The following is a 230,686-nucleotide window of genomic DNA, read 5'->3' on the forward strand; positions in this document are numbered from 1 at the left end:
CGTGGACTTCTGGCCCGGCGTCACGCCTCAGCGCTGCGGATAGCCCTTTCAGCAGCAGAGGCGCTCAGGCCTCCACTCTCGTGCCCTTTTTAACAATACACACTGAAGTTTCAGAGCAGGCCCGGCACCAGACTGCGTTATCACCTGTCGCTTAACTGACTGGCATTACACCCTCAGGTGCCGTTTTTGTTATTGCAGTGCAAGCCTAGCGGAACATCACTTCCGCCCAGCGGGCCAGCCCTGCGGTGACGGAGGCGAAATCATCGCCGCCCGCAATCGGTGTATCCGGCAGTGTCTGCTGCAGCGCCGCGCGCAGCAACGGCGAACGCGCACTGCCGCCGGTCAGGTAAATCACATCAGGCTTAATCTGGCTGGTGGCCAATGCCAGCTGCACCTGTTCCAGAATTTTCTCCAGCGGCTGACTGATGGCGTCCTGCAGCTGATCCACGCCAATCTCTGTCTCTAATGCGGCGGCAATAAAGTCCAGGGAAGCGGTATGCGCCGGGCTGGCTGACAGCGCAATCTTGCTCTCTTCCGCTGCGCGTACCAGGCGATAACTGAGCTTCTGCTGCCACACTTTCAGCAGGCGAGCCACTACGTCACCCTGTTCCGCATCACGCACTAAATCCCGCAGCCACTTTCCGCAGGCGGGACTGTAAAAGTCACTTTGTGCCGGCACATCATTGATGGCGATCGCATTCCACCACGGCAGGGCAGGCAGGGCGGTGCCTTTCTGGGTGTTACCGCCCAGACCGAGTAGCGGCATCAGGGTCTTAAACGTCAGCATGATGTCCAGGTCGTTACCGCCGACACGGCAACCGCTGTGGCCCAGCAGGCTTTCACGGCGGTCAGCTTTATCACGCCACTTCGGCCCCATCAGCAACATTGAGCAGTCGGTAGTACCACCGCCAATATCCACCACCAGTACCCGCGTCTCCTGCTGCAGCGTGGCTTCGAAATCGAGTCCGGCCGCCACCGGTTCGAACTGAAACTCTACGTCGCGGAAACCGGCGCGGTGAGCGGCGCGCAGCAGAATACCTTCAGCCTGCTGGTTAGACTCTTCACTGCCTAAACCCTGGAAGTTGACCGGGCGTCCGATCACCGCCTGATCGATAACCTGATCAAGCTGGCTTTCACCCTGCTTGCGGATGTGCAGCATCATGGCGCAGACCAGATCTTCAAACAGGGCAATCTGCTGTGGCTTCAGGCCAGTAGCACCGAGGAACGATTTGGGGGATTTAACGAACCAGACATCTTCGGGATCGACCATATAATGCTGCAGCGCGGTGAGGCCAAACTGCACGCTATTGGGCTGGACATCGATATCTTCTTCGCGGTTATATCGCAGCGCGCGCTGCAGCAGCGCCGTGGTTTCGCTGTCAGGTGTCGCGACCTGATGATGACGATAGAGCCATTCGCTGATCGACTCGCGGGTGGGCGCACAGATCATCGACGGCAGCAGGCGCTGATCATTTTCCAGCGTTAACAGACGTGGCGTGCCATTTTCGCTGACTGCAATAGAGCAGTTAGCCGTGCCGTAATCAAATCCTATGAACATTTTCGCCCCCATGCCGGAAAAAAGGGGGCGACTTTAGCGCAGCTTCAGCAGGGTGGCAAGCGGGCAGCGCCGGAATTAACGAATAGCGAAGATGTGATCTTCAGCCAGTGAACGCAACGGCTGGCGCTCCGCCACGGCACTGCCCCAGACGCCATTAACATCAAGGTTAGCCAGGGTGCTGAGCAGGGCCGGTACCGAAACCGGACCGGCCAGCACCGAGATATTGCGTTGTGTTGCCTGGCCCTGAATGATGGTCAGCAGCATCTCATCCATCAGATTATTGTGAACGTTGGCAACCAGTTCAGGCGCCAGCACCAGATAATCGACCACCTCGTCACTCAGCAGATTGAAGGCATCCAGATTACGGCCAAAATGCTGCAATACGATGCGGCAGCCGCACTGCCGCAGTTGCAGCAGCGCGGCATAGAGCTGATCGCCCTGGCTCAGCACGCTGGCGGCAGGGAAAGCAAAACCACAGCCGCTGCTGGAGAGACCGGCGGCGACAAAGCGCTGACAGAGTTGCTGCACAAAGGCGGCATCACTCAGCACCTGGGCATTAAGCGGCAGAATCACCGGAATGCCTTTGTTATTGAGCCGCTGCACGTCGTGGCGAAAAAAAGCCTCAAGAATATTATTATCCAGCCGGCGACGCAGCGTTTCATCAGGCAGGTTATTGCGCAGCAGTGTCTCATCCAGCAGCAATCCGTCAGCGGTTAACAGCTGCACCTCAAGCAGCCAGATAAAGGCGGCCTGCGGCGTTTTTGGCGGCGCAACGGCCCAGGCGGGCAGTTCGATCTGCAGCGCATCAATCATCGCCGCATCCATGCCCTGATGGTTGCCCGACAGCGGTAAGCTATGCTGTTCGTAGACCACCAGCCGTCCGCGCCCGCTGCGTTTGGCGTTGTAACAGGCGATGTCCGCCTGCGAAAGCACGTCGCTGCTCTGACAGTTTTCTGCTGAAATCTGCGTCACGCCCGCGCTGGCGCCGACCTGATAGAGTCGTCCCAGCCACTGGAACCGGTAATCATTTACCGCGGCGACAATGCGCTGCACCACATCATGAGCCTGTCCGATATCGCAATCGGGCATCAGTAGTGCAAACTCATCACCGCCCAGTCGCGCAAGGAAATCGCTGCTGCGCAGAGGGTGCTGCATCAGATCGGAGAGTTCGCGCAGTAACGCATCGCCTGCAGCATGCCCGGCGCTGTCATTGACCGCTTTAAACTTATCAAGGTCGATAAACACCAGCACATGCTGATGCTGATGTTCAGCGGCATCAAACAGCAGACGCTTAAGCTGAAGTTCGAAGCTGGCGCGGTTAGGCAGACGGGTCAGGGTGTCATGCAGCGCGCTGTAGCTCAGGCGCTTCATCAGTTTGCGTGACTCACTCACATCCTGAATGACCATCACCGCCCCCTGTTCCAGACCCGCTTCCGAACGCAGCGGCGTGATGCTGTAGTGAATATCGATATGACCGCCGTCCGGGGTATGCAGCACCAGATCTTCAGCGAGACCGGGGGTGACTTTTTCCGGCGGCAGCTGGCATAACAGCAAACTCTCTACCTCAGGGCCGTTACGTCCCTGCGTGATATGCAGCAGCTCACTCAGCGGCTGACCGGCGGCCTGCTCCTGCGACCAGCCACTCATTTTCTCCGCCACCGGATTCATAAAGGCAACGCGCATCTCTTTATCGGTGCTGATGACCGCTTCGCCGATGGAATCCAGGGTGATCGCCATGCGCTCTTTCTCCTGAAACAGCGCCTCATTAAGATTGCGTAGCGGCGTGATGTCCTGACAGATGCCCAGCATGCGCTCAATGCGCCCCTCTTTGCTTAGCAGCCGGTTGGCCTGAGTGCGCACCCAGCGATGTCCCTGGTCATCGACCACGCGGTACTCCATGTGAAACGCGCTGCGAAGCTCAATCGCCTGTTGCACCGTCAGTGCGGCATACTCGCGATCGGCGGGATGCAGCAGATGGATCCAGAGGTCATAGCTGGGTGACTCATGCGGGGCAAGACCAAACAGCGCGTACATGCGCTTGTCCCATAACATCTCGCCGGTCAGCAGGTTCCACTCCCATACGCCAATGCCACCCGCTTCGTTGGCCAGCGTAATACGCTCCATCAGCCGGCGATTCACCTGCTCGCTCTGCTTCAGCTCAGAGATATCGATAATCTGCGCAATAAAGTAGAGCGGTTCCTGGTTACCATCGCGCACCAGCGATACCGTCAGCCGCGCCCAGACAATCTCGCCATCTTTGCGGAAATAGCGCTTCTCAAAGGTGTAGGTATCAATCTCACCCGCCAGCAGTCGGTTCGCATGTTGCAAATCGAGGCTGAGATCGTCGGGATGGGTGATCTGCTGAAAAGTCAGCCGCTTCAGCTCCTCAGCCGGGTAGCCCAGGATCTGGCACAGCGAGCGGTTGACCTGCAACCAGATGCCGTGGGGCGCCACCAGCGCCATCCCAATGGCGGAGTACTCCATTGCGTGACGGAAGCGGGTTTCACTGTCAGTGATATGGAGCTTTTCGCGCCGGAACGCATCCATCACCAGCGACATAATGTGACTGGGGATTAGCACCAGCAGGAACGGCAGCCAGCTGGAGACCGGGCCCAGCGCGCTGTTGTTGTTCACCACGCTGACCAGATCAAAGGCGAGTAGTATCGAGATAAAACTGGCGTTCAGGAAGAACAGCACGAACGCCTGCAGCTTGGGCAGGCGGACCGCGCACCAGAAGAGGATCACCACGATAAAGGTAAAGGGCCACGGCAAAAAGCGCAGCGCCAGATAACTGGCCCCGAGGGTGAGAAGAAGCGTCAGCAGAGCTTCGGCCAGGCGCAGATTGCTGAACCCCGTGCGACGCAGCGGCCACGGCAGAAGTAACAGCATCGGGCCTAACACCAGCATGCCGATGATTTCGGAGATCACCCAGGTATAAAAGAAGGGAAACGAGGCGTGGCCGCTGACCTGTAGCGTCCAGAGTGCCAGCAGGCCGCCGAGCACCGGCGTCACGATGCCCACCGACAGTACCATCCGTGCCCAGTCATGCAGTGAATCCAGCGGCGCGCGCCGATCCAGCAGGGCGCGCAGCAGCATGCCACCCACACCGGCCTGGATAAGATTGAGCAGGGCGAATTTAATGTTCGAGAGGGCAGGCCCGATGATGATGGCGTTAGCCCCGGCGGTGCCAAGCACGCAGGCTGTCAGCAGCAGCGGGAGCTGGCGTGACGGGCAGCGGAAAACCACGACGGTCATTAACGTAGTCGGAAACCAGAGCGGGGAGATTTTGCCGCTGACGACGATCAGTTCCAGACAGAAGAGTGTCAGGACAAACACCACGCAGCCAAGGAGCAGCGCCGAGAGCCAGCGGTTTGGCGTGCTATTTTGCGGGGACAGGATCTCTATCGTCATGCGGACTTCCGGCAGGGTGCAGCGCTCCACAATGGCGTATCAGGCACCAGTCATTCTCTCACTGCATGCTAGCACATCCGGCAAAGAAAAAAGGGGTGAAATCAATATTGCCCGTTATTCGGCGAATTGACGGGCACGCTAAGATTGATTGCCAGCACGTTGATTACTGGCGGAAAAGATCGGCGCGGGTATAGGGTTTCTCCATGCCCGCAAGGCTGGCGGCGAAACGCTCCAGGAACTGCTGCGTGGTGGCGACACGACCGTGACTCATCAATACAAACGGCACTAACAGCGCAGCACCGACCTGCGGCCAGCTGAAGCCTTTGAGCGAGGTGCGACGCTGGGAGATCAGAAACGCCGTGCTCAGCGTGAAGCCCAGCAGCAGCCCGGTGACCACCTCACTTTTTGAGTGTGCGTGGATGACCAGGCGGGAGAAACCGACCATCAGGGGAATCAGATAGCCAACCCCAATCGCCGCAATGCGCCACATCGCGGACCAGCGCCCGGAAATCAGCCACAGCATGACCGGCCACAGCGTGGCGGACATGGCACTATGACCGCTGAAACCGGTAAAATTAAAGCGGGCGCTGCCGATGCCAAACCCCAGAAACAGAATTTTAGAGATGCTGACGGTCAGGCCAGCCAGGCCAAATGCCACAATCCAGTAAAAGACCGTATGACGATTATCACTCTTCCACGGCAAAATCAGCGCAATAATCACCGCTGTTGGAATCAACAGCATGCTGTCGCCAAAATAGGTCAAAGTCTTCCAGTGCATACCACTCCTGATGCATCTTCGGTCGTCACGTTAGCGACACGCGTTGTCTGAACAGCGCGCCGCGCAGGCCATTTTTTTTATAGTATGGTGTGCCGCTAGTTTATCGGTGAAATGAGTGGCGTCCAAAGGAGAAAGTCTGAAAAGTCGCCGACGCCATTTCTCTGGCATCAAAAGGCCGAAATCCCTATACTTAGCGCGAACACACCCTCTCCATTTCGGCCCGTCCGCTGCCCGCGTAATGTGTGACCAGTGGCAGGCTCCAGTTATCAGGTCTTAAAAAAGTATGACTGACAAGTCTCATCAGTGCGTGATTGTAGGCATTGCCGGCGCTTCCGCATCCGGTAAAAGTTTAATTGCCAGCACGCTCTATCGTGAAATCCGTGATCAGGTAGGTGGCGAGCACATCGGGGTCATCCCGGAAGATGCTTATTACAAAGATCAAAGTCACCTCACCATGGAAGAGAGGGTTAAAACCAATTATGACCATCCGAGTGCGATGGATCATGATTTGCTGTTGCAGCATCTGCAGGCGGTCAAAGCCGGTCAGGATATTGAGCTGCCGGTCTACAGCTACGTTGAGCACACCCGCACCCAGCAAACGCATCATCTGAGCGCAAAAAAGGTCATCATCCTTGAAGGCATTCTGCTGTTAACCGATGCCCGTCTGCGCCAGGAACTCAACTTCTCTATCTTCGTGGACACGCCGCTCGACATCTGTCTGATGCGTCGTATGAAACGTGACGTCAATGAGCGTGGCCGCTCAATGGATTCGGTAATGAGTCAGTATCAGAAGACCGTGCGTCCGATGTTCCTGCAGTTTATCGAGCCATCAAAACAGTACGCCGATATCATTGTGCCGCGCGGCGGAAAAAACCGTATCGCCATCGATATCCTCAAGGCGAAAATCAACCAGTTTTTTGAATAACGCACGTCCGTCCGGACGTGATGCAGACCGGCGGCAGGCACGCATGCCGGTTTGCTACACTAATGCCATGGAGTTACCGCAATGAGATTATGCGATCGCGATATTGAAGCCTGGCTGGACAATGGCAAACTGGCCATTGAGCCACGGCCGCCGGTCGAGCGCATTAACGGGGCCACCGTCGATGTGCGTCTGGGTAATCAGTTCCGCACCTTCAGCGGTCATACCGCGGCCTTTATCGATCTGAGCGGCCCGAAACAGGAAGTGAGCGCGGCACTGGATCGGGTCATGAGCGATGAGATCGTGTTGCCTGATGGCGAAGCCTTTTTCCTCCATCCGGGAGAGCTGGCGCTGGCGGTGACGCTGGAGTCCGTGACGCTGCCTGACGATCTGGTCGGCTGGCTGGATGGCCGTTCATCGCTGGCGCGACTTGGGTTAATGGTACACGTTACGGCTCACCGCATCGATCCTGGCTGGCAGGGCCGTATCGTGCTGGAGTTCTACAATTCAGGTAAACTGCCGCTGGCTCTGCGTCCCGGCATGTTGATCGGCGCGCTGAGTTTTGAACCGCTTTCAGGCCCGGCTGCGCGTCCCTACAACCGGCGTGAAGATGCGAAATATCGCGGTCAGCAGGGCGCTGATGCCAGCCGTATCGACAAAGACTGATCTGAGGATGTAATGAAAAGAGTGATAACCACGCTGGCCATCCTATTAGTGGTGGTCGTAACGGGAATGAGCGCGCTGGTGCTGCTGGTCAATCCCAACGACTTTCGTGCCTATATGGTGCAGCAGGTCGAACAACGCAGTGGTTATCGCCTTGAGGTCAGCAGCGATCTGCGCTGGCACGTCTGGCCTCAGCTCAGCATTCTGGCCGGCCGGATGAGCCTGACCGCGCCGGGTGCCAGCCAGCCGATGGTCTCGGCGGAAAACATGCGGCTGGATGTAGATCTCTGGCCACTGTTATCCCATCAGCTCAGCGTCAGCCAGGTGATGCTGAAAAATGCGATAGTGCGGGTGACGCCAGATAGCCGCGCGCAGCGTGCCAGAAATGCGCCCCAGGGTCCGCGTGATGCGGAGCCGGCTTCGCCTTCCAGCGGCTGGTCATTCGATATCGCTAAACTGCAGGTAGCAGACAGTCTGTTGATCTGGCAGCAGCCAGGCGGCGACGAGTATAATTTCCGCGACCTCAACATTAATATGGAACAGGACGCGAACAAGCTGGCGACCCTGTCGCTGAGCACCACGCTGATGCGCAACCAGCGCAACGCCACACTGAATCTCAAAGGCCAGCTGGATGCCGCGCAATATCCCCATCGCCTCAGCGGCCAGTTGCAGCAGCTTGATTACACCTTGTCCGGCGCCGATATTCCGGCACAGGGGATCAAAGGCTCGCTGAGCCTGCAGGGCGAGTGGGATGGCGACAGCCAGCAGCTCTCCTTCAGTAATCTGCAGCTCACCGCCAATGACAGCACCCTGACCGGGCAGGGCAGTGGCCATATTGCGCCACCGCAGCAGCTGGCGCTGGATCTGAAAGCCAGCAACCTTAACGTAGATAATTTACTCACCAGTGCGCCCGTCTCTGACGCACCTGGCGTGCAGCACGCCACCGTAGCCCGTTCGCCGGTGATTGCTGCGCCGCGGGAACGCAGCAACGCCGACTCTCCTCTGAATGACCTGGATCTGGCGCTGAAGTTACAGGCTGACAATGCGGTATGGCGCGGACTCTCTCTGACCAGTCTTTCGGTGAACGCCAGCAATCAGCAGGGAGTGATGACGCTGAAGACGCTCAGCGGCAAGCTGGGCAATGGCAGCTTCTCAATTCCCGGCAGTATCGATATCCGCCAGCCAGAGACGCGGGTCAGCCTTAAACCCCAACTCCGGTTAATTGCGATTCAGCCGCTGCTTAAAGCGTTTGAACTGCCGGAAAGTGTGCAGGGGAACCTGAGTCTGGATGGCGAGCTGTCGGGCGATACGCTGACGGTCGAAGCAGCCAAACGTCGCTGGCAGGGCAGGGCGACCATCAGCGCCAGCAACCTGAAGCTGGCAGAGCTGAATCTGCAGCAGATGGTGCAGCGTGCCGTGGCGCGGGTCAGCGATAAGGTCAGCAGCGATCAGGCGGTGGATGAGGGGATTGAGTCGATTAGCGCACAGGCGGCGCTGAATAAGGGCGTACTCAGCTTCAGCGATATCAATGGCAACGGCCAGAATCTGGGCCTGCAGGGTGCGGGCAAAGTTGACATGGTGCAGCAACAGCTGGATATGACCCTGGGGCTGAAAATCAGCGGCTGGCGTGGCGATGATGCGCTGGTGAAGGCGCTCTCCAGTCAGTCGGTTCCGCTGCGCATGTATGGTCGCTGGGACAGCCTGCAATACTCTCTGCCGGTGGATGACGTTCTGCGTAACCGGCTGCAGAGTGAGGCGAAATCACGGCTGAATCAGTGGATCGATCGCCAGAAAGAGGGCGAGAACAAAGAGAACCTGAAGAAAATCATGCGCCCGTAGCGGGCGCATTCCATTCTGCCAGCTAACCACTCAGACCTCGTAACTGATATCGGGCTGCAGCAGGATCTCGACTTTCTGCACCCGATGATTTTCGACCTGCAGCGTTCGCAGCAGATAGTCACCCAGTTGCAACACTTCGCCTTCCTGAGGGATGTGTTGCAGCTTATCCATCAGTAATCCCGCCAGCGTATGATAGTCACCCTGCTCATCGAGCGGCAATTTCACATAGAGCGCCAGATCTTCCAGCGGCATATGACCGTTAGCAATCCAGTGACCTTCATCCTGAATCTGAATATCGTAGCGAGCATCGATTTCACCCGCCTCATTCGGCAGATTGCCGGCGATGGTCTCCATTACATCGCTCAGCGTCACCACGCCTTCAACCGAACCAAACTCATCAACCACAAAGGCAAAGTGAGTATGGGCCTGACGAAACTGTTCCAGCGCCTGCAGCACCGTCAGCCGCTCAGGAAAGACCAGCGGCTGTCGAATCAGGGCGCGTAAATCGAGGGAATTGTGGTGCAGTGACTGGTGCAGCAGATCGATAACGTGAACCACGCCCAGCGGTTCGCTGGAGTGATCTGTGATCAGTATTCGCGTGTGCTGATTGCGGTCGAGGCGCGACATAATCTCTGCCGGATCATCACTGAGATCGATATGTTCGACGTCGTGGCGCGAGGTCATGATGCTGTTAATGTGGCGCTGACCCATGCCCAGTACGCGGGCAATCATCACCCGTTCCTGCCGGTTAAACAGCATGCTGTCATCGCTGTCAGCAATCAGTGACGAAGTTTTCGCATCCAGCTCCGCCGGTTCTGCCGCGCCGCGCAGCAGCCGTAACACCGCTTCCGCCGTGCGCTGGCGTAGCGGACGACCGGCCGACAGCACCCGACGACGATTAAAGTGCGCCAGCTGGTTCAGTGCCTCAATGACCACCGAGAAGCCGATTGCCGCATAGAGGTAGCCTTTGGGAATCACAAAGCCAAAGCCTTCCGCCACCAGGCTGAAGCCGATCATCAGCAGAAAGCTTAAGCAGAGGATCACAATCGTCGGATGGTTGTTCACGAAGCGGGTTAACGGCTTGCTGGCGAGCAGCATCAGCAGAATGGCGATGGTGACCGCAATCATCATGACCGGTAAGTCATTAACCATGCCGACGGCAGTAATCACCGCATCCAGCGAGAAGATGGCATCCAGCACCACGATTTGCGCCACCACCGGCCAGAATTTAGCGCCGCCTTTTTGTTGACCGGACGCCTCATCATCCCCTTCAAGACGCTCATTCAACTCTGTGGTGGCTTTAAATAGCAGGAAAATCCCGCCTGTCAGCAACAGTAAATCGCGCGCACTGAAGGGGTGGCCCATAAGCGTAATCCAGGGTTCTTTCAGCGTAACAAGCCACGAAAGCGATGCCAGCAGCAATAATCGGCACAATAACGCCAGCAGCAGTCCAATCACGCGCGCGCGGTCGCGAAGCGGCCCTGGAAGCTTCTCCACCAGGATGGCGATGAAGATCAGATTGTCGATGCCTAAAACCAGTTCCAGAACGATTAGCGTTACTAATCCCGCCCATAGCGAGGGATCTGCAATTACCTCCAGCATGCGTTGTTCACCTGAATGTCTTAAATTGAGTTTTCTCTGATGATAGTGGAGTGCGAAGCCACGTACAAATGGCAGGGCAGGGGGCATGTTCTGAGATAACCGCGCTATATCGTGCAAAATATGAACATAATAGTGTGACGCTTTGATTAACTTCACAGGGCGCAGTAGAGATAATTCTTAGTCATTGGCTGACAGGAAAGAGATATTCACCTGCCGGGCTTATGCGATTTATCTCATCGGGAGTATGGCATTAATCCGAATTGTGAAGAAAGGATTGCACTGCCCGTCAGGCCTCAATACTAATTGCTGGTAGTCTTTTTCCTAAAATAGTCCAGGGATGGCGGGACCTGCTTGTAAACAAGCCAGTAATAACTAGTATAGCAACAAGTTAGCAAACTCTGCCCCAGAGTCGTAATCTGCGTACCTATTCGACATTAATCGCAATGTTACGAATGAGTAATTCGCCTGTGAACGTCTGTATGATGCGTTGCGGTAACGCTAACACATTACGGGGAGCATTATGAATGATGACAGCGATATTGGCAGCGACAGCCAAGGGCGGTAGCGTGCCCGAATCGCGTTTTTGTTGATAAAGTGAGCAGCGCTGGCGGTGGTTAAGTCAGAGTAATCTGTTGGTATTCATCACGATATTATTGGTTTCATGGTTAAGATCATTGGCGTAAACGCCGCAGGAGCTCCCCTTAGAAACGGCTCACTCTGGAGAGGTTTCGTCGCTTAATGATTAAACAGGCGATAGCCGTTGCGGGTTTAAGGAAATAAAATAAAGAGTTAAATATGCGCGATACAGAATTTACGTTTAAAAGTCTTATTACCAAATTAATGCTGGCATGTTCAGACTTAATTTGTTTCAACGCAGCGTTATTTTTGGCGATGATGCTAATTAATTTGCAGTCAGATTCGCCGCTGGCAGATATTTCTGAAAAAGAAATGAATTTAAAAATTGCCACACACATTTGTCTGTCGGTAATTTGTATTGGCTGGTTCTGGGTAAGGCTGCGTCACTACACTTACCGCAAACCTTTCTGGTTCGAATTAAAAGAAGTTTTTCGTACCATTCTTATATTTTCTGTTATCGACCTGTCGATTACCGCCCTGTCGCAGTGGCAGATGTCGCGTTTCGTCTGGTTACTGACCTGGATCCTGGCGCTGATTTTAATTCCGACCTGCCGCGCGCTTTCTAAACGTCTGCTGAATAAAAATGGCTTGTGGAAAAAACAGACCATTATTATCGGCAGCAGCAAAAATGCGCACGAAGCCTGGCAGGCGCTGCAAAGCGAAGAGGTCATGGGTTTTGACGTTATCGCCTTCTATGACGTTGATGGAACCTGTCCGCAGGAGATCATGAACGGCGTGCCGGTGCTGCGCGACGAGCAGGAGCTCTGGAGCCTCACCAACAGCGAAACGCAGTTTATCGTTGCGGTTGAGTATGAGCAGAGTCAGTACCGTGATGTCTGGCTTAAATCGCTGGCGATGCACAACTGCCGTTCAGTGTCAGTGATCCCAACCCTGCGTGGTGTACCGCTCTACGGTACCGACATGGCCTATATCTTCAGCCATGAAGTGATGATCCTGCGGGTTCAGAACAACCTGGCTAAACGCACGTCGCGCTTCCTGAAGCGGGCATTCGATATCGTGGGTGCGCTCTCGATTATCCTGATGCTGATGCCAGCGCTGCTGGTACTGGGCTTCCTGGTGGGTCGTGACGGTGGACCACCGATTTATGGTCACGAGCGTGTGGGAATGAATGGCCGTAAATTCAAATGCCTGAAATTCCGCTCGATGGTCATTAATTCAAAAGAAGTGCTGGAAGAGGTGCTGCGCACTGATCCGATTGCCCGTGCGGAATGGGATAAAGATTTTAAACTCAAAAATGATCCACGTATTACTAAAGTGGGCCACTTCATCCGTAAAACAAGCCTCGATGAGCTCCCTCAGCTCTGGAACGTGGTGCGCGGTGATATGAGTCTGGTCGGACCGCGTCCGGTCATTGAAGATGAACTCTGTCGTTATGCCGGCGATGTTGATTATTACCTGATGGCAAAGCCAGGCATGACGGGATTGTGGCAGGTCAGCGGTCGTAATGATGTTGACTATGAAACCCGCGTCTATTTCGACTCGTGGTACGTGAAAAACTGGTCACTGTGGAACGACATCGCGATTCTGTTTAAGACAGTGGGCGTGGTGTTGAAACGCGATGGTGCCTATTAATCGTGAGTCGGAATGAGCGCGTTAATGCGCGCTCAGAGGTGTTTTGCCGTTGTCAGGCGTGTCGTTGATAGTGGCCATCATCAGGGATATCGCTGTGCATCCATAGTCCGCTATGATGCGTGGCGTTCAGGGTACACCCTGGTAGATGGCCGCTACTTATAACAAGTGGAGCAAGGATAATGAACGACAGGTTCAGTGCTTAAGTCAGGTAGGATTTACTTTTTGTTGGACGCTTACACAGCGGCGGTTTCGCCTCTATCAATAAATAACTGATAGCGAAGATCTAAATGATTACAATCAAAATGAAATTGATACCCTTGCTGGTATCCGCCACATTCCTTAGCGGGTGTACGATCGAACCAGGTTCTCACCTTTCTACATCAGGAAAAGATGTTGTTGAACAGCAGGATAGCAACTTTGACATCGATAAATATGTCAACGTCTTCCCGTTAACGCCTTCACTGGTTGAAAGGATGCGTCCGAAGCCACTGGTGGCTCAGACGAATCCTGCCCTGCAGAACGAAATTCAGAACTACGAATACCGTATCGGTGTGGGCGATGTCCTGACCGTAACGGTCTGGGACCACCCGGAACTGACCACCCCAGCGGGTCAGTACCGTAGCGCCAGCGATACCGGTAACTGGGTGCATTCTGACGGCACCATTTTCTATCCCTACATCGGTCGTGTGCGTGTAGCGGGCCGTACCGTCGGCGAAGTGCGTGACGAAGTGTCACGTCGTCTGGCTCAGTACATTGAAAGCCCACAGGTTGATGTCAGCATCGCCTCGTTCAAATCACAGAAAACCTATGTGACGGGTTCAGTGACCACTTCTGGTCAGCAGCCCATCACCAACGTTCCGTTGACGGTGCTGGATGCGATCAACGCCGCTGGCGGCCTGGCCGCTGATGCTGACTGGCGCAACGTGGTGCTGACGCACAACGGTCGTGAACAGCGCATCTCTCTGCAGGCACTGATGCAGAATGGTGACCTGAGCCAGAACCACCTCCTCTATCCAGGCGATATTCTTTACGTTCCGCGTAACGATGATCTGAAAATCTTCGTGATGGGTGAAGTGAAGCAGCAGACTACCCTGAAAATGGACCGTAGCGGCATGACGCTGGCGGAAGCACTGGGCAATGCGGCCGGGATGGATCAAACCACCTCTGACGCCACCGGTGTATTCGTTATCCGTCCACTGCACGGCACCGATCGCAACAAGATTGCCAACATCTATCAGTTGAACACCAAAGATGCGGCATCCATGGTGATGGGAACCGATTTCCAGCTCCAGCCTTACGACATCGTTTATGTCACCTCTACGCCGCTGACGCGCTGGAACCGTGTGATTGGGCAGTTGATACCGACCATCGCAGGTATCAACGATGCAACACAGGCCGCATCGCGTATCCGTACCTGGGGTAATTAAGGTCCCATCATGATTAAGTCCGTGTTAGTCGTTTGCGTTGGCAACATCTGCCGCTCTCCTACCGGAGAGCGCCTGTTTAAACGTGCGCTGCCTGATTTAGACGTTCGCTCTGCCGGCCTGGGGGCGCTGGTCGGCCACCCGGCCGACAAGACGGCGTCTGAAGTCGCTGCTGCGCAGGGTCTGTCGCTGGAAGGACATGAGGCGCAACAGTTGACGGCAGAGATGTGCCGCAACGTTGACCTGATTCTGGTGATGGAAAAGCGACATATTGAACAGGTGAATCGCATCGACCCGGCCGCGCGTGGCAAAACCATGCTGCTTGGTCACTGGCTCAATCAGAAAGAAATTGCGGATCCGTACAGAAAAAGCCGTGAGGCCTTTGAAGAGATTTACGGATTACTGGAAAACGCTACCCAGAAGTGGGTGAACGTATTAAGCCGATAGTTGGGATTATCCATGAATATAAAAAATAAGGTCAGAACCGCGCCGGGAGAGGATTCGAATGGATGGGATCTGGCGCATCTTGTGGGACAGCTAATTGATCATCGCTGGATCATTGTTGCCGTTACCGCTTTTTTCATGCTGGCGGGAACACTCTACACACTGTTTGCAACACCCATTTATAGCGCAGATGCGTTAGTTCAGGTTGAGCAGAAGAATGCCAGCACCGTTCTGAACGAAATTGACAGCATTCTGCCACCGACACCAGCCTCTGATACGGAAATCGAGATTCTGGAATCCCGTATGGTCATCGGCAAAACCGTTGACGATCTGGGTCTGGATACCGTCGTTGAGCAGAACTATTTCCCGGTTATCGGTAAAGGTCTGTCGCGCCTGATGGGCAACAAACCCGCCAGTATCGCGATTTCGCGCCTGGAAATCCCACGCACTATCGACAAACGTAACGTTGAACTGGAAGTGACCGGTCCGGATAGCTACACCGTCTCAAAAGATGGCGATGAGCTGTTCAAAGGTAAAGTCGGCCAGCTGGAGTCGCACGGCGACATCAGCATGCTGGTCAGCGAGATTCACGCTGATGAAGGCACCAGCTTCACCGTGACCAAGCTGAATAACCTGCAGGCGATCCGTTCAGTGCTCTCTAACCTGACCGTGGCAGACAAAGGTAAAGATACCGGCGTGCTGGGTCTGGAGTATCTGGGTGAAGATCCAGAGCAGATCAGTAAAGTGCTGAACCAGATTGTGAATAACTATCTGTTACAGAACGTTGAACGCAAGTCAGCGCAGGCAGAGAAAAGCCTGGAGTTCTTACGCACTCAGCTGCCTGCCGTGCGCAGCAAGCTGGATGAAGCGGAAGACAAGCTGAACACCTTCCGTCGTCAGAACGAATCTGTTGACCTGTCACTGGAAGCGAAATCCGCTCTGGACTCCTCTGTCAGCGTGCAGAGTCAGCTGAACGAACTGACCTTCCGTGAAGCTGAAGTCTCTCAGCTGTTTACCAAAGATCACCCGACGTATCGCGCGCTGCTTGAAAAACGCAAAACGCTGGAAGGTGAGCAGGCTCAGCTGAACAAGAAAATTGCTGGCATGCCACAGACTCAGCAGGAAATCCTGCGTCTGACCCGTGACGTTCAGTCTGGTCAGGAGATCTACATGCAGCTGCTGAACCGTCAGCAGGAGCTGGGTATCAGTAAAGCGAGCACCGTAGGTGATGTCCGCATCATCGATGGCGCGCAGACCGCTAACTCGCCTGTTGCACCGAAGAAGCTGCTGATCATCGCCGCGAGCCTGATTTTCGGTCTGTTCGTGTCAGTGGGTCTGGTTCTGCTGAAAGCGCTGTTGCATCACGGCATCGAGAACCCGGATCAGCTGGAAGAGCTGGGCATGAATGTCTATGCCAGCGTTCCACTGTCAGACTGGCAGCGTAAGAAGGATACCGAAGCCCTGGCGCGTCGTGGCAGCAAGGTGAAAACCGATCCGCACGAAACGCTGCTGGCGCTGGGTAATCCGACTGACCTCTCCATCGAAGCGATTCGTAGCCTGCGTACCAGCCTGCACTTCGCGATGATGGAAGCGAAAAACAACATCCTGATGATCACCGGTGCCAGCCCGGGTATTGGTAAAACCTTTATCTGTGCCAACCTGGCGACCCTGGTCGCGAAAGCGGGTCAGCGTGTTCTGTTTATCGATGGCGACATGCGTCGTGGTTATACCCACGAACTGCTGGGCGCAGATAACAAATCAGGTCTGTCCAACGTCTTGTCCGGTAAAACTGAGTTCAGCCCGGCGCTGATTCAGCAGGGCGTGTACGGTTTCGACTTCCTGCCACGTGGTCAGGTTCCGCCGAACCCGTCTGAGCTGCTGATGCATCGTCGCATGGGTGAGCTGCTGGAGTGGGCGAGCAAGAACTACGACCTGGTGTTAATCGATACGCCGCCAATCCTGGCCGTCACCGATGCCTCCATCATCGGTAAGCTGGCCGGCACCTCACTGATGGTGGCGCGTTTCGAAGCCAACACCACCAAAGAAGTGGACGTCAGCTTCAAACGCTTTGCCCAGAACGGTATTGAGATTAAAGGTGTGATCCTCAACGCCGTGGTGCGTAAAGCCGCTAATGCGTATGGCTATGGGTATGACTACTACGCCTATGACTACGGCAAGACGAACAAAAGCTGATCATTGAGCAATAAAACAGGGGGCGGTCTGACCGCCCCTTTTTATCGTCCCTTTGAATGACGACACGCATCAATTTACACAGGTTATTCTGTCCAAACCCACAAAAGCGATACATCTATAAATCGCATGGCGAGCGTCACTCAACAGAATTCATCACCAGCAGGCATCGCCCGCACGCAATTTGTGACCGTGCAATCAGACTCGCTGTAAAGCCAGTCGGTAAGGCGAAGCGTGATTATTGCTGGCATGAGAACTTGTGGAATTAAGGAATCACACCATGGCTCCATATTGGTATGTATCAGGCTTTTTACTGCTGCTTTCGCTGTTTGAAATAGCGCTAAAAAAAGACGAACGCACAAATTATATTCTGACCTGGCTACTCTGTTTTGCCGCCGTGACTTTGATTATTTTCGGGGGAATACGCGGTCTTGGTACCGGCATGGATGACTTTCAGTACCGGAGCTTCTTCGAAGACTTTGTAAGACGTATTGAGATTAATGGCTTCTTTAATACCGTTGCGTTTTTCCGTTACGAACCGCTGATTTTTGCGATGGCCTGGCTCACCAGCCTGTTTTCGCACAATGCCAGCATCTTCCTGTTTGTCTTCTGCGCCATTGCCGTTTCCATCAATACCTGGTTTTTCAGGAAGATGTCTCCGTATCCGGTGCTGGCGCTGGTGCTCTATTCGGCGCACATCTTTATCAACAAAGACATTAACCAGATTCGCTTTGGCCTGAGTTCTGCGCTGTTCCTTGGCGTTCTCTGGTCGATCTATCTCAAGCGCTACTGGTGGGCATTTGCCTTCTTTATTCTGTCGTTCACGAGCCATAACACCGGCGTCATGGTGGTGACGCTTGTGCCGTTCCTGTTTATCCGGGACTGGCGCTGGTGGCCGGTCATTATCATCGTTGCCAGTCTGCCGCTATCGGTTGTGGGCGGCTCGGGCTTTATTGCCCTGATTGCCGGTCATCTGGGATCGCTGGGAGAGAGGGCATCGGGCTATAACAATGACCCCTCCTATGCAATGGGTGGCAGCATCCTGGCCGTATCGAACCTGAAAAACATCATGCTGGTGTTTGTCTTCTTCTATTTCATGCTGACCGATAAGCTGAAGCGCGAGAATTACGCCCAGTATCGCCTTAACTATCTGCTGATTTTAAGTTTTGCCATCGGCGGAGCGATCAGGATCTTCCTGTATAACTTCCCGTCAGGTTCGCGCCTGTCCAACTATCTGCAGCAGGTTGAGCCGATCATCCTGACCTCGCTGATTTATCAGGCAAGGCGATCCTGGAAGCCAGCGCTGTATGCCATGCTGGTGTTCTTCCTGCTCTATTACCTCTACTACAACACCATTTCAACCAAACAGGCCGTTACCGGTTATGAAGTGGCGCGGGAGTTTTGGCTGATCCACTAATCAATCTGACGACCGCCTCTGGATGACGAGTTTCACCCAGGGGCGGTCGTCGGTCAGAACACAGGTTTTTCATCGACCGTTGTCGAATGAACTGTTTATTTTTGAACTACTTTAATGAGGTGCTGGCAATGAAGGACATTCGTTTCTCCATCGTAATTCCGGCTTATAACGCGTCAGAATCGATTGTCACGACGCTGGATTGCGTTAAAGCACAAACGTATCGCAATTTCGAAGTCATCATCGTTGATGATAAATCTGCGGATGCCGCCGCGCTGGCGGATGTGGTGCGCAGCGAACGCTACCGGGATCTCGATATCAATCTGGTGCTCTCCGAGGTCAAACTCAACGGAGCCGGTGCACGTAACAAAGGCATTGAGCTGGCGACCGGTGACTACGTCAGCTTCCTTGACGCCGATGATGAGTGGGCGGCGGACAAACTGCAGCAGGTGAGCGAAAAAATTGCTCAGCTGGACGCGCAGGGCAAAAAGAATTTCGTCATTTTCAGCCAGGTGAATATCTATCAGGATGGCACGTTCCTGAAAGTGATGCCGATGCAGCCGCCAGGCAAAAATGAAACGGTCGCGGAGTATCTGTTCGGCTGCTACGGCTTTATCCAGACCAGCACCATTGTGCTGAAGCGGGAAGACGCGGCGAAAATTCAGTTCGATACCCGCTACATCCGTCATCAGGACTATGATTTCTGCATACGTGCCGACCGCATGGGCTATGACTTTGTGATGATCGCTGCACCGCTGGCGAACTACCACCTGGTCACTAAGTTTGGCTCGAAACACAAAGGCGAATCGGTGAACTACTCGATGTTCTGGCTCGATAGCATGAAGCCGCATCTGACCCCGCGTGACATCCACACCTACAAAGCTTTTAAGCTGCCGCTGCGCTACAAGATGGATGGTAAGTCGCTGATGGCGAGCCTGAGCTTTGCGCGCTACTTCTTCCTCACCAACAAAGACAACCGTGCTTATTTTATGAACCGGGTAAAAGACAAGGTCAAAGCACGTTTCGGCGGTGAGAAAGCGATCTCCTGACGCGCGCCGCGCCTCGCTCTGCTCCTGATGCCAGGAGCGACTCTTTTTACGATTAATTCAGGGTTGAAGATGAATACTTCTGTTGGAACCGTTGGCATCGTCATGCCTATGTATAATGCACGTCAGACGGTGTTACGCGCGGTACAATCGGTTATCAATCAGCACTATACCGACTGGCATCTCTATCTGGTCAACGATAAATCGACCGATGACTCGCTGGAATTTGTGCGTGAGCATTGTCAGGATCCGCGCATTACCATTCTGGATAACGCGGTCAACATGGGCGCAGCAGAGACCCGAAACGTCGGGCTGCGCGCGGCCACTGAAGAGATTATCGCCTTTCTCGACAGCGACGATGAGTGGCATGCGGATAAACTGACCCAGCAGGTCGCTGCCATCGCTGCCGGCGATGATTTTGTGATTACCGAATATCACTATAAAACCCGCAAGGCTGAGCACGACATTACCTACGGCAAACCTTACCTGCAGCAGGAAAACTTTGTGAAGAAGCAGTATCGCGTCTGCTTCTCCTCCGTCTGTTTCCGCCGTCCGCCGCAGGGGCTTTTCTTCCAGCGCAAAGGCCACGAAGATTTCCTGTTTTTGTATGAATTATTCACCCGCTATAAGCAGGCGCGCGTAATTCAGACGATTCTGGTCAACTATTACGAATTAGGTGATTCCCTTTCCCGTAATAAGAACAAAGCGGCCCAGTGGCACCTTGAATTATTAAGAATTATCTATAAAAACAATCCTTTAAAAATCTATTACTATTACGCCTGGTATATGGTGAATGGTGTGCTGTTTACCCTTAAGCATCGTTAAGCCTGTCGGCAGGATTGTCTTTAAAATTTGAGGTGGATAGCGTTTCATGAAAAAAATTGTCCTGGTGATCAAAGATGCTTATTCGTATGCGGGCACCGAGAACATCTGTAACTTCATGTCAGAGTGTCTTGGCGAGACCCATGAAGTCACCATCTACTCGCTGGAAGGCAGTGGAAAAACCTTTTACCCGTTTGAGCACGTCAAACAGATCGTCAGCTTTGAAGGGCAGAGCAATCCGATCAAAAGCGCGGTTGCCCGGATTCACGAAGAGGGTTTCGATACCGTCTTCCTGATCAGCATGGGCCGCCTGAGCGTGATGTTCGCTTTCTGGAATCTGCTGGCGATGAAGAAGAAGCGGGGCAAAGCCTACGCCTGCGAACACATCGCCATTAACTCCTTCAGCAAACCGATTAAGTTCCTCAAGTTTCTGCTGCTGCGCTACTACGACCGCGTGATTGTTCTGACCGACAAAGATCATCAGGTGTTCAGCCGCTGGCGCATTCCCAGCAAGCAAATCCCCAACCCGGTGGTTTACAAAGACTATCAGCGCCAGACCCGTCATCGCCAGGCGCTGGCCGTAGGCCGTCTGGATAACCAGAAGGGCTTTGACCTGATGCTGGATATCTGGCGCGACTTCGCCCGCAGCCATCCTGACTGGACGCTGGTGATTGCCGGTGACGGTGAACTGCGTCAGCAACTGCATGACCAGGCGGCGGTGCTGGGCATCACCGACAGCGTGAAGTTTGTCGGTAAGGTCAGCAATATCAACGACTACTATCGCGACAGCGATATGGCGCTGATGACCTCGCGCTATGAAGGATTGCCACTGGTGCTGCTGGAAGCAAAATCCTGGTCACTGCCGGTAGTGGCATATGACTGCCCGACCGGTCCACAGGAGATCATCAATCACGGTGAAGATGGTTTCCTGGTTCCGATGAACGACAAAGCCACGTTTCTGGCCCGAATGGAGCAGCTCGCCAGCGATGACGCGCTGTTCTATGCCATGAGCGAAAAAACGAAACAGACCGCGCTGAAATTCGACGGTAATCAGATTAAGCAAAGCTGGCTGTCACTGGTTTAACCGGAGCTGGAAAAGCTCACTTGCGACGTGCCTCAGGGACACCGCCATGGCCAATGGCCTTATTGACTACGGGAATTGATGCATGAAAAGAAGAGAAGTTTTACAGACCGCCGCCTCCGCTCTGGTGGGGGCTCTCTCCGTGAGCACCTTTTCCAGCTACGCTGCAAAAAGTAACGGTATCGCCCTGAAGCCGGTTGATGCCACTGACGTGCCTAAAGGCGACGTGCCAATTCTGACCCCGGAAAATGTCTACGCCATGCCACCGCAGTTCTGGCAGGGTTTTGAAGGCAAACTCTGGATTGGTAAAGCAGGTGCAGATGCCAGCAAACCGGGCAACCAGATCCCGGTCTTCCTGCGTGATGCCAGCGGCAAAGTGTCGGAGATTGCTCAGCCTATCGCGCTGAACAAAGGTAACTTTGCCCAGTTTATTCAGGACAATGCTGCGCTGATTGCCAATCCGTCGCATTCGATGGCAGTCGAGGACAGTAGCGGTCAGACGCTGTTCAACATCGCAGATGTCAGCCGTCCGGGCGCTGCAGATTTCAGCCAGCGTCTGGCGCAGCCAGCAGGTTATCAGCTGATTGGTGAGATCCCGTCCGTAGCGGAGTTACGCAAAACCCGTCCGCTGTTTGAAGGGGCCAAGGTTAAGCTGAAAAGCTGGCATGAAGGACGGGAAGTCGGCGGCGGCGAGTTTGTCGGCAGCTTCCAGCCCGCTCAGAATGATGGCGGCGTAAACTTTGCCGGTGAGGGCTTTTCCTGGCGTCGCGTGGTAGACGATTTTAACCGCCTGACCCTGTTTGATTTCGGTGCGATTGCCGATGGCAAAACCGATACGGCACCCGCCATTATGGCGATGTTCCAGTGGTCACAGCAGGCAAACCAGCAGATCTGTGTCCAGTTCCCGGCCGGTACCTTCATGGTCTCAGCCTGTAACCTTGGCGATAAGTATCTCAACTTCTTCCGCATGTCCGGTGCGATGGTAAACTTCGGCTACTTCCCGGCGACCACGATTGTCTCGGATGGTAAGTCAGAGTTCGTCTTTGAGATGAATGCCCGTCGGGTTGAGCTTTCCAACCTGAACTTTAACGGCAACAGCGATAAAAGCCCCAACAAGCAGGGCTTTTTCCATAACAACTGCCCTGGCGGACAATATTTCCGTGGTGCCTGCCTGCGCTTTAACGCAGTTGGCGGCACCGCCATCAGCCTGCAGGATACCCTCGATTGTAAAATCGACCAGTGGTACGCCTCACGCTGCAGCGGCGATGTGATCAAATCGGGCTGGTCAGGTCAGAAGCAGGGCAAATGGGACCACAGCACCGCGATTGAGCTGTCGAACTTCAATGCGCAGTACTGTCGTGGTGGCAAAGTCCTCAACCTGCCGCGCTGCGGCCAGTCGATTATCCATAATGGCTGGATTGAGCACTGTGATAACCCGGGCGATCTCTCCAACGGTCAGTGGATTGTCGATGCGCTGAGCCTGGAGGATTGTAAGAATCCGCTGATCGCGCATAACACGCGCCTGAATATGCGCCAGACCAGCCTGCAGTCGGGCAGCTGGATCGACAACTCCATGCAGGGCGACCGTCTGCTCAGCATCTGGGAGATGGGATCGACCCGCGTGGAGTCCTATGGCGTCGCGCTCGATGGCAGTCTGAAGTACAACTACATCACCTCGCGCTGGCGTTTAGAGAACAACACGAATCAGGAAACCTGGTTTGATCTCGGCAGTCTCTACTCCCCGACCGTGGGTGATTCGTGGGAGATCGAAATTTTTGGTCAGTCGCAGTTCAGCAACGGCAGTGGCGATAAGCCGCTGATGGACCTGATCGGTGACAAGACCACCGGTGGCCGCGCGATGATCCATGTACAGCGCAAAAAAGATCGCTCTGAAGCGAGCTGGTCGGCCGAAGGCAGCAGCCCGATTGTCGATGTGCGCTATGTGGCTGAGCATGACACCGATGTCCGCATCTTCGTCAAACTGGCGGGCTGGACGCCGTCGGTGGCCGTGCTGGTGAAAACCACCGGTAAAGATCGCTTTGTCACCGGTCGCTGTGCGCGCGTTAACGCGAAGATGGAGAAGGGCAATCCTCCGGCGGGCGACGCGACTAAACGCGCGCCGCAGCGCTTCAGCCTGCACAACGGCAAAGCGGGCGTGGGTGCCAACGAGCAGGGCGATCTGCTGATGGCTTCGCGTCCGCTCTCCGCCGATCAGGTCGATACCAGCAAGCCGGAAGGCTTTGTTTCCGTCGTAATCAACGGCAAACAGGTCGCACTGCCTTACTTCGCCATTAAGTCGTAACACCTTGCATCACGGCCGCCACAACGGAGGCGGCCGGTTTTAACAGGAGCACTACCTTTGGGTGCGTTATCCCGTAAAGCATTACTTTAAACAGAGTTCATTTTGCCCATTGCGGATCTGGGCGGCTTACAGAATTAAAAAAATTCATTCGGAGTTGTTATGAAAATTTTATTGGTGGGTAACCATACGTGTGGAAATCGCGGGGATGGCGCGATTCTTCGTGGACTGATTGATTCAATGAAGTCTGCACGCAGTGATTTAGAAATTGATGTTATAAGCCGTTATCCAACCAGCTCCGGTTATCTGCTTCAGCAGGATATTAAGCAGGATGCGCTGTATCTGCACAACAGCAAATCAGGCAAAGGTCTGGTCGGTTCGTTCAAGCGTAAAGTCGCGAACCGCCTGATGCCTGATATCATGATGGCGCATCTGGGCAAGGGCGGGATCTTTAAGTCGTTCGCTGTACCCCCGCACCTGAAGGCGTTTACTGACAGCCTGGCAAAATATGATGCGATTATTCAGGTTGGCGGATCGTTCTTCGTTGACCTCTATGGTGTGACCCAGTTTGACCATGCCCTCTGTGCGCTGATGGCGAAAAAGCCGATCTACCTGATCGGTCACTCGGTGGGGCCGTTCCAGAACCCGCGCGTCAATGCGCTGGCAAACTTTGTCTTTGATCGGGTCGACAGCCTGGTGCTGCGTGAATCGGTCAGTCTTGACCTGATGAAGCGCGATGGCGTGACCAGTTCTAAAGTCGCGTCTGGCGTTGATACCGCTTTCCTGGTGCGCGCACGCGAAGTCGAAAATCCGAGCCATAACCTGCTCTACTGGCAGGGCATTATCGATGGCCGTAAAACCATCGCGATCACCGTGCGTGAACTGGCACCGTTTGATAAACGTCTGGGTGTGACGCAGAAAGAGTATGAAGCGGCATTTGGCCGGGTGATCAATGCCATGATTGCTGAAGGCTATCAGGTTGTGGCGTTCTCAACCTGTACCGGCATCGACAGCTATGCCAAAGATGACCGCATGGTTGCACTGACCCTGCGTGACCACGTGACGCAGCCTGAACATTACCATGTCATTATGGATGAGTTTAATGACCTGGAACTGGGCATCCTGCTGAATCATTGTCATCTGACCATTGGTACCCGCCTGCACTCGGCGATTATCTCCATGAACTTTGGCACCCCGGCTGTGGCGATCAACTACGAGCACAAGTCGATGGGTGTGATGAACCAGCTTGGTCTGCCGCAGATGGCAACCGATGTGAAAAGCCTGATGGATGGCTCGCTAATCGACAAGGTGAAAACTGTGCTTGCCGATTACGATAACATCAAGCTTAAGGTCGACACGGCCGTTGCGAATGAAAGGGAAATTGGCAACCGGATCACTGAAGAGATTCTCAAAGTATTAGGGTAATGTGATGAAACTGACTTTTTTCACCATGCGTTTCCCGGTTGCCTCTGAGACATTCGTATTAAATCAGGTAACCCACTTTATTGATGCCGGTTACGAGGTGGAGATTATTTCAGTCTTTCCCGGCGATTTAGTGAACCGGCATGCCGCTTTTGATGAGTATGGTCTGGCGGCGAAGACGCATTATCTGCTGCCGGAAGAGAAGATCTCGATTGTCGATAAGCTGAACCAGCGCATCAAGCTGGTGCTGCCAAAAGTGACGAAGCCGTCGCTGCTGCGTTCGCTGAATGTGCGCCGGTATGGCGCGCAGTCCAGCAAACTGCTGCTGCCGTCGATTGTGGCGAATGCAAAGCAGACCTTCACCGCAGATGTGTTCCTGGTGCATTTCGGCTATGCCGGTGCCCTGGCGAACAAGCTGCGTGAGCTGGGCGTGCTCAAGGGTAAACAGGCGACCGTGTTTCACGGCGCCGATATTTCCCGTCGTCACATTCTGGAAGAGCACAAACTCGACTATGTGAATCTGTTCCGCCAGAGTGAGCTGATGCTGCCTATCAGCAATCTGTGGAAGAACAAGCTGATTGAGATGGGCTGCCCGCCGGAAAAAATTCACGTTACGCGTATGGGCATTGAGCCGGAGAAGTTTAACTTCCAGCCGCGCCAGGCGTTTCAGACGCCGCTGCGTATCGTTTCGGTGGCACGTCTGACCGAGAAGAAAGGGCTGGATGTGGCGGTCAAAGCCAGCGCCATCCTGAAGCAGCGTGGCGGTCAGTTTCAGTACACCATTATCGGTAACGGCGATCAGGATGAGATGATGCGTGATTTCATCGCCCGCGAGGGGATGGAAGATTGCGTCAGCATGCCGGGCTTTAAACCGCAGGAGGAGATCCGTCGCGCGCTGAGTGAGGCTGACATCTTCCTGCTGCCCTCCAAAACCGCCGCAGATGGCGATATGGAAGGTATTCCGGTTGCACTGATGGAGGCGATGGCGGTCGGCCTGCCGGTGGTCTCAACCTTCCACAGCGGCATTCCGGAGCTGATCGAAAACAACGTATCTGGCTGGCTGGTGGAAGAGGACGATCCTGAGGCGCTGGCGGAGACGCTGCTGAAGCTCTCTCAGGGTGAAGTGGATGTGGCGCCCGTGGTCGCGGCCGCCCGTCACAAAGTTGAGACTGAATTTAATCAGCATATCGCCTACGGCGAACTGGCACAGATTCTGGAGCGACTGGTGTGAGTGGATTTAAGTCACAGGCGATTTGGCTGTTCGGTAGCACCTGCTTTTCTGCGGTGCTGCAGGTTGCACAGCTAAGCTTTCTCGCCCGCAAACTGGAAACCCACGAGCTGGGTCTGTTAGCCATCATCAACGCCATCCTGGCGGTGGCGGGTGTGCTGCAGGATATGGGGATGAGCAGTTATCTGGTGCATCGCCAGAACATTACCCGTCGTGAGCAGAGCACTATCTACTGGGTGAACGTCTCACTCAGCTTGTGTACTGGCCTGATCATGCTGCTGATCGCCTTCCCGGTCTCCTGGTTCTATCATCTGCCGGAGCTGGTGGGTCTGATCATGCTGACCAGCCTCAACTTCCTGGTGCTGGGGCATCTGTCGCAGTATCAGGCGCACTACATCAAAACCAAGCGGATGGTTTCGCTGGCGAAGATTGAGATGGGCACCAAGCTGTTTGCCTTCCTCTGTGTGGTGGCGATGCTGGAGTTCACCTCGCTCACCGTAGCGGCGGCGATTCTTGGTCTGTTTATCAACGCCTTTACCCGCATCCTCTGCATGATTGCGCTGGGTGAGAAGTCGTGGCGTCCGACCTGGGAGTTCGATAAAGCGACTTTTATTGGCGCGATTCGCTACGGCAGTTATCAGCTCGGCTCGCAGACCATTAACCAGCTGCGAACCCAGGCCGATGCGCTGGTGGTCGGTAAAGTGATGGGCGCCGAGATGCTGGGTGTCTACTCGCTGGCGAAAGAGCTGGTGCTGCAACCGCTGAAGCTGGTGACGCCGGTGATTAACCGTCTGGCACTGCCGCGCTTTGCAGAGAAGCAGCACGATGCCGAGCAGTTGAAGAAGCTGTTCCTCAAAGGCACGCTGGGGATCATGCTGTTCAGCAGCGCGATGTACCTGGTGATTGGCATCTTCTCGCCGGTTATCGTTCGTGTGCTCTACGGCGCATCCCACGAGCAGGTCTATCACCTGATTCCGCTGATGCTGCTGTTTGGTATGCTGCGGCCGATGGGCGGACTGACCGGAGCGATTTCCCAGGCCAACGGACGCACCAACGTTGAGTTCTACTGGAACATCGTGGCGAGTATTGTGGTTCTGGCGGTGCTGGCAACCACCTTTATCTGGCCGAACGTGCTCTATGTGGCGCTGACGCTTTCCATCTCGCAGATTCTGATCTCGGCACTGGCTCATCCGTTCTTTATCAAGCCGGTGATTGGCATTCGGTTTATCCCTTATGCCCGACAGTGGGTGGCGGTGTCGGTGGTATTTGTCGGCATAATGCTGCTGGTCAATCACTTTAATCTGTTTGTGATGCCGGAGTGGTTTGAAGGCTGGTTGTAATCACAATTGCGTTATATCAACGGGCGGCCTCAGGGTCGCCCGTTTTCATTTATGGCTGGTCTCAGCCGCGCGGCGACCAGGGGTGGAAATAACAGAGGCGATATTCGATTACTGATTGTCTTTATTCAGTTTATGCCGTTGCTGGCAATGGGCAAAATGCCGAATTTCCAAGTTATGACAGAGAGTTACTGTCCGATTTTCAGATAAAGATTATACTTGCTCTTCCGGCCGATCCTGCATAATCGACCCACATCTTCATTTTATTAAACGGAATAAATATGACCAAGCTTAAAGCAGTAATCCCGGTTGCGGGCCTCGGTATGCATATGCTCCCTGCGACTAAAGCCATTCCGAAAGAGATGCTGCCTGTCGTCGACAAACCGATGATCCAGTACATCATTGACGAGTGTGTTGCCGCGGGTATTAAAGAGATTGTGCTGGTCACGCATGCATCGAAAAATGCCGTAGAAAACCATTTCGACACCACCTATGAGCTCGAAGCGCTGCTTGAAGCGCGCGTGAAGCGTCAGCTGCTGAGCGAAGTGCAGTCTATCTGCCCGCCAGGCGTGACTATCATGAACGTGCGCCAGGCGCAGCCGCTGGGTCTGGGCCACTCGATTCTCTGTGCCCGTCCGATGATCGGTGATAATCCGTTTGTGGTCGTGCTGCCAGACGTCCTGCTGGATGACTCCACCGCTGACCATATGCGTTACAATCTCGCAGCAATGGTTGCCCGTTTTGAAGAGACCGGCCACAGCCAGGTCCTGGCGCAGCATATGCCCGCGTCCAATCTCACTGAGTACTCGGTAATCACCACTGCAGAGCCGATTGATCACCCTGGCGACATCAGCACCATTACCGATTTCGTTGAGAAGCCTGAAGATACCGCCGGACTGAACTCTGACCTGGCTGCGGTAGGCCGCTATGTCCTTTCTGCTGATATCTGGGCGGAACTGGAGCGCACTGAGCCAGGCGCGTGGGGCCGTATCCAGCTGACCGATGCCATCGCCAGCCTGAGCAAACATAAAACCGTTGATGTTTCGCTGCTGACCGGTCACAGTTTTGACTGCGGTCGTAAGCTCGGTTACATGCAGGCGTTTGTCTCTTACGGCCTGCGCAGCAACGCGCAGGGTCGCGATTTCCGCGAAGCTATCCAGACCATCCTCGCAAAACAACAGTAATTTATTTGCCGCGTCCTGCGCGGCAGATTGAAAGGAGCTCAAATGGCAATTTTAGTCACGGGCGGAGCAGGATATATCGGCTCCCATACGGTACTGGCGCTGTTGCAGCGCGGTGATGATGTTGTGGTTCTGGATAACCTCTGCAATGCCTCACGCGAAGCGATTAACCGCGTTGAGAAACTGGCAGGCAAAAAAGCGACCTTCGTTGAAGGCGATATCCGTGATCGCGCCTGTCTGGGTGACCTGTTTGCATCCAACAGCATTTCAGCCGTGATCCACTTTGCTGCGCTTAAAGCCGTCGGTGAATCTACGCGTATGCCGCTGGAGTACTACGAGAACAACGTCGCGGGCACCGTGGTGCTGCTGGAAGAGATGCGTGATGCCGGCGTCTGGAACTTTATCTTCAGCTCATCAGCAACCGTTTATGGCGCAGATGCCCCGGTTCCTTACGTTGAGACTACCCCGATTGGCGGCACCACCAGTCCATACGGCACCTCTAAGCTGATGACCGAATTCGTGATGCGCGACTTCGCCAAAGCGGAGCCAAAATTCAAGGCGATTGCGCTGCGTTACTTCAATCCGGTTGGCGCGCATGAGTCAGGCGAAATCGGTGAAGATCCGGCGGGCATCCCAAACAACCTGCTGCCGTACATTGCACAGGTCGCAATTGGCCGTCTGGAGAAGCTGGGCGTGTTTGGCGGTGATTACGATACGCCAGACGGCACCTGTCTGCGTGACTACATCCATGTCGTTGACCTGGCGGAAGGGCATCTGAAAGCACTGGATTATCTGAGCAAAGTTGAGGGCTACACCGCCTTTAACCTGGGCGGCGGCAAAGGCTTCTCGGTGCTGGAGATGATCAAAGCGTTTGAGAAGGCGTCCGGCAAGGCGATCCCGTTTGAGATCAAGCCACGTCGCGATGGCGACCTGCCTGCGTTCTGGGCCGATGCGTCACTGGCAAACACCACGCTCGACTGGCGCGTGACGCGCGGCATCGATGAGATGATGCGCGATACGTGGAACTGGCAGAGCAAGAACCCGGATGGGTTCAGGTAGTCTGCGATGAAATACAAAAAACCCGGCTCAGGCCGGGTTTTTTTGTGCCTGCGTTAAGAGAAATTGCATATTTCTGCTCACTCTCCTCACCTTAATGCCAGATTGTGACTGACTGATGACTTAATACGGAATTATCCTGGTCTGGCTTCTGTAGCGTTTAATCACAATAGCGGCTAATCCGACTCTGTGAAGAGGCGCAAAGCGTGATTCCTCATACGCTACTATGCTGTTTTGCCAGTGATTACATTTACTCATGCAGGATGAGATCAATGTTTAGTCACTCTTAAGTTTTGTCAGTGGCAATGAAAGATTAGGCATATTATTTTTGCCGCACAAAATGTACTATTTGGAGTTATCCCGGAACCCGTATGCGATTGATTGAAATATAATCAGCGCATCGACAGGCTAACCTGTGAAGGCAAGATTCCTATCACACAGCGCATTGGTTGCTGCAAGCCAGGGGCGGTAGCGTGGCTGTTTATTCATAATGAGTAAAAATTGACCCGCTTATATGCATAGCATGTTTAAATTTGTTAGAGGATGTGGAATGTTACTTCCCGTAATCATGGCCGGAGGAACCGGCAGCCGCTTATGGCCCCTTTCCCGCGAACTTTATCCTAAACAGTTCATCTGTCTGCACGGTGAGCACTCCATGCTGCAGGAGACGGTTAATCGTCTGAGCGGCGTCGAAGCGCGTGCACCGATGGTCATCTGTAACGAGGAGCATCGTTTCCTGGTTGCTGAGCAGTTGCGACAAATTAACAAGCTATCCCATAACATCATTCTCGAACCGGTAGGGCGTAACACTGCTCCGGCCATCGCGCTGGCTGCGCTGAACGCCGTAGAGCAGGGTGATGATCCGGTTCTGCTGGTGCTGGCTGCCGATCACGTGATTGAAGACCGTGCTGCGTTTCATCAGGCTATCCAGGTCGCTACCGCTTATGCCAAGCAGGGCAAGCTGGTGACTTTTGGTATCGTGCCAACCGGTCCGGAAACCGGCTATGGCTACATTCAGCGTGGCGAAGCACTGCCAGGCGCAGAAAGCGGCCCTTATCAGGTTCAGCGCTTTGTTGAAAAACCGAATCAGAGCACCGCTGAGCAGTATCTTGAGTCCGGTGAATACTACTGGAACAGTGGCATGTTCATGTTCCGGGCTAAACGCTATCTGCAGGAACTGGAGAAATTCCGTCCGGATATTCTGGAAGCCTGCCGTCGCGCCATGGCTAACGTGAAAGAAGGGAATGATTTCATCAGTATTGATAAAGATGATTTTATCGCCTGTCCTGACGAGTCAGTGGATTACGCTGTAATGGAACAGACCGATGCCGCTGTGGTCGTCCCGCTGGCAGCCGGATGGAGTGATGTCGGTTCATGGTCTGCACTGTGGGAAGTAAACGACAAAGACGCTCACGGTAATTCCCTGAAGGGCGATACCTTCCTGCACAACACCAAAAACTGCTATATCAACAGTGAAGATCAGCTGGTTGCCGCCATTGGCGTTGAAAACCTGGTCATTGTTAACACCAAAGATGCTGTGCTGGTTGCACGTAAAGACCAGGTACAGGACGTTAAGCGAGTGGTTGAGTTCCTGAAAAGCGAGTGCCGCAGCGAATATCGCCGCCATCGTGAAACTTACTGGCCATGGGGACGTTGCGATCTGGTGGTCAACACTGGCCGCTTCAACGTTAACCGCATTACGGTTAAGCCGGGTGAAGCCTTTGAACTGCAGATGCACTATCACCGCACCGAACACTGGGTGATTCTTTCAGGCACAGCGAAAGTCACTATTCAGGATAAAACCCTGCTGCTGACAGAGAACCAGTCAACCTTTATTCCAATCGGTCACCCGCATACGTTAGAAAATCCAGGCAAAATCCCTCTGGAACTTCTGGAAATCCAGTCGGGTTCTTACCTTGGTGATGACGACCTCATTTTGATTAAACAACAGTTTGCAAGTAAGTAAGGACAGACACGATCATGGCAGCACTGACCTGTTTTAAAGCTTATGACATCCGCGGCGAGTTAGGCACTGAACTGAATGAAGACATCGCTTACCGCATTGGCCGCGCCTATGGTGAATTTATCCGGCCAAAAACGATCGTGGTGGGCGGCGATGTCCGCCTGACCAGCGAGTCGTTAAAGCTGGCACTGGCAAATGGACTGCGGGATGCGGGCACCGATGTGCTCGACATTGGTATGAGCGGAACAGAAGAGATCTATTTCGCCACGTTTCATTTAGGCATTGATGGCGGCATTGAAGTGACTGCCAGCCACAATCCCATGAACTACAACGGGATGAAACTGGTACGGGAAGGTGCTCGCCCGGTCAGTGGTGATACCGGTCTGCGTGACGTGCAGCGCCTGGCTGAAGCGAATGACTTTGCTCCGGTAGAAGAGAGTAAGCGCGGCAGCTATAAACAGATTTCTGTGCTGGATGCCTATGTCGATCACCTGATGGGTTACATCGACCTGAGCAACTTCACTAAACCAATGAAGCTGGTGATCAACTCCGGTAACGGAGCCGCAGGTCATATCATTGATGAAATTGAAAAACGCTTTAAGCAGGCGAATGCGCCAGTAACGTTCATCAAAGTACATCATGAAGCAGACGGTAACTTCCCGAACGGTATCCCAAATCCGCTGCTGCCGGAGTGTCGCAAAGACACTTCTGATGCGGTGCGTGAGCATCAGGCCGATATGGGTATCGCCTTCGACGGTGACTTTGATCGCTGCTTCCTGTTTGATGAGAATGCAGAGTTCATTGAAGGTTACTACATCGTTGGGCTGTTAGCCGAAGCGTTCCTCAAGAAAGAGCCAGGAGCGAAAATTATTCACGATCCGCGTCTGACCTGGAACACCATTGATGTGGTGACCAAAGCGGGTGGTATTCCGGTGATGTCTAAAACCGGTCATGCGTTTATCAAAGAGCGCATGCGTGAAGAAGACGCGGTTTACGGTGGTGAGATGAGTGCGCACCACTATTTCCGTGACTTCGCTTACTGCGACAGCGGTATGATTCCATGGCTGCTGGTGGCAGAACTGCTGGCGGTTAAAGGGGAGACACTTTCCGGACTGGTTTCGGAAAGAATGAAGGCGTTTCCATGCAGCGGTGAGATTAATTTCAAAGTTTCAGATTCGAAAGCTGTTATCGCTGCGCTCAACGACAGATATTCATCTTCTTCAGTTGCTAAGGATAATACCGATGGTGTGAGTCTCGATTGTCAGAGCTGGAGATTCAACGTCAGAACCTCAAATACTGAACCTTTGCTAAGGCTTAACGTCGAAACCAGAGGTGATACAGAGGCTCTGAGCAAATTACTGAAGGAAATTGATTCGCTTATTAAAGCATCATCGATTTAGTTCAACACCTAGATACTAATTTTAATTTTCTTAATCATGGGTTTACGAATGACGAATAAAACTGCAGTAATTACCGGCATCACAGGTCAGGATGGTGCTTATCTTGCTGAACTACTCCTGAACAAAGGTTATACCGTTTATGGTACTTATCGTCGTACCAGCTCAGTGAATTTCTGGCGTATTGATGAGCTTGGCATCCGGGCTAATCCTGCTTTGCATCTGGTTGAATATGACCTGACTGACCTGTCATCAAGCATTCGTTTACTTCAGGAAAGCAAAGCGACAGAAGTCTACAACCTTGCGGCTCAGAGCTTTGTAGGTGTTTCTTTTGACCAGCCGCTGACCACAGCTGAAATTACAGGTATTGGTCCGGTAAACCTGTTAGAAGCTATTCGTATCGTTAACCCAAAAATCCGATTCTATCAGGCGTCTACTTCAGAGATGTTTGGTAAAGTGCAGGCTATTCCGCAGAAAGAGGATACACCTTTCTATCCGCGTAGCCCGTATGGTGTTGCTAAGTTGTATGCCCACTGGATGACAATTAACTACCGTGAGAGCTACAACATCTTCGCATCAAGCGGAATTCTGTTTAACCATGAATCCCCACTGCGTGGACAGGAGTTTGTGACCCGTAAGATCACTGATTCGGTAGCAAAAATTAAGCTCGGTAAGCTGGATGTGCTTGAGTTAGGTAACATGGACGCCAAACGTGACTGGGGCTTTGCTAAGGAATATGTTGAAGGCATGTGGCGTATGCTGCAGGCTGATGAGCCAGATACATTTGTCCTGGCAACCAACCGCACTGAAACAGTCCGTGACTTCGTTTCAATGGCGTTCAAAGCGGCTGGCATTGAATTGCGCTTTGAAGGCAAAGATGATCAGGAAGTTGCAATCGATGTAGCTACTAACAAAGTGGTGGTTAAGGTCAATCCTAAGTTCTACCGTCCTGCTGAAGTAGAATTACTGATTGGCAATCCACAGCGCGCGAAAGACATTCTGGGCTGGGAACCTAAAACCACGCTCGAAGAGTTGTGTGCGATGATGGTAGAAGAAGATCTGCGCCGCAATAAACAAGGATTCTCCTTCTGATATGACTAATGGCAAAAAAGCACTGATCACTGGGATCAAGGGCTTTACCGGCCAATATATGGCAGCGGATTTATCCGCTGCCGGATATGAAGTTTATGGTTTCGGTTCAACTCCTGCCCTGAATGCCTCACGCTATTTTCAGGTTGATCTTACCAATGCAGCAGACGTAAAGAACGCTGTAGACAGTATTCAGCCAGATGTCGTTGTTCATCTTGCAGCAATAGCTTTTGTTGGGCATGCTGACGCGAACGCATTCTATAGTGTAAACCTTTGCGGTACGCGTAATCTGTTACAGGCTCTTAGCGAATCAGCAAAAATGCCGGATGCAGTTTTGATCGCCAGTAGCGCTAATGTTTACGGTAATAACACGCCGGGGAAATTAGCAGAGTCGGTTCCTGCCAGACCCGCGAATGACTATGCAGTAAGCAAGCTGGCCATGGAGTACATGACTAGTCTGTTTTATGAAAAATTGCCGATTATTATTACCCGGCCATTTAATTACACAGGCGCCGGTCAGGCAGAAAATTTCCTGATCCCGAAAATCGTCAAACATTTTCGTGAGAGGAAAGAAGTCATTGAGCTGGGCAACATAGATGTATGGCGTGATTTTTCCGATGTGCGCGACGTCGTTAAAAGTTATTCTGCGTTACTACATTCACGCTCTTTTGGTCAGACAGTCAATGTCGCTTCAGGCAAAATGCACTCATTAAGGGAAGTCGTTGATCTCTGCAAATCCCTGACAGGCCATGAAATTAAGATTAAAGTTAATCCCGATTTTGTCCGGCCTAATGAAATTAAAGAACTTTGTGGCGATATTACTTTGCTAAGTTGCTTAGTCGGTGAGACTTCGTCTAAAATTCCTCTTAGAGATACACTGAAATGGATGCTGGAAGCAAAGCAATAAACGTCGTTTACTCTACGGACTGTATTAAATATCCTTTAACCGGTATTGGCCGTTATGCGTTTGAGCTTGCTAAACAACTTCAGGAAAGAGAAAACATCGCGCTGACGTTTCTTCATGGTACTAAAATTCGCGACTCACTGGCAGTTGCCAGTGAGTCAGCTCAATCGGTTCAATCGTTTAAACGCAAGTTACAAAAAAGTAAGACTGTAAGTGAAATTTATCGCCTGTCTTTCCCTGTGATGAAAATGATGGCGTTGAGGAATTTTAAGAAACATATATATCATAGCCCGAACTATTACTTACCTCCTCGAGTGAACCACTGTGTTGCAACATTTCATGACCTGTCGGTATTCCACTGGCCGCAGTTTCATCCGGCTGGCCGTGTTCACCTGATGCAAAAAGAGTTAAGGAATACAATTTCGCGAGCATCAATGCTGATCACTGATTCTTATTACACGAAGAATGAGTTAATTGATTTTTTTGGTATTGAAGATAATAAAATTGCCGTAGCCCCTCTGGCCTGCAATGAACAGTTTCATCCTCGTGACGAAGCAGAGACACACCACGTTCTTAAGAAGTATAATCTGAAGTGGCGACGATTTTTTCTTTATACCGGCACGATTGAACCTAGAAAAAATATATTGACGCTGTTGCAGGCCTATGACCGGCTTCCAGCTAATGAAAAATCTTCCTTCCCGTTAGTCATTAGTGGTTACAAGGGTTGGGAAAATGAACAACTCTTCAAGCTTTTTGATAAGGGTGAGAGAGAAGGGTGGCTAAAGTATTTGGGTTTTGTACCGGGTAACGATCTGCCGCATTTATTCAGTGCTGCGACGAGTTTTGTATTCCCTTCAATCTATGAAGGTTTTGGCTTGCCGGTGCTTGAAGCAATGGCTTCAGGAACGCCTGTGATTTGCTCAAATGCAACATCACTTCCGGAAGTCGCCGGAGATGCAGCATTAATGCATCAGCCTGACGATGTCCATGCTTTAACAACTTATATCCAGATGATGATAGAAAACGCTGACGAAAAGCGCCGGATGATTGATGCTGGATTAGTGCGCGCCCGCGAATTTTCATGGTCACTGTGTGCGGATAAAACCATTGAAGCTTATGAGCAGGTCGCAAGATATATATGATTAAAGTTCTACACTGTTATAAAACCTACTACCCTGATACTTTTGGCGGCATCGAACAGGTTATTTATCAGCTCGCAGAAGGTGGTTTTAAATCAAGTATCGAATCTGTTGTTTTTACTCATAGTCCCCAATTTGAAAACAAAAAAAACAGACTGGATAACCATCAAATTCATCGGGTAAAAACGCAGTGTGAGTTTGCTTCCACGCCATTCTCCTATTCAGCAATAAAAGAGTTCAGAGAACTGGCTCAGGATGCGGATATCATCCATTATCACTTCCCGTATCCCTTTATGGACTTTATGCATTTTGCCGCTGGCATCAAAAAGCCATCAGTAGTGAGTTATCATTCTGATATTGTTAAGCAGAAGGTTCTGTTAAGGCTCTATACGCCGTTGATGAACCGCTTTCTCTCCAGTGTAGACCGCATCGTTGCCGCGTCGCCAAACTATGTTGAAAGTAGCCCAGTCCTGCAGCAGTTCAAAGATAAAGTTGAAGTTATTCCTTACGGTCTTGATAAACAGTTTTATCAAAATAACGATCCTGCCGTTCTGCAAAAATGGCAGGCAAGATTTCCGGATGGCTTCTTTCTCTTTATTGGAACGTTTCGCTATTACAAAGGCCTGCATATCTTAATCGAGGCGGCAAAGAACAGCCGCTATCCAATCGTTGTGGTTGGTGCAGGACCTATTGAGGCTGAGCTGAAATCGCAGGCGCAGCAGTTAGGCGTGAACAATATTCATTTCCTGGGTGCGCTTGAAGACAGCGAAAAATCTGCCTTGCTACAGTTATGTACCTGTCTGGTTTTCCCGTCTCATTTACGTTCAGAAGCTTTTGGTATCTCTTTGCTGGAAGGAGCTCTCTATTCAAAACCACTGATATCCAGTGAGATCGGAACGGGAACAACCTTTATCAATATTGATCGGGTCACAGGATTAGTCGTCCCTCCATCCGATCCCGCAGCATTACGATGGGCGATGGATGAAATCTGGCAGAACCCCGAGCAGGCAATGACCTATGGTGCGGCTGCGCTGACACGCTTTGAATCCCTTTTCACAGCAGATAGAATGATTCAAAGCTATACAAAGCTTTATAAATCCTTGTTAAGTGTGTGATTTATTTTCAGATAATTTCATCCGCGCGACCGCACCATTCATTACCTTTAATCCGCTATCCTGAGTTAACATACTGATCACTTACAAAGTGGTGTTACGGGTAACACCATGCGAGACCACAGACAGGAGTATGTAATGTCCAAGCAACAGATCGGCGTTGTAGGTATGGCAGTGATGGGCCGCAATTTGGCTCTTAACATTGAGAGCCGCGGTTACACTGTTTCTATCTTTAACCGTTCACGCGAAAAGACTGATGAAGTCATCGCCGAGAACCAGGGCAAGAAACTTGCTCCTTTTTACACCGTTGAAGAGTTTGTCGAATCGCTGGAAAAACCTCGTCGTATCCTGCTGATGGTTCAGGCGGGTGAAGCGACCGATAAGACAATCGCCTCCCTGACTCCACACCTGGATAAAGGCGACATCCTGATCGATGGCGGTAACACCTTCTATAAAGACACCATCCGTCGTAACAAAGAGCTTTCTGACCAGGGCTTCAACTTCATCGGTACCGGTGTTTCCGGTGGTGAAGAGGGCGCACTGAAAGGCCCATCTATCATGCCTGGCGGTCAGAAAGAAGCCTACGAGCTGGTTGCACCGATTCTGGATAAAATTGCTGCACGTGCAGAAGATGGCGAAGCCTGTGTGGCTTACATCGGTCCGGACGGCGCGGGCCACTATGTGAAGATGGTTCACAACGGCATCGAGTATGGCGACATGCAGCTGATTGCAGAAGCCTATGCTCTGCTGAAAGGCGCGCTGGGTCTGAACAACGAAGAGCTGGCTGAGACCTTCACTGAGTGGAACAACGGCGAACTGAGCAGCTACCTGATCGACATCACCAAAGATATCTTCACCAAGAAAGACGAAGAAGGTAAATACCTGGTTGATGTGATTCTGGATGAAGCAGCGAACAAAGGCACCGGTAAATGGACCAGCCAGAGCTCACTGGATCTCGGCGAACCTCTGTCACTGATCACTGAATCTGTATTCGCTCGTTACCTCTCCTCGCTGAAAACCCAGCGTGTGGCAGCCTCTAAAGTACTTAGCGGTCCACAGGCGAAGGCCTTCACCGGTGACAAAGCGGAGTTCATCGAGAAAGTTCGTCGCGCTCTGTATCTGGGTAAAATCGTTTCTTATGCTCAGGGCTTCTCACAGTTGCGTGCCGCGTCAGAAGAGAACAACTGGGATCTGCATTACGGTGAAATCGCGAAGATCTTCCGCGCTGGCTGCATTATCCGTGCCCAGTTCCTGCAGAAGATTACTGATGCATACGCAGAAGATGCAGGCATCGCTAACCTGCTGCTGGCTCCGTACTTCAAAGATATTGCCGATCAGTATCAGCAGGCATTGCGTGATGTGGTTTCCTACGCGATTCAGAACGGTATCCCGACGCCAACCTTCTCTGCGGCGATCGCTTACTACGATAGCTACCGTTCAGAAGTGCTCCCTGCTAACCTGATTCAGGCACAGCGCGACTACTTTGGTGCGCATACCTACAAGCGCATTGATAAAGACGGTGTGTTCCACACCGAGTGGTTAGATTAAACATTAATAGTTAGAGGCTTCTTATGAAGCCTCTTCAATTTAAATTTGAACTGTACTTTTGTAATAGATATGTTTTTTATTGTATTTGCATAGGTAATTTACGAATTTTACTAAGAAATCGGAAGTTATAATTTTTTGAATCGAAAGGCAGAATATAAATTCTTTAAGAATGGCCTTGCTTAACCAGGTTTAACTATTTATCTAAGAAATATCACAGTATAAAGTCAAAGGGCAATGTTACTGTAATATACTAGTTAAGTCTTTGCTTTCTTCTTTAGTTAATCAAAGCCAAGATTTTCCGCTATGCTTTAATTCTTCATATATATTTATGTATTGAATGATGCTCAATCAGGATATTTTATATTTATTAGTTCTTAAATTGCATTAATTATAGTTTTTGATTACAAGACGTTATTCGATAAGATCCGGGATATGGTTTTTTACAAAGCCTAATTCATAGGGGAATTGTCAATTAAAGTTTTTTTAATAAAGGTGTGACAGTGAACTTTATAAAGCTAATTTGGGAATATCGCGGGTTTATTCTTGGTAATGTAAAAAGGGAGTTCCAATCGAAGTATCGCAACTCGTTACTGGGCGTTACATGGAGCGTACTAAACCCTCTTTCAATGATTATAGTTTATACAGTTATTTTCTCTCAGGTTATGCGAGCAAAACTACCTGGGGTTGATTCGCAGTACGCTTACAGTATATATATTTGCTCAGGTATACTTACATGGGGTCTGTATGCAGATATCATACTGCGCTCACAAAATATGTTCCTTGATAACGCAAATCTCATAAAAAAAATAAATTTCCCTAAAATTTGCTTGCCTGTTACCGTTATCGGTGGCGCCTTAGTTAACTTTTCAATCATTTTTTCTATTTTTACACTGTTTTTAATTGTAAGTGGTGATTTTCCCGGTTTAGCTTATTTCTCGCTAATTCCAGTGATAATAATTATGATGATTCTGGCTATAGGCTTAGGAATTATCGTTGGTGTGATGAATGTTTTTTTTAGAGATGTTGGACAGTTTTTTGGAATTGTACTTCAGTTTTGGTTCTGGTTAACGCCAATTATATACCCTTCCTCTATTCTCCCAGAAAGCTTACGACCTATGATTAATTATAATCCGATGGCAAGTATAGTTGATGCCTGTCAAAAAGTTCTTGTAAATGGAATTTACCCCGATTGGATGGCATTGCTATATCCAGCTTGCCTTGGTCTTATTTTATGTGTGATCGGTTTGAATCTGTTCAGAAAACACATTGGCGAAATGGTGGATGAATTATAATGGGAAGTATAATTGTTAATGATTTAAAAAAAGAATATAAAAGCTATACAAGTAAATGGGGCAGGTTAAGAGATTGGTGGGGAATAAGTAAAGACAAAAATTATAAAGTTAAATCTATTTTACAGGACATAAATTTCACTATCTTAGCAGGTGAGTCAGTTGGAATTATTGGCGTAAATGGAGCTGGTAAAAGTACATTACTTAAATTAATTACAGGTACCACTCAGCCGACGAGTGGTGAAATAAAAGTAGATGGCCGTGTCGCCGCATTATTGGAACTCGGTATTGGTTTCCATCCTGATTTTACTGGCCGACAGAATGTTTATATGGCAGGTCAATTGTTAGGTTACTCGTCCACAGAGATAGATAGCTTACTTCCGGGTATTGAAGCATTTGCAGAAATTGGAGAGTACATAGAACAGCCATTGAGAATGTACTCCTCCGGCATGCAAGCTCGCCTGGCATTTGCAGTGGCAACGGCAACAAGACCAGACATTTTAATTGTTGACGAAGCTCTTTCGGTTGGTGATGTATATTTCCAGGCAAAATGTTATTCGCGTATAGCTGAATATAAAAAACAAGGTATGACATTGCTATTAGTTTCACATGCAGTGATGGATATATCTAAACAATGTGATAGAGCCATTTTCCTGAAGTCTGGTCGCATATATTCTGATGGTCCTTCAAGAGAAGTAGTCAATATGTATATGGACGATCTTTTCGGTAAAAAGAAAGTTCAAAACAAAAATGGAAAAGTGCAGCAGCTTAATCTGAATGCTGAAAATCTTTATCATACAAGGCCAGGATACCTGAAAGAGGAACATCGTTGGGGACAGGGTGGTGCAAAGATTATAGATTTCCTGACTGTCTCTAACGGTATTGAATACCCAACTGTTATTAATACAAATGATAAACTAGATGTATATGTCAAAATTTTATTTGAAAAGGATTTTGAACACATTTCACCAGGAATATTAATTAAGAGTCTTGAAGGTGTATTTATTTACGGGAGTAATTCTTATCTTTCTACAAAGGGAAAAGTTTTACCTAGTGCTCAGGCCGGTCAGGTAGCGGTATACAAATTCAGTTTTAATCTTTCTTTAAATGAAGGAAGTTACCTTTTATCACTAGGTTTATCTGCTGGAGACCCTACACAAACAACAGATCCTATTGATAGACGATATGATTCAGTACTATTAAAAGTCACGAACCATTCCCATATGTGGGGATTGGTAGATATGCAGGCAGAATTCATGCAGGTTGAGGAGTTTTTCGGATGATTAAACAAGAGCAGTCAATTACGGCCCTGGTTGAAAAATTACCAGAAGTTTACCAACCTATTTTTAAGCATCCGGAATTTACAGCTCAGGCATCACGAAGCTGTCTTGACAGGTTAGAAAGAATTTCGTCCGTTTATAATTATATTTCTGAAGAAAAAGGACGCCCCTTAAAGGTTCTGGATCTGGGTTGCGCTCAGGGGTTTTTCAGTTTAAATCTTGCCGAACTCGGTGCCATTGTTACTGCAATAGATTACAGTCAGCCTAATATTGACGTTTGTAATAAACTTGCAAGCGAAAATAATAACCTCAAAGTAGAGTTCTTTCTTGGCAGTATTGAAACTGTAATTAACGAAAGAGTAATGGAAGGGGAATTCGACCTTGTTCTAGGCCTAAGTGTCTTCCATCATTTGGTGTATGAACATGGTGCTGATTTCGTTTTCGATCTGTTTCAACAGCTATCATCAAAAGTGGAAACTGGCATTTTTGAATTTGCTCTCAACACAGAACCACTATATTGGGCTGAATCACAACCAAAAGATCCGCGAGAATTAATTGAGTGCTACTCTTTTAGTCATTACCTTTCAATGTATGGAACACATCTTTCCTCAGTTGAGCGACCACTCTTTTTTGCGAGTAATAAATATTGGCATATTGAGGACATGTATGGTGTCATTGAAGCATACATGCAACGTTCACACCAGTTAGATAATTTTTATCATGGAAACAACAGGCGCTATTTCTTCTCAGAAAACAAAACTATAAAAATATTTCTAGATAATGAATCTGGTACAAATCATAAAGAAATTTTGAATGAATCTCTTTTCCTGCAAAAAGAAATTAAGGGTTTTAGAACAGCCAAATTAATTTCATATGGTAATTTTGAACACGAATCATGGATGGTAAGAACGACAATTCCTGGCAAACTTTTACTAGATGTCATCATTAATAATGAAAATTATGATGATGAGAAAATAATTTCTGATTTACTTGAACAAGTCACTATTCTGGAAAAGAATGGTTTATACCATAACGACCTCAGACCATGGAATATTCTTATAGGTGACGATGGGTTGGTTTATATTATAGATTACGGATCTATAAGTTCTCAGGTACTTGATGGTGATGATTTATATGGGCAATTACTTTCATTTTTCGTTTTGATTAAGGAGATCGCACAGCATCGCATCAGAGAACAAGGTAGCCAAAGACCACCATTCATCTCTCCTTACGACTTCCCTGAAAAATATCAAAAGTGTTTGTCGCTGATTTGGGCAATGCCTAGTCAGAAATGGAGTTTTCAGAGTGTTGAAGAAGCATTTAACAATTCATCTGACATGCAAGTCGATGTTCCGGTTTCAGCTATGCTGGAAAGTCATCTTTCAACAACTGTAAACTTCTTGAGCTGGCAGTTTACCCAATTACAAAGCGATTTTTCTGCGAAATTCGAGCAGTTGAATCAGAAGATCGAGGAAAACAATCGATTATTGATTGAGAACTTTAGTGGCATTTCAGATGTTAAATCAGATAAGATGGAAAAATGCTATCAGGAACATTTTCTTGAAGTTAAAGAAAAAGTAGAAAATCTTTCTTCTAAAATTCACGGCCTCAATGAAGAGAATAAAGCACAGTTTTTAACTATGCATAATGCCAGAGTAAATGATGCTGGACATAATGGAGTAAGCCAGGATTTTTCTTCCCATTCGTCCGATAGTGATAAAGAAATATTGAGCAACGAAGTCAATGAGCTACGACAGGCAGCTCTACATCTTCGTAAGGAGCTTGACGCCGTCTATGACTGCAACTCATGGAAAATAACATACCCTCTGAGAATTGTGTCTAAATCGGCAAAATCATTGTTTAAACCTCGTACGTTAGCTTCCAGAATCAAAGCAGCGCTTAAAAAAAAAAGTAGTCAGTTAGTACCTATAGTAAAGAGATTTGTAGAAAATCGTCCGCTTTTAAAACAGCGGGCGATGCGGTTTCTTAACAGACATCCGGGGTTAAAATACAAACTCAAAAAACGTATAAGTGTCGTCAATATAAACATGGATTCAGTCTCTACATTCAACAAAGTAAATGAGCCTGAAATCCACATCGAGCATATGGAACACAATCAATCATACTCAATCAAAAATCCTGGTGTGAATGAGAAACAAAAATCAGTGCTTGAGTCATGGCTCAATTAATGGATGGTTGTATAAATAATGAAGAAAATACTTGCTCTTAATTTTTTCCCCGCGTTCGTTCCTGTATCTAATGGCGGAGAATCAAAACTTTATAATTTTTATAAAGCTTTAAGCAAATATCATCATGTAACCTTGCTAACATCTACACATCCTGATGTTAGTGAAGAGGTTTTTTATCACACGGCTACTTTTGTTGAGCGTCGTATTCCCAAAGACCACTATTTCATGAATTGCTGGTCAGAATTGTCAGAATATTTAACCGAAGGCCATGGTGATCTGTCCGCACCAACTATTGCGGCAAGCGCTCATTATCCAACATTAATGCATGCCGCTTATCTTCAGGAATATCAATCTGCGGATATTATTGTCCATGACTTCCCATTTACTGTGGATTTTGATATTTTTCTTGGTGCTGATAATAAACCTAGAATATATAATTCTCATAACTGTGAAACAACGCTTTACAGCACACTCCATGCATCAGAAAAATCTAAGCCTATCGTTGATATAGTCGCCAGGGCTGAAAAAAAGTTATTGGAGCATGCAGATCTCATTTTATATTGTGGCGAGGGTGACTATGACTCTTTCAAAAAATTGGCACCACATAAAGAGTCTGTTATGTTCTATTCTCCTAACGGAATGATAGAGCAGGCTAAAGTAGGTTCTCCGCGCGCTTCTAAAGACAAACCCTCCGCCGTCTTCATAGGTAGTGCCCATTTACCGAATGTTTCTGCTGCACGATACATAGCAGAAAATATTGCTCCTAAATGCCCGGACATCACTTTTGATATTATTGGTGGCTGCTTGCCAGAAGGTAAATATACCAACAATGTAATACGGCATGGTCGCGTCTCCGATGCTGATAAAGTAAGTATATTTAGCAATGCAAGTATCGCACTAAACCCAATGTTATCGGGTAGCGGATCCAACATTAAGGCACTAGACTATTTCTCATATGGCTTACCTATTTTGTCCACACCTTTTGGTATGAGAGGTTTTAATATAGAGTCGGGTAAGCACTATATTGAATGTGAGTTAAAGAATTTTCCTGATTTACTAAATAAATCTCTTTCGAATGAATCCTATAATAACACTTTGAATATTGGTGTTGAAGGTAAGTCATTTGCCTCCGCTCATTATACATGGGAGGCAATAATAAAAAAATTATTACCACAAATCGAAAAGTTGCCTATCAAAAAGCCAAATTTCGCTTTAGTGCTTAATGACTATAATTCTTATTCAGGTGTGGGAGGGGGGGCAACACGTACAAGAGGTTTATATGAAGCCGTAAGCGAAATATCAGATGTGGTTTTTTTATGTTTTTCAGATGATGGTAAAATTCATTCTGATACATATGATATAAATACACATGTCATTAGCTTACCTAAATCGACTGCACATGTGCAGGAAGTTAATGATATAAATTCTCAATTCCATATATCTTGTGACGACATAGTTGCAAGTAATCATTGCGTCAATAACAGTCTACTTTTGTCTGTCTATGATATAATTAAAAAAACGGCAAGGTTCATTATTGTAGAACATCCATACATGACGCCGCTCCCAATTAAGTTTCACGATCGATTCATTTATTCATCGCAAAATGATGAAACAAAATTGAAGTCCGACTTACATAAGTGGCATCCGCAAAAAAATTATTTGATTGACATGGTTACAGCTGTCGAAAAAAATGCCGTTGAAAAAGCCGCTTTAACTATTGCTGTGTCTGAAGATGACGCTTATAGCTTGTTGGTCGGAAAGCGCTCCGCTGGTCCAGTGATTGTTGTTCGTAATGGGTCTCAAGCGCCTGTAGAAATCAGTGAAGTTGTTGCTAACAAAATCAAAGCTAAGTTGCATTCAAAATCAGCCGTTTTCCTCGGCTCTGCACATATGCCAAATGTGGATGCAGTCAATTACTTGTTGCAAAATGTCGTTCCACAATGTCCTGATGTTCAATTTAATATTGTTGGTTCAGTTTGTAACTCAATCAGTGTAGAACCAGCAAAAAATGTTGTGCTTTGGGGTATGGTCGATGAAGAAACTAAGTGTGCTATCCTCAATAACTCCCTTTTCGCAATAAACCCAGTTATTTCTGGTAGCGGTTCAAATATAAAGCTAGCAGATTTTTTTGCTAATGGATTATTTGTAGTAAGTACTGTTTTTGGGCTTCGTGGTTATCCAGAAAATATTAATAAACATATTTCACTGGCAGAGCCTGACAATTTCGCACAAGTAATAAACAGCCTTTCTGTTTCTGACGCTACTTTTTCAGAAGAAATGCGTCAGGAGAGAAAAGATATTTTTATTTCTGATCTCTCAATGGTAGGAATAGCTCGGAAATTTGTATCTGCTTTAGAAAACATTGAAAGACCGAAACATAAAGTTCTCTTCGTTACATATCGTTACACTCACCCTGAATTAGGTGGAGCTGAATCAAATTTAAAACGTTTTTTGAAAGCATTAGGAGATACTAATGAGTTCGAAATCGATGTCGTTGCAACAGAAGTTAGTAAAATAAATAATCATGCGCGATTTACGGAACATTACGAATTTGATCATAGCGTTGGCGCTCCCATTGAGATGACTAATCTTAGATTTGCCAGATTTCCGATAGATAGTTATATCGATGAACAGCGAAACAACTCTTTAAAAAGAGCATGGCGTGTGCAACCTGCTTTTGAAAAAGCGATTTTCAAAAAATCTAATGCTGCCTTAATTGATGGACTAGCCTGGGGATGGTCCGATCCTGAAGGTATTGCTACTGAAGCTTATCGCTGGGGCTACTCATCCTGCTCAATTTATGTTTCACATGCTGGTGAAGTTTCGCTTAAAGGATATGTGCCTGAGAAAGCAATGTTGACGCTGCAATCAGAATCAGGAGCAGTATATTCGCATAATGAGGTTGAAGGGAATTTCTCAATCAACGTTACAGCTCAAAGCGGTGTTCTCGAGATATACACCTCTTCTGCCTTCAGTAATGGCAATGATCCACGACCTTTAGGCTTTATTCTTCAGGATTTGAATATTAATGGACGAGTGATCGATATAAATCAGACCGCACTTGCAGACAAAAACCGCATTCCTGCAAGCAAGGTTTTCGACACTTTATCCGAAGCTGCTGAAGAAACCCGATTCCCGTTGAATATTAATTTGACAGAATTGAGAGGTCCTCACTCACAGACAATGGAAGGCTTTATATCCTCCAATATCAGTAAGTATGACCTGGTTATCACCCACAATATCGTTTTCAAACCGGCAGTGTTTGCATTAGAGCTGGCTAAAGAAAATAACGTTCCTTCACTTCTTATTCCACATGCTCATCTTGACGATGATTATTATCATTTTCCGGACTTGCTCAGTGCGGCCCGAAATGCAACAGAGGTGTTAGCTGTTCCTAAGGCTGCGAGTGATTTTTATGCTGCTAAAGGATGCTGCTCATCTTATCTGCCGGGCGGAGCTGATACGCATGAAAAGTTTGTCGCAGATGATCTTGATGCTTTCACAAACATCTATCAAAACGAGGGCCCTTATCTCCTGATTCTTGGACGTAAATCTGGCGCTAAAGGTTATCGTTCAGTGATTGAAGCAACAGAGAAATTAAATCAGGACGGCGTAGCGATTAATGTAGTAATGATAGGTCCGGATGATGATGGAATGGTGATTAATTCGCCATATGTCACTTATCTGGGGCGTCAGCCTCGTGAAGTAGTCAGAGGCGCACTTATGGGCTGCCTTGCGCTGGTTAATATGAGTTCCAGTGAAAGTTTCGGTATAGTTTTGCTCGAAGCCTGGTTAGCTAATAAACCCGTTGTCGCCAACAAGTCGTGCGTTGCTTTTCATGACATGGCTGTCGATAACGAGAATTCCCTGTTAGTCACACCTGATGGTCTGCAAGAAGCTTTAACACGTATTATTAATGATCCAGCTTTATGTCAAAGGCTAGCCGAAAACGGTTATATGACAGCACAAAATTTCAGCTGGGAAGCTGTAGAAAACAAATTTGTCGAAATTTGTCGGAAAAAAATCAGGGCTTAAAGAACGTATCCGAGACTCGTGGGGAAGACAGGGGCGTGATCTATCTGATTATGGCATATGGCCTCATGCCATGGACTCTTCTTGTTCTTTCCGAGTTAACCTGATTTTGGGCAATCATTACTCGTCTTTTAATAACCATTAATGGAAATAAACCCTTTATACCCTGCTATAAGTCATTGCAGGACGTTAACGGTTTTATATTCGAGCTTCTGCTTCGGCAACTAATCACTAAAAAGGGCTTCCCTCGGGAAGCCCTTTTTTTATCCTACCAGCAAATCCCCGCTCCGAATCTCTCGCTCACCTGCCAGCCTCACCACCAGCATGCCTGCCGTCGCAAACTTAGCCCAGTGTCTCGCATAGAGAATACCGCCATGTTCCGTCACCAGCGGCGTAATCTGGTCAGTTATCGGGTCAACAATCTCCGCCACCACTTCTCCCGGCCGAATCTTTGCGCCCAGCGGTTTACGATGCAGGATCAGTCCGGATACCGGCGAATGAATATATTCACAGCCCGCTAACGGCGTAGGTGGATTTTTCAGGGCAGGGGAGGCCGCCGCCGATCCTTCGCTGTGACGCTCTTTGATGACGCCAGCTTCTCCAGGTGCTTCAGCGATATCTGGCACGTTTAAACCAATCGGGCCGTCATTGATAGCCACGATATCGTCTCCGCTCGCGCTCGCCGGGACAAGTTCGTCGCCACCGATCACGGGTGCCGCCACTTCCACGGAAATCGCAGGCTCGCTGTAGCCGATATAACCACCTTCCTGTAGCGCTGAAATAATCGCCTCCGCGTCTTTCTCCGCCTGTTCAGGCGACACATCACGCACGCCACGCAACTCCAGCGTCACCGGTAGCAATCCGCGTGGCATCGGATAATCTTTGCCAAACCGTTCCGCCAGCGTCAGCCAGGGTTCACAACAGGCTTCATCAAACGGTTCACCGCCAGAGATCTGCGCCAGCAGCTGCACCTCGCTGCCTAACCAGCGCGCCAGCGGTTCAATGTCCGGCCAGGCGTGCGGCGTGGTGTAGAGATGTGGCACGGCTTCCCAGTCACAGTGCAGGTCAATCATCAGATCGGCCTGACTGGCCATCCGCATCAGCGTGTGGCGTTGCGCATCCAGCTCGGTTTTTGGCACGGTATCGCGATAGTGGCGATCAATCGCCTCGCGGATCAGGCTTTTATTCTGCGTTTCACTCTGGGTCAGACTCTCAGCCAGCCCGGCCGCCAGGGTTGCGCCCAGTGACGGGAAACGGCGGTTGAAGTCCTGGCCAGAGAGCGTATGGAATCGGCCCAGATGGGTGCCATGCCAGTGCTGTCCCAGCGCCAGGGGATTGGCAACCGGCACAAGAGTAAAGGCGGCTTTAAGTTGACCGGCGGATTCCAGCGCCTGTAGTCGCTGCTTTAAAAACCACGCCACCGCCATACCGGGCAGTTCGTCGCCATGCAGCGCAGCCTGGATATAGACCTGACGCTTGTTGTCTTCCGCGAAATGGAAACTGATGATTTCACGCTGGGTGCCTAAAGAGGCGCTTAACAGTGGATGATGTTGTTGATGCATACCGTGTTAATGTCCTTTAATCGGCAAAGGACGACAGCGCGCCGTCCCGAAATAGTTAGAGTATAGTGCCGGATCGCGGTGAGGATGAAAAAGGGCGACCGCGAGGTTAAGGCTGGATAGAGATATCCGTGGCGAAGTAGCGCTTCTGAATCTGGTCAAAGGTGCCATTCTTTTTGATTTCCACGAAGGCGTTATCCAGTGCGGTTTTCAGCTCGGTATCGCCTTTACGCAGGCCAATCGCCGTGCCGGGGCCGATGATCGGATCCTGTATAATCGGGCCAGCCAGTTCAAAATCTTTGCCCTGCGGATGCTTCAGGAAGCCGATGGCAGCCTGTGCCGCATCAGTGAATACCGCATCCAGTCGGCCTGAAACCAGATCGCTTTCAACCTGTGCCTGATCGCCATAAGGCACCACGGTCACACCGTGAGGCTGCCATTTCGCCAGCGCATAGCGCTCCTGAACCGTTCCCTGTTCTACGCCGACCGTTTTTCCTTTCAGGGATTCAACGGTGGGCAGTATGCCAGCACCTTTACGGGCAATCAGCTGGGTGTGGGTGTCATAGAGCGGCGCGGTGAAATCAATCTGCTTCAGGCGCTCTTCGGTAATGCCCATGTCGGAGAGAATGGCATCAAATTTACGCGCTTTAAGGGCCGGGATCATGCCGTCAAACTGGCTTTCAACCCAGACACATTTTGCCTGCATCTGAGTACAAAGCGCATTGCCCAGATCAATATCAAAGCCGACCAGCTTGCCCTGTGGCGTTTTCGATTCGAATGGCGGATAGGTCGGATCGACCGCGAAACGCACCTGTTCGATTTTTGCCTGCGCGCCAAAAGCGCAGCCTGCCATAACGGCCACAGCCAGCGTCTGACGCAGGCGTTGAGTGAAAATGTTCATGATTTTGCTCTTATTCTGTCGTGATGAGTGATTATGCAGAGTATCGCCGGGCTGCCGGGATGGCAATTACTGCGTAATCTTCACCACGTCAGCCGCGCATAACGCGCGATAATCTTCGGTATTCAGGATCACTGAGCGTTCCAGCAGACCGGCGTTAAACGCGATCTCCGGATAACGTTCAAACAACGCGGGGTCAACAATCAGTCTGAGGTCGGGATGAAAGCTGAACGGTGGTATCGCCCCGAATACGCAGCCGGTCAGCAGATCGGTTTCCGCCGGACTGGCGAGTGAGGCGCGTCTTCCCCCGACTGCTACCGCGACTTTGCCCAGATCGGCCTGATGATCGGCAGGTAAAACCGCCAGTACATGCTGTTTAACGCCGTTGCCTTTCACATGACAGACCAGCGCTTTAGCACCCTGGCCGATTTCGGTGCCGCGTATCGCCGCGACCGCTTCACATTTACCGGTCGCCTCATGCTCCATCAGGCGATAGCGTGCCTGGTGCTGGTCGAGCAGGGCGATTAATTTCTCATGGGTGGTCACGGTTCTCTCCCTGAGGTTTGAGTTGCCGTCTTTGTGCCGGATGGACGTGAGGAATGAGCAGAAGACTGCTCAGAATCCGCATAAAAAACGAAATTCTGAGCAGCATATTGCACAGTTACTTATGGCGGTCGCGCAGGTTGTTGATCACGGCGCGGAAGTCGAGATCCTGATCCTGCAACAGCACCATCAGGTGATAGACCAGGTCAGAAGCTTCGTTGGTGAGTTCATCCCGATCATTGACCGTGGCGGCCAGTGCGGTTTCAACGCCTTCTTCACCCACTTTCTGCGCGATGCGTTTGGTGCCGCTGGCGTAGAGTCGTGCGGTGTAGGAGCTTTCAGGATCGGCGGTTTTACGCGAGGCCAGCAACTGCTCAAGCTGATAGAGGAACGTCCACTCAGGGACCGCCGGTGAGAAGCAGCTGGTGGTGCCCAGATGGCAGGTCGGGCCAATAGGATCCGCCAGCACTAACAGGGTGTCATTGTCGCAGTCAGGCGTGATGCTCACTACCTGCAAAAAGTTGCCGGAGGTTTCGCCTTTGGTCCACAAGCGATTTTTGGTGCGGGAGAAAAAGGTGACCTTGTTTTCTGCCAGCGTTTTTTCCAGCGCGGCCGGGTTCATGTAGCCATGCATCAGTACTTCGCCTGAGACGAAGTGCTGGACAATGACCGGCATCATGCCCTGTGTTTTATCCCAGTCGAGAAGAGCCTGTTGTTGTTCAGTTAGCACGCGCGAATCTCCACTCCGTTGTCGATCAGAAAGCTCTTCAGCTCACCAATATTAATAATCTGCTTATGGAATACCGAGGCGGCTAAAGCACCATCCACGTTAGCTTCGGTAAACGCATCCAGGAAGTGCTGCATGGTGCCTGCGCCGCCAGAGGCGATCAGGGGGACCTTGCAGACTTCACGCATTTTCTTCAGCTGCACCAGGTCATAGCCGTTACGCACGCCATCCTGATTCATCATGTTCAGCACGATCTCGCCTGCGCCCAGCTTCTGCACTTCCTGCACCCACTCCAGCGTTTCCCACTGCGTCACGCGGGTGCGCGCTTCGTCGCCGGTATACTGATTCACCTGATATTTACCGCTGGCTTCATCAAACCAGGTATCGATCCCGACCACAATACACTGCACGCCAAAACGGTCCGCGAGGCGGGTGATCAGCGTGGGGTCGGCCAGCGCCGGCGAGTTAATCGAAATTTTATCTGCGCCAAACTCCAGAATGCGCGCTGCGTCTTCCGGGGTTTTAATGCCGCCCGCGACGCAGAACGGGATATCGATTACTTCCGCAACCCGCGAGACCCAGCTTTTGTCGACGACCCGGCCATCGGATGAGGCGGTGATATCATAGAACACCAGCTCGTCGGCACCTTCGGCGGCATAGCGCTGCGCCAGCGGCACGATGTCGCCGATGATTTCGTGATTGCGAAACTGTACGCCTTTGACCACCTGGCCGTCACGTACGTCCAGGCAGGGAATTATCCGTTTTGCCAGCATGCGATCGCCTCCGAAACAGTGAATTTATCTTCCAGCAGCGCACGTCCAACAATCACGCCCTGAACGCCGCTGCCGCGCAGGGCGGCGATATCATTGAGGTCGCCAATGCCACCCGAGGACTGAAAAGCAATCGTCGGGAAGCGCGCCGTCACTTCCTGATAGAGCGCAACATTGGAGCCGCTCAGGGTGCCGTCGCGAGAAATGTCGGTGCACAGCACGTGCTTCAGGCCCACCTGCTGAAAGTCGGTAATCACCTCTTCCAGCGTGACACCCGCCGCTTCCTGCCAGCCACTGATTGCCACTTCTTTGCGGTTACTGGCATCAATGCGCACATCTAACGCAAGCACAATCGCCTCTGCGCCAAATTCCGCAAACCACCGTTTTACCTCTTCAGGCTGTTTCACCGCGGTGGAACCGACCACCACACGACTCGCTCCGGCTTCAAGCAGCGCATGAACATCGTCACGGCTGCGAATGCCGCCACCAACCTGCACCGTCACATCAACGCCATCCAGCAGGGTTTTCAGCAGCGCGATCTGGCGTTTTGCCGGATCTTTCGCGCCGGTTAAATCCACCAGATGCAGCACGGTCGCGCCCTGGCGAACGTAATCCTGCAGACGCGGCAGCGGATCGCTGCCGTAATCGCGCTGCTGTCCATAATCGCCCTGATGCAGACGAACCACTTTGCCGTCAATTAAATCTAACGCGGGGATAATCATTACATCTCCAGGAAGTTTTTCAGCAGCTGCGCGCCCGCTTTGCCCGAGCGTTCCGGGTGGAACTGGACGCCAAAGAAGTTATCTTTCTGCACCGCGGCGGTGAAAGCTTCACCGTAGTGACACTGGGCGATGGTGCTGGCGTTGACCGGCATGGCATAACTGTGGACGAAGTAGAAATAGCAGCCTTCGTCGATGCCACGGAACAGATGATTGCCCGCCTGCGCGGTAATCTGATTCCAGCCCATGTGCGGCAGCGGCAGGCCGTGCGTGTCCATTAATGACACCGGCTCATCGATAATCCCCAGCGTCGGCACGCCGCCGTTTTCATCGCTGCCGCGACCCAGCAGCTGCATACCCAGGCAGATCCCCAGCACCGGCTGGGTACAGGCTTTGACCAGATCGATCAGGTCACGCTCTTCCAGCTGATTCATTGCCGCCTGCGCGGTGCCGACGCCGGGCAGAAACAGTTTGTCGGCACGCAGCACCACATCGGGATCGCGGCTTACTTCCGGGGTGTAGCCCAGACGTTCAATCGCCCATTTCACCGACGACAGGTTGGCGCAACCGGTATCCATGATCACCACGTTCATCACAGCACTCCCTTCGAGCTCGGCAGCGTATTGCCCTCAACGCGGATCGCCTGACGCAGCGTACGGCCAAAGGCTTTAAACAGGCTCTCGACGCGGTGATGGTCATTCTTGCCTTTGGTTTTAAGATGCAGGGTGCTCATCATGGCGTAGGAGAGCGAGCTGAAGAAGTGCTCGACCATCTCGGTGCTGAGGTCGCCCACGCGCTGATAGTTGAACTCCGCTTTGAACTCGATGTGCGGACGGCCGGAGATATCCAGCGCGCAGCGCGCCAGACATTCATCCATCGGCAGCACAAAGCCAAAACGGCCAATGCCACGCTTGTCACCCAGCGCTTTCAGCAGCGCTTCGCCCAGTGCCAGACCGGTATCTTCCACCGTGTGGTGATCGTCAATATAGAGATCGCCTTTCACTTCGATATTCATGCGGAACCCGCCGTGCACGGCGATCTGGTCCAGCATGTGGTCGAAGAAACCCACGCCGGTATTAATCTTGCTGCCGCCTTCGCGATCCAGCCACAGTTCTACCCGCACCTGTGTCTCTTTGGTGTTGCGCTGCACCAGCGCATGGCGGTCACGCTGGGTCAGACGCTGCTGGATAGTCTGCCAGTTCTGGCCGTCAGCACCGTAGCGGATAGGCTGGATGCCCATGTTCTCCGCCAGCTGAACATCGGTCAGGCGATCGCCAATCACGTAGCTGTTGGCGGTATCCAGCGCGCCTTCGGCCAGCCAGGCTTCCACCATTCGGGTTTTTGGCTTGCGACAGTCGCAGTGATCGTCCGGCATGTGCGGGCAGATCAGCACATCGTCAAACGCAATGCCCTGCGAGGTCAGGATCTGCATCATCAGATTGTGCGGACCATCGAAATCGGCCTGCGGGAAACCCGGGGTGCCAAGACCATCCTGGTTAGTGATCATGACCAGGCGATAACCAGCGGCCTGCAGCGCCAGCAGCGCCGGGATAACATCTGGCTCAAACGCCAGCTTATCCATGCGGTCCACCTGATAATCTTCAGGCGGCTCAGAGATTAACGTACCGTCGCGGTCAATAAAAAGGGTCTTCTGGCTCATGCTTGCTCCACAGAAAAGGCTTGCAGCGCGGCGATCACTCGTTCGCACTCTTCACGCGTGCCGATGGAGATGCGCAGGCATCCCGACAGGCCCGGATTTTTGTTCTGATCACGCAGGATAATGCCCTGATCCCATAAGGTTTTGAAGACTTTTGGTGAATCGGTAAAGCGCGCCAGCACATAGTTGGTTTCACTGGAGAAAACCTGCTCAACGCAGGCCAGCTGAGTCAGTTCAACCTGCAGCCAGCTACGATTCTCATTCAGCTGTGCCACATGCTCACGCATCAGCGCAATTCCCTGGTCGCTCAGTGCCTGACCGGCGACATCGGCAACCGGTGTGGCCAGCGGGTAGGGCGCGATGACCTTCATCAGCAGGTCGATTACCGGCTTATTCGCCAGCGCAAAGCCGCAACGCAGGCCAGCCAGCGCAAAGGCTTTAGAAAGCGTACGCAGGATCACCAGATGCGGATAATCCTTCAGCCAGCCGGTCAGGGTCGCCTGCGGGCAGAACTCAATGTAGGCTTCATCTGCGACGACCAGCGCTTTACCGGCGGTCATTGCCAGCAGCTGACGGATGTCGTCCTGATTGATCAGGTTGCCGGTCGGGTTGTTCGGGCTGCAGAGGTAAACCACTTTGACGCCATCCAGCTGCTCTGCAATGGCAGGCAGGTTCAGCTGCCAGTCGGTCAGGGCCGGGACGGTGCGGTATTCAATGCCGATGGTTTCGGCGCTGACGCTGTACATGCCATAGGTCGGTGGACAGAACAGAATCGCATCCTGACCCGGCTCACAGAAGGCACGCATGATCAGTTCGATGGCTTCATCTGCGCCACGGCTCACCAGCACCTGCTCCGGCGTTAAGCCTGCATAAGCCGCGTAGCGCTCAATCACCAGTTTAGGCTGACATTCCGGATAGCGGTTCAGCGTCTGCTGCGACAGCTCAAACGGCACCGGCAGCGGAAATTCGTTGGCATTGAGCCAGACATCTCCGTTGCCACCCAGACGACGCGCCGACATATAGGGCGTCAGGGCGCGCACATTGGCGCGCGCCAGCTGCTCAATATCCTGACTCATGCTTGCTCCTTCAGTGCGGCAACGCGCAGGGTGACGGCATTCTTATGGGCATCCAGCTGCTCGGCGGCGGCCAGGGTTTCAATGGTGGCGGCCAGGTTCAGGAAGCCCTGCGGCGTCAGCTCCTGCACCGTCATGCGTTTCTGGAAATCGGCCAGGCCCAGGCTGGAACAGGTCGAGGTGTAACCGTAGGTCGGTAACACGTGATTGGTGCCAGAGGCGTAATCGCCCGCGGACTCCGGCGACCAGTCGCCTAAAAATACCGAACCGGCGCTGATGATCGACTCCACCAGATCGCGCGGCTGGCGCGTTTGCAGAATCAGGTGCTCCGGGCCGTAGAGATTAGAGATCGCGACACACTGCTCAAGGTCACGCGCCACGATCAGGCGGCTGCTTTCCAGCGCCTGACACGCTGTGGCAGCCCGCGGCAACTGCGCCAGCTGCTGCTCAACCGCGACCGCGACCGCCTCGGCCAGCTTTAATGAAGGCGTCAGCAGAATCACCTGCGAGTCGGGACCATGCTCTGCCTGTGAAAGCAAATCAGACGCGACAAACGCGGGCGTGGCGCCTTCATCCGCAATCACCAGCACTTCAGAAGGACCCGCTGGCATATCAATCGCCGCGCCATCGAGTCGCTGACTTACCTGACGTTTCGCTTCTGTCACCCAGGCGTTGCCCGGGCCAAAAATCTTATCCACGCGTGGCACGGTTTCGGTGCCGAAGGCCATCGCGGCGATGGCCTGCGCGCCGCCCACCTGGAACACCTCTTCTACGCCGCACAGCTGGGCGGCATACAGGATCTCATCGGCAATCGGCGGCGGCGAACAGAGCACCACGCGGCCACAGCCAGCGATACGGGCCGGGGTCGCCAGCATCAGCACGGTGGAGAAGAGCGGGGCGGAACCACCAGGAATATAGAGTCCGACCGATTTCACCGGACGGGTAATCTGCTGGCAGCGTACGCCTGGCTGGGTTTCCACATCCACTGGCGGCAGGATCTGCGCGTTGTGGAAGGTTTCGATATTGCCCACCGCGACAGCCATCGCCTGCTTCAGCTCGTCACTCAGACGTAAGCTGGCCTCTGCGATTTGCTGCGCGGTAACACGCAGGTTATCCACCTGCGCTTTGTCGAAGCGGGCGCTGAACTGGCGCAGAGCGTCATCACCGTTCAGCTTTACCTGCTCCAGCACATCGCGCACCGTCAGCGTCACGTTTTCAGAGGCGGCGATAGCAGGACGTAACAGCAGCGCCTGCTGCTGTTCGGGGGTGCACTGCTGCCACTCAATCGGGGTAGAAAAGGCCATGGCTTACTCCATCATCTTCTCAATAGGCAACACCAGAATCGAACTGGCACCCAGCGCTTTCAGTTTTTCCATGGTTTCCCAGAACAGGGTTTCGCTGCTGACCATGTGCATCGCCACGCGGCTGACATCGCCTGCCAGCGGCAGCACGGTCGGGCGCTCTGCGCCAGGCAGCAGGCTGATCACTTCTTCCAGGCGCTCACTTGGCGCGTGCAGCATGATGTACTTCGATTCACGCGCTTTAATCACACCCTGAATACGGGTCATCATCTTGTCGATCAGCTCCTGCTTGGCGGCAGGCATCTCGCCGTCACGCTGGATCAGCACCGCTTTTGAACGATAGATCACTTCAACTTCGCGCAGGCCATTGGCTTCCAGCGTAGCACCGGTAGAGACCAGATCGCAGATGGCGTCAGCCAGACCGGCGCGGGTCGCCACTTCTACGGAACCGTTCAGTAAACAGGTTTTAAAGCTGACGCCTTTTTTGTCGAGGTATTGTTTTAACAGGTGCGGATAGGAGGTGGCGATACGGGATTTATCCAGGCATTCCGGACCGGTGTACTCGGCATCTGTCGCCATCGCCAGTGACAGACGGCAACCGCCGAAGTCGAGGCGGCGCAGCGTAAAGTAGCGCGGATCTTCACCCTGGGCACGGCGCGACAGCAGCTCTTCTTCCAGTACGTTCTCGCCGATGATGCCTAAATCGACCACACCATCCATCACCAGGCCAGGAATATCGTCATCGCGTACGCGCAGGATGTCGATCGGCATGTTCTCCGCAAACGCAATCAGGCGCTGTTGCTGAAGGTTGATTTTAACGCCGCAGCGCGCCAGCAGTTCGCGTGAATCATCACTTAAACGGCCAGATTTCTGCATAGCTATGCGTAAACGGGTGTTATCTAACATGGTTCCTGTCCTCTTAATTCGGTCCTGAATGTGTGGTTACGTCAGCCCATAAAAAAACCCCCGGAAGACGATCTTCCGGGGGTTCTCTTGCGTTCACACCACTGGAAGATCTTGAAAGTCTTCCAGCACCAATCGCCTGAAAGACTAGTCAGGATGATGGTGGTGATGATGGTTGAACTGAACGCGTGTCATAATAATCTCGTCGATGAATGAGTATTCATTTGTGGGGTTTAACCTAGCGAAGATGGCTGCGCTTGGCAACACGTTTTTTAAACGGGCGGTTCGGAAAGCGCTGAAACAGGTTGTTCTGGTTTGCAATCCGGGGGCAAACTACGGTGAAGTCAGGGTTGATGTTTAACGTCAGGAGTCAAAATGAAGAAGGTCGCGATTGTGGGACTGGGCTGGTTAGGCATGCCGCTGGCCACGGCGTTAACGGCGCGAGGCTGGCAGGTCACCGGCAGCAAAACCACGCCAGACGGTGTAGACGCGGCACGCCGCTGCGGCATTGAGGCGTTCCAGCTGGAACTGACGCCGGAACTGCTCTGTGATGCTGCCGATATTGAGCCGCTATTCAACGTCGATGCGCTGATCGTTACACTGCCCGCCAGCCGCACTGCGGAAGGGGGCGAAGCCTATCTGCAGGCGGTGCAGAATGTGGTCGATACCGCGCTGGTTTATAAGGTACCGCGCATTATCTTTACCAGTTCCACCTCAGTCTATGGCAGCAGCGCCGGCGCTAAGCGGGAAAACAGCCCGCTGGACGCAGAAACGGTGGCCGGAAAGACGCTGGTTAAACTGGAGAACTGGCTGCACGATCTGCCAGGCACCAGCGTAGATATTGTGCGGCTGGCCGGTCTGGTCGGGCCAAAGCGCCATCCGGGACGCTTCCTCGCCGGCAAGCAGGATGTGGCCAATGGCTCGCAGGGCGTCAATCTGGTGCATCTGGATGATGTCGTTGAGGCGATCACGCTGCTACTGCAGTCACCCAAAGGGGGCCGGGTCTACAATCTGTGTGCCTCGAAACATCCCTCGCGTGACACCTTCTATCCTGCGGTCACGCACCAGCTTGGGCTGCAGCCGCCGCAGTTCGCACCCGAGGCGGAAAAGAATAGCGGCAAGCTGATTGATGGTTCCCGCATCTGTAGCGAACTCGGTTTTGAGTACCGCTATGACGACCCGATTAAAATGCCGCTGGAGTGATACGCGGCTGGCGCTGTTGCGGGGGCTGATTGCTCCCGCTCTGATATATAAGGGTTCTGCTCTTTTAATAGTTACAACATACTATAACAGTTTAAACTACAGGGCAGAATGTGCCCTGCTGAAAGACCTGTTTTCATCAGGCCAGACAGCCAGGTCTGGCCCTCAGCCTCACACCCCTAACCGATCCCTCAACGCATACCACACTGCGCCCATCGCCGTCAGCGGCACCTTAAATCGTCGCCCACCGGGAAACGGCAGGTGAGGCAGGCGGGCGAAGGCATCAAAACGCTCGGCGTCGCCGCGTAACACTTCGCTGATCAGCTTGCCGGAAAGATGCGTACTGGTTACGCCATGACCGCTGTCACCCTGCATAAAATAGACATTCTTCTCCAGTCGGCCAAACTGCGGCATGCGCGACAGCGTCAGCAGGAAATTGCCGCTCCAGCTGAAGTCCAGCTTCACGTTCTGCAACTGCGGGAAAGTGCGGCGCAGCCTGGGCCGGATCAACGCTTCAATATCGGCCGGTTCCCGTGCGCCATAAACCACGCCGCCGCCATAGAGCAGCCGGTTGTCCGCCGTCAGACGGAAGTAATCCAGCAGATAGTTACAATCTTCCACACAGTAGTTGTTCGGCATCAGCGACAACGCCTGGTCGGTTGACAGCGGTTCGGTTGCCACAATCTGCGATCCGCACGGCATGCTTTTCCTGCTCAGTCGCGGTTCCAGCTGCGGGGCCAGATAGGCATTCCCGGCGAAGATCACAAAGGTCGCGCTGACCTCGCCCTGGGCGGTTTTTACCCGGTTTGGTGTGCCATAAACCACACTGGTCGCCGCGGACTGTTCATAGATGCGTCCGCCATGTCGACGGATCGCCTCCGCTTCCCCCAGCGCCAGGTTCAGCGGATGCAGATGGCCGCCGCGCCGGTCCAGCAGCCCGCCAACGTAGCGTTCGGTGGCGACTTCACGGCGGATGGCTCGCTCATCCAGTAGTTCCAGATCATGATTCCCATACTGCTGCCATAACGCTTTCTGTTTTCGCAGATGCGCCATCTGACGTGCATTCAGGGCCGCAAAAACGCCGCCAGGCCGGTAATCGCAGTCGATCGCGTACCGCTTAATGCGATCGCGGATGATTTCAGCGCCTTCAAACATCATGCTGCCCAGCATACGGGCGCTCTCTTTACCGTAGCGCTGCTCAATCACATCCACGTCGCGACTGTAGGAGTTCACCACCTGACCACCGTTACGCCCGCTGGCACCAAAGCCGACCCGCGCCGCTTCCAGCACGACCACGTCATAGCCTACCTCGGTCAGATGCAGCGCCGCCGAAAGACCGGTGAAACCGCCGCCAATAATGCAGACGTCACACTGAATGCTCTCCTGTAATGTCGGCCAGGGCGCATGCGGATTGGCGGTCGCTGCGTAATAACTCTCCACGTAATTCATAACAATCTCCGGAATGCGCCTAAAAGTTGGCTGGCGTATGGGCACTGACAATGCGGCAGGGGATTTCAGCACGGTTGGTGAAACTGTGTGGTAAGCCCGTATCAATGACGTAGCTCTCTCCGGCGGAGAGATGATAGTGCTCTCCGTTGATGACCAGCGTAATCTCTCCTTCCAGCAGCGTGCCGGTCTCTTCGCCCGGATGACGCAGCTTCTCGCCGGTGCTGGCACCGGGTTGATAAGTTTCCAGCAGCATGCCCAGCGTGCGCTGTGCACGGCCATTGTCGATAAGCTTCAGCGAAACCCCCTGACTGCCAATCTCCAGCAGGTCGCTGGCGCGGACAATGACCTTAGGTTCCGCATCCGGTTTGGGTTCCGAGAAGAACTCTGACAGCGAGAGCCCATAGACTTTCAGCAGCTTCTGCAGGGTGCTGACCGCCGGGCTGACCTTATCCTGTTCAATGGTGCTGATGGCGCTGTGGGTCAGTCCGGCCAGTTCGGCGACACGGCGTTGCGACAGCCCCAGTGTCTGCCGGATCTGCGCCAGCCGTCGTCCCGGCGCCAGCGTGGCATCACTCATTTTCTTTTTCCTTGTGATAACGAATGGCGGCCTGAATAAAGCCACTGAAGAGCGCCTGCGATCCCGCCGTGTGTTCCGGCTGCCACTCGGGATGCCACTGCACCGCCAGGGCGAAGGGATGATGGCGCAGACTCACCGCCTCAATCAGGCCATCCGGCGCGCGCGCTTCAACGCGCAACTGCGGGCCCGGTTCGCGTACCCCCTGATGATGCAGTGAATTGACCGCCAGCGGACTGTTGCTGTCCAGCAGCGTCGCCAGCAGGCCGTCGGGTTCAATAGTGATTGGATGCGCCTGAGCATACTGCTGCTCCAGCGGCAGCGTCTCATCTTCATGGTGACGCTGAAACGACGGCTGCCCGCTGAGCTCCCGCCACAGCGCACCGCCATTTGCCACCACCAGCTCCTGCAGCCCACGGCAGATCCCGAACATCGGCATCTTGTGGCTGGTGGCCCAGGTGATCAGCTGAAAGGCGAGATGGTCACGGCCCGGATCGGCATGCAGCTCTTCGCCAGCCTCGCCATAATGCCAGGGTTCGATATTGCTGGGGCTGCCGGTCAGCAGCAGGCCATCCAGAACAGCCATAGCGTTTTCTAATAGATGAGGCGCATTCATCAGACTGTGGGGCAGGGCCAGCGGTACGCCACCCGCAAGGACAACCGCATCGGTATACTTATTGTGAACCGTCTGGCTCGGATGGCCGCCCAGATCCTTCTGGCACATCACTACGCCAATCAACGGCTTGTCAAAAATAATGCCCATCTCACGTCCTCGCATCGCTGTTCGAAATATCTACCGAAAGGGCACGTCTGGCGGTTAAGTGTGCAATATTTTTTCAATCTAGCAATCTGCTGTTTGTTCTTCAAACAGATTTGTTACATTTGCACACTTTTTATGTTGGCGCTATGTTAGTGGTGTGGCTGTTATTTTGAGCATTACGCAAACCTAATAGGGGCGGGTGAGATCATGACTAACCTGGTAGAAGTGGAAGACTTCACGCTTCACAGTGAAGAGAAACGAACCAGCGCGTTCCAGCTTGAGGTGAAAACCTGGCTGGAGCGCCATCCTGACACGCAGTATGTCGACATCCTGTTAAATGATTTAAATGGTGTGTTCCGCGGCAAGCGCATTCCGGTCTCTGCGCTGCCTAAGCTGGAAAAAGGGTGTTATTTCCCCGCCTCGGTGTTTGCCATGGATATCCTCGGCAACACAGTAGAAGAAGCGGGACTCGGTCAGTCACTGGGCGAACCCGATAATCTCTGCCTGCCCGTCACCGGTACTTTAGTTCCCTCCGCGTCTGACCCTCAGCACATTGCGCAACTGCTGTTAACCATGTGCAACCAAGATGGCACTCCCTTTGACGTTGAACCCCGAAATGTCCTTAACCGGCTGTGGCAACAGCTGCGTAACCGAGGTCTGTTCCCGGTGGTAGCGGTAGAGCTGGAGTTCTATCTGGTGGACAAAAAGCGCGATGCCGAAGGCTTTATCCAGCCGCCGTGTTCGCCCGGCAGTGATGAACGCAATATGCAGAGCCAGGTCTACTCGGTAGATAACCTCGATCATTTCGCCGATGTGCTGCGTGACATCGACGATCTGGCCCGTCAGCAGGGCATCCCGGCCGATGGTGCGCTGGCGGAAGCCTCGCCCGGACAGTTTGAAATTAACCTGCATCATACCCGCGACGTGCTGCGGGCCTGCGACCATGCGGTGCAGCTGAAACGCCTGATTCGTCAGGTGGCGGAAAACCACGGTATGACCGCGACGTTTATGGCGAAGCCCTATGAGGAGTACGCGGGCAGCGGCATGCATGTGCATATCAGCATGCTGGATGCCGCCGATCATAACGCCTTCGCCTGCGATGACGGCAGTGATTCGCCGCTGATGAAACGGGCGCTGGCCGGGATGATCGATCTGATGCCCGCCTCAATGGCGTTGCTGGCACCCAATGTGAATGCCTATCGCCGTTTTGTTCCGGACGCCTATGTGCCGTTGCAGGCATCGTGGGGCCATAACAACCGGACCGTTGCGCTGCGGGTGCCGTGCGGGGATATCGACAATCATCGTATTGAGTACCGGGTTGCGGGCGCGGATGCTAATCCCTACCTGGTGGTATCGGCTATTCTTGCGGGGATGCTGCATGGGCTGGATACCCAGTTGCCGTTGCCCCATCCGGTCACCGGCAACGGTCACCATGCCGAGGGTCTGGCACTGCCGATCCGCCAGAGCGATGCGCTGTATGAGTTTGACAACAGCTATCCGCTGCAGAAGTTACTGGGCGAACGCTTTGCCAGTGTCTGGCACAGCTGTAAGCATCATGAACTGATGCAGTTTGAACGGCTGATTACGTCGACCGAGATTGACTGGATGCTGAAAAATGCCTGACAGGTTTTTTTACCTGTCATCTGACGCGCTTTTTTTTGCATAAGATGCCCCGATGGCTTGTATTCCTGCCACGGGTTAGGGCAGAATACGCGGCCTGCAAAATCAGATGATAACCGACGCTAACCGCGCCGGTTATTTTTTTGCATCCAGTTTTATTAGAGCGTTTTTTGCTGACTTAACCGAGGCCGGGCACGCACCCGGATAGATAAACACTGAAAACACGCATAAGCGTGAGATTGAGGATTACAAAGATGGGGATGTTTTACACTCTGCCAGCCAACGCTGGTACGCGTTTTCGTGATGACTACGGCGCCGCGTTAACCGCTAACCTTACTCCCTGTCGCTTAATGCGCAGTTGCCCTGTGACCCAGCCCAGCCAGGTTGTCGCACATGGGGGACTGAAGCATGTCGCTTAATACCTCCGCCGCACCGCAGCGTGCGCAACTCAAAAAAACACTCACGTTACTTCCGGTCGTCATGATGGGCTTAGCCTACATGCAGCCTATGACCCTGTTCGATACCTTTGGCATCGTTTCCGGGCTGACCGAAGGTCACGTCGCCACCGCTTATGCTTTCGCGCTGATTGCGATTCTGTTCACTGCCGTGAGTTACGGTAAGCTGGTACGCCGCTTCCCCTCTGCGGGCTCCGCTTATACCTACGCTCAGAAGGCGATCAGTCCGCACGTCGGCTTTATGGTCGGCTGGTCATCACTGCTGGACTACCTGTTCATGCCGATGATCAACATCCTGCTGGCTAAAAACTATTTCGAATCGCTGGTGCCGGGCATCCCGTCGTGGATTTTTGTGGTGTTGCTGGTCGGGTTTATGACGCTCTCTAACCTCAAGGGCATCAAAACCGTCGCCAACTTCAACAGTGTGATTGTGGTGCTGCAGGTGGTTGTCATGGTCGGGATTACCGCGATGGTAATCTACGGTGTGGCAAGCGGCGTGGGTTCCGGCACGCTGGTGAGCAGCCGTCCATTCTGGTCTGAGAATGCGCATGTGGTGCCGATGATTACCGGTGCGACGATACTCTGTTTCTCGTTCCTCGGCTTTGATGGCATCAGTTCGCTGTCGGAAGAGACCAAAGATGCAGAACGCACCATTCCGCGCGCTATTTTCCTGACCGCGCTGATTGGTGGGGTGATCTTTATCGCGGCATCTTACTTCCTGCAGCTCTACTTCCCGGACATCACACGCTTCCAGCACCCGGACTCATCGCAGCCTGAAATCATGCTGTTCGTGGCCGGTAAAGCGTTGCAGGTCGGCATCCTGATCTTCTCGGTGGTCACGGTGCTGGCATCCGGTATGGCGGCGCACGCTGGCGTCTCGCGTCTGATGTATGTGATGGGCCGTGATGGTGTGTTCCCGGAGCGTTTCTTCGGTTACATCCATCCGAAATGGCGTACCCCGTCGCTCAACGTGCTGCTGGTGGGTGCGATTGCGCTGATGGCGATTAACTTCGACCTGGTGACCGCAACCGCGCTGATTAACTTTGGTGCGCTGGTGGCGTTTACCTTCGTTAACCTGTCGGTGATTGCGCAGTTCTGGGTCCGTGAGAAGCGTAACCGCACGCTGAAAGATCACGTTCAGTATCTGCTGCTGCCGCTGCTTGGCGCGCTGACGGTGGGAGCGCTGTGGGTGAATCTGGAAGAGAGTTCTATGGAGCTGGGCCTGATCTGGGCCGCCATCGGGATTATCTACCTGGCGTTCGTAACCCGCAGCTTCCGTAATCCGGTGCCGCAGTTCAGCGAAGAAGTTTAATCACGCTCACGTTGCCGCCTTCCCGGTCTCAGGGAAGGCGGCGACAGCTTAACCAGCCAGTACCAGTTCACAGCTCCCCGCACTTAACAGCTCCCGCGCCGACTCACTCAGATGCGTGTCTGTCACTACCCGATCAAAGCTCTCCAGAGGTAAAGCCAGAAACGTCGCGATCCTGTTGTACTTCGAACTGTCACTCAGCAATACCCGCTTACTGCTCACCTCACTCACCGCCTGCTTCACCATCACTTTATCTTCATCCGGCGTAAACAAGCCACGCGGCCCCCAGCAGGAGGCGGAAATAAAGGCAATATCAATGGCCAGATGACGCAGGCTGCGTGCCGCCGACTCGCCGACACAGGAGCGGTTCTCCCGGCATACGGTGCCGCCCGTGTGAATAACCCGGCACTGACTGGCCTCCATCAGCAGATTCGCCACCATAAAATCATTGGTCACCACCAGCAAATCATCGCGATCCACCACTTCTCTTGCCAGCGCTAACGTTGTGGTGCCGGCATCCAGGTAGATGCAGCTGTTACGGGGGATCTGTCGGGCGGCGGTGCGGCCAATGGCGCGCTTCTCCTCGTTGTAGAGGGCGCTTTTCGTCAGATGTGACGGCTCAGCCGCCAGCCGGTCGGCTGAGCGCACGCCGCCGGAGACCGACAACACGGCCCCTTGCTCCTCCAGTTTCTGCACATCACGGCGTATGGTCATGTGTGACACACCCAGTCGTTCAGTGAGTTCTGCAATGCTCACCACGCCACGATCGGCCACCAGCGCAAGAATCTGTTGATGACGTTCAACCGGAATCATATCGGCTCCCTGATAATTACCATTTTTTCACATTATAAAGTATCTGCCGGATAACCAGAACAAATAATAACAGCGGTAATCCCGGCAACGGCGGCGCTAACTGCACTGCGGCAGGGCCAGTGCTGCCAATCTGGCAATGTTAAAAATTGTTCTGGTTCACATCGGGACTATTTTTTTGTGAGCGGCAACACATTTTTGCCGGCAGTAAACTGGCAGGATTAACAGTAACAAACAAATAATCACTTAAATTAACAGTGGAGGCGTATCGTGCCAGCTGAAAATATTTGCGTTATCGGGTTAGGTTCCATGGGCATGGGTGCCGCGAAATCCTGCCTGCGTGCCGGTCTCAATACCTGGGGTGTCGATTTGAATCCCGCCGCGCTTGAGAACTTACGCCAGGCAGGCGCGCGTGATGCTCAGCCTTCAGCATCCGCCTTTGCAGACCTGCTTGATGCCGTTTTACTGCTGGTGGTAAATGCGCAGCAGGTTAACGCCATTCTGTTTGGTGAAGAGGGCCTGGCCGCAAAACTGCGTCCCGGCACCGTGGTCATGGTCTCATCCACATTGTCCGCCCGGGATGCGCAGCAGATTGAACAACAGCTGGCGCAATATCAGCTGCTGATGCTGGATGCACCGGTCTCCGGCGGTGCCGCTAAAGCGGCCAGCGGTGAGATGACGGTGATGGCTTCCGGCAGTGAAGCAGCCTTTACGCAACTGCAATCTGTACTGGATGCCGTGGCAGCCAAAGTGTATCGCGTGGGCAGTGAGATCGGCCTCGGGTCAACCGTCAAAATTATCCATCAGCTGCTGGCAGGTGTTCACATCGCGGTCGGGGCAGAAGCGATGGCGCTGGCGGCGCGTGCCGGCATCCCGCTGGAAACCATGTATGAAGTGGTCACCAACGCCGCAGGCAATTCGTGGATGTTCGAAAACCGCATGCGGCATGTGGTGGATGGCGATTATAGCCCGAAATCGGCGGTCGATATCTTTGTGAAAGATCTCAACCTGGTAGCCGATACCGCGAAATCCCTGCACTTCCCGCTGCCGCTGGCCTCAACCGCCCTCAATATGTTCACCGAAGCCAGCAACGCCGGTTACGGCCGTGAAGATGACAGTGCAGTGATTAAAATCTTCAGCGGCATCACGCTGCCGCAGGCAGAGGAGAAAATCTGATGCGGCTTGGCGTGATAGCGGACGATTTTACCGGTGCGACTGACATCGCCAGTTTTCTGGTGCAGAACGGGCTGACCACCATTCAGTTCAACGGCATTCCTGACAGCGAGGAAATCACAGAGGCGCAGGCGATTGTGATCAGCCTGAAGAGCCGCTCCTGTCCGGCAGACCAGGCGGTTGCTCAGTCGCTGGCTGCGCTGGCCTGGCTGCAGAAGCAGGGCTGTGAGCGCTTCTACTTCAAATATTGCTCCACCTTCGACAGCACCGCGCAGGGCAATATCGGTCCGGTAACCGACGCCCTGCTGCAGGCGCTGGGTGAAACGCAGACGGTAATCTGTCCGGCGCTGCCGGTGAATGGCCGCACCGTTTATCAGGGCCACCTGTTTGTCGGCGATCAGCTGCTGTCAGATTCCGGTATGCGGCATCATCCGGTCACACCGATGCACGACAGCAACCTGCTGCGGCTGATGACATCACAGGCGACGGGCAAAGCCGGGCTGATCGCTGCGGCACAGGTCGATCAGGGCGCTGAGTCAGTACGGCAGGCGCTGTGTCAGCTGGCGGCGCAGGGGATCAACTACGTCGTAACTGACGTCCTGCATCAGGAACATCTGTTGACCCTGGGCGAAGCACTGAGCGATCTGCGCCTGGTCACTGGCGGTTCCGGGCTGGCCATCGGTCTGGCACGGCAGTGGGCAGCGACTCAGAGTGATGCAAAAGCGGAGCAGGCAGGCCGTCCGCAGGGCGATCGCGCCGTGGTGCTTTCCGGCTCCTGTTCTCAGATGACCAATCGTCAGGTCGCCGCGTACCGCCAGTTGGCACCGGCCTGCGAAGTTGAGACTGAACGCTGCCTGGAAGATGCCGGGGCTTATGCCAGACAGTTATGCGACTGGGTGGAAGCGAACAGCGATCAGACGCTGGCACCCCTGCTGTTTGCCACCGCTGACGCGCAACAATTGCAGGCGATTCAACAGCGTTATGGTGCTCAGCGCAGCAGCGAAGCGGTTGAGCAACTGTTTGCTGCCGTCACCCGCGAGCTGAAACGGCGCGGATGGCAGCGCTTTATCGTGGCGGGTGGCGAAACCTCCGGCGTGGTCGCGCAGAGCCTGGGTGTGACGGCCTTTCATATCGGCCCGACGATTTCGCCCGGCGTGCCCTGGGTGCGCGACATTCATCAGCCGCTCTCTCTGGCACTGAAATCGGGCAATTTTGGCGATGAAGATTTCTTCCGCCGCGCGCAAACGGAGTTTACTGATGTCTGAATCTTTCTCTTTAACAGAACAGCAGGCGCGTGACGAGATGGTGCGTCTTGGCGCTTCGTTCTTTCAGCGCGGCTATGCCACCGGCTCGGCGGGCAACCTCTCAATGTTGCTGGAGGATGGCAATCTGCTGGCGACACCCACCGGTTCATGCCTGGGTGAATTACAGGGTGACCGGCTGGCCAAAGTCACGCCTGACGGCGAATGGATCTCAGGCGATAAACCCTCCAAAGAGATTGCGTTTCACCGCGCGCTCTATCTGAATAATCCCGACTGCAGGGCGGTAGTGCATCTGCATAGCCACTACCTGACGGCGCTCTCCTGTTTACAGGGACTGGACACGGACAACTGCATCCGTCCTTTTACCCCCTATGTGGTGATGCGTGTCGGTGATGTGCCGGTTGTGCCTTACTACAAGCCGGGTGATGGGCGACTGGCCGAGGATCTCGCGGCGCTGGCTCCACGTTACCGTGCCTTCCTGCTGGCGAATCATGGCCCGGTGGTAGTGGGGAAATCGTTGCAGGAAGCGGCAGACAACACTGAAGAGCTGGAGGAGACCGCCCGGCTGATCTTTACCCTGGGCGACCGCCCGATCCGTTATCTCAATGATGCCGAAGTGGCAGAATTAAGGAGCCGATAATGCCGAAGTTTGCTGCTAACCTTTCGACGCAATTTACTGAATTGCCGTTTGCTGAACGCTTCGCTGCAGCGGCGAAAGCCGGTTTCACTGCCGTCGAATTTCTGTTTCCTTATGACTATCCCGCCACGCAGATCAAGCAGTGGCTCGATGATAACCAGCTGGAACTGGTGCTGTTTAATACCGCACCCGGCAACGTCGCAGCGGGTGAGTGGGGCGTTTCGGCCATCCCCGGACGGGAAGCAAAAGCAAAGGCGGATATCGATCGCGCCCTGAGCTATGCGCTGGCGCTGAACTGCCCGCAGGTGCACATCATGGCGGCGACGGTGCCGCCCGACGCTGACCGTCAGCGCTACGTTGAGACCTTTATCAGCAATATGCGTTATGCGGCTGAGCGCTTTGCGCCGCACGGCATCATCCTGCTGATTGAGGCGCTGAATCCCACAACCAAACCCAACTATCTTTATGCCAGCCAGTATCAGACGCTGGAGATGGTCGAACAGATCGATCGACCCAATGTCTTCACTCAGCTCGACCTGTTCCATGCGCAACGGGTGGATGGCAACCTCAGCCATCTGATTCGCCACTATGCCGGACGCTATCGGCACGTGCAGATTGCTTCGGCACCGGATCGTCATGAACCGGATGAGGGTGAAATCAATTACCCCTATCTCTACTCACTGCTGGATGAGGTCGGCTATTCCGGCTGGGTGGGCTGCGAATATATCCCGCGCGGCAGCACTACCGCTGGTCTTGGCTGGTTTGCGCCCTGGGCGAGAAAAACCTGATTTAACGGGCTTAAAAAACCGGTGTTTCGGCACCGGTTGAGATTTTTTCGTCCTTTTTCTGACCCTGCACCTGTTTATTCTGCACGCCGATAACCTAAAAAATATAACAATTTCTGAGGTTTACTATGTCCACCGCACTGCTGTTAGCCATAGCGACCGCCAGCATCGTGATCCTGCTGCTGCTGGTCATCAAAGCCAAAGTTCATCCCTTTGTCGCCCTGTTAATTGTCAGTCTGCTGGTGGCCATCGCCACCGGCATTCCGGCTGAAAAAATCATGGAAACGATTATCACCGGGATGGGCGGGCTGCTCGGCCACATCACCATCATCATCGTTCTTGGTGCCATGCTCGGGGCGATCATTGAAGCCTCGGGCGGTGCCGAGTCGCTGGCGCAGCGTTTCAGTAAAACGCTGGGGCTGAAGCGTACCGTTGCGGCATTGACCATGGCGGCCTTTATCCTTGGCATCCCGGTATTTTTTGAAGTCGGTTTTATCATTGTTATTCCGCTGATTTATGGCTTTACCAAAGTGGCGCGGGTCTCGCCGCTGAAGTTTGGCCTGCCGATGGCGGGTGTGATGCTGACGGTGCACGTGGCGCTGCCGACCCATCCGGGCGCAGCGGCGGCGGCCGGGATCCTGCACACCGACATGGGATGGCTGATGATACTGGGAATTGTGATTTCCGTGCCGGTCGGGATCATCGGCTACTACGTGGCGAAATTCATGAACCGTCGCCACTACCCTCTGTCGGTGGAGGTGCTGGAACAGTTGCAGATGGCCAGGCCGGAAGGGCAGGAAAAGAAGAATGAACCGGCACCGCCCGATGCGCTCACCATCAGCGGCCTGATTGTGGTCCCGATTGTATTGATCGTGCTGGGAACTCTGTCACACACACTGCTGGCTGAAGGAAGCCTGCTGCGTAGTGTGATGACCGTGATCGGCACACCGCCGATTGCCCTGCTGATTGCCTTAGGGCTGGCGGCCTGGCTGCTGGGCGTACGGCGTGGCTGGAGCAAAGATAAGCTGGAAGATCTGACCGGCCGGGCCATTCCCACCTCTGCCAGTGTGATTCTGGTGGCCGGGGCCGGTGGGGCATTCGGCAAAGTGCTGGTGGAGTCGGGCGTGGGTAAAGCGCTGGCGGTCACGCTTGAAACGCTGCATCTGCCGCTGGTGCCAGCGGCATTTATCCTGTCGCTGGCGCTGCGTGCATCACAGGGTTCCGCCACGGTGGCGATTCTGACCACCAGCGGTTTGCTGACCCAGGCGGTGACCGGCGTGACGGATATGCAACGGGTACTGGTCACCCTGGCGGCCTGTTTTGGCGGTCTGGGATTGTCGCATGTCAATGATGCAGGATTCTGGGTAGTGACCCGTTATCTGGGACTTTCGGTGGCCGACGGTTTACGCACCTGGACGGTGCTGACAACACTAATGGGGCTGAGCGGCTTTGCGCTGACCTGGCTGGCGTGGACCGTGCTCTGATTAAGCAGCATCAGAAAGTCTGACCCGGCAGGCGATACCGGGTCAGACTCTTAGTGCTTCAGTAAACCAACTCCTGCACATAGAGATAGAGCGCTTTAAGCTGCCCAACTTTTTCTGCATCCGCTTCATGCAGATTCGCCAGAGCTTCCAGTTCCTGCATAAACGCCTGCACCCGATCGGCATTAAGCACGTCACGACGGTGCTGCAACCAGCGTTGCTGCTCGGCATCATCCAGCGTGCCGGGGAAGTTACGCGCCCGGTAGCGGAACAGCAGTTTCGCTACCCGCGCACTCTCAAAGCTCAGGTCCAGCGCAGGCAGATTCGCGGGCGCGGTCTGGCGGATAATATTCATCCCCGCCCGGTCGGCATCACTGAAGAAGCCATCATAGAGTTGTGTGTCCACATCATCTGACGGTGTAAACGGCTCCGCTTCGGCAAACAGCGTGACCAGCTTTTCCCGCACCTCGGGCTGCTGACGCAGCAGCGCCAGATTCGCCAGGCAGTGCTGACGATCAATATTCAGCCGGGCCGCATCTTCCGGCCGTAGCGTACTGGCAGGCGCCAGCACCGGACACTTATTGATATGTACCAGTTTGACCGGCACCGCAGGCAGATCGCCGAGATCGTTTTTCGGCGTGTAAAGACGCTCACGCAGCGTATCGGCATCCAGTTGCATCAGCGGTGACATATCGCCCGCCAGATCCACCACAATCAGCGCATTGCGGTTATCGGGATGCCAGGCCAGCGGTACGATCCAGCTGGTGTTACCGCGCGCGGCACCGAACATACCGGAGACATGAACCAGCGGTTTCATCTGCGGGATATCAATCAGGTTCATCAGCTTGTTTTTGTTACGATGGGTAAACAAAAACTCAAACAGTTTTGGCTGCTTCTCCTTCACCAGCTTCGCCATCGCCAGCGTGGCGTAAACGTCGGACATGGCATCGTGCGCATTTTCATGGGACACGCCGTTTGCTTTGGTCAGATGCTCCAGCCGGAAGCTGGGAAAACCTTCTTCATTCTCCGGCCAGTTGATCCCCTCGGGCCGCAACGCGTAGCAGGCACGCATCACGTCGAGCAGATCCCAGCGTGAGTTGCCGTTTTGCCAGGCCCAGCCATAGGGATCGTAAAAGTTGCGATAGAAGATATTGCGCGTCACTTCATCATCGAAACGCACGTTGTTGTAGCCCACCACACAGGTTTGCTCCGTGGTGAACAACGCGTGGATGCGTTCAGCGAACTCAGCTTCGATCACGCCGCGACTCATCGCTATCTGCGGGGTAATGCCGGTGATCATCACCGCTTCGGGTTGTGGCAGATAGTCATCAGGCGGACGGCAGTAGAACACTTCGGGTTCGCCGACCGGATTAAACTCACTGTCGGTGCGCAGGCCGGCAAACTGGGCTGGCCGATCACGAGAAGGGCTGGTGCCGAAGGTCTCGTAATCGTGGAAGAGGAAAGTGGGCTGTACGCGGTCGTTATTCAAATTTCATATCCGTTCATTGCGTTCACTAAACTGATGAACAGAAAGTCATCAGGCTTCCCGTTCGCTGGATGCCTTTCTTCATCGGCGCCTGGCTGCTGGTGCGAGAGCGGTGCCTTTGCCGGGCAAGGTCATTCATGCTCAGGCTTCACTTACTACATGGTAAACCATAATCCCACTGGCCTGAAGTTTCGGATGGTAGCGGGGGGGCGTAGTATCTGACTGAGCGGTCAGGGGCAAGGAGTAAAGCGGACTTTTTACCTCTCAGGCTGTAGCTCGCTCATTCCATGAGTCACGATAGATAATATTCCCTTCGACATATTTCCAGGTTATTGCTGCATAGCGTAATTCCGGTGTTTCCAGATGCGTGCTGCTCATGCCGCTGGGTGCAAGGCAGGGCGATACCGTAGTGACCTTAACGTTTTCCAGGATGATATTGAAATATTCGGTCTCATTTCCTGCATCAATTAGCCGTTACCACCCCCCTGCAGGCATCAGCCATACTCGTCGCAGTTCATACTTTTTTTCAATTTATTCAAACCTTCACAACGCTTTTGCCGTAAAACGTGCGGCTGTTTCCGTTTCGTTTTAGAAATTTTCTCTCCCGTGCAATTAAGGATGAAGTGTTGAAAAGGCGTCTGCTGTTCACCGTTACCGCTACTGTTTTTTGGGCCTCGCTGGCGCAGGCTGATGCGATTCCCTTTCCTGTGACGCCTCCGGCGATTGATGCGGCTTCCTGGGTGCTGATGGATGCCACCACAGGACAGGTTCTGACTGCTGGCAATCCCGATGAACGCCGTAATCCCGCCAGCCTGACCAAACTGATGACCGGTTACGTGGTCGATCGCGCCATTGACCAGAAGAAAATCAGCCGTGACGACATGGTTACGGTCGGAAAAGATGCCTGGGCGGCGGGTAATCCGGTGTTCAAAGGCTCCTCGCTGATGTTCCTGAAGCCAGGCGATAAGCTGAGCGTCCGGGATTTAAGCCGTGGCGTCATCATCGACTCCGGTAACGACGCCTGCGTTGCCCTGGCTGATTATGTGGCGGGCAGCGAAGCGAACTTCGTCGGCATGATGAATCACTACGTTGAGAAGCTCGGCCTGCAGAATACCCATTTTGAAACGGTTCATGGTCTGGATGCGCCGGGTCAGTTCTCCAGCGCGCTGGATATGGCGAAACTGTCACGCGCCATTATTGATGGTGAGCCTGATTTTTATGCCATGTACAGTGAGAAGACCCTGACCTGGAACGGCATCACCCAGAACAACCGTAATGGCCTGTTGTGGGATAATAATCTCCACGTTGATGGGTTGAAAACCGGTCACACTGAGACCGCGGGCTTTAACATCATCGCCTCGAATGTGGTGGGCAAGCATCGCCTGATCGCCGTCGTCATGGGCGGTAAAAGCCCGAAAGGCCGCGAAGAGCAGGCGCGTAAACTGCTGGTCTGGGGACAGAACACCTTTGATACCGTTCAACTGTTCCATGCCGGTAAGAAGATTGGCAGCGAAAACGTCTGGTATGGCAATCCTCATCAGGTGGATGTGGGTACCGCAGAAGATGTTTATCTGTCACTGCCGCGCAGTGAAGTCCAGAACGTGAAGGCGAAGTATGTTATCGATCGCAAAGATCTGGAAGCCCCGCTGAAAGCCAACGAAGTCATTGGTGAAATTCAGGTGATGGATAAAGATCAGCAGATTGCCCACTATCCGCTGGTGGCGCTGAGTGCGGTTGAACCCGCAGGTGTGATTACCCGCCTGACGGATTATCTCAGGCAGAAGTTCTGATTAGCCGATTGTCAGCACTAAAACGGGTAGCCTGCGGGCTGCCCGTTTTTACTTGCACGCTGGCTGCTCTGAGCGTGTTACTGAGAGCCGATAAAGGTTAAAAAATCGCATTAAGTTGTTTTTAACTACCGGGAAAGTATGTGAGGCGGATGTTGATAATTGTAAGCGAACGTCAAAACTGTTTTAAATATCCGGCCCGCGCTAAGCCTGAGCCGCGTTCAGCGTTAAGATAGCCACACCATGTTCCCGCAACCGGAAAGTCATTTTGCGTCCCGATAAGCCCATATCAAAACTGGAGTTCTGGTTTTATCGCCATTATCGCTCCGTCCACGGTGTGCGTATTGCCATCGCCTTTTTGCTCTGCTTTATCTTTGTGCGGGCGACCGATATCCCTGAAGGCACCTGGCCGCTGATTACGCTGGTGGTGGTGATGGGGCCCATCTCCACCTGGGGAAATGTCTTTCCACGTGCACTGCAGCGCATCAGCGGCACGGTCGCCGGGTCAATATCCGGTCTGATCGCCCTGAAGCTGGAGCTGATCTCGATGCCGATGATGCTGGCCTGGTGCGGCATCATCATGATGATCAGTGGCTACCTGACGCTGGGCAAACATCCCTACATGGCGCTGTTGATCGGGATTACGCTGAGTGTGGTCGTGGGCGCGCCAACCGGCGATTTCACGATGGCACTGTGGCGCGGCGGTGATGTGATTCTGGGCTCGCTGATGGCGTTGCTGTTTACCGCTATCTGGGCGCAGCGTGCCTATACACACTGGCGCATTCAGCTCTCCGACGCGCTGGCGGAAATGGCAAAAATCTATCACGCCGGCTTCTCGCCAAATCTGGTTGAAAAGCCGCGCCTTAACAAGCCGCTGGGCAAATTGCTGAGCAGCGTGATCAAAATGCGGGCGCTGCTGGAGCCGTCAAGCAAAGAGACGCGCATCCCAAAATCGGTGCTTGAAGCGATCCAGACCATCAACCGTAATATGGTTTACACCATTGAGATGCAGATTAATGCCTGGTGGGCATCGCGCGAGAGCCATCTGATTATGCTTAACGCGCCTGCATTGCGCCGCACCCAGCAGATGACTGAGAACACGCTGCGGGCGCTGTCGGTCATGGCGATTGAAGGGGAAACGGAAGAGGTGGTGGCTAACAGTCACGAGCTGACCGAAATCAGTGGCGAACTGCGGCGACTGATCGCGGACGCGGGCAGCGAAGGTCTGGAGGAGACGCCGATCTACGGCTACGTCTGGCTGACACTGGAACTGGCAAAACAGCTGGAACGGATGACCGACCTGATGCGGATGGCGCTGCGCAAATAATCACCTCAGACAATGACTTAATGTGAAACAGGGTTTCTTTGCGCTAAGATAAGAGCCAGTCTGAATTTAGCTGTGAAAATTGCTTACCTGGCGGGCTAGCCGCTAAGCTGATCGTTTTGACTCTCTCCCTGCGTCAGCAGGCTCAAAGAAAGGTGCCATCATGGAAAATGCCAAGCAATCATTTCAGGACGTACTGGAGTTCGTGCGTATGTTCCGCCGCAAAAACAAACTGCAGCGTGAAATTGTCGACAACGAGAAGAAAATTCGCGACAACCAGAAGCGCGTACTGCTGCTCGACAACCTGAGCGAATATATCAAACCCGGCATGAGCGTTGAGGCTATTCAGGAAATCATCGCCAGCATGCGTGTGGATTATGAAGATCGCGTGGATGAGTACATCATCAAAAACGCCGACCTGTCTAAAGAGCGTCGCGAGCTGTCGAAAAAGATCAAAGCGATGGGCGTGGGCGAACACCCGAAAGCGTAAGGGCAGACAGCAGCGCGCAAGCGCCAGACGTCCTATGCAAACCCGCATCCACTCCGGTGGGGCGGGTTTTTTATTGCCTGCGTCAGCGCAGGGTTATTTTCGCGCCAGCCTGCGGGCGATCACCTGTAACTGCTGTGACAGCGCCACTAAATTGACCCGCTCATCAGCAGGCGGGGCGGTGGTCTCCCGGATCACCAGCGTGGTTTCCAGCGCGTTGTCTGACGCCTCTGCTCCCTGAAGCCGGGCCAGCATCCGCTCGACGCTCTGCGCGCCGAGAAATTGCAAATCCTGCCGCACCGTGGTCAGCGGCGGCTGATACCACGCACTCTCGGCGGTGTCATCATATCCAATCACCGATATCTCGCCAGGAATGGCTACGCCATACTGATGCAGCGCCCGCATCGCACCCAACGCCATCTGATCGTTCGCCACCAGCAGCGCCTGCGGCAGATCGTCGGGAAGCTGCGCCAGTAGCGCCTGATAACCCGACTGCGCGCTCCAGTCCCCGCGCAGAGAACAGTGCGGTGTCAGCTGATGATCGGCCAGCGTCTTACGCCATGCATTTTCACGCTGACGGGCCGAGACCGAGCGAAGCGGCCCGTTTAACAAACCAATCTGACGATGACCCAGCGCCACCAGATGTTCAACGGCGGCACGTGCACCAGACTCATTCGGATACTGACACTGCGCTACCGCCGCCTGGGGTTCGACATCCAGAAACAGCACCGGTTTGCTGCCGCAGAGCAACTGGATCTGTTGCGCCTCATCTGCCTCCAGTGGCAGGTTGATCAGCAGTCCATCGACCCGCTGTGCCAGCAGTTCATTCACCGTTGCTGCCGCATCGTTACCACTGTCCATGGCGATCACCAGATGATAACCCGCCCCGGCGGCGCGCTGCTGGATCGCCGAGGCGATCTGCGCAGGAGCCATCAGGGCCAGGTCGCTGGTGGCCAGACCTAGCGTGCGCGTCGCCTTACCGGCCAGCTGCTGCGCCACACGATTGGGCACATAATTGAGCTGCAGCATCGCCGCCTCAACCCTTTCCCGCGTGCGGGCTGACACCTGTTCAGAACGGTTTAAAACACGTGAAACGGTTTGATATGAGACGCCGGCAAGTTGAGCGACATCATCGAGGGTCACGGAGCGGGAAGTCATTGAACTCTCCAAAAGATGAAGCGACGAGTGTAGCAAATTTTCCTGCTGCACTGCTGCTGCACACCACACTTTCACGACCACAAAAACCGGGTCCGTTGCGGCACCCGGTCACGGTATCTGGCAGGGCCATTAACGCTGCTGCAGATAGACCTGAAGGTTCACATCCACCGCGTTAAGCAGTGGCGTGGCGAGACTATGGCGTTTCGCCCGCAGCAGCAGGTCACCTATCACCTGATCGGCTTCGATATCAAAGCCCTGGGTTAAATCGCGGTACATTGAGGAGGTCATCGGGGTGGCCGGATCGCTTAACAGCTCAAGAATGCGGGCAGTGGCCGCCGGACGCGTCTGATAGCCTTCGGCAGTAATGACTGACAGAATCTCCGAGAAAACACCCTGTAACAGCGCTTCGCCGCCGCGCGAGGTGAGTATCTGTTGGGTATTTCCGCGCGCCAGGCAGCAAACCGCGCCGAGCGTGCTCAGCAGCAGCCACTTCTCCCACAGCTCATCCATGATGTTATCGCTGAATCGGGTATCGACCTGACAGTCACGCAGCGCCGCATCAACCCGCTGCAGTCGCGCATCGTTGTTACCGTCCAGCGCGCCGTAATAGAGCTGATGCAGCGGCGTCATCTGGATAACTTCGCCATTGTCACCCAGCGTCGCGTTGATTTTGCACAGGCCGCCAATCACCTTATCTTCGCCGAAACGCTGTTGCAGCGTTGCGATGTGCCGCAATCCGTTCAGAATCGGCATGATCAGCGTTTCCGGACCCACTGCAGGTGCAATATCCTCCATCACCTGATCAAGGGCAAAGCTCTTCACCGTCACGATAATCAGATCATAGTGGCCCGTCAGGCTGCTCGCCTGAGCCAGCTGCGGCTTTAGTGTTTCAGTGCCTTGCGGCGTCTGCAACACCAGGCCGCTGGCCTGAAGCTGCTGATAACGCCGTTCACGGACCAGAAAAGTCACGTCCTGGCCCGCCTGAGCCAGCCGTGCACCAAAATATCCACCGGTCGCGCCGGCGCCTGCCATCAGAATGCGCATCCCACTCTCCCTCTGCTGAAAACCTCTACCTTAGAACGCCGTGACCGGGCTTACCAGTCTTAGCCTGGGTCAGAGCGCATCGGGGAGCATGAAATGAGAGGCCGGGAAAGCACTGGCAGGGAGGGGAGGATGCAGAGAAATCAGATTTTCCCTGCCCGGTCAGCAGGGCGAAACAGAGGGGGGTGTTACAGCCGGGTGACGCCCAGCGCGGCAGCCTGCTGTTCCCACGCCAGCACGCCCTGATAATCGTCTCGCTGCATCGGGCTGAATCCGCCGATCAAATTGTCGTCGCAGACGGTGCGCCAGGCGGGATCGTTCACCAGCTGATGCAGTGCCGTGCGGAGTCTCTCCAGCCGGTCCACTGACGTCGGGGCTGCCGTGATCAACGGCAATCCGGGTGCGGCTGGCGTCTCACCGATGATATGCAGGCCGCGCAGCGCATCCGGCTCATAGCGCGCCAGCAGCGCCCAGCTGACGCAGTCGATAGCCGCGATATCCGCCTGTGAATCACGCAGTGCTGCCAGCGACTGACGATGCCCGCCGCTCAGCAGTAGCTGCGAAAATCTCACGCCCTGAAGCGATGCCACAAACCGTAGCGCGTTATAACCGGAGTGAGAGTCCTGGCTGTTAGCTACGGCCCGCTGGCCGTTAAAATCGGCCAGCGCCGCCTGTTTGTCCCGCGCCACCAGCCAGCTGCGATAGTCACGGCCGGTGCAGCCTGGGGCCTGATAGTGAAAGGTGCCGACCAGCTGAACCGCAGGAAGCTGGCTGACCAGCGGATAGCCGCAGGTCTGGCTCAGCAACAACCGGTTATCCTGCCAGTGTGTCAGCAGGTCCTCAGGCCAGACCGGCTGCGTAGCGATGCCGTGCTGCGTCAGCAGGGTAACCACTGCCTGCATCAGTGCTCGTGTGGCGGGCGGGTGAATCGCATACATCGGCAAGGCGAGCAGGTTATTCATGCGTTTTCTCCGCTGATCGTCCCGGATGGACATTGACCCCGACCGGTCTGACCCAGAACTGACGCAGCCAGACCCGATAACCCGCCACGCGAAAGCCATGATTGCGCTGGTAGTAATGCTCGCGGTCGCGCAGATAGAGGCGACGCAGGCCATACCAGGGGACGCCGGGGAGGTCGTGATGCACTGAATGGTAGTTCAGATTCAGGAATAGCATGCGCCACGGCCACGCCGCTTCATTATTCACCGACCGTGCCAGCGGATCGTCCGCCGCACGATGCTCATAGAAAGATCGCACTTTGGTCAGCGCCAGCGCCGGATAACTCACCGTCAGCAGATACCACAGCGGCGAAAATCCCTGCCGCGCCATCCAGAAAAACAGTAGTGCCAGCAGCGCCCCGTGCAGCAGCCACATCGCTATCGCGGATCGATCGCCACGGCGTAGTGCCTGCCACATCCCGCCGAAGGTCGCCGCTACATCCAGCAGCGGGCCGAGCAGCAACCGTCCCAAAAAAGTGTTACGCAGATGAATCAGCTGCTGCTGCCAGCGCGGTAACTTCGCCCAGCGAGCAGCGGAGAGGTAGTAGGTTTCCGGATCCTCATCCGGCTCAGTCAGGGTGTGATTGCGATGATGGGCCAGATGAGAATCGCGATAGAGTCCGTAGGGATACCAGACCGCCAGCGGCAGGGTGCCAAATAGCTGATTCACCCGCGGCCAGCGTGTGGGATGCCCGTGAATCAGCTCATGCTGGAGCGACATATACCAGCCAGTGAAGACGATCAGCAGCAGGGTGGCGGGCAGCCGTCCCAGCGTCTGCGCGTTCAGCATCACCGCAAACCAGCCGCCATAGATCACACCGATTAGCAGCCAGGTCGGCAGTTCGCTGCGCCAGAGCCAGCTGCGTGCGCGCGCTTTAAGCCAGGCGCGCTGCTGTAGAGAGAGATAACCGGTGTGCATGATTCACCTGACAGCGGAAGCGGGAATCTGAACAGTGAAAGAAAGGGCGGGCAAAGGCAAAGTGGATAATCTGCTTAGCTATGTCGAAATTCCTGAATATGGCGCTGAAAGATATTGACTATCAGTGGCGGCTCCGGGGGCGTAACCTTTCTCTATCAGAAATCGCCTTGCATCCACGGGCGTTTAACGCCTGTCAGGAGAAATACAGATGAAAAATATTGGCTTCTTATCCTTTGGTCACTGGACGCCCTCGTCGCAGTCCGCCACCCGCACCGCGCAGGATGTGTTACTGCAATCGATCGACTTAGCGGTCGCCGCCGAAGAGCTGGGCGCAGATGGCGCTTACTTCCGCGTCCACCATTTTGCCCGCCAGCTCAGCTCGCCGTTTCCGCTGCTGGCTGCCGTTGCAGCGCGTACTAAAACGATTGAGATCGGCACCGGTGTCATCGACATGCGCTACGAAAACCCGCTCTACATGGTGGAAGACGCCAGCGCGGCAGACCTGATCTCCAATGGTCGTCTGCAACTGGGTCTGAGCCGCGGTTCACCTGAGCAGGTTATCGATGGCTGGCGTTACTTCGGCTTTGAACCGAAAGCGGGAGAAAGCGATGCGGATATGGGCCGTCGTCACACCGAAGAGTTTCTGGAGGTGCTGCGCGGCGAAGGTTTTGCTAAGCCAAATCCACAGCCCATGTTCCCGAATCCGCCTGGCCTGCTGCGTCCTGAGCCGCTCTCTGAAGGTCTGCGCGACCGCATCTGGTGGGGATCCGGCTCCAACGCCACCGCAGAATGGGCGGCAAAAATGGGCATGAACCTGCAAAGTTCAACCCTGAAAGATGATGAAACCGGCGAGCCGTTCCACATTCAGCAGGCTAAACAGATCCGCGCCTACCGTGAGGCCTGGAAAGCAGCGGGGCATCAGCATGCGCCACGCGTCTCGGTCAGTCGCAGCATCTTTGCGCTGGTGAATGATATGGACCGCGCGTACTTTGGCCGCAGCGGTAACGACCAGGATTCCGTGGGCTTTCTCGATGAGAAAACCCGCGCTATCTTTGGCCGCAGCTATGCCGCAGAGCCAGAGGCGTTAATTAAGCAGCTTGCGCAGGATGAGGCGATTGCCGAAGCCGACACCCTGCTGCTCACCGTGCCAAACCAGCTTGGTGTCGCCTACAACGCCCATGTGATTGAGGCGATCCTGAAGTATGTCGCCCCGGAACTCGGCTGGCGTTAAGTGACAGAGCGCCCTGAAGAGCAGGGCGCTGTGAGATCCACCGCAGGCGCAGATGACAAAGCGCCTGCGGTGATTCTGCTGTGAACGCGCGTCATCACTCCCCGCTTTTTCTGCTTTATCCTCTCTGAACTTCTCTCTGACGAGCCATTCCAGGCCCTGACAGAGCCTTTTCGACACTCTGTTTCCAGTGTACGGAATATGCAGATTTTGTGACTTATGATTTATTTCGTCACTTGTTGCTGAATGGGATGTTTCCTCTGCTCAGGGTGGGTCTGTACCCTTCATCAACGCATTTCCCTGGTTTAACGTGTTTTCATAACCTGTATGAACGGACAATGCCTTTACGCAATTTGTGACTATTGACAGTATTGGTCACATGATAAGAGAATGGCGGCACTCTCCTGCTTACTGTTGAAGGTAATCTATGCTCAGGTTCAATCCTGCCATTCTGGTTGTTTGTCTGCTGCCACTGGCGCTGGCGGGTTGCCGGGATAATTCACCCAAAGACGATCCGCGCACGCAGCCGCCGCTGGTCAGGGTCACAAAGGTCATCAGCGCCACCGATGGCAGCCGTGCGTTTAGTGGCGTCGTGGTTGCCCGGGTTCAGAGCGACCTCGGCTTTCGGGTCTCAGGAAAAATCCTCGAACGGCTGGTGGACAGCGGCCAGCGGGTGAAGCGCGGTCAGCCGCTGATGCGGCTCGACCCGGCAGATCTCCGGCTGCAGGCCCAGGCTCAGCAGCAGGCCGTTGCCGCCGCGCAGGCACGCGTCAGACAGGCCAGCGCCGATCAGGCGCGTTACCGCACTCTGGTGGCAACCGGGGCAGTTTCTGCGTCGGCATACGACCAGATTCGGGCCGCTGCGGCCACCGCTCAGGCTGAGCTGAAAGCCGCCCAGGCGCAGGCCAGCGTGGCAGGTAACGCCAGCGGATATGCGCTGCTCCTGGCTGATGACGATGGCGTGGTGATGGCAACGCTGGCGGAGCCGGGTCAGGTTGTGAGTGCCGGTGAGGCCGTCATCAGACTGGCCAGAGCCGGACAGCGCGAGGCAAGTGTTCAGTTGCCAGAGACCCTGCGCCCGGCAGTGGGAAGTGAGGCAAAGGCAACGCTGTATGGTGCGGACAGTGCGCCGGTTTCCGCCCGGCTGCGTCAACTGGCTGATGTGGCCGATCCGATGACGCGCACCTTTGAGGCGAGATATGTGCTGGAGGGCGCACTGGCCAGCGCACCGCTGGGAGCCACCGTCACAATCACGCTGCCGAATAAACCGTCGCAACCGCTGCTGCAGGTTCCGCTGGCGGCGATCTACGATGCCGGTAAAGGGCCAGGCGTCTGGGATATTACCGGCCAGCCCGCTACCGTTGCCTGGCGGCCGGTGACGGTGGTGTCGATAAGTGACGAGGCGGCCACCGTCACGGGTCAGCTTAATGCTGGCGATCAGATAGTGGCGCTGGGCGCGCATCTGTTGCAGCAGGGGGAGCGCGTGCGCCCCGATGACGCTGCCGTTGCCGGGAGCCAGCCATGAGCCAGGGACGCTTTAATCTGTCAGCGCTGGCCGTGCGCGAGCGCGCCATTACGCTTTTTCTGATCATCCTGATTACCGTGGCGGGCGTCTTGTCCTTTTTCGAACTGGGACGGGCAGAAGATCCACCGTTCACCGTAAAACAGATGACGATGATCTCCGCCTGGCCAGGTGCGACGGCTCAGGAGATGCAGGATCAGGTGGCCGAGCCGCTGGAAAAGCGTCTGCAGGAGCTGAGGTGGTATGACCGTAGCGAGACGTACACGCGCCCCGGTCTGGCTTTCACTATGTTATCCCTGCAGGACAAAACGCCGCCTTCCCAGGTTCAGGAGGAGTTTTACCAGGCGCGTAAGAAGCTGGGTGATGAGAGCAGAAATCTGCCTGCCGGGGTCATCGGGCCGATGATCAACGACGAGTTCTCCGACGTGACCTTTGCACTGCTGGCGCTGAAGGCAAAAGGGGAGCCGCAGCGCCTGCTGGTTCGTGAAGCGGAATCACTGCGTCAGCGACTGCTGCATCTGCCTGGCGTGAAAAAGGTCAATATCATCGGTGAGCAGAGTGAACGCATCTATGTGTCGTTTTCACACGATCGACTGGCGACACTCGGCATCACCCCGCAGGCAATTTTTGCTGCGCTGAACGATCAGAATGTCCTGACGCCAGCGGGATCGATTGATACGCAGGGGCCGCAGGTCTTTATACGGCTGGATGGCGCGTTCGATAAACTGGAAAAAATCCGTGAGACGCCGATTGTGGCGCAGGGGAGAAGCCTGAAGCTGGCGGACGTGGCTACGGTGACCCGGGGTTACGAAGATCCCGCCACCTTTATGGTGCGCAATCAGGGCGAACCGGCGCTGCTGCTGGGTATCGTAATGCGTGAAGGCTGGAACGGTCTGGAACTCGGCAAGGCACTGGCGGCTGAAACCGCCCGCATTAACCAGGCGATGCCGCTGGGGCTCTCACTGACTCAGGTCACCGATCAGTCCGTCAATATCCGCTCGGCGGTTGATGAATTTATGGTTAAGTTCGTCGTGGCGTTGCTGGTGGTGATGGTGGTCTGCTTTGTCAGCATGGGCTGGCGTGTCGGGGTAGTGGTCGCGGCTGCGGTGCCGCTCACCCTGGCGGTGGTATTTGTGGTGATGGAGGCTTCCGGCAAAAACTTTGACCGCATCACGCTGGGTTCGCTGATTCTGGCGCTGGGCCTGCTGGTGGACGACGCCATTATCGCCATTGAGATGATGGTAGTGAAAATGGAGGAGGGCTACGACCGCATCAAGGCTTCTGCCTATGCCTGGAGTCATACGGCGGCACCAATGCTGGCAGGCACCCTGGTTACGGCCGTCGGGTTTATGCCCAATGGGTTTGCGCAGTCCACGGCGGGCGAGTACACCAGCAATATGTTCTGGATAGTCGGCATCGCGTTGATCGCCTCCTGGATCGTCGCGGTGGTGTTCACCCCTTATCTTGGCGTAAAGCTGCTGCCAGCCATCAAAACGGTAGAAAGCGGCCACGCAGCGATCTACAACACCCGCCACTACAACCGCTTTCGCCGCCTGCTGACCCGCGTGATTGCCCGTAAAGGCTGGGTGGCAGGCGTGGTGATTGCCCTGTTTATCGCCGCTGTGCTCGGTATGGCGCTGGTGAAAAAACAGTTTTTCCCGACCTCAGACCGGCCTGAAGTGCTGGTTGAAGTTCAGCTCCCCTACGGCAGCGCCATAGAACAGACCCGCGCAGCGGCTGAAAAGGTTGAGACATGGCTTAAACAGCAGCAGCAGGCCAAAATCATCACCACCTATATTGGTCAGGGGCCACCGCGTTTTTATCTGGCGATGGCACCGGAACTGCCCGATCCGGCCTTTGCTAAGCTGGTGGTACTGACCGACAGTCAGGACGCGCGTGAGGCACTGAAAGCGCAGCTACGCGCCGCCATTGCCAGTGGTCTGGTGCCTGAAGCGCAGGTTCGTGTAACGCAGCTGGTGTTTGGCCCATACTCTCCTTATCCGGTGGCGTGGCGGGTGATGGGGCCTGATCCGGCCCATCTGCGCGCGATTGCCGATCGGGTGGAAGCGGTCCTGCGGGCCAGCCCGATGATGAGGACGGTGAACACCGACTGGGGCGCCCCCGTGCCGACGCTGCATTTCTCACTGGATCAGAACCGGCTGCAGGCAGTGGGGCTGACATCCAGTGACGTCGCCCGGCAATTACAGTTTCTGCTGTCGGGTGTGCCTGTCACTACCGTGCGGGAAGATATCCGCGCGGTCCAGGTGGTGGGGCGTGCGGCCGGAGAGGCCCGCCTCGATCCGGCTAAAATCGCCGATTTCACGCTGGTGGGCGCCGCGGGTCAGCGTATTCCCTTATCGCAGATTGGTGATGTGCAGGTGAAAATGGAAGATCCCGTGCTGCGGCGGCGCGACCGCACGCCGACCATCACCGTTCGGGGTGATATCGCCGATTCCCTGGAGCCGCCTGACGTCTCGACGGCGCTGAACAAAGCCTTGCAACCGATCATCGCGACGCTGCCCGCGGGCTACCGCATTGAACTGGCCGGTTCAATAGAGGAGTCCGGTAAAGCGACCCAGGCGATGGTCCCGCTGTTCCCGATCATGATTGCGATCACTCTGCTGATCATCATTCTGCAGGTGCGTTCTCTGTCGGCGATGATCATGGTCTTTCTGACTGCGCCCCTCGGGCTGATTGGCGTCGTGCCGACGCTGCTGCTGTTCAGTCAGCCGTTTGGTATTAATGCACTGGTCGGGCTGATTGCCCTGTCGGGCATCCTGATGCGTAACACGCTGATTCTGATAGGGCAGATTCACCACAATGAACAGGAGGGTCTGGCACCCTTTGATGCAGTGGTCGAAGCGACAGTGCAGCGTGCCCGTCCGGTGCTGCTGACGGCAATGGCGGCGATTCTGGCGTTTATTCCACTGACCCACTCGGTGTTCTGGGGAACGCTGGCCTATACCCTGATTGGTGGTACGCTGGGCGGCACCCTGATCACGCTGGTTTTCCTGCCCGCAATGTACGCCATCTGGTTCCGCATCCGCCTGCCGGGCAGCAAAACGGCAGTTGTGAAACCGGCGCTGTCGGAATAGTCTCAGGGTGACGGTTGCCGCTTCGCTGCTCTTTACAGCCTGGCGGGAACCATCAATTCATTGTTTTAAGCTTTTGAAGAAGGTGTATAAAAAGGTAAAAGCTATCAAACAGATAGGATGAGACAGGTGTGCGATCCTGAAAATCCTCTATAGAGTAGCGATGAAAATACAAAAAAGAGGTGTGACCATGAGCAATTCCATTGATGAAGATGCAAAAGATGCAAAGCCTATTGTCGAAGCCGATCGCGAAGCGCCCGAGGGCAAATGTCCTTTTCATGCTGGTAAGCCTTCTCAGGAAAATCAGGCGCCGGGCGGCGGAACAACTAACCGCGACTGGTGGCCTAATCAACTCCGGGTTGACCTGCTGAACCAGCACTCATCCCGTTCGAACCCGCTTGATGAATCCTTCGATTACCGTAAAGAATTTGCCAAATTAGATTACTCAGCGCTGAAAGCTGACATCAAAGGGTTGCTCACCGAGTCACAAGCCTGGTGGCCCGCTGACTGGGGCAGCTACATCGGCCTGTTTATTCGTATGGCCTGGCACAGCGCCGGAACCTATCGCTCCGTGGACGGACGCGGTGGTTCAGGTCGTGGTCAGCAACGCTTCGCACCCCTAAACTCCTGGCCAGACAACGTCAGTCTGGATAAAGCGCGCCGCTTACTGTGGCCGGTTAAACAGAAATATGGTCAGAAAATCTCCTGGGCCGACCTCTACATTCTGGCGGGCAACGTCGCGCTGGAAAACTCCGGATTCCGTACCTTTGGCTTTGGTGCCGGACGTGAAGATGTCTGGGAACCGGATATGGATGTGAACTGGGGTGAAGAAGCCGCCTGGCTGGAACACCGTCACCCGGAATCCCTGGCGCAGTCGCCACTGGGCGCTACCGAAATGGGTCTGATCTACGTGAACCCGGAAGGTCCGGAACACAGCGGCGATCCTGCCTCTGCGGCCCCGGCTATTCGCGCCACTTTCGGCAACATGGGCATGAACGACGAAGAGATCGTGGCATTGATTGCTGGTGGACATACGCTGGGTAAAACCCACGGTGCCGCACCGGCCAGCCACGTCGGTGTCGATCCGGAAACTGCACCGATTGAGGCGCAGGGCCTGGGCTGGGTCAACAGCCACGGCACGGGCGTTGGCGCAGATGCGATTACCTCCGGTCTGGAAGTAATCTGGTCTCAGACGCCAACCCAGTGGAGTAACTACTTCTTCGAGAACCTGTTCAAATATGAGTGGGTTCAGACGCGCAGCCCGGCCGGTGCCATCCAGTTCGTGGCAGCTGATGCGCCGGATATTATCCCGGATGCGTTTGACGCCGCGAAGAAACACAAGCCGACCATGCTGGTGACCGATCTGACGCTGCGATTTGACCCGGAGTTTGAAAAGATTTCGCGTCGTTTCCACAACGATCCGCAGGCGTTCAACGAAGCCTTTGCCCGTGCCTGGTTTAAACTGACTCACCGTGATATGGGGCCAAAAGCGCGCTACATCGGACCTGAAGTCCCGCAGGAAGATCTGATCTGGCAGGATCCGCTGCCTGCACCGGCTTATCATCCAACCGTGGCGGATATCGCGCAGCTGAAAGAGAAAATCGCTGCAACCGGCCTCAGCGTCAGCGAGCTGGTTTCGGTTGCCTGGGCATCGGCATCAACCTTCCGTGGCGGCGACAAACGTGGTGGTGCCAACGGTGCCCGCCTGGCGTTGCTGCCGCAGCGTGAGTGGGACGTCAATGCCGTCGCGGCACGCGTGCTGCCGACGCTGGAAGCGGTGCAGCGTGAAGCGCACAAGGCTTCACTGGCAGATGTGATTGTGCTGGCGGGTGTGGTCGGCGTTGAGCAGGCGGCGAAAGCAGCTGGCGTTGAAATTGACGTGCCATTTACTCCGGGCCGTGTTGATGCGCGTCAGGATCAGACTGATATCGAGTCATTCGATCTGCTGAAACCGCGTGCAGATGGTTTCCGTAACTACGGTTCTGGCTTCGGCAAAACCACCACCGAAAATCTGCTGATCGATAAAGCGCAGCAGCTGACCCTGACCGTGCCGGAGTTAACGGTGCTGGTTGGCGGAATGCGTGCGCTGGGTGCTAACTTTGATGGCAGTCAGCACGGCATCTTCACGCACCACACAGGGACGCTGAACACAGACTTCTTCGTGAATCTGCTGGATATGCGCACCGAGTGGAAAGCCGCCGATTCGACCAATGAGAAATTTATTGGACGGGATCGCGTCACTGGCGAAACCCGTTTCACCGCCACGCGCGCCGATCTGGTGTTTGGCTCCAATGCGGTGCTACGCGCCTCGGCGGAAGTCTACGCCAGCAGCGACGCCCGTGAAAAATTCGTCAAAGACTTTGTTGCCGCCTGGACCAAAGTGATGAATCTGGATCGGTTTGAACTCTGATTGCTGTTGACGTTGTAAAATCTGAAACCCGCTGATATTAGCGGGTTTTTTTATGAGAGCAGGTGGGTTATTCGACCGCTTAACTATCTTTTTACAACCCAGGTACAACAGGTTAATGGCATCATTTAAATTTCGGTCACTGCCAGTAACGTGATTCTTCGGGCCACGTAGTCAAGTACGGCTTCCCGCTGTGATTCAGGCATATGACTTTCATTATAAGTATCGATAATAAGCTGATTATGACTCACCACCTCGGAAAGCCATTTTCGTGCCAGTGTCGGATTAATATCTATACCCTGGGCAAGCAGGATAAAGTCTGCACCCAGATATTCTCCGTACTCTGAATTCATCCCCGGTGCGTTTCCTGCATCATTTTCTTCACGTTCCAGCAGGGGCAAAGCTAAATACTCTCCAAACGCTGCAGGGTAGGGCACAACGCTGATAAAGTCATAAACCGGGGCCAGCCAGGGTGAACCCTGCGGAGGCAGGATAATCCCGATATTGCGCAGATGAAAATCATTGTTTCCCAGCACATAGGCATACACGATGCGCAAAAAGAGGTCACGTTTACTCTTTAAACTGCTGTTCACTCTGGTATTCAGGAATTTAGCGGCTTTCTCGTAACTGATGGCTTTATGATTATCAATCCTGCCATATTTATCGCCGAGACCCATCGCGCCATCCAGCTGTTCCTGATGTAATCTCGCGTTATCTGACGCTGTCCGGTCATACCTTTTAATGACAAACGCCAGTTCGTCTGGCCGATTTTCATCGTGTCTGAATGGCATCAGCCCGAACGGGGGTACGTCAAATTTCAGACGCTGCATAACGCACATAGTGGCATGCTCGTTTTCTGCCAGGTGTGGGTATTCTTCCGGAGAGGGTTTCAGGATATAGGTGCCATCATTGCTGACGACCACCAGTTCTCCCTTTGCCAGGCGAAGCGACAGTTTGGGTTGATAGCCTGAAATGCTCATGCCTTTCTGACGTTCAGGGAGTTCCTGAATAAACTGACTGCGCGTAAACGGCAGGCTAAGAGCCACATTCAGACTACCCAGCAGATGCCGGATGCCTTTTGTTGAGTAGCCGGTTTTTAGCTCAGATTCTTTAAGCCGTTTTAATGTGATCAGGCAGCGTTCTGAATTCATGATGTTATCTCTTTAAAGACGACAGCCCCAAGCAAATCGTTACCATTTTCCATCAGTAAGCCGAACAGATCTTTATCATCAATTTTTTGAATTTCAGAATAGCGTTTTCGCAACCAGCCTTCCGGCGCTAAACCTTTAAAGAAGGGATGTAGCTCTTCACTTAAATAGGGCTCAGGTCTTACCGGCATGCTGAGAGATATCGCACAACCAGCATAAGTGGGCAGGTAGCAGAAAGTATAACCGTTTTGCCCTTCACTCAGCGTTCCTGCCAGCGTGTTGTAAAGCCACACCTCTATTTTTCGAGCCATACTTTTATACCCAGTTCTTTAAGCAAGGCGTGAAGATTTATTGCCTTTGCAGAAGATGGTTTAGCAATCAGTCGTTTAAATGTTGAGAGTGATACACCAATCTGAATCGCCATCTCTTCATAGGTGATGTTTTGTTGTTTGAGTTCATTGGCCAGTAGTTGTGGCAGTGTCGGAAACGTCAGATCACTCAGCTCCGATCGGGTGTCCGGTTCGTCCGCATTTATTGCTTCTGTTGTGACTTCTCTACTCAAAGCTAACCCCGCCAATACCTTTTGCCGATCTGACTCAGAAAGGCTTAGCAGCGAAGATTTAATCTCATCAAGGTTCATTTTTGACCTTTTCTGTAATTTCAGTACGTTTTTGAAACGATATGGTCCGACTATAGTACTAAAAGGGTCATTTTTGAACTATTTACCGGCATCATCTTCTCAGCTTACAGCCAGACTGTGAAATATGCGGATGAAAGGTCATTTATGACACTTTAAGTCACTATTAATGCATTTGTTAAAAAGAGTATGAGATGTAGGGGTCAGAAATGAACCTTTAAGGCAGGGCAGAACCGAATGTCTAAGTATTAGGCAATAACCAAAATAACCGGGAATTTGAAGAGGAAACAGACTGAGTAAGACGCAGATATTTTATCAGAAGTATGAAAAGCAAAAAGCCCGCTTAGTTTCCTAAGCAGGCTTTTCTAATTTGGCTCCTCTGACTGGACTCGAACCAGTGACATACGGATTAACAGTCCGCCGTTCTACCGACTGAACTACAGAGGAATCGTTTGAACGGGGCGCATAGTAACGGCCACGCCGGGCCATGTCAAAGCTCTTTTTCATAAATTAGCGCGACTGCTGAAATAGTCGCCACTATGGCGTTTTAAGCACTGAAAGAGCTGCCTGTGCGGCTGACTCATCCGGCAAAACGCCACATGTAAAACTGAGGTGTTTATGAGGTGTTCTGGCGCTGTCTAGCCCTTGTCAGGCGGCCAGGCGCGTGATTTAACCGGATAGTTTTTTACGGGCGTCACAAAGTGTGGATTCTGGCTTTGTCAGCAATAAAAACGAAACGTAGATTCCATTTCAACCCTGAACTGAATCTCTGGAGTTGAAATGAACAAAGTCAGAATCGGCATGATTGGCAGCGGCTATATCGGACGCTGCCACGCGATTGCTTATGCGCAGGCTCCCACCGTATTTGCGCTGAAAGGCGAAATCGTGCGGGAGATGCTGGCTGAAGTGAACCCCGAGCTGGCCGCCCGTCAGGCGGCGACCTTTGGTTTCGCGCGCTCGACGGGGGACTGGCGCGCACTGGTCAGCGACCCGGCGATTGATGTCGTGGATATCTGCGCCCCCAACTTCCTGCATAAAGAGATGGCGCTGGAGGCGATACGCCATGGCAAACACGTTTATTCAGAAAAGCCGCTGTCATTAAGCGTGGCGGATGCGCAGGAGATGGTGGCGGCAGCCGATGCGGCAGGGGTTAAAACGCTGGTAGGTTTCAACTATATGAAAAACCCTACCAGCCAGCTGGCGAAAGAGATCATTGCCAATGGTGAGATAGGCGACGTGGTGCATTTCTACGGCACCCATAACGAGGATTATCTCGCCAGACCGGAAACGCCGCTCGACTGGCACTGTCAGCAAGCGCTGGCAGGCCTCGGTGCGCTTGGCGATCTGGCGGCGCATATCGTTAATATGGCGCACTACCTGGTTGGTGACATTGCTGAGGTCAGCGGCGACATGATGACGGTGATCGCCTCAAGGCCTGACCCAAAAGAGCCTGCGCGGCAGTTATCGGTCGAAAACGAAGATCAGGCCAGCGCGCTGCTTCGCTTCCATAACGGTGCGCACGGCGTGATTGAAACCTCACGCATCGCCTGTGGTGCAAAAATGGGACTGACTTACGTTGTCACCGGCACCAAAGGCACACTGCGCTACACCCAGGAGCGCATGGCGGAGCTGGAGCTTTATCTGCATGACGAACCGGCCGGGCGTCAGGGATTTAAAACTATCCTGACCGGACCAGCACACCCTGACTACGCGAACTTCTGCGTTTCTGCCGGGCACGGCATCGGTTTTAACGATCAGAAAACGGTGGAGATTCGCGACCTGATCAACGGCATCGCAGCGGGCGACCGCATGTGGCCCGATTTTGCAGAGGGATTGCAGGTTCAGAAGGTACTGGAAGCGATTGCTGACTCAGCAGTGCAACGCCGCTGGATTGAGGTATAGGCAGAATCAGAGGGATAGAGGGTATTGCCGATGTGTTGATTAACCCAGGCGGGCAGGGCGGGAAACGTTGGCTTCCCGCCCATAGCCGATCAGATCAGACCGCTTTTTTCCCACCACAACTTATCCAGCGCATAAAAGCGATCGCGCTGACTCTCGGGCTGGCTGAGATCGCGTTTCCACGGTTTTGCCAGAATATAGTGCAGGTTCTTCACCTCTTCATCGTGCCAGAGACCGCTATGCTGAAAAGGCAGCGTTTTCAAGGCATTGTAGATGTAAGAGAGCGGCTTCCAGCGATCGGCAAACACTTCATTCAGCAGATCCTGCTCGGAGAAGGGATAGTTACTGAGATCATCAATGGCGGCAATACGCTTTTCCAGTGCGTCGAACATCGCATTATCGGGCTTCAGCACCAGAAAACCGCCGTTCAGGTACAGATCCACACTCTCTGGCGCCTTTTCACCGCGCGCCTGCCAGGTATAGTGGCACTGCTCAGGCTGCCACTCTGCCGGATAAGAGGCAATCTGGTTGGGATTACAGCGGCAGGCGTGACAGGCGGCGAGCGGGTTATCGCCCAGATCCAGGGTAAAAAGCTCATCCATGTTTTGAAGGACCAGCATATCGGCATCCAGAAACACGACGCGCTCATAATCGGTGAGCTGCCAGGCGCGCAGCTTGGTCCAGACTTCGCCGAACTGCGCCGATGCGTAGTGCTGATCCAGATCGTCGCGCGGATAGAGGGGGTCGACCGGTTTAATCACACAGCCCTCATCCTGCAAAATCTGACAGTCAGACGCTGAAATCGCCGGCGTGGTCATCACCACCAGCGGCCACTGGCTGTGGCTCTGTTGCAGCGAACGGTGCAGCGCTTTCACGCCCACCAGATAATCGGGTTGAGTTAACAGCGTTACCCAGGCAAACATAACTTTCCTCAATCAGTCAAAAAGTGGCGTGATGTAGTCGTTACCCAGTCGGCCCTGTGGGTCGAGCTGGCTGCGCAGGGCGCGGAAGGCGTCCCACTGCGGATAGATCTCACGCCAGTTGTAGCGTTCTTCATCGTAATATTTGCCCCAGTGCGGGCGTCCGCCCTCTTCGGCCAGCAGTTTTTCCACTTCAGTCAGGAAGTGCAGGCCTTCCTGTGACAGCGAACCATCGTCGGCGTAATAGACCACGAAGCCGAAAAAGCAGGTTGGCTGGTCAGCGGCCGGACTGAGCCAGGCCGATGATGCACCGGTGCAGCGCAGGATAATCGGGTAGTGCATATGCGGACGGTTCTCGGCATACCACTGCTTGATGCGGCGAATGATGGCCGGGGTTTTTGCCAGCGGCACGCCGATTTCCACATTGATCTGCGGCACCGCAATGCCGCGGCAGAAGAGCTGGTAAATGTCACCGGTAACATCGGTGAAATCACGAAAACGGGTGACGGTGCGAAACTGTTTTCCCCCTTTGCCCTCAATCTGCGTATCGCGGTGCATATGTGCCAGCGTCTGGTCGATAGTGTCGTTGAGGCTTTCGTCAACGTCGCCCTCATGTTCCACCACCTGACGACCCTGCGCTTCGTAGCGCTGACGCTCTTCGTCACTCGCCTCATGGGCGTTCCAGACGTGCATCAGGTTGTCATCGACAAACCACCAGGCTTTGCTCAGCGGATAGTCGTTGTTCCAGCGCAGCAGATCCTCTTCAAGGGTATCGGCAGAGACGGCATATTTGTGGCAGGTGAAGATGCTAAACGGCTGGGTACGCAGGGTTACCGCGGTAACAATGCCTAGTGCGCCCAGTGAGACCTGCGCTGCCGGGAAATCAGCTTCGCCACGAACAAATTCGCGCACGCTGCCATCGGCCAGCACCATTCTGATTGCCAGCGCTTCGTCGGCAATCGAACTCTGCTGCAATCCCTGGCCGTGCGTTCCGGTCGCCATCGCGCCCGCCAGCGTCTGAATCGCAATCACGCCTGGCGATGAAGCCAGCATGCGGTTCATTTCGGTCAGGCTGCGATAGACCTGCTCAAGCGGGGTCGCGCCACCAAAGGTAATGCTCTGTTCATCACTGGCAAGCTGGCCGCTCAGGGCGCTGAGATCGAGCAGCACATCGTCATCACTGACATGCAGCATACGACCAGGCGACAGCTTGCTGCCGATCACCCGAATCTGGCCGTGTGACTCCCGGATAAGTCTCTGTAATTCCGCTTCACTGGCGGGACGCTGAACCTGGTGACGGCTGCCGATTTGCGCGTTCTGCGCCCAGTTCCACAGCGCATCATCATCGGGTTCAATATGGGTCTGGCGAAGCGGATAGAGGCGTGCATCTCTGCTCACAACAGCATTCCTTATTATTGCATTTTAGTGACAAGTATCAGTAAGCGTAGACTATGGCTAAGCGCAGCCCGGCCTGCGGGCAATTATTTGCGGATATAGCGTAACGTTGCGGTTACAGCCAGCTGACGATTGCGGCGGATACTCTCTGCTTCGCTGTTGTCCGGGCTGAAAAGGGCGTTGAAGGTGTAGCGGTTTGAGACGTGATGAACGCAGATACTGCTGATCAGGCGATGGACATCGATGGTCTGCACATCGGCAGTGAACACACCCTGTTGCTGACCGCGTGCCAGAATGTCATCCAGCAGATCCAGCGCGCTGCGATTAAGGGCTTTAATCTGCGGCGACTGGGTGATGTAGCGCCCGCGCAACAGGTTCTCACTGCAGACCAGCCGGATAAAATCGGGATGCTCGACATGGTAATCAAAACTGGCTTCCACCAGGCGGGTCATGGCCAGTTCCGGCTCCATCGCCGCCAGGTTCAGGCCGGTTTCATGCTGACGTATCTGCTGATAAACCTGCTCCAGCACGTGGATATAAAGCTGCTCTTTACTGCCAAAGTGATAGACCACCATGCGTTTAGTGGTTTGCGCATGCTCAGCAATCTGCTCCAGCCTGGCACCCTGCATACCAAACTCCGCGAAGGTTTTCAGTGCGCCTGCGATGATGCGTTTTTTCAGCCCTTCAGGGTCATTTTTACGTTTTGTTAGCTCTGACATGGTGCTCAATAAGGTGATTTTGACCGGGGAATGTTAGCACAGTGTTGAGAGGCTGCCCGCAATCGCGGGCGTGGCAGGTGCGGCAACCTGGTACAGCCCGGATGATTACAGGTATAATCCCGGACATTATTTCACGGGTTCAGAGACGACAATGACAAAACTCACCTTGCAAGAGCAGATGCTGAAAGCGGGATTAGTATCCAGCAAAAAAATGGACAAGGTTCAGCGGACAGCGAAGAAATCCAGGGTTCAGGCACGTGAAGCCAGAGCGGCGGTGGAAGATAACAAAAAAGCGCAGCTTGAGCGGGATAAGCAGCTGAACGAGCAGCAGAAGCTGGCTGTGCTGTCTAAAGAGTACAAAGCGCAGGTCAAACAGCTGATCGAAATGAACAAAATTGACGTGGCAAGAGGCAACATCAGCTTCAACTTCACCGACAATAACCTGATCAAAAAGATTATGGTGGATAAGCTGACGCAGACTCAGCTGATCAATGGGCGTCTCGCCATTGCCCGCCTGGCGGCTGACAATAATGGCGAGAGCCAGTACGCCATCATCCCGGCCAGCGTAGCGGATAAAATTGCGCAGCGTGATGCCAGTGCCATCGTATTAAACAGTGCATTAAGTGAAGAAGCACAGGACGAAGATGATCCTTATGCTGATTTCAAAGTGCCCGATGATTTGATGTGGTAACAGCGCGCTGACGCATTCAGAACGGGCTGTCGGCAGAGAGTTGCAGCGTGCTGCCGCTGACAGGATGAACAAACGTCAATCCGCTGGCGTGCAGCATCAGTCTCTCTGCCTGATCTGCGCCAGGCAGCAAAAGCCCGCCGTAGAGATCACAGCCCAGAATCGGGTGCCCCAGTTGCTGACAGTGAATGCGCAGCTGATGGGTGCGCCCGGTTTCCGGCATCAGTTCAACCCGCGTGACCGGCAATCCCTTTCCCTTTTTTTCCTGATAATAACCGCGTTCCATGACCCGGTAGCGTGAGCGCGCAGGTTTCCCCTGGATCGGGCAAATCACCATCCGGGGAAACTGCGCCGGATCTTTCGCTATCGCGGCATCAATAACGCCTTCGTCATCGGCAAGGTGCCCGCACAGCAGCGCCTGATAAGTTTTACGCACGCTGCGCTGGCTGAATTGCTGGCAGAGTGCCGCGTTAATCGTTTTGCTGCGTGCGACGACCATCAGCCCGGAGGTGCCAAAATCGAGCCGATGAACCAGCGTACAGGCAGGAAAAAGCTTCACCAGCCGATGATGCACAGAATCGAGGTTTTGCGGATTTTTGCCTGACAGGCTCAGCAAACCGCTGGGTTTATTGATCACCAGCAGATGGTCGTCCTGAAAGAGGAGGGTTATCTCATCAAAGCAGGGCGGGGCGATAAACGTATCGATAATGGCAGACATCGGGTAACCGGCAGGTAAGTGGCAACGGATCATAACCGATTGGCCGGTCACTGACGATGCCGCGCGCAGCCATTATTCTTCGCTGATCGTTTCCCCGCTTTGCGTGAAGAGTGACTGGCCAGCCTGCTGCGTTTCAAATTTGCCATGGGCAGCAAAAACGGAGCAGACCGTTGCAGCCAGCAGCGTAAGGAGAATGGAAAGTTTCATGGTGACATCCCATCGTGAATTTAAAAGCAAGTCTGACAGGAAGGGCGGCAGAGACAAACAGAACAATCCGGAAAAAAAACATTAAGAACATTTGTTCAGCAAGTTGCGCGATTTTTAGTGATAAATTCGGGCAGTTCTCTCTTTTACGACTACAGTCTCTGGTGAGGTTGTCATCAATTCGTATCTAATGGAGGATTTTCTGTGTTATTTCAAAACGACGAGAAAGGCCACGTCATTATTGGCGAAGCGGCACTAAGCCTTGCCCTGGGTGAAAAAGAAATCAGTATCGCAACACTCTTTACCCAACTGGGTTATATGGCGAAATCTGAAAGCAACGCGGATCGGCTGACGAAAATCGCCGAAGCCAGAAGCTGGCTGAGTAGTTTTGAGTCACCGGCGATTGCTCAACAGCAGGTGCCGTACCTGCAGACGCTTGCAAGCCTGAACGAAGAGCTGAACTAGCAGTAACGGAACTGATGCCAATGGACGTAGTCCGGCTCCGGCCGGAAAACGACGAAGCGGACGACCTCATCGGTTGCGCGAAAGCGTATACCGGCCGGAGAAGCTGTCAGGGACGACAACTCTCTCTCCATCGCTTTCTGTACAGACCGATCGCGATTCTTATTTACCCTCATTTCAAAGCCAGCCGGGATATAAACCGGAATCATCAGGCTCGGGCCAGCTTGTTTCAGCTGTCGTGGCCGATAATATGACCTTCCCTCAGTTTCCGGATGCTCGCCTGACCCTGTCATTCCCGCGTTAACCGCTACGGCTTATTATCTTCTGATTAATCAGATCACTTATTTGTCTGAAGAGGGCTGTTATTTCAGCCAGCCTCAATCAATTAAGGCTGGCTCTATTACGGTCAGACAGAATTAACGCTTCGCTAACCGTTAAAAGCTTTCCCAGCTGGACTCTGCGGATGCATTAACGGGCGCAGCGGGTACTAAACGCGGCGACAGGGCAGGTGCGCCCCGGCTGACGCTGCTTTGTCCGGGAGAGAGACGGAATACGGCCACTGTTTTTTCCAGTTCATCTGCCTGAGATTCCAGTGAGCTGGCTGCGGCGGAGGACTCTTCAACCAGCGCGGCGTTCTGTTGCGTCGTGGTATCCATCTCGGCCATTGCCGTGGCGATCTGAGAAATGCCGCGGTTTTGCTCGTCAGATGCGGCAGCAATTTCACCCATAATATCTTTAACCTGACTGACAGAGCGGACGATGTCATCCATGGTGGTACCGGCGCGTTCCACAAACTCAGAACCATCATGAACCCGATCAAGTGACTCGCGTATCAGCGTTTCAATCTCTTTGGCGGCCAGTGAACTGCGCTGGGCCAGATTTCTGACTTCACCGGCAACCACCGCAAATCCGCGACCCTGTTCTCCGGCTCGTGCCGCTTCGACGGCGGCGTTAAGGGCCAGGATATTGGTCTGGAAGGAGATGCTGTTGATGACGTGAATGATCTCGCCGATTTTGCCCGAACTCTGGCTGATGTTGTTCATGGTTTCGATAACGTCACGGATAATCTCGCCACCGCGTCCGGCATTAACTGACGCGTCTGTCGCCAGCTGACTCGCATGGTGAGCGTTCTCCGCATTCTGTTTCACAGTTGAAGAGAGCTCTTCCATGCTGGCAGCGGTCTGAACCACTGCGGCAGACTGCTGTTCTGTGCGGGATGAAAGATCGGTATTACCTGCCGCGATTTCCGCCGAGGCACGCGCCACGCTGCTGACGCCATCACGCACGTTGGTGATGATGTTCTGCAGGCTGATGTTCATTGCATCTACCGCCTGCATCAGCTGACCTAACTCATCACCACGTGTGGTTTTCAGTGAGGTTGTTAAATCACCGCTGGCAATACGTTGCGCTGCGTTCAGCGTCTCTTTCAATGGCAGCGTAATGTTGCGGGTGATCCGCCAGGCAATCAGCAGACTCAGAACCACACAAATCAGCGCGGCAAAAGCAATGCGCCACTCCGCCTGTTTGATAAATTCAGAGGATAGCTGGGACTGATAGGCAAAGGTATCGGAAACCACCGCATTGAGCCGCTCTGCGGTGGTGGTCAGGCCCGCCGATTCGCTCTTTTCTTTCTCTGTCGCATCGACATAGCGCGTTAAAGCCTGGCGTTGCTGCGTCAGAGTGCTGAGCACATTTCGCGTTACGTCATTAATATTCGGCTGGGCGAAAATATCCAGTTGCTCGCTCAGGGTGTTGATAGCGGTGTATTCTTCAAGAATCGCCTCTCTGCTGGCCTCAGACGGCTTATCGAGAAACGCTTTTTCAACATTGGCCGCATCAAACAGCGCTGCGGCCAGGTGCATGACCGGCAGCGCCGCGTCGGGTGTCAGAGCCATATCGAGTGATTCAAACTGATGCGCAAGCGCAATCAGGGCACCCGGTTTAATAGCATCAAAGGCGCTGCTTGTCGCCTGCGCAGCCGTCACGAATGTCTGGCGCTGATTCTGATAATCGTTAAGTAACTGCCCCATCAGCGCGACTTTCTGCTGGCCCATCTCATCCCATTTGAATCCATCCAGCCGTTTATAAAGGACATCTAACTCCTTCAGGGCCTGAACGTTCTGCGTGGCAAATTTGGGATCTTTGGTGTACTGGTAGAGGGTGCGGTTAAGGCGTGCCTTGCTTAACGTGTTTACCATCTCCACGGTAATCGTGCGCCGGGCGGAATTGTCTTTAATACTGCGAAAACAATCGAAAGCGATAAAAGTAATGGCGAGGGAGGCAGCAATGACGACGATAAAACCGACGCCCAGTTTTTTCCCAATTTTAATATCGGAGATGCGTTGAGCAAGGCCCATAAGGTTCACCTTTAGTGAGATATCAGAAGCAGAGAAGAGGCTGTTAAATAATTCAAAGATGATCTTCTTATCGTCAGTGCCAGACGAAGCTTTAATATTATTTATACTTAATCAATGATCTGATTAATGAGGCTTTCATTATTCTCAAGGGAAACTATCTGCCTGCTAATCTTTGATTTATTTCGCGTAATGTATTGATAATGTTGATTAAAATTATGGTTAAAGTGCCTGCCGCAGTCTTTACATTACCTGAATAAATAGTTATTGATTTTGATCAAATAAGTCCCGGATAAAAGAATCGGTCAGGCGCAGAGGGATGATTTTTCAATAAATACTTATCAATGAAATTATATTTTTATTAATCATCAGAGCCTGGCTGTGCCAATTAATTAACCGCAGTATGACGTTTTCTCGCCTCGCCAATCCTTACCAAACTGCTCATCTCTTCGGTCACAGGATGCCAGCGCCTGTTCAACAGCCTCGCAACGCGCGCCATTGCCATATTCCAGCAAAATATTCCCGGTTTTAGCATTTGTGATCGCCGCCGGTCTTCACTGAGAATGACAACAGAACGTTACGAGGATGATAAAAGCTCTGGAGCCCGCCGCTTATCTGGCTTTCTTTCAGCGCTGACAACAGGTCACGATCGCTTTTCCCTCTGGGGGAACATTTTAAATATCAGGAGAAAGGTTCCGGTGAAATTGATAAAAAGAATGACCCTTTTCACACTCGTGCTCAACGCATCCGTCAGCTTTGCGGCAGAACCCTCAGTGCCTGCTGACAGCAGCATACATGTTAAAGCCGATCCGGCGCTGAAAACGCTGATTCCTGCGGATATCCTCAAGCGTGGCTACATTGTGGCAGGAACAAACCCGAATACGCCGCCAACTACCTTTTATAAAGAAGATAATAAGACGCTGGCCGGTCGCGAAATCGACATCATGAATGCGGTGGGTGAACGTCTGGGTATCGCGGTAGAGTGGCGCGACACGGGCGGCTTCGACAACATCATTCCCGGTCTGAAAACCGGACGTTACGATGTGGCGCTGTCGAACATAAATGCCACACCGACCCGCCTGAAACAGATCGACTTTGTCGGCTACTACAACGCCAGCCTGCTGGGAATTATTTCCCGAAAAGACGCCAGTATCGCCCCGTTTAAATCACTCAGTGACGTCTGCGGCAAAGAGGTCGGCGCCGGTTCCGGTACCACCCAGGTTACGCGGCTGGAAGAAGCCAGTAAAGCCTGTGAGGCCGCAGGTAAACAGCCCATCAAGGTAGCGATATTCCCGGATCGTCCGGCTGGCGTGCAGGCGGTGGTCAGCGGGCGCGTACCGCTGTTCCTGGGTCCCTATGAGGGGCTGCTGTGGCAGGTTAAGGTAATCAAATCGCTGACCATGAGCGGCGAAATCACCGTTAACGATGCACCGGTCTCTGTCGCTTTCCCAAAAGCCTCTCCACTTGAACCTGCCGTGCAGGCCGCGCTGAACTCATTAATCAAAGATGGCAGCTACCGGAAAATCCTCGATAACTGGGGAATCGGATTTGGTGCTGTGACCGAAGCCCGACGCAACGAAGAGATTTTTAAATGAGTGAGATTCAGAACCACACTGACGATCTGAAAATCGTCAGTAAACGCTACTACGGACGCTGGCTGAGTGCGCTGGTGGTGCTGTTGTGCGTGGTGGCGATGGCACATTCGATGATTAACAATCCGCGCTTTGAGTGGGGGATCATCGCAGAAAACTTCACTGCGCCCTCCATTCTGCAGGGGGTGTTAATGACGCTGCAGCTCACCGCCATTTCAGTGGTGCTGGGCTTTGCCTTTGGCACGGTGCTGGCGCTGATGCGTCTCTCATCAAATCCGGTTCTGGTTGCGGTGAGCTGGGCCTACACCTGGTTTTTCCGTGGCGTGCCGATGCTGGTGCAGCTGTTTCTCTGGTACAACATCGCGGCGCTCTATCCCAGAATAGCGCTGTCGATTCCCGGTTTAGGTGAGATCTGGAGTGCACAGTCCAACGCGCTGGTCAGCCCGTTTAGTGCGGCAGTGATCGCGCTGGTCATGCATCAGTCCGCCTATGCCGCAGAAATTGTGCGCGCGGGTATCCAGAGCGTGGGTAATGGGCAGATTGAAGCGGCACGCGCGCTTGGATATCGCCCGGCTCAGATTTTCCGTCATACCGTTTTACCGCAGGCGATGCGCGCCATTATGCCGCCAGCGGGTAACGAGATCATTGGCCAGTTGAAAACCACGGCAGTGGTGTCAGTGATTTCTCTGCAGGATGTGCTGTTTTCGGCGCAGATTATCTATCAGCGCACCTATGAAGTGATCCCGCTGCTGCTGGTCGCCACTCTGTGGTATCTGCTGATGACCTCAGTGCTGTCGGTGGGCCAGTATTACGTGGAGCGTTATTTTGGCCGCGGTGTCACGCGGCGTGAAAAGCGCAGCCTCTGGCCGTCGTTGCCGCGCTTTTCGCTGCCGAAAACCCAAAGGAGTGTGAGCAATGGCTGAAGCAATTGCACTGCGCAGGGTCACCAAGCGCTTCTCTGGCGTAACCATCCTCGACGACGTTAACCTGGATATATCTGCCGGGTCGGTCACGGTGATTCTGGGGCCATCCGGCTCCGGTAAATCCACGCTGCTGCGCTGCATTAATCACCTTGAGAAGCTGGATGGTGGCACCATCCGTATCGGCGGCCAGATGGTGGGATACCGACAAAAAGGCCAGGCGCTGCACGAACTCAACAGCAGTGCCATTGCACGCCAGCGGGCGGAAATCGGCATGGTGTTTCAGCAATTTAACCTGTTCCCGCACCGTACAGTGTTGCAGAACATCACGGATGCGCCGATGCGGGTGAAAAAGCAGAGTCGCCATCAGGCGACCAGCAAAGCACTGGCGCTGCTGAAACAGGTGGGGCTGTCTGGTCGCGAAGATGAGTGGCCGCAAAACCTTTCCGGTGGTCAGCAGCAGCGCGTTGCGATTGCCCGCGCACTGGCGATGGATCCTGGCGTTATGTTGTTTGATGAACCGACCTCGGCGCTTGACCCGGAACTGGTGGGTGAAGTGCTGCAGGTCATTAAACAGCTGGCGCATTCCGGTATCACCATGGTGGTTGTCACCCATGAAATCGGATTTGCCCGCGAGGTCGCCGATAACATCGTCTTTATGGAGAGCGGCAAAATTGTGGCGGCTGGCCCGACGCAGCAGGTACTCGACGATCCGGACAACGGACGCGTCAGAAACTTTATCGCAACGGTGCTCTGAGCACCGTTTCTTTTGTGAAAGCCAGGAAGCAGGATGACGCAAAAACCGGTAATGCACAGCGCCCACTGGGGCGCTTTTCACGCTGAGCGCAGCGGCGATCAACTGCTTATTGAGCCGTTCGGGGGCGATCCCGACCCCAGTCCGCTGTTGCAAAACTTCCGTCATTCACTTAATCACCCGGCACGCGTCGCACGGCCGATGATACGGCGTGGCTGGCTGGAAAACGGGCCTGGCCCGGATCGGCGTCGTGGGGCAGATGAATATGTCGCGGTTAGCTGGGAGGAAGCCAGTCATCGGGTTGCACTGGAGCTTAAGAGGGTCGGTGAGGCTTACGGCCCGGCGGGGATTTTTGGCGGATCTTACGGCTGGTCAAGCGCAGGCCGTTTCCATCACGCCCAAAGTCAGGTGCACCGTTTCCTGAACACCACGCTGGGCGGCTATGTTCGCTCAGTTAACAGCTACAGCTCCGGCGCGGCATCGGTTTTGCTGCCGCATATTGTGGGCGACATGAATGAAGTCGCCCGGCGTGGCGTGAGCTGGGAAGAGATTGCCGGTCACAGCGAGGTGGTGCTGGCGTTTGGCGGGCTGGCGCTGAAAAATGCCCAAGTGGCCAGCGGCGGCCTGAGTGAGCATACCGAGCGCGGTTTTATGCAGCGTGCGGCACAGCGCGGCACCCGTTTTATCTCGGTAAGCCCACTGAAAAGCGATTTGCCAGAGGAAGCACAGGGTGAGTGGCTGGCGCTGCGACCCGGAACGGATGCGGCGTTTATACTCGGCCTGCTGGCGGTATTAATCACCGAAGGGTTAACCGATGAGGCATTTCTGGCGCGCTACTGTGTCGGCTGGCCTCAGATGGTGGCCTACATCCGGGGTGAAGAGGATGGCGTGGTGCGTGACGCGCCCTGGGCGTCCGCGATCTGTGGCGTCAGCAGCGACCTGATCAGGCAGTTCGCCCGACAGCTGCACGGCAAGCGCGTACTGGTTACGGTCGCCCATGCCTTACAACGCGCCGAGCATGGCGAACAACCGGTCTGGCTTGGCCTGGTGCTGGCGGCGGCACTCGGACAGCCCGGGCTGCCCGGCGGCGGCTATACCTATGCACTGGGTGCGCTTGGCCATTATGGCAAACATCACAATCTGGTCAGCTTTCCGTCCCTGCCGCAGGGCAAAAATGGCATCGACCGCTTTATTCCGGTAGCCCGTATTGCCGATATGCTGCTCAATCCCGGCACCAGGTTTGACTACAATGGCCGTCAGCTTACTTATCCTCATATCCGGCTGGCTTACTGGGCGGGCGGCAATCCGTTTCACCACCATCAGGATCTGGCCCGGCTGCGTCAGGCATTTTGCCAGCTGGATACGTTCATCGTGCATGAGAGCGTCTGGACCGCCAGTGCGCGTCATGCTGATATCGTTCTGCCCGCCACCATGACCCTGGAGCGTGAGGATATCGGCGGTGCGCCGACCGATCGCCATTTAATCGCCATGCAGCCAGTGGCACAGCCTTACGCCGAAGCCAGGGACGATTACACGATTTTCCGTGAGCTGGCCCGGCAACTTGGCCGGGAAGAAGCGTTTAGCGAAGGGCGCGATGCGCGAGGCTGGTTGCAGCATCTTTACCATCAGCTACAGGAAAAACTGGCGGCGCATCAGGTGCAGACACCGGATTTTAATCAGTTCTGGCAGCAGGGCATCCTTGAGTTGCCGCAGGTGAAGGATGGTGGACGGATGATCAATGCGTTTCGCGCTGACCCTGATGCTGCACCGCTGCCCACAGCAGGCGGCAAAATTGAGATCTTCTCCGCCACTATCGCCAGCTTTGGTTATGACAACTGTCCCGGCCATCCGGTATGGCGTGAACCCCAGCAAAAACCCAGCGCCGACTACCCATTCTGGCTGATTGCCAATCAGCCCGCGACGCGCCTGCACAGTCAGCTCGATTTTGGTGATTTCAGTCAGAGTGGCAAACGTGGAGGGCGTGAAGTCTGTAGCCTCAACAGCGAGGATGCGGCAGCCCGGGCTATCGCGGATGGCGACATCATTGAGCTTTATAACGATCGGGGCCATGTGCTCGCCAGCGCACGTCTCACCGACACGGTTATGCCTGGCGTGGTACAGCTGCCAACCGGTGCCTGGTACGATCCGGTCGACGCCACTGCCGCCCGTCCGCTTTGTCGTCACGGTAATCCCAATGTGCTGACGCTGGATATCGGGACGTCATCTCTGGCACAGGGATGTAGCGGGCAGATTACGGTGGTGCAGGTGCGTAAATTTGCCGGGGAAGTCACGCCGGTGCAGGCCTTTATTCCCCCGTTATGAGTCGGTTACAGGGCGCTCAGCACTGCGCGGCCCAGCGCCTGCAAATCTGCCGTTGAACGCAGCTCACTGGCTGCCAGCAGATCGGGCGACGACGCCTGCAGCACCAGCTGCAGTTTCCTGTTTACACCCACACTCTCTGCCAGTGACTGCTGGCGCGTGCGGCGCTGATGCAGCTTTGTGCTATCACTCAGCGTCAGCGTGACGTCATGGAAGCGCAGGGCGGGATTGATCGCATCGGGCGGCGCGCTGTTATCGGGAGTACGACGGACGCGGGCGGCCAGCGGCATAATCTGATGATTGAGATCGCCCTCGGCGAAATCCTGCAAACGCAGATCGCCGTAGATCAGCATCGCAGCAATCACATATTCCAGGCTGAAACGCGCTTCAATGCCGTGCGTCGGAACGGATATGGAAGCGGCGATGTCACCGCCTGGCGGGAAGGCGACGGTGATATCGACAATCTGGCTCAGCAGCGCATCAAGAGGTTTGCCGGCTGCCAGCCACTGCTGGCGCAGCATTTGTGCCGCTTCCGCTGCGCTGTGGGTGCCTGCGCAGGTTGGGAAAGGTTTGAACTCCAGTCCGGGCGCGCTAATCCGCCAGGGGCGGCCCCAGTTTTCCAGCAATTTCTCCGGCTGCGCCTGACCCGAACTGCTGGCTGCCAGAAAAGCCTCAATCACACCCGCCTGACGGCCATCTATTCCGGCCAGTGTCAGCAGAGCCGCTGACACCGCACGTTCGGCGGCAAAACCAGCGTGCAGTGGTTTCACCGCCGAACCAAACTGCGCGCGTAGCCCGCTGGCCTGGGTGGCAGCGATCCCCAGCAGGGTCGCGGTTGCATCACTTTCCAGCGCCAGCAAACGCGCCAGTGCCGCCGCCGCTGCCAGGGTGCCCAGCGTTGCCGTGTTGTGATAGCCCAGCGCGTAATGTTGCTGGCTGACAGCCAGTCCCAGGCGACCTGCCATTTCCACACCCGTGACGTAAGCATCCAGAAAACGGTTCAGGCGCTTTGGCTGATATTGCTGCCAGGCGAGCAGGGCGGGCAGGATCACTACGCTGGGGTGACCGCGAAAATCGGCATGAAAATCATCGTAGTCCAGCGCATGTCCGGCATAGCCCAGCAGCAGCGCCTGCGAGCGCACGCTGCCGTCGCGGTAGATTGTGCGCAGTGCCGGTAAGCCGCTATCCGGCACCTCGCCCTGTAACACCGGCCAGCTCACCGCCAGGAAGTCCCGCACACCTTCACGCGCGTGCTGGTGCGCTGTCTCATCCGGCTGACCATAAAGGATATGTTCAGCCAGCATTACGCTCAGGTTCATTGCGGTCGCTCCGGAAAACGGTGTAGTTCGTGGCGAAACGCGATCGGCTGTTCGCCCAGTGATGCGGGATTATCGCTGCTCATAGCGGGTTTCCTTCTGCTGCTGTCTGGCGGCTCAGCCAGGCATCATGTGCCGCCGGGTCCAGTACTTTTTTCATATAGAGGGTGATGTGACCTTTACCGAGATCGCGGGTATGCATCGGCTGGAAGCCACGTTTCAGATACATCTCTTTCAGCCAGGGGTGATGGGTGGCGGTGCCCAGCGAGACCGCAGGGGCATGCAACTGATCGATCAGGATTTCCTGCTCTAACCGATCCTGAACCTGGCGACCAAAATGGTGGCCGGGATAGTCGGGATGCGCGCCAAACCAGCCGATATGCGGCAGCCCAAACGGGCCGGGCAGCGGCCCCCAGGGATAGCGAACGGTCACTGATGAAACCATCTGGTCACGCATGTAGAGCGCATACACGCCATGATTCTGCAGATGGCGTAATGCTGTAGCGCGGTCAGCCGTGGCGGCATCAAATTTAATGCCCAGTGCTTTAACGGGTGCATAGGCGGCATGCATCAGCGCCAGATAAACATCTACCTCATCTTCTCTGACCTGACGAAAATCGAGTTGCATAATATTTCCCGGAAAACTGCCAGGCAGGCAGTTAATTCATTCAGCCAGAATGAGAGATTAACAGTAAAAGCCGGGTCGCTATGTGTGAAAAATAACTAACCTAATGCGGATTTGTGAATATGAAATGGCCGGTTTTTGATTGCTTAAATTGTTATTTGTCGTAGTATTCAGAAAAGAAATTAAATTCCATGAAACGCTATTAACTCACTGTAATAAAAGTCTTTTTCTATTTTATATAATCAGGATGCTGCTGTGTTAGCCATTACATCTCCGCGAGCCTATGCGCATGAGGCGGGCCTGCGCATCCGCGCCGGTCAGTTTATTAAACCCTATGCCACCCATATTCGTATTTTTACCTCTCCTCAGGCGTGGCAGGCGGTTAATCCGGAATTAAGCCAGAGTCTTGAAGAGAATGGCATCCGCTGGCAGCTCGACTATTTAGAGGGCGAATGTACAGAACAGGCCATCGCCAGCTTAAAACACCATACCGAACAGCAGGGCGCAGAACTGCTGCTGGCGATTGGGGGCGGACGCGTGCTGGATGCGGCTAAAGCCGCTGCCAGCCAGTTGCCGGCGGTCACACTGGTTAACTTTGCGACCCAGGCGGCAACCTGCGCGGCCTGGTCACCGATTGCCATCATCTATAACGAGCAAGGCGGCCATCTGCACAGCCAGCCGCTGGGGAAAATGCCGGAGCTGGTGCTGGTGGACAGTGAAGTGATCGCCCGGAGCGATGTGCGCTACCTGAAAGCGGGTATTGTGGATGCGCTGGCCAAATATTATGAATTCCGGCCTTATCAGCAGCACAACCCTGATGATCTGGCTTTGGATCTTAAGGTGATGACCGCGCGGCAGGCGCTGGACACTTTTCGGCAGCAGGGAGACGCCGCGATCCTGGCCTGCCAGCAGCAGCGGGTCACGCCTGAACTGGTCAGAGTCATTGATGCCACTATCGTGCTCGCCGGGCTGGCGAATAGTGTGCGCGACCTGCTGCCGACGCCGGGCTTTGCGCACGCCATTCACAATCGACTGACGCACCTGCCGGAGCTGCATCACTGGCTGCACGGTGAGAAAGTCGGCTTCAGCCTGCTGGTGCAGTCGCTGATGGAACATGACGGTGTCGCGGATGCAGAACTCCTTGCGCTGCTGCGTCACTACGATATGCCGCTGAAGCTGCCGGTGTTACGCGGCGATCGCCATAGCGCGCTGCGCAACCTCGCGCAGCAGATTAAATTCCCCCAGGCTTGCGCAGAACGGCTGCCGTTTAGCGTCTCTGCCCGCGCGCTGGAGCAGGCGCTGCTGGCGACGGACACCCTTTTTTAAGCGCGCGCTGCGGCGCGCCTTTTCACCTTACAGACCAGGAATCGTTCATGAATCATTTCACTCCATCACGTCGCCTGCGGCTCGGCCTGTTTGTTCAACCGGTGGGTCAGCACGTGAGCGGCTGGCGTCTGACTGAACAGCTGGGCGATCCCACTGACATCGACTGGCTGATCACGCTGGCTAAAAAAGCCGAAGCGGGTAAGTTCGACCTGTTCTTTGTGGGTGATGCACTGGCAACCAGCATGTATCGTCTGCCGTCGACCATGGCACGCCTTGAACCGCTGACGATGCTGGCGGCGCTGGCGGTCAACACCAGACGTATTGGCCTGGCCGCAACCGCCTCTACCACCTTCAGCGATCCCTTTACGCTGGCGCGCAGTTTCTCGTCACTGGATCACATCAGCCGTGGCCGGGCCGCGTGGAACGTCGTGACCTCGTTTTCCACTGACGTTGCACGTAACTTCAGCCGCAGCGATATGCCCGACCACGCTTCCCGCTATGCCCGTGCGCGGGAGTTCCTTGAGGTGGCAGACAAATTGTGGCGGGGCTGGGAAGCGGGGGCAGTGCAGCCTGATAAAGCGACCGGGGACTATTTTGTTGATGAGAAGATCAAACCGATCAACCATCAGGGCGAGCATTTTCAGGTACAAGGCCCCCTGAACATCACGCGTTCGCCCCAGGGACGTCCGGTGATTATCGAAGCAGGTTCTTCTGCTGATGGTCAGAAGCTGGCGGCTGAGACAGCGGAAGTGATCTTTACCGCCTCCGCCAGTCTGGAGGAAGCGCAAGCGTTCTATCGCACTCAAAAGGAGCAGGTCATTGCCGCCGGGCGTAACCCGGATCATGTCGTGATCATGCCCGGTGTCATGCCGATTATTGGCCGCACGCGTGAGGAGGCGAAGGCGCTGTGGAAAAAGCTGAATACGCTGGTGGATATCGAGAACGGGCTTCGTCAGCTTTCACTGCGGTTCAGTATGGATCTCAGCCAATATCCACTGGATGGCCCGGTACCGGAGGTTCCGCTGGGCGAAGGTAATCAGAGCCGCGTTAAGCTGATGACCGATATGGCAAAGCGCGAGAATCTGACGCTGCGTGAGCTGGCCGCCGTCGCCGCCGGTTCACGCGGACACCGCGTGATTGTCGGTACCGCTGAAGATATCGCCGACGACTTCCAGCAGTGGCTGGAGCAGGGCGGGGCTGACGGCTTTAACATTATGCCAGCCATTATGCCTGAACAACTGGATCTGTTTGTGGAGCTGGTGATCCCGGAACTGCGTCGTCGCGGACTGTTTCGCGATGAGTATGAGTTTGCTACGCTGCGGGAGAATCTGGGGCTTGAAGTGATAACCGAAGAGAGTTAACAGCCACGGCCATCACGGGAAATATTACCGCAATACTGCATGCAGTTTGCTGGAAAAGGAGATGCGGTTAACTCAGCAGGGAGGCTGGAGCCTGTATTGTGCCGCACTATTTTCCAAAAGCGTTCTGCAAACCCATTCATACCCGATATAGTGCAAATCTATCCCCGGGATGTGAGATCGCTGAATGTCAGAATACAGGTTCTATACCAAAGGCAAATACACTGTTGCACTTGAAAGATCGGACGTAACACGAGCTTTCGATCTGACAGAGCAGGGTTATAAAAAACAGTTCGAGGAAGTTCGTGCCTCAGATGAAAAACAGGCACTCGCACGCTTCGCGGATATCCGCAGGGACAAACGCATCGACCAGCACAACTTTCTGGCGGGCGCGGCCACGATGCCCCTGATTGGCGTATTAACAGCGATTGCTTTCTCTCTCTTCTGGCGAAAAAAAACGGGAAAATAACCCTGTGTTGATTCACTTTGCAGGGGTTTAGCTTAGCCTGATATCAGAATAACCAGGGAGCAGGACGCCGTTCCCTTTTCACCTAAAAGGACTTATCCATGAAAAAGATCATTCCCATTTTCTGCTGTGCCCTGTTAGCCGGTTGTGCGCCTCTCACTCCACACGAATGCATTAAAAAAAGCGCACTCGAAACCTGCAGCTATAACCGTTCAGGAAAAGTCGGGGACAACGATATCTATGGTCAGCAGGCATCTGGCATAAAAAAAGCGCTGGATGCTGCACTATCAGAGCCGCACGCCTGGAAGGGGAAACGCTGTAATGCCCATCTGGATTTCAAAATTGATGGCACCCTGGATAATTTTATTATCAAAGGGGGCGATAAAGATTATTGCAACGCGCTCAAAGTGGCGGCAAAACGCGCCAGATTTCCGGCTTTCACCGACCAGCATGTTTTCGATGTGATGGGATCAGCGCGCTGGAATATGGAAGGACAGCCCTGACACGCATCATGCCTGTTAAATCAGCACACTAAACAGCCCGCAATCGCGGGCTGTCTGGCCTCTCAGCTCACCATTATCAGAACTGATAAGACACGCTGACATTCACGTTACGTGGCTCACCGTAAACGTAGCTGTTCATATAGCTGTAATATTCACGGTCAAAGAGATTATCGACGTTGGCCTGTACGGCAACCTGCTTATTCACCTGATAGCGGGCAAACAACGAGGCCAGCGGGTAGCTGCCCTGATATACCCGTACGGTGTCGCCGCTGGCATTGGTCACGTTTTTAAACACCCGGTTCTGCCAGTTAACTCCGCCACCAACGGTGAGCTCGGGGATCGCGGCTAACTGATAACGGGTGAAAAGCTTGAATGAGGTTTGCGGCTGATAGCTGTTGAACCGGCCACTTTTATCGCGTGCCACATAGCGGGTTGCGCCAAAGGTCAGCTGCAGATTATCGGTCAGCGCGCCATTCAGCTCGAACTCGGCACCTTTACTCACTGCACCTTTGGCGGCGTCATAAGCCTGCTCATTGCCGCTCAGATAAACGCCATCAATTGCCTGTCCAACGTTATCCTGCTCGATGCGGAAAATTGCTACGCTGGCGGTCAGCAGGCCATCGTTCCAGGCGGATTTCAGACCGGTCTCGTAACTTTTACCGGTCACTGGTGAGAGGTAACTGCCGTGAGTATCGCGATAAGTCTGCGGCAGGAAAATGGCGGTGTAGCTGCCATAGGCGGACCAGGTGTCATTAATGTCATACACCAGCCCTGCATAAGGCGTGGTGTTATTTTTAGTCATCTCTCCGCTGCTGCCATGGGTGCTCCATTGGGTATAGCGAGCGCCAATAATCAGCGACAGCGGATCGGCCAGCGACAGACGTGCAGCGCTATAGACTGATTTCTGACGAACAGTGTCATCATCGTTGAGATACCAGCCCTGCCATTCAGGCTCCGCAACGTTACCGGTCCAGCTATTATTGAAAATTCCCATATCGGCGGCAGTGATTTCACCCGCCTCCGCATCGCTGAATCCATCCTGGCTGTATGCGGCATTATGCTGGCGGCTGTAGCTTGCCCCGGCCATCAACAGGTGCTGACGACCCAGCAGTTCAAACGGGCCGCTGGCAAAGCCATCGATTGAATCCATTTTACGCTTGCCGCGATCCATACTGCCATAACCGGTAGTGCCTTCACCGCTCTCCTGATCGGGATTGCCCATCACATAGAGCAGCTTATCGCTGAAGGTATTCTCGGCGTGCGTGCCATTAATATGAATATTCCAGCCGTTATCGAAGTTATGGTCGATATCCGCAAAAACTTTGCGCGAGTTAGTGTTGTAACGCGCCCAGTTAGCTGATGAATTCAGGCTGCGGTCGTAATGTGTCGTGGCGTTGTTACTGTAAAACATCGGCAGGCCGCCCCAGGTTGGATTGCCGGTGTTGTCATCTTCATAGTCGTAGCCCAGTGACAGCGTCGTCTTGTCGGTAAGGTCTGCATCAATCACGCCGTAGATGAATTTTTTGGTTTTTTGATAGCGATCCAGCCAGCTCTCCTGATCGGTATAACCGGTCACCACACGGCCGCGCAGGCTGCCATCGCTATTAAGCGGGGCAGAGAGATCCGCCACGTAGCGCTGCTTGTTCCAGCTGCCATAGCTGGCACTCAGCGTGCCGGTCGCGGTTTTGCTGTCAGCATGTTTACGCACCATATTGATCGAGGCCGAAGGGCTGCCCGCTCCGGTCATCAGGCCGGTCGCACCGCGCACGATTTCAATACGGTCATAGATTGCCGTGTCGGACGCCGCGTCGCCGTAATTCCATGTATCGTTAACCGAGGTCGGAATGCCATCGAAAGTGAAGTTGCTGACTTTGAAGCCGCGTGAATAGTACTCGGAGCGTTCACTGTCGATAAGATTGGTGGAGATACCGGTGGCGTTGGTCAGCACATCATTAACCGATTGCAGATCCTGATCCTGCATTCGCTGCTGCGTCACCACGCTGAGTGACTGAGGCACATCTCGCGGTGTCAGCATTAATTTGGTGCCCGCGCGGGTGGTCTGCACCGCGTAATTCTGCTTACCGCTGTCACTGGTTTCGTCAGGCGTGGCGCTGACCACCATATCCTGCGATGTCTCCTCCGCCGCCAGGGCGGGGTGGAAGAGGGTGTGTATCGCCAGTGTCAGTAATGAGACGCTAAAGCTGTTTCTGAAACCTGATTCCCTGCCACTACGAGCCATAAAATTTTCCATTAAAAATTGGTATTGAGTTAAACCGTTGTGTCTTTGGTTGTTATTTTTTATCCACTCATCTTCTGGAAAAAGACGCTCAGCCAGTTATGAGAACGCCAATGATAATCATTTGCTTTATATATTCTTCAAAGGATTCAATCGAAAGTGTAACTTTATGTTTATTATTTATAATTCAATGTGATAGGGAAATTTAAAGCCTTTTAGTTGCTGGTGTTTATCAGATTTGAAAGCAGAAAAGGGGCATTCAGATGGAATTTCACGGGGCAGTTAAGCGGTTTAATGCGGGTTAAATGACCGGACAGGCATGGATAGCAGCATCGTCATTTGATTACTGGCTGTTAATGCGTATGATTCTCATTCTTTATTCCCTGACGGAGTTCAGCATGAAATCGTTAAGCCCGCGCAAAGCCGCTGTTGCCATGGCAGTTGCCGCTGCCTTTAGCCTGACAGCGTGTCAGGCACCAGCTAAAAAAGCCGATGCGCCTGCCGCTGAAGCCCCAAAACCGGTTAATACCGCAGTGACACAACGCGCTCTGGGTGATGGTCTGTACGAAATGGCTTACTCCCCTGCGTCAAAAGCGTTGTTTGTCGCCAGCGCGCAGGCGTTTAAGGATGTGAACGGCGGCATGATCTATCGTCTCGATCCGGCCACGCTGACGACCAAAGGCGAAACGCATACCGACATGAAAAACTTCGGTACCGCTATCGATGAAAACGGTCAGGTGTTCTACACCACCAACTCACTGGATGGCGCGATCTCCAAAGTGGACGCCCAGAGTGGCAAAGTGCTGCAGCGTCTGGTGTTCCCGGGCAAGATCAGTAAAGAGGGCTATCCGGCGGGTGCGCGTGAAGTCCTGTGGCACGGCAACGAGCTTTATGTCGGTCGCGTAGCCGAACCGGGCTATATCTCCGTCGTGGATACCCGAACGTTTAAGCTGAAAACCGAGATTAAAAACGCCGGGAAATGGGTCACCGGTATCATCTATTCCCCGCTGACTGAGCGCATTTATGCGGCTAACGGCTCGGGTGAAATTCTGGTGATCAATCCACGCAGCCATAAAATCGAGAAGCGCTGGACCGCAGGCGATGGCAAAGAGTATCTGTTCCTGAACATGGCGGAAGATCCTGCTACCGGTCGCCTGTTTGTTACTGACGACTCCAAAGGCAAAGCCACGCTGATCTTTGATGAGCGCACCGGCAAAGTGATCAAGCGCATCGAAGGCGATGCGATGGGCATCAAGTTCAACGCTAAACGCAATGAGCTTTACATCAGCCAGCGCGAATCGAAGAAAGTGCTGCAACTGGATGCCACCACCTACGCGGTGAAAAACAGCTGGTCGTTTGACAAGAACCCAAACAGCCTGCTGATTGGCCCGGACAACAATACGCTCTATGTCACGCTTAAGGCGGAATTCAACAAAGATTCCTCCACCAAAGGCACTGACGAGATTGCCCGTATCGCGCTGCCGTAATCACGCGCTAAAAGCGTCACTCTGCATTGGCAGGGAAGCGATGCGAACAAAGTGAAAGCCCGCTCCGGGAAGCCTGAGCGGGCTTTCTTATTGATAACAACGTCTCACATCATCTCACCCCATAACCAATCCGGTACAGCTCGCAAAACGATGAAGGTTGTGTGGATTCATCACTGACCCGGCTGAACGCTTCTCTCACTTTGCACTAAAAGCACAGGCATCTGAAATCCCCCTGCATCACACTCGATTATCGCTTTACACCTATATAGTATTTAACCTATATTAATAAGGAGATCCCGTGTGGATGATTAAAACGACGGAGAGGTTTGATCGCTGGTTTACCTTGCTTAATGAGAGCGATCGCGCCTGCGTACTGGCAGCATTAATGGTGTTGCGCGAAAAAGGGCCGGGGTTGTCCAGGCCATACGCGGATACGCTAAAAGGCTCTGTTTCTATCAACATGAAAGAGCTGCGTATTCAGAGTCGCGGCGATCCGATAAGGGCTTTCTTTGCTTTTGACCCAAACCGAACGGCGATTGTGCTTTGTGCCGGAAATAAGGTGGGCAATGAAAAGCGTTTTTATCAGGAGATGCTTCCGTTTGCCGATCGGGAATTTACACACTGGCTGAATAGTTTTAAAGATGAGGAGTAACCAGATGGGCAGAACGCTTGAACAGCTTATTGCGGATGAAAAACCGGAAGTCGTTGCCGACGCACAGGCGATGGCGACGGATATCCTGCTCAACATTCACCTTGCCGAGCTGCGCGAGAAAGTGCAGAAAACACAGGTCGAAATGGCAAAGGCGCTGGGCATTACACAGCCTACCGTGGCGGGCATGGAGAAGCCGGGCCGCGACCTGAAGCTCTCCACGCTCAAGCGCTATATCGATGCGGCAGGGGGTAAGCTGCGGCTGGTGGTGGAACTGCCGGACGGCTCGCACTACGGGTTTGAGGTGTAAGCCATTCAGGCGGGGATGTCATGCCGCCGTGACCGAAAACATAAATGCAAAAAGCCCGCTCAGGTTTCCCTGAGCGGGCTTTTCTAATTCTGGCTCCTCTGACTGGACTCGAACCAGTGACATACGGATTAACAGTCCGCCGTTCTACCGACTGAACTACAGAGGAATCGCTTGAACGGGGCGAATATTAGCGGCGCAGATCCCGCTTGTCAAAGCCCTGTTTACTGAATTGCGTTCAGATGCTCGTAAAAGCAGCGGATTGGCGATTTTTACCCGATTCTGCTGGATTTTCAAACTGCCAACAGGATCTCACTTTGCGGGCATTTCTCCGCAGATGTTAGAGGCATGTCAAAGTTTTGTTGTTTGCCGATGTTAAAACAACCGTTTCAGTGCTTTTATGATAAAAATTTCAAAACGTGATTATATGGAATAAATAAACTGCTTATCATCACGGTCGTCATTATCGTCTGAAAGTGAAACGCTATTTTGAAGTTAACTGTTTGCAGATCAAGTGATTGTGAAAAGGAGTGGTCGATCACAAAAATAGTCAGAACCTGAAGTCTTACCTCAAATTTCCCGAAACAGACGCCAGACAGGCTGGGTGAATGTAAAAGATATTTTTCATTCGCGGTCACAGCCGCTGAGCAAGTTAACAAATAAGAAGGGTCCCTATGAACATTAAAAAAACGATTGTCGCCTCACTGTTAGCCTGCATGTTACCTGCCGCGGTTATGGCAAAAGATATCTCAGTTGGCGTCTCCATGGCGCTGTTTGATGACAACTTCCTCACCATTCTGCGTACCTCAATGCAGAAAGAGATGCAGAAAGATGGCGTTAAAGGGCAGGTTGAGGATGCAAAAGGCGACGTTTCACAGCAGTTGCAGCAGGTTCAGAACTTTATCGGTCAGGGTGTTGATGCACTGATCGTCAACCCGGTCGATACCAATGCAGTGAAACCGATTATGGACCAGGCGAGCAAAGCGGGTATCCCGCTGATCTTTGTCAACCGCCGTCCACAGGCTGAGCTGACCGGCAAAATGGCCTATGTCGGGTCCGATTCGGAACTGGCTGGACGCTTACAGATGGAAGCGCTGGCTAAAGCGATGAACGGCAAAGGCAACGTTGCCATCCTGATGGGTGACCTGGCGAATGAAGCGACCCGTGACCGTACCAAAGGTGTGGAAGAGGTTGCGGCTAAATTCCCTGGCATCAAAATTGTTCAGAAACAGACCGCCAAATTTACCCGTAACGATGCGGTAGACGTAGTCAGTAACTGGATGACCGCCGGTGATGAGATCAATGCCATCGCTTCTAACAACGATGAAATGGCGATCGGTGCGCTGCAGGCACTGGGTAAAAATCCGGACAAAATCCTGATCGCTGGCGTCGATGGCACACCCGATGCGCTGCAGATGCTGAAGCAGGGCAAGATGGTCGCCACGGTATTCCAGGATGCGCAGGGCCAGGGTGAAGGTGCGGTGCAGACGGCAATCAAACTGGTGAATGGCGAGAAAGTTCAGAAAGTCATCAATATCCCCTACCAGTTGATTACTAAAGAAAACATGGAACAGTTTACCAAGCGTAACCTGAAATAGTCGTTCCCGACCCAGCTGTACGGAGGTGATGTATGAACGCTTTTGCGCTTGAAGCCGAAGGCATCAGCAAGTTCTTCCCCGGCGTTAAAGCCCTCGACAACGTCTCGTTGCGGGTGCGTCCGGGAACGGTACATGCCTTGATGGGCGAAAATGGCGCGGGCAAATCCACTTTAATGAAGTGCCTGATCGGGATGTATCGTCCCGATCAGGGCACCATCAAAATTAAAGGGGAGCCGGTGCAGTTTCAGGACACCATGGACGCGTTGCGTTCCGGCATTTCAATGATCCACCAGGAACTCAACCTGGTGCCTTACATGACCGTCGCCGAGAATATCTGGCTGGGTCGCGAGCCGATGAGATTTGGCTTTGTCGATCACGCCCGACTTAATCAGATGACGCAGGAACTGCTCAACCGCCTGAATATCCGCCTGAAAGCCGATCGGATGGTGGGCGAGCTGAGCATCGCGTCGCAGCAGATGGTTGAGATTGCCAAAGCAGTTTCATGGGATTCAGACATCGTGATCATGGATGAGCCCACCTCCGCGCTGACAGAAACCGAAGTGGCGCATCTGTTTACCATCATTCGTGACCTGCGGGAGCAGGGCAAAGCGATCATCTACATCAGCCATAAGATGGATGAAATTTTCACCATCACCGACGAAGTCAGTATCTTCCGTGACGGCAGTTGGATCGCCAGCGATCAGACGTCGAAATATACCCGCCAGTCGCTGATTACTCAGATGGTGGGACGCGAACTGACCCAGCTGTTCCCGAAATTCAACAGCGCAATTGGTGAAGAAGTGCTGACGGTGCGCAATCTCACCTGCAAAGATCGTTTCACCGACGTCAGTTTCAGTGTGCGCCGGGGGGAGATCCTCGGCGTCGCCGGACTGGTGGGTGCGGGTCGCAGCGAGGTGATGGAGAGCCTGTTCGGCATGGAGAGCTTCGACAGCGGCGAGATCCTGATTGATGGCGTGCCGGTGACAATCGACTCACCCTCAACCGCGATTGAAAAGGGCATGGCGTTCCTCACCGAAGACCGTAAAAAGTCCGGCCTGTTTCTGGTGCTATCGGTAATGGAGAACATGAGCATCGTTAACATGCCGGAGTACAGCGGCAAAAGCGGGTTTGTCAGCCATGTGAAGATGGCGCAGGACTGCATGGATCAAATCCGTCGTCTCAACATTAAAACGCCAACCATGGATCAAATCATCAATAACCTCAGCGGCGGTAATCAGCAGAAAGTCCTGATTGCCCGCTGGCTGCTGGCGCAACCGAAGATTCTGATTCTGGACGAACCGACGCGCGGCATTGACGTCGGCGCGAAAGCGGAGATTTACCGCTTAATCAGTGAACTTGCCAACCGTGGCGTGGCTATCATCATGGTCTCCTCTGAACTGCCGGAAATTCTTGGCATGAGCGACCGGGTAATGGTCATGCACGGCGGGCGTATAACCGGCATCCTCGATAAAGAAGAAGCCGATCAGGAAACCATTCTGTCGTTGGCATCCGAGTGAGGCGCGAGACCACTATGAGCAATATGAAAGCTACTGCCACCCCGGCAGCCCCGCAGCAACCCTCTTTTTTTGCCAGCCTGCGTCATAAATTGCCGAAAGATACCGGCATTTTCGTGGTGATGGTGGGGATTGCGTTAATTTTTGAAATGTTCGGCTGGTACGTGCGTGACCAGTCTTTCCTGCTCAACACCAACCGTCTGATCCTGATTGTATTGCAGGTGGCGATTATCGGGATTATCGCCGTCGGCGTGACCCAGGTCATCATCACCACCGGTATCGATCTCTCCTCCGGATCCATTATTGCCCTGGCGGCAGTGGTGGCCGCGAGCCTGGCGCAGACCTCTGACAGCCTGTCGCCAATGTATCCGTCGCTGGTGAATATGCCTGCGGTGATCCCTATCGCGGCCGGTATCGGCGTCGGTTTGCTGGCGGGCGTGGTCAATGGTGTACTGATTACCCGCACCGGCATTCCGCCCTTTATTGCCACGCTGGGCATGATGGTGTCGGCACGTGGTCTGGCGCAGTATTACACCCAGGGCAATCCGATCAGCTTCCTTTCCGATGGCTTCACCTCAATCGGACAGGGTGCCATGCCGGTAGTCATTTTCCTGGTGGTGGCGCTGCTGTTCCATATCGCCCTGAAGCATACCCGCTACGGTAAATATGTTTACGCCATCGGCGGCAACATGACCTCGGCGAAAGTCTCCGGTATCAACGTTAATAAGTATCTGATTATCGTCTACACCATTGCAGGCGCGCTCTCTGGCCTGGCGGGTGTAGTACTGGCGGCGCGCGTCAGCAGCGGTCAGTCGAGCATGGGGATGTCGTACGAGCTGGATGCGATTGCCGCAGCCGTTATCGGTGGCAGCAGCCTGATGGGTGGCGTAGGCCGTATCACCGGAACATTAATTGGCGCAGTGATCCTTGGCCTGATTAAAAGCGGATTCACCTTCGTTGGTGTCGATGCGTACATTCAGGACATCATCAAAGGGATGATTATTGTGGCTGCGGTCTCTATCGACATGCACCGTAACCGCAAAAAACGTTAATCAGCAGGCGTTGCCTTCTTCCGAATGCGGGAGAGGGCAACGGCTGCTTTTATCATCCGGCATTTGTCAGCGATAAGAAATCCTGCTGATAGCGGTTACATTTACTCCCTGTTTTTTACTCCTCTGTTCAGGCCCTGCAAGCCTTCATCAGGTGCAATGCGTTTCCACTGCACTCAAACTGTACAACCTGTCATCACTTTTCTGCACGTCTGACTCGCAGCGTCTGCACTGTCACAGTGCGCCTGACGGCTTTACTCTCTCTTCTCAGCCATTCCTGATCCTTATTAACCCATAAGAGGTAATCAGAAACGCTTATTTTCCGGGCCGTTAGGAAAAATCTGGCTGCCTGATGGCCTGAATTTTTTAAACCTGGCCTGCATCTTGCAAAATATCTGTTATCAGGGCGATGGGATCAGACCCATTTCGCTATTCGGGGTGAGTGACGGAGGCAAGATGAATTTAAGACGACTGAAGTACTTTGTGAAAATCGTCGATATCGGCAGTCTGACGCAGGCAGCAGAAGTGTTGCACATCGCCCAGCCTGCACTCAGTCAGCAGGTCGCGACGCTGGAAAATGAACTTGATCAGCAGTTGCTGATTCGTACCAAGCGCGGCGTTACGCCAACTGAGGCGGGTAAGATTCTCTATGGTCATGCGCGCACCATTCTGCGCCAGTGTGAGCAGGCCCAGACTGCGGTAATTAACGCCGGTCAGGTGCTGAGTGGACAGGTATCGATTGGGCTGGCCCCAGGGACGGCGGCTTCATCGCTGACCATGCCGCTGTTGCAGACCGTGCGCGATCAATTTCCGGAAGTGCTGGTTTATCTGCACGAAAATAGCGGCAGCGTGCTGAATGAGAAAGTGATGAACGGTCAGCTGGATATGGCGGTGCTGTACGATCGCGCGCCCACTGCCGGGATCACCAGCATGCCGCTGATGAAAGAGGATCTCTTTCTGGTAGGCGCCACCGATTACCCAGGTGCCAGCGTCGATCTGGCCGATGTGGCGCAGATGAGTCTGTTCTTACCGCGTGATTACAGCGCAGTACGCAAGCGGGTCGATGAGGCCTTTTCGCTGCGTCGTCTGAGTGCACGCATCATCGGTGAGATCGAATCGATTTCAACCCTGACCGCAGCCATTTCCAGCGGCATGGGCGTGACCGTATTACCTGAGTCCGCCGCCCGTTCGCTGGTGGGCTCCACCGATGCCTGGATGTCACGCATCAACAGCCCGTCATTGAGTCTGCCGCTGTCACTGAACGTCTCCGCCCGGTTGCCACTGTCACCTTCAGCGCAGGCAGTGAAGAACATTCTGCTGTCGCTGCTGAATAAGCCGCTGAGTGAGGAGCGGGAGTTAATGTTAGTGAGTTAAGAGGGCGCTTGCAGCGGGCTGGCAACCAGCCGGTTTCGCTTTGCAGCGGGCTTGCACTGAGCGGGTTACGCCCGCCAGGCGTTCGGGAGTTTCAGGTTGCCCGAGCAGGCGGACGCGTCAAGGGGCGGACGCCCGCCCCTTAACAATCCCGGCGTCCGGCTGCCTGCGCGCCCCGCTGTGCGGGGTACCTTCGTCACGCCCTGCGGCCGACGGACCGTCCGGACTCGCCATCCCTGGCTCGTACCGTCCTTTCGCCGACGTCCTGTCGGCTCATCCTTGCCTGAGGTTGTTCCTCAGCGCTCCGGACGCCTCTGGTAAACCTTCGTCTGTAATTTCTGTATTTATTTGCTGCACAGAGCTGTTTACTGGCTGGACAGGAAGAGGTTCTATCTTTCCATTTCGACACAATGTGAACTTCATAGCACGAATGATAAATCCATGTTGGCGTGAAGAATTGCTGATGCGACTTTTAAATTATTCTGAATAGCTTTTGGGCACGTTTTTTTTCTCTGATACCGGGTTATTCCGCGATCTCTATATCTGAAACAATAAAACTTCAATCAGGTTGATTTCACGCTGTATGAAAATTGATCTGATGTTTGCCGGAAGATAGTTTAATCAGGCTGTGAAAGCAGTGGGCCTGTCAGCAGAAAACAGGCTGGCTTTCTCTTTTTAAAATGGAGTTTAAAACGATGGCTATTCCAGCTTATCTCTGGCTTAAAGATGACGGTAACAACATTATTGTCGGATCAGTCGACGTGGCAGGTCGTGAAGGCGCTATTGAAGTCCTCGGCCTGAATCACGGCGTCATGCTCTCCACAGACAACGTGACGGGTAAAACAACCGCTGTCCACGAACACGCTTCTTACAGTTTTGATAAAGAGATCGATAAGTCCAGTCCCTGCCTTTACAGGGCTGTGACCTCAGGTCAAAAGCTTTGCTCAGCGGAAATAAGATTTTACCGGATAAATGACGCGGGGCAGGAGGTGGAATATTTCAATACTTTGATGGAAGGCGTAACCGTTATCTGTGTGGGCCCGATGATGTATGACGTTAAATCCCGCTATGGTGAGGCGCGGGATCATCTGGAAACTGTAGAGCTGATTTACGAAAAAATTACCTGGCGATATGCAGACGGAAATATCGTCCACTCGGACAGCTGGAATGATCGAGTGACAGCATAAAGGAATATAACGATGACATGGACATATGAGCAAAGCACGGGTCACTTATACCACAACAGTGAATTTATTGAGGCCGGCTACTCAGGTAGTCTGACTAACAAAAATAATCCCGATCGCCAGCATGTAAGAGGGATGGGGCCCCTTCCTCAGGGAACGTACAAAATTGCAGGGCACTCCACATCAAAAGGACCCCTGACCATTATTCTGGTGCAGACTTCCGGAGAGTCTTTTGGCCGTTCGGCATTTCGCATTCATGGCGAAAGGGTCAATAAGCCAGCGGGCTTCGCCTCAGAAGGCTGCATCATTATGTCACTTGCAACCCGGCGACGCGTGCTGCGTGAAGGCGGGACGCTGGAGGTGGTCCGATGAAATATCTGATATTGATTGGCCTTCTGCCCTTCGCGGTCTGGGCTGGAGCGAATACATCCGACTGGGAAAATTCGCTGAAGGGCATCGCGTCAGGAGAGCAAGCCTGGCTTGCAAAAGTGCCCCAACTGGCAGCTACGGCTGATGTTCAGCAGGCAACCCGGATGGAGGATGCCCTTGCCTCGGCGTTAGCAAAGAATACCCCGGGCGTGCTGGAGACGCTCCGGGTTATTGACGCCAGACCCTGGCCCCATATGGCAGGTACAGACATTGTCTGCAGCGTTCCGGCTGAGCAACCTACAGCCTTTATAGAGGATTTTTATCAACAAACCCGTCTGGCGCTACTGGCAACTGACCAGGGTGCGACCTGTCTGTGGATCCTGGAAGCAAGCTATGAAGAGATGAAAGCAGAGAGCGGCAGAATGCGTAATCTATCGCCTTCTGTAAAATAGCTTCTCCCCCAGGCCGGGTTTCAGGTCAAACTCTGAAGTCCGGCCGCCCATCTCAAACCTCTCTGCACCCCCAAAACCCACCCCGTTATTCCCTAAAGTCATAAATCCGAATTTTTTAGTATTTCCGGTTATCAATAATAGTTCTTACCATCAGATAATCAGATTATGTAAAGGGAGGTAAATACCGTGAATTTCCAGCAGCTTAAAATCATCCGCGAGGCGGCCCGCTGTGAGTTTAACTTAACGGAAGTCGCTAATACGCTGTTTACCTCCCAGTCGGGAGTAAGTCGGCATATTCGTGACCTGGAAGATGAACTCGGGGTTGAGATCTTTATCCGTCGCGGCAAGCGCCTGCTGGGGATGACCGAGCCGGGCAAAGCGCTGCTGACCATCGCTGAGCGTATCCTGGATGAAGCGGGCAAAGTACGACGTCTGGCCGATGTCTTTACCAATGAAACCAGCGGCATCCTGACCATAGCCACTACCCATACTCAGGCGCGCTACAGCCTGCCGAAAGTGATCAAAGCGTTTCGTCAGCTCTATCCTAACGTCCGGCTTGAACTTAATCAGGGTTCGCCGCAGGAAATTGTCACCATGCTGCTGGCGGGTGAGGCGGACATTGGCATCGCCAGTGAATTACTGGTCAACAACAGCAGCCTGGCGGCGTTCCCCTGGTTCAGCTGGCATCACGCCTTACTGGTGCCGAAAGGGCATGAACTGGTGCAGAACCAGCCGGTTTCACTGAGCACGCTCAGCCGCTATCCGCTGATCACCTACCGCCAGGGTATCACCGGACGTTCGCGGGTGGACCGTGCGTTCCAGACGGCCGGTTTAAAACCAGATATCGTGCTCAGCGCTCAGGACTCCGATGTGGTGAAAACCTACGTCAAACTCGGTTTAGGCGTGGGGATACTGGCCGATCAGGCGTGTGAAACTGAAGAGAGTGAAGAGCTGGTACGCCTCGATGCCACCCATCTGTTCGATGCCAGCACCGTATGGCTCGGCCTCAAGCGCGGCCAGCTGCAACGCAACTACGTCTGGCAGTTCCTGGAACTCTGCAACGCCAACCTGTCGCTGGAAGAGATCAAGCGTCAGGCACTCTCCTACAGCAATGACGACGAACCGGTTATCGACTTCCAGATTTAAGCACACGGCGCATCCATCCGGATGCGCGCCTGTTTCCGCACGGCATAAAATTTCAAATCACCGCGAAAATCTCCCCTATCGACCTTTCTCACCCCGCACAACAACATCCTGCGCTGACCCGGCGCGATAAAGTGGAATCAGCTGACCACAAGGGGATGATATGTCGCGACTACAACTTAACGATAGCGATCTGCTGCGCCAGCAGGCGCTGTTTAATGGACGCTGGCAGGATGCGCATCAGGGCGCCACGCTGCCGGTTACCGATCCCGCCACGGGCGAAACCCTGGCGACGATTCCGGCACTGGGTCGGGCAGAAACCGGGCAGGCGATAGCTTATGCGGAAACGGTGCGCATCAGCTGGGGCAAAACTACCAATGCCAGCCGTGCCGCGCTGCTGGAAAAGTGGCATCAACTGATTATTGAACACGCTGACGACCTGGCGATTATCATGACCGCCGAGCAGGGCAAACCGCTGGCGGAAGCCAGAGGCGAAGTGCTCTATGGAGCCAGCTTCGTGAAATGGTTCGCGGAAGAGGCACGCCGCATCTATGGCGACACCATTCCCGCACCCAGCGAGGACCGGCGCATCCTGGTGCTGAAACAGCCGGTAGGCGTTGCCGCCGCGATCACGCCGTGGAACTTCCCGATTGCGATGATCACCCGCAAGGTGGCGCCCGCGCTGGCCGCCGGATGTCCGATTATTGTTAAACCTTCCGAGTTAACACCGCTGTCGGCGCTGGCACTGGCGGTGCTGGCAGAACGTGCCGGCTTCCCGTCCGGCGTGTTGCAGGTGCTGACCGGCCTGCCTACGGAGATTGGCGCGACGCTGACTGAAAGCCGCACGGTACGTAAAATCTCCTTTACCGGTTCAACCCGCATCGGACAGTTGCTGATGCAACAGAGCGCCGACAGCATCAAGCGCCTGAGTCTGGAGCTGGGTGGCAACGCGCCGCTGATCGTGTTTGATGATGCCGATATTGAGATTGCCGTCGCGGGGGTCATGCTCAGCAAGTTCCGCAACGCCGGACAAACCTGCGTCTGCGCTAACCGCATCCTGGTGCAGCGAAGTATCTATCCGCGTTTCACCGCCCGGTTGCTGGAGGCGGTCGCCACCCTGAAAGTGGGCGATGGTTTTGCGCCCGACAGCACTATTGGTCCTTTGATCAACAGCCGCGCGGTGGAGAAAGTGAACGGTCATATCGATGATGCGCTCAGCCAGGGAGCAACGCTGCTGACCGGCGGCATCAGCCAGGGCAACGGGACCTTTGTGCAGCCCACGGTGCTCGGTGAGGTCACCGCCACCATGCGCATCGCCCATGAAGAGACGTTTGGTCCGGTCGCGCCGCTGTTTATCTTCGATGATGAAGAGGAGGCGATCGCGATGGCAAATGACACGCCCTACGGCCTGGGTGCCTATTTCTTTACCGAGAACATCCGGCGCGCATGGCGGGTAGCGGAGGCGCTGGAGTTTGGCATGGTCGGCTTTAATACCGGCGCAATTTCCCTGGAGGTCGCGCCGTTTGGCGGCGTGAAACTCTCCGGTATTGGCCGGGAGGGTTCCCGCTACGGAATTGATGAATATCTGGAACAGAAAACATTTCACATTGGCAGTCTGTAACTAAAAATGAAAAGAGCCAGCCGGATAATCCGGCTGGCTTTTTTTTGCCTGAGGCTCCGTAAAAACTTACCGGCGTCAAATAATTGTTCTGAAAAATTAAAGAATTTATCAGGGATGTGAAGCGGGTCGTTAAATCGGCGGATCATGTGAACCGGATTGAGCCGCCTGACCCGAAATATCCGCTTTGGTGCAATTTCCGTGCAGGTTGCACCAGCAGGGCGCATAAATTTTGTGAAGTAAATCATCTGTTTAATTGTTCGGCAATTCCACAAAAAATCCCCCGCCAATACGGCAGAAAATTTTTTTGCACTGTTTTAAACGCATTTTAATTTTTTGCCCGGCTGGCATACTTTCTGCATTAGCTTATTAACAGCGCAGAAACCGGCAGTTTTAAACGCTAATAAACCAGCAACTGATGGGTGTAACAAATAAGGAATTCTTCCATGTTAAGTTTCGACCCGGAAAAAGTTTCTCTTCCAGCTGGCCATTATATTGGCGGCCAGCACTGCCAGAGCCAGGGCGCATCCTTTGAGGTTAAACGTCCCTCGGATGGCAGGGTCTATGCCACGCTGCAGGACGCCACGCCGCAGGATGTCGATCGTGCCGTGACTGTGGCGCATCAGGCGCTGAAAAGCAGCGGCTGGTCCGGTTGTCCGCCGCGCGAACGCGGACGGGTACTGCGGCGCTGGGCCGATCTGATTGAGCAGGACGCGCTGCTGGCACAGCTGGAAGCGCTGGGCTCCACCCGGCCGATCAATGACGTGGTGCTGCACGAAATTCCTTTTACCGCCGAAGCGATTCGCTTCTATGCCGAATGCGCTGACAAATACAGCGGGGATCTCTTTCCCACCCGCGACAGCAGCCTGGGCATGCTGATTGCCGAACCTTATGGCGTTATTGCCGCGATTACCCCGTGGAATTTCCCGCTGTCGATGGCGTCGTGGAAATGCGGACCGGCGCTGGCGGCGGGCAATGCGGTGGTGCTTAAACCCTCTGAACTGACCCCGTTTTCTACCGTGCGCATGGCCGAACTGGCCATTCAGGCGGGCTTACCGGCGGGCGTGCTGAACATTGTACAAGGCAGTGGCGCGGTGACCGGCAGCGCGCTGGTAAAACATCCGCTGGTGCGCAAAGTCTCGTTTACCGGCTCGACCCTGACCGGCGCGCGCATCATGAGCGATGCCGCGCAAAACGGCATGAAGCCGGTGACGCTGGAGCTGGGCGGCAAAAGTCCGCAACTGGTGTTTGATGACGCGGGTGACCTTGAGGTGCTGGCCCAGCGGATTCTGCGCGGCTTCACCGCCAACGGCGGTCAGGCCTGCGTGGCGGGCACCCGTCTTATTGTGCAGCGCAACATTGCCGATCCGCTGGTTGAGCGGCTGGCTCAGCTCTGCCGGGAGGTTAAACCGGGTGTCACCTGGCAGGAGGGCAGCCGCTACGCACCGCTGATCGACGAACGACAGGGCAACAAAGTCTGCTCGGTTATTGAGGCGGCAAAAGCGCAGGGCGCAGAAGTACTGGTGGGCGGTGAGCGTTTTGCCGACACCGACGACGGCTGGTTCTGGCAGCCCACGCTGCTGAGTCACGTGGCGCAGGATAACCCGGCGGTCCAGCAGGAGATTTTTGGTCCGGTGCTGACGGTGCAGACGTTTGATGATGAAGAGCAGGGACTGGCGATGGCCGCCCATGACACTTATGGCCTCTGCGCCGGTGTTCACACCCTGAGTCTGCCGCGCGCGCTGCGGGCAATGCGCGCCATTGACGCGGGCACCGTCTGGATCAACCGCTATGGGCGCTCCGGTGACTTCATCATTCCGACCGGCGGCTTTCTCGGCTCCGGCATTGGTAAAGATTTAGGCCGCCAGGCGTTTCAGGCCTGCCAGCGCCAGAAGAGTGTACTCATCGATTTCTAAGCGCAACTGACAATGACGAGGGTGTTACATGGCACTGTTTAAACCGAAATTCATCACGTTTGACTGTTACGGCACGCTGATTCGCTTCGATATGGCGGGTGCCGCGCAGCGCTGTTTCAGCGACCGCGTCGACCCGGACGCAATGCACGCTTTTACCACCGACTTTTCCAGCTACCGGCTGGATGAGGTGCTCGGCGCGTGGAAACCCTACTACGACGTGGTGAGTAATGCCCTGCAGCGCACCTGCAAAAAGTGGGGCGTCCGCTGGGACAAAGCCGACAGCGACTTTATCTACACCGACTGCGCCAGCTGGGGTCCGCATCCCGACGTGCCCGCCGGGCTGGCAAAGGTGGCTAAGGAGTTTCCGCTGGTGCTGCTGACCAACTCGATGAAAGACCTGATCCCGCATCACGAACCGCGTCTGGGCGCACCAATCTATATGGCTATCACGGCAGAAGAGACGGGAGCCTACAAACCACAGATGAAGGGCTTCGAGTACATGCTGGACAAGCTCGGCTGCGGCCCTGAGGAGATCCTGCACGTCTCCTCCAGCTTCCGCTATGACCTGATGACTGCCCACGATCTCGGCATCAAAAACAAAGTCTGGGTCAATCGCGGTCATGAACCGGCGAATCCGTATTACCAGTACACCGAAATCAACGATATCGGCGGCCTGCCTGGCGTCGTCGGACTCTGAGGAACACCCCATGAAACTGGAATCGTTCTGGCAGGCCACCGCTCCGGCCTTTACCGGTGCCGCACGCGAACCGCTGCCCGCACAGGCGGACGTGGTGGTGATTGGCGGTGGCTTCACCGGCATCTCGGCGGCCCTGAACCTGGCGCGCAGCGGCATCAGCGTGGTGCTGCTGGAGAGTGGCGACGTGATGAGTCAGGCCTCGGCGCGCAACGGCGGCCACTGCAACACCGGTGTGGCGCAGAACTTCGCCTCGCTGGTGGCGAGCCAGGGTCTGGAGCAGGCCAGCCGCTTCTACCGGGCGTTTGATGAGGCGGTGAGCTATGTCCAGCAACTGATCCAGGATGAAGCGATCGACTGCGACTTCCGGCTGTGCGGCAAACTTAAGCTCGCCAGCAAAGCGTCGCATGTGGCCGGGCTGCAGGAAGCGTATGAGCTGATGCGGCGCACCGTTGACCCGGAGATCGAACTGCTCGACAAAACCGCAGTGCGTGACGAGATCGCCAGCGATGACTTCCACGGCGGCCTGCTGCAGAAACGTGGCGGTCAGATGCACATGGGCAAGTTCGGCGTCGGGCTGGCTGAGGCCGCCGCCCGCAGCGGCGCGAAGATTTTCCCGCACCACGCCGTGACGAAGTTAGAACGCCTGAAGGGTTATCAGCATCGTGTAGAAACCGCGCAGGGCACCATTCTGGCGGATAAAGTGCTGATGGCGACCGGCTGCTCCAACGTCGGCCCTTTTCCCTGGTTTCAGCGCCGCATTGTGCCGGTTGGCAGCTTTATCGTGGTGACGGAGGCGCTCGACCCGGCGCTGCTGCGCCAGGTGCTGCCAAACGATCGCACCTATGTCACCTCACTGAATATCGGCAACTACTTCCGTACTACGGCCGATCGCCGTTTGGTGTTTGGCGGGCGGGCGCGGTTTGCCGTCAGCAACCCGACGTCGGATTCGCGTAGCGGCGAAATCCTGCGCCGGGCGATGACGCAGATGCTGCCACAGCTTGGCCAGTCGCAGGTGGATTACTGCTGGGGCGGTATGGTCGACATGACCGCCGACCGTCTGCCGCACGCGGGTGAACAGGATGGCCTCTTCTATTCACTGGGCTACAGCGGTCACGGTACCCAGATGTCGGTGTGGATGGGACGCGTCATGGCCAGTCTGCTGGCTGAAAAGCGCACTGAAAATCCCTGGCAGCGCGACACATGGCCCGCGTTGCCCGGCTATCACGGCAAGCCATGGTTTTTACCGCTCGCAGGACTCTATTACAAAGCAAAGGATCGCCTTTCATAACGTCCCGTCGGGTGCTGACCGCCAGGTTATCAGCACCGCCAGAACATGATCCCCGGTTCGCCTGACTATTGAGGGTACAGAGATGAGTAAATTTGATAATAACGACGCTGATGCGGTAAATCCGGCACTGACGCGCATGATCACCGAAGGCTCACTTTCACGCCGCAGCCTGATGAAAATGCTCTCAGCCGGTGCGGTGATGAGCAGCGGCCTGATCACTTTTTCAGGGGCGGCACTGGCGGACGACAAGCCGGTCAGGGGCGGTAAACTGCGGGCGGCGATGTCGAATGCCTCGGCCACCGATACACTGGATCCGGCCAAAAGTAACAACAGTGCGGATTACACCCGCCAGTTCATGTTCTACAGCGGCCTGACCGAGCTGGATAAAAACCTGATGGCGCAACCGGCGCTGGCCGAATCGCTGGAATCCAGCGACGGCATTACCTGGCATATCAAACTGCGTAAGGGGGTCACTTTCCATGATGGCAAACCGCTGACCGCCAAAGATGTCATCTACTCGCTCAGCCGTCACAAAGATCCGGCCATCGCCTCTATCGCCTTTAAGCTGGCCGATCAGTTCAAAACCTTCAGCGCGGTCAATGATAACGAGGTGCAGCTGGAGCTGAGCAGCGCTAACTTCGACGTCCCTTATATGCTGGCGACACCGCCGTTTCTGATCGTGCCGGACGGCACCAAAGATTTCAGCAAAGGCATCGGCACTGGTCCGTTTGTCTGCAAAGCCTTTATGCCGGGTGTGCGCACCATCGGCACCAAAAATCCCAACTACTACAAGCCTGGTCTGCCACATCTGGATGAGGTAGAGCTGATTGGCGTCACCGACGGCGCAGCGCGCGTTAATGCCCTGATGTCGGGCGATCTGCAGATGGTCTCCACGCTGACCGCTGCCGACTGCAAGCGCATTAAAGCCAGCAGCGAATTTGGCGTGCTGGAGAGTAAATCGGGCATGTACACCAACCTGATTATCCGCACCGATGTAAAGCCGGGTAACAACGAAGATTTCGTGCTGGCGATGAAATATCTGCAGCCACGTGAAATGCTGGTGAAAACGGTGCTGCAGGGTTACGGCGATGTCAGTAATGACACCCCGGTGCCGCCGTGGCATCCGCTCTATAACGCCGATCTCAAACCGCGTGCGCTGGACATTGAAAAAGCGAAGTTCCACATCAAAAAAGCGGGCATGGCCGGCTCCACGGTGGAGATTATCACCACGCCGAATATCGAAGGGGCAAATGAAGGCGGTCAGATGATCCAGCAGATGGCGCGCGGGGCAGGGCTGAACATCAAAGTGCGACGTGTGCCGTATGACGGTTACTGGTCTTCGCACTGGATGAAAGATCCGGTGGGATATGGCTCGATAAACCCGCGTCCGACGCTCGACATGCTCTTCTCACAGTTTTATCTCTCTACCGCACCGAATAACGAATCGGGCTGGAAAAATCCTCAGTTTGATCAACTGGTGGTCGCGGCACGCGGTGAGCGCGATCAGGCGAAACGCAAGCAGATGTATGGCGATATGCAGACGCTGATTTATGACCACTGCGGCACCCTTATCCCGACCTTTATCAGCTCAACTGATGGCTACAACAAAAAGGTCAAAGGGGTGGAGGCCTGGCCGTCGGGCATGATGATGGGCTATCGCTTCCATGAATTTGCGTGGCTGAGCGCCTGATACGTTATTTGAGGAAGGAGTACGCCGATGAACCGATACATGCTGTTCCTGATTGCCCGGCGAATTGGTGCCGGCATCCTGACTTTGCTTATCGTCTCGGCGGTGGTGTTTTTCATCACCAGCCTGCTGCCGGGCGACGCAGCGCAGATGATCCTCGGCCAGAACGCCACGCCGGAAACGGTGGCGGCGTTAAGGCAGCAGCTGGGTCTCGATCAGCCTTTGCTGATGCGCTACTTCCACTGGCTGACAGGCATGGTGCAGGGCGACTTTGGCACCTCGTTTGCCAGCCATTTGCCGGTCGCGCAACTGGTGGCGCAGCGTATTCCCGCTACCTTTGAACTGGCGGGTATCACCACGCTGATCTGCGTGCCGCTGGCGCTGATTATCGGCATTATTGCGGCGATGAATCGCGGTTCCCGGCTCGATCGGGCGCTGGTCATCGGCACCATGGCGACGGTTGCCGTGCCGGAGTTTCTGGTGGCGACGGTGGCGGTGCTGATTTTTGCCGTCAAGCTGCACTGGGTCTCGGCGATGTCGTTTGGCAGCCCGGATAGCGACCTGCTGAGTTACCTCAAAGCCTATGCGCTGCCGGTGCTGACGCTCTGCTGCGTGCTGGTGGCGCAGATGGCGCGTATGACGCGGGCAGCCATTATCAACCAGCTCGACAGTCCTTATCTGGAGATGGCGCTGCTGAAAGGGGTTTCACCGCTGAGAGCGGTGCTGCGTCACGCACTGCCTAACGCGGTCGGCCCCATCGCCAATGCCATTTCACTCAGCCTCTCCTATCTGTTTGGCGGGGTGATCATCATCGAAACTATCTTCAGCTATCCCGGTCTCGCCAGCCAGCTGGTGGATGCGGTCAGTAACCGCGACCTGCCGGTGGTGCAGCTCTGCGTGATGCTGTTCGCCGCCTGCTACCTGGTCCTGCTGCTGGCGGCAGACATTCTGACTATCGCCTTTAACCCGAAATGGAGAAGCGCATGAATATTCTCTCGTTGCCCTGGCGTTTCTTACAGTCGCTCTCCTGGTCGGGACGGCTGGGTCTGATAATGTCGCTGTTCTGGCTGCTGATGGCGGTGTTTGGCACCCCGCTGGCCCCGCACAGCATTGATGACATCGGCGGCGGCCCGCTGATGGGCGGCCTGACGTCCGATAACCTGCTGGGCACCGACTACCTTGGGCGCGACATGCTGAGCCGCATTCTCTATGGCGCGAAGTTCTCTATCGGTCTGGCGCTGAGTGCGGCGCTGCTGGCCAGCCTGATCGGCACGCTGCTGGCGCTGCTGGCAGCGGTGGCGGGGCGCTGGCTGGAGGAGGTACTGGGCCGCGTCAACGACGCGCTGCTGGTACTGCCGGGTAAAGTGCTGTCCCTGATGATAGTCGCGGTATTTGGCTCCTCACTGCCAATGCTGATCCTCACGGCGGTCTTCACCTACTGGCCGGGCGCATTCCGTATCGCGTTTGCCATGGCCAGCTCGCTACGCAGCATGGACTACGTCCGGGCGTCACGGCTGCGGGGCGAAAGCCGCTGGTATATCGCCATTCACGATATCCTGCCCAATATGGTGCACCCGATGCTGACTGACTTTGGTCTGCGCTTTGTCTACATCGTGCTGCTGCTGAGCGGCCTGAGCTTCCTCGGTCTGGGTGTTCAGCCGCCCTACGCCGACTGGGGCACGCTGGTGCGTGAAAATATGCAGGGGCTGTTTGACGGCTCGCCTGCGGTGCTGATGCCCGCGCTGGCGATTGCCAGCCTGACCATTGGCGCCAACCTGTTTATTGACAGCCTGCAGGCGATGCGTCCGATGACGCTGGCGAAGGAGGGAGCATGAACGTGACACCACATACCGCCATGCCGGTGATTTCGGTGGATAAACTGCGCGTCACTGCGCAGACCGATCGCGGCGAAGAGATCGACCTGGTTTCCGACATTCACTTTACCGTGCAGAAGGGCGAAGTGCTGGCGCTGATTGGCGAATCCGGCTCAGGTAAAACCACTATCGCGATGGCGCTGATGGGTTACGCCCGCAGCGGGTGCCGCATCGCCGACGGCAACATTCACGTTGCCGGCACCGACGTTAACAGCCTGACGCCGGGGCAGTTGCGCGCTTTCCGTGGCAACAAAGTCGCCTATATCGCCCAGAGCGCGGCAGCGTCGTTTAATCCGGGCATGAAGATCCTCGACCAGGTGATTGAGCCGGTGGTTATCCACGGCACCCTGACCCGCAAAGCGGCAAAAGCCAAAGCGATTGAGCTGTTCCGCGAACTGGCGCTGCCCAACCCCGAGACCATTGGTGACCGCTTCCCGCACCAGGTGTCGGGCGGTCAGTTGCAGCGTCTGATGACGGCGATGGCGCTGATTGGCGATCCTGACGTGGTAATCCTTGATGAACCTACTACCGCGCTGGATGTGACCACGCAGGTGGAAGTGCTGAAGGCGTTTCGCCGCGTGGTGGTGCAGCGCGGCGTCACGGCGATTTACGTCAGTCACGATTTAGCCGTGGTGGCGCAGATGGCAGACCGGATACTGGTGCTACTGCGCGGCAAAATGGCGGAGTATGGCAGCACCGCGCATCTGATCGGCGCACCGCAGGCGGAGTACACCCGCTTACTGATGGAGGCGGCGCGACAGAAAGAGCGGCCCAGCAACTGGTGCCCGGTTGCCGCCGATATTCAGCCGCTGCTTGAGGTGCGCGACCTCAGCGCAGGTTATGGTCCGCGCGGCAGCGATGGCTACCCGAAAATACGCATTCTGGAGGATATCAACCTCAGGCTGTGGAAAGGGCAGGCGATTGGCATCATTGGTGAGTCAGGCTCAGGTAAAACCACCCTGGCGCACGCTATTGCCGGACTCAACGCTCCAAGCCACGGCCATATTCTGTTTAACGGCCACTACATCGCGGGCGATATGCAAAAACGGCCTGACAATGAGCTGCGCCGCATTCAGTATGTGTTCCAGATGGCAGACACCGCGCTGAACCCGGCCCACAGCGTTGAACGCATACTGTCGCGTCCGCTGACGCTGTTTCACGGTCTGAGCGGTGCGGCCCGACAGCAGCGGCTTTATCAGCTGCTGGATCTGGTGCAGCTCCCGCGCAGCGTGCTGTGGCGGCGTCCTTGGGCGCTCTCTGGCGGGCAGAAGCAGCGCGTCAATCTGGCGCGCGCGCTGGCGGCTGAGCCAGATCTGATTCTGTGTGATGAAGTGACCTCGGCGCTGGATACAGTGGTTGCCGCCGCCGTTCTCGACTTAATCAGCGAACTGCGCCGCGAACTGGGACTCTCGGTGATCTTCATCAGCCACGACATGCATGCGGTACGCGCGGTGTGTGATGAAATCGTAGTGATGAAGAGCGGTCGCATCGTCACCCAGCTGGCGCGCAGCGACTACGACAAGCCGACCAGCGAGTTGTATTTCGAGCGGCTGAAACGCGCGGTGCCGGAGCTGCGTCAGGGCTGGCTGGATGAGCATGAAGAGATTTTAAAAGCAGAGTGAGTTGCCTGAAGCAACGGGCACCCTGATTAATCCGCCTGCACAGCACTGATGTAATGCGTAGGCGGCACGGGTCAAGGCACAGCGGTGATATCGCCCTGTGCCAGACCAGATACTGACAACAGAGGTAGTCTTGTTATGCCTGCACCGATTCGTTATGTACAGGACAGTGCGAATTTTCCCGATTCCGCCGATGTAGTGGTGATTGGCGCCGGTATCGCCGGAGCCGCCGCCACCTGGGAGCTGGCGAAGCAGGGACTGAAGGTCGTGCTAATCGAAAAAGGCCTGGTAGGAGCGGAGCAGTCGAGCCGTAACTGGGGCTGGTGTCGCCAGCAGAACCGCGATGAACGTGAATTGCCGCTGATTATTTATGCGCTGCAACGCTGGGGTGAGCTTAACGATGAAACCGGCGAAGAGCTGGGTTTCCGCCGCAGCGGGCTGGTTTACGCCACGCAGGAAGAGTCGGACATTGCGGCCTGGGATAAGTGGATCCAGATGGCAAAAGGCTATGGCGTGAGCAGTTCGATCCTCACGGCGGAGCAGGCCAAAGCGATGACGCCCGGCAGCACCACAAGCTGGCGGGGCGGTCTCTCAGCGCCAACTGACGGTCACGCCGAACCACGGCTGGCCGCGCCCGGGCTGGTGGCGGGCGCGCTGAAAAAAGGCGCGCTGCTGTTTCAGCAATGTGCGGTACGCGGGCTGGATATCGCCGCCGGACGGGTCAGCGGCGTCTGGACCGAGCGCGGCCTGATCAAAACCAGCCGGGTGATCTGTGCCGCCGGGGCCTGGACCTCCATGTTCTGCCGTCGTCACGGTATCGATCTGCCGCTGGGCAACGTGATTGGCACCGCCTTCCGCACGCAGCCCATTGAACAGGCGATTGCCATGCCACTCTACACACCTGGCTTTGCCTGTCGGCCACAAATGGACGGCAGTTACACTGTCTCAGTCTCGGGTCGCGGGCGTCTGGAACCGGGCGCGCAGGGGCTGCGCTATGCCCGCCAGTTCTATCCGACCTTTAAAAGTCGCCGCAAGAATCTCACCCTGAATCTTGGCCTGTCGCCGTTCTTCAATGGCCCGGAAGCGATGGGTGGCTGGGCATTTGACCGCGAGTCGCCGTTTGAGCGCATGCGCATACTCGATCCGGCAGCCGATGCAACGATCGTGGAAGAGGGGCTGGCGGCGATGCGGCGTGAATATCCGGCGCTGGCGAACCTGCGGCTGGCGCAGTCCTGGGGCGGCATGATTGACAGCACCCCGGACGCGATTCCGGTGATCTCCACCGTGGCGAAATTGCCGGGGCTGGTGCTCTCGGCGGGCTACAGCGCCCACGGCTTCGGTATCGGACCGGGTGCCGGACGACTGGCAGCCGATCTGGCGACCGAAGCCACGCCAGTCGTTGATCCCACCCCTTATCGCTACAGCCGTCTGGTTGACGGCAGCGGACTTGAAACGCCAGGCATGATGTAAGGAGACCTGCAATGAGCCTGAAAATACGCGCAATGACGCCGGACGATCTCGACCCCTGTTTCACCTTAACGCAGGCACTGAAATGGCCCCACCGACGTGAAGACTGGCAGCTGGCACTGCAGCTGGGCGAGGGTACGGTGATTGAAGAACAGGGCAAGCTGATTGCGAGCGCGGTGCTCTGGCGCTGGGGCGAGCGCGCTGCCACGCTGGGACTGGTAATCGTCGATAACCAGCAGCAGGGGCGTGGCCTGGGCAAACAGCTGATGCTGGCGCAACTGGAAAAACTGTCTGACTGTAACGTGCGTCTGCACGCCACCGAAATGGGCAAAGGTTTGTATGAAAAACTCGGGTTTGTCAGTTGCGGTGAGATTCGCCAGCACCAGACCCGCGCAGTGACCACCCTTCCAGACGTCGTGATCCCGGCGGGACTGCAGCTGCGTCCGGCAACACTGGCCGATCACGCCACACTGGTGACGCTGGATCAGCAGGCGCACGGCATGCATCGTCCGGCACTGTTCGACCACCTGCTGCGCGACTGCCAGACGGTGCTGTTGCAGGATGATCATCAGCAAATTCAGGGCTTCGCCAGCCTGCGCCGCTTTGGTCACGGCTGGGCGATAGGCCCGATCATCGCGGGAGACTTCGCGGTAGCGCAGGCACTGGTCGCCACATTGATGCAGACGCTGCAGGGGGAGTTTCTCCGCATTGACACCGATGCCGCGCTGCCGATGGCCGCCTGGCTACAGAGCCTCGGCATCCCTCAGGTCGATGCGCCTGCGACTATGGTGCGCGGCACGCCCTGGACGCCGCAGGGTATGCAGGCGTTTGGACTGATGACGCAGGCGATGGCCTGATGCATATCGTCTATAAATCGGAGCCGGAACGTGGCCGCATCTGGCAGCGCTGGCTGGCAGCGCATGCGCCTGACATTCAGCTGCATATCTGGCCTGAGACCGGCGATCCAGAGCAGGTTGAAGCGCTGGTCGCCTGGCAGCCACCAGCTGACATCACCGCGCTCTTCCCCCGGCTGAAACTGCTGTTCTCCGTGGGTGCCGGGGCCGATCAGTTTGACCTTGGCGCGCTGCCGCCCGACCTGCCGGTGATCAGGATGATCGAGCCAGGCCTGACCCAGGGTATGGTGGAGTATGTCACCTTCGCGGTACTCGGCCTGCATCGCGACATGCCGCGCTATTTTCATCAGCAACGCCAGCAGCAGTGGCTGGCACTCGCGGTATTACCTGCCGCGCAGCGTCGGGTAGGCGTCATGGGGCTGGGCAAACTGGGCCAGGCCGCACTGCAACAGCTGGTGGCGCTGGGCTTTGACTGCGCTGGCTGGAGCCGCACACCGCGCCAGATTCCCGGCGTCCGCTGCTGGCACGGTGACGATCAGCTCGGGGCGTTTCTGGCGCACAGCGAGATTCTGGTCTGCCTGCTGCCGCTGACTGACACCACACAGGGTTTGCTTAACCGCACCCTGTTTAATCAGCTACCACAGGGCGCGGCGCTGGTGCAGGCCGGGCGCGGCCCCCAGCTGAATCAGGACGATCTGCTGCAGGCGCTGGAGAGCGGGCAGCTCCGTGCCGCCGTGATCGATGTGACCGACCCAGAGCCGTTACCGCCGGGTCATCCCTTCTGGCACCATCCCGCCATCTGGCTCACACCCCACATCGCCAGCCAGACGCAGAATGAGAGCGCCATTGCGGCACTGCTGGAAAATCTGCGGCGCCATCAGCGTGGCGAGCCGCTGCACGGTGAGATTGACCGTTCGCGAGGATATTAAGATGGAACATCTGGTGGCATTGCGCCGCGACCTGCATGCGCACCCGGAACTGGGCTTTCAGGAGCAGCGCACCAGCGACATCGTGGCGAACTTTCTGCAACAGCTGGGCATTGAGGTGCATCGCGGCATCGGTAAAACCGGCGTGGTCGGGATACTGAAAAAGGGCAGCAGTGAACGCATGATCGGCCTGCGGGCTGATATGGATGCGCTGCCGATGCAGGATCAGAGCGGCACCGACTGGCAAAGCCGCGCGGAGCAGGTGAGCCACGCCTGCGGCCACGACGGTCACACCGTGATGCTGCTGGGAGCCGCAGAAAAACTGGCGCGCGACGTCAGCTTTGATGGCAGCGTCTGCTTTATCTTCCAGCCCGCCGAAGAGGGGCTGGCGGGCGCAAAGGCGATGATTGACGATGGCCTCTTCAGCCGTTTTCCCTGTGAGGCGGTCTACGCCATCCACAACTGGCCGGAACTGCCGCTCGGCCAGGTACAGACCCGCCCTGGCGCGATCATGGCAGCGGCTGACCGTTTTGATATCCGGGTACTGGGCGGAGGCGGTCATGCCGCGCAGCCGCATCTGACGCGCGATACTCTGCTGGCGACCAGCGAGCTGGTGGTGCAGCTGAATACTCTGGTCTCACGCGCCCTGGATCCGTGCGAAACGGCGCTGCTCACCGTCACCCGGATGCAGGGCGGCTTTTCACACAACATGATCCCGGCGGAGGCGAACATCACCGGCACGGTGCGCACTTTCAGCCCTGCAGCGCAGGCGACGATTGAAGCACGACTGCGTCAGATGGCGGAGCACATCACCGCCGCCCACGGTTTGCACGCAGAGGTCAGCTATCTGCGCTACTACCCGGCGACCCTGAACAGTAATGCTGAAGCGCAGTTTTGCCTGCAGGCGCTGACGCAGGCGGGCATTACGGCTGAGGCCGCGCCCCAGCCCGCACTTACCTCAGAAGATTTTGCTTTTATGCTGCAGGCGCGGCCCGGTGCCTATCTGTGGCTGGGGTCGGCACCCTGCAAGCCGCTGCATCATGCTGCATACGACTTCAACGATGCGCTGATCCCGCATGGCGTTAACGTTTTTGTCACGCTGATTCGTCAGGCGCTGGCAGAGAAATTTCCCTGCTGAATGCCGCAGGATTTTGACAGGAAATGCCGCTGTCTGAGGAATTACGGCAGCGTGACAAACCAGCGGGTTGCGATACTTGAGCCAACCGAACGTTACGTGGATGAGGGTTTAAAATGCAGAATGTCATGGCAGAGCAGCAAGCATACTCCGATAACAGCCTGTTACTGGATGCACGCGAGCAGAACGTGCCGCGCGGCGTAGTTACCGCCCATCCGCTGGTGATCGAACGCGCCAGAGGCAGTGAAGTGTGGGACGTGGAGGGCAATCGCTATCTCGACTTTGTCGGCGGCATCGGGGTGCTGAATGTCGGCCACAATCACCCGGCGGTGGTCAATGCGGTGATCCGCCAGCTCGGTCTGGTGTCTCATGCCTGCTTTCAGGTGGTGGCCTATCCGGGCTACATCGAGCTGGCGCAGCGGCTGAACAAACTGGTGGGCGGCGATGAGGCGTACAAAAGCGTCTTCTTTACCAGCGGCGCGGAAGCGGTGGAAAATGCGGTGAAGATTGCCCGCTCACACACCCAGCGCTCTGGCATCATCGCTTTTGATGGTGCGTTTCATGGCCGCACCCTGCTGGGTATCACCCTGACCGGCATGTCCGCGCCTTACAAACAGAATTTTGGCCCGTTCCCCGGCGATATTTACCGTCTGCCCTTCCCGAACCCGCTGCACGGTATTACTGAAGCGGACTGCCTGAAAGCGCTGGATCAGCTGTTTGCGGTGCAGATCCTGCCGGAGCGGGTCGCGGCGATTATCATTGAGCCGGTTCAGGGCGACGGCGGCTTCCTGCCCGCTGGCCCGGCATTTATGCAGGCGCTGCGTCGCATCACCAGCCAGCACGGTATTCTGCTGATTTGTGATGAAATCCAGTCCGGCTTCGGGCGTACCGGCACGATGTTCGCCTTCCAGCAACTGGGTATTAAACCCGATTTAGTCACGCTGGCGAAAAGCCTGGGCGGCGGTCTGCCGATTTCTGGCGTGGTGGGGCGTGCAGAGATCATGGATGCACCGACGCCTGGCGGGTTAGGCGGTACTTATGGCGGCAACGCACTGGCCTGTGCGGCGGCGCTGGCGGTACTGGATCTGTTTGAGCAGGAAAACCTGTTGCAGCGCTCCTGCCAGCTTGGTGAGCAACTCAATGCACGACTGCGGCAACTGGCGGATAAATATGCCTGCATCGGTGACGTCCGCGGCGTGGGCTTTATGCAGGCGGTGGAGATCCTCGATTTCGAAACCGGTCGCCCGGATGCGGCCTTAACCCAGAAGATCCTCGACAGCGCCTGCCAGGAAGGATTGCTGCTGATCAAATGCGGCCTGCATCGCAACACCATCCGTTTCCTGGCGCCGCTGGTCACCACCGACTCACAGCTTGAAGAGGCGCTGCATATCTTCGATATTGCGCTGGCCCGCGCCACAGGCCGGTTGGGATAAAGCGCGATTCCTCATTGATATTGTTAAAGTAATTTGAAAATCTCCCGCTGGTATAACCACTGCGAAGCGCTGGCGCGTTTACGGTAAAGCGTGATATACCTTCGGGAGGTTCTGCACATTTAATTAAGCGTCTATCCCATCAGGCTATTTCATTTGTCAGTCTGAACCTGGTCAGTGCTTACAATCCTCACGTACGCCATGTACGCGCCGGTTGTTCCGCGCTGTCCGTCTCCAGACTGCCTGCAACAATGACGCCTGGCGGGACAGGCTCTGACAATGAGGGGGGTGCTATGAACGGCTTAATGAAACTCGACCGCATCGACATCAACATCCTGGTGCAACTCCAGAAAGATGGCCGTATCAGCAACGTTAACCTCGCCGACGCCGTAGGCCTTTCGCCCAGTCCCTGTCTGCAACGGGTCAAACGTCTGGAACAGGCCGGTTTTATCACCGGTTATGAAGCGCACATTAATCTCACCCGCATTACCGATTCGGTGACGGTCTTTACCGAAGTCACCCTGTCAGGCCATCGCCGCGAAGACTTTATGAAATTTGAAAGTGCGATGCGCGACGTCGATGAGCTGATGGAGTGCCATCTGATTACCGGCGGCTATGACTATTTGCTGCGCTTTATTACCCGCAGCATTGAACATTACCAGGAAGTGATTGAGAAGATGCTCGACGCTCAGATCGGCATCGATAAATACTTCAGCTATATCGTGATCAAATCCCCGATCATGAAAAGCAGCGTGCCGTTGCGATCGCTGATCGGCAAGCACAATTCGGTGGAGTTCGGCGTGTAACGGGCGGCCAGGCGTCGCCCTCGCCATGTTTACCGGTGGAGAGAGGGCCGTCACCTGTCTTGTATCTGTCTGCTCTTTCGCGATTCACCCCAGCCGCACTTATGTTCGCCCATCCGCTTCACTTCTCCCGTTAATCTGCAAGATGCCCCCTCAGCATAAAATTTCTTCATGACGCAAAATTCAGTCGCAACAGCCGGTTCTGTGGCGCGCTACAGCCTCAACCGTTGGGCGAACCCTTTTACACTGTTTTCAACCGATACAAGGAGTTGTCATGGACTCATTACAGATTGCTGACCAGCAGTGGCAGCGCGAGGCGTTCACTGTCTCCACCAGCCGCCAGCAGCTCGACCTGGCGTGGATCCACATCCAGCTGGCGGAGAAGTCCTACTGGGCCAAAGGCCAGCCGCTGGCCAAAACCGTGCGGGCGATTGCCGGTTCGCTGCCGTTTGGCCTCTATCACCAGCAGAGTCAGATTGGTTTTGCCCGCCTTATCACCGACTACACCCGGTTTGGCTGGCTGTGCGACGTGATGATTGATGAAAACTGGCGCGGTCACGGGCTGGGCAGCTGGCTGGCAACCTGCGTCCGTGAACACCCGGAGCTGCAAACGGTGCATCGCTGGATGCTCTCAACCCAGGATGCCCATCAGGTCTATCAGCGGCTCGGCTGGCGTGTGGTGCAGCATCCCGAGGCGCTGATGGAATTTCCCCCTTCCTGACACTGGAGTTACCCCGATATGCGATACCGCGTTGGCGTGGATATTGGTGGATCCTTTACCGATTTCGCCGTGCTCGATCAGCAAACGAACCAGATTCACACCCTGAAAGTCCTGTCGCGACCGGATCAGCCAGGCAGCGAAATCGTTACCGGGCTGGCGCAGTTTCAGCAGCATCAGGGCATTGACCCCGCTGAGATTGGCTACTTCACCCACGGCACCACGGTAGGCATTAACGCGGTGATCCAGCGGCGCGGTGTGCGGCTGGCACTGTTCGCCACGGAGGGCTTCTGCGATGTCCTGGAGCTGGCCCGGCTTAAAATCCCGCATATTCACGATCTTTTCTCCCGGCGTCCTGCTCCGCTGATCACCCGCGATCGGGTGTTTGCCATCCGTGAACGCAGTGACGCGCACGGCAACGTGCTGCACGCGCCTGATCGTCAAAGCGTGCTCGACGCAATCGCTCAGGCACGCGCGGCAGGTTGTCAGGGCATTGTGGTGTCGCTGCTGCACAGCTATCGCAACCGGCACAATGAAGCGGCGGTGAAGGCGATTATCGACGAGGTGGCACCCGAGCTGCTGACCTCCTGTTCCGCTGACATCTGGCCGATCATCCGTGAATATGAACGCACCATTACCGCCACCATTAATGCCTACGTGCAGCCGATGGTGATCCACTACCTGGAATCCTCTGAGCAGGCGCTGCAACGGCTCGGCGTCAGGCCGCCGCCGCGCATCACCAAATCCAACGGCGGGGTGATGGGCGTCGATCAGGCGAAACGCGAATGCGTGCAGATGGTGCTCTCCGGCACCGCATCCGGGGTGATTGGTGCCAGCTATCTCGCCAGCGCCTGTGGTTTTGACAAAATCCTCAGCCTGGATATCGGTGGCACCAGCGCCGACGTGGCGGTGATCATCGACGGCAAAGTGGCGCAGGGCAACGGCGAAATCATCGGGGATTTCCCGATCTTTATTCCTTCTGTCGCCGTCACTTCGGTGGGGCAGGGCGGCGGCTCGCTGGCGTGGATCGATGGTCAGGGCGTGCTGCAGATGGGCCCGGACAGTGCCGGATCGCTGCCTGGCCCGGTCTGCTTCCGGCGCGGCGGCACGCAACCCACTGCCACCGATGCGTTCGCCGCCTGCGGCATGATGGGCCATGGCGCGCTGGGTTATAACGCCGTCACTGTTGATGTGGACGCCGCCTGTGCGGCCTGGCAGCCGCTGGCGGATGCGCTTGGCGTCACCGTGCAGGAAACGGCAGAAACCGCCATCCAGCTGGCGATCTCCAGCATGTACAGCGACACCAGCGGGCTGCTGTCGCGCTTTGGTCTCGATCCGCGTGAATTCTGGTTCCTCGCCTTTGGCGGAGCGGGTCCGATGATGGGCTGCTTTCTGGCCCGCGAACTGAATATGAAAGGGGTGATTGTGCCGCCGACGCCGGGCGTGCTGTCCGCGCTGGGCGGGCTGGTAGCAGATATCCGCAACGATTTTATCCGCACGCTCTACGGCGATCTGACGCCCGCCCTGTCCGACACCCTGGCCAGTGAAGCCGAAGCATTACAGCAGCGCGCCTGTGGCTGGCTGGCCCAGGAGCACAGCAGCGATATGCCTTACAGCCTGCAGTTCAGCGCGGATATGCGCTATCGCGGTCAGTCGTTTGAGATCGATGTACCGCTGGAGACGAACTGGCTGGCGCAGGCGGATTTCACTGCGCTGCATGACGCCTTTGATCGCCAGCACCAGCAGCTGTTTGGTCACTGTGACCCGCAGGCGCCGGTGCAGTTGATCAACCTGCGGCTGGTGATTGCATCACCGACGCCGAAACCGGTGATTAACCCACTGGCTCCGGCCACGGAACCGGTGCCGGTACTGAAACAGACCAGGGCGTGGATCGACGGCGGCTGGCATCAGGTTGATTTAGTGCTGCGTTCAGTGCTGCGTGCCGGACATCAGCTCAGTGGCCCGGTCATCATCGCCCAGGATGACTGCACCACCTGCGTGCCGCCCGGCATGGGCGTCACGGTCGATTCATTCGGTAATCTGCTGATCACGGCGAACGAGGCATAACATGGCGATTGATGGACGTAACTTACAGATCCTGGCGAACTACTGCGCCGCGGCTGCCGATGCGATGGCCTTTACCCTGATGCGCACGGCGCACTCCACCTTTGTTAAAGAGACGGAAGATTTCTCCTGCCAGATTGTCAGCCGCAGCGGCCTGGCGTTCGCCTCGCCGCGCAGCTTCGGCGCCCCCTGGTACAGCGGCATCGACTATGCGCCGGTACTGGCGCTGATTGAAGAGTACGCTGACGGCGACATCTGCATTACCAACGACGCCTACGCCGGCAACGTGGCGACCCACTCGCCCGATATCCACATCTGGAAACCGGTGTTCCACCAGGGTGACATTGTCTGCTTCGTGGTGGGCCACATTCATAACACCGACGTCGGCGGCGCGGTGCCCGCCTCGCTGTCGCGCTCGCTGACCGATATCGTGCAGGAGGGGATTCGCATCCCGCCGCTGAAGATCATGCGGCAGGGTCAGCTCAACGAAGAGGTCGCCAGCATCATGCGGCTCAATGTGCGGGTGCCGGATCAGAACTGGGGCGATTTCAAAGCCCAGCTGGCGTCGGTGAACGTCGGCGAGCGTAAAATCCACGACATTATTGCCCGCTTTGGCATCGCCGATTTTTTGCAGGGCATTGAGGGCATTCTCGATTACGCCGAAGCGCAGGCGCGCAGCATTATCAAAACCATTCCCGACGGGGAATACTTCTATGCCGACTACGCCGATGAAGATGGCGAGGGCGGTTATCCCTGCCGTATCGCCATTACTCTGCGGGTGCAGGGCGATCAACTGGAGCTGGACTACACCGGCAGCGATCCGCAGCTGGCCTCGTCGCTGAATATGCCGACTGGCGGACGTGAGCGGCATCCGCTGGCGCTGGTGGGTGTTACCTATGCGCTCTCTACGCTGGACCGTTCACTGCTGCTTAACGCCGGTACGCTGCGACCCACTAGGGCAATCCTGCCGCCTGGCACGGTCATGAACTGTGAAGCGCCCGCAGCGGTAGGGATGCGCTCCCTGACCTGTGCACTGTCGCAGATTGCCACTATCGGCGTCTTCTCGCTGGCGATGCCGGAGCGTTTGCCCGCGAATTCACCGGGCGGCAACTCAATCATGAACATTCGTACCCAGACGCCGAATCGCAGTGTGGTCGCCTCGCTGGGTCCGGTGGGCGGCGGCGCGGGCGGCACGCCGCGTCACGATGGGCCTGACGGCTCCGGCGGTCTTTCAGCCTTTCTGAAAAACACCCCGATTGAGATCAACGAAGCGGAAGTGCCAATCCGCTTTCATCGCTACGGACTGGCCCAGGACAGCGCCGGAGCCGGTCGCTATCGCGGCGGTTTAGCCACCGAAATGGCATTTGAGGTTTTCTCGCCCAATACCACCATTACCGCGCGCAACCGTAACCGATCGGTGTTTGCCTCGGCGGGTGTCGTCGGCGGCCAGAGTGGGGCGCTCTCTTACTTCCGTACCCGGCGCGACGGTGAGGTCATCAATCACGGTAACACTGATGTGATCCACTGCCTGCCGGGTGACGTGGTCGAAGTGCGCGGACCCGGCGCGGGCGGTTATGGCCTGCCAACACAGCGCGATGCCGATGCGGTGATGCAGGATGTGCGCTGTGGTTATCTCAGCGTCGCGGCAGCAAGGACGCAGTATGGCGTGGTGGTAGTTGATCACCACGTGGATCGGGCAGCAACGGAGCGCCTGCGCGCCACAATGCCGCAGCAGGCTTCGCACCATTTTGAGCACGGCGAAGCACGGAGTCGCTTCGAAACGCTCTGGACGCCACAGCGTTATCAGTTACTGACCGCCTTTCTGGCAAGCGCGCCGGTGAGCTGGCGTCACTTCCTGAAAACCCAGGTATTCCGGGTAGTGGCAGAGATAGGCGAAACGGCGGATATGGCACAAATATTCAGTGATTTGCGTCAGCGATACCCGGCAATGGCGAACAATTAACGGCGATTGCCCATCGTCTACTACGCTTTAAGTCTGCATGGACTACAAGGGGAAACGCGACGATGAGCATGAAAACCAGTGATTTTTTTGTCCAGCGCCTGAAAGAGTGGGGCGTCACACGCATCTACGGCTATCCGGGCGATGGCATCAACGGGGTGCTGGGCGCCATTCAGCGTGCTAACGCCAAAGGCGACGGCATCGAATTTATTCAGGTACGTCACGAAGAGATGGCGGCCTTTATGGCGGCCGGACACGCCAAATTCACCGGTGAGCTGGGCGTCTGCCTCTCTACCGGCGGGCCCGGCGCGACCCATCTGCTGACCGGACTCTATGACGCCAAAATGGATCATGCTCCGGTGCTGGCGATTGCCGGACAGGCGGAAGCGACCGCGCGCGGCTCCAGTTATCAGCAGGAGATGAACCTGGATCGCATCTTCTCGGACGTTGCCAACTTCGTTCAGGAAGCTTCGAGTTCAACCCAGGTTCGCCATCTGCTCGACCGGGGCGTGCGCATCGCCAAAGCGCAAAACGGCGTGGCGGTGATCATCATCCCTAAAGATATTCAGGATAAAGAGTGGCAGCCGCCGCAGCATCTGCACGGTTTTACCCATTCCGGCAGCGGCTATCAGCGTCCCAAAGTGATCCCTTATGAAGCGGATCTGCAACGCGCCGCTGAGGTGCTGAACGCCGGCAAAAAAGTGGCGATTCTGATTGGCGCAGGCGCACGTAACGCCGCCGTCGAGGTGGTACAGGTCGCCAATGTGCTGGGTGCGGGCGTGGCAAAAGCGCTGCTGGGCAAAGATGTGCTGCCGGACGATGCGCCGTTTGTGACCGGTTCGATTGGCCTGCTGGGCACGAAGCCCTCATCCGATTTAATGCAGAACTGCGACACCCTGCTGATGATCGGCAGCGGCTTTCCGTGGACGGAGTTCCTGCCGGAAGAGGGCAAGGCGCGTGCGGTGCAGATCGACATCGATCCCGCCATGCTCGGCCTGCGCTATCCCAGCGAAGTGAACCTGCATGGCGATGCGGCTGAAACCCTGCGCGCTCTGCTGCCGCTGCTGGAGCACAAAGAGGATCGCAGCTGGCAGGAAGATATCGCGCTTCAGGTGCGCGACTGGTGGACGCTGATGGAAGAGCGCGCCATGGCACCCGCTAATCCGGTCAACCCGCAGCGGGTGGTGTGGGAGATGTCGCCACAACTGCCGGATAACGCCATTGTCACCTCGGACTCTGGTTCCTGTGCCAACTGGTTCGCCCGCGACTATCGGGTTAAGCAGGGTCAGCGCGCCTCGCTCTCCGGTGGCCTGGCCTGTATGGGCGCGGCGGTGCCTTATGCGATTGCCGCAAAATTTGCCCATCCCGATAAACCGGTGGTGGCGCTGGTGGGTGACGGCGCCATGCAGATGAACAACATGGCGGAGCTGATCACCATCCAGAAATACTGGCAGCAGTGGGCCGATCCACGCCTGATCGTCTGCGTGTTCAACAACCAGGATCTCAATCAGGTCACCTGGGAGCAGCGGGTCATGGAGGGGAATCCCCGCTTTGACGCCTCGCAGCAACTGCCGGATGTGAAATATGCTGAGTTTGCGCAGTCGCTGGGAATGGTAGGTATTTTTGTCGATAATCCTGACGATCTGGCGGCGGCATGGCAGCGTGCGCTCAGCGCCGATCGCCCGGTATTGCTGGAGGTGAAAACCGATCCGGAAGTTGCCCCGTTACCGCCGCACATCACCTTTAAACAGGCGAAAGCCTTTATGGCGTCGATGGTGAAAGGCGATCGCGGTGCGGCACAGATCATCAGCGACACCGCCAGCCAGCTGTTCAATAAAAAGCATTAAGGGCTAAGTGGGGCGGTCGCGCCTCGCTAACCTTAAATCCCGGATGCACTCGCGTCCGGGTCTCCAGTCACTTCATCATCATCAACGGGAGTCTTACCATGACTGCTCACTCCAGCCCTGTCTGGTTAATATCGGGATGTTCGACCGGATTTGGTCGTGAACTGGCGCAGCAGACCATCGCGCGTGGTTTTAAGGTCGTCGTGACGGCACGTGATACCTCTTCCATTGCCGATCTGGTTGAGGGACACGACAACGCGCTGGCAGTAGCGCTGGATGTGACCCACCAGGCGAGCATTGACCAGGCCGTCAAAGTGGCACTCGACACGTTCGGCACCATTGATGTGCTGGTAAACAACGCCGGTTACGGCTATCAGAGCTCGGTGGAAGAGGGTGTGGAAAGCGAAATCCGCGCGCAGTTTGATGCCAACGTCTTTGGCCTGTTTGCCCTGACCCGCGCCGTGCTGCCCGCGATGAGAAAGGCGCGCAGCGGCCACGTCATCAACATTACCTCGGTGGCAGGCTTAATTGGTTTTGCCAGCTCAGGATACTACTCTGCCAGCAAACATGCGGTGGAAGGCTGGTCAGATTCGCTGGCGCTGGAAGCGGGACCGCTGGGCATTCGCGTTACCTGTGTCGAGCCAGGTCCGTTCCGCACCGACTGGGCGGGACGCTCCCTGCATCAGACACCGAGCACGCTGCCAGACTATGCAGAGACTGCAGCCGCACGGATGAAAGCCACCGCCGAATACAGCGGCACGCAGAAGGGCGATCCGGCGCGGGCCGCCACGGCGATGATTGCCATCACTGAGCATGATAACCCGCCACGCCATCTGGTGATGGGCGCCTGGGGCCATGATGCCGTGACCAGCAAGCTTAAAGAGCGGCTGGCTGAGATCGAAGCGTGGAAACAGACATCGGTGGAGACGGATTTTCCGGAGTAGAGGTGAGTTGCGGGTGGCGAAAAGCCGTCTGCGAGTGAGCCAGAAGCTGATAAAAATACGAAAGGCCCGTTTATCGGGCCTTTAAGCGTTAAGCGCTGATCTTAGCTTTCTGCATTTCGCGCGCATTCAGCTCTTTCAACTTGCGGCGTAACAGGGCAGACGACGAGCGTTTTTTCCTCTGAGCTAACTGGGCTTTAATGGCGGGCAGATCGGGTCTGGCCAGCCATTCAGCAATCAATAGTGCCCTTAACTCCCTGTTCTCGGCATCAGCCGCATCTGTGATGCCATCGTATTTATCGTAAAACGACATAGCAAGCTCTCCCTGTAGTCACTACTTTATAAGCCCGGAAATATTTCGGGATTAAAGGTTGCGGCGCTTTCTTAGGCAACCCTGTTCGGCGATTGTAGCGTAGTTCATTTTTTAACCCAAGCAAAGCGTCGTAGATCTCCTCAAGGGGTGTCGGGCGATTGCGGTCAACGATCTCTCCTGATGCAGCCTGGAAAACAAAACCGCCTATAAAGAAGCTTTCATAGTGTGCCATTAACGCCAGGAGTACGCTTTTGAAAACGACAGCACTGCCTAATCCTGCAAAGCTGATATGGCGGAAATCGCCGAGGCACTCCAGACCATCGAACACGTCAAAACAGACTTCAGCCAGCCCTTTAACCGGAAAGGCGATACCGGGTGGCATCTGGTATCCGATGCGGGTAAAGGTCTGTTCATCCATTAGCTTGCCCACGATGACAGTGTAATTCTCATTACCGGCAACAAACGCGTAACTGTAATGAATACGCCGATCGTAAATGAATTTTTTCCGCCTGATTTCGTAGTTTTCAAGATAAATATCTTCTTCAATGCGCACTTATCATCCCTGCAGGCTGCATGTGAATCTTTAAGCCGTGATTTTTTAGTGCCTGCTCAGACCGGTCAAACCTCCCTGGTAAAAATGTGGTTATTCATTCCAGCATATCGGCCGCTGTTGCTGATAACCGACATCGTTTTGTAAAGCAGCCCGCAAAGCATTCAGTTATTACGCCCCCTTATCGCGCAGCGCTGCGCCATCATCGTGCTGGAAAAACAAACAGTCGCCTCCACCTGGCATCATAAGAATTCGATCTTGTATCCCAGCCCGTATTCCATCTGGCATCCCCGTTTCAGACCGGATGAATCACCGCTAACTGGCACGCTTCATGCACTAGCCGACAGGTACACTTTTGGCGAGGTAACCCATGCTTGACTCCTTATTAGACGAAGATGCCACCACGATGGCCGCTCTGATTCGCAGCGGGGACGTGTCGGCTTATGAGCTGACCGGGGCGGCGCTGGCACGGATGGAACAGCGGGAACCGGCGATACAAGCTTTTTGTACCCCGACGCCTGAACTGGCAATGGCACAGGCCAGAGCCGTGGATGCCCGACGGGCACGCGGTGAAACACTGGGCGCGCTGGCAGGCGTACCGCTGGCGGTGAAAGATTTAATCTGCACCGCAAACGTCAGAACCACCTCCGGTTCGGCGGCGTACAAAGATTTCGTGCCGGAAGATGATGACATCACGGTGGAACGGTTGCTGGCCGCCGACGCCATTCTGCTTGGCAAAACCACCGCACCGGAGTTTGGCTACAGCGGGGTCGGGCACAATCCGCTGTTTCCGTCGCCGCGCAATCCCTGGGATTTGAGCATGACGCCAGGAGGGTCCAGCGCCGGTTCGGGTGCGGCGGTGGCGGCGCGGCTTTGCCCGATTGCTTTGGGCAGCGACGGCGGCGGGTCGGTACGCATTCCGGCGGCGCACTGCGGTATTTTCGGCTTCAAGGCGTCGATGGGCCGGGTGCCGCTCTGGCCCGGCTGTCGTGATGAGCGCTACCCCGGCGTGTCGAGCTGGGAGTCACTGGAGCACATCGGTCCGATGACGCGCAGCGTGCGCGATGCCGCGCTGATGATGTCGCTGATGGCAGGACCGGATATGCGCGATCGCCACTCGATTCCCTGCAGCGATGTCGACTGGCTGGGCGCGCCACACCATCTGCCAGGCAAACTGCGCATCGCCTTCAGCGCAGATTTTGGCTATGTGGCCGTTGATCCGGAAGTGCGGGCAGTGGTCAGCGCGGCGGTGCAGCGTTTTGCCGCTGAAATCGGTGCTGAACTGGAACTGGCCGATCCCGGCTTCCCTGATCCGTCGGCGGCCTTTGGCGCGCTGGTGGCGATGGAGAGCGATCTCACCGGCATGCGCCAGATGCTGGCGGAGCAGGGCGGCGAGATGTCGCCGCATCTGGTCGCCATGCTGCAGCGCGACTGGCGGGCGGAAAACTTCACCGATGCCATCACCACCCGCAAAGCGGTCAGCAACTGCCTGTGGCGCTTTATGCAGCGCTTTGACCTGCTGATTACCCCGACGCTGGCGGTGCCGCCGTTTCCGCTGGGGATGCAGGGACCGGAGATCATTGATGGCCGCATGGTCCGCAGCGATCACTGGCTCTCGTTTTGCTATCCGTTCAACTTCACCGGTCAGCCCGCCGCGTCCGTGCCCGCCGGTTTTACCGCCAGCGGCTTGCCCGTCGGTCTGCAGATTGTCGGACGTCATCTTGATGATGCCTTAGTGCTGGCTGCCAGTGCCGCTTTCGAGCGCATTCAGCCGTGGAATCACCTTCAACCCGGAATCGCCCAATGAAAACGTCTACTAAGCCTGCGCTGGAGCAGGAGTTTGAACATGAGCCGGTACCGCTGTCGCACCGTCACTCAACCCGCTCTGTCTCGGCCGTCTGGTTTGGCTTTCCGATGATCCTCACCAATGCGCTGTTTGGCGGCATCATCACCTGGCATCTGGGGTTCTGGCCTGCGCTGATCGCCATTCTGCTGGGAAACCTGGTGCTGTTCGCCTATGTCGGCGCGCTGAGCTGGTACGCCGGTAACAGCGGAATGAATTTCGCCCTGCAGGCCAGACGCACCTTTGGCAGCAAAGGCTACATCCTGGTCTCGGGTTTTCTCTCGACGGTGGTGATCGGCTGGTACGCCTTCCAGACCGGCCTTACCGGCACGGTCATTAATCAGACCTTCGGCTGGAATGCGCTGGCGGTGACGGCCTTTGCCATGATCCTCTATACCGGCATTACCTTCCTGGGCGTGCGGGCGCTGTCGGTGCTGGGGATGATCGCCGCGCCGCTGTTTGTGGTGCTGGGAATGGTGGCGCTGTGGCTGATTAGCAAACAGCACGACTTCTCCGTGGTGACGCAGTGGAAGGGCAGCGCCAGCGCAGCCGGTGCAATGAGTATGGGCACCGCCGTCACCATGGTGGTGGCCGGTTTTGCTGACTCCGGCACCATGACCGCTGACTTTACCCGCTGGTCGAAGAATGGCCGTTCGGCGGTGATCGCCGCGTTCTCTGCCTTCCCGGTCGCTAACGTCATCTCTTACCTGTTCGGTGTGGTGATTGTGGCCGTGGGCGCAGCAGTTGATCCGCTGACCAATGGCGGCAACTTCCTGCCGATGCTGATGGGGCACAGCGCCTTTTTGTCGGTAGTGGCCTGCCTGTTTGTCTTTATCAATCTCGGATCGGTCTGCACACACTGCCTCTACAACGGGGCGGTGGGCTTCAGTCATCTGTTCAGCAGCAAAATGCGGCTCTGGACGCTGATCCTGGGTGCCATTGGCGGCGTGCTGGCGCTGGCGGGCGTCTGGTCTTACTTCCTGGAGTGGCTCAGCCTGCTCGGCATTGTGGTGCCGCCGTTTGGTGCCGTGATGATCGTGGATTTAATTTTTATGGCGCGCATCAGCGAGCAGCGTCCGGCGCAGCGTTTTCGTGGTACTGCGTTTGCCGCCTGGGCGATTGGCAGCCTGTGTGCGGTGATCGCCCACGTCGCTTTCCCTCAATTTGGTGAAGCGGTTATTGGTCTGGTGACCGCCGCCATCAGCTACAGCGTGATCAGCAGAATGCGCATGCCGCGCCCGGTAATGGAGAACAGCAATGCCCGACTACAGCGTTAATTCAACCCCCTACGCCTGGCCGTTTGACGGCACTTTTACGCCGGCTGACACCGCGCTGATCGTGATTGATATGCAGACCGACTTCTGCGGCATGGGCGGCTATGTCGACAGCATGGGCTATGACGTGAGTCTGACCCGCGCGCCCATCGCACCGTTGCAGCAGGTGCTGGCGGCGATGCGCGCCCGGCAGTTTCCGGTTATTCATACCCGCGAAGGACACCGGCCCGATCTCAGCGATTTGCCCGCCAACAAACGCTGGCGCTCGCGGCGAATGAACGCCGGGATCGGGGATGAGGGACCGTGCGGCCGTATTCTGGTGCGCGGTGAACCGGGCTGGGAAATAATCCCGGAGCTGACGCCGCTGCTGGGTGAAGTGGTGATTGATAAGCCGGGTAAGGGATCGTTTTATGCCACCGATCTGGAGCTGATATTGCGCAGTCGCGGCATCCGTAATCTGATCCTCACCGGCATTACCACCGACGTCTGCGTCCACACCACGCTGCGCGAAGCCAACGATCGCGGCTTTGAGTGCCTGGTGTTGTCCGATTGCTGTGCTGCGACCGAGCAGCGTCATCATGAGGCGGCGCTGAGCATGATCCATATGCAGGGCGGCATCTTTGGCGCGGTCGCCCATTCTGCCGCGCTGCTGGATAGCCTGGGGGTTTAATTTCCCGCGACGACGGGTAAATGGCGATGTTGATCTTCTGATCTCAGGTGCATCACGCAGCCGGAAAGCCTGAGCACAACGTTGTGCTCAGGCTTTCCACATCAGCGATCACTCGTGCTGCGCGTTGTCTGGCGCAATAGTTTTCATCAGCGCCGCGAGCTGATCGGCGGGCACCGCCTGACTGAACAGATAGCCCTGCAGCTGATTACAGCCCGCATCTGCCAGCGCAGACATCTGCCCTGGCGTCTCGACGCCTTCTGCTGTCACCATCAGACCCATGGCATGACCCAGTTTCACCACCGATTCAACAATCGCCACTGAATTTTCCGCCACGCCCAGCGACTGGGTAAATGAGCGATCGATTTTGATTTTATCCACCGGAAAGTTGCTGAGATAGTTCAGGCTGGAGTAACCGGTGCCAAAGTCATCCAGCGCAATCCGGAAGCCCGCGTCACGCAGCTCCACAATAATGGCGCGTGCTTCACGTTCATCTTCGATTAACACCCCTTCGGTGATCTCCAGTTCCAGGCGTTTCGGATCGCCGCCGTTCTGGCTGACAATCGCCATCACCCGCTCAACAAAGCCGGTAGAGCGGAACTGCACCGGCGAGACGTTGACCGCCACCAGCAGCTCGGGAAAACGCTGCTGAGTGATACAGGCTTCAGCCAGCACCCATTCGCCCAGCGGAATAATCAGGCCGGTCTCTTCGGCAATCGCGATAAATTCACCGGGCGCAATCAGGCCGCGGGCTGGATGGTGCCAGCGCAGCAGCGCTTCGATGCCCACCATCTGCTGACCGCCAATATCCATCAGCGGCTGATACCACACCTCCAGCCCCTGATGGGTATGCAGCGCCGTACGCAGGTCGGCAGCGATGGTCTGTCGGGTCCGCACCGACTCATCCATCGCCCGTTCAAACTGACGATACGTGCCGCGCCCGCCGCTTTTGGCCTCATACAGCGCAATATCCGCTTTGCGCATCAGTTCCAGCCGATCAACCCCATCTTTGGGTGCCAGCGCCAGTCCGATACTGGCGCCACTCCAGACATCGCTGCCAAACAGCGTAAAAGGCTCACTCAGTTCATCGATAATGCGCTGCGCCAGGCTATGCACCTGGCCGATATTATCGACATCTGGCATCACCACGATAAATTCATCACCGCCGATGCGTCCTACCGTATCGCTGGCCCGCACGATACGGCTCAGGCGCTGTGCGACCGCGATGATCAGTTCATCTCCGGCGTGATGACCGTGGGTATCGTTGATGGTTTTAAAGCGGTCGAGGTCAATGAGCAGCAGCGCCACTCGCTGATCGTGGCGCGTCGCCAGGGCCAGCGCCTGGGTTAAACGGTCTTCGACCAGTGCGCGGTTCGGCAGGCCGGTCAGCACATCATGAAACGCCAGATGCTGTGCCTGAGCCTCTGACGCGCCGAGCCTGAGCATGGATTGCGAGAGGTTCACCGACGAGTTCCAGAGTCGCCGCACCATATAAAGGCACAGCAGGGATATCGCCAGTACCGCCAGCCCGGTAGATGGCCCGATGGTGCGCAGCATCTGCGCACCGGGACGGGAGGGGATCCAGTTCAGATAGCCAACCGCCTCACCCGCCTGGGCGATCAGCAGATAGCGCGCACCGGTTCCCGGCTGTGGCGTGCCGTCGGAGAAGTGCAGCCCCTGCAGCTGATTGCGTTCCGCCAGGCCCGCCAGATAGCCGTCATCAAGAAATTTCAGGCTCACCAGCCGGAAACGCGGCAGGGCATTGCTCTCCCGCTGGATGTTACCTACTGCCAGCGCGGCGGCCCGGTTTGTCACGCGGGCATAATCGGCGTTATCCTGGCGTGCCGGATCGTTGACCAGCGTGCTTTGCAGCACCTCACCAATCAGCGGGTCATTTTCAGGGGCGGAGACCGGCTGGCCTTCGCGCCAGACTCTGACAATCTGATTTTGCTGGTCCAGCACCAGAATCAGCTGATGGCCGAACATCTCATACAGCCACAGCCCAATGTTCTCATCCAGCCACCTGCTGCTGTTGCCCTCCGCCAGATGCTGCTCAAAGGGTCCCCAGCGCGACAGGCTATGCAGCTGGCGCAGATGCTCATTCAGACTCTGTGAAAAAGAGGCTTCAATCATCCGTTGCTGCTGATGGCGGGCCTCCGTATTGGTGAGTGAGGTACCAACAAAGAGCGCAGCGCCTGCACCTACAAACGTCAGCAGTAAGATAGCGACCAGCGGCACCAATACCTCACGCAGGAAACTGCGACGAAAATCAGAGGAAAGTTTAAGGGTGTTAATCATATTGTTGTTTTTCTCAGCAGCAGGGGAACAGCTTAAAAATTAGCAGATTGCATAAAAACGTCCACGCAAAGCGTTACGCTTAGTGATTCTGGCAATGTTTTTGTTGCCGGATGGCCAGGGTAGGCTAAATAATGGGGAGTGAATAAGTGGCCGTGTTATATCAGATATTTTAATGGGGTTAGCTGGCTGGACGGTGACATGAGGGCCAACATTCGGCCTCCCTATCAGTAGCATAAGGCTGGCGCGCGACAGCCTCTCTGGACGCATCACCGCGCATTTACTGTTAACTTCGCCGCGATGGTTCATACTCATGTGCGCTGATTGAGTTACGAACGGATAGCCGTGAAGACAACGGTTACTGAGTTTGTCACTTATCTGACAGCCTGAGGTTGTCAGCTTACTATAAGGGAAAATAATGCCATTGTTATTCGGTGAGTTATCTGGTTTCCCGTCATGGGTGCCTGTTGTATTACTCGTCTCGCTCTCTTTTGTGCTGGGATTCCTGGCCCGCCTTATCCTGCTCCGGTTCATCCGCTACTGGCAGATTCGTGACAGAAAACTGTTCAAATCCCTTGAGAAGCATCTTAGCGGCTCGATGTTCTTTTTTATTCCGTTATTAATGATTAATGTCGGCGTTAATTACATCGATTTCCAACCGGAATCTCTCTCTTTAATCACCAATATCATCAATGTCTTTATTATTATGTCATTTTGCTCGATCTTAATCCGGCTGACCAACGTGGCGCAGGATATGCTTTATATCCGCTATGACATTAATATTTCCAATAACCTTCGTGCGCGTAAAATTCGCACGCAGATTATCTATGTCAAAAAAGTGGTTATTGTCATCCTGGTTCTGTTCTGTGTTTCGCTGATTCTGCTCAGCTTCCCTGGCGTCCGGAAATTCGGCACCACCATTCTGGCCGGTGCGGGTGTTGCCGGTATCATTATTGGTTTTGCGCTGCAAAAGTCGCTGGTCAATCTGTTCGCCGGTATTCAGATCGCCTTTACCCAGCCTATTAAAATTGATGATGCGGTAGTGGTAGAAAAAGAGTGGGGCTGGATTGAGGAGATCAACCTGACCTATGTGGTGGTGCGCATCTGGGATTTGCGTCGGCTGGTGTTGCCGATCACCTACTTTACCGAAAACCCGTTTCAGAATTGGACGCGCAATAACGCCCAGATCTTAGGCTCGGTGTTCCTTTACGTGGATTACTCCATGCCGCTGGAGCCGCTGCGCAAGCATTTTGAAAAGGTGCTGAGCGAAACCAAGCTTTGGGATCAGGAAACCTCTGTGCTACAGGTGACCGACACCACCGAGAAAACCATGACCATCAGGATGCTGATGACCGCGCAGAACTCGCCGATCGCCTTTGATTTACGCTGTTATGTGCGTGAGAAGATGATTGAGTTTATTCAGCAGAATTACCCGGAAAGCCTGCCGCAGGTGAGAGCATCACTGACGGATACCGGGCGTGAGAAGGTGGGAATAGGGACGGCAGAATAGGGGCAAGCTGGGAGCGGCAGTTTGAGAGGGTGTGTGCATCCTGATGGCTGTCGCTCCGTTGTTCTTTCAGGGCAGGCGATGGTGTCTTTGTCCGCATGGTGTCTGAAGCGGACATAATTGTTTTGGCCATCTTCTGGTAGGCCCGATGTCTGCAGAAGAAGCTGCAGACATCAGCCTGACTCAGTTAAAAGCTCACCCACGGATCGCTTGAAACTTTTTCTTTCACCTGAACAGACGGTATGGCCGGGGAGCGTAAGTCTGTCACGACCGCACCAGCCTGCAACCTGAACCGGCTGGTAATCGCACTCAACGATTTAACCTGTTCCTCCAGTACACCCGTAGCAGCAGCAGAAGCCTGAACCAGCGTGGCGTTCTGTTGAGTCACACTGTCCATTTCGGTTACAGCCGTGCCGATCTGATTTATTCCCTTACTCTGTTCAGAAGACGCCGCCGCAATCTCTCCCAGCAGCGAGGTCACGCCGGTCACATCGCTGATAATTTTTTCTGTCGTCAGCGAAACCTGAGCCACTTTCTGCTCACCCAGACCAACGTTCAGATTGGATTCAGCAATCAGCTTTTCAATTTCCCGCGCAGACTGTGTGCTGCGTTGTGCAAGCGTGCGAACTTCGTTAGCAACCACAGCAAAACCGCGACCCTGGTCGCCTGCACGTGCTGCTTCTACCGCTGCGTTCAGTGCCAGAATGTTTGTCTGAAAGGCAATGCTGTTTATTACGGAGGTAATTTCACTGATGGCCATTGCGCTGGTTTTGATGTCTGCCATCGTGCGCACCACTTCCCGCATTGCCGCGCCGCATTCCGAAGCGGTTCCGGAAGCCGCAGAGGCCGCGTCGCTGGCGACTGAGGCATTACCGGCGTTGAGTGAGACAGTAGACGAGAGCTCCTCCATGCTCGCCGCGGTCTCTTCGAGCGCTGCCGCCTGTTGCTCCGTGCGGCTGGAAAGACTGTGGTTGCCGTCGCTTATCTGCGTGGTAACGCGAGCCACTTCGCTTACGCCATTGACGATTTCACTGACCATCGTTTTCAGGCCAAGCTGCATATTTTCAAGCCCCTGCAGAAGCCTGCCCATTTCATCGTTGCGGAGATTGTGGAACTCCGATGTCAGATCGCCGGCACCAATGGCTGCCGTTACTTCGCCAGCACGACGCAGGGGCTTGATCAGCACATTTTTGAGTACCACCGCCACAATGACTGAAGCCAGGATAAAGAGTATGACCGACACACCCGCAGCAACATAAGCAATGTGCGTATCGGTATCGGCCTGTTGGGTGATGTTTACGGCTGACTGTTTATGTATGGCAATAACCTTGTCCAGCGGAACGCGGTAAGCCTCATCAAGTGCCACGACTTTTGTACCAGCAAGCATCAGAAAAGCGGGTACATCCCTTTTCTGCAGCGCGGTGAAAAGGGCACCAACGCCTTGCTGAGTGTAATCGTTGTAGCGTGCGGCCAGCTCCCGTGACAGTTCCGCTTCACCGGCCATTTTGGGTGCAGCCTGATAGGCCTGCATAAAGCGCAAGCCGCCATCATAGTAAAATCTGGCCTGGGCCAGCGCGGCATTAAACGCCTCTGGATTGCTGCCGTCAGCATAAGGAACAGCGGCCAGCAGTGTGGTGCGAGCGGCACGTATCCAGTTCGTCGTGTCAGCGACGCCAAGGGTTGCAGAAACTTCATGGTTGAGATTTTTGAGAGATTCCGCACTGCGATTCAGATAGATCACACTCAGCAATGAAGAAGCAAGAAAGACAAAAAACAGAAACAGTCCGGATAACGTCAGGATCGTGGTGAGACGTGTATTTTTCAGCATGGCAGTAAAGCTCCAGGTAAGATGTCTTACGATTATCGGCCTGGAGCAGCCAGAGATTACTCACGGTTATTAACCAACGGCAGTGCAAAAATCGCGCATGAATTTAAGAAGGTAGGCTTCAGTAAAAATAAAATGACAATTTAAAATTATGATGTTGAATCAGATGGTTTATTTATTTTTTAAGGTTTTGAATATTCAGATTAACTTAAAAAATAGTGGAAAATTACAATGTTAATTTGAGAGGGAATGATGGAATACCATCAAAAGGGCATCAGAATTTTGCCAGCCGGGATGCTTTTTGATTCAATTATCTGCGACTTCTACTCTTTTTCAGTTTTTGAAAAAGCCTTTGGGACATGATCAACTGTTCAGGAATTACGTCCGTTTTCTCTCATTGAGTACCTGACCCTGGTTACCTCATTAATCCTCTCCAGAACGTGCTGATATTGCCGCTTAAGCTGAGGGAATAGCGTGGCTACTTCTGTTTTACCGGTTTTAATCCCTGAGGGTAGGGCAACATGCAGCCTCAGGTTAAAACATTTATTGCCGTTAAGGGTGCGGGCTAAACGCGGCCAGGGCTAAATGCTCTTCTGGAGGATGATATCAACGCACTCAGCAGGCGATAATTCCGCGGTATCTAATTGCAGATGCTCTCTGCTCCACGGTTCATAAACACGATCCACAACGGCCTGCCAGTCAGGCACTTTTAAACCAGGAATATCTGAGATTCTGTTCTCTACACGGGCACGATGCTGTTCCGGATCAGAACAGAGGATTTCAATTTCCAGAAAGGGAACACCTGATGATAGTGCGATATCACGAAAACTATCACGTACCAGGTTAAGATCATTCACCGAGTCAGTGACAACAGGTGATCCCAGTCTGAGATTGTCCCGCGCAAGCTCATAAAGGATGAAATAGCCTTCAGGGCCAATATCCCTGAAAGTTGCTGAACTATTACGCAGAGCCTGTTCGATCGTATCTACGCGTAAATACACCGCTTTCAATTTTTCAGATAGCATTTTAGCGATAGTGCTTTTGCCGCAACCCGGAAGGCCACTTAAGATGTAGAGCATAACGACTCCTGTTTTAACCCGCGCTCCAGTGGTAAAGCAGACACATTGATACATCAATCTGCGCGAAATTATGCGAACCCGTGTCGAATGATCGCCGCCCTATGTCAGCAGCGGACAGAGTTTATTCCACTTCTGCCCGGTTATTCATCTGGCAATGCTTTAACATCCGCAGCGATAATTGCAGGCAGGTGTCGGGTAATCTTTTCTACCGGCCAATCCCACCAGGCCAGCTTCTCCAGCGTTGATATGGTTTCATCGGTAAAACGCTGCCTGATCACTCTGGCCGGGTTGCCACCCACAATCGAATAGGCCGGGACATCCGACGTGACGACAGAACGTGACGAGATTATTGCGCCGTTACCGATTTTAACGCCTGGCATAATCAGCGCCTGATAACCCATCCATACATCATTACCAATCACCGTATCGCCTTTATAGGGCAGATCGCCGGCCTGAGGCTGGGCTGTTTCCCATCCATTTCCGAAAATGTAAAACGGAAAAGTGGAGAAACCCGCCATGTTATGGTTTGCCCCGTTCATGATGAACTGAACGCCTCTGGCTATCGCGCAGAATTTACCCATGATCAGTTTGTCACCAATAAAGGGGAAGTGATAAAGGACATTGCGCTCGAAGTTTTCTGAGTCTTCAGGATCATCATAATAAGTAAAATCCCCGATTATGATGTTGGGGTTTTTCACCGTATTTTTGATAAAACAAACCTGTGGGAAGCCTTCCATTGGATGGGGATTGGTGGGATCCGGTCCGTACATATTCTCTCCTAAGCGCAACGTTAGTTCGTTCCAGTGTACACCATGAAGCCCGTCGTTCCTTTCGTGCAAGCCCGGTCTTCATTATCTGCTCATCGCGCGCCGGTCCCGGCTGTATTGCCTGCTCCTGTTTCCTCTTTCCGGGGTGGGTCCGGCAGAGATTCAGCTGATATACAAACGGTTGTTAATTCTGTTTGTGTGCAAAGAAATCTGATTCCTGTAAATTAAATTCTTCTGCATTCTGATAAAGAGTTTTACATGCTGACCGGACTCAATCACCTTACCCTCGCAGTTAGCAACCTGGCCAGTAGCCTGGATTTTTATACGCAAACCCTTGGATTCATCCCCAAAGCGGCATGGGATCATGGCGCTTATCTTTCGCTGGGTGAACTCTGGCTCTGTCTCTCTGTGGATACCGTCTCGGCTGGAAATGATTACACACACTATGCATTCACTATTGCTGGTGACGAATTTGATGCGTTCGTTGAGCGATTGAGAGTGGCGGGTGTGACAGAGTGGAAGCGCAATAAAAGCGAGGGGAACTCCTTCTACTTTCTGGACCCCGATGGCCACAGGCTTGAGATCCACGATGGCGATCTTGAGAGCCGTATCAGAGCCTGCCTTGCTCAGCCTTATCAGGGAATGACGTTCTTCTGATTGATTGACTCCCGGCCCGGCAGAGAAAATGACCGCTTAAGCGGGGTCTATCACCCCATGCCCGGCGGTTTCCTGCCAGCAACTCACCCTGACAAATACTCCTCATTTTTCAGCCACCACATTCACCTCTCCTTCACCCCTGCGTCACGGTTCTGTCATCTGATCCCCTCAAGCTAACACCATCCCGCAGCGTCTTTTCACTGCGTTCCCACTCTGTAACCCGTGAGGATTTCATCGTGATGGAGTTATCCAGACATCCGACCACTGTCTATCAGGCTGTTGCCGCACAACTGGAGCAGGCGCTGAAAGAGCGCTACCGCTGCGGCGACTATCTTCCTTCCGAGCAACAGCTGGCCGATCACTATGAGGTGAATCGCCACACGCTGCGTCGGGCGGTGGATGAGCTGGTGCACAAAGGGCTGCTGCAGCGCCGTCACGGCGTCGGCATCCTGGTTTTGATGCGCCCTTATGACTATCCGCTGCATGCCCAGGCGCGATTCAGCCAGAACCTGCTGGAGCAGGGCAGTCATCCCACCAGCGAACGGCTGCTGGCGGTGCTGCGTCCGGCCAGCAACGACGTTGCCAATGCGCTGGGCGTGAAAGAGGGCGACAACGTCATTCATCTGCGTACCCTGCGTCGCGCCAACGGCGTGCCGCTCTGCCTGATTAACCATTTCCTCGCCGACCTCAGCTGGTGGCCACAACTTCAGCAATTTAACAGCGGATCGCTGCACGACTTCTTGGTTGAGCACACCGGCAAGCAGCTGGTACGCACCCAGACCCGCATCAGCACCCGCCGGGCGCAGGCCAAAGAGTGTCGGCAGCTCGACATCGCGCTGCATTCCCCACTGCTCTGTGTGCGGACCCTGAACAAAACCAGTGATGGCGCGGTGGCGGAATACTCCGTCAGCCTGACGCGCGGTGACATGATTGAACTGACTCTGGAGCACTAATGGAACAGCAAACGGATCGCCAGCGCTGGCTGTCGGTGCTGGCGCACAGCAGCGCCGCCTTGCTTGAGACGCACTGGCAGGCGCTTAACCTCCAGCCCGCCTTTACCCTGATCCGTCCGGCAGAGATCGGGCTGACGCGGTTGCAGGCGCGGATGGGGGCCACCGGCAAACGCTTTGTGATGGGCGATGCCACGGTGACGCGCGCGGTGGTGCAGCTCAGCGACGGCACTCTGGGTTACAGCTACCTGTTAGGGCGTGACAAAGCCCATGCCGAGCGCTGCGCCCTGCTGGATGCGCTGTTACAGCAGCCGGAAACCCGGCAACTGCTGGAAGAGAAGATTATTACCCCGCTGGCGGCGTGGCGCGATGAGCAGCGACAGCTGCGCGCCCGCGAGATCGCCAGCAGCAAAGTGGATTTCTTTACGCTGGTTCGCGGAGATAACTGATGACTTTACTGGCAAGTTTTAACCATCCGGTGGCGGATGCGCAGCGCGCGTTTCGCCGCATTCTGAAAGCGATGAGCGAACCGGGCGTGATGGTCTCGCTGCCGCTGCAACAGGGCTGGGGCGCACTGTCACCGGCGGCCACGGCGCTGCTGCTGACGCTGGTCGATCAGGAAAGCCCGGTCTGGCTGGATGCGGAAATCGACAACGAACAGCTGCGCAACAATCTGCGCTTCCATACCGGTGCGCCGATCACCACGCAGCAGGATGCGCCTTTTGCCCTGAGCCATGCGGCGGCGCAGCCCGACCCGACGCAGTTCGCGGCCGGTGACAACATGTCACCAGAAAAAAGCACCACGCTGATTATCGAAGTGCCGTCGCTGAATGGCGGCCTGACGCTGCGCCTCTCCGGCCCTGGCCTGCGGGAAACCCGCGCCATCGCGCCACAGCTGCCCGAAAGCGTGCTGGAATATCTGCGCACTCGTCCGCATCCGTTTCCACAGGGCGTGGACCTGATCTTCACCTGTGGCGAAGCGATCATGGCCGTGCCGCGCACCACCGTTGTGGAGGTGTGCTGATGTATGTCGCGGTGAAAGGGGGCGAAAAAGCCATTTCAAATGCCCACCAGTTGCAGGCCGATCTGCGGCGCGGCGATAGAGCGGTAGCCGAACTCGGCTGCGATCAGGTGGCGCAGCAGCTGGGACTGGCGGTGGATCGGGTGATGACCGAAGGCGGGATTTACGATCCCGAACTGGCGGCGCTGGCGATTAAACAGGCCAGCGGCGATCTGGTCGAGGCGATCTTTCTGCTTCGCGCCTATCGCACCACGCTGCCACGCCTGGCGGAGAGCACGCCGCTGGCGACCGGTGCGATGCGCATCGAACGCCGCATCTCGGCGGTCTATAAAGATCTGCCGGGCGGCCAGGTATTGGGGCCAACTTACGACTACAGCCACCGTCTGCTCGACTTCACCCTGCTGGCCAATGGCGAAACGCCTGCCGCGCCGCGTGACGATCGTTCGGTGCCTGATCGGTGCCCGCACATGTTCAGCATGATGAGCGATGAAGGGCTGGCCGCCGCCGAGATGGATGACGGCAGCGAGCCTGTCGATATCACCCGCGAGCCGATGAGTTTTCCCGCTTCACGCGCCGCCCGCCTGCAACAGCTGGTGCGTGGCGACGAAGGCTTTCTGCTGGCGCTCGGCTACTCGACCCAGCGCGGCTATGGCCGCACCCATCCGTTTGCCGGCGAGATCCGCACCGGCACTCTCAGCGTCAGTATCTGTCCCGAAGAGCTGGGTTTTGAGCTGGAGATCGGTGAGCTGCTACTGACAGAGTGTGAAATGGTCAACGGCGTCGCCCACAGCGACGAGACTGCGCCGCACTTTACCCGGGGTTATGGGCTGGTGTTTGGCCGCGCCGAACGTAAAGCGATGGCGATGGCGCTGGTGGACCGGGCGCTGCAAAGCCGCGAACAGCATGAGCGTGTTACCAGCCCGGCGCAGGACGAAGAGTTTGTGCTATCGCACGCCGACAACGTGGAAGCCGCAGGCTTTGTCTCGCATCTCAAGCTGCCGCATTACGTCGATTTCCAGGCGGAACTGGAACTGCTGAAACAGCTGCAGCACGATTATCAGGAGCGCAACCATGGCTGAACTCACCGGCTATAACAACGGCTATCTCGATGAGCAGACCAAACGCACCATCCGCCGCGCCATCCTGAAAGCGGTGGCGATCCCCGGCTATCAGGTGCCGTTCGCCGGACGTGAGATGCCGATGCCCTACGGCTGGGGCACCGGCGGCATCCAGATCACCGCCAGCGTCATTGGCGATCAGGATGTGCTGAAGGTGATCGATCAGGGCGCAGATGACACCACCAATGCGGTGTCGATCCGCCAGTTCTTTAAGCGGGTCAGCGGCGCTGCCACCACCGAGCGCACCGCCGATGCCACCCTGATCCAGACCCGTCACCGCATCCCGGAAACGCCGCTGGAAGAGGATCAGATTCTGATTTTCCAGGTGCCGATCCCGGAGCCGCTGCGCTTTATTGAGCCGCGTGAAACCGAAACCCGCACCATGCATGCGCTGGAGGAGTACGGTATCATGCAGGTGAAGCTGTATGAAGATATTGCCCGCTACGGCCACATCGCGACGACTTACGCCTATCCGGTCCGGGTCAACGATCGCTACGTGATGGATCCTTCGCCCATTCCCAAATTCGACAACCCGAAGATGCACATGATGCCCGCGCTGCAGCTGTTTGGTGCCGGGCGTGAAAAACGCATCTACGCCTTGCCGCCTTACACCCGCGTGGAAAGCCTGGACTTCGACGATCATCCGTTCACCGTGCAGCAGTGGGATGAACCCTGCGCGCTGTGCGGCTCGCGCCACAGCTATCTCGATGAGGTGGTAATGGACGACCAGGGAACGCGGATGTTTGTCTGCTCCGACACCGACTTTTGCCATCAGCAGCAGGAACAGCAACATGCACAGTGAACAGCCGCTGCTTGCGGTGAACCAGCTCACCCATCTTTATGCGCCGGGCAAAGGGTTTGAGCAGGTCAGTTTTGATCTCTTTCCCGGCGAAGTGCTGGGCATTGTCGGCGAGTCCGGCTCCGGTAAAACCACGCTGCTGCAGAGCCTGTCAGCGCGTCTGACGCCGCAGCAGGGCAGCATCCTCTATCAGAACCGCGACCTCTATCAGATGAGTGAAAGCGATCGCCGTCGCCTGCTGCGCACCGAATGGGGCGTGGTGCATCAGCATCCCATGGACGGGCTGCGTTCGCAGGTCAGCGCGGGCGGCAACATCGGCGAACGGCTGATGGCGACCGGACAGCGCCACTATGGCGACATCCGCGCCGAGGCGAGCCGCTGGCTGCAGGCGGTGGAGATTGACGCCGGTCGCATCGACGATCTGCCCACCACCTTTTCCGGCGGTATGCAGCAGCGTCTGCAGATCGCCCGGAATCTGGTGACGCAGCCGCAGTTGATGTTTATGGATGAGCCGACCGGCGGGCTGGATGTGTCGGTGCAGGCGCGACTGCTGGATCTGCTGCGGACGCTGGTGCGCGAACTGAATCTGGCGGTGGTGATTGTCACCCACGATCTCGGCGTGGCGCGACTGCTGGCGCATCGCCTGCTGGTGATGAAGCAGGGGCGGGTGGTGGAGAGCGGTCTGACTGACCGCGTGCTGGACGATCCTCATCATCCTTACACTCAACTGCTGGTCTCTTCGGTGCTCAATTAAATGACAACTATCACTCCGCGCCTGCGGGTAGAGAATTTGTGTAAAACCTTTGTGCTGCATAACCAGAACGGCGCGGCGCTGCCGGTGCTGCACAACGCCAGCCTGACGGCAGGCGAGGGCGAATGCGTCGTGCTGCACGGTCATTCCGGCAGCGGTAAATCCACACTGCTGCGCGCGCTTTACGGCAACTATCAGCCCGACAGCGGCCACATTCGGGTCGCGCATCAGGGCGAGTGGATCGACATGGCGCAGGCATCGGCGCGCCAGATTATCGCCCTGCGCCGCGACACGCTGGGCTGGGTCAGCCAGTTTCTGCGGGTGATCCCGCGCGTGCCGACGCTGGAGATTGTGATGCAGCCGCTGCTGGAGCGCGGCGTCGAGCGCGCCTTATGTGAAGTACGTGCCGCCGAACTGCTGACCCGGCTCAACGTGCCGCAGCGTCTCTGGTCGCTGGCCCCGTCCACTTTCTCTGGCGGAGAGCAGCAGCGCGTCAATATCGCTCGCGGCTTTATCGCCGACTATCCGGTGCTGCTGCTGGATGAACCCACCGCCTCGCTCGACAGTGTCAACAGCGAGGCGGTGGTGAGCCTAATTGAACAGGCGCGCGCCCGTGGTGCCGCCATCGTCGGTATTTTTCACGATCGGGCGGTGCGCGAGCGGGTAGCGGACCGGCTGCACCTGATGCACCCAATCGAGACAGGAGCGCAGGCATGATCATCAATAACGTCAGACTGGTGCTGGAAAACGAAGTGGTAACCGGATCGCTGGAGTTTCGCGACGAGCGCATCAGCAGCTTCAGCGAAACCACCAGCCAGCAGCCGGGCGCGCTGGATGGCGAAGGCGCCTGGCTGATGCCGGGTCTGGTGGAGCTGCACACCGATAACCTCGATAAGTTTTTCACGCCGCGTCCGAAAGTGGACTGGCCGGCACACTCGGCGATGAGCAGCCACGATGCGCTGATGGTCTCCAGCGGCATTACCACGGTGCTGGATGCGATTGGCGTCGGGGATGTGCGCGACGGCGGGCACCGGCTGGATAACCTCAGCAAGATGATCGACGCCATCCGCGACAGCAACCGCAAAGGACTGAACCGGGCCGAGCATCTGCTGCATCTGCGCTGTGAACTGCCGCATCCCACCACTGCGCCGCTGTTTGAAGCGCTGATGGGCACGCCGGAGCTGGCGCTGGTGTCGCTGATGGACCATTCGCCGGGTCAGCGTCAGTACGCATCCCTGACGAAGTATCGCGAATATTATCAGGGCAAATATCAGCTCAACGACGCGGAGATGGATCAGTTCGAGCATGACCAGCTCACCCTGGCGGCAGAATGGTCACAGCCCAATCGTCAGGCGATTGCCGGACTCTGCCGGGAACATGGCATCGCCATTGCCAGCCATGATGATGCCACCGCGGCACACGTGGAGGAGTCCCATGCGGCAGGCAGCCGCATCGCGGAGTTTCCTACCACGCTGGAGGCGGCACGCGCCTCGCGTTATCGCAATATGCAGGTGCTGATGGGCGCGCCAAACATCGTGCGTGGCGGCTCGCACTCCGGCAACGTCGCCGCCTGGGAGCTGGCGTCACACGGCCTGCTGAATATTCTCTCCTCCGATTACTATCCGGCGAGCCTGCTGGATGCGGCGTTCCGGCTGGCGGATGATGAGCGCAACAGCCTCGGCATGGCGCAGGCGATTGCACTGGTCACCTGTAACCCGGCGCGCGCCTTAGGGCTCGAAGATCGCGGGGTAATCGCCGAAGGCTGCCGCGCCGATCTGGTGCTGGCGCACACCGCACACGGCTACCCGCACGTGCGGCATGTCTGGAGCAAAGGCCGGCAGGTGTACTGATGGCGCGGCTGATCTGGCTCACCGGTCCCTCGGGCTCGGGTAAAGACAGCCTGCTGGATGCGCTGCGGGCGGCACCTCCGCCACGGCTGCTGATCGCCCATCGCTACATTACCCGCGCCGCCGATGCGGGCGGTGAAAACCATGTGGCGCTGACCGAGGCGGAGTTTGCCCGTCGCGCAGCACTCGGTCTGTTCGCGGTGAGCTGGCAGGCGCACGGTTTCAGCTATGGCATTGGCTGTGAGACGGAACAGTGGCTGCTGCGCGGGCAGAATGTGGTGGTGAACGGTTCGCGGCTGCATCTGGCGCAGGCGCAGGCCCGTTTCGGCTCGCAGCTGCTGCCGGTCTGTCTGCAGGTCACACCCGCCGTGCTGGCAGCGCGGCTGCGCCAGCGCGGACGGGAAGATGAGTCGGAGATCGCCCGGCGGCTGGCGCGCGCCGCACAGCCACAGCCCGATGGCTGCCTTATCCTCAACAACGACGGCGCGCTGGCGGATACCGTGTGCCTGCTGCGTCAGATACTGGAGGCGCATCAATGAAACTCTCTTATCCTGGCACCGGCGGTGACAGTCCGGCATCGACATCCGCTACCAAAGGCGCATCAATGAAACTCACTTTTCTGGGTACTGGCGGGGTCACTGCCGCACCGCTGCCGGGCTGCGACTGTCGCGCCTGTCAGCGTGCGCAGCTCAACAGCGGCTACGCGCGTGCACCCTGCAGCGCGCTGATTGAGTTTGGTCGCGAGCGCATCCTGCTGGATGCCGGTCTGCCGCTGCTGGCGTCGCGCTTCCCGCCCGGCACACTGACACGCATTCTGCTGACTCACTACCACATGGATCATATGCAGGGGCTTTTTGCACTGCGCTGGGGAGTGGGCGCGCCGATTCCGGTCTGGGGTCCACCCGATCCGCGAGGCTGTGACGATCTCTATAAACATCCTGGCCTGCTCGATTTCCGTCCCGCCTTAACGCCGTTTGTAGCACACGCCTTTGGTGAACTGCAGGTTACGCCGCTGCCGTTGCAGCACTCGAAGCTGACGCATGGCTATCTGTTCGACTGGCACGGCACCCGGCTCGCCTGGCTGTGTGATACCTGCGGATTGCCACCCGACACCGCCGACTTCCTGCGCGGTCAGCCGCTGGACCAGCTGGTGATTGACTGCAACGATCCGCCGCAAGCAGAACCGCGTAACCATAATGATGTGACCCAGGCGCTGGCGATAGCAGAGATGCTCCAGCCGCGTCAGACCTGGCTCACCCACCTCAGTCATGAGATGGATAACTGGTTAGCTGAGAACCCGTTACCGGACGGCGTGCTGGCTGCCCGTGACGGCCAGACATTGCTGTGCGGCGCGCACTGGCCTGTCACGGTTTGATCATCTGACTGTCATCTCGTGTTCATCGCGTCACGCCTTAATAACCCGCAGAACGCAATCAGCGATGACGGAGAAACCATGGCACAGGCACTTCTGAAAACGGTGGTCGACAACGACCTGCCACCGGCCAGCCTCAGCGGACAAAAAGTGTTGTCGGTGCAGAAACTGAGCAAAGCCTACGGCGACACTCAGGTGCTGGATCAGGTCAGTTTCGACCTGCACGCCGGTGAGCTGGTGGCGGTGATTGGCCGCTCTGGCGCGGGTAAATCGACCCTGCTGCACATGCTCAACGGCACGATTGAAGCGACTTCCGGCGCGATTATCAGTCTGCATCATGGCGGAGCGGATCGTAACGTGGTTACGCTCAACAGCCGCCAGCTGCGCGAATGGCGCAGCCAGTGCGGCATGATCTTTCAGGATTTCTGTCTGGTGCCACGCCTCGACGTGCTGACCAACGTGCTGCTGGGCCGTCTGAGCCAGACCGGCACGCTGAAATCCTTCTTTAAAATCTTCTCCGACAATGACCGGGCGCACGCCATCGAACTGCTGCAGTGGATGAACATGCTGCCGCAGGCGCTGCAGCGGGCGGAAAACCTCTCTGGCGGGCAGATGCAGCGTGTGGCGATCTGCCGTGCCCTGATGCAGAACCCCAAAATCCTGCTGGCCGATGAGCCGGTGGCGTCACTCGATCCCAAAAATACCAAGCGCATCATGGATGTGCTGCGTCAGGTCAGCGAGCAGGGCATCAGCGTGATGGTCAACCTGCACTCGATTGAGCTGGTGAAAAGCTACTGCACCCGGGTGATTGGCATTCAGCGCGGCGTGGTGCTGTTTGACGGCCATCCTTCAGGACTGACCGACAGCCTGCTGCACCAGCTGTACGGCGATGAACTTAACCAAATCCATTAACTTCCACAGCAAGAGAACAACCCCGAATGAAACTGACTTCTTTAGCACTCCTGACCAGTGTAATGGCGTTTGGTGTCAGCGCAGCGGATGCGCCGAAACAGCTTAATCTGGGGATTCTGGGCGGTCAGAACGCCACCCAGCAGATTGGCGATAATCAGTGTGTGAAGACCTTCTTTGATAAAGAGCTGGGTGTGGATACCCAGATGCGCAACGCCTCCGACTACTCTGGCGTGATTCAGGGTCTGCTGGGTGGCAAGATTGATATGGTGCTGAGCATGTCGCCAGCCTCGTTTGCGTCGGTCTACATTCAGGACCCGAAAGCGGTGGATGTGGTTGGCATTGTGGTGGATGACAAAGATCAGTCACGCGGCTACCACTCGGTGGTGATCGTCAAAGCGGACAGCCCGTACAAAAAACTGGAAGACCTGAAAGGGAAATCTTTCGGTATGGCCGATCCCGACTCGACGTCCGGCTTCCTGATGCCGAACCAGGCATTTAAGAAGATGTTCGGCGGCTCAGTGGATGACAAATATAACAACACCTTCTCCAGCGTCACCTTCTCCGGCGGCCATGAGCAGGACATTCTGGGCGTGCTGAACAACCAGTTTGATGGCGCAGTGACCTGGACCTCACTGGTCGGTGACTACAACAGCGGCTATACCTCTGGCGCGTTTGGCCGTCTGATCCGCATGGACCATCCTGATCTGATGAAGCAGATCCGCATTATCTGGCAGTCACCGCTGATCCCCAACGGTCCGGTGCTGGTCAGCAACAAGCTGCCCGCTGACTTTAAAGCGAAAGTGGTGTCGGCAATTAAAAAGCTGGATAAGGAAGATCACGCCTGCTTCGTGAAAGCGGTGGGCGGCGAGCAGCATATCGGTCAGGCGACGGTCGCCGATTATCAGAACATCATCGATATGAAGCGCGACCTGATGAAAGGCAGCCGCGGCTAAATCCAGCCACTCCTTACCTTCTCCGCTCAGGCGGGGAAAGCGGGACGCGGCAAACTCGCCTGCGTCCCGCTGCTTTAGCGCCGGAGATCCCCTTTGACCGAATTCGAACACTACTACCAACGCATCCGCCGTCAGCAGAAACGAGACACGCTGCTCTGGTCACTGCTGCTGGTGGCACTCTACCTGGCGGCGGGCAGGGTGGCAGAATTTAATCTGCTTACCGTCTGGCAGTCGCTGCCGCACTTCTTTGACTACCTGCACGAAATTCTGCCGGTGCTGCATCTGCCGCTGCTGTTTGCCGACGGCAAGACCGAAGGCTCGCTGGCTTACTGGGGCTATCGCCTGCCGATCCAGCTGCCGCTGATCTGGGAAACACTACAACTGGCGCTGGCCTCGACGCTGGTGGCGGTGGCACTGGCCGCGGTGCTGGCCTTTTTCGCCGCCGACAATACTCAGACGCCGGTCAGCGTGCGGATGACGATTCGCGCCTTTGTCGCCTTCCTGCGCACCATGCCAGAGCTGGCGTGGGCGGTGATGTTTGTGATGGCGTTTGGCATCGGGGCGATCCCCGGTTTTCTGGCGCTGGCGCTGCACACCGTGGGTAGCCTGACCAAGCTGTTTTACGAGGCGATTGAGTCGGCGTCGGATAAGCCGGTGCGCGGCCTGGCCGCCTGCGGAGCCAGCAAGCTGCAGCGGATGCGTTTCGCTTTCTGGCCACAGGTTAAGCCGGTCTTTCTCTCCTACAGCTTTATGCGACTGGAGATTAACTTCCGCTCCTCAACCATCCTTGGGCTGGTCGGGGCGGGCGGCATCGGCCAGGAGCTGATGACTAACATCAAACTGGACCGCTACGATCAGGTCAGTATTACGCTGCTGCTGATCCTGATTGTGGTGTCGCTGCTGGATACGCTCTCCGGCCAGCTTCGTCGCCGTGTGACAGGAGACAGGACATGATAAGCACTGTTCCCGATATCGCGCTAATGAAGCAGCAGCATCGTGAACTCTTCGCCGCACAGCCGCGCTATCTGCGTCGCCTGGCGCTGATGACACTGGCAGTGCTGCTCTATTACCTCTTTTTCTTCTCGGTATTTGGTCTGGAGTGGTCGCATTTGCTGATGGGCTGTCAGCAGCTGGGGCGCTATTTCCTGCGGATGTTTGTCTGGCACGACTTCCTGAACTGGCCGTTTGGCTACTATCTGTCGCAGGTCGGTATCACCTTAGGGATTGTCTTTGCCGGTACGCTGACTGCCTCGCTGCTGGCGCTGCCGCTGTCGTTTCTGGCGGCGCGCAACGTGATGCACAGCCGAACCGCGAAACCGCTGGCGTTTCTGATGCGCCGTCTGTTTGACGTGTTGCGCGGCATCGACATGGCGATCTGGGGGCTGATCTTCGTCCGGGCGGTCGGTATGGGGCCGCTGGCCGGGGTGCTGGCGATTATCCTGCAGGATGTCGGTCTGCTCGGCAAACTCTACGCCGAAGGGCACGAAGCGGTGGAGCGTTCACCGGGTCGCGGACTGGGCGCCGTCGGCGCCAACAGCCTGCAGAAACACCGCTTCGGCATCTTCACCCAGTCATTCCCGCAGTTTCTGGCGCTGAGCCTTTACCAGATAGAATCCAATACCCGCTCAGCGGCGGTGCTGGGCTTTGTCGGCGCCGGGGGCGTCGGCCTGGTTTACGCTGAGAATATGCGCCTGTGGAACTGGGATGTGGTGATGTTCCTGACGCTGATTCTGGTGGTGGTAGTGATGGTGATGGATGTGATCTCCAGCCGCCTGCGCAAGCGCTACATCAGTGGGAAGCCGGTGCCGTTGTGGCAGCCTGCTGCGCGCGATTAAGCCGTTCGCTGCGCTGCCAGGCGCGCTGTAACGCCTGCACCAGCTGTGCCTGCTGCCAGGGCTTCGCCAGCCGTTCGCACAGCGGCAGCGTCACCGGCTGGTGGCGCAGGTCCTGACCGCTGATGAGCAGCGTCGCCAGCTGCGGCCAGTTCTGCTGCGCCTGGCGGATCACCTCCGCGCCGTTAATCTCGCCGGGCAGCATCAGGTCGCTGATCAGCAGGTCGATATCGGGTGTCTGGCGCAGCAGCGCCAGCGCCTCTTCACCGTCACCACACTCCAGCGTCAGATAACCCAGCTGATGCAGATGCTCACAGAGCGTCTGGCGCACCGCCGGTTCATCATCCAGCACCAGCACCAGCCGGTTACTGGCCGCCGCAATGTCCGTCTCAATGTGCACAGGCGATGGCGGGGCGATCACTGCGGCGACGGCGGCTTCCGGCGCACGTGGCAACAGCAGCCGCACCGTGGTGCCCTGGCCTGGCGCGGTTTCCAGTTCGATCTGGCCGCCTGACTGCCGTACAAAACCATAAACCATCGACAGGCCCAGCCCGCTGCCGCTGCCGGTAGCCTTGGTAGTGAAAAAAGGCTCAAACACCTGCTCACGAACCCCGGCCGACATGCCGCAGCCGTGGTCTATCACCTCTATTGTGACCCTGTCACGCTTTTCATCGCCCTCCAGACGGCGCTGATTCCAGATGCGCAGCCGGATTTCGCCGCTTTGCTGATGCATCGCATCGCGGGCATTCACCACCAGATTCATCAGCGCATTTTCCAGCTGGCTGGCATCAATCCAGGCGGGCCAGCCGGGACGCTGCGCATCAATAATCAGCTGCTGACCGGGCAGCAGCGAGTGCTGCAGCAGCCCCTGCAGGTTATCCACCAGCGTCACCACCGACACCGCTCGGGGATAGAGAGCCTGCTTGCGTGAGAACGCCAGCAGCCGCTGGGTCAGCTGGGCAGCGCGATCGGCCGCCTGCCGCGCCCGCTCAATCCGGCTGGCCAGCGGGCCGGGCGTCAGCTGGCCTTCGGTCAGCGCCAGACTGCCGATAATCACCGCCAACAGATTGTTAAAGTCGTGCGCCAGTCCGCCGGTCAGCTGGCCGACCGCCTTCATCTTCTGGCTGTGCTGCAGCGCCTCCTCCAGCGTTTTACGCGAGGTCCGGTCCAGCACGGTATTGACCATGCCGCGCCGCGGGATTGGGCTGAAGCGCAGCTCCAGCGTACGACCATCGGCCAGCCGGATCTCCTGCGGTTCACCGGGATCGTGCAGATCCACCGCCAGCGGCGCCAGCAGTTGCTGCCAGGGAACGCCACGATGCAGCTCATGCGGCGCGATGCCGAGCAGCTCCGCATACTGGGCATTCCACACCACCAGCTGCCCGTTGTTATCAAACAGCGCAAAGCCGTCGCGCATCGCCAGAAAGGTGGACTCCAGCTGATTACTCTTCTCTTTCAGCAGCCGTGAGGTGTGAGCCAGCGAGGCGGTATTACGCGCAAAGACGTTAAATGCCCGCGCCAGCTCGCCCAGCTCGTCGCGACGTTGCAGCCCTGGCACGCTGACGTTCTGCTCGCCCTGCGCCAGCCGCGTCATGGCCCCGGCAATCGCCGTCAGGCTCGACCCGAGATTGCGGTAGATGTAGATACCGGCATAGCCGGTAATTGCCAGCGCCAGCAGCGCAAACAGCGCGATAAAGCCGATGATGGAATCCAGCTCACGGTGGGTCGCCAGGGTGCGCGCCTCACTCTGTAACGCCACCTGCTGCACCGAGGCGCTGATATCTTCATTCAGCATCGCCACCAGCGCTTTAATCCGGTAGGTGGCATAGGCGATCGCCAGGTCGCTCTGCTCCAGCGCCTCTGCCAGCGGCAGCAGGCGCTGCTGGGTGGCCAGCAGTCGCTGCACGTTTTCGCCGGTCACGCCCGTCAGCGGCACGTTGCGCCACTGCGCCATCACCTGCTGGAGCTGTTCGATGACGGCGATGGGCGAGGGTGTGCGGATCGCGATGGTGATCAGCCGTTCGGTTTGCTCCCGCAGTGCGGCATCCGGCAGCGTCCGCTGTTCCCGCTGCACCAGCTGGTCGATATGGCTGAGCAGAATCTGCGTCTGCCACAGGTCGCTCAGCATGTTGTTGCGCTGCAGATGACGCTGGTGGCCGGTCAGCAGCAGGCTGTTAATCGTCTGTTCCAGCATCAGGCTGCGGGCGCGGATCCGGGCGATGCGCTCCGGCTGACGTGCCGCCAGCGGTGCACTGGCCAGCAGGCTCAGCGACTGCTGCAACGCCTGCTGATTCTGCTGCAGCCGCTGTGATTCGCTCTGATACTCCAGCGCGCCCACCACCTGTGAAAGCCGCACTGCCGCTGTCGCCACGTTGGCGGTATCCCGCGCCAGCGCCAGGCTGCCGTTCATGTCGGCCAGGGTCTGCGCCTGTGCCTGCTCCTGAATCGCCCCGGCATGACGAAAGCCGAAGATCGCCACCACGCTGACCATCAGCGTGACCGACACCACCAGCAGATTGAACAGCAACAGGCGTCCACGTGCCCCGGCCTGCCACGGATAAGTGCGCTGCATCCCACGACCTCTTATTCACTGCAACGATGGGCCGAGTATAGGAGCGGGCAGGCGGGCGTTTATGACAAATATGAATGGCCGCTGACATTTTCCGTTTATCTGGCGTTGCTTTACTGACGGCTATCCACAGTCCGCAGGAGCGAGGCGATGACAGCCACACCGATACTGGAAATGCGGGGAATTACCCGGCGCTTCGGCAGCTTTTATGCCCTGAAGGGCGTCGATCTCACGGTTTATCCCGGTGAGGTCCACGCGCTGATGGGGGAGAACGGCGCGGGTAAAAGCACACTGATGAAGATTCTGGCCGGTGCCTATACCGCCAGCAGCGGGGAAATTTTAATTGAAGGCAAGCCCTGGGCGCTGAAAGGGCCGAAAGAGGCTCTGGCCGCCGGGATCACACTGATTTATCAGGAGATCAACCTGGCACCTAACCTGACGGTGGCGGAGAACATTTTTCTCGGCAGCGAAATCGCGCCCGGCGGGCTGGTGAAGCGGCGGCAGATGGCCGAAGAGGCGCAGCGGGTCATTGACCGGCTCGGCGCGCAGTTCAGCGCCTGGGATCTGGTCAGCCGTCTGAGCATCGCCGAGCAGCAGCAGGTGGAGATCGCCCGCGCGCTGCAGCGCAACAGCCGCATTCTGGTGATGGATGAGCCGACCGCCGCGCTCTCCAACCGCGAAACCGAACAGCTGTTCGCGCTCATCAAACGGCTGCGCAGCGAAGGCATGGCGATCATCTATATCAGCCACCGTATGGCGGAGGTGTATGAGCTGTCCGATCGCGTCAGCGTGCTGCGCGACGGGGAGTATGTAGGCAGCCTGACCCGTGACCAGCTCAACGCCAGCGAACTGGTGCGGATGATGGTCGGACGGCCGCTCAGCGACCTGTTTAACAAAGACCGTGCTATCCCGCTGGGCGATATCCGGCTGGCGGTCAATCACCTTACCGACGGCGGCAAAGTGCATCCCAGCAGTCTTGAAGTGCGGGCCGGAGAGATTGTCGGGCTGGCCGGGCTGGTGGGCGCAGGCCGCAGCGAACTGGCACAACTGATTTTTGGTGTGCACAAGCCGAAAGAGGGCGAGATCTGGATCGATGGTGAAAAGGTCACCATCCATTCACCGCGCGATGCAATTGCACGCGGCATCGGTTTTCTCACCGAAAACCGCAAAGAGCAGGGATTGTTTCTGGAGATGGCGGCGCAGGAGAACATCGTGATGGCGACGCTGGAACGTGACGCCAGTTACGGGATGCTGAACCGCCGCAAAGGGCAGACCATCGCCAATGAGGCGATCGCTTCACTCAATATTCGCGTTCCTCACGCTCAGGTCCGGGCAGGCGGTCTGTCGGGCGGTAACCAGCAGAAGCTGCTGATTTCGCGCTGGGTGGCGATTGGTCCGCGCATTCTGATCCTCGATGAACCGACGCGCGGCGTCGATGTCGGGGCGAAAAGCGAGATCTACCGGATGATGCAGGAGATGGCGCGGCAGGGCGTGGCGATTCTGATGATCTCCAGCGAACTGCCGGAAGTGGTCGGGATGAGCGACCGCGTTTACGTGATGCACGAAGGCACCATCGTCGGTGAGCTGGAGGGCAGCCACATCAGTCAGGAAAATATTATGACGCTGGCAACCGGTGCGCACAGCGCGTCAGCAGGCGAAATCTAAGGAGACCACCATGACACAACTGGCCCGCACCAAAGCACCGACGCTGAAACGCGCCCTGATGGGCGATCTGCTGCAAACGGTGGGTATCCTGCCGATTCTGATCCTGATCGTGGCGATATTTGGTTTCGTCACGCCGAACTTCTTTACCGAAGCAAACCTGCTCAACATTACCCGTCAGGCGTCGATTAACATCGTGCTGGCGGCGGGCATGACCTTTGTGATCCTCACCGGCGGCATCGACCTGTCGGTGGGGTCAATGCTGGGGACCACCGCGGTGGTAGCGCTGGTAGCGTCGCTGGATCCGATGCTGGCTTCCATGACCATTCCGATGGCGCTGGGCGCAGGCCTGGTGATGGGGCTGTTCAACGGCATCCTGGTCGCCTGGGCCGGGTTGCCGCCCTTTATCGTCACGCTTGGCACCTACACCGCGCTGCGCGGAGCCGCTTACCTGCTGGCGGATGGCACCACGGTAATCAACTCCGATATTAACTTTGAGTGGATCGGCAACGGCTATCTCGGACCGGTGCCGTGGCTGATTGTGATTGCCTTTGCAGTGATCGCCATCTGCTGGTTCATCCTGCGCCGCACCACGCTGGGCGTCCATATCTACGCGGTCGGCGGCAATATCCAGGCGGCGCGTCTCACCGGGATCAAGGTCGGAATGGTGCTGCTGTTTGTCTACGGCATGAGCGGCCTGCTGTCGGGGCTGGGCGGACTGATGAGTGCCTCGCGGCTATACAGCGCCAACGGCAACCTCGGGGTGGGCTATGAGCTGGATGCGATTGCGGCGGTGATCCTCGGCGGCACCAGCTTTGTCGGCGGCATCGGCACCATCACCGGCACCCTGATTGGCGCACTGATTATCGCCACGCTGAATAACGGCATGACGCTGATGGGGGTCTCCTACTTCTGGCAGCTGGTGATCAAGGGCGCGGTCATCATCATCGCGGTTCTGATCGACAAATACCGTACCCGTCATCATGTGAGTTGAGTCTTAAAAGGGCGGATGTGCCATTACACCTCCGCCACCTAAAAAACGCCATTAAGTGGTTGGCACCTTGAAAACAGCAGGAGAAGGTCTATGCGTTTTAATCCGATTGTAACCGGGCTGCTGGCGGCGACGCTGTTCAGTACCGGCCTGGCTCAGGCAAAAGAACTCAAATCTATCGGCGTAACGGTCGGCGATCTGGCAAACCCCTTCTTCGTGCAGATCACCAAAGGCGCAGAGATGAAGGCGCGTCAGCTGGCGGGCGATAAGGTGAATGTGACGCTGGTCTCCAGCGGCTACGATCTCGGTCAGCAGGTGGGCCAGATTGATAACTTTATTGCGGCCAAAGTCGACATGATTATTCTCAACGCCGCCGACTCCAAAGGGATCGCCCCGGCGGTGAAGCGGGCGCGTGATGCCGGTATCGTCGTGGTGGCGGTCGACGTGGCGGCCGATGGCGCGAATGCGACCATCACCTCCGATAACACCGAGGCGGGCGCGATGGCCTGTAAATATATTTCTGACCGCCTGAAGAACAAAGGCAACGTGGTGATCATCAACGGACCACCGGTCTCTGCAGTGCAGAACCGCGTTGAAGGCTGCATGACCGAGCTGAAAACCCATCCTGACATCAAGCTGCTCTCTTACAACCAGAACGCCAAAGGCAGTCGTGAAGGCGGACTGGAAGTCATGACCGGTCTGCTTTCTGCCAATCCAAAAATTGATGCGGTGTTTGCCATCAACGACCCGACAGCGATTGGTGCAGACTTAGCGGCGAAACAGGCGCAGCGCAGTGAGTTCTTTATCGTTGGCGTTGATGGCTCGCCGGACGGTGAAGAGGCGCTCAAGCGCAAGAATTCACTGTTCGTCGCGACGCCTGCGCAGGATCCACAGGTCATGGCCGCCAAAGCGGTCGAGATTGGTTATGACATTCTGCAGGGCAAACCGGCACCCGATAAGCCCGTGCTGATCCCGGTGAAACTGATCGATCGTAATAATATCGGCAGCTATCAGGGCTGGACGGTGAAATAAGCTTTAGTGCGGCACCTTTAAGGTGCCGCTCTCAGGAGGCCACCATGCAACGTTCAGAGGTTAATTATTACCTGCAACATACGCGCGAGTTTTTCCGACAGCAGGATGTGCATCTGCCGCCGTGGGCCGATTTCGATGTGAGCCAGTGGCGGGCTCAGGATCGTGAGGTCGCGCAGGAGATTCTGGCGTTGCGGCTGGGCTGGGATCTCACCAGTTTTGGCGCGGCTGATTTTCTGCAGACCGGGCTGACGCTGTTTACCCTGCGCAACGGTTCACCAGGCGGGCAGCCGTGGCATAAACCCTACGCCGAGAAAATAATGCACGTGCGGGAAGGGCAGCAGACGCCGATGCACTACCATCCGCGCAAGATGGAAGACATCATTAATCGCGGCGGCGGGAATCTGATTGTCGAACTGCATAACCGCGACGGTGACGGGCTGGCTGACTCGCTGGTGGCGGTGTCACTGGATGGCCTGCGCCAGGCCCATGCCGCCGGTTCACAACTGCGGCTCTCACCGGGTGAAAGCGTGACGCTGGAGGCGGGCATCTGGCACAGTTTCTGGGGGGAAAGTGGCTTCGGCGACGTGCTGGTGGGCGAGGTGTCGATGACCAACGATGACGAAAACGACAATGTGTTTCTGACGCCGCTGGCTCGTTTCAACCCACTGGAGGAGGATGAAGCGCCGCGCTGGCTGCTGTGCAACGATTACGCGCACTGGCTATCCTGAGCGCGGCAGGCGTAATCAGGCAATCTGACTGGCATGCGTTGTTGAATCGGGTTTCACCACATCGGCCGAAAAGACATAGCCCAGTCCGCGGATGGTGCGGATCAGGTCGGGCTGGTGCGGATTGATTTCGATTTTACGGCGCAACCGCATGATCAGCACGTCGATGGTGCGATCAAACACGTCGAGACTTTCGCTATGGGTCAGCTCCAGCAACTGATCGCGGGTAAGCACTTTTCGGGCGTGGCGAACCAGCGCGCGTAACAGGCTATATTCCCCCTGGGTCAGCGGCACCAGCTCGCGCTGCGGATTAAACAGCTGGCAGCGGCCATCATCCAGTTGCCAGCCGCCAAAACGCCAGCCCTCCTGTTCAGGGTCGGCCTGCGCTATGCGTCCGCTGCGACGCAGGGCCGCCCGGGTTCTCGCTACTACCACGCGTGGATTAAAGGGTTTGGCGATGTAATCATCTGCGCCCATCTCAAGGCCCACCACCATCTCCGCTTCAGAACCCATACCGGTCAGCATAATCACCAGCACTTCGGGTCGCTGACGCTGAAGCTGCTGCAATACCAGTAGCCCGTTGGTATCGGGCAGCATCATATCCAGCATCACCAGCGAGATTTCCGGGTGTTCGCTGAGCATCGATAGCGCCTCGCGTCCCTGATGACAGCGGTAGACCGTTAACAGATGTTCACTTAACGCATCCTGCAAGACGTCGCAGACTGCAGGATCATCATCCACCACCAAAATTGCTGGCTTCATTGCGCGGCCTCAATGTTACGAAAGAGTTAATTCAGGAGTCTACACAGGCCAGAAAAGCTTGCTGAGGCAGCGTGCTGAAACGTGACCAGCTTCGCCTGTGAGAGTGCGGAAGCGTGCGCTGGCGCAGAGTTTTTCGGGGCTCGCTGTTTGCCGCAGGAAAACGATTGCGCGGCATCGGTGCATTGCACCATAATCGCGCCTCGTTTTGGTTCGGAATTCTCTTAGGCGTACCCGGCTCTGCCAGGTAATCGATTGCGTCGGTAGATGGCATGGCAATTGCTTTGGGCAGTGGGTAAGTCAGGGATTTCAGGCGATTCTGGCACGCAAGTATGCAGCGGCCGGCATCAGTGTCCCGGAAACAGAATAATCAGCATGCAAACCCCTTTGGCAAGTGAGACTGATGTCTCCTGTATCGAGAGATGATGATGTTAGAAAAACTATTCAAACTCAAAGCGCATAACACGACGGTTCGTACTGAGATTATCGCCGGGATCACCACCTTCCTGGCGATGGCTTATATTCTGTTTGTGAACCCAAGCATTCTGGGCGCAACCGGCATGGACAAGGGCGCGGTATTTGTCGCCACCTGTCTGGCGGCGGCGATTGGCTGCGTGCTGATGGGGCTGATCGCCAACTATCCGATTGCGCTGGCGCCGGGTATGGGACTGAACGCCTTCTTCACCTACACCGTTGTGCTGCACATGGGCTACACGTGGCAGATTGCGCTGGGTGCGGTGTTTCTCTCGGCGGTGATTTTCTTCGCGATGTCGCTATTTAAGATTCGTGAATGGATTATTGCCAGTATTCCGCTGCCGCTGCGCGCCGGGATTGGTGCCGGTATCGGCCTTTTTCTGGCACTGATTGCACTGGAAGGGGCGGGCATTGTGGTCGATAACCCGGCGACGCTGGTGGGCATTGGCGATCTGACTAAACCGGGTCCGCTGCTGGCGATGCTCGGCTTTGTGGTTATCGTGGTACTGGAAGCGCGTCGGGTGACGGGCGCAGTGCTGATCGGTATTCTGCTGGTGACCTTTATCTCAATGGGCATTGGTCTGTCGCCCTTTGCCGGGGTCTTCTCTGCACCGCCGTCGATTGCACCGACCTTTATGCAGCTGGATATTGCCGGCGCGTTTAACGTCGGCCTGATCAGCGTGATTTTTGCCTTCCTGTTTGTTGACGTGTTTGATAACACGGGCACGCTGCTGGGTGTGACCAAACGCGCCGGTCTGGCGGATGAGCAGGGTAACGTGCCGAAGATGGGCCGTGCGCTGATTGCTGACAGTGCGGCTGCGCTGTTTGGTTCACTGCTCGGCACCTCGACCACCACCAGTTATGTGGAATCGGCGGCGGGCGTGAGTGCCGGTGGCCGTACCGGCCTGACCGCGATTGTGGTCGCCGTGCTGTTCCTGCTGGCCCTGTTTTTCTCGCCGCTGGCCTCCAGTGTTCCGGTTTATGCCACCGCGCCTGCGTTGCTGTTTGTAGCAGTGCTGATGGCATCGGGCCTGGCAGAGATTGACTGGAAAGATATCACCACCGCCGCGCCAGTCACCGTCACCGCGCTGACCATGCCGCTGACCTATTCGATCGCTAATGGTATCGCGTTTGGTTTTATTACCTGGACGCTGGTGAAGCTGCTGAGCGGACGCGCGAAAGAGGTGAATGCGGCGCTGGTGATCCTGTCGATCCTGTTTGTGATTAAGCTGGGATGGTTGAGTGCTTAGTTGTTGGCTGGCGGCAGGGAAGGTCGCTTAGCAGCGGGCGGATTTCGCTGTGCAGCGGGCTGGCTATGAGCAGGTTACGCCTGCCCAGGCGATGGGGCGTCTTAGTTCACTTAGCCGCGCGTTAGCGCTGAGAGGGTTACGCCCGCCAGACGTATGGGAGTTTCAGATCACTTAGCCGCGCGTTAACACTGAGCGGGCATCGTCCGCCAGTCTATGGGGCAGGCGGTGTCTGATACACTGCGAAACATTGCAATAGAGCGCATATGGCGGAGTTGTCGTTATTCACGGCTGTTCTCGTTTGTGCGTTTAAATTATAAAAGCATTTCACTTGTGGCGTTTGTTGTTACTTGTTACTCCATTTCAGCGGTGTATTTAATTCCATTATTTCTCACATCATGGCTATCAAAAATCCGGGGCTCCACTGTACGCCAACTCCAGGTTGCATTTCCCTGATGGTAAAAAAAGAGGGGTTTCATACATAGTTAGCGTTGAAAGGATCTCTGAGCGTTTTAGTTAGTTCAGGTAAGCTGATTTTAATGTTGAGCTGACGGAGCTGACGGAAAGTTTTCTTACGCTAAATCAAAGTTATTAAAATGCCTGTTTTAGCTGTGAATTAACCCGTGATAATTGCTGTTCTGGCCTGTTTAATAAGCCGGCTGCCAGGAGAGAAGAGATATTAAGGCGTGGTTGAATTTAGTCGCCGCCATCTCCTCCGTCACCACCGTTACCTCCCGCACCGCCGTCACCTCCCGTGCTGCCACCATTTCCTCCGTTCCCCCCTGCGCCACCAGCACTACCATTGCTGCCATTCCCTCCATTTCCACCGTTTCCGCCATCTCCCCCCATACTGCCGTTTCCTCCATTCCCGCCATTGCCTCCGGCCTGGCCATTCTGTCCAGCACCTCCGTTCCCGCCATTTCCACCGCTTCCTCCCAGGCCGCCATTTCCGCCATCACCGCCATTGGCTCCGGCACCACCATTTCCTCCTGGCCCTCCATTTCCGCCGATACCTCCGTTTCCCCCTCGTCCTCCATTTTCACCCGGACCGCCATTGGCCCCGGCACCGCCGTTCTGACCCGGTCCGCCATCAGAACCTGCAGCGGCATCAATGAGAATGACATTATGGTGTGAACTCAACATATCCGTTTTGTACTCAGCATGCGCATACGGAATGATGATTAGCGAAGCTAACAAAGTGATTGTTTTCATTTGAAAATCCTTTTCAGAAAACTTTCTCCACCGGTCCCTCCGTTACCACCCGCACCACCCGCACCGCCTGCGCCGCCCGCACCACCTGTGCCACCCGCACCGCCTGCGCCACCCGCACCGCCTGCGCCGCCCGCACCACCTGCGCCGCCCGCACCGCCTTTACTTGATGTATCGGGATTATCGGCACTCCCACTATTGCCGCCATTGCCGCCATTACCTCCTTTTCCTCCGTTAGTACCTTCTCCCGGAACGCCTCCTTTGCCTCCCGCGCCTCCGTTTTCACCATTGCCTTGTTGTCCGTCTTTGCCTGCTGAGGGCTGGAGGGAGGTATTTGAGGATGAAGTATTCATGTCGCTGGCAGTCTGAGCCAGCGAGTAAAATGGACATGCCACTGTCAGTACGGTGGCTAAAAATAATGGGTAACTTCTGGTAAGTTTCATGTGCTGTTCCTGTGCTAACAGTGATAATGCTCCTGCTATAACGGTTACAAACAGGAGCTTTTTAGTTAATGGACGCCAGACTATCAGTCTCCGCCGCCATCACCGCCGCCATCACCGCCGCCATCACCGCCGCCATCACCGCCACCATCACCGCCACCATTACCACCGCCGTTGCCTGCATCATTTCCGTTACCGTCACCACTCCCGTTAGCATTCCCGGTGCCGTTATTACTGTTATTACCCTGATCAGAACCGTTGCCGTTTTTACTGCCGTTATCATTATTGGAATTATTACCATTCTGGCTGGCGTTAGCGGCGCCATTACCATCACTTCCGCCAGCACCTCCGGCGCCGCCAACACCTCCGGCACCACCTTGCCCGCCTAACGCTCCTCCTGCACCCCCCGCGCCACCTGCGCCGCCGGCACCTCCCGCACCAGTAAGAATGAAGGAAGACTTAGATGTATTGACGTCAATGTTTGCTGCACTGATATCAAATTGCCTGGCCATACCCTGAGCGGAGTAGAATAAAACCATACTCGCTAACACAGTCATATTTTTAACTTTCACAATGAATCCTCTTTAAGTGAGTAATTAAATTTATTATCTGCGCTGCCAAAGGTATGTTAATTTTCCTCAAATCCTCCTTGTCAGTCTTCCTCCATTTTGGAGTTTCTTTATGCGTTTTTTATTTGATTTTTATGTGAAAGGCGGGAATACATTGCCAGTATGTGGCACTAATTTTAAGAAATAAATTCTACAGTCGGCTGTTATTTATATTGCACAGCAATTATGGAGTGACAAGCTCGATAATGATGATTTTTGTTGCTGTGTATGTTTTTATATTTCGCCTGCAATATACTTCAGTTATGTTACGGCTTTTAATTTCATCTGTTACTGCAGCTGATGCGTGGGCCAGGCAAACCTATTTCTCTCTGCGATTGCCCGGGCTATCCGTTCGTATCAAGGGCTGATGATGGAGAGTTTATTCGTGATGCATATCAGACCAGGGCTATCGTGCAGACGGGCACGCTCATCAACGCACTCAGCGCGTTTTCTGCCTGAAGGCTGGATTGCTACGGCCGGGCTGAAGCATCCTTATGCCGGTCTGTTTTGCCATATTCATCGAACTAATAAAGCATTCATATCCTGCGAGACGTCACAGAACCGGCCCGCGTTTAAAGTGATCTACAGAAGTTCCTGACGTTATTTATAATTATAATTTATGTATTCCTGATTTTTATTGCGGTATTTTGTGCATGCGAAAAGCATCCAGGTTGTAGCAGCCTTAAAAGCCGCGCCTGCAAGGGTTAAATGAAATTTTTATGACATGCAAACCAGTGTAGCGTAACGCAGTAATAAGTTAAGACAACGGTAAGCATAAGGGTTCTGATTGTTTATAACGCACAAAAAACGATTTCTGGTTGAACTGGAAATCATCGAAGCCTGACAAATTTATGAGTTTTTGTGATGCTTTGCAGCGGTGCCATTAATTCTGATTAATATTATTTATGTGATAAATATTCATTGAAGTTAAAAAAAGAGATGCCGATAGATCTATATCGCCGCCCCCCTTCAAGGAATTTTAATGAAAATCTCTACGCGCCTCGGTTCCGGATTTGGCACGTTAATCATCTTTTTCTCCATATGTATCGTTGTCGCTATTCACTCATTATATCAGGCTAAAAGCACGCTTGAGTCAGTTGTTCAGGGTGATATGAAAAAAACAAAATTAATCAATGAACTTACCCTGGCGCAGCGTGATATGGCGATAACCGTCAGGAATTTATCACTCTTTTCAGATCAGGCTCTTATCCAGGAGCAGTCTGATCGTCTGGTTAAACTGAAGGCTAAATTTGCAGCCAGCAGGGATCAACTGAATACGATGATCAGCCAGTCTGGCGATACGGAAGAATATAAAGCCTTTGCGAAGATCAGTGACAGCGAGAAAAATGCTCTGGATGCCTTCAGCAACACTGTTCCGCTGGCACTGGCTAAAAAAAGTGATATCACCGTTAAGTATCTGTTGGAAAAAGTCAGGCCCGCACAGGTTCCGCTGCTTGAAGGTCTTACCCTGATGAGTGAAATCCTGGCAAAGCAGTCGGATGACTCAGTTATTCAAAACGCGAAAAATACCGAAAGAGCCTACATCATCCTGGTGACGCTTTTAGTTGCGGCTATTTTGTTCGGCACGGGCACCAGCATCTATCTTATTCGTAAACTCATGAGCGAGCTTGGCGATGAACCGAGTACAGCGCGGAAACTTGCTAATGCGATCACTAATGGGGATCTGACCACACCGGTTAGCTTGAAGAAAAATGACACTCTCAGTCTCATGGCCTCTTTAAACAGCATGCAAGTTCGGTTACGGGATATCGTTTCAGAAATTAAATCAGGCTCTTCTTCAGTCGCCCTTTCTGCGAATGAGATTTCTGAAGGAAACAATGAGCTTGCATCCCGCACTGAACAGCAGGCCGCTGCCTTGCAGGAAACGGCTGCGAGCATGGAACAGCTCACCGCTACGGTACAAAATAACAGCAAAACTGCCAGGGACACAGCCAACTCAGCGAGAGATACCGCCTCGATTGCAAAACGAGGGGAAACGGACGTCAAACGAATGTCAGATACGATGAGTGATATTTCAAAAAGCGCGTCTAAAGTCAGAGATATCACCGCCGTCATCGAAAGCATCGCATTCCAGACTAATATTCTTGCCCTGAACGCAGCCGTTGAAGCGGCACGAGCGGGAGAGACGGGAAGGGGCTTCGCTGTCGTCGCGTCTGAAGTCAGAACGCTTGCACAACGTAGTGCGACTGCCGCAAAAGATATTAAAGCGTTAATAGAGCAGGCTGTCGGACAGGTTGAATGCGGCGTCACTGTTGCCAGTGATACGGGTTTGAGTATTCTCAAAGTCGTGCATTTAGTGGATGAACTGGCTGAATCCATGGATGCTATTGCGCTGTCGTCGGCTGAACAGATGCAGGGGATTTCTCAGGTGAGTATTGCAGTCAGCCAGATGGATGGGGTGACGCAAAATAACTCTGCTCTGGTAGAAGAATCATCAAGTGCTTCTCAGTCTCTCTCTGAGCAAGCGCAGTCTCTCAGGCTGATTGTAGAGACCTTTAAAGTATAAATTGTCCCGGCACTGACATGCGCGTTGGGTAAATTCCAAAGCAGGAGGCCGGTACTGCCTGTCAGCAGTACCAGCCTTATTCCTCGCATCAGGTGGTTAAACGCTTACCTGAAAGGCGGCTCATTAAAGGTACGCAACTTACGCGAATGCAGCTTATCGCCCTCGGCGCGCAGCAGCTCAACAGCGTGAATACCAATCTGCAGATGCTCCGAAATCGCCCCTTCATAGAAACGGTTCGCCTGACCGGGCAGCTTAATCTCACCGTGCAGCGGCTTGTCTGAAACGCACAGCAGCGTGCCATATGGCACCCGGAAACGATAACCCTGTGCGGCAATAGTGGCGCTTTCCATATCGACCGCCACCGCACGGCTCAGGTTAAAGCGCAGTGCCGAAGCGGAGTAGCGCAGTTCCCAGTTGCGGTCGTCCGTGGTCACCACGGTGCCGGTACGCAACCGCTGCTTCACCTCTTCGCCTGGCATGCCGCTCACTGATTTGGTGGCGTCATACAGCGCGCGCTGCACTTCGGCAATGCTGGGTACCGGGATATCAGGCGGCAGCACGCTGTCCAGCACGTGATCGTCGCGCAGATAGGCATGGGCCAGCACATAATCACCAATCCGCTGGCTCTCGCGCAGACCGCCACAGTGACCAATCATCAGCCACGCATGTGGACGCATCACCGCCAGATGATCGCAGATGGTTTTGGCATTCGACGGGCCAACACCAATATTAATCAGCGTAATACCGCGACGATTCGGCGAGGTGAGATGCCAGGCGGGCATCTGGTGCTTCTTCCACGCCAGATCCGAGAGCATCGACTCACTGTCAGCGGTGTCGGCGGTCAGCACCACATCGCCCGCGCAGGCCAGGCTGTCGTAAGGGGTACTGGGATCGCGCACCTGCTCGATCGCCCAGCGCACAAACTCATCAACATAACGGGTGTAGTTGGTGAACAGCACAAACGGCTGGAAGTGCTCTACGCTGGTGCCAGTGTAGTGGCGCAGGCGGGCCAGCGAGAAGTCGGTTCGCAGCGCGTCGAAGTGCGACAGAGGGGATTTTGCATCGGCATGGAACAGGCCATCGGCTGTCTCATCACCAATCTGTGACAGCTCGGTGGTCGGGAAGTGGCGCGCAATACCGGCGCTCATGGTGCGATCCAGTGACAGGTCGGAACCGTCGATCACGTAAGGATAGGGGATCTCCTGGCTGGAGGGCCCCACGTCGATCTCCAGCTGATACTCCTTCTCCAGCATCTGAAGCTGTTCCGAAATATAGTGGCGCAGCAATGCCGGGCGGGTGATGGTGGTGCTGTAACTGCCGGTGTGGGTGAAGCGTCCCCAGGCACGCGTGCGGTTCTGCTGCGGACCGTCGCCGCGCCAGGTGATGCGCAGCTCCGGGTAAACAAATAGTCCCTGCGCCCGAGCGGTGGCATCGGGCAGCGTGCCGTTTTCGGTAAAGGCTTTAATCGCCTCGCGCAGCGCATCAACGGCGCCATCGTACAGGCGTTCGAGTTCATCCAGCGCCTGCTGGCTGGTCAGGTTTTTCCGTAGTGTCGGCATGGTTTCTCCTTCCATTTTTTTCCGCAATTTGCCCCAAGCTTAGCGGGTTTGTTGCGGAGATTGTTGAAGAATCTGTGATCGCCGTTTTTTTGCGCCAGCGAAGCGGGAATTCTGAGCAGTGCTGTTTTAAGTGAAGATCTGCTGCACTGAAAAACAGTAAGAAAATCTTTACTATCAGAAGGGGTGGTTCGCCACGTTTGAATGCGTTACCGATGAGGAGATGGCGGAAAAACCGCCAGCAGCAAAGCATGGCCAACCGATCATAACGTCAGGGAAATAATCAGGTTTGCTACAGCGGGCGGGGCAGTGAGGCAGATTGTGCCGTGGCGGCATTAAAAAGTTTGTAACCATGATTAATTTGCACCGGAAAGACTTTGCATATTTCCCTGCCCACTATCATCATTAGAACTCCTGTCCAGTCTCTTCTGATTTGGTAATCCTTTGCAAAATCCCGGCGTAGCAGTGATGCAGGCGATCAAGCGCACGGCGTGGTACCCGAAACGCCGTTCGTATCGCACGCTCTACTGGCGTGAGATATCGCCATTAGCAGTGCCTATCTTTTTCGAGAACGCCTGTGTGCTATTGATGGGCGTACTGAGCACCTTCCTGGTCAGCTGGCTGGGTAAAGAGGCGATGGCGGGCGTCGGCCTGGCCGACAGCTTCAACATGGTGATCATCTCGTTCTTTGCTGCCATCGATCTTGGTACCACGGTGGTGGTGGCGTTCAGTCTGGCAAAACGCAACGGCAAGCGCGCCCGTGCCGCCACGCGTCAGTCGCTGGCCATGATGACGATACTCGCCTTTGTGCTGGTGATCGCCATTGAGTTCTGGGGCCATCTGATCGTCGATGCGATTGCCGGTGCCGCCGATCCAAAAGTCAAAGCGCTGGCGCTGAGCTATCTGCAGACTTCCGCCTGGAGCTATCCGGCCGCCGCCATCACCCTGATTGGCAGCGGGGCGCTGCGCGGTGCAGGTAATACCAAAATTCCGATGCTGATTAACGGCGGCATGAACATCCTCAACATCATCATCAGTAGCGTGCTGATTTATGGCTGCTTCTCGTGGGACGGTTTAGGGTTTATCGGTGCCGGGCTCGGACTGACCATCACCCGCTATATCGGGGCGATCGCGGTGATTTACGTGCTGATGATCGGCTTTAACGCCTCACTGAAAATCACGCTGTCGAGCTATTTCCGGCGCTGGAACAGCAGCATTCTGATGGAAGTTTTAGGTATAGGCGTGCCTGCCAGTATCGAGTCGGTGCTGTTCAACGGCGGTAAACTGCTGACACAGGTGTTTGTTGCAGGAATGGGCACCAGTGAGATTGCGGGTAACTTTATCGCGTTCTCGGTTGCGTCGCTGATTAACCTGCCGGGCAATGCGCTGGGTTCTGCATCCACCATTATTACCGGCACCCGTCTGGGTAGAAATCAGGTGTTTCAGGCAGAGCGTCAGGTGCGGCATGTCTTCTGGCTGGCGACGTTGTGTCTGAGCGCGATAGCGCTGCTGACGGTGCCACTGGCCGGGTTGCTGGCGCGGTTCTATACCAGCGATCCGGAGGTCATTGATGTGACGAAGCATCTGCTCTGGCTCAACGCGCTGTTTATGCCACTGTGGGCCGCATCCTGGGTGCTGCCCGCCGGCCTCAAGGGCGCACGCGACGCGCGTTACACCATGTATGTTTCGATGTTCAGCATGTGGTGCGCCCGCGTGGTGGTCGGTTACGTGCTCGGCATTATGCTGGGGATGGGCGTCACCGGCGTCTGGCTGGGGATGTTCCTCGACTGGACGGTGCGTGGCATCTTCTTCTGGTGGCGACTTAACAGCGGCAAGTGGCTCAACCGCTATCGAAAAATGATCGCGAAAACCGGTTAGTGCGTTGTTCACGCCTTTCCCCCGCCGCGGGGAAAGGCGTTACACCTCTTTCAGCACCATCAAAAATAACATCTCCGTCACATCTCCAGACTTTCGAACCGAATTTCAGACAGTTGCACAAAGCCAGCCTTCTCAGACAGGGTTAGCGTAATGCCTGCTGCGCACCGACGCAGACACTACTTATCAAGGTGACCCTATGATCCGTCTGAAAACGGCGCTGGCACTCCTGCCGCTGCTGTGTAGCGCCCCGTTATGGGCGACAACCTTTGTCTATGTCTCCAATGCTGAATCCGGCACCGTTTCCCGCTATCAGCTCAGCGAGGCGAATGGCAGCCTGCAATGGCGTGGCGATACGCCTGCCGGTAAAAAGATTATGCCGCTGGCGGCCAGCCCGGATGGTAAACGGCTCTATGGTGCGCTGCGGAGTCCGCCTTATTCGATCATCAGCTGGCGCGTCTCGGGTTCGCATGGTGATTTGCAGAAACTGGCGGTGACACCGGTTGTAGCCAGCTTTCCGTGGATCACCACTGACAGAAGTGGGCGCTATCTGCTGGCCGCCTCCTATGACAGCGATATCGTCACCAGCAACCGGATTGATGACAAAGGCATTGTGACACCCCAGGTCACGGGCGAGGTGAAAACCGGGCCGCATGCCCACTCGGTGATTACCGACGTCAGCAATCATTCCCTCTACGTCGGCAACCTTGGCGCGGATCGCGTGCTGCAATATGCCTTTGCTGATAATGGCGCGATAACGCCGCTGGGAACCGGATTTGTTCAGGGCGAGAAGAACAGCGGCGCACGACATTCGGTGATTTCGCCCGACAATCGCTTCCTCTATAACCTCGCGGAGATGAGCGGCACCATTACGCAGTTCCGGCGCGCGGCGGATGGGTCGCTGACGGAGCTGAAAACCTGGCCGAATGCGGTGGCGAAGAAATATAACCTGCAGCATGGCGAGCAGCGCCCGGCGGGCTACAGCGATCCCACGCCGCGCATCTGGGCAGCAGACATCAAAATCACGCCTGACGGACAATTTATCTACGTGACCGAGCGCACCTCCAGTACCGTCAGCGGCTACCGGGTTGATAAACAGTCGGGTGAACTAACGCTGATCGGCAGCTGGCCGGTTGAAAAACAGCCCCGCAGTATTGCGATTGATGCGCAGGGTAAATGGCTGATCGCCAGCGGGGAGAAGAGCGCGGTGATTGGCAGTTACGCTATCGATCCCGCCAGCGGCGAACTCAAACGGGTTGCTGAAGCCCCGGCTGGTAAAGGCGCGAACTGGGTGACGCTGATAACGCAGTAACCGTTTTGAGCAGCCGGTGTCTGGCACTGGCTAAACAGATGCGGGCTGCTTATGCCATTTCCGGCATAAGCAGCGCAGAAATTTTTGGTTCTGATCGGGCGTGTATGCGGGTTTACTCAGGGCATCAACTGATGCGGAGAGCCTGAGATGAAACAGAAACTGATAGCCTGGTTTGAACAGCTGCTGAGCGGCCCTGTGGCGAGTGAACGTGTGCATGATATTAACGTAGAACTGCTGCTGCCGCTGAGCCAGCTGTATGGACTGGAATATTATCCGGCAGTGCATCGCTACCATGAAAAATAACGGTTGTTGTATGTTGTCTGGTTAAAGGCCCGCTACGTTGCGGGCCTTTTTGCGTTTGGGCCAGGATAGAGTGTGGACTTCATTTCTCCGATTAATACAGGGTAGAGATCTCTGATAGGCATGTCAGGAAACTTCGTTTAATATCTGCGAGTTGTGTTCCAATACTGCCTGTTGTCGTCCAGCGTTAATCGACGTATTCTTTTTCTGCGCCTGCAAAATCAGGCGACGGAATTGGAACTCCGGTTAATCATACTGGCGACAATGTATTATTGTCGTACGTCTCGCTACACCTCAATGGTGGGCTGGGCGAGGGCACCTCAGGGTGCGCCGGTTCAGTATGCCCGGTAGTTCCAACCTCGTTCAGTCTGCCACCCATGAGATTGGAACCTCAGGTGGCGGTTTAAAAGCATACTGGAGACATCCCCATGACCACGAACCTCGATCAATGCCACTTCTCATCTGAAGGCGCGCCATCAAAAACACAACGTCGCTATACCATCGGCTATCAGCCTAAACGCGGTGATTGCAGTACACCTGCAATACATCTGAGCGGAAAATGGCTGCGTGAGGCAGGATTTGATACCGGAACCATTATTACGGTGAAAATTGAGCAGGGTTGTCTTGTGCTGGTTCCGGAAAATGATTAAATATAATTTCCTGATATAGGTAAATGACTCAGATAATGTTAATCACTTTCATTCAATTGCGTAATGGCGCTTGTTTTTAGAGTTTATCTGGTAGGGTGTATAAGAGAGGTTGTAAAGTCTATTTTGATGTTTTCTACAGGAACATCTGAAGAGTTTCTATAAACGTTTAAAAGAGCTTTCCAGCATTCGTCTTAATTTATCCTGACTAATCTAAAAGATAAAAGCCCATACTTTCGCAGCAGGCTTTTATCTTTCACTAGCATCATGCTTAGTGCATTAACTGACTCACCAGTCCGGTAAGATCGGCTTTTTTATCCACAACACCCGCCGTTGACGCTTTATCCACCAGCTGCGGCAGATATTTCGCCAGCAGGTTCAGTGCATCGCTGGTGTTGATGCCCATCCGCGCAGCCAGTTGCTCAATCGCCTCAGAGTTAATCATCTTCTGCACCAGGTCGCTGCTCAGCGCAACGTTCTGCTCATCGCCCAGCCAGGAGTTGACCACCTCACTGTACTCGCCGCTCTGCAGGTGACTCACGATAGTATGTAAACCACCTTGCTGCTCAACCCACTCCAGCACACCTTTGACTTCCTGGCTGGTCTGATTATTCAGGCCGCACATGGCCAGTACTGTTTCCAGTAAACTCATTCTGTTATCCCCTTTAACGTAATCTATTAAGACTGTTTACACGCTCTGATTTTATGAATGACAAACAGCACAATAATTGAACCCACGGTGGCAATAGCAATGCTGTAAATATTGAAGCCATCGACCTTGCCAAAACCCAGAGCGGTACTGACTACACCGCCAATCAGCGCACCGATAATACCCAGAATAATGGTCATGAAAATGCCCATATGTTCTTTGCCTGGCATAATACATCTGGCGATAATGCCGGCAAGTAATCCGAATACAACCCATGACAATATGCCCATCATTAATATCCTCTGTTTTTATATTATTTACAGCAACGTTTAGCAGTGGTTTAACCCATGAATTAAAAGCAGGTGTATCGTACGCCGCGTAGTGTTTGCCTGGCAATCCTGTTTTCTTTATTAAACTAAACGTATCAGAAACGATAGGGGAGTAAATATGAGCATTCTGGATAATATTAAAAATATAGGCGATGAGTTGTTACATGCTGTGGATAAAAATGTTGAAGATAAGTCTGTCACCGCCGCAGGGAGTAATCGTACATATACGGTTAAATCAGGCGACACGCTCAGCGCCATCGCCAAGCAGTTTTACAATGATGCATCCCAATACATGAAAATCTTTGAGGCGAATAAAAACCTTCTCAGCAGCCCGGATAAAATTGCACCGGGTCAGGTACTGACCATTCCTGAGTGATAATTCGTCATTAGTATGAGCCAGCTGGCGCAAATATTGCCCGGCTGGTTTTTTATTTAAAGCCAGCTCGTCATAACACCATGACAGGGTTGCGCCATACAGCATGCGTTGATCCAGACTTAACGGTGGTCTCGGTAATAGCAGCCGCAGACGAGCTGAGATGAACAGTCAGACAGGAAGAGAAAACTGGGATCGCTGAAAAGCAAAAAACCCGCTCAGGTTTCCCTGAGCGGGTTTTTCTAATCTGGCTCCTCTGACTGGACTCGAACCAGTGACATACGGATTAACAGTCCGCCGTTCTACCGACTGAACTACAGAGGAATCGTGTGAACGAGGCGAATATTAACGGCGTCGCTCTAAGGTGTCAACAGCAAAAAATACATTATCATTCAACTGGCTAGCTTTAACGCAAAGCGATCGTGATTTAAGCAGTTTGCGCAGTGTCAGCGGCGATTCTGGCCAGGGGATCCTGCTGGTAAAACTGGCGCAGATGCTGATACATGGCGGGAAAGCGTTCGGCCAGCAGAACCGGAGCCGTAAAGAAATATTCAGAGAGCACGGCGAAGCACTCGGCAGGATCGCTGGCGGCGTAAGGATCGATCGTGGCGGCCTGCTCACCCACCAGTTCAACTTCACTCTCTATCTCCGCCATCGCGGCACGCAAATCCTTCTCCCAGAGTGCGACGTCACGCAGCGACATGACCGGAATACCGCTGGTGTAACCGCTGCCGCGGGCATCCAGCTTGTGCGCAACTTCGTGGATCACCAGATTAAAGCCGGAGAGATCGAACGAGTCCTGAATATCGAGCCAGTTGAGGACTACCGGCCCCTGCGTCCAGCTCTGTCCGGCATGGACCGCAGGCGCGCTGTGAACCAACCCATCGTCATCCTGCCACTGATCGTTGACCTCGAACGGCTCGGGATAGATCAGCACATCGTGGAAACCGTCCAGCCACTCCAGACCCAGTTTCAACACCGGCAGGCAGAACAGCAGAGCGATCCGCACACTGCGCAATTCATCCAGTTGAACACCGTCGAGCGGCACCAGCTTTTTCTGTTGCAGAAAGCGCTGCGCCAGCTCAACCAGCGCCTGCTGTTCAGCCTCATCCAGCTGGCTGAATATCGGCTGCGCCAGCCCATGCTGCCACGGCAGCGCAGCCAGGGTGGCGTCGTTATGCGTTTTCCAGGGCCATTTAAACATCGCAACTCCCGCACAGAACCGGACTATTTCGCTATCCTGACGCGACAGACATAAAAATGCCAGCATCGAAACACCATGCTGGCACTGTTCATCTGGCGACAGGGCTAAGGGCCGTCTATTCAACCCGTTAGCACGGTCGTTGTCTGTGATTCAGCCCGCAAAGCGTGGGGCCGGGGCGTCAGTTGCGCTCAATACGATGAAACTCAATTACCCACACCCAGGGATTCACTTCCCAGCTGGTCGCACCATACTGTTTTTCCCAGGCTTTGCGGTACGCCTCTTTGGGCGATTCAGAATTGACGTTCATGGTGAAGAAGTTGTTGAGGAAGTGCGAATCGGTCTGCACGCCTTCCGCCATAATGTCATCTTCACTGATGTCCTGAATTTTCTCGGCGCGCACGCCGGTAATCTCCAGATTGATGCGGCTGGCCCAGCGCGGCATATGAATGGCGGTTTGCCAGCCAAACTGTTCTGCTTCCGGCGTGCTCAGTGCATGCTGGCCCAGCTCGTTGCTGTCTGCACGATACTGGCAATATTCTGGCTGGCGGAAGGGCGTCGGGTCGCGTTCATAATCGGCCAGATACTGCTCGGGTACCATCGGGCCACGCCAGGTTTCACGCACCCAGAGCACGTCACCCGGTTTACCGTAAGGACACTGATAGCTGATATCCGTCATCGACATCATTTTATAACCATGCAGATGATTAGCACTCACATCGAAAGCGTGTACGCCCTCGTGATGATCCTGTCCCGGACCGAAAGCCTGAGTTTTCATAATGCGCCGGGTTTGCGTTTGCTGGCCAACCAACAGGGCACGAACACGCTGTTCGGAAAAAAGAATCGGCCGTTCTTTCATGGATTACCTCTTTCTATTAGTAGAACCCGGTTACTGCTGTAAAAGTCCATTTGCTTCACATCTGAGAGTTATCATAAAAGCTTTAAATCATTTTGCTTAATAATTTGTCGGCTGACTGTCACTGTATAATTGTCACTTTAGTAGTTAAAAATCAGCAAAATGCAAAAAGCGCACCAAAGCTTATCACGCAACTGGCAAAAAGCGACGAATAGCCCGGATACAGTACGTTATAACCGTAAAAATAGGAACCTTTTCAGACTTTTTCACCTGTCATAACGTGCAGTTTTACACTTAATCGCGTGACAAAAAAACGCTGAGCATGAGGCAGGAAGTTGGTTAAGATCGAACCAAACATTACGTCTGTTAAACTAATTTTCTTAGCAGCAATTCACTGAGGAAAGACTGAAAACAGCCGAAATTGCGGTTATTGTGTAACAGAGATGCTATACAGATGATCCAGATCTCATTTTTCTGCCCGGAATCGCTGGCAGCGCTGCTCTTTTCAACTGCACTGTAAAAAAAGTGTCATTAGCCAGTCGCTATGATGGCTTGCCGTTTGCGCACTGATCGCGACAGAAAAACTGCTGTCGATCACTACAGGGAGATAGATTATGTCACTCACACTCTGGCAATCTCGCTATGAAAGCTGGTTTCAGGCGAACTGGATCCACGACGACGGCGCGCACGATATCGCCCATCTGCGGCGTGTCTGGATGAGCGCACAGCGAATAATGAACGGTACATCCGCTGATCCGCTGGTGGTGCTGACCGCCTGCTATTTTCACGATGTGGTGAACCTGCCGAAGAACCATCCGGAACGCCATCTCGCCTCAACCTATGCCGCGACGGAAACCCAGCGCATTCTGCAGCAGGATTTTCTCGATTTCCCGGCTGAAAAGATTGATGCCGTGATGCATGCCGTTAAAACCCACAGTTTCAGCGCCGGCATACCGCCTCAGACGCTGGAAGCTAAAATTGTACAGGATGCTGATCGGCTGGAGTCGCTGGGCGCGATCGGGCTGGCGCGGGTCTTCTACACCGCCGGTGCGCTGAATCGGCCGTTGTTCGACAGCCAGGATCCGCTGGGTAAAGAACGCGAACTGAATGATGTTAAGTGGACGCTGGATCATTTCCAGAAGAAGTTGTTGCGTCTGCCGGAAACCATGCACACCGAAACCGGCCGCATGCTGGCTGAACATAACGCCGATTTCCTGGTGCGCTATATGGCGAAGCTTTATGCCGAACTACAGGGCAATCTGGTGGGTATGGATGAGGGTGTGCTGCGGGACTTCACACCTTTACAAACCGAATATTAAATTTTTGTGACAGTATGTTAATCGAAACGGTCATCCGGTAGCGTGTAGCAATAACAAAAAGGAGCTGCCCGATGACTGAAACTGTTAATTTAACAATTAAAATTGATCCTGAGCTGAAAGAAACGATTAAACAGCTGGCGCTGGAAAATCAGATTTCGATGAGCCAGGAGATTGTGCAACGTTTGCAGGCCAGTCTGGAAACGCATCCACATCCGGCGATTGATAACCAGGATATCACTGAAGAGGGGACTGAGGGATCCAGTGCCGCTGACGTGAAGACCGATGCATTAAGTGCAACAGAGCTGAAGCAGATTCGGCTGCTGCTGAAGAAGCAGAGCAAGAAGAAGAAATAAAACAGAAACCCGTCGCCAGACGGGTTTTTACTTTTCAGGGTTTGCTGAAACCGGCTAAATCTGGCCGCAACTCAATACCTCAGCGCGCAGGGAACAGGGTCAGATAAGGAAAGCGTCCCGCGGCAGGGACAAAAACGCCGGGAGCGTTTTTGAACAACGCAAAGCGTTGGCCCGGCTACGGGCGCACCTCAGGGATGAGGTGCGTAATTGCGCGGGCCGAGCGGTCATGGATGACAGTTTTTGCGTCTTTCCGATCTGACCCTGTTCCCTGAGCAGGCTCGATCTCACCGCTAATCTGGCCAGGTTTTACAGGAACCTGAAACCCGTCGCCAGACGTGTTTTTTCATTTCACGGTGCTTACGACTTCAGCTGACGGATATGTGGCAGTAACAGCTGAGCCACCGCTGCAAACACCGGCACTACCACCGAGTTACCAAACTGCTTATAAGCCTGGGTATCCGAAACCGGAATGCGGAACGGCTCGCGTCCTGGCACATCAAAGCCCATCAAACGGGCGCACTCGCGCGGGGAAAGGCGGCGTGGCCGACGCGCCATGTTATCGGCATCCTGAAACTCCGCTTCGCCCAGCGCACTGTCCCAGCCGCGATCGATCAGGATCTCTGAGCCATCTTTGTAGTAACGCGCTGACAGCGTACGCACGCAGCAGTCAGGATTACGCGGATCGTTGAGGCCAAAGCCAAAGCCATTGCCTTTGGCTTTATGTTTTTTCGCATACTGATAGAGGTAGCGCCACAGGACCGGTGACAGGATATATTTGTCGTCCGGCGCGCTCTCCAGCAGGCTCTGCAGGCTGGGTACCTGCGCCGGGTAGAAACGGCGGATATCACGCAGCGTAAAATCCTGCTTTTTCAGGTCACGGCGAATACCCACCAGCACAATGCGTTCGCGATGCTGCGGCAGGAAGTGACGCGCATCGATCACTTTGGCATCCGGGCTGCTGGCACCCGCATCCGCAACGTCATACCCCAGCTCATCCAGCGTCTCCATGATAATGGCGAAGGTGCGGCCCTTGTCATGACTCTTGAGGTTTTTCACATTCTCCAGCACAAAGAACGGCGGCTTCTTGGCTGCCAGGATACGGGCCACATCGAAAAAAAGCGTGCCCTGTACCTGACACTCAAAGCCATGTGCACGGCCTAGCGCATTTTTCTTGCTGACGCCCGCCAGCGAAAAGGGCTGGCAGGGAAAACCGGCCAGCAGCACCTGATGATCGGGGATTGCCGCATCTATCGCGCGGTATATCGCCTCATCGTCGGTCAGACCTTCCGGCTGGGTGACCTGACGGATATCGGTATTAAAGTGATGCTCCAGCGGATCGCTGTAGTGGTTAGCTTTATAGGTGCGGACCGCCTCTTTATTCCATTCACTGGTGAACACGCACTTGCCGCCGATCGCCTCGAACCCCTTACGAATGCCGCCAATACCGGCAAAGAGATCGATAAAACGAAATTCAGGATTATCATAATGGGCGGGACGGGATGGCAGCAGCCCCTGTAACAGCGACAGTTCCGCCTCACACAGCGGTGGCAGGGCGGTTTTGCCCTGACGAATCCGGTTCAGGAGTGCCGGCGTCCAGCAGGAAAATCCTGCCTGCTGCAGGCGGGCCGTGAGATCACGAACCGAATAGATTGCCAGCACCTGCTGAAAGAGTTCAGACGCATCAGCAGATGAAAGTGCAGCAGAGAGTGGTTCAGCGAGGGCGGCGGGATGCATGCGTTTTTCCTTAACAGTAAGGTGCCTATGCTATCACTCCAGACGCTGTGAGGAAATTGCCTGGATGTGCCCTGTGCCAGCCCCCCGGAATGTTCTGTTTTTGCGGCACACTGTGTGAAGTCGTCGGGCGGCGGCTTTCGCTTTTCGTGACGCAGACTAAAGTTGAAGTACCAGCAAAAAAGGAGAGGTTATGGCTGATGTTCACTCCAGCGAAATACGCAGCAAAAATATGCGTGCCATTCGCGCTCAGGATACGGCCATTGAGCAACGTATTGCGCTGCTGCTGAAAGATCGGGGATTCAGCTTTCGCGTGCAGGATAAAAACCTGCCGGGTCGGCCCGATTTCGTTCTGACAGAACATCAGGCAATTATTTTTGTTCATGGCTGCTTCTGGCATCGTCATCACTGCTATCTGTTTAAACTGCCGGCGACGCGCACAGAATTCTGGACCGGAAAAATCAACAGCAACGTTGAACGTGACCGGCGTTATGTGCGCCAGCTGCAGGAGAGCGGCTGGAAAGTGCTGATCATCTGGGAGTGTGCGCTACGTGGCAAACTGCGCCTGACGGATCAGGACCTGCTGGAGCGGCTGGAGGAGTGGCTGCTGGCGATGCCGGAGAGTGCCGAAGTCGACCATCAGGGCATTCATCATTACGACGCCGATTGCTAATCACAGACATAATTGGTTAGATCTGCGCTTTCTCCGTGGCCAGGAGCCTGAAATGAGCAGCATAAAACTGACGGTAAAACGCCTTTACCAGATTCGTGACGAGCGGATGGTGAATACCAAAGCGACCGCGCGGGTTTACTGCGGTGACAGGCTTGTCGCCACGGAGGAGATCACCGGCATGACCGAAAGCCCGGTCAGCAAATATCTGCATGCTGAAGGAGCAGCAGGCGAGACGGTGCGGGTAGAGTGGGATTGTGAGGGCATCGCCGAGATGACCGTTACGGAAATTGAGCGCTGCCCATGTTGTCAACATAACGAACCAGACTAAGGATAAGATTTTGGCGGGAACCAGTTTACTGACTTTACTTGATGATATTGCAACACTTCTGGACGATATTTCCGTCATGGGGAAAGTGGCGGCGAAAAAGACCGCTGGCGTACTGGGCGACGATCTGTCGCTGAATGCTCAGCAGGTCAGCGGCGTGAAAGCCAACCGTGAGCTGCCGGTAGTATGGGGCGTTGCCAAAGGATCGTTTCTTAATAAACTGATCCTGGTGCCACTGGCGCTGATTATCTCCGCGTTTGCGCCCTGGCTGATTACGCCGCTGCTGATGATTGGCGGTGCTTATCTCTGCTACGAAGGCGTGGAGAAGGTGATGCACAGTCTTCAGCATGACAAGCAGAGCAAATCACCGGAAGCGCGTCAGCAGCGACTCGATTCGCTGGCGAATCAGAATGCGGCAGAGTTTGAGAAGAAGAAGATCAAAGGCGCGGTGCGCACCGATTTCATTCTGTCAGCCGAAATTGTTGCGATTACCTTAGGCATCGTGTCGGAATCGCCGCTGCTCAACCAGGTGATTATCCTGGCGGGCATCGCTATTCTGGTTACGGTGGGCGTTTACGGCATCGTGGCGGCTATCGTCAAAATTGATGACTTTGGATTCTGGCTGCGTGAAAAACCGTCCCGCCTTGCGCAGGGTTTGGGTAGTGTGCTGCTGGCTGCCGCGCCCTGGCTGATGAAGATCCTCTCGGTGGTCGGCACCATCGCCATGTTCCTGGTCGGCGGCGGTATTGTGGTGCACGGTATCGCACCGCTGCATCATCTGATCGAGGAAGTCAGCAGTGGCTTCAGCGGCTGGATCGCTATGCTGCTCAGCAACGGCGCCAACCTGGTGCTCGGCTTTATCATTGGGTCGATCGTGCTGTTAGTGGTCAACCTTATTGCCAGAGTGCGCGGAAAATCGGTATAAAGCGCACTGTGATTTACGGTCAGGAGAATGACGATGAACGACGACATGTTTGAATTTGATATCGACGCACAACTGGAGCAGGCTGAAGCGAAAGCAGAGAAAAAAGCCAGCGAAGTGCCGGATGATCTCGGCGACGAAGCCGATTGCGAAGGCTGTAAAATCTGACGTCAGCGTCAATACTTCATCAAAGCGGATAAGTTTTTTTATCCGCTTTTTTTATTTTCCGCATATCCAGCTGATTAATTCCGAATTTGCCCTTTTTTTGCGTGCCTTAACAGGCAGGAACGTTATTCGCCTGCTATAAAGAAAATAATCACTCAGGTTAATAACACTCAGGTTAATAAAAGGAGCGCATCATGGTTTTCGCAATCAGTGAAGAAGTACAGCATAAGGAAGAAGGGCAGACGATGGTGGTGACCGGCTACGCGAGTGGCATGGTAGAGTGCCGCTGGTACGACGGCTATGCCGTGCGCAGCGAAGCCTTTCGCAGCGATGAGCTCTGCGCTCTGAATCCCGCGCAGCAACTGGCGGGCTGACAGCATCAGGCCTGTGGGTTCTGCGACCCGCCAGGCCCGGTTTCTGCTTTTTCTGGCCCGGCACGCTCCCTGTGCCGCCCTGTTTTCAGACGTTACCGTCGTTATCTTCTTCAACCGCCTGATAGATCCGCTGCAGCACATCCGGGAAGGCTGACTGGACGCGACTCCAGCTCGGTATAAACGGCTTATCGTTAGGACGCTCAATAAACGCCTGACCCGCTTCCAGAATCGACTGGGTAAACATCTCTACCGCTGCTTCTTCCACATGCTGATCAAACTTCAGCCCGTTCATCGCCGCCTCGTGGTTATAGGTCTCCATCATATCCAGCGCATTACGATAATAGGTTGCTTTCAGCACCCGGAACGAGTCGCTGGTCAGCGGCACACCCATGGTGGCGAGCTTACGCAGCAGTGACTGGACGATATCGCTGCTCATGCGCTTCAGGCCGCCGGTGCCGTCATCTTCAGCCAGCGGCTGATGCTTGTGATCGTAGTTATCGGCGATCTCAACCTGGCACGACTGGCGGGTGGTGTAGTTACGGTAAATCTCCGACAGCACGCCAATCTCCAGCCCCCAGTCGCCGGGGATTTTAATCCCGTTCAGCACATGCGTCCGCATGGCGAACTCCCCGGAGAGCGGATAGCGGAAGCTCGACAGATATTCCAGATATTCTGAATGGCCATAAACTTTCTGCAGCGATCGCAGCAGCGGCCCGACCAGCAGACGTCCCACGCGGCCATTAAGCTTGCCATCCGCGACGCGCGCGTAGAACCCCTTACAGAATTCATACTGAAATGCCGGGTTCGCCACCGGGTAGAGCAGGCGTGCCAGCATTCCGCGCTCATAGGTGACGATATCGCAGTCATGCAGAGCCACACAGCTGGTACGGTCTGACGCCAGCGTATAGCCGGTGCAGAACCAGACGTTGCGACCTTTGCCGGGATTAGTGGGTGACAGACCCTCTTTATCCAGCTCGGCATCAATCGCCTTCAGACGCGGGCCATCGTTCCACAGAATGCGATGCCGTTGCGGCAGACGGGAGAAAAACTCGCGGGCAAACAGGAACTGGTCACGGTCAGCGCGATCCAGCCCAATCACAATTTCATCCAGATAGGGCACTTTAGCCAGCTCATCGACGATTTTCGTCAGCGCCGGGCCTTCAAGTTCGGAAAACAGCGATGGCAGGATCAGCCCCATTTTGCGTTTGCGGGCAAAGCGTACCATCTCTTTTTCCAGCGACTCCACGCTACGGTGGGTGAGGTTGTGAAAGTTGGTGATTACGCCATTCTGATAAAAGTCACTCATCGCATCATCCTTTTAATGCCCGTGGGCAGCTCATTGAGGTTGAGTCAAAAAATAGTCCAGCCCTTCACGCCAGCCCTCTGGGCCATGGTGAGCCGTGTGATAGATCTGCTGCTGATCGGATCGGCTGAGTGTCACCGGTGTTTTACTGTAGCCCTTAATTACGACCGCATAATCAACCGCATCCAGCATCGGCGCATCGTTAGGGCCGTCACCCAGTCCGATGGTCACGCGTGCCTCACCGGGTGAATGCGCCAGCAGCCAGCGCAGGGCTTCGCCTTTGCCGCTGCCCGCAGGCATCACATGCCAGAAACGCCCGCCCTGGGTTAGCGCCAGGCCCTCTGCACGCAACGCATCATGGAACTGGTCAAACGCCTCGTCACTGTCGCGCCAGACAATCACTTCTGACGCATCGCGCTGACGCGACAGTTCTGCATCCGCCTCGCTCAGGCCGGTCATCGAGGCCACTTCCGGATCAGAGAAGTCATGGAAGCCGGTAAAACGGTACGCTGTTTTCAAGGCAGCCAGCCGCTGGCAGATAGCGTCATAGGTCAGTGTGTTATCGGGCAGGCGGATACGCTGCTGATCGTGCGTTTGCACCACGGCACCGTTTTCAGCAATAAACGGTGAACCGCTGATGCCAAGCCTTTTTTGCAGCGGAATAATCTCGGCTGCCGTTTTACTGGAACAGATCACCAGCGGAACGGCGTACTGCTTTAACGTGGTGAGCCATTCGGTGGCCGCATCCCAGCGATAGGTATGATGGTCGAGTAACGAACCATCCAGATCGGTAATTATCATTAACGGCTGGTGGAGATCGGGCATTTACAGGCTCCTTTCATCACATTCGCGGCTAAAGCGGCGATTTTTCAATATTATAGTTGAATATGGCTCACACTTTTTTTCCTGCCACGCCGGCTGGAAATCCAGGATAATTCTTAAAACGAAACCGCAGTAAAAGTGGGTATGCAAGAAGTGTGCAGGGCTAAGTGACTGGCGGGCGCGGTGTTTTTGGTAACAGTCGCTCCATAATTACCCGATCGGTTGCAGAAACGTGCATATCTGATGCTTGTTTCGGCGTCGGGAAAGGGTAATCTGCAGAGGTGTTAAGAATTCCCTGGTGTAACGAATTGATTTTTTACCCGGCCTTCCCGCCGGGTTTTTTTTGAAATCGATTTCAGCGGTTCGCTTCATAGGCGCGATAATCACAAATATCAATTTCAAACGCCTCCGCCAGTTCGCTATAGGAGTGGAAAACCCGGCCTTCTACTTCCAGCCGTGGCGTCTGATCCTGCTCCATATACTCCCGTACCTCTCCCGACGTTCTGGCCTGAATCGCCGCCAGTAAACCTTCGACATCAATCTGCAGATCGGATGGCTGAGCATCGCCGTGCTGTTTTTCGTCTGTCATTTTCTGACTCCTGAGAGCAAACAGAGTAATCAGTATAGAACGCAGGGCAGAAAGGCGGGAGCGAAGAGATCGCAGGCAAAAAAAAAGCCCGCGCTGCGCGGGCAAAATCCTTGTTACTTTCAGGTTGGCTGCACCTATGGGGTGGCGCAGTGAGAAGAGTTTAAAGGCCTGACGCGTAAGAAGTCTTGCGGTGAAATGTTAAGGAATTGCAAAAGTTTCTCCTTACTCAGATTTACCTGACTTTTCGACTAAACAGAGCAGATTCAGCTATAGTTAACGATAAAGCTGATTTTTATCAATACCTAAAGGAATGGTTATGGACATCTTACGAATTATTATCGCTATTCTGCTGCCACCACTGGGCGTGTTTATGCAGGTTGGTTTTGGCGGCGCCTTCTGGCTGAATATCCTGCTGACACTCTGTGGTTATATCCCCGGTATCATCCATGCCGTCTGGGTCATTGCCCGCCGCTAACGCGCTGCATCGCCACGGTTCTTCGTTTAGACTGTACTCAGTCAATAATCTGGAGAACCGAAATGAAGGTAAATGACCGCGTCAGCGTCAAAACCGATGGCGGCCCGCGTCGTGTTGGCACCATTCTGGCTATGGAGCCGTTTAATGAAGGCACCATGTTCCTGGTGGCGCTGGAAGATTATCCGCTGGGCATCTGGTTTTTTAACGAGACGCACCAGCCGGATGGCATTTTCGTCGAGCCTTACCAGGAAGCCTGAGCCTGACGCGCAATAAAAAGCCGCCTTTCCGTTTGCCGGAAAGGCGGCTTTTAGCTGTCGGAGATTACGCGGCTGACATCAGCCGCTGACGTTTACCGGTATGACTTCAGAAGGTTTCCCAGTTATCGCTGCCGCCTGCCAGCGCCGGACGGGGTGCCAGAGCCGGTGTCTTTAATGGTGAAGAGACACGTGCAGCCACACCTGTGGTTGCAGGGGCATCCTGCAAGCGGAATGCCGCGACCGCCTGCGTCAGTTTACCCGCCTGATCTTCCAGCGAGGCCGCTGCGGCGGAGGCTTCTTCCACCAGCGAGGCGTTCTGCTGGGTGACGTTATCCATTTCGGTGACCGCCTGGCTCACCTGCTGAATACCACGGCTCTGCTCGTCTGACGCCGCCGCGATCTCCGACATAATATCGGTAACGCGACGTACGGCTTCGACAATCTCACCCATGGTGCTACCGGCTGCGCCAACCTGATGCGAACCGTCATTGATCAGCGTGACGGACTCAGCAATCAGCGATTCAATCTCTTTCGCTGCCTGCGCACTGCGCTGGGCCAGATTACGCACTTCGCTGGCCACCACCGCAAAGCCACGACCCTGCTCACCGGCACGCGCCGCTTCTACCGCCGCATTCAGCGCCAGGATGTTGGTCTGAAACGCAATACTGTTAATGACGTTGGTGATCTCAGCGATTTTTTTCGAGCTGCCGGAAATATTGGTCATGGTTTTCACGACGCTGCTCACCAGCTCGCCACCGCTGCGCGCTTTGCCCGAGGCATCCGCGGCCAGCTGGCTGGCGTGATGCGCATTCTCGGCGTTCTGCTTCACCGTAGCGGTAAGCTGTTCCATGCTGGCTGCGGTCTGCTCCAGTGCCGCAGCCTGCTGCTCGGTGCGTGAAGAGAGATCGGTGTTGCCGGCTGAAATTTCGCTGGAGCCCTGATAAATCGCGACAGCGCCTTCACGCACCGTACCAACGGTGGTTACCAGCGCCTGCTGCATCAGTTGCAGGTTATGGATGAGCGTACCAATCTCGCTGCGGCCATGGGGCAGGGAAGCGGAGGTCAGATCACCCTGCGCAATGCGTTCGATACGCAGCACCGACTGACGCAGCGGACTAATCACCACGCGGCGCAGGAAGACGAAGGTCAACAGCACCAGCACCAGGGCGGCACTGAATGCCACGGCCATGGAGATAAAGCCGATGCGCGACTGTTGATCGGCCTGGGCGGTAATGGCATTGGCGCGATCAGTTCGGATCTTGATCGCCTTCAGCAACACCGCGTTATAGTCGTCATCCAGCTTGCGGGTTACATCGGTCTCCTGAGCGATGATGCCCTCAAAGCTGCCCTGTTTACCGGATTCAATCATCGGTATCAGGCCTTTGGTAATGTAATCGTTGAAGCGAGCCTGCAGCGTGGCATCCAGTTCCATATCCGCGGGCGTCTTAACTTCACGTGCCTGATAAATCGCGAAGCCAGCTTTTGCCTGCTGGATCCGTTTTTCGGCGGCGGCAATATTGGCGCGAAACTCGTCCATTTCACCAATACGCGCGGCGGCACCGGCCTGAATAATGGTCAGGCGCGCAGTACGCAGGTGGTTTGAACTGTTAGAGAGGCCCATACGAACCTGAATTTCGTCCGTGGCATCATCGAGGGAGTGATTGCCGGAAATCAGAAAGTAACTGGCGACACCAATACAGAGTGCGAACAGCAGCAAAATGCCGCCGAAGATCAGGCTAAACAGCGGCACCAGGCGGAGATTCTGCCAGATGCCTGCGCTTTTTTGTCCATTATTATCTCGTGCAGTGTTCATATCCTTGCTCTCTTGAGGCTGTTGTTATAAGGCATAACATCGGCAAAAGAGCGTAAAGGCTTAGCGGTAAGAGTGAGATCTGGATCGCAATTCCGGGCAAAAAAAAACCGGCCAGAGAGGCCGGTTCTTCAGATGTTATGATCAGCGGATATTAACGTAAATACCTGAAGTCACATTATCCGTTAAACGCACCACATGATAAATAACCTGCTTATTATGGGTTTTGATTTTGCGTTTAATATTACCTTTGTGTGACGATACCGTTTTGGCCTTAATTTGCATTTTATCTGAGATCTGGATGGTATCATGACCTGACATCCACATCTTCAGCATGTTTGACTCAGTCTGGCTCAGCGTTAATGGATGTACATCCATGCCCGAAGAGATACGCGCAGACTGGTTAAGCTTCTTCTGCAAATAGGTGCTGAGTAAGGAGTCCAGGGTCGATGTCTTCATCGATTTTGATGTAATAATCAGGTTCTTACGAACGTAGAGATATTCCTCAAAATGGATATTGCTAATCGCCATGAATATAAAGAACAGCGTATCAGGATGCTGCGTAATAATGCTGCGGATACGTTCACTGGAATCGGATTCATGAATGAAGCAATCTTCATTAATAAAGACGACACCAGGGTTTAATTGCTCACATTTTTGCTGTAGTTGCTCAATATCGGAGACAGAAGAGATATTCTTCTTCTTAACTCCTTTTAAAGACATGTAGTCTGATAATCCCAGGCGTGTGTAGTTGCAGGAATCCATAATAATAGTTGGCATAATAGCGACCCTCACCAATTTGTTATCCGTTTAAATCAACGATGAATACGCGTTGCGGTACGAGAGAGATTTCTTAGGTACTTTTTTATTCTGCTCGTGCAGTTTGGCAACAGGCAAACGCCCGTAAAAGTCTTCATCCCTGACCCGTTCTGCAAAAAATTTGTGCTGCCATGACGTCACACATTCTCCGGCCATGGCGGGGAATGCCAGTGAAATGTCGGAGGTTAAGTAAGACTCATTTTTTTGGGAGCCAGGTCACTATCCTTGAAAACGCGGAGTTTTCTGATAGGACAATTCTCAAAAACATTTGTTTTACGAAAGTGTGATGTCTCAGCGTGCGTTGACAATGCCGGAAAAAACATTTTTTAACAAGAAAAATCACTTAAAGATTTTTTTCTTGTAAATTCAGTGTCTTGTCGATTTTGCCTGCACATTCACAGTCTGACCGCTCCTGTGAACCACCCCACTAAAATACGCGAAGCCCGGTTTAATAAGAATTATTTTCAGACTCTCCGCACGTTTATCAGAATTTCCTTAGTTGCATTCTGGAAAACATGGTTCGGAAAATGCACGGATGGTTTTGCGATACTTAAGTATCGTTATGCAAAGATAGTTAGAAACTTAATGTTCAGGGACGGGATAGTTCTGTCAGGAACACGGCGAGTAAATCAAATACTTCACCGAACAAATGCTCACAGAACGGGGCTAGCAGAGGCATCAGCAAGCTGATGGTTAAAATTCCGACTGATAAGGTAATCGGGAAGCCAATTGCGAAGATTGATAACTGTGGTGAAACACGGTTTAACAAACCCAGTACCAGATTTACCATGAGTAACAAAACGATTAAGGGCAGCGCTAACATCATGCCATTAAGGAAAATTAATCCGCCAGATTTCACCAGCGCCATAAATGCATTGGCATTTAGCGGCTGACCGCCAATCGGCAGCGTATGAAAACTGTCCGCCAGCAGCGAGATCAGCCACAGGTGTCCGTTAAAGGTCAGGAACAGCAACATCGCCAGCATGTCGAGAAAACGGGCCAGCACCGGCATGTTAAGACGGCTGCCAGGATCGAAAAAGGTGGCGAATGAGATGCCCATCTGTAAACCAATCACTTCCCCGGCAAGGCGCACGGCAGCAAAAGCGAACTGCATGGTGAAGCCGAGTGCAATACCAATCAGCATCTGCTGAATCAGTAGCAGGAAGCCTTCAGGGGAAAACAGGGTGACATTGACCGCAGGTAACAGCGGCATCAGCAGCCAGGTGATCATTACCGCCAGACCGATTTTGACACGTTTGCTGACGGATCGTTCATTGAGGATCGGTGCGGTGGCGAATAGCGCCATGATGCGTACCAGAGGCCAGAAGAACTGGCTGACCCATTGAACCAGCTGGCTGCTGTCGAGAGTAATCATCAGCCGATGATGTAAGGCAGGTTGGTAAAGACGGTGCGGATATAGTCCAGCAGCAGATTCAGCATCCACGGGCCGGCAATGATACCGGTAGTGGCAACCGCCAGAATCTTAGGAATAAAGGATAAGGTCTGTTCGTTGACCTGGGTCGCGGCCTGGATCAGGCTGATCAGCAAACCGCTGACCAGTGCGGCCAGCAGCAGCGGGGCGGCCAGCATCAGGGCGACGCGCATCGCTTCCTGTCCCATTACCATTACTGATTCGGGTGTCATGTGTTGCTCCGGTAAGAAAAGGGGGATCAGGAGTAGAAGCTTTGCGCCAGTGAACCGACCAGCAGTTGCCAGCCATCGACCAGAACAAACAGCATCAGTTTAAACGGCAGCGCGATGGACGCTGGCGGGACCATCATCATCCCCAGCGCCATCAGCACGCTGGCAACCACCAGGTCGATGATCAGGAACGGGATAAAGACGGTAAAGCCAATCTGGAAAGCCGTCTTCAGCTCGCTGGTAACATAGGCGGGCAGCAGAATACGCATTGGCACCGCTTCAGGACCGGCAATCGGGGCGGTATTCGCCAGACGGGCAAACAGGGCTAAATCCGCTTCACGGGTCTGACGCAGCATAAACTCGCGCAGCGGCTGGGCACCTTTATCAATCGCCACTTCCATGCTGATCTTGTCCTGGCTGAACGGCAGATAGGCATCCTGATAAATCTTGTCGAAGGTCGGCGCCATAATAAAGAAGGTCAGAAACAGCGACAGTCCGAGCAGCACCTGGTTAGGCGGCGCAGAGGGCGTGCCCAGGGCGTTACGCAGTAAACCAAACACAATGATGATACGGGTGAAGCTGGTCATCATCAGCAGCACGGCCGGAATAAAGGTCAGCGCAGTGATAAAGACCAGCGTCTGTACCGGCAGTGACCAGCTCTGACCGCCATTCGGCAGCGAGTGACTCACCAGACCCGGCAGCTGGGCATGGGCAACCGGTGCCAGTAACAACAGTGGCAATAAAGGAAGCAGTCGACGCATCATTGTGGTTTTCCGGGACGTTTAACCAGGTTCTGTAACAGCTGACGAAAATCCTGTGGCGCACTGTTAACCGGCGTCACAGAGACCGGTTCACCCGGCGGCAAAGTATGCAGATGGGTAATCTGCTGTGCGGTGACGCCCAGCACCAGACGCGCATCAGCGGTATCGACAATCACCACCCGCTCGCGCTGGCCCACTGAGACGCTGGCTGTGAGTTTAAGCTCCTGGCCGCTGACCTTTTTCGGCGCGAAGCCGACACGGCGTGCCAGCCAGGCGCAGGCCAGAATCAATAAGATAATCACGGCTAACACGCTGCTGACCTGGGCCAGCATGGAGCCGGTCGAGATCGCCTGAGCGTGCGGTGCAACCGGTTGCAGCGTTTGATTCTGGCTATTCATAATGTGACTCTTCAGCGACTCAGGCGACGCATACGTTCAGATGGGGTGATGATGTCAGTGATGCGCACGCCATATTTGTCGTTCACCACCACCACTTCACCCTGAGCAATCAGGTAACCGTTGATCAGGATATCCAGCGGCTCACCCGCCAGGCCATCCAGTGCCACCACTGAACCCTGCGCCAGACGCAGCAGCTCTTTGATGGTCATTTTGGTGCGACCCAGTTCCACGGTGAGTTTCACCGGGATATCCATAATCAGATCGATATCCTGCAGCGATCCAGCGACGTTGCCGCTGTCGAATGATTTAAAGACTTCGTCGGTCTGCGGCGCACTGCCGCTGCCGACCTGCTCATTCATCGCTTCAGCCCACAGATCGTCCGCAGAGATATCGTCAGACGGTTTATTACTGTCAGTCATGGGGCTGTTCCTCGTTCAGCGAATTCAAAATCGGGTTAATCAGGTGTTCGACACGGAGCGCGTACTGACCATTCATCGTGCCATATTGGCTGGTTAAGACCGGGACGCTATCGACATGGGCGATAATGCGTTCCGGCTTCTCAATCGGCAGCACATCACCGGGTTTCAGCTGCAAAATCCGTGACAGACGCAGTGAGGTTTCGGCAAAGTGCGCGATCAGTTCCAGCTCAGAGTGCTGCACCTGTTTGACCAGGTTGTCGCGCCAGTGGTTATCTTCCTGACGTGAGTTTTCGAGCGGTGGATTCACCAGCAGCTCGCGCAGCGGTTCAATCATTGAAAACGGGATACAGATATTAAACTCACCCACCAGGTTACCAATCTCCACCTGGAACGGCGTGTTAACCACGATGTCGTTCGGTGAAGTGGTGATGTTGGTGAACTTTACCTGCATCTCTGAACGTACATACTCGACGTCCAGTGGATAAATGGCCTTCCATGCGTCGCTGTAACCATCCAGCGCCAGCTTCAGCATGCGGCGAATAACGCGCTGCTCGGTATGGGTAAACTCACGGCCTTCGACTTTGGTCGGAAAACGTCCGTCGCCACCAAACAGGTTGTCGACAGCGATAAACACCAGGCTTGGTGAGAACACCACCAGCGCGGTGCCGCGCAGCGGCTTCAGATGGATCAGGTTCAGGTTGGTTGGCACCGGCAGATTGCGGGCAAACTCGTGATACGGCTGAATCTTGATCGCCCCGACGCTGATATCCGGGCTACGGCGCAGCAGGTTAAACAGCGCCATACGGAAACTACGGGCAAAACGCTCATTAATAATCTCCAGCGCCTGCAGACGCTCGCGAACCACACGACGCTGGGTGTTCGGATCGTAAGGACGAATATCGCCTTCCGGTCCGTTTTGTTTCTTTTCTTCTTCCGCACTGCCGCTGTCGCCGTTTAAAAGGGCGTCAATTTCAGCCTGGGAGAGAATGCTATCGCCCATTGATTCACCTCAAAATGAAGGCAGTAAACAGCACATCGTTTACAGCCTGCGGAGGTTGACCTTTTACCAGCGGGGGTGTCAGCGCCTGTTTGATTTGTTCAACAAGCGCCTGCTTTCCTTGCTCTGTCGCCAGCGCCGCAGCGCTCTGACGCGAGAGCAGCAGCAGCAAACGGCTGCGCACCTCAGGCAGATAGTCGTTCATCCGACGCCGGGTATCCTCATCGGGCAGACGCAGGGTAAAGCCTACGTAAAGCACGCGGTCAGGATCGTTGTCGGGATTGACCAGGTTAACCGTAAATGTATCAAGTGCAAAAAAGACCGGAGCGGGAGGCGGTTCAACTTTCGCCACCTCAGGCTTATCGCCCTCATGTTTGTTCATCATTCGCCAGACTGCATAGCCTGCCACGCTGCAAGCGGCCAGCGTCAAAATGAGCAGCACTGGTATTAAGAGTTTACGTTTGCTGCCTTTTTTTGCTTTCGCGTTATCAGACATGGTGCAGTTACTTCCTGTGAATTATGGGCAAGCCTCTCGGCTCACGAGACAGATTATCCGCGTCTTAAGTCAAACCAATGGGTAGAAAAGACGCGGGTTTTACGCTTACCTTCAGCGTTTGCCGCTGTCAGGCGAAAGTGTCGACGGCGCTGTTGCCGCTAACGCGAGCCTGAAGGGCGGCGGGAACGGCGATCGGCGTAATGTCGGTGTCACTGTCCTGGGTGAGGGAGAAGCGGCCATGCTGTCCATCGCGGCGCGCCTCCTGCTGCTGCTGGAATTGCTGGCCCTGCGCGGAACTGTCACTGCTCACCTGACTCTCGCCCAGGTTGATACCGCTCTCTGCCAGCGCGCTGCGCAGCTGCGGTATCGCGGCTTCCAGTGCTGCTCTTACGTGGCTATGGCTGGAAACCAGATTAATTTGTGCCTGGTCGTTATCCAGTTTCAGGCTGATCTGGATAGCGCCAAGGTCTTCCGGATGTAACCGCAATTCCGCGTTCTGCTGGCCGTTGCGACTGAACATCACAATCTGCTGACTCAGCGCCTGCTGCCACTCGTCGCTGCCCAGCTGTGAGTTCAGCATCGGCGTTGACGGTGTGCTGGTGGTCGCGGAGGCGGTCACCGGCGCAGGCAGGCTGCTGGCGGTGGCGATTGGCGTAGCATTGATCGCGTTATCGCTGGTGCTGGCTTTAATCGCAGACTGATCGTCCTGCTTAACCATGTTGCTCAGCGCCTGCTGGAAACTGCTGTCGAGCGTCAGGCCGCTGCTGGTCGCACTCTGCGCGGCGTTGTTGCTCTGGCTGGCGGCAGTGGTGACGGCAGGTTTGCTCTGTGCGTCGCTTCTGGCGTCAGACTTTTCATCTTCGCCCGGTGCGTGGCTCTGCTGCGCGCTGTTCAGCAGTTGCGTCAGCGAGCTCTGGCTTTTCCGGCCGGTATCGGTCTGGGCGATCATCTCGCCCGCTTCACTGCTGACCGGGGTCGACGTGGTGGCTGTGACAGCCGCTACACCCGGTAACATGGCGAACAGTGCCTGCATATTCTGCATATCGCTGGCGCTTAAGGGTGCAACGTCCGGCTTGTCTTTATCATCGGCTGATTTTGACCCACCTTTAATATTTTCCGGCTTAAACAGAGCGGTCAGCGCAGCAGGATTTTCCAGTGCTGCCATCAGGGCATTCAGCGGGGCCTTCGGGCGGGCGTCATCGGCAGTTTCTGCTTTAACGTCAGCGGATTGCGCCGCTTTTCCCTGCTGTTTAGCCAGGCCGAGTAACTGGTTTCCCAGTGCGGTCAGAAAGTCCTGCGGCAGGGCATCGGCACCCGCAGCAGGGTCAGTTGAGACTGAGGGTTCTGCGTCGGTTTTTACCGTCGCTTTCATAGCAATGTTTGGCAGCGTAATCATTCACCTCTCCTCGATGCGGCCCGTTGGGCAAATTCGTCCATCCGTTTCTGATCGAGACGGTTTTCCTGTCGTAATGCATTTTCCGCTGCGCGCGTAATCAGCGTCTGATAGGCGTTCAGCCGTTGCTGTTTGTCACGCCAGTTGATCAGCGCCTGTTCCAGCCGTTGATTCCAGTTATTAAGCTGGTTGCGGTGCTGCTCAATCGCTTTTTCCAGCGTCTGAATAAACTGGTGATAGTTGGTCCAGCGGGTGCTGGCAATACCCGATGACATGTCATCGTTGAGCTTGTTGCGATATTCGTCCTGATAATCGAGCAGCATCGTCAGCTGCTCGTTCGCGGCGTGCTGGCCGCGACGCATATCGCCTAAATAGATGGCAGCGCGTTCGAGATCCTGCTCCGCTAAGTCGCGCAGCGTATCGATGGCATTTGCAGTTTTCATTGCCGTTACCTCGCGTTAATTCGTGTGACTAGCCAAACAGCGCATGCAGATGCAGGCTGGCGTCGTCGTAATCACTGCGCTCAAAGATGCCCTGTTGCAGGAAGGCTTCCATCTGCGGATAGAGCGTGATCGCTTTATCAAGCATCGGATCACTGCCCGCGGCATAAGCACCGACGCTGACCAGATCGCGGTTACGCTGGAAGCTGGAGAGCAACTGCTTAAACTGGCGCACTCGCGCATAGTGGTTCTCATCGATCAGCGAGGTCATCGCACGGCTGATCGAGGCTTCTATATCAATGGCCGGATAGTGACCCGCTTCGCCCAGCCGACGCGACAGCACAATGTGGCCGTCGAGAATGGCGCGCGCGGAGTCGGCGATCGGGTCCTGCTGATCGTCGCCTTCGGTCAGGACGGTATAGAAGGCGGTGATCGAGCCGCCGCCGTCGATGCCGTTACCGGCACGCTCAACCAGGGCAGGCAGTTTGGCGAATACGGAAGGCGGATAGCCTTTGGTGGCCGGCGGCTCACCAATCGCCAGCGCGATCTCACGCTGCGCCATAGCGTAGCGGGTCAGGGAATCCATAATCAGCAACACATGCTGGCCGCGGTCGCGAAAGTCTTCTGCGATACGCGTGGCGTAAGCGGCACCCTGCATACGCAGCAGCGGCGAAACATCGGCCGGGGCGGCGATCACCACCGAACGGGCGCGGCCTTCAGCGCCGAGAATGTTCTCGATAAAATCTTTTACTTCGCGGCCACGTTCGCCAATCAGACCGACCACAATGACGTCCGCTTTGGTGTAGCGCGCCATCATGCCAAGCAGCACACTTTTACCCACGCCCGAACCGGCGAACAGGCCCATACGCTGTCCGCGACCGACCGTCAGCAGGGCGTTGATCGCCCGCACGCCGGTATCCAGTACGTCGGTGATCGGCGTACGCTGCAGCGGGTTAAACGGCGGGGTGTTCAGCGGCGCGCGATAGCCGGTATCCGGAGACGGCAGGCCGTCCAGCGGTCGCCCGCTGCCATCGAGTACGCGGCCCAGCAGTTCCGGCCCCAGCATCATCTGTTTGCCTGCCTGCGGGTTCTCTCCGTTCTGGCGCGCATAGACCCGCGCACCCGGTAAAATGCCGTCCACTTCTTCCAGTGGCATCATCAGCAACTTCTGACCGTTGAATCCCACCACTTCGCTTTCGATTTCACTGATGGTTTTGCCATCGTTGCGTTCGATTACGCAGGTCGCACCCAGCGGCAACTGTAAGCCGGTTGCTTCCAGCACCAGGCCGGTGGCGCGGGTCAGGCGGCCATAACGGCGCACCGGCTGCACCTGGGCGATGCGTTTCTCAAAGGCATCGAGCGAGCCGAGCCAGCGATTCAGACGAGTGGTCATTACAATTCTCCCGGTGCGGCAAGACGGCAGAGTTCCTGCCAGCGCGTCGCGACGCTGGCATCCAGATCGCCATCTTCTGCGCTGAGTTTGCAGCCGCCAGGATGCAGGGTGCTGTCAGCGATCAGCCGCCAGCCGTGCAGATCCAGCGTCGGCCCCAGGGTCTGCTCAATGCGTTGTAAGTCATCCGGGTGAACGCGCAGTTGCGGTTTGCCGCTGAACATCGGTTCCTGCTGCAGTAACCCCTGAATCTGGCGCAGCAGGGCGGTGCCATCCACCGTGGTCGCCTGACCAATCACCGAACGTGCCGCTTCCAGCGCCAGTTGCATCAGACGGGCCGCAATCACGCTGTCCAGCGATTCAAGCGTGTTCTGGAACTCGGTTACCAGCTGCTGCATACGCGCCTGAAGGGGCGCCTGCTGCTGCTGGGCATCGGCCAGACCCTGCTGAAAACCGGCGTCGTAGCCGGCTTTCTGGCCTTCGGTCACACCCTGCTGATAGCCTTCGTTGTAACCCTGGCCCTGTGCCTCTTTGCGCATCTGCTGCTGCAGGCGTTCGAGCTGCTGTTGCTGCTCATCAACGCCATCTTCAGCTTCGTAAATTTCTGGCTGCAGCTCCGGTTCAGCAGGCTCATCGAAACGGCCTAAATCCGTGGGCTGCCACAGCTGCCAGGGGCGCGCAGAAAATGCATCAGACATAAGTTTCCTCGCCACCACCAATCACCATCTCGCCTGACTCGGCCAGGCGGCGTACCACCAGCAGGATCGCTTTCTGTTCGTTTTCCACTGCGGACATACGCACCGGGCCACGGTTGGCCAGATCGTCGCGCAGGATATCCGCCGCACGGGCTGACATGTTTTTGAGGAACTTCTCGCGCAGTGGCTGTTCGGCACCTTTCAGTGCAACCAGCAACTGCTCGGACTCCACTTCCTGCAACAGACGCTGGATGCTGCGGTCGTCCACTGCCACCAGGTTTTCGAACAGGAACATCTCGTCGATAATTTTCTGCGCCAGTTCGCCATCGAAGTCGCGTACGGCTTCGATAACCGCCTCTTCCTGCTGCGTTTTCATCAGGTTGATGATCTCGGCTGCGGTTCTCACGCCGCCCATCTTCGCACGCTTGAGGTTGGTGCCATCCAGCAGGCCGTTCAGCACTTCGGTCAGTTCGGCCAGCGCGGCTGGCTGGACACCACCGAAAGTGGCGATACGCAGCATCACGTCGTGACGCAGACGTTCGTCGAACAGCGCCACAATATCGGCGGCCTGGGCACGCTTGAGGTGGACCAGGATGGTGGCGATGATCTGTGGATGCTCGTCGCGAATAAGGTCGGCAGCAGCCTGCGGCTCCATAAAGTTGAGCGTTTCCATGCCGCTGGTGGTTTCGCGCGTTTCGAGAATGTCCTCCAGCAGGCTGGAGGCGCGCTCTTCGCCCAGCGCACGGGTCAGTACCGAACGCAGGTATTCGTTGGAGTTCAGGCTCAGCGCCGCGAACTGCTCAGCATCCGCTTCGAACTCACGCAGCACTTCAGTCAGTTGCTTATGTGACACCTGACGCATGTTGGCCATCGCGCCGCTCAGGTGCTGGACCTCACGCTGGTTCAGGTGTTTGAAAACTTCCGCGGCGCGCTCTTCGCCAATAGTCATCATCAGGATGGCGCTTTTTTCGGTTCCGGTCAGACTCATAGCTCTTTACTCATCCATTCGCGAATTACCAGCGCTACAACGCGCGGATCGTTTTCTGACATGTCGCGGATGCGTTGACTCATCACTTCTGCGCTCATGCGGTTGTTAGACTTACGTTCCTGATCCAGCTCATCTTTGCTGAGCTGCACATTAAAGGCTTCTTCTTCCGGTTGCTCAGTCGCACGGGCAGCAACGGCTTCCGCGGCGGCTTTCTCTGCGGCCTGCTTGCGAACCAGGTGCGGACGAACCAGTTTGCGGTAGAGGATGAAGGCTACCAGAGCAATCAACAGCCACTTACCGGCATTCATCAGCTGATCAAAGAACGACTGCTGTTGCCAGAAGGGCAGATCGGTGGTCACTGGTTCAGTAGTGTTGAACTGCGAGTTCACCACGTTGATGCTGTCGCCACGGTTCTGGGAGTAGCCCATCGCTTCGCGGGTCAGATCTTCAATCTGCTTCAGCTGCTGTTCGTTCAGCGCAACCGCTTTACCTTTATCATCTGCACGGAAGTTCACCACGACCGCAACCGACAGGCGCTGTACGTCGCCAACGTTGACCTTGGTATGACGAATGGTGCGATCCAGCTCGTAGTTCACCGTGTCGTCACGACGCGAGTTGGTCGGTCCGGCACTGGCCGCTGCGGTGCTGGTGGTCTGGTTAGCGTTATTCGCCGCGTTGTTCTGACCGTTAGCATTCTGACCATTGGCGTTCTGGCCATTGGCGGCATTGTTGTTCGGCGTCGTCACCGGCGCAGTGTTAGCTGGCGCAGGCTGGTTAGAGAGCGCGCCCGGCACGCCGCCCGGATAAGGGCTGCCTGACTGGTCGCTGGTGCTGGTCTGACGCGAACGAATCGCTGAGTTCGACGGGTTAGCGTTAGGCTGATATTTCTCGTCGGTTTGCTCGGCGGTGTCGAAGTTAATCTGCGCGGTAACCTGCGCATGCACATTGCCCTGACCGAGAATCGGATTCAGGATCGCTTCGATACGTTGCTGGTAGCGTGCTTCAACTTCAGAGGCATACTTGAGCTGTGCATCATTCAGGTCGCGACCGGCGGAGTCAGAGCGGGTCAGCAGGCGACCGGTCTGATCGACCACGGTGACGTTGCCCGGCGGTAAACCGGCGACGCTGCTTGAGACCATGTGGGCGATGGCCTGAATCTGGCCTTCATCCAGTGCACGGCCAGGCTGCAGGGTTAAGGTGACAGAAGCGGATGGCGCTTTCTGCTCACGCACAAATAAGGTTGGTTTTGGCATCGCCAGATGAACACGGGCGCTTTTAACCGGGCCGAGTGATTCGATGGTACGAGCCAGTTCGCCTTCCAGCGCGCGCTGGTAGTTAACCTGCTCGCTGAACTGGCTGATACCGAACTTCTCTTTATCCAGCAGCTCAAAACCCACCGAGCCGCCTTTCGGCAGACCCTGCTGAGCCAGACGCAGACGCAGCTCATGCACGTTCGCTTCCGGCACCATCAGCGCGCCGCCATTTTCGGCGAAGCGATAAGGGATGTTCATCTGCGTCAGCTGCGTGACGATGGCACCGCCATCTTCATCTGTAAGGTTGTTATAAAGGACGCTATAGCTGGGCTGCTTTGCCCAGAGCACCATCGCGATCACTATCGCTACAACGGCGGCGGCAGCGACGATTAAAGGAATACGCGGATTTGCGCGCAGGCGAGCGAGCAGGTCACCGAAGCCTTTCTTTTCTTGTTCTGTTGTGGCGGCTGTACTCGCATTCATGACCGTTTCCTGCCTGACGTAATTGACCGGGTAAGTTGAGATGGCAAAACAGACTCCCTGACCTGCGTAGATAAAATTTCCACTTCAATGCCAGGCATTATTAGGTGATAAGCAAAATTCGATGCCTGGATAAGGTAGGGTTTTTGATGTCATTTAGCGGCTTTGTCTCATTGACAACGTGCTAACTTTTGCTCACATCAAAAATGTCATCCTCTTTAATAAGGTATCGTTCATGTCCATTCAGGCAATTGATGGCGTACTGCAGCAGCTACAGGCGACCTCACTGCAGGCCAGCAACCGCAGTAGTGAAGCCCCTAATCAGATCGATTTTGGTGCGACTATGAAAGCGGCGCTGGATAAGATCAGCGAGACGCAGACCACCGCCCGCACCCAGGCGCAGGATTTTGAGATGGGGAAACCGGGTATCGCGCTTAATGACGTGATGGTCGATCTGCAGAAATCGTCCATCTCAATGCAGATGGGTATTCAGGTCAGGAACAAGCTGGTGTCGGCGTATAGTGAAATTATGAATATGCAGGTTTAGTGAGCTGATTCCGCTGAACAAGGCACGCCTGCGTGGCATTGGATTAGGGTAGTGGGTTGCCCGCATCAAGGCCGATCACTTTGCTGAGTCTATGACCCTGTACTGGCGATAATGCAGGTGTCATTGACTATACTGCTCTTTATTACGAGCCGTGCAGCAGGGAACTCACTCTTCGGTGCAGGCGACCCGACCCCTCATCACCCATCAGCAGGACGCCAGCCCAATGCTAAAAAAACTTATCCTTATCGCATCGTTAATCAGCTTATCGGTTCCAGCCTTTGCTGCCACGCAGTGCGGGCCGTTCTATCTTAAATCTGACAAGAGCGGCTGGTTCTCAGTGAATGGAGAACGCGCAAAAACGCAGAAAGTCACTTTTGCGAAAGAGAAGGGCGATTACGACAACGCGACCGTCAAACTGCTGGTGAAAAACAGCAAAGCGCCGGGGATGGTGGATATGGAGCTGACGAACCGTGAGGGCAAAGGGCTATTAAGAGCTGAAATCGTCCGCACCAGCCAGAGTCAGATCCGCATACGAGGTGCCTATGATTGCGAACCGGCTAAATAGGCTGAGCTTTGACTGCCCACTCCTGAACATGGCATAGCCCGGAAGCGGGCGTGATAAAAGCCTTAGAATAGAAGAGTGAGAAAGATTGTCAGGCAAGCGCGTGCGCTCTGGCTGGTCTGACAACTTATTCTGTCTCCTGGTCATCCATCCTGCATCACGCAAATGCCGACGCGGCATTTAATGTGATGTTTTGCACCGTGCGATCATCCCTGAAACTGCTGTGCTGATATCTGATGCTTTTGGATCATAGTAAAATGTCGCACTGGTCTGATGATGGCTGAACTTTGCAATTTCAACCCAGGCTGCGGTTTCATCATCCTGCTCAAGATTATATCGCTTCGTGCCATCCGGCAGAGGTTCATCCTGCTCCAGATAGAGTCTTTGATCTTGTGCCGCTACGCTAAGGCAGGATTCAACCTGAAAAGGATGACCGTTGAAATAAGCGGTTTTTGTTGTCGGATGTAATCCAACCCGTCCCATATCTACGCATCCGCCCAACAGACTTATGCTCAGGGCAATAATGATCTTCTTCATGAACGAAACCATCATAGTTATTTTGTTGACCAATAATATCCGGATATTGATCGTGTGGCTCATTTTAATTAAAAATCTGCGCTTGATATTGCTAGCGTTACGGACTAAATGTAACATTCTTCGCAACGGATTATGATGTAAGCAACGAGCATAAACAAAAGGTAGCCGCATCAGATGACTCACGCTGCCTGCTGGTGTTAACCGTTGTCAGGTGAATGTCAGGTAAATATCACTCTGAATGGTTGCTCATCATATCGTTAGTCTGCTTTGTGGCGGATGCCCGAAAATCATTACCTGCAGCCTTTGTTAGCCAGTTTATTATAAACACGGAAAGTTTTACGCAGTACATTACACACACATCAGGTTCATTAAAAATCGGCCTCAACAAAAGGCGTTATACCTCTGTTGTGTTACGCATGCTGAGGTGTCCTGATGAAATACTTACTACTTAAGTGCCTCTGAATACTATGATTTATGACTGTTTTTTATACTACGATGAAGATATCTTGCTTGAGATGCGTCTGAACACGCTTGAGCATGTTGTTGATCGGTTTGTCATTGTGGAATCTCGCTATACCTTTACCGGAAAACGCCGGGAAAAGCTTCATTTTGATATTGAGAAGTTCGATCGTTTCCGCGATAAAATTATTTATATTGTTAACGATATTGCGCCCAGATTTTATCAGGAAGCCTTTAAATCGAATAGTTCTGTGGTTAATGCGGGAGAGACAGATCCCTGGGAAAATGAAGCCACTGCACGTAATCAGATTATGCAGGGGCTGGCCGGCGCGCAGGATGATGATATTGTTATTGTGTCAGACGTCGATGAAATTCCCCGACCCGAGGCGATAAAAGCATTCAGTCATCAACATCTTTGCACGACGCTGCATCAGCAATATTTCAATTTTAAATTTAATGTCCGGGTTTTAAATGACGACGGCACACCGCGCTGTGCCACCCTGGCAAAAATGGTGACCTGTAAAACGCTGCGAAACTTTTTTATGGGACAACCGGAATTGCTTCGCAATGTTAAGCGTCGTGGAACACCGATACGCGAGAACTGGTTGCGCTGGAAGTGGCTAAATTTCCGGACGAAAACCATTAAGAACGCAGGATGGCATTTTTCCTGGGTAATGAGCGATGAGCGCATCAGTGAAAAAATGTCTTCGATTTCTCATACCGAACGTAACTGTCCCGAATTTAATAATCCGGATCACATACGGCGCTGCGTTGAGAACAATATTGATATCTGGAATCGTCCGCGAAGGATGGAGATAGTGCCGGTAACATCCGAACATTTTCCAGCCTGGCTGGTTGAAAATCAGTACCAGCTTGCCGATCTCATTAAATCTTAACGCTGACCAGCGCGCCCAGCGGGCGCGCCTGTCGCACATCAGCTTGCCTTGTAAGGATCTTTTTTGTCATCCTGGCTGTCATCATTTTTGCGCGGCACTTCGCCATGATCTTTCGGCGCATCAGTGGCGGGATGATCATCTTCCTCGTAAGCATTACCAGCGTTTGGCGCGGCTTCGGGCAGGCTTTTGCTGACATCACCTTCTTTCTTACGTTCTTCATTCGTATTGTGTTTAAACATAACTCTCTCCTTTTATTCCAGTCTCTTAAGTTTAGACCAGCACTGACATCCCGCATGCGCAGCGGATTAAAGAAGAAAAAAAAGCCCGCCAGCGGCGGGCTAATCGGAGTTTCTCTCATACTGAACACGTCATTTTTCGATGTTTGGGTGTGTACAGCAGGTTCATGCTAACCGGGAATCCCTGATGCAGTAATGGACAAATCTGTCATATCGCTTGCGGCAGGTCACATTCCCGTCGATAAACAGATCGATAAATAAATTCGATTGAACGGATTAGCAAAAGGCATATAGTGGCCTGCGTTACCAGGAGATAGAAATTATGTTAAGAGACTATTTAAAGATTGAAGCTGAAGATCAGTTAATCGAACAACGCTCGCTGAGCCTGAAAAATCGTGGTCAGGAAGAGGTCACCGAATGGATTATTGTAAATAGCCAGGGAGTTAAAAAAGGCGGCGTAACCCTGTTCGATAAACTCAGTACCCGCCGCTCATGGCCCGTGAATTACCGCATTATGCAGACCGATTTGCAGGGCAAAGTGGTGGTAGATCAACTGACCGATGCCCTGTAACTGTCCGGTTATAAACTCAGCCACTGTTGTACGATGAAAAGTGAACCCGCGCACGGCGGGTTTTTTTATGGCTGGCGGTAGCGTCGCAGTTCCACCAGCGTACCAATCAGCTTCAGGCTGTCCCGGCTGGATTGCAGCTCAGGGAAATTGATATTGACCGGTGCCAGTTCAAACTGCATGACGCCATTTTCACTGCCGCGCTGACGCCAGGTGCGTAGCAGCACGACCTGTTGCTGCAATGCCAGCACGCAGTCGCCGGGCTGAGGTGACTGCGTGGGATCGATGATCACCACATCATTCCGCAGAATCGCGGGCGTCATCGCCTGTTCTTCCACCCGGAAGGCAAAGCTCTGCTGTGAAAGCGCCATGTCGTTGTGCATCAGCAGTTCATGCCGGACGGAACCGGCCTCGCTCAGCCATCGCGGCACGTCGCGCTGTGCAAGCAGTGGGATCTGATGCAGACCACTCCAGGCGCTTTCGCTGAAAACAGGACCATCCCCATCTATCAGAAAAGCCGGTGCGCAGCCCAGCGCTTCGGCGAGCCGCAGCAGGTTCTCACCGCGCGGCAGCGTCTCTTCTTTTTCCCATTGCGAAATCGCCACATGGGACACTTTTACCTGTTGCGCCAATTGCTTCTGCGTTAACTGCAGCGATTTACGTCGGAGTCGGATGCGGTCACCCAGCGTTTCGTTTTTCATAAGCTTGACTTTTTGGTTGATAGTGACTTAAGTATACTTAAGCCTGGTATTTAAGCAATCTTAAATTTCATGCGGGGGACGTGGCTAAGCAGCACGCAGTAAGTTCCAGAGACCTTACCGTACAAAGGGGTGTGGCATGGAAAGTAGTCTGATTACCAGTATGGGTGCGTTAGTTCTGGGCGGGGGGGCAGCAGCACTGTTCTGGAAACCGTTATTGGCGGGAATTGCGTCAATCGTTACCAGTAATCGAGCCGGCGGCGAAATTATTACCAGCTACAAAGAGCAGGTGGTGTTGCTGAAAGAGAGCAACCTGCTGATACGGGAGGAGAACGATGAATTACGCGAACGGCACGACAGGAATCTGCGGCGTATCTCGACACTCGAAACCGATCTTCGGTTAATCAAGAATGCGGTAGGGATTTTACTGGCAATGACCGAAACCGATCAGAACGATAAATTTCGTAATGAGATTGATCGGCTTATCTCAACTCTGGAGGATCGCAGTGATGGCCACGATTAATAGCACTAAGGCACCGATGTCTTACCGGCGCAAAGTTATCCTCGGCTGCGTATTGCTGAGCTGTTCGATGATTTGCATCCTGATGACGATCATTTTTCTCTACGTCAGTAACACCGCAAACAAGCGGGTCGAGGAGATTCGGGCGGATTACCGCTTAATTGCGGCGCGGCGTGATGACAGAGTGGAGCTGCTGACCGATCAGGTTGCAGCAATACAGCACAAGCTGGATGCAATACCGGATCGCATAGCCGACAAAACGGTCATAAAAGTCAAAGAGGTCGTCACTGAGAGTGAGGTGCCAGCCGTGAAATCCGGTCATAAACCATAACTTCCGATTATTCTTAATGCGGCTTCGCTATTATCGACTAGTTTTAAATATCCGGGCAACATTTTGTACCTGAATGCAGGCCCGCTGATTGGCCGGTTGATGAACCGCTAAGCCTACTCACTTTGGATAGATGACCAGAAGGAAATTTAGCATGAGCGATTCAACAGAAACCAAGACCAAAACTGAATATCTGCGTGACGTGACTTCTCAGCTAAAAGAGATGCGTCACTATGCTCAGACCAACACCGAAACCCTTTCCAGCCAATGGTTAGCGTTTGATGCGGGTGAGTATAAAGACAAGACCAACGCCGACCGAATCGATGCGTTGCTGAATAAGCAGGGTAAACTGCTGGAAGATCTGGATGCCGCGATTCAGGACATCGAGATTGAAGTTAATCACAGCGAGCAGGAGAGCTAAGTCATCTCCCGCTAACTGATGTGGTGGCCGTTAAGGGATTAATCGGCCACCAGCCACATTTCCGCTTCGTCGAACATCTCTTCAACAATCCGCGCAACCGTCGCTTTATCGTTCTTACTCAAATCAGTATCAATCGCGTTACGTTCCATCGGCTTGACCTTAACTTCAATGTCAGGGAACACCCGATGCACCCGCTTTTCCAGCTCCTCACGAATCATCTCGCGAGCACCCGGTAAACCGGCAACGTTGCGCTTGTCATAAATCAACTCAACAAACATGATGGCAATCCATTCAGGGCAAAATCGCTGACATATAATACTGTAAATAAAAACAGTAGCAAGGCAGCGCGCCTGATTTCGTGTAAATTTTTATCTCGCATAAACCTCAATCTTCGACTAGCAAAATGCGCACGCATCGCGACATAATGGCGGCTTACTTTTAGGAGGTCCGCGATGCGACAACTGGTAATTGATATTCTGCTAAAACTGGCAAAGATGGACGTCGATGCAAAAGAGTTGACGGCGCAGCTTGAAGCGCAGTCCCTGCTGGTTGCGGCGCTGCTGGTGCAGGCGAAACAGGACAACTCGCTGACTATTTCAGAAACGGTGCAGGATGCCATTGTTACCGCTTCGCAATCTTCGACCGAGTTTCTGCAGTCTGATGTGGATCTGCTGCTGACGCATATTAATCGTCTGCTGGCGGTAGCGAGTTATGTTGAAGTAAAGGGTAAAGCGACGGAAGGTGAAGGGTAGGGGCGGATAAAAAAATTCGCCTCTGGAGGTGGAATTGAGACAACACCTGCAGAGGCAGTGCATCAGCACTATTCGTTAAAGGACAATCACGACCTGAGTCGCACGCCGAAGTTATACACTTTCCCCCGGTTAGTACAATTTTATCTGCAGTGCCGGAACTGGTTGGAGGTGTTTGCAATATACAACTTCAGCGCGGCCCTGATTAAAGCTCGTTTTTGATGCAAAACTCTTCCCAGCTCATCCCCAGCGACTCAGCATGAGATTTGAGATAAGTCTCGATAGCTTCAGCCGCCACCGCTTTATCCGGCTCAGCGAGCTGAATAGAAAAGATCATTCCATCCAGATTCTTCTGCCGCAAAAAGGCCGCATAGATGCGTTCGGCATGCCATTCGCGCAGCTGTCGCAGTGACAGGTTCGCCGCACGGGCGTCGCTCTCCGTTAATTCATCAAGTGCAGACTGAAAGTCGGGATGCGCGGTAAAAAACATCTCGCGCGCCTGGGCATAGTAGGCTTCTGGCGTTTTCATATTCATATTCCTGAAAGTCTGTTGCAGCGCGTCAGTGTAGCGGGTTGTCTTCCGCTTGTCAGGCGTGACAAAGGACGGAGTTTGCATCAGTTCAGCCTCTGAACTTCCGGTCAAAAACCTGACCGTGGAGCTCACTGCGGGATAAATTCTGGCGCAATCAGGGTCTGCGTGGTGTTTGAACACCCAGATACCTTGCGCAACGCGGTGGAAAAATTATAACGTAGCCGCCATTGATGGGATCTTAGGGATTAAACATGAAAAAGTGGATGCTGATTGCCGCGCTGGCACTGAGTGGCTGTGCACAAATCAACGATTATGAAAATGCGGTGCAAACGCCGGCGCCCGCTGATCTGCAGGGAACCTGGCAAACCGTCGGTCCACAGAGCAGCCTGATCAGCGATAAGGCGATAGCCAGTGTGATCATCAATGCGGATGGCAGCACGCTGGACTGCCGTCAGTGGATGCGGGTGATTGCGAAGCCGGGCAAACTGACCCGGTTAAGCGGCGATTATGTCAATGTAACGCGTCAGGTGCGGGTGATGCCGCTGGTCGTGGAGAATGGCGAGCTGAGCTATGACAGGATGACCCTGCGTAAAGTGGCGCGTCCGACCGTTGAGTGTCAGCAGGCGCTGGAAGAGGTGGCGAAACAGCCGAAAGCCGCCGTGATTCAGAACATCGAACCGCAACTGCTGCGCACACCGATTACAGAAAACAACGCGAAGTCATAACAGCCGGACCATAACAAAACCGCCCCGACGGGCAGAGCGCACTTCACGCTTCTGCCTGCCGGGGCGGGTTTAGTTTTGAGTCATTTCTTCTGCAACGATCTTATTCTGCAACCACCCAGACGCTGACACTGCCACCGTTACAGACAAAGACCGCCGTGCCGTGCTCGTCGGCAGTAATGGTCTCTTCCCGATTCCCCAGATGATCGCGCCAGACCTTACCGGCAAAACCTTCACCCATCGGCACGCTTTTCTCACCGGCATCGCCGTTCGACATGATCACCACACAGCCTGGCTGTGTTTCGGTGCCGCTGCGGCTGAAGGCCACGCAGTTTGGATGATCAAAATAGTCGGTCTGCACGCCCCAGCCATACTGCTGGCGCGCCCGGATCAATCCTTCCAGTTCAGGGATCACCGGCATCTCAATTTTGTGCTTCTCGCCGTCGCCGCCTTCATCTTCATAGGTCGCCCCGAACAGATCGGGATAGAAGATGGTAGGCACACCCTGCTCACGCAACAGGATCAGCGCATAGGCCAGCGGTTTAAACCAGGCTTCTACCGGTGCTTCCAGCGACTGCAGCGGCTGGGTGTCGTGGTTAGCCACGATCGTCACGGCATGCCACGGATCAGCAACCACCAGCGAGTTAGCAAAAATCTGGCTCATGTCGTAGGCGCTGCCCGCGGTTGAGGCCTGGTGGAAGTTCATGTGCAGTGGCGCATCAAACAGCATGGTTTTGCCTTCCACCTGATGCACATACTCCTGCAGCTTCTCCGTTTCAAACGACCAGTATTCCGCGACGATAAACATCGGCTCCTCAGCAACCTCCTGAATATGGTCAATCCACTCTTTATAGAACCAGGCCGGGATATGTTTTACCGCATCGAGACGAAAGCCGGTGCAGGGCACCTGTTCCATCACCCAGCGCGCCCAGTATTTGAGCTCTTCCCTGACCGCGTTGTTGCGGAAATCGATGTTGGCGCCCATCAGATAGTCGAAATTACCCAGCTCGTTATCAACCTGGTCGTTCCAGCCTTCGGCGGTGTAGTCATTGATGATTTTGAATACGCCGTTTTCGTCCGGATTTTCGATGTGGTCTACGCCGCTAAAGCATTTGTGGTCCCAGACAAATTTCGAAAACTCTCCGGCGCGTGCCGGAAAAGTGAATTTCGTCCAGGCCTCGCACTCGACCACTTCGTCGTAGATTTCATCGCGGTTATCGGGATTGACGCGGTTAACGCTAATCGTCTCTTTTTCGTCGGCACCCATTTTGTGGTTGAGCACCACATCCAGCAGCACCCCAACGTTGTGACTGCGCAGGGCTTCTGTTGCCGCCAGTAACTGCTGTTTGTCGCCATATTTGGTGGCAACACCCCCTTTCTGATCAAATTCACCCAGGTCAAACAGATCGTAGCTGTCGTAACCGACAGAATAGCCCCCCGAATCCCCTTTGTAGCACGGTGGCAACCACGCCATGGTGATACCTATTTCGCTGAGCCAGGCCGCACGATCGGCGACTTCCGGCCACAATTTGCTGCCATCCGGGTAATACCAATGGAAAAACTGTAATAACGTTGGGTTTTGCATGTACCGCACTCCAGGGGATGATGAAAATCAAGTATGGAGTAAGCGGCAAAAAAGAGACGCCGCGCAGAAAAATAAATCTGGCGGCGTGACAGAGCAGGGGATCAGGAGAGGGTTTCGTGCGGCACCATAACAACGCCGCCTTGATTGCTATAAGCGGACATCACCGATTTCTGGCGACTGTTCTGACCCACCAGTGAGGCCAGCTCATCCATCCGCGCCTGCAGCAGACGTTTCACTTCACATTCGTTATCGAGAATACGGCGCAGCACCGGACGTAACTGCTCCTGAGTCTGTGCCGACGGCGACACGGCTTCTGTCGATTGGGCTAAGTTCTGCACCGCACTGACATACTCCATCTCCCTGCTGATCAATTCATCCCATTCGCCTTGTGCTGCATGACGCAGCATTCCCTGGCTGAGATCGAGTAACTGTTGGTAAACGGTAATCAGATGCGGTGCAGTAGTCATTAAACGGCGTCCTGAATCAGGTTAGGTTGAACCACTTCTTTCCACGCGTCAGCAATGTTGCGCAGCAGGCCTTCGACCTCCTCGACTGCTGCAACATCATTGTTCAGGTTGGCATGCAACAGGCGACGCGTCATGTAGTTGTAAAGATCCAGCAGATTATCGGCCAGCTCATCACCACGGTTTTCAGTCAGGCCCTCTTTCAGGCCGGCTTCGATAATATTGATCGCTTTGGAGATCGAGTTGCCTTTGCCTGCAATATTGCCATCCTGCATAAACAGGCGGGCGCGGATTAACGCGCTCAGTGCACCGTCGAACAGCATCACAACCAGCTGCTGCTGGCTGGCGCTCATCACGGCGCTTTCTACGCCAATTT

212 protein-coding genes, 3 tRNA genes, 1 pseudogene and 1 other annotated feature (1 of these 217 cut by a window edge) are annotated in these 230,686 nt (G+C 54.9%); of the genes and pseudogenes, 133 read left to right on the plus strand and 83 right to left on the minus strand.

The window, feature by feature from the left end:
* Positions 1-205: 205 nt before the first annotated feature.
* The 3 genes from yegD to HFD95_RS10760 all read right to left on the minus strand — a co-directional run bounded on the left by yegD (position 206) and on the right by HFD95_RS10760 (position 5,747).
* Positions 206-1,558: a molecular chaperone gene (gene yegD, locus HFD95_RS10750; protein ID WP_033788265.1), complete on the minus strand. Its 1,353-nt coding sequence runs from the start codon at positions 1,556-1,558 to the stop codon at positions 206-208.
* Positions 1,559-1,633: 75 nt separating this feature from the next.
* Positions 1,634-4,969, minus strand: coding sequence for a diguanylate cyclase (locus tag HFD95_RS10755; protein WP_167430216.1), 3,336 nt, complete (start codon positions 4,967-4,969; stop codon positions 1,634-1,636).
* Positions 4,970-5,132: 163 nt separating this feature from the next.
* Positions 5,133-5,747, minus strand: a complete 615-nt coding sequence (locus HFD95_RS10760) for a phosphatase PAP2 family protein (protein ID WP_010248160.1) — start codon at positions 5,745-5,747, stop codon at positions 5,133-5,135.
* A 283-nt stretch (positions 5,748-6,030) separates the two neighbouring features.
* Between HFD95_RS10760 and udk the strand changes: the two genes are divergently transcribed.
* From udk to asmA, 3 genes are all read left to right on the plus strand, one after another.
* Positions 6,031-6,672, plus strand: a complete 642-nt coding sequence (gene udk / locus HFD95_RS10765; RefSeq protein ID WP_010670982.1) for a uridine kinase — start codon at positions 6,031-6,033, stop codon at positions 6,670-6,672.
* Positions 6,673-6,753: 81 nt separating this feature from the next.
* The gene (dcd, locus tag HFD95_RS10770; protein ID WP_004571280.1) at positions 6,754-7,335 is read left to right on the plus strand and encodes a dCTP deaminase; all 582 of its coding nucleotides are present in this window, start codon (positions 6,754-6,756) and stop codon (positions 7,333-7,335) included.
* A 12-nt stretch (positions 7,336-7,347) separates the two neighbouring features.
* Positions 7,348-9,171 carry an outer membrane assembly protein AsmA gene (gene asmA, locus HFD95_RS10775; RefSeq protein WP_167430217.1) on the plus strand — a complete coding sequence of 608 codons (1,824 nt, stop codon included), beginning with the start codon at positions 7,348-7,350 and terminating at the stop codon, positions 9,169-9,171.
* 30 nt (positions 9,172-9,201) lie between these two features.
* Here asmA and HFD95_RS10780 read toward each other — a convergent pair whose 3' ends face one another.
* A complete protein-coding gene (locus HFD95_RS10780) occupies positions 9,202-10,773 on the minus strand; it encodes a TerC family protein (RefSeq protein ID WP_010248151.1) in 1,572 nt (523 codons plus the stop codon).
* Positions 10,774-11,568: 795 nt separating this feature from the next.
* On the opposite strand from HFD95_RS10780, the gene wbaP reads away from it, so the two are divergent.
* The 25 genes from wbaP to HFD95_RS10905 all read left to right on the plus strand — a co-directional run bounded on the left by wbaP (position 11,569) and on the right by HFD95_RS10905 (position 47,891).
* A complete protein-coding gene (gene wbaP / locus HFD95_RS10785) occupies positions 11,569-13,002 on the plus strand; it encodes an undecaprenyl-phosphate galactose phosphotransferase WbaP (RefSeq protein WP_022625020.1) in 1,434 nt (477 codons plus the stop codon).
* 287 nt (positions 13,003-13,289) lie between these two features.
* Positions 13,290-14,429 (plus strand): polysaccharide export protein, encoded by a 1,140-nt coding sequence (locus tag HFD95_RS10790; RefSeq protein ID WP_010248145.1) that lies wholly within the window; start codon positions 13,290-13,292, stop codon positions 14,427-14,429.
* A gap of 9 nt (positions 14,430-14,438) precedes the next feature.
* Positions 14,439-14,873 (plus strand): protein-tyrosine-phosphatase, encoded by a 435-nt coding sequence (locus HFD95_RS10795; RefSeq protein ID WP_010248142.1) that lies wholly within the window; start codon positions 14,439-14,441, stop codon positions 14,871-14,873.
* Between the two features lie 12 nt (positions 14,874-14,885).
* Entirely contained in the window at positions 14,886-17,063 is a 2,178-nt protein-coding gene (gene wzc, locus HFD95_RS10800; protein ID WP_010248139.1) for a tyrosine-protein kinase Wzc, read from the plus strand.
* A gap of 277 nt (positions 17,064-17,340) precedes the next feature.
* Positions 17,341-18,477 (plus strand): EpsG family protein, encoded by a 1,137-nt coding sequence (locus tag HFD95_RS10805; RefSeq protein WP_010248137.1) that lies wholly within the window; start codon positions 17,341-17,343, stop codon positions 18,475-18,477.
* Between the two features lie 128 nt (positions 18,478-18,605).
* On the plus strand, positions 18,606-19,523 hold the full coding sequence (locus tag HFD95_RS10810; protein WP_010248134.1) for a glycosyltransferase family 2 protein: 918 nt from the start codon (positions 18,606-18,608) through the stop codon (positions 19,521-19,523).
* A 69-nt stretch (positions 19,524-19,592) separates the two neighbouring features.
* Positions 19,593-20,345: a glycosyltransferase family 2 protein gene (locus tag HFD95_RS10815; RefSeq protein WP_010670978.1), complete on the plus strand. Its 753-nt coding sequence runs from the start codon at positions 19,593-19,595 to the stop codon at positions 20,343-20,345.
* A 46-nt stretch (positions 20,346-20,391) separates the two neighbouring features.
* Positions 20,392-21,426 carry a glycosyltransferase gene (locus tag HFD95_RS10820; RefSeq protein ID WP_010670977.1) on the plus strand — a complete coding sequence of 345 codons (1,035 nt, stop codon included), beginning with the start codon at positions 20,392-20,394 and terminating at the stop codon, positions 21,424-21,426.
* Between the two features lie 82 nt (positions 21,427-21,508).
* Positions 21,509-23,725, plus strand: a complete 2,217-nt coding sequence (locus HFD95_RS10825; protein WP_010248126.1) for a phage tailspike protein — start codon at positions 21,509-21,511, stop codon at positions 23,723-23,725.
* A 159-nt stretch (positions 23,726-23,884) separates the two neighbouring features.
* The gene (gene wcaK / locus HFD95_RS10830) at positions 23,885-25,147 is read left to right on the plus strand and encodes a colanic acid biosynthesis pyruvyl transferase WcaK (protein ID WP_010248124.1); all 1,263 of its coding nucleotides are present in this window, start codon (positions 23,885-23,887) and stop codon (positions 25,145-25,147) included.
* Positions 25,148-25,151: 4 nt separating this feature from the next.
* Entirely contained in the window at positions 25,152-26,375 is a 1,224-nt protein-coding gene (locus HFD95_RS10835) for a glycosyltransferase (protein ID WP_010248122.1), read from the plus strand.
* Positions 26,372-27,712, plus strand: coding sequence for a lipopolysaccharide biosynthesis protein (locus HFD95_RS10840; RefSeq protein ID WP_010248120.1), 1,341 nt, complete (start codon positions 26,372-26,374; stop codon positions 27,710-27,712). Before HFD95_RS10835 ends, HFD95_RS10840 begins: the two co-directional genes overlap by 4 nt.
* Positions 27,713-27,990: 278 nt before the next feature.
* Positions 27,991-28,893, plus strand: coding sequence for a UTP--glucose-1-phosphate uridylyltransferase GalF (galF, locus tag HFD95_RS10845; RefSeq protein ID WP_010248118.1), 903 nt, complete (start codon positions 27,991-27,993; stop codon positions 28,891-28,893).
* A gap of 42 nt (positions 28,894-28,935) precedes the next feature.
* Positions 28,936-29,949 (plus strand): UDP-glucose 4-epimerase GalE, encoded by a 1,014-nt coding sequence (gene galE, locus HFD95_RS10850; protein WP_167430218.1) that lies wholly within the window; start codon positions 28,936-28,938, stop codon positions 29,947-29,949.
* Positions 29,950-30,496: 547 nt separating this feature from the next.
* The gene (locus HFD95_RS10855; RefSeq protein ID WP_060680585.1) at positions 30,497-31,912 is read left to right on the plus strand and encodes a mannose-1-phosphate guanylyltransferase/mannose-6-phosphate isomerase; all 1,416 of its coding nucleotides are present in this window, start codon (positions 30,497-30,499) and stop codon (positions 31,910-31,912) included.
* 14 nt (positions 31,913-31,926) lie between these two features.
* Positions 31,927-33,309: a phosphomannomutase CpsG gene (cpsG, locus tag HFD95_RS10860; protein WP_010248112.1), complete on the plus strand. Its 1,383-nt coding sequence runs from the start codon at positions 31,927-31,929 to the stop codon at positions 33,307-33,309.
* A gap of 48 nt (positions 33,310-33,357) precedes the next feature.
* Positions 33,358-34,398 carry a GDP-mannose 4,6-dehydratase gene (gene gmd / locus HFD95_RS10865; protein WP_010248109.1) on the plus strand — a complete coding sequence of 347 codons (1,041 nt, stop codon included), beginning with the start codon at positions 33,358-33,360 and terminating at the stop codon, positions 34,396-34,398.
* A gap of 1 nt (position 34,399) precedes the next feature.
* Complete coding sequence (locus HFD95_RS10870; protein ID WP_010248106.1) at positions 34,400-35,302, plus strand: GDP-mannose 4,6-dehydratase; 903 nt, start codon at positions 34,400-34,402, stop codon at positions 35,300-35,302.
* The gene (locus HFD95_RS10875) at positions 35,278-36,441 is read left to right on the plus strand and encodes a glycosyltransferase family 1 protein (RefSeq protein WP_010248102.1); all 1,164 of its coding nucleotides are present in this window, start codon (positions 35,278-35,280) and stop codon (positions 36,439-36,441) included. The genes HFD95_RS10870 and HFD95_RS10875 overlap by 25 nt, the downstream gene beginning before the upstream one ends.
* Positions 36,438-37,553, plus strand: a complete 1,116-nt coding sequence (locus HFD95_RS10880; protein ID WP_167430219.1) for a glycosyltransferase family 4 protein — start codon at positions 36,438-36,440, stop codon at positions 37,551-37,553. Before HFD95_RS10875 ends, HFD95_RS10880 begins: the two co-directional genes overlap by 4 nt.
* 135 nt (positions 37,554-37,688) lie before the next feature.
* Positions 37,689-39,098, plus strand: coding sequence for an NADP-dependent phosphogluconate dehydrogenase (gndA, locus tag HFD95_RS10885; RefSeq protein WP_010248093.1), 1,410 nt, complete (start codon positions 37,689-37,691; stop codon positions 39,096-39,098).
* Positions 39,099-39,598: 500 nt separating this feature from the next.
* A complete protein-coding gene (locus tag HFD95_RS10890) occupies positions 39,599-40,390 on the plus strand; it encodes an ABC transporter permease (protein WP_010248090.1) in 792 nt (263 codons plus the stop codon).
* On the plus strand, positions 40,390-41,670 hold the full coding sequence (locus HFD95_RS10895) for an ABC transporter ATP-binding protein (RefSeq protein WP_167430220.1): 1,281 nt from the start codon (positions 40,390-40,392) through the stop codon (positions 41,668-41,670). Before HFD95_RS10890 ends, HFD95_RS10895 begins: the two co-directional genes overlap by 1 nt.
* Positions 41,667-43,856: a methyltransferase domain-containing protein gene (locus tag HFD95_RS10900; RefSeq protein WP_167430221.1), complete on the plus strand. Its 2,190-nt coding sequence runs from the start codon at positions 41,667-41,669 to the stop codon at positions 43,854-43,856. The genes HFD95_RS10895 and HFD95_RS10900 overlap by 4 nt, the downstream gene beginning before the upstream one ends.
* An 18-nt stretch (positions 43,857-43,874) precedes the next feature.
* Positions 43,875-47,891 (plus strand): glycosyltransferase, encoded by a 4,017-nt coding sequence (locus tag HFD95_RS10905; protein WP_167430222.1) that lies wholly within the window; start codon positions 43,875-43,877, stop codon positions 47,889-47,891.
* Positions 47,892-48,151: 260 nt separating this feature from the next.
* Here the strand turns inward: HFD95_RS10905 and HFD95_RS10910 are convergent, their stop codons facing one another.
* From HFD95_RS10910 to hisL, 12 genes are all read right to left on the minus strand, one after another.
* Positions 48,152-49,450 carry a succinylglutamate desuccinylase/aspartoacylase family protein gene (locus HFD95_RS10910; protein ID WP_167430223.1) on the minus strand — a complete coding sequence of 433 codons (1,299 nt, stop codon included), beginning with the start codon at positions 49,448-49,450 and terminating at the stop codon, positions 48,152-48,154.
* 106 nt (positions 49,451-49,556) lie between these two features.
* Positions 49,557-50,348, minus strand: a complete 792-nt coding sequence (locus tag HFD95_RS10915) for an ABC transporter substrate-binding protein (protein ID WP_010248077.1) — start codon at positions 50,346-50,348, stop codon at positions 49,557-49,559.
* A gap of 66 nt (positions 50,349-50,414) precedes the next feature.
* Complete coding sequence (locus HFD95_RS10920; RefSeq protein ID WP_010248074.1) at positions 50,415-50,891, minus strand: YbaK/prolyl-tRNA synthetase associated domain-containing protein; 477 nt, start codon at positions 50,889-50,891, stop codon at positions 50,415-50,417.
* Between the two features lie 115 nt (positions 50,892-51,006).
* Positions 51,007-51,618 (minus strand): bifunctional phosphoribosyl-AMP cyclohydrolase/phosphoribosyl-ATP diphosphatase HisIE, encoded by a 612-nt coding sequence (gene hisIE / locus HFD95_RS10925; protein ID WP_033767786.1) that lies wholly within the window; start codon positions 51,616-51,618, stop codon positions 51,007-51,009.
* Entirely contained in the window at positions 51,612-52,388 is a 777-nt protein-coding gene (gene hisF / locus HFD95_RS10930; protein ID WP_010248068.1) for an imidazole glycerol phosphate synthase subunit HisF, read from the minus strand. The genes hisIE and hisF overlap by 7 nt, the downstream gene beginning before the upstream one ends.
* Positions 52,370-53,107, minus strand: coding sequence for a 1-(5-phosphoribosyl)-5-[(5-phosphoribosylamino)methylideneamino]imidazole-4-carboxamide isomerase (gene hisA / locus HFD95_RS10935; RefSeq protein WP_031591331.1), 738 nt, complete (start codon positions 53,105-53,107; stop codon positions 52,370-52,372). Before hisA ends, hisF begins: the two co-directional genes overlap by 19 nt.
* Positions 53,107-53,697: an imidazole glycerol phosphate synthase subunit HisH gene (gene hisH, locus HFD95_RS10940; protein WP_008926061.1), complete on the minus strand. Its 591-nt coding sequence runs from the start codon at positions 53,695-53,697 to the stop codon at positions 53,107-53,109. Before hisH ends, hisA begins: the two co-directional genes overlap by 1 nt.
* On the minus strand, positions 53,697-54,764 hold the full coding sequence (gene hisB / locus HFD95_RS10945; protein ID WP_010670960.1) for a bifunctional histidinol-phosphatase/imidazoleglycerol-phosphate dehydratase HisB: 1,068 nt from the start codon (positions 54,762-54,764) through the stop codon (positions 53,697-53,699). The genes hisH and hisB overlap by 1 nt, the downstream gene beginning before the upstream one ends.
* The gene (hisC, locus tag HFD95_RS10950; protein WP_158149181.1) at positions 54,761-55,837 is read right to left on the minus strand and encodes a histidinol-phosphate transaminase; all 1,077 of its coding nucleotides are present in this window, start codon (positions 55,835-55,837) and stop codon (positions 54,761-54,763) included. Before hisC ends, hisB begins: the two co-directional genes overlap by 4 nt.
* The gene (gene hisD / locus HFD95_RS10955) at positions 55,834-57,138 is read right to left on the minus strand and encodes a histidinol dehydrogenase (protein WP_167430224.1); all 1,305 of its coding nucleotides are present in this window, start codon (positions 57,136-57,138) and stop codon (positions 55,834-55,836) included. The genes hisC and hisD overlap by 4 nt, the downstream gene beginning before the upstream one ends.
* 3 nt (positions 57,139-57,141) lie before the next feature.
* Positions 57,142-58,041 (minus strand): ATP phosphoribosyltransferase, encoded by a 900-nt coding sequence (gene hisG / locus HFD95_RS10960; RefSeq protein WP_004571317.1) that lies wholly within the window; start codon positions 58,039-58,041, stop codon positions 57,142-57,144.
* Positions 58,042-58,089: 48 nt separating this feature from the next.
* Positions 58,090-58,210 (minus strand) — a sequence feature (His leader region).
* Entirely contained in the window at positions 58,186-58,233 is a 48-nt protein-coding gene (gene hisL, locus HFD95_RS10965) for a his operon leader peptide (RefSeq protein ID WP_100396937.1), read from the minus strand. (Overlaps the previous feature by 25 nt.)
* Before the next feature lie 180 nt (positions 58,234-58,413).
* On the opposite strand from hisL, the gene HFD95_RS10970 reads away from it, so the two are divergent.
* A complete protein-coding gene (locus HFD95_RS10970; protein ID WP_022625005.1) occupies positions 58,414-59,241 on the plus strand; it encodes an SDR family oxidoreductase in 828 nt (275 codons plus the stop codon).
* Positions 59,242-59,409: 168 nt separating this feature from the next.
* On the opposite strand, the gene HFD95_RS10975 is transcribed toward HFD95_RS10970, so the two are convergent.
* From HFD95_RS10975 to puuD, 3 genes are read right to left on the minus strand one after another with little or no spacing between them, the layout of a single operon-like run.
* On the minus strand, positions 59,410-60,687 hold the full coding sequence (locus HFD95_RS10975; protein ID WP_022625004.1) for an FAD-binding oxidoreductase: 1,278 nt from the start codon (positions 60,685-60,687) through the stop codon (positions 59,410-59,412).
* A gap of 19 nt (positions 60,688-60,706) precedes the next feature.
* Positions 60,707-61,264 carry an HTH-type transcriptional regulator PuuR gene (gene puuR, locus HFD95_RS10980; RefSeq protein WP_010670955.1) on the minus strand — a complete coding sequence of 186 codons (558 nt, stop codon included), beginning with the start codon at positions 61,262-61,264 and terminating at the stop codon, positions 60,707-60,709.
* Positions 61,257-62,024 (minus strand): gamma-glutamyl-gamma-aminobutyrate hydrolase, encoded by a 768-nt coding sequence (gene puuD / locus HFD95_RS10985; RefSeq protein ID WP_045140279.1) that lies wholly within the window; start codon positions 62,022-62,024, stop codon positions 61,257-61,259. The genes puuR and puuD overlap by 8 nt, the downstream gene beginning before the upstream one ends.
* Positions 62,025-62,225: 201 nt before the next feature.
* Between puuD and HFD95_RS10990 the strand changes: the two genes are divergently transcribed.
* On the plus strand, positions 62,226-63,644 hold the full coding sequence (locus tag HFD95_RS10990) for a glutamine synthetase family protein (protein WP_029519400.1): 1,419 nt from the start codon (positions 62,226-62,228) through the stop codon (positions 63,642-63,644).
* 405 nt (positions 63,645-64,049) lie between these two features.
* On the plus strand, positions 64,050-65,408 hold the full coding sequence (locus tag HFD95_RS10995; RefSeq protein ID WP_010248042.1) for an APC family permease: 1,359 nt from the start codon (positions 64,050-64,052) through the stop codon (positions 65,406-65,408).
* Positions 65,409-65,456: 48 nt separating this feature from the next.
* On the opposite strand, the gene ygbI is transcribed toward HFD95_RS10995, so the two are convergent.
* Complete coding sequence (gene ygbI / locus HFD95_RS11000) at positions 65,457-66,218, minus strand: DNA-binding transcriptional repressor YgbI (RefSeq protein WP_033758363.1); 762 nt, start codon at positions 66,216-66,218, stop codon at positions 65,457-65,459.
* A gap of 267 nt (positions 66,219-66,485) precedes the next feature.
* Here ygbI and ltnD point away from each other — a divergent pair, with 267 nt between their 5' ends.
* From ltnD to HFD95_RS11025, 5 genes are all read left to right on the plus strand, one after another.
* Positions 66,486-67,391, plus strand: coding sequence for an L-threonate dehydrogenase (gene ltnD, locus HFD95_RS11005; protein ID WP_167430225.1), 906 nt, complete (start codon positions 66,486-66,488; stop codon positions 67,389-67,391).
* The gene (gene otnK, locus HFD95_RS11010; RefSeq protein WP_167430226.1) at positions 67,391-68,653 is read left to right on the plus strand and encodes a 3-oxo-tetronate kinase; all 1,263 of its coding nucleotides are present in this window, start codon (positions 67,391-67,393) and stop codon (positions 68,651-68,653) included. The genes ltnD and otnK overlap by 1 nt, the downstream gene beginning before the upstream one ends.
* Positions 68,646-69,290, plus strand: a complete 645-nt coding sequence (locus HFD95_RS11015) for an aldolase (RefSeq protein ID WP_010248031.1) — start codon at positions 68,646-68,648, stop codon at positions 69,288-69,290. Before otnK ends, HFD95_RS11015 begins: the two co-directional genes overlap by 8 nt.
* Positions 69,290-70,075 (plus strand): HPr family phosphocarrier protein, encoded by a 786-nt coding sequence (locus tag HFD95_RS11020; protein ID WP_167430227.1) that lies wholly within the window; start codon positions 69,290-69,292, stop codon positions 70,073-70,075. The genes HFD95_RS11015 and HFD95_RS11020 overlap by 1 nt, the downstream gene beginning before the upstream one ends.
* 125 nt (positions 70,076-70,200) lie before the next feature.
* Complete coding sequence (locus tag HFD95_RS11025; RefSeq protein ID WP_167430228.1) at positions 70,201-71,556, plus strand: GntP family transporter; 1,356 nt, start codon at positions 70,201-70,203, stop codon at positions 71,554-71,556.
* A gap of 58 nt (positions 71,557-71,614) precedes the next feature.
* Here HFD95_RS11025 and sbcB read toward each other — a convergent pair whose 3' ends face one another.
* Together sbcB and HFD95_RS11035 are read right to left on the minus strand one after the other, a co-directional pair.
* Positions 71,615-73,042 carry an exodeoxyribonuclease I gene (gene sbcB / locus HFD95_RS11030; protein ID WP_167430229.1) on the minus strand — a complete coding sequence of 476 codons (1,428 nt, stop codon included), beginning with the start codon at positions 73,040-73,042 and terminating at the stop codon, positions 71,615-71,617.
* A gap of 261 nt (positions 73,043-73,303) precedes the next feature.
* Positions 73,304-73,513 (minus strand): annotated as a pseudogene (locus HFD95_RS11035) (type VI secretion system tube protein Hcp); the annotation flags it as partial.
* A gap of 152 nt (positions 73,514-73,665) precedes the next feature.
* Here HFD95_RS11035 and dacD point away from each other — a divergent pair.
* The 3 genes from dacD to tmaR all read left to right on the plus strand — a co-directional run bounded on the left by dacD (position 73,666) and on the right by tmaR (position 76,640).
* A complete protein-coding gene (gene dacD, locus HFD95_RS11040) occupies positions 73,666-74,829 on the plus strand; it encodes a serine-type D-Ala-D-Ala carboxypeptidase DacD (RefSeq protein WP_022624996.1) in 1,164 nt (387 codons plus the stop codon).
* A gap of 265 nt (positions 74,830-75,094) precedes the next feature.
* Entirely contained in the window at positions 75,095-76,153 is a 1,059-nt protein-coding gene (locus tag HFD95_RS11045) for an FUSC family protein (protein ID WP_181955261.1), read from the plus strand.
* Between the two features lie 160 nt (positions 76,154-76,313).
* Entirely contained in the window at positions 76,314-76,640 is a 327-nt protein-coding gene (gene tmaR / locus HFD95_RS11050; RefSeq protein WP_004571340.1) for a PTS system regulator TmaR, read from the plus strand.
* Positions 76,641-76,733: 93 nt separating this feature from the next.
* Here tmaR and HFD95_RS11055 read toward each other — a convergent pair whose 3' ends face one another.
* The 4 genes from HFD95_RS11055 to HFD95_RS11070 form a co-directional block, all read right to left on the minus strand.
* Positions 76,734-77,795 (minus strand): LacI family DNA-binding transcriptional regulator, encoded by a 1,062-nt coding sequence (locus tag HFD95_RS11055; protein WP_167430230.1) that lies wholly within the window; start codon positions 77,793-77,795, stop codon positions 76,734-76,736.
* Positions 77,796-77,924: 129 nt separating this feature from the next.
* Positions 77,925-78,839 carry a ketopantoate reductase family protein gene (locus tag HFD95_RS11060; RefSeq protein ID WP_033758344.1) on the minus strand — a complete coding sequence of 305 codons (915 nt, stop codon included), beginning with the start codon at positions 78,837-78,839 and terminating at the stop codon, positions 77,925-77,927.
* A gap of 185 nt (positions 78,840-79,024) precedes the next feature.
* Entirely contained in the window at positions 79,025-79,798 is a 774-nt protein-coding gene (locus tag HFD95_RS11065) for a phosphate/phosphite/phosphonate ABC transporter substrate-binding protein (RefSeq protein WP_167430231.1), read from the minus strand.
* Entirely contained in the window at positions 79,791-80,753 is a 963-nt protein-coding gene (locus tag HFD95_RS11070; protein ID WP_010670941.1) for a fatty acid desaturase, read from the minus strand. The genes HFD95_RS11065 and HFD95_RS11070 overlap by 8 nt, the downstream gene beginning before the upstream one ends.
* Before the next feature lie 208 nt (positions 80,754-80,961).
* On the opposite strand from HFD95_RS11070, the gene HFD95_RS11075 reads away from it, so the two are divergent.
* The 4 genes from HFD95_RS11075 to katG all read left to right on the plus strand — a co-directional run bounded on the left by HFD95_RS11075 (position 80,962) and on the right by katG (position 89,005).
* Positions 80,962-81,984 carry an LLM class flavin-dependent oxidoreductase gene (locus HFD95_RS11075; protein WP_010247994.1) on the plus strand — a complete coding sequence of 341 codons (1,023 nt, stop codon included), beginning with the start codon at positions 80,962-80,964 and terminating at the stop codon, positions 81,982-81,984.
* 424 nt (positions 81,985-82,408) lie between these two features.
* Positions 82,409-83,506 (plus strand): efflux RND transporter periplasmic adaptor subunit, encoded by a 1,098-nt coding sequence (locus tag HFD95_RS11080; protein ID WP_033758337.1) that lies wholly within the window; start codon positions 82,409-82,411, stop codon positions 83,504-83,506.
* Positions 83,503-86,598, plus strand: coding sequence for an efflux RND transporter permease subunit (locus HFD95_RS11085; RefSeq protein WP_167430232.1), 3,096 nt, complete (start codon positions 83,503-83,505; stop codon positions 86,596-86,598). The genes HFD95_RS11080 and HFD95_RS11085 overlap by 4 nt, the downstream gene beginning before the upstream one ends.
* 187 nt (positions 86,599-86,785) lie before the next feature.
* Positions 86,786-89,005, plus strand: coding sequence for a catalase/peroxidase HPI (gene katG / locus HFD95_RS11090; RefSeq protein ID WP_243208628.1), 2,220 nt, complete (start codon positions 86,786-86,788; stop codon positions 89,003-89,005).
* Between the two features lie 125 nt (positions 89,006-89,130).
* Here katG and HFD95_RS11095 read toward each other — a convergent pair whose 3' ends face one another.
* The 4 genes from HFD95_RS11095 to HFD95_RS11110 form a co-directional block, all read right to left on the minus strand.
* On the minus strand, positions 89,131-90,153 hold the full coding sequence (locus tag HFD95_RS11095) for a type II toxin-antitoxin system HipA family toxin (protein WP_167430233.1): 1,023 nt from the start codon (positions 90,151-90,153) through the stop codon (positions 89,131-89,133).
* Positions 90,150-90,461, minus strand: coding sequence for a HipA N-terminal domain-containing protein (locus HFD95_RS11100; protein WP_010670935.1), 312 nt, complete (start codon positions 90,459-90,461; stop codon positions 90,150-90,152). The genes HFD95_RS11095 and HFD95_RS11100 overlap by 4 nt, the downstream gene beginning before the upstream one ends.
* Positions 90,446-90,790, minus strand: a complete 345-nt coding sequence (locus HFD95_RS11105) for a helix-turn-helix transcriptional regulator (RefSeq protein WP_167430234.1) — start codon at positions 90,788-90,790, stop codon at positions 90,446-90,448. The genes HFD95_RS11100 and HFD95_RS11105 overlap by 16 nt, the downstream gene beginning before the upstream one ends.
* Positions 90,791-91,158: 368 nt before the next feature.
* Positions 91,159-91,234: transfer RNA gene (locus HFD95_RS11110), tRNA-Asn, on the minus strand.
* Between the two features lie 333 nt (positions 91,235-91,567).
* Here HFD95_RS11110 and HFD95_RS11115 point away from each other — a divergent pair.
* Positions 91,568-92,689 (plus strand): Gfo/Idh/MocA family protein, encoded by a 1,122-nt coding sequence (locus HFD95_RS11115; RefSeq protein ID WP_167430235.1) that lies wholly within the window; start codon positions 91,568-91,570, stop codon positions 92,687-92,689.
* A gap of 89 nt (positions 92,690-92,778) precedes the next feature.
* Here HFD95_RS11115 and HFD95_RS11120 read toward each other — a convergent pair whose 3' ends face one another.
* The 3 genes from HFD95_RS11120 to HFD95_RS11130 all read right to left on the minus strand — a co-directional run bounded on the left by HFD95_RS11120 (position 92,779) and on the right by HFD95_RS11130 (position 95,720).
* Entirely contained in the window at positions 92,779-93,609 is an 831-nt protein-coding gene (locus tag HFD95_RS11120) for a glycosyltransferase family 8 protein (RefSeq protein WP_033778851.1), read from the minus strand.
* Positions 93,610-93,621: 12 nt separating this feature from the next.
* Positions 93,622-95,004, minus strand: a complete 1,383-nt coding sequence (locus HFD95_RS11125; RefSeq protein WP_167430236.1) for a D-arabinono-1,4-lactone oxidase — start codon at positions 95,002-95,004, stop codon at positions 93,622-93,624.
* 83 nt (positions 95,005-95,087) lie between these two features.
* Positions 95,088-95,720 (minus strand): TetR family transcriptional regulator, encoded by a 633-nt coding sequence (locus HFD95_RS11130; RefSeq protein WP_010247970.1) that lies wholly within the window; start codon positions 95,718-95,720, stop codon positions 95,088-95,090.
* Positions 95,721-95,871: 151 nt separating this feature from the next.
* Between HFD95_RS11130 and HFD95_RS11135 the strand changes: the two genes are divergently transcribed.
* Positions 95,872-96,411: a DUF2058 domain-containing protein gene (locus tag HFD95_RS11135; RefSeq protein ID WP_010247968.1), complete on the plus strand. Its 540-nt coding sequence runs from the start codon at positions 95,872-95,874 to the stop codon at positions 96,409-96,411.
* Positions 96,412-96,427: 16 nt separating this feature from the next.
* Here HFD95_RS11135 and HFD95_RS11140 read toward each other — a convergent pair whose 3' ends face one another.
* Both HFD95_RS11140 and HFD95_RS22220 read right to left on the minus strand, forming a co-directional pair.
* Entirely contained in the window at positions 96,428-97,126 is a 699-nt protein-coding gene (locus tag HFD95_RS11140) for an RluA family pseudouridine synthase (RefSeq protein WP_167430237.1), read from the minus strand.
* Positions 97,127-97,198: 72 nt separating this feature from the next.
* Positions 97,199-97,333 (minus strand): hypothetical protein, encoded by a 135-nt coding sequence (locus HFD95_RS22220; RefSeq protein ID WP_022624981.1) that lies wholly within the window; start codon positions 97,331-97,333, stop codon positions 97,199-97,201.
* A 201-nt stretch (positions 97,334-97,534) separates the two neighbouring features.
* Here HFD95_RS22220 and HFD95_RS11150 point away from each other — a divergent pair, with 201 nt between their 5' ends.
* Positions 97,535-97,795 (plus strand): hypothetical protein, encoded by a 261-nt coding sequence (locus tag HFD95_RS11150; RefSeq protein ID WP_010247965.1) that lies wholly within the window; start codon positions 97,535-97,537, stop codon positions 97,793-97,795.
* 431 nt (positions 97,796-98,226) lie between these two features.
* Here HFD95_RS11150 and HFD95_RS11155 read toward each other — a convergent pair whose 3' ends face one another.
* The gene (locus HFD95_RS11155) at positions 98,227-100,149 is read right to left on the minus strand and encodes a methyl-accepting chemotaxis protein (protein ID WP_167430238.1); all 1,923 of its coding nucleotides are present in this window, start codon (positions 100,147-100,149) and stop codon (positions 98,227-98,229) included.
* Between the two features lie 713 nt (positions 100,150-100,862).
* Here HFD95_RS11155 and HFD95_RS11160 point away from each other — a divergent pair.
* Genes HFD95_RS11160 through HFD95_RS11175 form a run of 4 tightly spaced genes read left to right on the plus strand, consistent with a single transcriptional unit; the run spans position 100,863 to position 105,734 of the window.
* Entirely contained in the window at positions 100,863-101,741 is an 879-nt protein-coding gene (locus HFD95_RS11160) for an ABC transporter substrate-binding protein (protein WP_181955262.1), read from the plus strand.
* Positions 101,738-102,661, plus strand: coding sequence for an amino acid ABC transporter permease (locus HFD95_RS11165; protein WP_010247951.1), 924 nt, complete (start codon positions 101,738-101,740; stop codon positions 102,659-102,661). Before HFD95_RS11160 ends, HFD95_RS11165 begins: the two co-directional genes overlap by 4 nt.
* Positions 102,654-103,415 (plus strand): amino acid ABC transporter ATP-binding protein, encoded by a 762-nt coding sequence (locus HFD95_RS11170; RefSeq protein WP_167430240.1) that lies wholly within the window; start codon positions 102,654-102,656, stop codon positions 103,413-103,415. Before HFD95_RS11165 ends, HFD95_RS11170 begins: the two co-directional genes overlap by 8 nt.
* A 33-nt stretch (positions 103,416-103,448) precedes the next feature.
* Positions 103,449-105,734 (plus strand): molybdopterin-dependent oxidoreductase, encoded by a 2,286-nt coding sequence (locus HFD95_RS11175; RefSeq protein WP_167430241.1) that lies wholly within the window; start codon positions 103,449-103,451, stop codon positions 105,732-105,734.
* Positions 105,735-105,739: 5 nt separating this feature from the next.
* Here HFD95_RS11175 and HFD95_RS11180 read toward each other — a convergent pair whose 3' ends face one another.
* Both HFD95_RS11180 and HFD95_RS11185 read right to left on the minus strand, forming a co-directional pair.
* A complete protein-coding gene (locus HFD95_RS11180; RefSeq protein WP_167430242.1) occupies positions 105,740-107,050 on the minus strand; it encodes an MmgE/PrpD family protein in 1,311 nt (436 codons plus the stop codon).
* Positions 107,051-107,129: 79 nt separating this feature from the next.
* A complete protein-coding gene (locus HFD95_RS11185) occupies positions 107,130-107,675 on the minus strand; it encodes an N-acetyltransferase (protein WP_033758314.1) in 546 nt (181 codons plus the stop codon).
* Between the two features lie 252 nt (positions 107,676-107,927).
* Here HFD95_RS11185 and HFD95_RS11190 point away from each other — a divergent pair, with 252 nt between their 5' ends.
* The 4 genes from HFD95_RS11190 (at position 107,928) to HFD95_RS11205 (ending at position 111,325) form a co-directional block, all read left to right on the plus strand.
* Entirely contained in the window at positions 107,928-108,998 is a 1,071-nt protein-coding gene (locus tag HFD95_RS11190) for an iron-containing alcohol dehydrogenase family protein (RefSeq protein WP_033772156.1), read from the plus strand.
* Positions 108,999-109,045: 47 nt separating this feature from the next.
* Complete coding sequence (locus HFD95_RS11195; protein WP_033772154.1) at positions 109,046-110,359, plus strand: LLM class flavin-dependent oxidoreductase; 1,314 nt, start codon at positions 109,046-109,048, stop codon at positions 110,357-110,359.
* 184 nt (positions 110,360-110,543) lie between these two features.
* Positions 110,544-110,825, plus strand: coding sequence for a hypothetical protein (locus tag HFD95_RS11200; protein ID WP_010247933.1), 282 nt, complete (start codon positions 110,544-110,546; stop codon positions 110,823-110,825).
* Between the two features lie 98 nt (positions 110,826-110,923).
* Positions 110,924-111,325 (plus strand): cell envelope integrity TolA C-terminal domain-containing protein, encoded by a 402-nt coding sequence (locus tag HFD95_RS11205; RefSeq protein ID WP_010247930.1) that lies wholly within the window; start codon positions 110,924-110,926, stop codon positions 111,323-111,325.
* A gap of 76 nt (positions 111,326-111,401) precedes the next feature.
* Here HFD95_RS11205 and fhuE read toward each other — a convergent pair whose 3' ends face one another.
* The gene (fhuE, locus tag HFD95_RS11210; RefSeq protein ID WP_167430243.1) at positions 111,402-113,564 is read right to left on the minus strand and encodes a ferric-rhodotorulic acid/ferric-coprogen receptor FhuE; all 2,163 of its coding nucleotides are present in this window, start codon (positions 113,562-113,564) and stop codon (positions 111,402-111,404) included.
* A 395-nt stretch (positions 113,565-113,959) separates the two neighbouring features.
* On the opposite strand from fhuE, the gene HFD95_RS11215 reads away from it, so the two are divergent.
* From HFD95_RS11215 to HFD95_RS11225, 3 genes are all read left to right on the plus strand, one after another.
* A complete protein-coding gene (locus tag HFD95_RS11215) occupies positions 113,960-115,048 on the plus strand; it encodes a YncE family protein (protein ID WP_029519619.1) in 1,089 nt (362 codons plus the stop codon).
* 298 nt (positions 115,049-115,346) lie between these two features.
* The gene (locus tag HFD95_RS11220; RefSeq protein WP_167430244.1) at positions 115,347-115,700 is read left to right on the plus strand and encodes a type II toxin-antitoxin system RelE/ParE family toxin; all 354 of its coding nucleotides are present in this window, start codon (positions 115,347-115,349) and stop codon (positions 115,698-115,700) included.
* A gap of 4 nt (positions 115,701-115,704) precedes the next feature.
* A complete protein-coding gene (locus HFD95_RS11225; RefSeq protein ID WP_010247918.1) occupies positions 115,705-116,007 on the plus strand; it encodes a helix-turn-helix domain-containing protein in 303 nt (100 codons plus the stop codon).
* 90 nt (positions 116,008-116,097) lie between these two features.
* Here the strand turns inward: HFD95_RS11225 and HFD95_RS11230 are convergent.
* Positions 116,098-116,173 (minus strand) — tRNA-Asn (locus HFD95_RS11230).
* A 505-nt stretch (positions 116,174-116,678) separates the two neighbouring features.
* Between HFD95_RS11230 and HFD95_RS11235 the strand changes: the two genes are divergently transcribed.
* The 27 genes from HFD95_RS11235 (at position 116,679) to HFD95_RS11365 (ending at position 149,528) form a co-directional block, all read left to right on the plus strand.
* The gene (locus HFD95_RS11235) at positions 116,679-117,602 is read left to right on the plus strand and encodes a sugar ABC transporter substrate-binding protein (RefSeq protein WP_010247907.1); all 924 of its coding nucleotides are present in this window, start codon (positions 116,679-116,681) and stop codon (positions 117,600-117,602) included.
* Between the two features lie 32 nt (positions 117,603-117,634).
* On the plus strand, positions 117,635-119,119 hold the full coding sequence (locus HFD95_RS11240) for a sugar ABC transporter ATP-binding protein (RefSeq protein WP_010247905.1): 1,485 nt from the start codon (positions 117,635-117,637) through the stop codon (positions 119,117-119,119).
* A 23-nt stretch (positions 119,120-119,142) separates the two neighbouring features.
* Positions 119,143-120,168 carry an ABC transporter permease gene (locus HFD95_RS11245; protein WP_174819610.1) on the plus strand — a complete coding sequence of 342 codons (1,026 nt, stop codon included), beginning with the start codon at positions 119,143-119,145 and terminating at the stop codon, positions 120,166-120,168.
* Between the two features lie 453 nt (positions 120,169-120,621).
* Complete coding sequence (nac, locus tag HFD95_RS11250) at positions 120,622-121,539, plus strand: nitrogen assimilation transcriptional regulator NAC (RefSeq protein WP_010247899.1); 918 nt, start codon at positions 120,622-120,624, stop codon at positions 121,537-121,539.
* Between the two features lie 692 nt (positions 121,540-122,231).
* Positions 122,232-122,723 carry a type VI secretion system tube protein TssD gene (gene tssD / locus HFD95_RS11255; protein WP_062758075.1) on the plus strand — a complete coding sequence of 164 codons (492 nt, stop codon included), beginning with the start codon at positions 122,232-122,234 and terminating at the stop codon, positions 122,721-122,723.
* A gap of 12 nt (positions 122,724-122,735) precedes the next feature.
* Positions 122,736-123,092 (plus strand): tlde1 domain-containing protein, encoded by a 357-nt coding sequence (locus HFD95_RS11260; RefSeq protein WP_167430245.1) that lies wholly within the window; start codon positions 122,736-122,738, stop codon positions 123,090-123,092.
* Complete coding sequence (locus HFD95_RS11265) at positions 123,089-123,541, plus strand: hypothetical protein (RefSeq protein ID WP_167430246.1); 453 nt, start codon at positions 123,089-123,091, stop codon at positions 123,539-123,541. The genes HFD95_RS11260 and HFD95_RS11265 overlap by 4 nt, the downstream gene beginning before the upstream one ends.
* 186 nt (positions 123,542-123,727) lie before the next feature.
* Positions 123,728-124,687: an HTH-type transcriptional regulator Cbl gene (gene cbl / locus HFD95_RS11270; protein WP_010247887.1), complete on the plus strand. Its 960-nt coding sequence runs from the start codon at positions 123,728-123,730 to the stop codon at positions 124,685-124,687.
* 160 nt (positions 124,688-124,847) lie between these two features.
* Entirely contained in the window at positions 124,848-126,305 is a 1,458-nt protein-coding gene (locus HFD95_RS11275) for an NAD-dependent succinate-semialdehyde dehydrogenase (protein ID WP_033758293.1), read from the plus strand.
* A gap of 443 nt (positions 126,306-126,748) precedes the next feature.
* Positions 126,749-128,218 carry an aldehyde dehydrogenase gene (locus tag HFD95_RS11280; protein ID WP_010670912.1) on the plus strand — a complete coding sequence of 490 codons (1,470 nt, stop codon included), beginning with the start codon at positions 126,749-126,751 and terminating at the stop codon, positions 128,216-128,218.
* 28 nt (positions 128,219-128,246) lie between these two features.
* The gene (locus HFD95_RS11285; protein WP_010247881.1) at positions 128,247-128,915 is read left to right on the plus strand and encodes a haloacid dehalogenase type II; all 669 of its coding nucleotides are present in this window, start codon (positions 128,247-128,249) and stop codon (positions 128,913-128,915) included.
* Between the two features lie 10 nt (positions 128,916-128,925).
* A complete protein-coding gene (locus tag HFD95_RS11290; protein ID WP_022624965.1) occupies positions 128,926-130,203 on the plus strand; it encodes an FAD-binding oxidoreductase in 1,278 nt (425 codons plus the stop codon).
* An 82-nt stretch (positions 130,204-130,285) separates the two neighbouring features.
* Positions 130,286-131,893 carry an ABC transporter substrate-binding protein gene (locus HFD95_RS11295; protein WP_010247876.1) on the plus strand — a complete coding sequence of 536 codons (1,608 nt, stop codon included), beginning with the start codon at positions 130,286-130,288 and terminating at the stop codon, positions 131,891-131,893.
* A gap of 27 nt (positions 131,894-131,920) precedes the next feature.
* Complete coding sequence (locus tag HFD95_RS11300) at positions 131,921-132,877, plus strand: ABC transporter permease (protein WP_052270632.1); 957 nt, start codon at positions 131,921-131,923, stop codon at positions 132,875-132,877.
* Positions 132,874-133,725 (plus strand): ABC transporter permease, encoded by an 852-nt coding sequence (locus HFD95_RS11305; RefSeq protein WP_010247873.1) that lies wholly within the window; start codon positions 132,874-132,876, stop codon positions 133,723-133,725. The genes HFD95_RS11300 and HFD95_RS11305 overlap by 4 nt, the downstream gene beginning before the upstream one ends.
* On the plus strand, positions 133,722-135,386 hold the full coding sequence (locus HFD95_RS11310; RefSeq protein WP_064690179.1) for an ABC transporter ATP-binding protein: 1,665 nt from the start codon (positions 133,722-133,724) through the stop codon (positions 135,384-135,386). Before HFD95_RS11305 ends, HFD95_RS11310 begins: the two co-directional genes overlap by 4 nt.
* 135 nt (positions 135,387-135,521) lie before the next feature.
* Complete coding sequence (locus tag HFD95_RS11315) at positions 135,522-136,853, plus strand: FAD-binding oxidoreductase (RefSeq protein ID WP_167430247.1); 1,332 nt, start codon at positions 135,522-135,524, stop codon at positions 136,851-136,853.
* Between the two features lie 11 nt (positions 136,854-136,864).
* On the plus strand, positions 136,865-137,707 hold the full coding sequence (locus tag HFD95_RS11320; protein ID WP_167430248.1) for a GNAT family N-acetyltransferase: 843 nt from the start codon (positions 136,865-136,867) through the stop codon (positions 137,705-137,707).
* Entirely contained in the window at positions 137,707-138,633 is a 927-nt protein-coding gene (locus HFD95_RS11325) for a glyoxylate/hydroxypyruvate reductase A (protein WP_167430249.1), read from the plus strand. Before HFD95_RS11320 ends, HFD95_RS11325 begins: the two co-directional genes overlap by 1 nt.
* 1 nt (position 138,634) lies before the next feature.
* Positions 138,635-139,768: a M20 aminoacylase family protein gene (locus HFD95_RS11330; protein WP_060680519.1), complete on the plus strand. Its 1,134-nt coding sequence runs from the start codon at positions 138,635-138,637 to the stop codon at positions 139,766-139,768.
* A 113-nt stretch (positions 139,769-139,881) separates the two neighbouring features.
* Entirely contained in the window at positions 139,882-141,198 is a 1,317-nt protein-coding gene (gene gabT / locus HFD95_RS11335; RefSeq protein ID WP_167430250.1) for a 4-aminobutyrate--2-oxoglutarate transaminase, read from the plus strand.
* Between the two features lie 290 nt (positions 141,199-141,488).
* On the plus strand, positions 141,489-142,001 hold the full coding sequence (locus HFD95_RS11340) for an Lrp/AsnC family transcriptional regulator (RefSeq protein ID WP_010247853.1): 513 nt from the start codon (positions 141,489-141,491) through the stop codon (positions 141,999-142,001).
* 271 nt (positions 142,002-142,272) lie between these two features.
* On the plus strand, positions 142,273-142,719 hold the full coding sequence (locus HFD95_RS11345; RefSeq protein WP_010670904.1) for a GNAT family N-acetyltransferase: 447 nt from the start codon (positions 142,273-142,275) through the stop codon (positions 142,717-142,719).
* 18 nt (positions 142,720-142,737) lie between these two features.
* Positions 142,738-144,783 carry a hydantoinase/oxoprolinase family protein gene (locus tag HFD95_RS11350; RefSeq protein WP_167430251.1) on the plus strand — a complete coding sequence of 682 codons (2,046 nt, stop codon included), beginning with the start codon at positions 142,738-142,740 and terminating at the stop codon, positions 144,781-144,783.
* Position 144,784: 1 nt separating this feature from the next.
* On the plus strand, positions 144,785-146,743 hold the full coding sequence (locus HFD95_RS11355) for a hydantoinase B/oxoprolinase family protein (RefSeq protein ID WP_167430252.1): 1,959 nt from the start codon (positions 144,785-144,787) through the stop codon (positions 146,741-146,743).
* 62 nt (positions 146,744-146,805) lie between these two features.
* A complete protein-coding gene (locus HFD95_RS11360; protein WP_167430253.1) occupies positions 146,806-148,587 on the plus strand; it encodes a thiamine pyrophosphate-requiring protein in 1,782 nt (593 codons plus the stop codon).
* 98 nt (positions 148,588-148,685) lie between these two features.
* Positions 148,686-149,528 (plus strand): oxidoreductase, encoded by an 843-nt coding sequence (locus tag HFD95_RS11365; protein ID WP_167430254.1) that lies wholly within the window; start codon positions 148,686-148,688, stop codon positions 149,526-149,528.
* Positions 149,529-149,616: 88 nt separating this feature from the next.
* Here the strand turns inward: HFD95_RS11365 and HFD95_RS11370 are convergent, their stop codons facing one another.
* Both HFD95_RS11370 and HFD95_RS11375 read right to left on the minus strand, forming a co-directional pair.
* Positions 149,617-149,838, minus strand: coding sequence for a hypothetical protein (locus tag HFD95_RS11370; RefSeq protein ID WP_010670899.1), 222 nt, complete (start codon positions 149,836-149,838; stop codon positions 149,617-149,619).
* Positions 149,822-150,391, minus strand: coding sequence for a hypothetical protein (locus HFD95_RS11375; RefSeq protein ID WP_010670898.1), 570 nt, complete (start codon positions 150,389-150,391; stop codon positions 149,822-149,824). The genes HFD95_RS11370 and HFD95_RS11375 overlap by 17 nt, the downstream gene beginning before the upstream one ends.
* 367 nt (positions 150,392-150,758) lie before the next feature.
* Here HFD95_RS11375 and HFD95_RS11380 point away from each other — a divergent pair, with 367 nt between their 5' ends.
* From HFD95_RS11380 to HFD95_RS11390, 3 genes are read left to right on the plus strand one after another with little or no spacing between them, the layout of a single operon-like run.
* Positions 150,759-152,195, plus strand: coding sequence for an amidase (locus HFD95_RS11380; protein WP_167430255.1), 1,437 nt, complete (start codon positions 150,759-150,761; stop codon positions 152,193-152,195).
* The gene (locus HFD95_RS11385; RefSeq protein ID WP_167430256.1) at positions 152,192-153,508 is read left to right on the plus strand and encodes a cytosine permease; all 1,317 of its coding nucleotides are present in this window, start codon (positions 152,192-152,194) and stop codon (positions 153,506-153,508) included. Before HFD95_RS11380 ends, HFD95_RS11385 begins: the two co-directional genes overlap by 4 nt.
* On the plus strand, positions 153,489-154,175 hold the full coding sequence (locus HFD95_RS11390) for a cysteine hydrolase family protein (protein WP_167430257.1): 687 nt from the start codon (positions 153,489-153,491) through the stop codon (positions 154,173-154,175). The genes HFD95_RS11385 and HFD95_RS11390 overlap by 20 nt, the downstream gene beginning before the upstream one ends.
* 108 nt (positions 154,176-154,283) lie before the next feature.
* Here HFD95_RS11390 and HFD95_RS11395 read toward each other — a convergent pair whose 3' ends face one another.
* On the minus strand, positions 154,284-156,470 hold the full coding sequence (locus HFD95_RS11395) for a bifunctional diguanylate cyclase/phosphodiesterase (protein ID WP_167430258.1): 2,187 nt from the start codon (positions 156,468-156,470) through the stop codon (positions 154,284-154,286).
* 415 nt (positions 156,471-156,885) lie between these two features.
* Between HFD95_RS11395 and HFD95_RS11400 the strand changes: the two genes are divergently transcribed.
* Entirely contained in the window at positions 156,886-157,977 is a 1,092-nt protein-coding gene (locus HFD95_RS11400) for a mechanosensitive ion channel family protein (protein ID WP_167430259.1), read from the plus strand.
* 184 nt (positions 157,978-158,161) lie between these two features.
* Here HFD95_RS11400 and HFD95_RS11405 read toward each other — a convergent pair whose 3' ends face one another.
* The 3 genes from HFD95_RS11405 to HFD95_RS11415 all read right to left on the minus strand — a co-directional run bounded on the left by HFD95_RS11405 (position 158,162) and on the right by HFD95_RS11415 (position 161,648).
* Complete coding sequence (locus tag HFD95_RS11405; protein WP_167430260.1) at positions 158,162-159,802, minus strand: methyl-accepting chemotaxis protein; 1,641 nt, start codon at positions 159,800-159,802, stop codon at positions 158,162-158,164.
* Positions 159,803-160,380: 578 nt separating this feature from the next.
* On the minus strand, positions 160,381-160,878 hold the full coding sequence (locus tag HFD95_RS11410) for an AAA family ATPase (protein WP_167430261.1): 498 nt from the start codon (positions 160,876-160,878) through the stop codon (positions 160,381-160,383).
* 140 nt (positions 160,879-161,018) lie between these two features.
* A complete protein-coding gene (locus HFD95_RS11415; RefSeq protein WP_167430262.1) occupies positions 161,019-161,648 on the minus strand; it encodes a Vat family streptogramin A O-acetyltransferase in 630 nt (209 codons plus the stop codon).
* A 255-nt stretch (positions 161,649-161,903) separates the two neighbouring features.
* On the opposite strand from HFD95_RS11415, the gene fos reads away from it, so the two are divergent.
* From fos to phnE (HFD95_RS11490), 15 genes are all read left to right on the plus strand, one after another.
* The gene (fos, locus tag HFD95_RS11420) at positions 161,904-162,302 is read left to right on the plus strand and encodes a fosfomycin resistance glutathione transferase (RefSeq protein ID WP_167430263.1); all 399 of its coding nucleotides are present in this window, start codon (positions 161,904-161,906) and stop codon (positions 162,300-162,302) included.
* Between the two features lie 239 nt (positions 162,303-162,541).
* Positions 162,542-163,255 carry a phosphonate metabolism transcriptional regulator PhnF gene (phnF, locus tag HFD95_RS11425; RefSeq protein WP_010247805.1) on the plus strand — a complete coding sequence of 238 codons (714 nt, stop codon included), beginning with the start codon at positions 162,542-162,544 and terminating at the stop codon, positions 163,253-163,255.
* Positions 163,255-163,701 carry a phosphonate C-P lyase system protein PhnG gene (phnG, locus tag HFD95_RS11430; RefSeq protein WP_010247802.1) on the plus strand — a complete coding sequence of 149 codons (447 nt, stop codon included), beginning with the start codon at positions 163,255-163,257 and terminating at the stop codon, positions 163,699-163,701. The genes phnF and phnG overlap by 1 nt, the downstream gene beginning before the upstream one ends.
* Entirely contained in the window at positions 163,701-164,276 is a 576-nt protein-coding gene (gene phnH, locus HFD95_RS11435) for a phosphonate C-P lyase system protein PhnH (protein ID WP_010247799.1), read from the plus strand. The genes phnG and phnH overlap by 1 nt, the downstream gene beginning before the upstream one ends.
* A complete protein-coding gene (locus HFD95_RS11440; protein ID WP_167430264.1) occupies positions 164,276-165,352 on the plus strand; it encodes a carbon-phosphorus lyase complex subunit PhnI in 1,077 nt (358 codons plus the stop codon). The genes phnH and HFD95_RS11440 overlap by 1 nt, the downstream gene beginning before the upstream one ends.
* The gene (locus tag HFD95_RS11445) at positions 165,345-166,193 is read left to right on the plus strand and encodes an alpha-D-ribose 1-methylphosphonate 5-phosphate C-P-lyase PhnJ (RefSeq protein ID WP_008926903.1); all 849 of its coding nucleotides are present in this window, start codon (positions 165,345-165,347) and stop codon (positions 166,191-166,193) included. The genes HFD95_RS11440 and HFD95_RS11445 overlap by 8 nt, the downstream gene beginning before the upstream one ends.
* Positions 166,183-166,944 carry a phosphonate C-P lyase system protein PhnK gene (phnK, locus tag HFD95_RS11450; RefSeq protein ID WP_033778916.1) on the plus strand — a complete coding sequence of 254 codons (762 nt, stop codon included), beginning with the start codon at positions 166,183-166,185 and terminating at the stop codon, positions 166,942-166,944. The genes HFD95_RS11445 and phnK overlap by 11 nt, the downstream gene beginning before the upstream one ends.
* Entirely contained in the window at positions 166,945-167,658 is a 714-nt protein-coding gene (gene phnL, locus HFD95_RS11455; protein WP_167430265.1) for a phosphonate C-P lyase system protein PhnL, read from the plus strand.
* The gene (gene phnM, locus HFD95_RS11460) at positions 167,655-168,791 is read left to right on the plus strand and encodes an alpha-D-ribose 1-methylphosphonate 5-triphosphate diphosphatase (protein ID WP_010247783.1); all 1,137 of its coding nucleotides are present in this window, start codon (positions 167,655-167,657) and stop codon (positions 168,789-168,791) included. The genes phnL and phnM overlap by 4 nt, the downstream gene beginning before the upstream one ends.
* Positions 168,791-169,327 carry a ribose 1,5-bisphosphokinase gene (gene phnN / locus HFD95_RS11465; RefSeq protein WP_167430266.1) on the plus strand — a complete coding sequence of 179 codons (537 nt, stop codon included), beginning with the start codon at positions 168,791-168,793 and terminating at the stop codon, positions 169,325-169,327. The genes phnM and phnN overlap by 1 nt, the downstream gene beginning before the upstream one ends.
* 65 nt (positions 169,328-169,392) lie before the next feature.
* On the plus strand, positions 169,393-170,163 hold the full coding sequence (gene phnP, locus HFD95_RS11470; RefSeq protein WP_167430309.1) for a phosphonate metabolism protein PhnP: 771 nt from the start codon (positions 169,393-169,395) through the stop codon (positions 170,161-170,163).
* Positions 170,164-170,241: 78 nt separating this feature from the next.
* Positions 170,242-171,072: a phosphonate ABC transporter ATP-binding protein gene (gene phnC / locus HFD95_RS11475; protein ID WP_010670883.1), complete on the plus strand. Its 831-nt coding sequence runs from the start codon at positions 170,242-170,244 to the stop codon at positions 171,070-171,072.
* A gap of 26 nt (positions 171,073-171,098) precedes the next feature.
* Positions 171,099-172,025, plus strand: coding sequence for a phosphonate ABC transporter substrate-binding protein (gene phnD / locus HFD95_RS11480; RefSeq protein WP_010247773.1), 927 nt, complete (start codon positions 171,099-171,101; stop codon positions 172,023-172,025).
* A 93-nt stretch (positions 172,026-172,118) separates the two neighbouring features.
* The gene (gene phnE / locus HFD95_RS11485) at positions 172,119-172,979 is read left to right on the plus strand and encodes a phosphonate ABC transporter, permease protein PhnE (protein WP_010670882.1); all 861 of its coding nucleotides are present in this window, start codon (positions 172,119-172,121) and stop codon (positions 172,977-172,979) included.
* Positions 172,976-173,860 carry a phosphonate ABC transporter, permease protein PhnE gene (gene phnE / locus HFD95_RS11490; protein ID WP_122458213.1) on the plus strand — a complete coding sequence of 295 codons (885 nt, stop codon included), beginning with the start codon at positions 172,976-172,978 and terminating at the stop codon, positions 173,858-173,860. Before phnE (HFD95_RS11485) ends, phnE (HFD95_RS11490) begins: the two co-directional genes overlap by 4 nt.
* On the opposite strand, the gene HFD95_RS11495 is transcribed toward phnE (HFD95_RS11490), so the two are convergent.
* Positions 173,814-176,429, minus strand: a complete 2,616-nt coding sequence (locus tag HFD95_RS11495) for an ATP-binding protein (protein ID WP_167430267.1) — start codon at positions 176,427-176,429, stop codon at positions 173,814-173,816. The genes phnE (HFD95_RS11490) and HFD95_RS11495 overlap by 47 nt on opposite strands.
* A gap of 147 nt (positions 176,430-176,576) precedes the next feature.
* On the opposite strand from HFD95_RS11495, the gene HFD95_RS11500 reads away from it, so the two are divergent.
* From HFD95_RS11500 to HFD95_RS11515, 4 genes are all read left to right on the plus strand, one after another.
* Positions 176,577-178,091, plus strand: coding sequence for a sugar ABC transporter ATP-binding protein (locus HFD95_RS11500; protein ID WP_010247760.1), 1,515 nt, complete (start codon positions 176,577-176,579; stop codon positions 178,089-178,091).
* A 10-nt stretch (positions 178,092-178,101) separates the two neighbouring features.
* Positions 178,102-179,082 (plus strand): ribose ABC transporter permease, encoded by a 981-nt coding sequence (locus HFD95_RS11505; RefSeq protein ID WP_010247757.1) that lies wholly within the window; start codon positions 178,102-178,104, stop codon positions 179,080-179,082.
* Between the two features lie 90 nt (positions 179,083-179,172).
* A complete protein-coding gene (locus tag HFD95_RS11510; protein ID WP_010670879.1) occupies positions 179,173-180,111 on the plus strand; it encodes an ABC transporter substrate-binding protein in 939 nt (312 codons plus the stop codon).
* Positions 180,112-180,155: 44 nt separating this feature from the next.
* Positions 180,156-180,839, plus strand: coding sequence for a D-lyxose/D-mannose family sugar isomerase (locus tag HFD95_RS11515; RefSeq protein ID WP_159226526.1), 684 nt, complete (start codon positions 180,156-180,158; stop codon positions 180,837-180,839).
* A 15-nt stretch (positions 180,840-180,854) separates the two neighbouring features.
* Here the strand turns inward: HFD95_RS11515 and HFD95_RS11520 are convergent, their stop codons facing one another.
* On the minus strand, positions 180,855-181,598 hold the full coding sequence (locus HFD95_RS11520) for a response regulator (protein ID WP_167430268.1): 744 nt from the start codon (positions 181,596-181,598) through the stop codon (positions 180,855-180,857).
* A gap of 422 nt (positions 181,599-182,020) precedes the next feature.
* Between HFD95_RS11520 and HFD95_RS11525 the strand changes: the two genes are divergently transcribed.
* Positions 182,021-183,319 carry an NCS2 family permease gene (locus HFD95_RS11525; protein ID WP_212685931.1) on the plus strand — a complete coding sequence of 433 codons (1,299 nt, stop codon included), beginning with the start codon at positions 182,021-182,023 and terminating at the stop codon, positions 183,317-183,319.
* A 644-nt stretch (positions 183,320-183,963) separates the two neighbouring features.
* On the opposite strand, the gene HFD95_RS11530 is transcribed toward HFD95_RS11525, so the two are convergent.
* The gene (locus tag HFD95_RS11530; RefSeq protein ID WP_167430269.1) at positions 183,964-184,317 is read right to left on the minus strand and encodes a hypothetical protein; all 354 of its coding nucleotides are present in this window, start codon (positions 184,315-184,317) and stop codon (positions 183,964-183,966) included.
* 224 nt (positions 184,318-184,541) lie between these two features.
* Positions 184,542-184,733: a hypothetical protein gene (locus HFD95_RS11535; RefSeq protein ID WP_167430270.1), complete on the minus strand. Its 192-nt coding sequence runs from the start codon at positions 184,731-184,733 to the stop codon at positions 184,542-184,544.
* Positions 184,734-185,036: 303 nt separating this feature from the next.
* On the opposite strand from HFD95_RS11535, the gene HFD95_RS11540 reads away from it, so the two are divergent.
* Positions 185,037-185,354 carry a hypothetical protein gene (locus HFD95_RS11540; protein ID WP_167430271.1) on the plus strand — a complete coding sequence of 106 codons (318 nt, stop codon included), beginning with the start codon at positions 185,037-185,039 and terminating at the stop codon, positions 185,352-185,354.
* Between the two features lie 1,201 nt (positions 185,355-186,555).
* On the plus strand, positions 186,556-188,100 hold the full coding sequence (locus tag HFD95_RS11545) for a methyl-accepting chemotaxis protein (RefSeq protein ID WP_124890062.1): 1,545 nt from the start codon (positions 186,556-186,558) through the stop codon (positions 188,098-188,100).
* 104 nt (positions 188,101-188,204) lie between these two features.
* Here HFD95_RS11545 and HFD95_RS11550 read toward each other — a convergent pair whose 3' ends face one another.
* Positions 188,205-189,659, minus strand: a complete 1,455-nt coding sequence (locus tag HFD95_RS11550) for an AMP nucleosidase (RefSeq protein ID WP_010670874.1) — start codon at positions 189,657-189,659, stop codon at positions 188,205-188,207.
* A 465-nt stretch (positions 189,660-190,124) separates the two neighbouring features.
* Here HFD95_RS11550 and HFD95_RS11555 point away from each other — a divergent pair, with 465 nt between their 5' ends.
* From HFD95_RS11555 to HFD95_RS11570, 4 genes are all read left to right on the plus strand, one after another.
* A complete protein-coding gene (locus HFD95_RS11555) occupies positions 190,125-191,534 on the plus strand; it encodes an EmmdR/YeeO family multidrug/toxin efflux MATE transporter (RefSeq protein WP_010247740.1) in 1,410 nt (469 codons plus the stop codon).
* 196 nt (positions 191,535-191,730) lie between these two features.
* Complete coding sequence (locus tag HFD95_RS11560) at positions 191,731-192,843, plus strand: beta-propeller fold lactonase family protein (RefSeq protein ID WP_167430272.1); 1,113 nt, start codon at positions 191,731-191,733, stop codon at positions 192,841-192,843.
* A gap of 147 nt (positions 192,844-192,990) precedes the next feature.
* Entirely contained in the window at positions 192,991-193,146 is a 156-nt protein-coding gene (locus HFD95_RS11565; RefSeq protein ID WP_010670871.1) for a hypothetical protein, read from the plus strand.
* A 425-nt stretch (positions 193,147-193,571) separates the two neighbouring features.
* On the plus strand, positions 193,572-193,793 hold the full coding sequence (locus HFD95_RS11570) for a SymE family type I addiction module toxin (RefSeq protein WP_010247732.1): 222 nt from the start codon (positions 193,572-193,574) through the stop codon (positions 193,791-193,793).
* Positions 193,794-194,061: 268 nt separating this feature from the next.
* On the opposite strand, the gene HFD95_RS11575 is transcribed toward HFD95_RS11570, so the two are convergent.
* Complete coding sequence (locus tag HFD95_RS11575; RefSeq protein ID WP_010247730.1) at positions 194,062-194,442, minus strand: YidB family protein; 381 nt, start codon at positions 194,440-194,442, stop codon at positions 194,062-194,064.
* A 26-nt stretch (positions 194,443-194,468) separates the two neighbouring features.
* Positions 194,469-194,729, minus strand: coding sequence for a GlsB/YeaQ/YmgE family stress response membrane protein (locus HFD95_RS11580; RefSeq protein WP_010247728.1), 261 nt, complete (start codon positions 194,727-194,729; stop codon positions 194,469-194,471).
* 157 nt (positions 194,730-194,886) lie between these two features.
* Between HFD95_RS11580 and HFD95_RS11585 the strand changes: the two genes are divergently transcribed.
* Positions 194,887-195,144 (plus strand): LysM peptidoglycan-binding domain-containing protein, encoded by a 258-nt coding sequence (locus HFD95_RS11585; RefSeq protein WP_010247725.1) that lies wholly within the window; start codon positions 194,887-194,889, stop codon positions 195,142-195,144.
* A 245-nt stretch (positions 195,145-195,389) separates the two neighbouring features.
* Here HFD95_RS11585 and HFD95_RS11590 read toward each other — a convergent pair.
* The 3 genes from HFD95_RS11590 to HFD95_RS11600 form a co-directional block, all read right to left on the minus strand.
* Positions 195,390-195,465 (minus strand) — tRNA-Asn (locus tag HFD95_RS11590).
* A 103-nt stretch (positions 195,466-195,568) separates the two neighbouring features.
* Complete coding sequence (gene mtfA, locus HFD95_RS11595) at positions 195,569-196,345, minus strand: DgsA anti-repressor MtfA (protein WP_010247723.1); 777 nt, start codon at positions 196,343-196,345, stop codon at positions 195,569-195,571.
* 178 nt (positions 196,346-196,523) lie between these two features.
* Positions 196,524-197,201: a hypothetical protein gene (locus HFD95_RS11600; RefSeq protein WP_010247721.1), complete on the minus strand. Its 678-nt coding sequence runs from the start codon at positions 197,199-197,201 to the stop codon at positions 196,524-196,526.
* Between the two features lie 611 nt (positions 197,202-197,812).
* Here HFD95_RS11600 and HFD95_RS11605 point away from each other — a divergent pair.
* Positions 197,813-198,517 carry a phosphohydrolase gene (locus HFD95_RS11605; protein WP_167430273.1) on the plus strand — a complete coding sequence of 235 codons (705 nt, stop codon included), beginning with the start codon at positions 197,813-197,815 and terminating at the stop codon, positions 198,515-198,517.
* A 71-nt stretch (positions 198,518-198,588) separates the two neighbouring features.
* Positions 198,589-198,870 (plus strand): Arc family DNA-binding protein, encoded by a 282-nt coding sequence (locus tag HFD95_RS11610; RefSeq protein ID WP_010247717.1) that lies wholly within the window; start codon positions 198,589-198,591, stop codon positions 198,868-198,870.
* Between the two features lie 357 nt (positions 198,871-199,227).
* Here HFD95_RS11610 and dcm read toward each other — a convergent pair whose 3' ends face one another.
* Positions 199,228-200,604 carry a DNA (cytosine-5-)-methyltransferase gene (gene dcm, locus HFD95_RS11615; protein ID WP_010247715.1) on the minus strand — a complete coding sequence of 459 codons (1,377 nt, stop codon included), beginning with the start codon at positions 200,602-200,604 and terminating at the stop codon, positions 199,228-199,230.
* A 190-nt stretch (positions 200,605-200,794) separates the two neighbouring features.
* Here dcm and HFD95_RS11620 point away from each other — a divergent pair, with 190 nt between their 5' ends.
* From HFD95_RS11620 to HFD95_RS11635, 5 genes are all read left to right on the plus strand, one after another.
* Entirely contained in the window at positions 200,795-201,274 is a 480-nt protein-coding gene (locus tag HFD95_RS11620; RefSeq protein ID WP_167430274.1) for a very short patch repair endonuclease, read from the plus strand.
* A gap of 52 nt (positions 201,275-201,326) precedes the next feature.
* Positions 201,327-201,602 (plus strand): hypothetical protein, encoded by a 276-nt coding sequence (locus tag HFD95_RS11625; protein WP_010247711.1) that lies wholly within the window; start codon positions 201,327-201,329, stop codon positions 201,600-201,602.
* Between the two features lie 10 nt (positions 201,603-201,612).
* Positions 201,613-202,524, plus strand: a complete 912-nt coding sequence (locus HFD95_RS11630) for a DUF808 domain-containing protein (protein ID WP_010247708.1) — start codon at positions 201,613-201,615, stop codon at positions 202,522-202,524.
* A 33-nt stretch (positions 202,525-202,557) separates the two neighbouring features.
* Positions 202,558-202,689: a hypothetical protein gene (locus HFD95_RS22225; RefSeq protein WP_003854444.1), complete on the plus strand. Its 132-nt coding sequence runs from the start codon at positions 202,558-202,560 to the stop codon at positions 202,687-202,689.
* Positions 202,690-202,880: 191 nt separating this feature from the next.
* Positions 202,881-203,060, plus strand: coding sequence for a YodC family protein (locus HFD95_RS11635; protein ID WP_010247703.1), 180 nt, complete (start codon positions 202,881-202,883; stop codon positions 203,058-203,060).
* 85 nt (positions 203,061-203,145) lie between these two features.
* Here the strand turns inward: HFD95_RS11635 and HFD95_RS11640 are convergent, their stop codons facing one another.
* From HFD95_RS11640 to HFD95_RS11650, 3 genes are all read right to left on the minus strand, one after another.
* Positions 203,146-204,366 (minus strand): glycosyl transferase, encoded by a 1,221-nt coding sequence (locus tag HFD95_RS11640; RefSeq protein WP_010247700.1) that lies wholly within the window; start codon positions 204,364-204,366, stop codon positions 203,146-203,148.
* Positions 204,367-204,396: 30 nt separating this feature from the next.
* Positions 204,397-205,188 (minus strand): mannosyl-3-phosphoglycerate phosphatase-related protein, encoded by a 792-nt coding sequence (locus HFD95_RS11645; protein ID WP_124890057.1) that lies wholly within the window; start codon positions 205,186-205,188, stop codon positions 204,397-204,399.
* 352 nt (positions 205,189-205,540) lie between these two features.
* Complete coding sequence (locus HFD95_RS11650; RefSeq protein ID WP_010247694.1) at positions 205,541-205,774, minus strand: DUF2525 domain-containing protein; 234 nt, start codon at positions 205,772-205,774, stop codon at positions 205,541-205,543.
* Positions 205,775-206,090: 316 nt separating this feature from the next.
* Here HFD95_RS11650 and HFD95_RS11655 point away from each other — a divergent pair, with 316 nt between their 5' ends.
* Together HFD95_RS11655 and dsrB are read left to right on the plus strand one after the other, a co-directional pair.
* Positions 206,091-206,249, plus strand: coding sequence for a YqaE/Pmp3 family membrane protein (locus HFD95_RS11655; RefSeq protein ID WP_010247691.1), 159 nt, complete (start codon positions 206,091-206,093; stop codon positions 206,247-206,249).
* Between the two features lie 62 nt (positions 206,250-206,311).
* Complete coding sequence (gene dsrB, locus HFD95_RS11660) at positions 206,312-206,506, plus strand: protein DsrB (protein WP_010247689.1); 195 nt, start codon at positions 206,312-206,314, stop codon at positions 206,504-206,506.
* Between the two features lie 106 nt (positions 206,507-206,612).
* Here the strand turns inward: dsrB and HFD95_RS11665 are convergent, their stop codons facing one another.
* The 15 genes from HFD95_RS11665 to fliF all read right to left on the minus strand — a co-directional run bounded on the left by HFD95_RS11665 (position 206,613) and on the right by fliF (position 220,489).
* Positions 206,613-208,319, minus strand: coding sequence for a methyl-accepting chemotaxis protein (locus tag HFD95_RS11665; protein WP_167430275.1), 1,707 nt, complete (start codon positions 208,317-208,319; stop codon positions 206,613-206,615).
* A 141-nt stretch (positions 208,320-208,460) separates the two neighbouring features.
* Positions 208,461-209,096, minus strand: coding sequence for a transcriptional regulator RcsA (rcsA, locus tag HFD95_RS11670; RefSeq protein ID WP_010247685.1), 636 nt, complete (start codon positions 209,094-209,096; stop codon positions 208,461-208,463).
* Between the two features lie 628 nt (positions 209,097-209,724).
* Positions 209,725-210,510 carry a flagellar biosynthetic protein FliR gene (fliR, locus tag HFD95_RS11675; RefSeq protein ID WP_010247683.1) on the minus strand — a complete coding sequence of 262 codons (786 nt, stop codon included), beginning with the start codon at positions 210,508-210,510 and terminating at the stop codon, positions 209,725-209,727.
* On the minus strand, positions 210,510-210,779 hold the full coding sequence (gene fliQ, locus HFD95_RS11680; protein ID WP_003854466.1) for a flagellar biosynthesis protein FliQ: 270 nt from the start codon (positions 210,777-210,779) through the stop codon (positions 210,510-210,512). Before fliQ ends, fliR begins: the two co-directional genes overlap by 1 nt.
* A 26-nt stretch (positions 210,780-210,805) precedes the next feature.
* Positions 210,806-211,537, minus strand: coding sequence for a flagellar type III secretion system pore protein FliP (gene fliP / locus HFD95_RS11685; RefSeq protein ID WP_010247675.1), 732 nt, complete (start codon positions 211,535-211,537; stop codon positions 210,806-210,808).
* On the minus strand, positions 211,537-211,935 hold the full coding sequence (gene fliO / locus HFD95_RS11690) for a flagellar biosynthetic protein FliO (RefSeq protein ID WP_167430276.1): 399 nt from the start codon (positions 211,933-211,935) through the stop codon (positions 211,537-211,539). Before fliO ends, fliP begins: the two co-directional genes overlap by 1 nt.
* Before the next feature lie 11 nt (positions 211,936-211,946).
* The gene (gene fliN, locus HFD95_RS11695) at positions 211,947-212,354 is read right to left on the minus strand and encodes a flagellar motor switch protein FliN (protein ID WP_010247669.1); all 408 of its coding nucleotides are present in this window, start codon (positions 212,352-212,354) and stop codon (positions 211,947-211,949) included.
* A complete protein-coding gene (gene fliM / locus HFD95_RS11700; RefSeq protein ID WP_003854473.1) occupies positions 212,347-213,354 on the minus strand; it encodes a flagellar motor switch protein FliM in 1,008 nt (335 codons plus the stop codon). The genes fliN and fliM overlap by 8 nt, the downstream gene beginning before the upstream one ends.
* A gap of 4 nt (positions 213,355-213,358) precedes the next feature.
* Positions 213,359-213,847: a flagellar basal body-associated protein FliL gene (gene fliL / locus HFD95_RS11705; protein WP_039388789.1), complete on the minus strand. Its 489-nt coding sequence runs from the start codon at positions 213,845-213,847 to the stop codon at positions 213,359-213,361.
* 127 nt (positions 213,848-213,974) lie between these two features.
* Positions 213,975-215,243: a flagellar hook-length control protein FliK gene (locus HFD95_RS11710; RefSeq protein WP_167430277.1), complete on the minus strand. Its 1,269-nt coding sequence runs from the start codon at positions 215,241-215,243 to the stop codon at positions 213,975-213,977.
* Positions 215,240-215,683, minus strand: a complete 444-nt coding sequence (gene fliJ / locus HFD95_RS11715) for a flagellar export protein FliJ (RefSeq protein ID WP_003854478.1) — start codon at positions 215,681-215,683, stop codon at positions 215,240-215,242. Before fliJ ends, HFD95_RS11710 begins: the two co-directional genes overlap by 4 nt.
* A 28-nt stretch (positions 215,684-215,711) precedes the next feature.
* Positions 215,712-217,073 (minus strand): flagellar protein export ATPase FliI, encoded by a 1,362-nt coding sequence (gene fliI / locus HFD95_RS11720; RefSeq protein ID WP_010247655.1) that lies wholly within the window; start codon positions 217,071-217,073, stop codon positions 215,712-215,714.
* On the minus strand, positions 217,073-217,768 hold the full coding sequence (gene fliH, locus HFD95_RS11725) for a flagellar assembly protein FliH (RefSeq protein ID WP_010247652.1): 696 nt from the start codon (positions 217,766-217,768) through the stop codon (positions 217,073-217,075). The genes fliI and fliH overlap by 1 nt, the downstream gene beginning before the upstream one ends.
* A complete protein-coding gene (gene fliG, locus HFD95_RS11730; protein WP_003854483.1) occupies positions 217,761-218,753 on the minus strand; it encodes a flagellar motor switch protein FliG in 993 nt (330 codons plus the stop codon). The genes fliH and fliG overlap by 8 nt, the downstream gene beginning before the upstream one ends.
* Positions 218,750-220,489: a flagellar basal-body MS-ring/collar protein FliF gene (gene fliF, locus HFD95_RS11735; protein WP_010247649.1), complete on the minus strand. Its 1,740-nt coding sequence runs from the start codon at positions 220,487-220,489 to the stop codon at positions 218,750-218,752. The genes fliG and fliF overlap by 4 nt, the downstream gene beginning before the upstream one ends.
* 232 nt (positions 220,490-220,721) lie before the next feature.
* Between fliF and fliE the strand changes: the two genes are divergently transcribed.
* Both fliE and HFD95_RS11745 read left to right on the plus strand, forming a co-directional pair.
* The gene (fliE, locus tag HFD95_RS11740; protein WP_003854485.1) at positions 220,722-221,033 is read left to right on the plus strand and encodes a flagellar hook-basal body complex protein FliE; all 312 of its coding nucleotides are present in this window, start codon (positions 220,722-220,724) and stop codon (positions 221,031-221,033) included.
* A 223-nt stretch (positions 221,034-221,256) separates the two neighbouring features.
* Positions 221,257-221,598 (plus strand): hypothetical protein, encoded by a 342-nt coding sequence (locus HFD95_RS11745; RefSeq protein ID WP_061901353.1) that lies wholly within the window; start codon positions 221,257-221,259, stop codon positions 221,596-221,598.
* 177 nt (positions 221,599-221,775) lie between these two features.
* On the opposite strand, the gene HFD95_RS11750 is transcribed toward HFD95_RS11745, so the two are convergent.
* Positions 221,776-222,132, minus strand: a complete 357-nt coding sequence (locus HFD95_RS11750) for a hypothetical protein (RefSeq protein ID WP_122888976.1) — start codon at positions 222,130-222,132, stop codon at positions 221,776-221,778.
* Between the two features lie 467 nt (positions 222,133-222,599).
* On the opposite strand from HFD95_RS11750, the gene HFD95_RS11755 reads away from it, so the two are divergent.
* Positions 222,600-223,487 carry a benzoate transporter gene (locus HFD95_RS11755; RefSeq protein WP_064691423.1) on the plus strand — a complete coding sequence of 296 codons (888 nt, stop codon included), beginning with the start codon at positions 222,600-222,602 and terminating at the stop codon, positions 223,485-223,487.
* A 38-nt stretch (positions 223,488-223,525) separates the two neighbouring features.
* Here HFD95_RS11755 and HFD95_RS11760 read toward each other — a convergent pair whose 3' ends face one another.
* Positions 223,526-223,726, minus strand: a complete 201-nt coding sequence (locus HFD95_RS11760) for a hypothetical protein (protein ID WP_010247636.1) — start codon at positions 223,724-223,726, stop codon at positions 223,526-223,528.
* A gap of 319 nt (positions 223,727-224,045) precedes the next feature.
* Between HFD95_RS11760 and HFD95_RS11765 the strand changes: the two genes are divergently transcribed.
* Complete coding sequence (locus HFD95_RS11765; RefSeq protein WP_010247633.1) at positions 224,046-224,294, plus strand: hypothetical protein; 249 nt, start codon at positions 224,046-224,048, stop codon at positions 224,292-224,294.
* A 65-nt stretch (positions 224,295-224,359) separates the two neighbouring features.
* Here the strand turns inward: HFD95_RS11765 and HFD95_RS11770 are convergent, their stop codons facing one another.
* Positions 224,360-224,992: a helix-turn-helix domain-containing protein gene (locus tag HFD95_RS11770; RefSeq protein WP_022625481.1), complete on the minus strand. Its 633-nt coding sequence runs from the start codon at positions 224,990-224,992 to the stop codon at positions 224,360-224,362.
* 136 nt (positions 224,993-225,128) lie between these two features.
* Between HFD95_RS11770 and HFD95_RS11775 the strand changes: the two genes are divergently transcribed.
* The 3 genes from HFD95_RS11775 to HFD95_RS11785 all read left to right on the plus strand — a co-directional run bounded on the left by HFD95_RS11775 (position 225,129) and on the right by HFD95_RS11785 (position 226,258).
* Positions 225,129-225,512: a hypothetical protein gene (locus HFD95_RS11775; RefSeq protein WP_010247627.1), complete on the plus strand. Its 384-nt coding sequence runs from the start codon at positions 225,129-225,131 to the stop codon at positions 225,510-225,512.
* The gene (locus HFD95_RS11780; protein ID WP_010670838.1) at positions 225,499-225,840 is read left to right on the plus strand and encodes a hypothetical protein; all 342 of its coding nucleotides are present in this window, start codon (positions 225,499-225,501) and stop codon (positions 225,838-225,840) included. Before HFD95_RS11775 ends, HFD95_RS11780 begins: the two co-directional genes overlap by 14 nt.
* Before the next feature lie 151 nt (positions 225,841-225,991).
* Positions 225,992-226,258: a hypothetical protein gene (locus HFD95_RS11785; RefSeq protein WP_010670837.1), complete on the plus strand. Its 267-nt coding sequence runs from the start codon at positions 225,992-225,994 to the stop codon at positions 226,256-226,258.
* A gap of 38 nt (positions 226,259-226,296) precedes the next feature.
* Here HFD95_RS11785 and HFD95_RS11790 read toward each other — a convergent pair whose 3' ends face one another.
* Positions 226,297-226,536: a DinI-like family protein gene (locus HFD95_RS11790; RefSeq protein ID WP_003854508.1), complete on the minus strand. Its 240-nt coding sequence runs from the start codon at positions 226,534-226,536 to the stop codon at positions 226,297-226,299.
* Positions 226,537-226,710: 174 nt separating this feature from the next.
* Here HFD95_RS11790 and iraP point away from each other — a divergent pair, with 174 nt between their 5' ends.
* Positions 226,711-227,010 carry an anti-adapter protein IraP gene (gene iraP / locus HFD95_RS11795; RefSeq protein ID WP_010247621.1) on the plus strand — a complete coding sequence of 100 codons (300 nt, stop codon included), beginning with the start codon at positions 226,711-226,713 and terminating at the stop codon, positions 227,008-227,010.
* Positions 227,011-227,212: 202 nt separating this feature from the next.
* Here iraP and HFD95_RS11800 read toward each other — a convergent pair whose 3' ends face one another.
* Positions 227,213-227,536, minus strand: coding sequence for a DUF6388 family protein (locus HFD95_RS11800; RefSeq protein ID WP_008926858.1), 324 nt, complete (start codon positions 227,534-227,536; stop codon positions 227,213-227,215).
* Positions 227,537-227,790: 254 nt separating this feature from the next.
* Between HFD95_RS11800 and yedD the strand changes: the two genes are divergently transcribed.
* Positions 227,791-228,264 carry a lipoprotein YedD gene (gene yedD, locus HFD95_RS11805; RefSeq protein WP_010247616.1) on the plus strand — a complete coding sequence of 158 codons (474 nt, stop codon included), beginning with the start codon at positions 227,791-227,793 and terminating at the stop codon, positions 228,262-228,264.
* 100 nt (positions 228,265-228,364) lie between these two features.
* Here the strand turns inward: yedD and amyA are convergent, their stop codons facing one another.
* The 3 genes from amyA to fliS all read right to left on the minus strand — a co-directional run.
* Positions 228,365-229,846, minus strand: a complete 1,482-nt coding sequence (amyA, locus tag HFD95_RS11810) for an alpha-amylase (protein WP_061901356.1) — start codon at positions 229,844-229,846, stop codon at positions 228,365-228,367.
* A 101-nt stretch (positions 229,847-229,947) separates the two neighbouring features.
* Positions 229,948-230,313: a flagella biosynthesis regulatory protein FliT gene (gene fliT, locus HFD95_RS11815; protein ID WP_010247612.1), complete on the minus strand. Its 366-nt coding sequence runs from the start codon at positions 230,311-230,313 to the stop codon at positions 229,948-229,950.
* Positions 230,313-230,686: the 3' portion of a flagellar export chaperone FliS gene (gene fliS / locus HFD95_RS11820; protein ID WP_010247609.1), read on the minus strand. It continues 34 nt past the right edge of the window; the window shows 374 of its 408 coding nt (coding positions 35-408); the start codon falls outside the window, past its right edge; it ends in the stop codon at positions 230,313-230,315. Before fliS ends, fliT begins: the two co-directional genes overlap by 1 nt.

It is taken from the genome of Pantoea sp. EKM10T, from assembly GCF_011800685.1.
Taxonomy (GTDB): domain Bacteria; phylum Pseudomonadota; class Gammaproteobacteria; order Enterobacterales; family Enterobacteriaceae; genus Pantoea; species Pantoea agglomerans.

What these genes read in the sequence shown, in the direction of transcription:
- yegD (WP_033788265.1), bottom strand. Translation starts at nt 1,558, where the DNA reads ATGTTCATAGGATTTGATTACGGCACGGCTAACTGCTCTATTGCAGTC.
- HFD95_RS10755 (WP_167430216.1), bottom strand. Translation starts at nt 4,969, where the DNA reads ATGACGATAGAGATCCTGTCCCCGCAAAATAGCACGCCAAACCGCTGG.
- HFD95_RS10760 (WP_010248160.1), bottom strand. Translation starts at nt 5,747, where the DNA reads ATGCACTGGAAGACTTTGACCTATTTTGGCGACAGCATGCTGTTGATT.
- udk (WP_010670982.1), top strand. Translation starts at nt 6,031, where the DNA reads ATGACTGACAAGTCTCATCAGTGCGTGATTGTAGGCATTGCCGGCGCT.
- dcd (WP_004571280.1), top strand. Translation starts at nt 6,754, where the DNA reads ATGAGATTATGCGATCGCGATATTGAAGCCTGGCTGGACAATGGCAAA.
- asmA (WP_167430217.1), top strand. Translation starts at nt 7,348, where the DNA reads ATGAAAAGAGTGATAACCACGCTGGCCATCCTATTAGTGGTGGTCGTA.
- HFD95_RS10780 (WP_010248151.1), bottom strand. Translation starts at nt 10,773, where the DNA reads ATGCTGGAGGTAATTGCAGATCCCTCGCTATGGGCGGGATTAGTAACG.
- wbaP (WP_022625020.1), top strand. Translation starts at nt 11,569, where the DNA reads ATGCGCGATACAGAATTTACGTTTAAAAGTCTTATTACCAAATTAATG.
- HFD95_RS10790 (WP_010248145.1), top strand. Translation starts at nt 13,290, where the DNA reads ATGATTACAATCAAAATGAAATTGATACCCTTGCTGGTATCCGCCACA.
- HFD95_RS10795 (WP_010248142.1), top strand. Translation starts at nt 14,439, where the DNA reads ATGATTAAGTCCGTGTTAGTCGTTTGCGTTGGCAACATCTGCCGCTCT.
- wzc (WP_010248139.1), top strand. Translation starts at nt 14,886, where the DNA reads ATGAATATAAAAAATAAGGTCAGAACCGCGCCGGGAGAGGATTCGAAT.
- HFD95_RS10805 (WP_010248137.1), top strand. Translation starts at nt 17,341, where the DNA reads ATGGCTCCATATTGGTATGTATCAGGCTTTTTACTGCTGCTTTCGCTG.
- HFD95_RS10810 (WP_010248134.1), top strand. Translation starts at nt 18,606, where the DNA reads ATGAAGGACATTCGTTTCTCCATCGTAATTCCGGCTTATAACGCGTCA.
- HFD95_RS10815 (WP_010670978.1), top strand. Translation starts at nt 19,593, where the DNA reads ATGAATACTTCTGTTGGAACCGTTGGCATCGTCATGCCTATGTATAAT.
- HFD95_RS10820 (WP_010670977.1), top strand. Translation starts at nt 20,392, where the DNA reads ATGAAAAAAATTGTCCTGGTGATCAAAGATGCTTATTCGTATGCGGGC.
- HFD95_RS10825 (WP_010248126.1), top strand. Translation starts at nt 21,509, where the DNA reads ATGAAAAGAAGAGAAGTTTTACAGACCGCCGCCTCCGCTCTGGTGGGG.
- wcaK (WP_010248124.1), top strand. Translation starts at nt 23,885, where the DNA reads ATGAAAATTTTATTGGTGGGTAACCATACGTGTGGAAATCGCGGGGAT.
- HFD95_RS10835 (WP_010248122.1), top strand. Translation starts at nt 25,152, where the DNA reads ATGAAACTGACTTTTTTCACCATGCGTTTCCCGGTTGCCTCTGAGACA.
- galF (WP_010248118.1), top strand. Translation starts at nt 27,991, where the DNA reads ATGACCAAGCTTAAAGCAGTAATCCCGGTTGCGGGCCTCGGTATGCAT.
- galE (WP_167430218.1), top strand. Translation starts at nt 28,936, where the DNA reads ATGGCAATTTTAGTCACGGGCGGAGCAGGATATATCGGCTCCCATACG.
- HFD95_RS10855 (WP_060680585.1), top strand. Translation starts at nt 30,497, where the DNA reads ATGTTACTTCCCGTAATCATGGCCGGAGGAACCGGCAGCCGCTTATGG.
- cpsG (WP_010248112.1), top strand. Translation starts at nt 31,927, where the DNA reads ATGGCAGCACTGACCTGTTTTAAAGCTTATGACATCCGCGGCGAGTTA.
- gmd (WP_010248109.1), top strand. Translation starts at nt 33,358, where the DNA reads ATGACGAATAAAACTGCAGTAATTACCGGCATCACAGGTCAGGATGGT.
- HFD95_RS10870 (WP_010248106.1), top strand. Translation starts at nt 34,400, where the DNA reads ATGACTAATGGCAAAAAAGCACTGATCACTGGGATCAAGGGCTTTACC.
- HFD95_RS10875 (WP_010248102.1), top strand. Translation starts at nt 35,278, where the DNA reads ATGGATGCTGGAAGCAAAGCAATAAACGTCGTTTACTCTACGGACTGT.
- HFD95_RS10880 (WP_167430219.1), top strand. Translation starts at nt 36,438, where the DNA reads ATGATTAAAGTTCTACACTGTTATAAAACCTACTACCCTGATACTTTT.
- gndA (WP_010248093.1), top strand. Translation starts at nt 37,689, where the DNA reads ATGTCCAAGCAACAGATCGGCGTTGTAGGTATGGCAGTGATGGGCCGC.
- HFD95_RS10895 (WP_167430220.1), top strand. Translation starts at nt 40,390, where the DNA reads ATGGGAAGTATAATTGTTAATGATTTAAAAAAAGAATATAAAAGCTAT.
- HFD95_RS10900 (WP_167430221.1), top strand. Translation starts at nt 41,667, where the DNA reads ATGATTAAACAAGAGCAGTCAATTACGGCCCTGGTTGAAAAATTACCA.
- HFD95_RS10905 (WP_167430222.1), top strand. Translation starts at nt 43,875, where the DNA reads ATGAAGAAAATACTTGCTCTTAATTTTTTCCCCGCGTTCGTTCCTGTA.
- HFD95_RS10910 (WP_167430223.1), bottom strand. Translation starts at nt 49,450, where the DNA reads ATGCATCAACAACATCATCCACTGTTAAGCGCCTCTTTAGGCACCCAG.
- HFD95_RS10915 (WP_010248077.1), bottom strand. Translation starts at nt 50,348, where the DNA reads ATGAACATTTTCACTCAACGCCTGCGTCAGACGCTGGCTGTGGCCGTT.
- hisF (WP_010248068.1), bottom strand. Translation starts at nt 52,388, where the DNA reads ATGCTGGCAAAACGGATAATTCCCTGCCTGGACGTACGTGACGGCCAG.
- hisA (WP_031591331.1), bottom strand. Translation starts at nt 53,107, where the DNA reads ATGATTATCCCCGCGTTAGATTTAATTGACGGCAAAGTGGTTCGTCTG.
- hisH (WP_008926061.1), bottom strand. Translation starts at nt 53,697, where the DNA reads ATGAACGTGGTGATCATGGATACCGGTTGCGCCAACCTGTCGTCGGTG.
- hisB (WP_010670960.1), bottom strand. Translation starts at nt 54,764, where the DNA reads ATGAGCCAGAAGACCCTTTTTATTGACCGCGACGGTACGTTAATCTCT.
- hisC (WP_158149181.1), bottom strand. Translation starts at nt 55,837, where the DNA reads ATGAGTCAGGATATTGAGCAGCTGGCGCGCGCCAATGTGCGCGCCCTG.
- hisD (WP_167430224.1), bottom strand. Translation starts at nt 57,138, where the DNA reads ATGGCCTTTTCTACCCCGATTGAGTGGCAGCAGTGCACCCCCGAACAG.
- hisG (WP_004571317.1), bottom strand. Translation starts at nt 58,041, where the DNA reads ATGTTAGATAACACCCGTTTACGCATAGCTATGCAGAAATCTGGCCGT.
- HFD95_RS10970 (WP_022625005.1), top strand. Translation starts at nt 58,414, where the DNA reads ATGAAGAAGGTCGCGATTGTGGGACTGGGCTGGTTAGGCATGCCGCTG.
- HFD95_RS10975 (WP_022625004.1), bottom strand. Translation starts at nt 60,687, where the DNA reads ATGAATTACGTGGAGAGTTATTACGCAGCGACCGCCAATCCGCATGCG.
- puuR (WP_010670955.1), bottom strand. Translation starts at nt 61,264, where the DNA reads ATGAGTGATGCCACGCTGGCGCCGGGACGACGGCTGGCGCAGATCCGG.
- puuD (WP_045140279.1), bottom strand. Translation starts at nt 62,024, where the DNA reads ATGGGCATTATTTTTGACAAGCCGTTGATTGGCGTAGTGATGTGCCAG.
- HFD95_RS10995 (WP_010248042.1), top strand. Translation starts at nt 64,050, where the DNA reads ATGTCGCTTAATACCTCCGCCGCACCGCAGCGTGCGCAACTCAAAAAA.
- ygbI (WP_033758363.1), bottom strand. Translation starts at nt 66,218, where the DNA reads ATGATTCCGGTTGAACGTCATCAACAGATTCTTGCGCTGGTGGCCGAT.
- otnK (WP_167430226.1), top strand. Translation starts at nt 67,391, where the DNA reads ATGCGGCTTGGCGTGATAGCGGACGATTTTACCGGTGCGACTGACATC.
- HFD95_RS11015 (WP_010248031.1), top strand. Translation starts at nt 68,646, where the DNA reads ATGTCTGAATCTTTCTCTTTAACAGAACAGCAGGCGCGTGACGAGATG.
- HFD95_RS11020 (WP_167430227.1), top strand. Translation starts at nt 69,290, where the DNA reads ATGCCGAAGTTTGCTGCTAACCTTTCGACGCAATTTACTGAATTGCCG.
- HFD95_RS11025 (WP_167430228.1), top strand. Translation starts at nt 70,201, where the DNA reads ATGTCCACCGCACTGCTGTTAGCCATAGCGACCGCCAGCATCGTGATC.
- tmaR (WP_004571340.1), top strand. Translation starts at nt 76,314, where the DNA reads ATGGAAAATGCCAAGCAATCATTTCAGGACGTACTGGAGTTCGTGCGT.
- HFD95_RS11055 (WP_167430230.1), bottom strand. Translation starts at nt 77,795, where the DNA reads ATGACTTCCCGCTCCGTGACCCTCGATGATGTCGCTCAACTTGCCGGC.
- HFD95_RS11060 (WP_033758344.1), bottom strand. Translation starts at nt 78,839, where the DNA reads ATGCGCATTCTGATGGCAGGCGCCGGCGCGACCGGTGGATATTTTGGT.
- HFD95_RS11065 (WP_167430231.1), bottom strand. Translation starts at nt 79,798, where the DNA reads ATGAATAACCTGCTCGCCTTGCCGATGTATGCGATTCACCCGCCCGCC.
- HFD95_RS11070 (WP_010670941.1), bottom strand. Translation starts at nt 80,753, where the DNA reads ATGCACACCGGTTATCTCTCTCTACAGCAGCGCGCCTGGCTTAAAGCG.
- HFD95_RS11075 (WP_010247994.1), top strand. Translation starts at nt 80,962, where the DNA reads ATGAAAAATATTGGCTTCTTATCCTTTGGTCACTGGACGCCCTCGTCG.
- HFD95_RS11080 (WP_033758337.1), top strand. Translation starts at nt 82,409, where the DNA reads ATGCTCAGGTTCAATCCTGCCATTCTGGTTGTTTGTCTGCTGCCACTG.
- HFD95_RS11085 (WP_167430232.1), top strand. Translation starts at nt 83,503, where the DNA reads ATGAGCCAGGGACGCTTTAATCTGTCAGCGCTGGCCGTGCGCGAGCGC.
- katG (WP_243208628.1), top strand. Translation starts at nt 86,786, where the DNA reads ATGAGCAATTCCATTGATGAAGATGCAAAAGATGCAAAGCCTATTGTC.
- HFD95_RS11095 (WP_167430233.1), bottom strand. Translation starts at nt 90,153, where the DNA reads ATGAATTCAGAACGCTGCCTGATCACATTAAAACGGCTTAAAGAATCT.
- HFD95_RS11100 (WP_010670935.1), bottom strand. Translation starts at nt 90,461, where the DNA reads ATGGCTCGAAAAATAGAGGTGTGGCTTTACAACACGCTGGCAGGAACG.
- HFD95_RS11105 (WP_167430234.1), bottom strand. Translation starts at nt 90,790, where the DNA reads ATGAACCTTGATGAGATTAAATCTTCGCTGCTAAGCCTTTCTGAGTCA.
- HFD95_RS11115 (WP_167430235.1), top strand. Translation starts at nt 91,568, where the DNA reads ATGAACAAAGTCAGAATCGGCATGATTGGCAGCGGCTATATCGGACGC.
- HFD95_RS11120 (WP_033778851.1), bottom strand. Translation starts at nt 93,609, where the DNA reads ATGTTTGCCTGGGTAACGCTGTTAACTCAACCCGATTATCTGGTGGGC.
- HFD95_RS11130 (WP_010247970.1), bottom strand. Translation starts at nt 95,720, where the DNA reads ATGTCAGAGCTAACAAAACGTAAAAATGACCCTGAAGGGCTGAAAAAA.
- HFD95_RS11135 (WP_010247968.1), top strand. Translation starts at nt 95,872, where the DNA reads ATGACAAAACTCACCTTGCAAGAGCAGATGCTGAAAGCGGGATTAGTA.
- HFD95_RS11140 (WP_167430237.1), bottom strand. Translation starts at nt 97,126, where the DNA reads ATGTCTGCCATTATCGATACGTTTATCGCCCCGCCCTGCTTTGATGAG.
- HFD95_RS22220 (WP_022624981.1), bottom strand. Translation starts at nt 97,333, where the DNA reads ATGAAACTTTCCATTCTCCTTACGCTGCTGGCTGCAACGGTCTGCTCC.
- HFD95_RS11155 (WP_167430238.1), bottom strand. Translation starts at nt 100,149, where the DNA reads ATGGGCCTTGCTCAACGCATCTCCGATATTAAAATTGGGAAAAAACTG.
- HFD95_RS11160 (WP_181955262.1), top strand. Translation starts at nt 100,863, where the DNA reads ATGACCCTTTTCACACTCGTGCTCAACGCATCCGTCAGCTTTGCGGCA.
- HFD95_RS11165 (WP_010247951.1), top strand. Translation starts at nt 101,738, where the DNA reads ATGAGTGAGATTCAGAACCACACTGACGATCTGAAAATCGTCAGTAAA.
- HFD95_RS11170 (WP_167430240.1), top strand. Translation starts at nt 102,654, where the DNA reads ATGGCTGAAGCAATTGCACTGCGCAGGGTCACCAAGCGCTTCTCTGGC.
- HFD95_RS11175 (WP_167430241.1), top strand. Translation starts at nt 103,449, where the DNA reads ATGACGCAAAAACCGGTAATGCACAGCGCCCACTGGGGCGCTTTTCAC.
- HFD95_RS11180 (WP_167430242.1), bottom strand. Translation starts at nt 107,050, where the DNA reads ATGAACCTGAGCGTAATGCTGGCTGAACATATCCTTTATGGTCAGCCG.
- HFD95_RS11185 (WP_033758314.1), bottom strand. Translation starts at nt 107,675, where the DNA reads ATGCAACTCGATTTTCGTCAGGTCAGAGAAGATGAGGTAGATGTTTAT.
- HFD95_RS11195 (WP_033772154.1), top strand. Translation starts at nt 109,046, where the DNA reads ATGAATCATTTCACTCCATCACGTCGCCTGCGGCTCGGCCTGTTTGTT.
- HFD95_RS11200 (WP_010247933.1), top strand. Translation starts at nt 110,544, where the DNA reads ATGTCAGAATACAGGTTCTATACCAAAGGCAAATACACTGTTGCACTT.
- HFD95_RS11205 (WP_010247930.1), top strand. Translation starts at nt 110,924, where the DNA reads ATGAAAAAGATCATTCCCATTTTCTGCTGTGCCCTGTTAGCCGGTTGT.
- fhuE (WP_167430243.1), bottom strand. Translation starts at nt 113,564, where the DNA reads ATGGCTCGTAGTGGCAGGGAATCAGGTTTCAGAAACAGCTTTAGCGTC.
- HFD95_RS11215 (WP_029519619.1), top strand. Translation starts at nt 113,960, where the DNA reads ATGAAATCGTTAAGCCCGCGCAAAGCCGCTGTTGCCATGGCAGTTGCC.
- HFD95_RS11225 (WP_010247918.1), top strand. Translation starts at nt 115,705, where the DNA reads ATGGGCAGAACGCTTGAACAGCTTATTGCGGATGAAAAACCGGAAGTC.
- HFD95_RS11235 (WP_010247907.1), top strand. Translation starts at nt 116,679, where the DNA reads ATGAACATTAAAAAAACGATTGTCGCCTCACTGTTAGCCTGCATGTTA.
- HFD95_RS11240 (WP_010247905.1), top strand. Translation starts at nt 117,635, where the DNA reads ATGAACGCTTTTGCGCTTGAAGCCGAAGGCATCAGCAAGTTCTTCCCC.
- HFD95_RS11245 (WP_174819610.1), top strand. Translation starts at nt 119,143, where the DNA reads ATGAAAGCTACTGCCACCCCGGCAGCCCCGCAGCAACCCTCTTTTTTT.
- nac (WP_010247899.1), top strand. Translation starts at nt 120,622, where the DNA reads ATGAATTTAAGACGACTGAAGTACTTTGTGAAAATCGTCGATATCGGC.
- tssD (WP_062758075.1), top strand. Translation starts at nt 122,232, where the DNA reads ATGGCTATTCCAGCTTATCTCTGGCTTAAAGATGACGGTAACAACATT.
- HFD95_RS11260 (WP_167430245.1), top strand. Translation starts at nt 122,736, where the DNA reads ATGACATGGACATATGAGCAAAGCACGGGTCACTTATACCACAACAGT.
- HFD95_RS11265 (WP_167430246.1), top strand. Translation starts at nt 123,089, where the DNA reads ATGAAATATCTGATATTGATTGGCCTTCTGCCCTTCGCGGTCTGGGCT.
- HFD95_RS11275 (WP_033758293.1), top strand. Translation starts at nt 124,848, where the DNA reads ATGTCGCGACTACAACTTAACGATAGCGATCTGCTGCGCCAGCAGGCG.
- HFD95_RS11280 (WP_010670912.1), top strand. Translation starts at nt 126,749, where the DNA reads ATGTTAAGTTTCGACCCGGAAAAAGTTTCTCTTCCAGCTGGCCATTAT.
- HFD95_RS11285 (WP_010247881.1), top strand. Translation starts at nt 128,247, where the DNA reads ATGGCACTGTTTAAACCGAAATTCATCACGTTTGACTGTTACGGCACG.
- HFD95_RS11290 (WP_022624965.1), top strand. Translation starts at nt 128,926, where the DNA reads ATGAAACTGGAATCGTTCTGGCAGGCCACCGCTCCGGCCTTTACCGGT.
- HFD95_RS11295 (WP_010247876.1), top strand. Translation starts at nt 130,286, where the DNA reads ATGAGTAAATTTGATAATAACGACGCTGATGCGGTAAATCCGGCACTG.
- HFD95_RS11300 (WP_052270632.1), top strand. Translation starts at nt 131,921, where the DNA reads ATGAACCGATACATGCTGTTCCTGATTGCCCGGCGAATTGGTGCCGGC.
- HFD95_RS11305 (WP_010247873.1), top strand. Translation starts at nt 132,874, where the DNA reads ATGAATATTCTCTCGTTGCCCTGGCGTTTCTTACAGTCGCTCTCCTGG.
- HFD95_RS11310 (WP_064690179.1), top strand. Translation starts at nt 133,722, where the DNA reads ATGAACGTGACACCACATACCGCCATGCCGGTGATTTCGGTGGATAAA.
- HFD95_RS11315 (WP_167430247.1), top strand. Translation starts at nt 135,522, where the DNA reads ATGCCTGCACCGATTCGTTATGTACAGGACAGTGCGAATTTTCCCGAT.
- HFD95_RS11320 (WP_167430248.1), top strand. Translation starts at nt 136,865, where the DNA reads ATGAGCCTGAAAATACGCGCAATGACGCCGGACGATCTCGACCCCTGT.
- HFD95_RS11325 (WP_167430249.1), top strand. Translation starts at nt 137,707, where the DNA reads ATGCATATCGTCTATAAATCGGAGCCGGAACGTGGCCGCATCTGGCAG.
- HFD95_RS11330 (WP_060680519.1), top strand. Translation starts at nt 138,635, where the DNA reads ATGGAACATCTGGTGGCATTGCGCCGCGACCTGCATGCGCACCCGGAA.
- gabT (WP_167430250.1), top strand. Translation starts at nt 139,882, where the DNA reads ATGCAGAATGTCATGGCAGAGCAGCAAGCATACTCCGATAACAGCCTG.
- HFD95_RS11340 (WP_010247853.1), top strand. Translation starts at nt 141,489, where the DNA reads ATGAACGGCTTAATGAAACTCGACCGCATCGACATCAACATCCTGGTG.
- HFD95_RS11345 (WP_010670904.1), top strand. Translation starts at nt 142,273, where the DNA reads ATGGACTCATTACAGATTGCTGACCAGCAGTGGCAGCGCGAGGCGTTC.
- HFD95_RS11350 (WP_167430251.1), top strand. Translation starts at nt 142,738, where the DNA reads ATGCGATACCGCGTTGGCGTGGATATTGGTGGATCCTTTACCGATTTC.
- HFD95_RS11355 (WP_167430252.1), top strand. Translation starts at nt 144,785, where the DNA reads ATGGCGATTGATGGACGTAACTTACAGATCCTGGCGAACTACTGCGCC.
- HFD95_RS11360 (WP_167430253.1), top strand. Translation starts at nt 146,806, where the DNA reads ATGAGCATGAAAACCAGTGATTTTTTTGTCCAGCGCCTGAAAGAGTGG.
- HFD95_RS11365 (WP_167430254.1), top strand. Translation starts at nt 148,686, where the DNA reads ATGACTGCTCACTCCAGCCCTGTCTGGTTAATATCGGGATGTTCGACC.
- HFD95_RS11370 (WP_010670899.1), bottom strand. Translation starts at nt 149,838, where the DNA reads ATGTCGTTTTACGATAAATACGATGGCATCACAGATGCGGCTGATGCC.
- HFD95_RS11380 (WP_167430255.1), top strand. Translation starts at nt 150,759, where the DNA reads ATGCTTGACTCCTTATTAGACGAAGATGCCACCACGATGGCCGCTCTG.
- HFD95_RS11385 (WP_167430256.1), top strand. Translation starts at nt 152,192, where the DNA reads ATGAAAACGTCTACTAAGCCTGCGCTGGAGCAGGAGTTTGAACATGAG.
- HFD95_RS11390 (WP_167430257.1), top strand. Translation starts at nt 153,489, where the DNA reads ATGCCCGACTACAGCGTTAATTCAACCCCCTACGCCTGGCCGTTTGAC.
- HFD95_RS11395 (WP_167430258.1), bottom strand. Translation starts at nt 156,470, where the DNA reads ATGATTAACACCCTTAAACTTTCCTCTGATTTTCGTCGCAGTTTCCTG.
- HFD95_RS11400 (WP_167430259.1), top strand. Translation starts at nt 156,886, where the DNA reads ATGCCATTGTTATTCGGTGAGTTATCTGGTTTCCCGTCATGGGTGCCT.
- HFD95_RS11405 (WP_167430260.1), bottom strand. Translation starts at nt 159,802, where the DNA reads ATGCTGAAAAATACACGTCTCACCACGATCCTGACGTTATCCGGACTG.
- HFD95_RS11410 (WP_167430261.1), bottom strand. Translation starts at nt 160,878, where the DNA reads ATGCTCTACATCTTAAGTGGCCTTCCGGGTTGCGGCAAAAGCACTATC.
- HFD95_RS11415 (WP_167430262.1), bottom strand. Translation starts at nt 161,648, where the DNA reads ATGTACGGACCGGATCCCACCAATCCCCATCCAATGGAAGGCTTCCCA.
- fos (WP_167430263.1), top strand. Translation starts at nt 161,904, where the DNA reads ATGCTGACCGGACTCAATCACCTTACCCTCGCAGTTAGCAACCTGGCC.
- phnF (WP_010247805.1), top strand. Translation starts at nt 162,542, where the DNA reads ATGGAGTTATCCAGACATCCGACCACTGTCTATCAGGCTGTTGCCGCA.
- phnG (WP_010247802.1), top strand. Translation starts at nt 163,255, where the DNA reads ATGGAACAGCAAACGGATCGCCAGCGCTGGCTGTCGGTGCTGGCGCAC.
- phnH (WP_010247799.1), top strand. Translation starts at nt 163,701, where the DNA reads ATGACTTTACTGGCAAGTTTTAACCATCCGGTGGCGGATGCGCAGCGC.
- HFD95_RS11440 (WP_167430264.1), top strand. Translation starts at nt 164,276, where the DNA reads ATGTATGTCGCGGTGAAAGGGGGCGAAAAAGCCATTTCAAATGCCCAC.
- HFD95_RS11445 (WP_008926903.1), top strand. Translation starts at nt 165,345, where the DNA reads ATGGCTGAACTCACCGGCTATAACAACGGCTATCTCGATGAGCAGACC.
- phnK (WP_033778916.1), top strand. Translation starts at nt 166,183, where the DNA reads ATGCACAGTGAACAGCCGCTGCTTGCGGTGAACCAGCTCACCCATCTT.
- phnL (WP_167430265.1), top strand. Translation starts at nt 166,945, where the DNA reads ATGACAACTATCACTCCGCGCCTGCGGGTAGAGAATTTGTGTAAAACC.
- phnM (WP_010247783.1), top strand. Translation starts at nt 167,655, where the DNA reads ATGATCATCAATAACGTCAGACTGGTGCTGGAAAACGAAGTGGTAACC.
- phnN (WP_167430266.1), top strand. Translation starts at nt 168,791, where the DNA reads ATGGCGCGGCTGATCTGGCTCACCGGTCCCTCGGGCTCGGGTAAAGAC.
- phnP (WP_167430309.1), top strand. Translation starts at nt 169,393, where the DNA reads ATGAAACTCACTTTTCTGGGTACTGGCGGGGTCACTGCCGCACCGCTG.
- phnC (WP_010670883.1), top strand. Translation starts at nt 170,242, where the DNA reads ATGGCACAGGCACTTCTGAAAACGGTGGTCGACAACGACCTGCCACCG.
- phnD (WP_010247773.1), top strand. Translation starts at nt 171,099, where the DNA reads ATGAAACTGACTTCTTTAGCACTCCTGACCAGTGTAATGGCGTTTGGT.
- phnE (WP_122458213.1), top strand. Translation starts at nt 172,976, where the DNA reads ATGATAAGCACTGTTCCCGATATCGCGCTAATGAAGCAGCAGCATCGT.
- HFD95_RS11495 (WP_167430267.1), bottom strand. Translation starts at nt 176,429, where the DNA reads ATGCAGCGCACTTATCCGTGGCAGGCCGGGGCACGTGGACGCCTGTTG.
- HFD95_RS11500 (WP_010247760.1), top strand. Translation starts at nt 176,577, where the DNA reads ATGACAGCCACACCGATACTGGAAATGCGGGGAATTACCCGGCGCTTC.
- HFD95_RS11505 (WP_010247757.1), top strand. Translation starts at nt 178,102, where the DNA reads ATGACACAACTGGCCCGCACCAAAGCACCGACGCTGAAACGCGCCCTG.
- HFD95_RS11510 (WP_010670879.1), top strand. Translation starts at nt 179,173, where the DNA reads ATGCGTTTTAATCCGATTGTAACCGGGCTGCTGGCGGCGACGCTGTTC.
- HFD95_RS11515 (WP_159226526.1), top strand. Translation starts at nt 180,156, where the DNA reads ATGCAACGTTCAGAGGTTAATTATTACCTGCAACATACGCGCGAGTTT.
- HFD95_RS11520 (WP_167430268.1), bottom strand. Translation starts at nt 181,598, where the DNA reads ATGAAGCCAGCAATTTTGGTGGTGGATGATGATCCTGCAGTCTGCGAC.
- HFD95_RS11525 (WP_212685931.1), top strand. Translation starts at nt 182,021, where the DNA reads ATGATGTTAGAAAAACTATTCAAACTCAAAGCGCATAACACGACGGTT.
- HFD95_RS11530 (WP_167430269.1), bottom strand. Translation starts at nt 184,317, where the DNA reads ATGGAGGGCCAGGAGGAAATGGTGGTGCCGGAGCCAATGGCGGTGATG.
- HFD95_RS11535 (WP_167430270.1), bottom strand. Translation starts at nt 184,733, where the DNA reads ATGGCGGCAATAGTGGGAGTGCCGATAATCCCGATACATCAAGTAAAG.
- HFD95_RS11540 (WP_167430271.1), top strand. Translation starts at nt 185,037, where the DNA reads ATGGACGCCAGACTATCAGTCTCCGCCGCCATCACCGCCGCCATCACC.
- HFD95_RS11545 (WP_124890062.1), top strand. Translation starts at nt 186,556, where the DNA reads ATGAAAATCTCTACGCGCCTCGGTTCCGGATTTGGCACGTTAATCATC.
- HFD95_RS11550 (WP_010670874.1), bottom strand. Translation starts at nt 189,659, where the DNA reads ATGCCGACACTACGGAAAAACCTGACCAGCCAGCAGGCGCTGGATGAA.
- HFD95_RS11555 (WP_010247740.1), top strand. Translation starts at nt 190,125, where the DNA reads ATGCAGGCGATCAAGCGCACGGCGTGGTACCCGAAACGCCGTTCGTAT.
- HFD95_RS11560 (WP_167430272.1), top strand. Translation starts at nt 191,731, where the DNA reads ATGATCCGTCTGAAAACGGCGCTGGCACTCCTGCCGCTGCTGTGTAGC.
- HFD95_RS11565 (WP_010670871.1), top strand. Translation starts at nt 192,991, where the DNA reads ATGAAACAGAAACTGATAGCCTGGTTTGAACAGCTGCTGAGCGGCCCT.
- HFD95_RS11570 (WP_010247732.1), top strand. Translation starts at nt 193,572, where the DNA reads ATGACCACGAACCTCGATCAATGCCACTTCTCATCTGAAGGCGCGCCA.
- HFD95_RS11575 (WP_010247730.1), bottom strand. Translation starts at nt 194,442, where the DNA reads ATGAGTTTACTGGAAACAGTACTGGCCATGTGCGGCCTGAATAATCAG.
- HFD95_RS11580 (WP_010247728.1), bottom strand. Translation starts at nt 194,729, where the DNA reads ATGGGCATATTGTCATGGGTTGTATTCGGATTACTTGCCGGCATTATC.
- HFD95_RS11585 (WP_010247725.1), top strand. Translation starts at nt 194,887, where the DNA reads ATGAGCATTCTGGATAATATTAAAAATATAGGCGATGAGTTGTTACAT.
- mtfA (WP_010247723.1), bottom strand. Translation starts at nt 196,345, where the DNA reads ATGTTTAAATGGCCCTGGAAAACGCATAACGACGCCACCCTGGCTGCG.
- HFD95_RS11600 (WP_010247721.1), bottom strand. Translation starts at nt 197,201, where the DNA reads ATGAAAGAACGGCCGATTCTTTTTTCCGAACAGCGTGTTCGTGCCCTG.
- HFD95_RS11605 (WP_167430273.1), top strand. Translation starts at nt 197,813, where the DNA reads ATGTCACTCACACTCTGGCAATCTCGCTATGAAAGCTGGTTTCAGGCG.
- HFD95_RS11610 (WP_010247717.1), top strand. Translation starts at nt 198,589, where the DNA reads ATGACTGAAACTGTTAATTTAACAATTAAAATTGATCCTGAGCTGAAA.
- dcm (WP_010247715.1), bottom strand. Translation starts at nt 200,604, where the DNA reads ATGCATCCCGCCGCCCTCGCTGAACCACTCTCTGCTGCACTTTCATCT.
- HFD95_RS11620 (WP_167430274.1), top strand. Translation starts at nt 200,795, where the DNA reads ATGGCTGATGTTCACTCCAGCGAAATACGCAGCAAAAATATGCGTGCC.
- HFD95_RS11625 (WP_010247711.1), top strand. Translation starts at nt 201,327, where the DNA reads ATGAGCAGCATAAAACTGACGGTAAAACGCCTTTACCAGATTCGTGAC.
- HFD95_RS22225 (WP_003854444.1), top strand. Translation starts at nt 202,558, where the DNA reads ATGAACGACGACATGTTTGAATTTGATATCGACGCACAACTGGAGCAG.
- HFD95_RS11635 (WP_010247703.1), top strand. Translation starts at nt 202,881, where the DNA reads ATGGTTTTCGCAATCAGTGAAGAAGTACAGCATAAGGAAGAAGGGCAG.
- HFD95_RS11640 (WP_010247700.1), bottom strand. Translation starts at nt 204,366, where the DNA reads ATGAGTGACTTTTATCAGAATGGCGTAATCACCAACTTTCACAACCTC.
- HFD95_RS11645 (WP_124890057.1), bottom strand. Translation starts at nt 205,188, where the DNA reads ATGCCCGATCTCCACCAGCCGTTAATGATAATTACCGATCTGGATGGT.
- HFD95_RS11650 (WP_010247694.1), bottom strand. Translation starts at nt 205,774, where the DNA reads ATGACAGACGAAAAACAGCACGGCGATGCTCAGCCATCCGATCTGCAG.
- HFD95_RS11655 (WP_010247691.1), top strand. Translation starts at nt 206,091, where the DNA reads ATGGACATCTTACGAATTATTATCGCTATTCTGCTGCCACCACTGGGC.
- dsrB (WP_010247689.1), top strand. Translation starts at nt 206,312, where the DNA reads ATGAAGGTAAATGACCGCGTCAGCGTCAAAACCGATGGCGGCCCGCGT.
- HFD95_RS11665 (WP_167430275.1), bottom strand. Translation starts at nt 208,319, where the DNA reads ATGAACACTGCACGAGATAATAATGGACAAAAAAGCGCAGGCATCTGG.
- rcsA (WP_010247685.1), bottom strand. Translation starts at nt 209,096, where the DNA reads ATGCCAACTATTATTATGGATTCCTGCAACTACACACGCCTGGGATTA.
- fliR (WP_010247683.1), bottom strand. Translation starts at nt 210,510, where the DNA reads ATGATTACTCTCGACAGCAGCCAGCTGGTTCAATGGGTCAGCCAGTTC.
- fliQ (WP_003854466.1), bottom strand. Translation starts at nt 210,779, where the DNA reads ATGACACCCGAATCAGTAATGGTAATGGGACAGGAAGCGATGCGCGTC.
- fliP (WP_010247675.1), bottom strand. Translation starts at nt 211,537, where the DNA reads ATGCGTCGACTGCTTCCTTTATTGCCACTGTTGTTACTGGCACCGGTT.
- fliO (WP_167430276.1), bottom strand. Translation starts at nt 211,935, where the DNA reads ATGAATAGCCAGAATCAAACGCTGCAACCGGTTGCACCGCACGCTCAG.
- fliN (WP_010247669.1), bottom strand. Translation starts at nt 212,354, where the DNA reads ATGACTGACAGTAATAAACCGTCTGACGATATCTCTGCGGACGATCTG.
- fliM (WP_003854473.1), bottom strand. Translation starts at nt 213,354, where the DNA reads ATGGGCGATAGCATTCTCTCCCAGGCTGAAATTGACGCCCTTTTAAAC.
- fliL (WP_039388789.1), bottom strand. Translation starts at nt 213,847, where the DNA reads ATGTCTGATAACGCGAAAGCAAAAAAAGGCAGCAAACGTAAACTCTTA.
- HFD95_RS11710 (WP_167430277.1), bottom strand. Translation starts at nt 215,243, where the DNA reads ATGATTACGCTGCCAAACATTGCTATGAAAGCGACGGTAAAAACCGAC.
- fliJ (WP_003854478.1), bottom strand. Translation starts at nt 215,683, where the DNA reads ATGAAAACTGCAAATGCCATCGATACGCTGCGCGACTTAGCGGAGCAG.
- fliI (WP_010247655.1), bottom strand. Translation starts at nt 217,073, where the DNA reads ATGACCACTCGTCTGAATCGCTGGCTCGGCTCGCTCGATGCCTTTGAG.
- fliH (WP_010247652.1), bottom strand. Translation starts at nt 217,768, where the DNA reads ATGTCTGATGCATTTTCTGCGCGCCCCTGGCAGCTGTGGCAGCCCACG.
- fliG (WP_003854483.1), bottom strand. Translation starts at nt 218,753, where the DNA reads ATGAGTCTGACCGGAACCGAAAAAAGCGCCATCCTGATGATGACTATT.
- fliF (WP_010247649.1), bottom strand. Translation starts at nt 220,489, where the DNA reads ATGAATGCGAGTACAGCCGCCACAACAGAACAAGAAAAGAAAGGCTTC.
- fliE (WP_003854485.1), top strand. Translation starts at nt 220,722, where the DNA reads ATGTCCATTCAGGCAATTGATGGCGTACTGCAGCAGCTACAGGCGACC.
- HFD95_RS11745 (WP_061901353.1), top strand. Translation starts at nt 221,257, where the DNA reads ATGCTAAAAAAACTTATCCTTATCGCATCGTTAATCAGCTTATCGGTT.
- HFD95_RS11750 (WP_122888976.1), bottom strand. Translation starts at nt 222,132, where the DNA reads ATGAAGAAGATCATTATTGCCCTGAGCATAAGTCTGTTGGGCGGATGC.
- HFD95_RS11755 (WP_064691423.1), top strand. Translation starts at nt 222,600, where the DNA reads ATGATTTATGACTGTTTTTTATACTACGATGAAGATATCTTGCTTGAG.
- HFD95_RS11760 (WP_010247636.1), bottom strand. Translation starts at nt 223,726, where the DNA reads ATGTTTAAACACAATACGAATGAAGAACGTAAGAAAGAAGGTGATGTC.
- HFD95_RS11765 (WP_010247633.1), top strand. Translation starts at nt 224,046, where the DNA reads ATGTTAAGAGACTATTTAAAGATTGAAGCTGAAGATCAGTTAATCGAA.
- HFD95_RS11770 (WP_022625481.1), bottom strand. Translation starts at nt 224,992, where the DNA reads ATGAAAAACGAAACGCTGGGTGACCGCATCCGACTCCGACGTAAATCG.
- HFD95_RS11775 (WP_010247627.1), top strand. Translation starts at nt 225,129, where the DNA reads ATGGAAAGTAGTCTGATTACCAGTATGGGTGCGTTAGTTCTGGGCGGG.
- HFD95_RS11780 (WP_010670838.1), top strand. Translation starts at nt 225,499, where the DNA reads ATGGCCACGATTAATAGCACTAAGGCACCGATGTCTTACCGGCGCAAA.
- HFD95_RS11785 (WP_010670837.1), top strand. Translation starts at nt 225,992, where the DNA reads ATGAGCGATTCAACAGAAACCAAGACCAAAACTGAATATCTGCGTGAC.
- HFD95_RS11790 (WP_003854508.1), bottom strand. Translation starts at nt 226,536, where the DNA reads ATGTTTGTTGAGTTGATTTATGACAAGCGCAACGTTGCCGGTTTACCG.
- iraP (WP_010247621.1), top strand. Translation starts at nt 226,711, where the DNA reads ATGCGACAACTGGTAATTGATATTCTGCTAAAACTGGCAAAGATGGAC.
- HFD95_RS11800 (WP_008926858.1), bottom strand. Translation starts at nt 227,536, where the DNA reads ATGAAAACGCCAGAAGCCTACTATGCCCAGGCGCGCGAGATGTTTTTT.
- yedD (WP_010247616.1), top strand. Translation starts at nt 227,791, where the DNA reads ATGAAAAAGTGGATGCTGATTGCCGCGCTGGCACTGAGTGGCTGTGCA.
- amyA (WP_061901356.1), bottom strand. Translation starts at nt 229,846, where the DNA reads ATGCAAAACCCAACGTTATTACAGTTTTTCCATTGGTATTACCCGGAT.
- fliT (WP_010247612.1), bottom strand. Translation starts at nt 230,313, where the DNA reads ATGACTACTGCACCGCATCTGATTACCGTTTACCAACAGTTACTCGAT.